Origin of the sequence: Lishizhenia tianjinensis (assembly GCF_900116425.1) — a bacterium.
GTDB classification, from domain to species: Bacteria; Bacteroidota; Bacteroidia; order Flavobacteriales_D; family Crocinitomicaceae; genus Lishizhenia; species Lishizhenia tianjinensis.
Genome location: NZ_FPAS01000004.1, coordinates 114,249 through 291,277, shown reverse-complemented (window position 1 = coordinate 291,277; position 177,029 = coordinate 114,249). Strand labels below are relative to the sequence as shown.

Here is a 177,029-nt window from a genome sequence, read left to right as displayed (position 1 = left end):
AGTAAGTCGACGCCACTTTTTAGAAAGCCTTGTTCCAAACGGAATGAGGCTTTTTTAGTTTATAGCCATTGGTGAAAAGTGATCCGTCATTAGTACACGAGATGGTGTTCATCGTCTCACGCCATACAAGTGAGCGATAGCCTTACTAGAAGAATCAATCTCCAATTTCCAATTTCAAATTCCTCAAAACTCTTGCTCAATACTGTCTTCTGTTAGGGATAGTAGTGGCACCCCGGATGGGAGCAGCTGTGTGGAAGAGGGAAAACGGAAAGTGACGCTAAGAAACTTATTGTTTGACCATAGTCCACTAAGCTGAACACAACGGAGTAGAGCGGATAGCCCGCCCGAACAGCCAGATTTAATTCAAAATTCATTATTCAAAATTCAAAATTTAAAAGTGTTGGTGGTTCTTTCTTTATACTTGGGAATTTGCGATAACTACATAGTATGCGTGGACTCAGTCATTGTTTTAATTGCAAAGTAAAGTGCTTATGAAAGGGGAAGTGTTTTGTCTATGGAATTAAATCATTTATAACCAACCTATGGCGTTAGCTTCTCGTTTAGGGTGTTAAATAACCCCACCGTATGAAAAAATTATATTTTTTATGTTTAATGCTGGCTATAAGTATTACTTCAGCATTTTCACAAACCTATTCGATTCCACATGCTCAGATACATAATGCTATAAATGTAGATACTGTCCAACTGAATAATGCTTCGAACAATTTTATCAATGTTCAGCAAGTATGTGGTTTTACTTCGAGTTATGGTAATTTCAATAATCTAACTGCACAATTACAAGCGAATTCTACTTATTCGTTAGATGTTGGAGTTAACACGTGTTCGTCTACTTTTTATACCAGTGTTTTAGAAGCTTGGATAGATTACAACCGCAACGGAATATTTGAACAAAACGAATCTATATTACTCGACAATGTTAGCAGTCAAGGAACAGCGAACTATACGTTTACCGTTCCAGCTACAGCTTTGAATGGTTGGACAAAGATGAGAGTGATGCTAGAGAAAGATACAACGGCTCCCTTAGATGCAAATAATGATATCTCAGTGGGGAATATACTCGACATGAGTTTGCTGATCAATGGTGGCCTATGTAGTCCTCCCTCTAACCTTGAAGTAACAGGAATTACTCCAACGAGTATGGATTTAAGCTTTACCCCTGGGCAGGCTATAAATTTTATCATAGAATATGGACCGTACGGATTTCAACAAGGTACGGGAACAACAATGAACATCGCTACCACAAATGCTACCTTAACCAATTTATTGCCCAATACGGTATATGATGTTTGTGTACGTTCTTTGTGTGCTCCTGGAGATACTTCTACAAGTACTTGCACCACTGCAGCAACTTCTGGTTTACCGTTGTATGTTAATAATGTTATCGGTCAATGCCCAAGTTTCCAAGATATAACCTTTTGGGGTACCAATTTAAATTTAACCAATGGTCAAGCTTCAGGCTTAACACTTCCCTTTAGTTTCGAGTTTCAAGGACAAGTTATAAACGAAGTTACCGTGGGTCATGACGGTGCACTTATTTTAGGCACCCAAACGGGCACGATAGGAACAGATATAGCTTCGTCTACTCAAAATGGATTTTTCGTCTTTAATCAGGCTTTATCTGCGTATACGAATGGTGTATTAACTGACGGGGTATATTATTTAACAGATGGTTTTGCGCCAAATAGAAAATTTATCGTACAGTGGAAAAATAGAGGATATGTTTCTTCCTCTCAGAACAATGCCGATAGAATTAATTTTGAAATAGTTTTAGAGGAGAATACAGGGAACTGTTATTTCATCTATGAAGATGTTGTTTTCTCCAATCCAAATTTCGATTTTGGAAAAGATGCAGAAATAGGGGTGCGTGGCCCCCTTCAGAATTTAGATATTTCTTTAAATGATGCAACCTACCTCCAAGGAAATAGCTGTGTAGTTTTAGAACCTACGATATGTGATCCTATATTCAACCTAACTCGACAAGATTTAAGTGAGAATGTGATTCGTTATACTTGGGCCAACACCAACTCATCCGTTAGTATAGAATATGGTCCAACAGGATATACACCGGGAGCAGGTATTAATTTGAATGTTTCTGGAAGTAATCAGCATCAATTTGTTTTGGGTACAAATGGTTTAGCGGCAGGAAACACGTATGAGGTTTACTTCAATACGAATTGTGGAAATGCTTCCCAAGGTCCAGCTTTGATGGATACCTTTACATTTGTTGATTGTACACCCCCAAAGATTATAGATGCTGATGTGCATACGGATACATTAATCATTGCGCTAGATAATTCCAACACGAACTTCAATTACCAAAACCACGTTTATTATAAATATGTTGGTAGTCCGGCATACACACACTACGTTCAGAGTAATCTAAGCTGGCCAGTAATTACTATAGATTCGATTGTAGACCTCAATTTAAATACTCCGTTTATGTTAGAGGTATGTGCAATGAGGGAGTGTTATAGTCAAGGACAATATATAGATAGTAGTGCTTGGAGTTGTTATCCTACACCAGTTCCAGCCAATATAAGTACCAATACAAGCCCATCGAGTTCTATTCCTTTAAGTGTAAATGGAGTGGCTTTAGTAACTACAAATCAAAATGTAAGCAATGCAAGCATCAGTACTCAATTGGCCAGTGCTATTCCTACTGGAAATACACTTACGGGTTGGGGGAATCAGTCGGTGAATAATGCATTATGGTTTCATTTCACTGCACCGGCTTCAGGAAATGTTATTATAGATGCTACAGGAATAAATCATTTGAACAAGTCTATTAGTCAACCCATTAATGTTGCCAATAAGGCTGCGGTCTTTAGCACTACAGATGTTAATAATGCGAATGCATTTTCTTTCATTGAAGCAAATGACAATTCAATGTTTGATACAAGTTTAGTATCCTTCGATTGGGTGTTATGTGGTTTAACACCTGGAGACACTTATTTTATATTGTACTCGGATGATGATGTAACAGCTGCGGGTGGTGAATTTTCCATACGATTAACTGATCCTGAGACCCTACAAGACATACAATTTGAGGCTAATCCGGGTATATGCTACACGGGAGAGAGTATGGATTTGACAACAACGCTTTCGACCTATCCAAACGAAGAGGGATTTTGGTTTTCAACGGTCCCATTTGTAAACGCCTCAATATTAAATCATCATTTAATGGTACAAGATCTACAAGAAGGCTTTTATGACATTTCTTACGCGAGTAATTTAGGGTGTGCTTCAGATACGGTATCGACACAAATTGAATTGGATAAACTACCTTATGCAGGTGAACCTAGTTCTCAATACACTATGGTGAATTGTCCAGTAGATTTATTGATACCTTTTCCGGCAGGTGATATTCCAACGGATACAGGAGGATACTGGATAGATCCGAATTACAATATAGTTCCTAATCCTGACAGTTTAGTTGCGCAAGTTCCGGGGCAATACAATTATAGGTATGTTGTAGAAGGTAGTGTATGTCCAAATGATACGGCACTTCTGGTTCTACTTGTTGACCCTTCTGGAAATTGTCATGCTTCTGCAGAAGAGGCATCTCAAATTAGTAAGATTGAGATTTATCCCAATCCATCCAAGGGTATCTTCTCTATTTTAGTTAATAGTAGCGCAAACAAAATTGCTTATAAAATATATGACACAAAAGGCAGTAGTCTGCAGGGTGATTTCATTGAGATCCCGACGAATGAAACGGTGGTAATTGATGTACAAGAACTACGTCCGAGTATTTATTTCATGGAGATAAAACAAAGGGAGTATACCACAATCCTTAAGTTGGTAATTCAATAAATCATTTTTGTATAAACCAGAGAGGCACCCTGATCATCGGGGTGCCTTTTTCGTTTGCTCTTTAAACTAATTCATTTAATAAAATTACTTTAGTTCTTCGCAAGTAGATTTTAAATATTGGGAATTCTACGTATCTTCAACCTAGAATGAAATATGCCCTATTTATCTTGTTGTTTGTTTGTGCTTGTACCACTTCTGAAATGCAGAAGGATAAGGTAAAGGCAACCTTAAACTATGCAATAAATTATAATGGAATTTTTACCAATATCTATGGTTTGGATATGGAGTTTAAGAACACCAATTTACCGTATTGGTGGTCGGAAAATTTTATAGATAGTCTAGATATTCAGCGAATAGAAATAAAGGAGTTCAAGGGTGAAGATTTCGACAAGGGAATAGATTACGGGCAAGCTTTACCCCGCAAGCAAATTAGTTTTAAGTTCAATACCAATGGAGCTTTGCGTTCTATGCATAAACTCGAGTATTACGATGATATATTAATTTCAAGCAAAGAATATAGGTTGGGAAAACCAGATGCCTGTGGAAGGGTAGAAGCGAAGCAAAAAGTGTTTAGTAAATTTAAAAAGAAACACTTTTACGATCCTAGTTTGGAAAATACAACGGAGGCATTCTTAGAACCCTTGGAAAATTACGATAGTGTGTATGTATACAAGGGAAGAAAGTCGGAGGTATTGTGCTTAAATACTCCTGATGGAAAAAAGAATTATCTACGTGATAGTTTAAACAAAGCCGTGTATGATGTTCAAGGAAGTTTGAAGAACCCGAAGATGATGTGTTGTTACCGTAAGGATACTCAAGATACCCTAGAACAAAATGTTTACAGTAATACTAACGTTTTGCTTTTCAATCAAAGTAATGAGGGTGAGGTGGAGCATAGGAAGTATTTTACCTATGCAAACAATACGTTGGTAGAGATTAAGGACAGTCTTTTTATAGAACAAGATTTTGTGAGTGAAGAGAGTTATTTATTCTTCTATGACAGCTTGGGTTTGCCTTCCCAAATTCAACGTAAAGAAACCTTGGAGAACAGTGTTTCTCAACTTAATGCAGTTTATATACTGATATTTAATGAGTGATAATCAACTCGTTTGTTGATACTTTCTGTATTTTTGCCTAGATAAAAATCACCTTTATGAAACTACTTATTTTGATTGCTTTGATTTTGAGTTGTAGTATTGCATACACTCAAATTGACTTAACGACCTCAGTCAATCACTCTCATGATTTTCCATTTGAAATTGGTATGGAAAGCAATTATTTCCAGTCTATTTACAATAAAGATGAAATTAAAGGAGCAGGAAATATTACAGGAATAAAATTGTATGTAACTGAAGGTTTTTCTTTAGGTGGAAACGATGATTTTGAGGTTTATCTTGGAGAAACTAGTTCTAATAACTTTCAGAATATAGGATTAATAGATACGGCACTTTTGGAGTTAGTAAGTGACACGACTGTACAGATTACCAAAGTTTGGGGTGCAGATTACATACAAATAGATTTTCCTGTACCGTTTAGTTATTCAGGTAATAGCAATTTGGTTGTTGGAATAAAAGAAAAGGGGAATGGGAAATATTATGGTGATTATCATGAGGGGTTTTATTGGAGTTATAGAAATGGAGCAACTCGTCGTAGCTGGAGTGTCAATGGAGACATAGATTTGTCTTTACAAGGTCCAAACTCGAAGGTTGATAAATTACTACAATTAACCCTTCTTGGTATTAGTCAAAGCTGTCCTAAACCCAAAAATGTAAGTCCAGTTGGAATAACTCAAACCGATTTATTTCTAACTTGGGATGACCCTATAAGTTCTGGAGATTACCAAATCAAATATGGATTGGTTAATTTTATGAATTCTGGTTCAGGTACTGATTTGACAAGTTCAACAGATTCGGCTTTAATTTTAGGTCTTACCTCAGCAACGCATTATGAGAGTTATATCAGAAATGTTTGTGGCGTTGGTGATACAAGTGCTTGGGTTGGTCCCGTTTATTTTATTACAGAATGTGCCACACAGCCTACTCCATTTATAGAAGACTTTGATGGTAATGCTTCATGTTGGCATTACCGAAAGGGAATTTTGGATACGAATTCGAGGTTAGAGTTTATCAATCAAACGGGTATCAATTTGTTTGGAGGACAATCTGGATTTAATCAATACCAAACCAATTTTAGAGAGTGGATTGTTTCTCCAAGCATACAAGTTTCCGCTTCTAATATGCAAGTAAATTTCGATTTAAAAAATGAATATGTTTGGGATGGTAAATACTACTCGTCTGCCTGGGCAGATGATGATACTTTAAACTTTGTTATTTCATATGACAATGGAGAGACTTGGGACAAAAGTAATATACTGGCTCAATGGAGTATTAATCATTTACCCGCGGATAGTTACGAAAATGTAAGTATTCCTATACCGAGCACCAACGGTCCTGTTAAGTTCGGTTTTTATAATATTAATACTATAGCAAATAGTTATAGTTTTATTGGGATAGACAATTTCAAAATAGAACAAATACCTAGTTGTAAACGTCCAAATCGTCTACATGTTAAATATGCGGATGACGAGAATATCTTTTTAGAATGGGAGGATACAATTTCAAATCAATGGGAAGTAGCATATGGTTTGGATGGTTTTTCAATTGGTACTGGTCAGGATACCACAATAAGTAGTAAGGAGCTACAAATTACTAATCTATTACCCGATGAAACGTACGATATTTATATCAGAACGAAATGTGGTAGTATTAATAGTCCGTGGTATGGGGCATTACCAGTACATACAGAATGTGCCAGTGATACAGTAAATTATACTTTCAATCATGATTGCTGGACTACAGGCATAGGTGTACTAACAGATTCAACACAAATGATTGCGAAATCTTCGAACTGGGACATGAATGTTTCAGGCTCCAGTATGGATCTTAGATATTTTGCTGTTAGTGATTGGCTCATTTCGCCGAGCATTTCATTATCAGGTAATGGAGATTATTTAAAGTGCAAAGTTAGAAATGTGGACTATAACATCAATCAGTATTATGGATGGGGAATTGATGATACCGTTGCTATTGTAATCTCTACAGATAATGGAATTACATGGGACATTAACAATGCACTCGAAATCTATACGTATTCAAACCGACCTAATTTATCCGATTTTTACCAGATGTACGATTTGTCGTCCTACACGGGAAAAATTAAGATTGGGTTTTATGTATCCTCGAAAAATAAGGATGGTGGTATGAAGATTTTTATTGAGAACTTTTACTTAGGTCAAGTTCCCTCTTGTTCTGCTCCGAGTAATTTTACTTTAGCAAATATTCAAGGTAATAGTGTAGATGTATTCGTTGATCATATTTTACCAGTTCAAGGGTACGAAGTGTCCATCGTTAATGCTGGATCACAACCCAATGCAAGTAATGTTGTATACTCTGCTATAGATTCAATTCACGTTTCAGGACTGAGTCCAAATACAAATTATCATGTCTATGTACGAAATGTATGTTCTAGTAGTGATGTAAGTATGTGGCAAGGTAGTTTGTTTTTCAAAACTCCCTGCGGAATTGAGCCTGTACCCTACCAAGAATATTTTTCTTCTAATTGGCCAAGTTGTTGGACAGAGGGGCAAGGTGTACTTTCAGACAGCACAGTCTTTACATCTACATTTTCTTTTTGGGATGATATATATTGGGGTTCATTTTTAGGATATAGTTTATGGGTCAATGATTTTGGTGTGAATACAGAAAATTGGTTGTTTACTCCATCTTTTGATTTGACAGGGGGAGATTATTTCATGGAAATAAATATGGTGGCAAAAAGTTCTACTCAGGGGTCTTTTTACACGTGGGGACCTGATGATAGTTTGACTTTGTTAATTTCTTTAGATAATGGTTTGACATGGTCGAATAGTAACATCTTAGAAGTATGGACAGATAGTAGTGGTGTGAACTCAAATATGCAAGTATTTAGCGTTGATTTATCTCCATATACAGGCGTAGTAAAATTTGCTTTTAGAGCTAGTAGTACCACGGATGATGGAAATTTGGGAATTGTAATTAGTGGAATAAACATTAAGGAGAAACCGGATATTGAAGCCTATTTTGCGCCTGAAATAGCGAATGATGTTATATGTGGCCCTGATTCTAGACATATAGATAGTTTGTTTTATATAATAAATAATTCCTATACTTCTGGTGTTGTTGTGCCTTATGAATTTAAAGTTGGATCTCAAGTTTTAAAATCTTCGAGTTTATGGGTTGGGCCCTTAGATACAGCACGGGTGCTTGTTGACAATATTGGTAGTTCTGGTCAACACAATATTGAGGGTTCAGTACTTTTTTCTATGGATGCCAATATGAATAACAATACAGCAAGTGTTTATCAAACGATATCTACTTGGGCGTATGATTCTACACAACATAATATAAGTTGTTATGGCGAGAATGATGGGTTTTTAGCCATCAATTTTTACGGGATGTTAGGTAATTATACTTATCATTGGGTGTCAAACGTAAGTAACCCCGCGAGCAATGTTATCACCAATATAACAGCAGGAGTATACACGATAAGCTACCAAGATCAATTTGGATGTAAAGACCTAATATCCTTTAATGTTACGCAACCCGATGAATTGGAGGTAGATCTTCAAGACAATTATAATGGTACGGTAACAGCTAATGTTTCCGGTGGTACACCACCCTATCAATATAATTGGTTTGGTTTAGGTATAGGACAAACGAGTTTACCTTCAGTAGGTTTGCAAAAAGTAATGATATCGGATGCCAATGGTTGTACGGTGGAAGATACAATTCATGCCATTGCCTCTGTTGATGATGAAGTCTTATCATTTTTGGTAGATGTATATCCTAATCCCGTAGCAAAAAACTTATTTATTCAGTTCAATTCATCGGTGAAAGATTTCACACATATAGTTCTTTATGATGTTAAGGGGAGTGAGGCAGAAATTCCAAATTTTGAAAATATAGGAGATAAGGTAGTTTTAGATTTATCGTCTATACCTGTTGGAGTGTATACGCTTAGGATAGAAATTGAACAAGGAGTGGTATATAAAAAAGTGGTAATTGTTAATTAGTTGAGAATTCTCTGCCAGGGGGAGAAGTGGCACCCCGCATTTTGCAGGTTGATATGATTTAGGTGCTTGAAAAGTGCCCTTAGAAACTTTACAAGCGCCCAAATAAATAAAAGCTGCAAAAGTGGAGTAAACGGATGACCCGTTCGGCAGCCAAAAAAAAGACTGTTCCTTTATTAGAAACAGTCTTAAAGTAGTATATATTTTACTTATTGCTTAATAAAAATGTTTTTTGGTTCGGTAAAGAAACGCAAGGCTTCCCAACCACCTTCACGGCCAACACCAGAAGATTTTACTCCACCAAATGGTGTACGTAAATCTCTTACCAACCACGCATTGATCCAAACAATTCCAGCTTGAACTTCATCTGCTACGCGGTGTGCTCTTTTTAAGTTAGATGTCCATATTGTTGCACTTAAACCATATTGCGTGCTGTTGGCCATCATGAGCGCTTCCTCTTCTGTATCGAAGGGAGTAAGGGTAACTACAGGACCAAAGATTTCTTCTTGGTTAGTTCTACAATTATAGTCTAAACCTTCAATTACTGTGGGAGCCACATAGTATCCATCTTTGTATTCTCCTTCTAACATAACACGTTCTCCACCACAAAGAACTGTTCCACCTTCTTCTTTAGCCAATTCAACGTAAGAAAGTACTTTTTCCATGTGTGGTTTGCTCACCAATGCACCCAAATGTGCTTTCGGATCTGTTGGGTTGGAAACTTTAGAATTTTTCACCTTTTCTACAAAGGCCGTTTTGAATTTGTCGTATATACTTCTTTCCACAAAAATTCTAGATCCACACAAACAAATTTGACCTTGGTTAGCGAAGCTAGAGCGAACTGTGGTACTCAACATTTCATCAAAATCGCAATCAGCAAAAATGATATTTGGATTTTTTCCTCCAAGTTCTAAAGAAAGTTTTTTGAACATAGGAGCGGCTATACTAGCAATGGTTTGACCGGTTTTGGTACCACCTGTAAAGCTAATAGCCTTTATTTTTGGATGGCGTACCATGGCATCACCAACCGTATGTCCGTAGCCATGTAGAATATTTAAAACTCCAGCTGGCATACCTGCTTCTTTCAATACTTTACCCAATAAAAAGGCTGTATAAGGAGTGATTTCTGAAGGTTTTGCAATTACACAATTACCCGCAGCTAAAGCTGGAGCAATTTTCCAAGAAAATAGGTATAAGGGCAAGTTCCATGGAGAAATACATCCAACAATACCCAAAGGCTTACGAACGGTGTAATTAACTCCAACACCTTCCATGTAGTGCGACTCAGAAGCGTAATGTTGAATTGCTGTAGCAAAGAATTTAAAGTTAGAAACGGCACGTGGAATATCTACATGTCCGGCCAACTTTAAAGGTTTACCATTGTCTTTACTTTCAGCAGCAACAAATTCGTCCATGTATTTTTCAATTCCTGTACTCACTTTCATAAGTATATCACCTCTTTCTTCTTTGCTCATGTTTGACCAAATTGGAAAAGCAGCTTCAGCAGCCTTTACAGCTTCTTCAACATCAGCAGCATTAGAATCTGGAATAAGGGAATACACTTTACCTGTTGCAGGTTCGTAGTTGTCTATATATTGATTGCTAGATGAGTTGATGTACTCACCATTTACAAAGTTTTGTAATTTCTCCATGCATGTAAAAATTGGACTCTAAAATTACTATTTTCTTGTGAATTTTGGGGGGAAACTGTGAAATAGAAATACGTGTTGGTAATACAGAAGGTAATGCGTTTTAGATGTTATACAAAAGTTATTTCTGCATAATGGGAAAATGAAGCGAAGTTGATGAAATCATCAAGCTTATCTTTGATGACTGAACCTTAAGGATCTAATCTTTAGTTTTAAATCAAAATTAATTGACATGACACATTTGTATGAAACCGCTAAGAACTTATGTATTTCTGCATGGAAATATGGCTACAAGTTTTCTAATTCAAGCATTTACAACGAGAGTAGTTTAAACTTAGTTGAGCTTTCGCAAGAAATAAACGTAAGCTTGATTTCAGGTAAGAAGGAAGCTGAGCAAATTGAATTGACGAAAACAAAATTATCTGACTTTGAAGTTTTGCTGGAAAAATTGATGAATGTATATCCTCAACAACAACAGCACATTGAAGAATTAAAGTCGTATGTTAAAGAATTGGTACAAGGCTTAAGTTTAGGAGCTCAAGTAAAGGCAGCATAAGCGCTGTTTTTACTTGTTCTTTTTTAACCTTAGTAGAGCTGCTTTTATATCTTCTAACTTTTCAATTACCACATCTTTTTCGCTGTACACATTATCTTTTTCCTTAATGGCTTTTCGAGCACCATCTAGCGTATGACCTTGTTCCTTAACGAGGTGATAAATTTTATTGAAGTTGGAGATGTCTTTAGGGGTAAATAGTCTGTTCCCCTTCTTGTTTTTTTTAGGTTTAATAACAGAAAACTCTTTTTCCCAGAAACGAATAAGAGAGGTGTTTACCTCAAACATCTCAGCTACCTCACCAATGGAGTAATAGAGTTTTTTAAGATCTGCTTCTTTTACCTTCATCGTTATAAAGGTAGTATTAGTTCGCCTTTGGATAACCTAAAACGTAGATTTTTTTCATTTTATCACCTACTGTTTCTATTTCCCATGTATACTTCTCACTTAGATCATTTCCCATAAGTTCTTGCCAATCAGATTTGGTATAGGTACGCACGTTACTCACAGTTCCATCCCAAGATATTAGTATAGGTAGTAGGGGGATGAAGTAAGTGAAGAGTATTTGGTGCCAGGTGATGTTTTTCACAAAAGGAGTCACGAAAAAAGGCATGATAAGACCAATAAGAAAGTTGATCGGAAATAGAACAATAGGATAGCTATTGTCGCTAATTTCATAAACACAGATGCATTGATTGTTGTGTTGAGCATTTAGTAATATCTCTTTGGCAACTTTAGGTGGCATGTGGTGCATACTGCATATCATCGTGACCAATGTATTCTCCTGTTTTGGAATGCTTGCGGCATTGACAGGAGAGCTCAGGTAGTTTATATCATTTACTGCCTCAAATTTTTTAAGCGCTTGTTGATTTGGATATAAATCAGACAAGGTTAACTGCAAATGTTCAAATTCTTTATCCTTTTGAATTTCCCTCAAAACATCGGGCATGGGTCCACCCGCTCCCGAACAAAGGTCTTGTATATGGGTTGCCTTGGAAATTTTTAATGCTTTTTTAACGACGAGGCTTAAGTCGTTTTTAGTTTTAATAACACGGTGAAAAGCATTGAGGTAATTGGTCATGCTATTGCGCAGGAACTCAGGAAAGAAGTGGAGGTCTTCGAATTCGAAAAGATGTATGCGTTTCATGGGAGTGGGGTGTTTGGGTAAAGGTAGTGAATTATGAGAATAAAATTAGGTAGTTTTTGATTCACCGCAATTCTGCCGAACATTAGTTTCGAAAAGTTGCATAAAGGCACTTAATGGGTCAAGGGAAGAGTTTCTTAAATTGTATTTAAAGCAATATTCGTTCAATACTCCTTGCATAAAGAGAAGACTTAAATTATGGTGAATACCCTTAACCGATTTTATAAAATTTTCCTTTACCTTTTTCTTCCAAAGGTGATTTATTGTTGAGGGAAGGGAATTCGATTCTTCATTTTTAATCTTGATAGTACAGAGCTTTTTATGTCTGTATTGTGGAGATAGATGTCTCGAAATTTTCGTTGATAATATATCTAGGTGATATTTTCCTGAAATTTCTAAATAGATTTGGTCTTGTCTTTTGAGTTTCGATGGCTTAATAAAAATCTTAATGGTAGTGGGAATGCCAGGTGTGTCAATGGAGTTCAATCCAATTTCATCACTATCGTGATCAAATTCAATCAAATCATAAAATTCGGCGTCTGCTTTCAGTTTGGTGTCAATTAATTCCTGTCTTATTTTTTTTACAGCATAGGAAACGGTATCATGACGTGTTTGTCGTGATAAACGAAGAATTTCAGAAATAGATCTTGATTTCTTACCGTGTAAGACCAGGAAAATTAATTCCATCCACTCCACGAAACTAAGGTTGCTATCCCTCATGAAGGATATACTTTTCAAAGAAATTCGCGTGGAGCATTTTGCACAGCGCCAACCTGCAAAACTTTCCTTCCATACGAGTTTTTTTGCAGAGCATTTGGAGCAACAACTTACTTTTTTTTCAAGATGATTTTTCAAGAAGGAGATACAACTTTGTTCATCGCTGTATCTGCTGTAGAATTCAGATAAGTTCATAATATTTTAGGTTGATTACAACCAGAAGTTATGAAGAATTTCGCCCTTATCCAAAAATTTGGCAGAATTGCGGTGAATCAATGATTTATTTGTTTTTCACATAAACCAACTTAAACCTACTATTCTCCTGCACCCTCCTCTCAATCTCAAAACCTTTCACTCCCTCAAACAAAGGCGTCAACTTCTCATACCCAAAATTCCTAGGGTCAAAATTCGATTGCTTTTTCAACAACAAACTTCCTACATCTCCCATAAATGCCCAGCCATCATCATCTGCCGTGTCAGCTACCGTAGTCTTCAACAAGCGCATCACTTTCGGTGTAATTTTATCGATGTTTGGTTTGGATTTATTCGTACTGTCATCCTCTTCCTTGTGTAGGATTTCTAAGTAAATGAATTTGTCGCAGGCAACAATAAAGGGTTCAGGGGTCTTCTTCTCTCCAATACCGTAAACCAATAAACCGGCTTCTCGCAAACGAGTGGCTAATTTGGTGAAGTCGGAATCTGAAGAGGCAATGCAAAATCCATCCACTTTTTCCGAATAAAGTATGTCCATGGCATCTATGATCATGGCCGAATCCGTAGCGTTTTTCCCTTGCGTGTAACTGTATTGCTGTATGGGGTTAATCGCATTTTCTAACAGCACATTTTTCCATTTAGAAAGCTGAGGCTTGGTCCAATCTCCATAAATTCTTTTCACCGTCGGAGAACCGTATTTTGAAATTTCCTCCATCATCTCCTTGATGTATTTTGAAGGTATATTATCGCCATCGATTAAGACGGCAAGTTTGATTTCTTTTCTCATAGTTTTTTGGTCTCCTCTAAAGATAATAAGATTTTGGGAGTAAGTTTTTTTTGGCACTTCCCCCAATGAAAAATTGGGGTCGGGCTATCCGGTATAGTCCCCAAGAAGGTTGGGGAGCTGCCCCTCCTATCCCTAAGTGAAAGTTTTAAACGCTGAACTTGAGTTGCATAGATGTAAAGCATTGATTACTTTTAAATCATCACCCTTATAGTAATAGAATGAAAATATTTACCACCTTGAGCGTAATAGCCATCGTTTCCTTAAGTGCTTGTGTCAATCCCGATCGTTTAGCTCCCGCACCTGTAGAGAAAAATATTCTTGTAGTTGCAAAGCAAGAGCAGGTACTTCCTAATAATGTTGAAATTCCACTTTATTTCTTAGCGGAAGAAGAGGTCCCAGATTATAATAAAGTGGCTTACATAGAGCTGATAGGAAGTGATTGGTTCTCCGAAGAGCAGCTGGTGAACAACCTGAAATACGAAGCCCATAAATTAGGGGCGAATGCCTTGGTTAATGTGGAATTCGGACAGGATTTTTTTGAAGTTGATAACAGACGATTACTTGTAGATACCTTACTGGATAACCGAGAGTTTAGAGTAAATAGAAAGCGAGAAATTAGACAATACATGAAAGGGTTAGCAGTAGTAATGGATCCCTCCAATTTTCAACCAAATAATGATAGCATAGCTTCACATATTGCCTATGTGAAAACGGAAAGAAAGAATAGAAAAGAGGCTGAAAGTAATGCGAGGAGAAGTGGTATTACTAATGTTGCGGTTTTAGGGGTTGCCGTTATTGTAACAATTATTGCTTCCACAATTGGAGCTTAGCGTAAACATAAAATATAAAAGGCGGACTAAACTAGACCGCCTTTTTAATGTATGAACTTTCTTACAAGATTAACATTGCATCTCCGTAAGAGTAGAATTTGTATTTTTCTTTGATTGCTTCCTGGTAAGCTTCCATCATCAAGTCATGACCCATGTAAGCAGAAACCATCATCAATAAAGTTGAAGAAGGTGTGTGCAAGTTTGTAATCATGGCATCAGCAATGCTGAAGTCGTATGGAGGGAAGATAAATTTGTTGGTCCAACCATCGAAAGGCTTCAATAAATTCTCTGTAGAAACAGAAGATTCAATTGCACGCATAGACGTGGTTCCAATCGCTATAACTTTCTTCTTGTTCTTCTTCGCTTCGTTAACCTTATCAGCACATTTCTGTGTAATGGTAACTTGCTCAGAATCCATTTTGTGTTTTGTTAAATCTTCAACTTCAACGGGTCTAAATGTTCCCAAACCAACGTGAAGTGTGATTTCAGCAAAATCAATTCCTTTGATTTCTAAACGCTTCAATAAGTTTTTAGAAAAGTGTAGACCTGCAGTTGGTGCTGCTACAGCTCCTTCTTCAGAAGCATATATAGTTTGGTATCTTTCTTCATCCTCTTCCTCAACTTCTCTTTTGATGTATTTTGGAAGTGGCGTTTCTCCTAATTCAGTAATCTTTGCTTTAAATTCTTCGTAAGTACCGTCAAATAAGAAACGTAAAGTTCTACCTCTAGATGTAGTATTGTCTATTACCTCTGCTACTAAAGATTCATCATCTCCAAAGTAAAGTTTGTTTCCAATTCTAATTTTTCTTGCTGGGTCAACCAATACATCCCACAACAAGCTCTCTCTGTTCAATTCTCTCAATAAGAAAACTTCAATCTTCGCACCTGTTTTTTCTTTATTTCCGTACATACGAGCAGGAAATACTTTGGTGTTGTTTCTTATCATTACATCTCCTTCATCGAAGTAGTCAATTACGTCTTTGAAAAGCTTGTGTTCTATTTTACCAGTATCTCTGTGCACAACCATAAGGCGCGACTCATCTCTGTTTTTGCTAGGGTATTCAGCAATTAATTCTTCTGGCAATTCAAAATTGAACTCTGATAATTTCATGTGTTAAACTAATTTTTACTCGCATTACGGTGCGATAATTAAAAATACTTGCGTTTTCTCCCGCGCTAGGCACAGTTCTTATTTAACACAAAACTTACTGTTTTGAGGAGTAATGCAGTGATAAATAATAATTTATGGTCCTTTTTCTTCCGCAAAGAGGGCTACAAAGTTAATAAATTTATTCTGTAGCAGATACTTCTGTTTCTTCAATAATTTCAAGCCATTCATCAACTGTCTTGGCCGTGTCAATTGTGAAGTCTCCAGATTTTGTACGACGCAATGCCGTTAAAGTTCCTCCGCTTTCTAATTTTTTTCCAAAATCACTAGCAATAGATCTAATATAGGTTCCTTTTGAACAAGAAACTTCAAAATCTATTTCGGGGAACCTACTACTATCTATGGTAAAAGAGGTGATGTTGATTAAGTTCTTACGCATCTCAATTTCTACCCCTTTTCGAGCACTTTCATAGGCGCGTTTTCCATCTATTTTCTTCGCTGAGAATACAGGAGGTGTTTGCAATTGCTCTCCAATAAAACTTTGTCTTACTTCTTCTAAAAGCTCTGGAGTGATATGATCTGTTGGGAATTCTTGATCGTATTCTGTTTCTAAGTCGAAACTTGGTGTGGTTTTTCCTAAAAGAATAGTACCGGTGTAGGTCTTGTCTTCCGCCATGAGTTCCTGACTCATCTTCGTGGCTTTTCCTGTACAAATAATCAAAAGTCCAGAAGCTAGTGGATCTAAAGTTCCAGCATGACCAACCTTAAATTTTTTCTGGTCGTATTTTTTACGCAACTTCCAACGTAGTTTATTCACTACATCAAAAGATGTCCATTCTAAAGGTTTGTCTACGATTAAAACCTCACCTGCTTTAAAATCCATTATACGAAAAATAGAGAGTAACTAATGGCTACAATACCTGCTGCAGCACAATAAATTGCAAAGGAAGTCAATTTAGCTTTCTTCACCAAAGCAATCATCCATTTACAGGCAACAAGTCCTGTAAAGAAAGCTACTATAAATCCAACGATAAGTGGTAAGGTTTCTATAGTGTTTTCACCGCCAGCATCAATGTAATCTTTTCCTTTCTTTAACATGGCACCTACAATAAGGGGTAAAACCATAAGGAAAGAGAAGCGCGCCATTTTTTCGCGATTCACACCTAATAAAATTCCGGTTGCAATGGTAGAACCCGATCTAGAGATACCCGGGAGAACGGCTATAGCTTGTGCTACTCCTATAATAAAGGCATTCTTGGCATTGATTTCTTTGGTTTGCGTTTTACTTTTTTCAGTAAAATAGAGTAGGGCAGCTGTAAAAAGTAAACAGGCTCCAACGATGATCAATCCAAAATACTGGTTGTCTTTTTGGGTGATAGAATCAATTAAATCATCTAAAGTTAAGCCTACAATTCCTGCAGGAATCATAGATAAAACGATGTATAAAGAGAATTTAGTTTCGGCGTTGTTCTTGAATTGAAACAATCCTTTGAAGATAGAAATGATGTCCTTCCAAAAAATAACAACCGTACTTAAAGCCGTTGCCAAGTGGAGAACGATGGTAAATAACAAAGGTTCTTCTGAGAACTTTTGCATCATTACTTGACCTAAAAAAATATGCCCACTACTAGAGACGGGCAAAAATTCTGTTAATCCTTGAATTAATCCAAGGATGATAGCATCTAAAATATCCATGTAAGGAGTATGTTATTTTGTAGAACCTGAATTACGAGGTTTTTTCATTATCCCCCAGATGATCACGGCGTATCCAAGAATAATCAAAATAGGAGCAACCGTTAAACGAACTTCAGAGAAAAGTTCTTCTGCATTAAAAGCGTTAGGATCTTCAGCTCCTCCACCTTGCATAAGGGTAAAACCAATGATGTTTAAAACAATTCCTGCTATTAAGTAGATGTAGTTTTCTTTGGCAAAAACAAATCTGTTGTTACTGTCTTTTGATTCCATGGTACTAAATTAATATAAATCGTCGAGTTTCTTGCGCAAATATTTGTTAAGAGCAAACCAAGTAGATAAAATGCTAATGATGCTTCCGAGCGCGAGTAGTGACCCAAACAAAATTCCAAGATTCATTATTGTATAGTCTATATCTATACTAAAGAAATAGCTTTCAATTACAAAAAAGGCTCCCGTTAACAAGGCCATTCCTAATATCGCGGAAATTACTCCTTGTAAAATAGAATGCCATAAAAATGGGCGACGAATAAATCTTGGTTTTGCACCCACCAATTGCATGGTTTTAATGGTAAATCGTTTACTGTAAAGAGACAAACGAATGGTATTGTTTATAATCGCAAAAGCAACTATGATGAGCAAAAATGCCAAAATGGCGAAAACATAAATGGCCTTTAAAAAACCAAGGTTTACATTTTCTAATTCTTGCTCGTTGTAATTGATTTCTGTAATCTTATTGGGATAAGCGGCCAACAATTCAGCTTTTAGCGTCTTTATCGCCTCTGGTGTAGCTATACTCGCTTTAGGGTGGAAAGTGATGGATGGAGGTAATGGACTTTCACCCTCGTAGATTTCTTTTATGGCATTAATTTCCTCAGAGTTTCCATCATTAAAAACCTCCAAGGCTCTGTCTGGCGAAACAAACCAAGCTTCCTTAATTTGTTCAAACTTCTTTAAATCTTGCTCTATGAATTTAATATCAGAGTTGTTCAAAGAAGGGTCAAAGAAGAGGTCTATTTCTATATTCTCCTTAGAAGCATTTTGCAAGTTTTCAAACCATAAATAGGTACCGATAACCATACCCAGCATGAAAAGGACCAGAGAAATACCAACGATTACAGAAACGTAACTGGTCTGTAATCCTCGCTTATTGTATTTTTCTATGTCTTTTGCCATGGCACGAATATAATTAAAAGATGTTTATTCCTTTTTAAGCTAAGCTACAGTTTTCAGCCTTGAACTTTTAATAAGTGATTTAAACTAAGAAAACGCTGCCCAAATGATATGGACAGCGTTTTCCCTTCTTAGATATCGCTATTTGAACGGATAGCTTTTTTGATTTTTTATTTCAGATTGTAAGTGATCGATGCAGAGAAACTCATACCTCTGTAGAAAGAATCGTAAATCTGTGAATCTGATTTGTAAGATTCGTAAATTCTTTGACGTTTTTGGTTCAACAAGTTTCTTCCTGAGATGCTCGCTTTCCATTGGTCATCTTCTCCAAAGTACTTAGATACTTTCAAGTTTAATGAGTGGAAGGGTTGCTCGTATACGTTTGGTAATCTACCAATACCTACTACTGATAAACGCTTACCTTGAACGTTGTAGCTTAAGTTCATTTCTAAACCAGCTTCTGAGTTCATAAAGTTTAAGTAAGAGTTAATGATGTAAGGAGACTGTCCAGCCATTGTTCTGTATTGTCCAATAACTTCTCCTGTTCTTGCATTCTCTTGTCTTATTTGTTGCTCAGTTACTGTTTCGTCTCCTTTGTCAATTAACACTTTAGACATGTCAATTCTAGAGTTTACGTAAGTAGCGTTTAATCCAAAGAACAATGATTTGTTTTCTCCTGGCTTCGCATTGAAGTCTGTAATTCTTTGTCTTACCTCAAATTCAAATCCAAAGATGTCTGCTTCACCTGCGTTGATTGGTTTGATTTCACTCGGTGCAACGTCGAAAGAAACAACTTCTATAGGGTTGATAAACTTCTTGTAGAATGCACTTGCAGAGAATACTTGTGAGTGCTCTAAGTAAGCTTCCCAACGCACGTCAGCATTGTAGATGTCTGTCTGTACTAAGTCGATGTTACCATTGTAACGTCTACCTTGAATAGGGTCATAAATTTGAGAGATAGATTTTTCTTTGAAAGAAGGTCTTGCAACTGTTTTAGAAACTGCAGCTCTCAAGTTCATTTTCACTTTTGTAGAGTCAGGATTAGAAAGTCTGTATTTCACATTTAAAGAGGGTAATACATTTAATTCATTCAATACGCGCTCGTTGTTGTATGTTATCGTGTTAGAAGAGTTTTGTCCTGTGTAGAAGTTATCTGCTTTTTCAACTCTTGCACCGTATACAAACTCTAATCTATTGTTGATAGGCAACACCTGCATTGCATATAAAGCTCCAACGTTTTGTGCGGCTTGGAAAGAGTTTGCTAATTCACGCTCTCCTTTTGCGTATGTTCCTTTGTCTGTTTCAACACTCCAAATGTTTTCTGGTTTGAAGTAGTCATCAGGGTTTCCACTGTATCCATTTGCATTTTCAACCAAGAAGATGTAATCGTATACGTCAAACGTTCTGTTTTTGTACGTATTCATTGCTCCAAATTTCAAAGTTGAGACGATAGAATCTTCTTTTCCTTTGCGGAAAGTAATATCTCTTTCAGCATCAAAACGAGCAGAAAGGTTGTATTCAGTTAAAGATCTAAATGTTCTTTTGATTTCAGCACCTACCGCTTGGTTCAAAGCGTAAATACGAGATCCATCCTCTTCATCAAAAACTTCTAAGGCTGTAGAACGTACGTCTGGGTCAGAAATAGAAGAGTAAGTTGGTGTAATTTTCCAGTTCAATTTCCAGTCGTTTACACGTTGTTTTGCTGCAAAGTTTAAGTTAGATACAGAACGTTGTGTGTACTGTAATCCATTTTTCTCTAATAAACCTGGGTTAGATTCAAAGTTCTCTTGCATTAAGTGCGCAGCTTGAGATAAAGCACTTTGTGTGTGGAATGCTGTCAACGTGTAAGTAGCACCGTTTTGTACTCTTAATGATTGACCAAATAATGCTGACCAAGTTACCTCGTGCTCTCCCATAGAACCAGTAGATGTTCTATCTCTGTAAATTTCGTTAATGCTTAAATCTTGGTCTTTTCTGTATTCGTTGAAAACAACTTCCTCAACGAAGTCATAGTTATTTCTGTAGTTCGCAACCAAGTTGTAACCGTAAGTCAATTTTTCTTTTCCAAAAACGCTGTCTCTTTTGTTTCCTAATACTAAACCATAGTTTTGGTTTAAACCAGAGAACATTTGTGAAGCTGCCATAGTTCCGCTAAACTGAGAAGTTAAAGCAGTTAACTTAGGGTCGTTTTGTGTAGGGTCTGGGAATTTTACGAAAGGACTCACAGGCATTTTACGAGTTCCATCATCAAATCCTAAGAAGTCCAATTTACCTCCTTGGTACAATAAGAAGTCATTTCTTAATGATGCTTGAGTATTGTAACCCAAACCAGCTTTTACTTGGAAAGTCTTTTTCTCTTGTAAATCTTTTGTTTCAATGTTTACTACACCTCCTGCGAAGTCACCTTGCAAGTCAGGAGTAAACGTTTTGTATACAGTAATGTTACTTACAACCGTAGTAGGGAAGATGTCCATTTGAACAGAGTTTTTGTCTGGATCCAAACCTGGGATAGACATACTGTTCAATACAGTTTTTGTGTATCTATCTCCTAATCCTCTAACGAAAACATCTTTACCACCAACAACAGAAATACCAGGTATTTGTTGTACGGCTTGTGCAACGTTGTTTACTGGAGTTTGTTTGATAGCTTCAGCTGTCATTACCTCAACTGTTGCTTTTTCTTGCTCCTTTTTAGCATTACCTGCTTCAATAGAGTTAGCATTTAAACGCGTTGCAATAATTTGAACCTCGTTTAATTCTTTTAACTCTTCGGGTTGAACAAGCGCTACGTTTAAGTCTACCACTTTTCCAGCCTCAACAACTACCTCTTCTGAATGCTCATCGTGATCAGCCGATCCAGTAAAGCTAATTGTGTAGGTCCCTGGGTTTAATCTTAAAACGTATTCTCCATCAAATCCAGTGTTCACACCTATAGAATATCCAACAGGAGAAACTTTAACGAAAGGCACCCCTTCTCCAGTACTAGCGTCTGTAACGTTACCTTGGATTGTTCCTTTCTCTTGGGCAAAACTCGTTAAGGTTAACAAGCAAAATGTGATACCTAAGAATAATAAATTTTTCATAACCTTTAAATTCTAATAATCAATTGTTGTTCAGGCAACTGACCTTTTTTTGTATTTGTTTTTGTGCGTTTAAGTACTTGATTTAATTTGTGTTTAGACTTAAATGCGCTGCAAAGATCAGCTAACATTGTTACTGTGAGGTGATCTGTGTTTTATTAGTCTTTTAAAGTAATGTTAAGCCAATATTAAGCCCTTTATTGGCGGGATGTGCAGCCATTTTTAGGGAGATCGATCGTCGAAAAAAAATTGGGCAAAAAAAAAGCGCCTACCGAAGTAAGCGCTCTCTCTTTTTATATACTCTAATTAATTCAGTGTGTCGAATTATAATTTTCCTTTAGCAGCAGCCCAAGTCCAAGAGAATGCAGATGCATCACCTCCAACTGTTGCAGTAGAAACGATAGCTGGGTTAGCAGCAAGTTCTGCAGCAGCTTCTTCTACAGCTGTAACACAACCTTCAGCACCATCAGTACCTGTGTAAACTGAGATTGCGTTTTCAACGTTAGCAGCTCCAACTACTTCAACATTTGTGAATACTAATGTACCATCAACTGTTAGGTGCGTGAAAGCGTCAGATTTAACTGTACAGTTTCCAGCATCAGAGAAAGAAGTTCTGAATTTCATTGCATTTGTAGCGTATCCAGAGAAAACAACGTTTTCAATTGTTCCTTGTGCTTTAGATTTTAAATCAGATCCAGATCCTGCTCCAACAGCTGTGATTACTGTTCCGTTTTTCAACGTGAACATTCCATCTGTGTATGTAGATCCTTCTGGTCCGTCAATTTCTAAACCTTCGTCAGAATCAGCTCCTCCAATTACAAAGAAGTTGTTTACTGTTCCAGAGTAGTTCATGTCGATATCGATTCCGTCATCTCCTTGGAAACCAACGATAGCGTTGTCAACATTTACTGTACCTCCGAAGAATTCGATTCCGTCATCTAAGTTAGACATAACCTCGATGTTGTTGATAGTAGTTCCGTTACCAACTCCACCTAAAGTTAAACCGTTGATTTCGTTACCAGCTCCGATTAATGCTCCACCGTGACGGATAGAGATGTATGTCATGATTCCAGAGTTGTCAGCAGCGTTAGTTCCACCGAATGCTCCGTAAGCTTCTGTAGCTGGAATACCTTCGATTTGAGTTTCTGTATCACCGTTCTCAGCTGATGTTGGTGCAGCTCCTAATACGATAATACCACCCCATTTACCTGTATCAGTTTCGTCTAAGTTAGTTCCAGAAGTTTGTCCAACCTCGATGTTATCTAAAATTGAAGTAAAGATAATTGGCTTTGCAGCTGTACCTTGTGCGTCTATAGTTGCTCCTCTTGCAATGATTAATGCAGATGCATTTGTACCTGTTCCTTCAGCACCTTTAATAATAGTACCTGGTTCAATCGTTAATTTAACTCCTGAAGAAACAAAAACTCTACCTTCTAAAACGTAAACTTTATCTGCAGTCCAAGTTTCATCTGATGAAATCTCTCCTGATTTTTTTACTTCATCTCCAGTAGCATACTCACATGAGTCATCATCTTTTTCTGCGTCTGCGTTATAGTTGATGGCAGTTTCATCCATACAACCTTTTTCTTTACATGAAACGGTTCCTAAAGTTAGTGCCCCTGCAACTAATGCCATTCCTACGATTTGTGTTTTCTTTTTCATTTTAATTATTTATTTCGGGGCAAAGATGAGGCAACATTGTTACTGTGAGGTAACCCCTGCTTTATTAGTTGTTTAAAGTAATGTTACGAAATGGTTAACCTCAGTAATAGCAAGGGGTTTGGGTGTTTTTTCTCATGAATTTTGAGCAAATAAATGCTTGTTAATATTTGCTTAACATAAACTCTTATTTGTTAAACATAGCTTAACCTGAAAGAAAGGTTAGCGTGATATGCATAAGGTAGTTTTGTGGCAAATACCAAAAGAAATGACATCTAAGAAAATTGTATTAGTAGACGACGAACAAGATATACTTAGTATGCTCGAGTACAATCTTGAAAAAGCAGGTTACAATGTACATAAGGCAAACGACGGAATTAGCGGAGTTGAACTTGTTAAAAAAGTACGACCTGATTTGGTTTTATTAGACGTGATGATGCCTGGAATGGATGGTATAGAGGTTTGTCAAACCATTAGAGATATAGAAGATATTAACCAGCCAGTTATTGCTATGTTGACTTCTAGAGCTGAAGATTATTCGCAAATCGCTGGTTTTGACGCAGGTGCGGATGATTATATTACCAAACCTATCCGTCCAAGATTATTACTTTCTAGAATAGAAGCCTTGTTGAGAAGATCGACTTTTCAATCGAGCTCTCCTAAAAGTGGAAATCAAGTACATTATATAGATAAAGAAAGATTTGTTTTGGTAAACAATGGTACGGATGTATTACTCCCCAAAAAGGAATTTGAATTGATAGAACTTCTACTTTCAGCTCCAGGTAAGGTATTTACAAGAGAAAGAATCTTAGATAAAGTTTGGGGAAATGATACCGTAGTTGGGGAAAGAACTATAGATGTCCACATTAGAAAATTAAGAGAGAAAATAGGTGATCAGACCATTAGAACCATTAAAGGAGTTGGTTATACTTACGAAAAACCGGTAATGGCCTAAATTAGAGAGAGCAACAGTTTTAAAGGTTCAACAGTGTAGATTGTTGGACCTTTTTTTATGCCTTTCTTTTTCTACTTAAGTCTACAAACCCTTTAGAATTTCTATTTTTACGGGTATGAGAATAGTATCTTTTAACGTCAATGGAATTCGTGCCATCTTAAAGAAAGATTTTGCACGAGATGTAGAAATAATGAATCCGGATATCTTGTGTTTACAAGAAACGAAAGCACAAGACGATCAGGTGGCAGAAGCATTAGAAGGATTTAAAGATTATCATATTTATTCAAATTCTGCCGTAAAGAAAGGGTATTCTGGAACGGCTATTCTTTCGAAAGAAAAACCGTTAGCAGTAGATTTTGATTTAAAAATTGAAGAACACGATCAAGAAGGTCGCGTAACTTGTGCAGAATATGAAGACTATTTTGTGGTTACCGTTTATGTTCCGAATTCTAAAAATGATCTTTCTCGCTTAGATTACAGAACTACGTGGGATGAGGCTTTGTTGAATTATGTCAAAGACCTCGAAAAAAGTAAACCTGTAATTATTTGTGGTGATTTTAACGTGGCGCACAAAGAGATAGATTTAGCACGACCTAAACAGAATTACGATAAAAGTGCAGGGTTTACCCAAAAAGAAATTGATGGGATGGATGCCTTTACCAGTAATGGTTTGGTAGATACCTTTAGAGCGTTGAACCCCGATCAAGTAAAATATTCATGGTGGAGTTACCGCGGTGGTGCTAGAGAAAAGAACGTAGGCTGGAGAATTGATTATTTCTTGGTGTCAGAATCTTTAATGCCTCGCGTGAAAAAAGCGCAGATACTCAATGAAATTATGGGGTCAGACCACTGTCCTGTTTTAATAGAGTTGGAGAACTAAAATCCAGTTACCCAGTTCTATCGTATATGATATAACGCATGTTTATGAAGCACGGAAAACTTATACTATTTGCCTTTTTTAGTTTTTCGTGCTTTTTTAGTTTGAGTCAAGCAGATACACTCAAACAAAAGATAAAAGTAGTGGGCCTGCCTATACTTTATTATCAACCTGAAACCAGATGGGCCGGAGGAGTTGCTGGATTTTTAAGTTTTAAAACTGATCCTTATCAGAAAGATAGCCTAAATTGGTCTCAAATTGCCCTAGGTGGAGCCTACACCCAAGAGAAACAAATCCTTACTTATGCTTCATTTGACGTTTGGATGAAGAAAAACGCCTATAACCTCAATGGTGAAATAGGCTATTACAAGTATTTCTATTACTTTCATGGCATAGGCAATGACGAGCGTTCTCTCGAATCTTATAATCTCAACTTTGCACGCTTAAGAGCAACTTTCGAAAAAAGAGTGTATCCGGCAACCTATGTAGGGGTGAAGTATGTTTTTGATCAAATGAATTTTACCCGTTTAGATACTATGGGGATAATCTATACTCAAAATTTATTGGGTATGGGAGGTGGAATTATTTCCGGTTTAGGGATGTCGGCCAGATACGATACACGCAACAGCACCTTTTATCCTACTCAAGGTTATCAAATTCGTGCAAATTCTACCTTTTATTCTCCCGTATTTGGGAGTGATTATACCTACAATGTAAGCGAGATAGATGCTATCAAATATTTTGATTTGAAAAAAGATAGGGTGTTGGCGACTTACGTTTATGGTCGTTTCATCGCAGGAGATGCTCCGTTCTTTCATCTTTCTATGTTGGGAGGAAACAAAAAAATGCGCGGATATTACCAAGGGTTTTACAGAGATAAGCAATTATTGGGGTGGCAAACGGAATATAGAACACCGGTATGGTGGCGTTTTGGAGCGGTAGCTTTTGTGGGCAATGCAGTTGTTGCTCCCACGTTTTCTCAATTTGCCTTGAAACATGTAAAAACCACAGCAGGATTAGGACTTCGCTTTCTGTTGGATAAGGAAAGAAAAATCAATTTGCGCATAGATTATGCACTTTCTAAAGAGTCTTCAGGGTTTTATCTTACTATAGGAGAGGCTTTCTAAGAACTAACTTCTTAGGAAAAAACCTTGTTAGATTTTCGTGTTTTCGGAAAAAATTCACAATTTTAGGCCAAACACACTAAAACTATGACACAACTTATTATTAACAGGTCTTCAGCCTGGGCCAATAAGCTACGCGATATAAAGATCTATTTAGACGACGTAGAAATTACCCAAATAGCTGATGGCTGCTCGCAAACACTTAATTTACCTCCGGGAGATTATGTGGTTCATGCAAAAATTGATTGGTGTTCTTCTAAGCGCGTAGAAGTATCCCTTCAAGAAAATGAACAAAAAGAAATTGTACTCAGCGGATTTAAATGCTCCAACTATCTTTTCCTGGCATTTGGAATAATGATATTGGGTATGTATCTCTATGATGGTCCGTTGGTTTATGGCTTTAATCCATTTGCACTTGGTGTACTTGGTGCAGGACTGGTATTTAGTTATTTCCTAACCTTGGGAAGAAAACAATACCTGCAACTTAACCCACAAACCTAAGGAACTCTCGAATCATTCCTTATTTAAAATACCATTGCGGTAAATTGAATTGTGCCATTTGATTTACTTGCGTGGTATTTTTTGTTTAAATGAAATCGAAAGCACAGCTGTACACTTCTTCTTCAAAGAGTGTAGCATCATTAGATGCGTTGATTTCAACAAAATTCACCTCGTGTACTCCATTAATTTTATGCAGTAAACCCCAGTTTACCTTGTCTTTTACTTGTTGGTAAAGCTTGCTTTTTTCATCTATCCACCACAAGATGAGGTTGCGCTTTTCGGCGTGTAAAACACTTTCAAGAAAGGTAGATAAAAGTTTTGGGTCCTCATTTTTTACCCAAACTGCCTCAGGTGCTAAAAAACTATGAGCTTTGGGTTTAATTATCTTTCGGAGCCCGGGTAGGTAGGGAATAACTTTGGTTAACAAAGCGCCCATTTTACCAGGTAAACGTTCAAACACCCAATTGGCGTAATGGAATTTTCCAAAGGCAATAATTTCAGTTCCTTGTTTAGCAATATAAAATGGATCTGTATTGGAGTAAATGTGATGGTCGAAAAAGTACTTTTGATGGGCAAAATGTTCACGAACCAAGTTTTTTATTTTGGCATGATCCGTCAGTATTTCTACAGTAATTTTACGTTTAGGATTTCTCCTAGAAAAGGTTTGCGTGGCTATGTTGGCTTTCACTAAGAAATTGAATTGCGCACTCATCCAAAGCGACTTTACATTCTTTGGATCTATATAGGCATAAAAGCTTTTGGCCTCCCCAGACTGTAGTTTATCCGAAAAGAAAGCGTTTAAATGCGTTTTTAGGGATGAATTTTTCTTGCGAGAAGGAGTTTTTCCAGCGCCTTGCACCAAGGCATCGAAAGCAAAATAACGTACGTACCATTGCTTTTCTCTTCTACAAAAAGTAACATTTCCCAAACATTTTCCATGACGTTCTAAGCTTAAAAACAAAGGGTCGTACAACAGTTGCATTCTACGCTCTGTATCCAAATGTTTGTATTTGGCACCGTTGGTACCTAAGGTGTTTTTCTTTAGCAATTGCATTAGTGCAGCTGAAGCCTCGGTACGTAATGTAAAGATGTTATGAAAAATTTCCATGGTTAGCAAAAGTAAGAAAGCTTGACTTTATATGGAACGGGCATCACAAATGAGAGGTAAATTTTTACTTTTAGAATATGACGCTTAAACATCGCTTTTATCTGTTAATGGAGGATTATACTTCAGACCAAAATTATGTAGGGTTTTGCTGGAATGAACTTCAGACTGCTTATACAGCAAGCACTAGGTTTTACCATAACCTTTCGCACTTAGAAAATATGTTTGTAGACCTCGATGAGGTGAAGGAACATATCAGTTATTTTGACGCCGTGGCCTTTGCCATGTTTTATCACGACATCGTGTATGATGCAGCACAACAAGATAACGAATATCAAAGCGCTGTTCTTTTTAAGGAAAGGATAGGGCAAACGTCTTTTTCGGAAATAGATAAAGTCTTTAGGATGATAGAGGAAACAAAATTCCATGGTCTATCTGAAGATAATGACACGAATTTTCTAATGGATATAGATTTGGCCATTTTAGGTCAATCACTTGAAACATATAAAAGGTATTATCAAAACATCAGAAAAGAATATCAAATCTACCCAGACGAAATGTATCAAATAGGAAGGACACAAGTATTGAACAAGATGTTAGAAGCAGGTGACCTTTTTAAAACCGACTATTTTAAAGCAAAGTATGAAGAGCAGGCGAAAGAGAATATTTTATTGGAGTTAAGTAAATTCAGCTAAAATGTAGATGCTATTTTAGCGATGACTTAAAAGTTTTGACATGAAACAAACCCTCATACTCTTACACGGTGCTTTGGGAAGCGCTCAACAATTTGTAGCACTTAAAGAAAGATTAGCAGAAGACTTTGATGTGCATACCCTAAATTTTGACGGTCATGGAGGCAAAGCCTTGGAAGTTGAATATTCTATAGAGCACTTCAGCCATAATTTGTTGGATTACCTGGAGGAGCATGAAATTACTACAGCTCATATTTTTGGCTATAGTATGGGAGGTTATGTTGCTTTGAATGCAGCCTTGAAAAAACCAGAAGCAATCGCAAAGATTATCACTTTAGGAACTAAATTCGATTGGACAGAAGAAGCTGCTGCAAAAGAGGTGAAAATGCTTAACCCAGAAAAAGTAGAGGAGAAAGTGCCCGTTTTTGCGGAGAAATTAAAACAAGAACACGCACCACAAGATTGGAAATTGGTCATGACCAAAACTGCAGCAATGATGCTTAACATGGGAAAAGGTGCTCGCTTGATGGATGAGGATTTCACGAGAATTCAACATGAGGTTAAACTTGGTTGGGCCAGTTTAGATCATATGGTTTCCCGAGAAGAGACAGAAAAGATAGCAAACTTATTACCCCATGCAACTGTGGAGGTTATAGAGGGTGCCAAGCACTTGTTGGAATCTGTTGATCTTGAAGTATTGGTGAAGTTTATCAAGGATTTTTAAGCACTTATTGTAAAATTCAAACAGGGGGTGTAACGGCAGCGCTGCCGCTAAAAGATTTAGTTGTTTTGGGTGAGGCTTTACGACTATTAGGAGTGAAGAAAAACCCAATAAACAACTTTAGCTTTGAGGGGTAGACTACAGTGGAAGACCCGGCCGTTTGTCAAATTAGCATACTAAAAAACCGATGCTCTACTGAGAACATCGGTTTTTAACTTTTATAAAATGACTTGTTACAAAGCCATTTCAACAATTCTTTCTGCTTCTTTCGGAGTTAAATCTCCGCGCTCACCCAAGGCTGTCCAACCTCTTTCTTCGAAGCGTTGACGAATAATTTTTGGGGTATCTGCGTTATTTGTATCGTAATCTGAAATGTTGGTGTCTATTCCTAGTGACTCAAAGAACAACTTGGTTTTCACAATAGCATCTTGAGCTTTGTTGTCTGTTGCTCCCCAAACACGCTCGCCGTATTGAACGAGTTTTTCTTTTTTATTCTCAAATTTCACTTCGTACAAACGTGGGGCAATAATTGCCAAAGTTCTGGCGTGGTCTATACCGTGCAGTGCAGTAAGTTCGTGCCCTATCATGTGCGTGGCCCAATCGTAGGCTACTCCAGCGCGTAAAGTACCGTTCAACGCCATGGTAGCACACCACATAAGGTTAGCTGCATGTTCGTAATTTGATGGATCTTCCATCACTTTCGGAGCTGTTTCTATTAAAGTCATTAAAATACCTTCAGCTATACGCTCTTGTAATTTGTTTTCTGTAGGATAGGTTAAGTATTGTTCGAGGGTATGCATGAAGGCATCTGTGATACCGTTAGCAATTTGTCGTTTAGGAAGCGTGGCAACCACTGTTGGATCTAAGAAAGAGAATTTAGGGAAAGATTGCGGTCCGCCCATGGTTCTTTTTTCCTTTAATTCATCGCGGGAGATAACCGCTCCAGAGTTCATTTCTGATCCTGTTGCTGGAAGCGTAAGCACCGTTCCGAAAGGAAGACTATCTGTAAAGGCACATCCTTCTTTGCGCATCAATACGTCCCAAGGATCACCTGCATAGGTAGCACCTGCCGCGATAAATTTTGTTCCATCTATTACAGAACCTCCACCCACAGCAAGTACGAAATCAATTTCATTTTCTTGAATAAGCTTTATGGCTTTCATACAAGTTTCGTATTGTGGATTAGGCTCTATACCTCCAAATTCTAAAACATTGTATTCCTTTAAAGAGGCCATTACTTTATCGTACACACCGTTGCTTTTAATGCTTCCGCCACCATAAGTGATGAGTACATTTTTACCCTTGGTGTGTAGGGCAATTTCACTGGCAATTCTCTCGTATGTATCTTTTCCAAAAACAACCTTTGTGGGGTTGTAGTAATCAAAATTGTTCATCTTAAGTATGTATTATACGTTAATATTTTCTCCTTGACTTGATGGTAAACAAAGTTAGGTCTTCAACGAGAAGTACAAAGTAGAATTGCTTTTTTTCGCGAGAAATTGGAGAAGAAGACCAAAAGACGTAAATTTTAGTAAGGGAATGGGGAAGTTGAGGGAAAGCGAATTGACTTATTCTCAAATGTCTTGATTTTGAAATGGTTAATATCTTGTGCATAAATAGCGTTCAAAAAGTGAGGCTGAGACTTGCATGCAACCCTTTTTAGGTTATATTTGTTTTCCTAGTAACTAAGCCGTTTAAACGATAAAAACTGAACACCATGGCCAAAGAAAAAACAAGATATTCAGACGAAGAACTTCAAGAATTCAAAGAATTGATTTTAGTGAAGTTAGCAGAAGCAAAAGAAGATTTAGATTTGTTACAAGGGTCTCTTTCTCATAAAGATGATCACGGTACAGATGATACGGGTAGAACTTTTAACATGATGGAGGACGGTTCTGAGACTTTATCTAGAGAAGAGGTTGCTCAATTGGGAGCACGTCAAGAGAAGTTTATCCAAAACTTGAAAAACGCTTTAATAAGAATTGAAAACAAAACTTACGGTATCTGTAGAGTTACTGGAAAGTTGATTCGTAAAGAAAGGTTGAAATTAGTACCGCATGCTACCTTAAGCATAGATGCTAAAAATCAGCAAGGAAGCTAGATGGAGAAAAATAAAAAGTTCCTACTCGTAGGTTTATTTGTTTTGCTTGTTTTGATAGCAGATCAAGTCATTAAAATATGGGTAAAAAACAACTATGGTCCGTATTCACCTTCTGAGCCTATACTCGGAGATTGGTTTGTATTGAATTATACAGAAAATCCAGGAATGGCCTTTGGTACTACCTTAGGCGGAGGTTTAGTTGGAAAGTTGGCATTGTCTATTTTTAGAATTTTAGCCATAGGAGGAATAATTTATTACATCATAAAGCAAATCAAGGAGGGTGTTAAAACTGAGTATCTGGTTGCACTTTCTTTTGTGCTCGCTGGAGCTACAGGTAACTTAATTGATTCTGCTTTGTATGATTTCATCTTTACATTTGATCCATGCATACCTTTTAATCAATTGGAAGGTTCTGGCAACTTTATGTCGTGCACTAGTTTTGGTGTAGAACATCAAGTAGAGGCGCGTAATACAGGGTTTTTGTTAGGGAACGTGGTTGACATGTTTCAGTTTGATGCAGAATGGCCTGAAGGAACGCCTTGGTTAGGAGGAAGACAAATATTTCCAGCAATATGGAATTTAGCGGATGGAGCAATTACAGTAGGAATTTTGATGGTGGTAATTCGTCAAAAGAGATACTTCAATAAATAAGAACTTTTTAGAAGAAATAGAAAAAGGGTTTCCTCGATTGGGAAACCCTTTTTTGTGGTTAATTATTCGTGTCTAAAAGTGCGCTTAATCAGTTGCAGCAAGCATAAGGGTTATAGGTTCGATTTGTTTGAAAAATGTTAAACTATTTATGTTGTATGCTTATTTTAGATCTGTAACGCTCATCTTTGTGGATCACGTTTAGATGATATACACCGTTTGCTAAACCACTTGTAGGAAGGGTATAGGTTGAAGTGTTCAGTGTTTTTTTTGTGTCCATATATACTTCCTGACCTAAGCTGTTAAAAAGAAGGATTGAAACTTCATCATTCAAAGTGTTGGGGAAGTTTAAATTCAATTGGTTGTCAGCAGGAACAGGATAGGGAAATATGCGAAGCAATGAGTTTTCTTCTATGCCTGTAACGTCTATAAAGACATTCTCAATGTTGGAAGTTTCTTCACAATATCCTGGAGCGGTTACTTGTAAACTGTAATCACCAGACTCTATAGGTGTATAGGTCGCCGAATTAGCTCCATTAACAGGGACTCCATCTTTTAACCATTGGTATTGTAGTCCATTTATTCCAATGCTATCACCGCTGTAGGCTAGTTCACCTTGGTTGTTGGTTATGCTCACTGCTAGTGGTTTTAAGTCTATCCAAAATTGATGAGGTTGGGTGATGTTTCCCAGAACGTCTGAGGACACAAATGTGATGTCATTGTCTGTTAAGTCAAGAGTTTGATCTAAACTCGCATCATAAAATTTTACGGTTAAAACTTCTCCATTGGCCACGTTACTGTACAAGGTAATGAAGATGATACCTTCACCATTGTTTACATTTGAACATTTGCCAGTACCCCTTAGGTCATTTCCAAGAAATATTCCTATTTCATCATCCATCTCCATGGCTTGTACACAGTTGTCGAACAGTGTAGCCGTAATGTTCATGTTATGGGCGTACAAAGATCCATCAACTGACCAGTTAGGAGCTTGACCAAAGGCCAAGCTCCACGTGCTGATGATTAGGGTGCATATTAAACTGTTTTTCATATTTTTCATTATTGTAGGGTTACTTTTAGGGTTTCCATTCCAGCATCGCTTTCTATGATTACGGTGTATACACCTTGACTTAACTTGTTTAAGTTTAGCGTGTAAGAGAAGCTTCCTGCCTCAACTTTACCATTGAAAGTGTTTACATCACAACGTTTACCCAACGCGTCGATTACGGAGATGTTAATGTGTTGTTCGTTTTCAAAGTACATCGAAAGCGTTGCATCGCCTTGTGTTGGGTTTGGGTAAACTCGTGTTTGGTAAGTTCGCTGATCGCCAATTGTAAGTAATTGAGGTTGGTCTAAACTACCCACCATGTCATTACTCTTGAAATTGATACTTTCTTGAACTTTAAGTACGTGCTCTGAATGTTTTCCGTGTAATTCAAAATTCAAGTTCGTTAACTGACCTCCATAAAGAGTTAAGAAGTAATATTCCTTTCCTTTAACAACTGTAGAATTACTCACACCAACGTTGTTTCCAAATTCATCAACGGCAACTAAATAATAGTCGCTCATATTGAGATTCGTATCCAAGTAAGCAATCATAGACATATTGTTTTCGAAGGCTTGCGGTCGAATTTCAAGATCTTTCATAGCTGTTTCAACGCTAGATAGTGTAGGGCTGTAAATATCAATCTGAGAAGATTGAGGATAGTATAAAGCTCCTCCATTTTGCGATTGAAGCATGTAACCCACACGAGGCTCTAAAGATTGTAATGAACCAACCCATCCATCTTGCGTATCATAGACCGCAAAACCGACTTGACCTTTAACGATGTCACCATCTTGTGGGTTTAATGAAGCCAAGGCCTCATTTACAGAGATGATACTATTTCCCCAATATGCTATCCAGTTCCAACCTGGAACCACGGTTATACTCATGGTGTTTACATCAATTTCTTGCCCGATGATTTCGAAGTCCGTTGCAGTTGCAGATTTCAATTTATAGGATTCTTCAATGTTGATGCCTCCTGCATTAGAAAGTGAACCTATCCAACCCGTGGCATTACTAAACTGATCAAAATTATCTCTGGCTTGTATCACATCATTGTTCTGTGGAGCCCAATCTGCAAATACACTTGGTACGGCAGAGTTGTTTTGAATCAAGTTAATAGAGATCCAGTTCCATCCGGTTTGTAAATTGTATTCGTTCACTATGTAATCTCCAGCTATGAACTCAATTGGGTTTGTAACTGTTCCTTCTAATCCGTTAGAAACAAAGTTTAGTTTAGGAAGTACATTTTCGAGTATTAACCCTTCACTTGCATCCCAAATTCTAAAGCTAATGGTATCGTTATTTGTACTGTTTGAATAAACATCTAAATATAAACGGTACCTATCAGAAGAAGGGTGATATACAATGTCTGCAGATCCAACCAATTGATTGTCGATGTATGCGGCTATTTTATCGTTTACATCACTGGTGTACACATTATCAATGATGATCGTACCGATAACACTCATGCTGTAATCGAAATTAGCTGTGGTTACGTTCCAATCTGGACTTTGAGCTGAAACGTTCACTTTTAAGTTGAACATTTCGTTGAAGTTTATTCCTGCTGAACTTAAGGCAAGTTCTTCTTGATAATTACCAATGTTCAACCCTGGCTGTACAGTAAAGGTAACGTCCATTTGACTCAGAGCTGGGAGTTGCGCAGTAGTCTGATTCGCGCTCAACCATGAAGGCAAATTGCTCAAGTTAATGGTTTTTGTACTTCCAGAACTGTTTACAACGGTTGCATCGAAACTATAGGCATTACCCAATAGAATGTCTGCTTCATGGTAATCCGTTAACCAGTAAACCTGATTTTTATCTATATAAGCAGACCACGTAACAGCACTTTCCATTACATTTAAATTCTCATCGCGTACGTCTCGAACCGTAATGTCTAACTGTGTGTTTTCTATTCTTTCGAAAGGTTCGTTAATGGTAAATATGATTGCATCATCATTCACCGCGTAATTAAAGTTAACGGGTTGTACGGGACGCTCGAATTTAATGGCTGGAACCACTTGGTCAAAAGCAGTTGCTCCTATCATGTTTGCCGTTAAAGGCGTTAAGCCTGGTAAAGATGAATTGTTTTGATCTCCCAATGTTTCTTGAAGTGTTAATACTCCACCGTTGTTTTGGTAAGCTTCAAAAGGGAAATAAGTTAACAATCCAAACTCATCACCAGAGAGTCTATTGAATCTGTCTCTAGCTATTTGATCTTCTTTTCTCGCGGCATTCCACAAGCGTACTTCATCTATATTTCCAGTAAATTCCTGATCTATAGTTTCTCCACTTGTTTCCATTCTACCATAAGCACCGATGTACATTTTACTTCCACCAAACCCATCGTAGTTGTTTGAAGTATAGGTGTTTATCAAAGTACCATCCATGTAGATATTTGTGTTACCCAGTCGGTTCACGGCAATGGCAAAGTGGTGCCAATTGTCATCGAAATAATTGAGACCAGATACCTGTTGAACGTGACCGTTATTTGCAACGGTTAACAAACCAGATGCATTTCCATAAACAGCCCAAGCATTTGGATTTAATCCAACACCACTGGCATCTACTTTACCGTTAGAAAATAGCGTTTGGTTTGAACCATTTGCTCCCTTGAACCAGAAAGAAAGGGTGAAGTCTGTTTCATTCGATAAAGCAAGTGTGCTAGAATTAATTTCTAGGTGGTTGGTTCCTGTAAAGCTTAACGATCTTGCATCTTGCGCAAAAGACCATGTAGCTCCATTGAATACGGCATTTCTTTCTTGCGCATAATCGGTAGCTATAAGGTCATTTCCTTCGTTGAATTTCCAGTAAGCTTTTAATCCTTGTTCGTTTCCAATTAACTCTTTCAAATAGTTCAATTGAATTTCGGTAAGCGTACGGGCATCGTTCCAGATGCGTAGATCTTGTAGGTTTCCAGAAAACCCATTTCCGATTAATGTTGCAAGTGTTCCATCGTAGTTGTTCACAATACTACCAGAACCAACAGTAGAACCATCTATCATAAAATCGGTAGAAGTTCCATCATGTATAACTGCAACGTGGTGCCAGTTATTGTCTGTTATTGCGCCTGCGTTAATGGTATTTCCTGCAATTGTCAAACTTAAAGCATTACTTGCATCGAACCCTAAATCGAAGTTTGTACTTGTACCTTGACGTACGATAGAACCTGCTTGTAAAACATCGCGTTTTACCCAGAATTCTACTGTAAAGGGTTGATCATCTAGATTTATACCCGCAGGAACATTTAATTCGTCTGTTCCATCAAAGTAAAGCGACGTAAAGTGTTCAATGTCTGTATTGTTCAACACACCTCTTATATCGAAGTTCAAGGTTTGATTCAATAAACCGTCGTTGATGCTTTCGTTCAAAGTGATCATAATTTCATCATTTGGCGAAAGTATTCCATCTGCTGGAGAAGGTTGACCAAAGAGGTGAGGGCTCAATCTATCCATCGTTCCTGTAAGGATGGTAGAGTTGGCTTTCACATTGTTAGGACAAACGGTTTCTAACTGAACGTCGTAAAGTCCATCAATCAAGTTGGAAACATCCCAATCATAGGAAGTTTGTCCACCGGCAGCAAGCAATAAAGTATCTGTACCTGCTGAACTTTGGTTGAAGAATTCTTCAGCGTGTATCCATGACGATGAGCTTGCAGCTTTGTATTTGAAAACGACTTTTTCAAAATCTGGAAAGTTTACGTCATACTGATCAAATAAAATAGAAAGTGTATCTGAATTTGAGTTGTTGAGCACCCAGTTTTGGTTAGGTCCTACAAATTCTACGGGAGTACATGTAGGTATGAAGTTTACGTTAAAGCTCGCATCATCTTGAATGGAAGACTCACAATCTGATTTTAATACAAGTCGAACGTCTGTGTAATCATATTCAACAGGTCCCTTGTGTACCGTCAATGTTTTGATAATACTAGACCCTGCAGGGATTAAGAACGTTTGATTTGGATTTAAACCATCGATAAGAAGGATTAAACCATCTGGATTTGAAGATTGATCCACCTCCAATTTATAGTATCTGTCATCATCTTGATTTAAGTTAGACATCGTTATTTGGAAGGTTGCGGCTTGCGTTGCAGGTATTCCGACTTGTGTTCCTGGTGTAATGGTTACTGCAGGAAGATCTCTTTGCTGTGTAGCAATTTGTAAAGGAGTTCCAGGATTGTAGAAATCTGTTGAATCTGCAGCTTCGTACGGACAAGAAGTTTGCCCTCCTTGGATTTTAAAGATAGGTCCGTTTACAGATCCTCCATCCAAAGCATCTACAGAATAGAAGTCACCAACATCGTTGTCTTCTAATGTGAATGCAAAGTTGGTAGATCTAACTGTACCTGTAGACCAAGCGTTAGATTGTTCCAAACCTAGTGAAATACTGTGATTGGTAGTGATTCCCGTATTACTGAGTTTGGCCTCAGTTTCCAATGCTAATTCGTAAGAAACGTTTACTTCAAACGAACTATTCCAAGAAATGGCATTGGTCAATGTTGTAGAACGGTTTACAGTTGTTCCTGAACTAAAGGAAATATTTTCTTCAAGTTCATCTACTTCTTGGTTAAGTAATACACCACTTCTGTCTGTATCATTCCCAATTGCTCCATTATTTCCGGCTGCTGTGTAAGACTGACCATTTATCGCGTTAAGTTTTTCTTTTTCGTTTTTGGCAATAGCTTCTTTCCATAAACGAATTTGTTGGTTGTACCAACGCACCGAATCGGTTTGTACTTCATTGGGTCCCCACGTTCTAGAGAAAGTGTAACTCGGTCCTGTTGTATCTGCAGCCTCCTTTTGGTATGGTGTACCAGTAGAAGCTAATCCACCCCACAATAAGTCGTCATTGTTAGACCCAAATTTAGGGTCGTTTGTATTGGTGAAGTGAACAGTATAATAACTTTTTTGAAGTTCTTGATTTCTTAGTTCTTCTAAATCTGGAATTAACTCTTCTTTAATGTGTTTTTCAGAATAAACAAAGTAGGTGTTGTATCCTGTAGGACTCATAGTAAACCCTTTTTGTAACCCTATTCTGTATTTTGTTCCATTAATACTGATAGAAGAATCTGATTTACACGCAGCTCCTGCATCACAAACGGCTTGAGGAAGTAGGGTTAAATTATTAGAGACTCCAAAGTTCATGTTGTATGATTTACCAATGTATAAATCTCCATCAGCCCCCACATAATAAGGGTCACTACTTGTAGATATGGTTTCTTCAATAGTCACTTCCTGGGTGTAAGATTCTCCTCCACCAGCAGAGGTGTTTAAGGTGTAATTGTCAGTCACTGAGCTTTCAATGTCTGTTCTTGTTCCAATACCAATACCCATTGTAAAGTCAGCTCCTACACTCACTCCCATGCTATGTTCAAGACCTGTTGACCCAACGATTCCCCATGTATACTCTGAGGAGAAGGTTGAACCCTGCGTAATGGAAGCTGTAGAATTGGATCCGGGAGGGTCTCTTAAAACGTGCTCAACAATATCAGGACCTTGTGTGGCAAAACTGTTACCTAATAAAATTGACCCCACAACATAGGCATCATAATTCCATACATCTGAAGCACTTCCGTAAGAAGAAGTAATGTCAATGTGTTTTGTAAAGTCGTTCGGACCTATTGAATCGGTAATAAGCGTAGCTGTGTTTGGATCTCCGGCAATAAAGCTGTAAATGTACTCTCCCGTCTCGTCCATGGTGAATGAACTTGTAGGATTAGTAGCCATATTGTTGTTTATGTTTATGGTAACATCTTTGGCGCCTAAAGTATCATATACCCAATCAACGGTGTCTAAATCTTTATTGATGTAAATTTCTGTTGCCCTAATTTTAAATGCATATTCATGATTTTGTTGATACACATCATAATCAAATCCTGAAGTGGAAACAGAATCCTTTTGACCATCAGCTGTTAATTTGGCAATGTAGTCAACACCAGTAACGGGACCATCATCTAAATTACTTACGATCAAAGTATGTGGACTTCTATAGTTCCATGATTTCTCAACATGGAAATCTAATGTGTTTACAAATGCTAAACTTCCATCGTTGTTGAAAACAGAATCTGTTTTTGTTTGAAGGGGAGGAGTGTTTGTATAGTCTACTAACTCAGCATTGAAAAAATTATTGAATTCGGGATTGGTTGGAATAATAACATCATCGATGTCTATTCCTTTAATTTCATAAGCCAAGGGATAGATTTGATGCTGAAACTCTCCCGTTGTAGAATCTGTGTAGATCGTATCAGCATAAAAGCTAAATAAAGTAGATTCAAATTTTAGCCCTGCTACCCCAAGGTTATTTTTTCCGTTGTTAAAACCAACTTTTTTTTCGGCTTCATTCGCTCCACCAGCCACTTTACCGATGATAGTGATTTGAGTTTTATCGATGAAGTCAACACCAGACAACGGAGTTTGGAAATCCCAGTATCCAGTTTCAGGGAATCTACCTACGGCAAATTCGTGATTAGGCTTTTCAATAGAAATGAAATGTTCTCCAATAGGTACACTTATTTCATAGTTACCAGACTGATCTGTGTAAATAGGTTGACCATCTTTAATTGCGGCCTGACCATCTATATAAAGCATTAAACCTTCTGCAGGGATTTCTCTTTCATCTAATGTTCCGTTAGTTCCGTCTGTAATTTCACCATCGTTGTTGATATCACGAGCATACATTACCGTTCCCGTTACATCAAAAGATGAGATGTCGGTAAAGTCTTGGTTGTTGGCAACAGGTGTGTTTTCTCCAATAAATACCGTTCTAGAATTGGGTTGGAATTGGTGAAAAGGAATGAAAGGAACGATGGTAACCACTTCACCTGAATTCGAGTAAGGATATCTTGGAATTACATAGTTACCAGAGTTATCGGTAAGTGCAATCGCTCCTAGTTTGTCTGCAGGAGGGACATCTGACACAAAACTGGTATTGTTGTAATAACTCGTATCAAAGACATTGTAATGTTGTGTAATCTCTGCGTGTCTTCGGTGGTATCCGTTTGCATCGAAAGATGCATCGTAAAGGAACTTTCCACTTTGCTCATTGGTACGGTAGTAGATTTCGAGCTTATCTTCGTCTCCTTTTAAATAAGAATTCATGTACTGATTAATCTCATCTTCTGTTCTGGCATCACTCCAAAATCTAATTTCCGTCATTTTACCATTAAAGGATTGCCAAGTAGGACTAAAAACACCGTTTGCACCAATGGTCATAAATGACATGGAAATGTTCGTTGAGTTTTGCCACTTCATTTCTAAACTGTCCATGGTATAGTTGCTACCATTGTGATACAATCGAAGGCTGTCACCATCATAGGTTATTGCCAAGTGGTGCCATTCGTTGGTAGGGATATCTAAATTGAAACTGAAGGTTTGTGTTCCAGATACTAGTTGCCAAGTTGTAGCAGTTGAACTGTTGGTTGGAGTTTTTAGGATTAAAGCACCATTCGTTGCACCAATTCTAAATACTGAAGCTCCCGAGTAATCATTACTATTAATCCAAAATTCAATTGATTTTGCCTGGTTGCCACTTAAGAATTGAAGGTCTTTACGTTCTTGTACAAAATTTTGGTCAATACTGTTTGCCGTATCTACAAGCATGACGTAATCTTTGTTGCCATCGAAACTAATACTACCTGTATTCAAGTTTAACCCAGAAGCTGAAACTTTACAATTTGGTACTGCAAGACCTCCAGTGTATTCAATGTTCCCTGTAACGATACCATACGGAGATCTAAAACCTATACCATTAACCATATTGGTTTCATTGCTCAGGTTTTCACAAGTGGCACTTCCTTGAAGGAAGTATTGGTATTGTTTGTTAGGGAGTGCTGCGTTATCAGAATAGCTTCTTTGTCCGCCTGTTAAACTTGCAATTAAAACGGTATCAATTGCGTTGATTTCATGTCTCCAAATTTCCTGATTGGTAATTGAAGTAGCATTATTGGCTACGGTCCATTCTAAATTGATAACATCTTTATTGTAGCCTTTGTCAATTTTTAAGGCATTCTTATCGTAGGTGTCTTGTATATCTTTTGCAAGTTTTAAATCTGCACCTGTTGGCAATGAATCAATCGTTCCTATCGTGAGGTCGTTTACACAATTGTTTGTGACCTGAACTTCGTATTCATAATTGTTACAAATTGCAGGACCATTACTGTTGGAAGTTAAATCCGAATAGGAGGTTGAATTAATAGGTAAGGGAATACTAATATTACTTCCATCTATTAAATCTCTCCTAATAAGGGTGAAACCTGTTTCATTGTTGGTTGGATCTACCCAAGAAATATCTATACCGGCAGTTGAAGTATTGTTGGTAACACTTGCGTTTATGTTAGAATTTGTAATTGTTATAGGACCTTGAACCATAATTTCTTTGGTGATATAGTCCGTATAAACATAGCCTAGTGTTTGGGGGTCTCCAACAATTCTTATTTTATATCTATAAGTAGTTCCTGCTGTAACGTTGTTATCTGTAAATGAATATTGACCAGAATTAGGTGTTAATTGGTTTGGATTGTTAAAATTATTAGAGTTAATAATATAGCCTTGAGAAGTGAAATTACCATTGGCATCTTTAACTTCTTTGATAATATCAAACCAATAGGTAATACAGCCATGTCTATTCGGTATATCATTCCATTCTATTTGAACTTCCTCTAAACATGGGTCAGGTAGGGTAACATCAAACCCTTGAACCTGTGTAAGTATAGGTGAAGGGTAGCTTGATGGGTAGTGGTGTTGATTAGTTACTACATCTATTTCCTTATTGATGAGGTGGTGTTTGTTTACAACATAAGAGAGTTTGTATTCATAGGTTTTACAATTATTAACACTATTATCAGTATAGCTAGCTATTCCTAGATCGACGGAGTTTGAGCTTGAAGCACCGAATATTGTACTCCAATTACTAAACGAGTTGGCACCTAAATCTTTCTCTCTTCTCTTTAGGATGTAATATGCATTTTCTTGAGTGCCAGGATTTATAATGTGTCCTTTTGCCGATGGATGATTCCATGAGATATTTATTCCATTAGAACCGGTACTAGTTAGAAACCCGGTGATTTCCCAACTAGATGGTAATTGAAGGGTTGTAGTATTGGATTGGCTGTAGGTTGTTCCTGACGGTAAGTATTGGGTGAGTTGTACACGGTATTCTTGTCCTTGGACGATGTTATTAAAAGTATGATTTGTTGTATTCTGTGATAAATTTGGTTCAAGTTGAGTGGTTGCCCATTGTCCGGCATCATTTTTCACTTCTAACCTTAGATGTAAAACTTCACCTTGAATGTTAGCACCTGACCAATTTACGTTCAGATCGTTGCCTGAAGGTGACATATTTAAATTACTAATTTCATCACCGACATCAATTGGTTGTGATAAATCTTGGTGGTGATTCACAAAGTTATGGTCAACAGTACAGTCAACTCTATCAACATCAATTGCAACGGTATGATTACCTGGAGTTACCTCGAATTCATCTTGAAAGGTTTGATCTCCATATCCAGTATTATAACCTCCCCATTGAGCTTTTTGTACGCCATCAATATAAACAGTTGCACGAACAAATACATTTACGCCTGAATAACAATTGTAGGTACCTGCTCTGTATTTAATAAAGACTTTGCCAGCATCGGGGTTCGTAACCTCCATCTGTCCTATGTTTAGGGCATAGGATGAAAAGGAAGTAAGGGTTAAGAACAGGAACAGTAGGTATCCCCGCAGTGTTTTAATTAAGGGTAGTGATTTCATCATCTTTCAAAATTTGAGTGTTCAAATTCGAAAGTATATTATCGGTCTCTTTTCTGGAAAACTTGTATTGTCAACGACAATTTTCTGTGTATGAACAACAGGTAAAGGGAGAATTCTCCTAAAAAATATTCGTTTTATAATTTCTTCCCAAGGGAATTTCCTCCTGGTTAATTTCAATGTAAGTTCCCTTAACTTTTGAGATTTTACTTTTATTTACAAGGAAGGATTTGTGTACTTGTACAAAGGTTTCTGGCAACAATTCCAAAATGTTTTTGAGTGTGTCTCTGTAGACATATCTTTTTTCAGGAGTGAAAATTTCTAAATAGCCTCCATCAGATTTTATATAGTCAATGATTTGTGGATCTATCAAAGTAGTACCACTTTGATCTTTGAGCTTAATTTTTTCTACAGAAGAAAATTCATTGTATACCAATATTTCTAAAGTAGATTGAATTACTTTTCTATCAAAAGGCTTAAGAAGGTAGGAAGTAGGACGAGTAATTTTAGCCTTATCTAAGGTGTGCATATCTGAATTAGCCGTAATGTATACAATAGCCACCTTTCCATTTTCGTTCATGTATTGCGCAAGTTCTATCCCTGTTTTACTTTGTGAACCTAAATTGATGTCTACCAAGGCAATGTGAATTTGCTCTTTATCAAAGAGGAATACCCCTTCGTCATAATTGTTAGCTATATAAATATTGGGGAACCCTAAATTGATAAGGATACGTTTTAAATTTTCTGCAATTATAGTTTCGTCTTCAACGACGAGTAAGTTTAATGTTGTCTTCATAAAGGTAGAGCAATTTGTAGGTGGATTCCTTTATTCGTATCGAGTGTTAAATCGGCTTTCAGTTGTTTGGCTAAAAGCTTCATGAGTTGTTCATTAATGGTGTTGTTTTGTATTTTTTCAGAACGCCAGAAGTCTGGAGAGAAATTTAGATGAATATAAAGTAGATCATGTTTATGCTTACATTCCATCAAAACTGGATTTATAAAGTCTAAAGCTTGTGTGTTAACTTGTTCACTAACATATAGAAAAACTTCATTCATGAACAGGACAAAACTTGATGCTTTAGCTATATTCAATTGAAAGTTGGATGGCTTTAATTCAAAGGATATCTTGGATGACTCTTGAGAATTGTAGTGTTGGAGTATTATTCCTTGAATGAGTGGAGTGATTGCAATGGATTCGAAATTTTCTTCTTGGTAAATTTGTCTGTGAATAAGTGATAGTGAATTGATGCGATTTGAGAATTGAGAAAGAATGGCTTTAGGCTCTTGTTGTTCGCCTTCTTGCAGTTGAAGGATACTCGACAGTACTTGTAAATTGTTGTTTACTTTGTGGTGAACCTCGCTTAATAAAAACTGTTTTTCTTCAATACCTTTTTTTAATTCGCTCAATTGAATTTTATTGGCTGCCAATAGTTGAGTGAGCGCTTCATTTTTTGCTTCAATTTCTAACCTCGACTTTTCAGTTCCCCTTTTGAAAAACAAGGTTGTAGTATAAAGTAAAGTAAGCGTTAAGCTTAGAAAAGTCATACGAACGATTACTTTATTTTCATCAGAAAATGTCATTAGATAGTCATGCTCTACAAAAGTGGAGAAGTAAATCCCTACCATGTAAATACTTAAAGTAATCATGGATAAGGTAAGGATGGTCTTTAGTTCTTTGAATATTCCTATATATAGTGGAATCAAGACTAAAAACATGTCATCTGCTCTTAAGTCGGGATGAACCAGTAAAAACACTACAATTAAGGTGAGGTTGGCATTAAAAGCAAGCAGTTTTTTTGAGGTGTCGTAAAAATGGTATTTATTTAAAAATAGATAAGAGAGTGCAAAAATTATTGTGGCCATGGCTATGGTTAATCCACTTGGAACTATGCCTATACTCCACAGGATATAACCTTCTGCAATTGCAGTGGTAAATAAGGAACAAAGGGCAACTCCATTTACAATTCTAATACTAGTACGTTGGAAATAATCCAGATCTTGGGTTAAGCCGGTATTTAAAATTTTATATATCAAGGTTGTTTACGCTTTAATTTAAGAGTGGTTTTTAAGCCATTGTCAATTTCTCTAGTGAGTTCAGCTTGTAATTGTTTGGTGAGGAGCTGAATAAGTTTGTGCCCTAAATTTTCTTTAAAGTTTAGGGTTTGTATATTTCCATTGTCTTTAAATGAAAGGATGAAATGACTTTGTGTTAATTTACTTTCTAATTGAAAAATATTCTTGCCCGTTGAACTTTTAGCGTGTTGTATGGAATTGGTAATAACTTCATTAAAAATTAATCCAAGAGCGAGTGCTTCCTGAGCATGCATATTGTAATTACACAAAGAGGTCTCTAAGGCTAAACTTTGTTGTTCAGGATGAAGTTCTAGAATTTTAGAAGTCAAGTTCTCCAAGTAAGGTTTTATGCCTACTGCTGTATAGTCTACCTTTTCATTCAATAATTGATGAAGAGATGCCATAGATTTAATACGTGAAATCCCCACTAATAGCGATCGCTGGGTTTTACTGTCTTTTACCTTGTCGAGTTGAAGCTCTAATATACTTAAGATTAACTCCAGGTTGTTTTTTACACGGTGATTGATTTCGGTCACCAATAAGGCTTTGTCTTCTACTGTTTGTTGAAGTTCTCTGTTTTGCTGGTGGTTGGTCTCTATTGCTTTTTCTAATTCATTGTAATATGATATTGCTTCAGTTTTTAGGGAAAAGGAATAGTATAAAGTCAACCCAATTAAGAACACAGAAGCAAATTGTAAAGTGACATTGTTTTCGTAATTGTAGTCGGCAATAAAGGTGTACCACTGTGAAAGTTGGAGATAGGAACCTACACTTATTATCAAAAGGAAAACAAGAGCTTCAATTTTAATTTCTTTTTTGCTGTCAGAGATCACATTTACAAATCCAAAAGCTCCAAAACCGAATAAAATCTTGGTGTATAAATCAAGATCATATACAAGAAAAATTGCGAGGGTAGAGCAAACCATAAAAATGCGCAGCAATAAATAAGTGATTTTTATTTTGCCTTTGTGATTTAAATAGAGAAAAAGGAAGTGTATACTGAAGGTAAAAAAGCTGTGAAAAAGTTGCTCTCGCGAAGTTATTTCTACAAATAGAAGGTAGACAATACCGATAAGATTAATAGTGATGTTAAGAAGCGCTAAGGAATTTATAAGGCGTAATCTTTTCACTTGAAAAGTTCCGTTTACCTGGTGTATTCCTAAATTTAGAATCTGGTTTAACATGCAGTATTTATTAGATAAAAAGCTCTTCTTGCGAAAAATATTGGAATGAAAGGGTGGTGCTAAAGTAATAAATATGAATTTATTAAGGACTTAAGCATTCTTGAAAAAAAAATGGCCACTTTACAGTGACCATTTTCTTAACTTCTTTTTTTCTTTTCGTTTTTTCTACGTTTGGCTAACCATTCAGGAACTTCTTTTTTACCTGAAGCATTTCCTTTTCTATTTGCTTTTGATGCAGGTTTACGCTGTGTAAATTGTTCTTCCGAACCGATTAGTTTTTCAATCAAATCTTTACGGTCAGCTTTTTCCAATCTGCTTTTAATCCAATGTCTGTTTTCTTTCTTGTACCAGAAAAAGAATTTGTGCTGATTTTGTTTCTGATCTCTGGTCTTAGCTGTATACACTGGTTTTAATGTATAAGGGTGAACCCCCGAATAGTAAATAACCGTTGCTACCGTCATAGGTGTTGGTGTAAAATCCTGAACTTGTTCTAACTGGAAGCCCATATCTTTGGTTTCTGCAGCTAAATTGGCCATGTCCTGCTCTTCACATCCTGGATGAGAAGAAATGAAATAAGGAATCAACTGTTGATTCATGTTGTGCTTCTTCTGTATTCTATCATACTTGTTTTTAAAAGCATGGAAGTTCTTAAAAGAAGGTTTACGCATTACACGTAAGGTAGCATCACTGGTGTGTTCAGGGGCAACTTTTAGTCGACCACTCACGTGGCGCGTTACAACTTGTTCTATATATTCATCGTGGTTTCCGTCTTCGTTGTTTTTATTGAATTCATCCACCAACAAATCATAACGTATTCCAGAACCGATAAAAGCCTTTTTCACTTTAGGGTGTGCATCAACTTTTCTGTAAAGCTGCGTCATGTCACTGTGGTTGGTATCCAAGTTGGAACAAATCACAGGGTGTATACATGATGGAGAAGAACAACGGGCACAAATGTCCTCGTCTTTTCCTTTCATCTTGTACATGTTCGCACTAGGTCCACCTATGTCAGATATATATCCTCTAAAATCTGGATCTTCTGTAACCTGATCTAACTCCTTTAATATAGATTGCTCACTACGCGAAGCAATGAACTTACCTTGATGAGCAGATATAGTACAGAAGCTACATCCTCCAAAACATCCTCTGTGCATGTTGATAGAAAAACGTATCATATCAAATGCAGGAATGGCTCCTCTCTTTTTGTATTTAGGATGAGGAAGACGTGTGTAAGGTAAATCAAAAGAGGTGTCGATCTCTTTTTCCGTCATGGTTTTGTAAGGCGGATTGATGATTAACGTTTGATCACCTATTTTTTGAATAATTCTATTGGCCTGCCACTTGTTTGATTCAACTTCAACGATTTTAAAGTTGGCAGCATATTTTAATTTGTCGGCCAAACACTCTTCGTGTGAAGCCAACTCAACGGTATTCCAATTTTTGTTTTTCGGAAGTGGTTCTGAGTTTGGTCGTAAAACTGCAGTTTGTTTAACCGTTCCTAAAGACTCAAAGGGAACGCCTTTCTTTAATAGGCGCAACATGTCACGTAGTGGCTGGTCACCCATACCATAAACCAACATATCTGCCTGGGAGTCCTTTAATATAGAAGGCATCAACTCATCCTTCCAATAATCGTAATGTGTCACCCTTCTTAAGGAAGCTTCTATTCCTCCTATAAGTACAGGAACATCCGGATAAATTTCTTTTAAAATTTTGGAGTAAACGATGGTTGCGTAATCGGGTCTAAAACCGCTTTGTCCACCGGCTGTGTAAGCATCCGTAGATCGCAATCTTTTGTTCGCGGTGTAATGGTTCACCATAGAATCCATACAGCCAGCTGTAACACCGAAGAAGTATTTGGGTTTACCGAATTTTTTGAAATCTCGGAGGTCGTCTTTCCAGTTGGGCTGTGCAACCACGGCCACGCGAAAACCTTCGTCTTCTATAATACGACCAATAACTGCTGTTCCAAATGCTGGATGATCCACATAGGCATCTCCAGAAATGATAACAACATCTATCTCCTCCCATCCTCTTTTTTCAACTTCCTTTTTGGTTAAAGGAAGCCAATCTGTAATCGGTCTTTGCTCCATAATTGCTGCAAAGATATAGCTTTAATTAAGAAGAACATAAAGGGATGTTCGAAGAATAAGCTTTGTTGTAATCTAGATGATTCTTACAGACTAATTATTTGTTGTAGCTTCTGAGTTTTCAACTTTGGGTAAGTAGATTTTTTCTTGGATAACTATAGCTGTTGGATAGTCTTTTAGAAGTTCTGCTTTTAGCTTTTCCGCTTCTAATTTGGTTCTACAATTTCCTACTTTCAAATTGAAATTTGGAGCCTTGAATTCTATATATGTTGGTACGTCTTTGTGGTCTTGTATAAATTGAGCTCTGGTTTTATTCACTTCAGTTCTATCATTATCAAAAAAGATTTGAACTCTGTATCCAGAGATTTGTGGACCGTAAGCAGGAGGAACTGTAGTTCCCTTGAATTTTACTAATTCATCTATACGTGGGTCTTTCTGTATGGTAACCTCACCGTCTTTTGTTGGAATTTGAACTTTATTGGTGTCGGTTAAAACAGTAGATTTAGAAGTGTCTTGTTTGTTCCACCACGTGTTTTGCCCAATGCTATATTGTGCTACTAGAAGGAATGATAATAGAAGTGTCCAAATTTTCATCTGATAGATTTTTTACAAAAGTATAAAATAAGTGATTGCAATTATTTGTGGGTTCAAAAGCTTCTTATTTTAATTATTATTTGGTGAAAAAATGTTAAAAAGTGTAAGTGGTTGACAATTACTTTAAAGCAAAGTTGACGCTTGCAAGGTTTATTTAGAATGATTTTAAATTAAACAAGCCCAACAATAAATTGTCATAAAACTGTCATGAAAACAGCTAGAACCGTTAAATTTGCTCCCGATGAAAACTGTGTATTAGCATAGGAAAATAACGAATTATAAATGAAAATATCTAATAGTCAGATGTTTAGAGTTAATATGAAGTGGGCTTTAGCCCTGGTGTTGAGCGTCCTGTTTATGGGTGCTTCTCAGTCGTATGCACAAGAAGGAGAGAGTCTGTTTAAGGCGAAGTGTGCTACTTGTCACCAAGTATTTAAGGATATGACTGGTCCCAAACTTTACGAAGTACGTAAGAAATGGGAAGATGGAGGAGCTAAAGAAGGTTCTGTAATTCAGTGGGTTCAGAACTGGCAAAAGGCAGTGGCGATGGATCCATATGCTAAGCAGGTTTCAACTTGGTCTCCAACAGCTATGTCAGTTTTCGCTGACTTAACAGATGAGCAAGTAGTTGCTATCTTCGATTACGTTGATGCTCAAGAGGAAAAAGTTGCTGTTGTAGCTGGTCCAGTTGATGGAACAAATGGAGCAACTCAAGAAGAAGAGTCTTTATCATTTGTATGGTTGATCTTAGGAGCAATCTTCATTGTTATCATTTTATCAGTTGGTGGTGTTCGTCGTCAATTGAAATTGGTTGCTGGTGAAGCGGAAGATACAGGGTTAACATATGCACAAGAATTCAAAGCTTGGGCTTGGAAATACAGATTGTATGTTGGTTTAGGTTCTGCAGTTATCGTTATTTCATTGATCGTAGGGTTGTTCCTTACAATGTACAGTGTGAACGTAATGTCAGATTACCAACCGTCACAGCCTATAGATTTCCCACACAGCAAACACGCTGGGTTAAATGGAATTGATTGTAAATACTGTCACAACTCTGTAGAAGATTCTAAAACTGCAGGTTTACCAACAGTGAACGTTTGTATGAACTGTCACAAGCAGGTGCAAGGTCAAGGAGAGCAAGTAGCGAAAATCCAAAAGATTTACGATGCGGCAGGATTCTCACCAGAAGGTGGAGGTCAGTACTCTGGAAAAACTGAGCCTATCGTTTGGAATAAAGTTCACAACTTACCAGACCACGTTTACTTCAACCACTCTCAACACGTAAAAGTTGGTGGAGTTGATTGTAAGCAATGTCACGGAGATATGACGAAGCAAGTTGAAACTGCTCGTGTAGTTCCAGTTGAAGAATTATCTGAAATCGAAGGAAACATCAAATTGACGAAACCAACCTTAACAATGGGATGGTGTATCGAATGTCACGGAGCAAAAGAAATTTCTGGTGGTCCATTGGCAGAAGGTGTTGAAGGTGATTCTTACTATGACGAAATTCACCGTCGTTTATTAAACAACGACAAATCTTTATACGAAGGATACTTAGAAGACGGAAAAGTAACTGTCAAAGAACTTGGCGGTTGGGAGTGTGCAAAGTGTCACTATTAATTTAATTCAGAAGAAGGCTAAAAAGGAATATGGCAACGAATAGAAAATATTGGAAAGGTCTAGAAGAATTGAACGAGACTCCTGAGTTTCTTGAATCAAGAGACAAAGAGTTTTCGAACGATATTACCGTGGATGAATTCTTGGCTGATGAGAATTTGAAAGAGACATCAACTCCACGTCGTGATTTCTTAAAATTCTTAGGATTTAGTGTTGCGGCTGCTACTGTAGCGGCTTGTGAGGCACCTGTTACTAAAGCAGTGCCTTACGTTAACAAACCAGTTAACGTAACACCAGGTATGCCTACATGGTATGCATCAACGTATTACGATGGTAACTCTTACGCAAGTATACTTGTGAAAACAAGAGAGGGTAGACCAATTTTTGTGAAAGGAAACAAAGATCACGGTTTATCTAAAGGTACAGTTAACCCACAAATCGTTGGTTCTGTATTACCATTATACGATAGCGCTCGTTTACAGAACGCTAAGAAAAATGGAGAGAACATCTCAACTGCAGATGCAGATAAAGAAATAAAAGCTGAATTAGCAAAAATTGCAGCGAAGAATGGAAAAGTAGTTTTAGTGTCTAACACTTTAGCATCTCCATCTTCTTACATGGCTATTCAGGAGTTTGCTAACTCTTTAGGTTCTACTACAGAAGTAGGAGAGAATGGAGAAGTGATTACAAAAGCTGGAAACTTTGAGCACATTCAATATGATGCAGTTTCTTACGCAGGAATCAGAAAAGCAAACGAAGCGTCTTTTGGAAAAGCATTTATTCCAGATTACGACTTTAGTAAAGCGGATACAGTAGTTTCTTTTGGAGCTGATTTCTTATCAACATGGTTATTGGCTACACAATACACTGGTCAGTACGGATCAAGAAGAAATCCTGATGGAAACATGAACCGTCACTACCAGTTCGAATCTACTATGTCGATTACTGGTTCTAACGCAGATACGCGTTTTATGATCAAGCCATCTGATGAAGCAGGTGTTTTGGCATACTTAATTAAAGCTTTAGGTGGTAATGCAGGTGTTTCTGCAACTACTCCAGATAGCTTTAACGAAAAAGATACAGCTAACTTAGAATCTCTAGTTAAGGATTTAAAGAAAGGAAACGCATTGATCGTTTCTGGATCTAACAACGCAGGTATCCAAGTTTTAGTAAATAAATTAAACGAATTGGTTGGAGCTTACAAATCTTCAATCAACGTGAACAATACTGTAGACTTATTCCAATCAGAGGATGACAAAATGATGAATTTTGTTAAATCTGTTGAAGCTGGAAAAGGTCCTGCAGCAGTTATCTTCTACAACACTAACCCAGTTTACTCTTTACCAAACGGTGAGAAGTTCGCTGCAGGATTAGCAAACGTAGGATTAACGATTTCATTGAACCAATATGCTGACGAGACAGGTTCATTATGTACGTATAATGTTCCAGATCACCATGCTTTAGAAGCTTGGAATGATTACTCTCCAAAAGCTAGCGAATACGCAATTGCACAACCAACTATTCGTCCATTGCACAACACTGTTGCTGCGCAAGAATCTTTCTTGGTATGGGCTGGTAAAGCAGAGCGTCAAGGTAAAGACAGCAAAGTATTTGTTGACTTCATCAAAGCGACTTGGAAGCAATATGGTTTCCCACAACAAACAGAATTTACTGACTTCGGTCAATACTGGAATAACGCAGTTCACAACTCAGCTGTATCAGCTAAAGTTGATGGACCTACAGCAGTTACAGTTGATGCTTCTGCTTTAGCGAAATTCAAAAATGATCTTCCAAAAGCTGGAGATTTAGAAGTTGTTCTTTACCAAAAGGCAGCTATCGGTATCGGTGTTCAAGCAAACAACCCTTGGTTGCAAGAGATGCCAGACACTATCTCTAAGGTAACTTGGGATAACTACATTACTATGTCTCCAGAAAGAATGAAGGAGGCAGGATACAACACAACGTTAGACCAAGAACATGGAGCTTCATTAGCTACAATTACTGTAGGAGAGCAAACATTAACATTACCAGTTTACCCATCACCAGGTCAAGCTGACGGTACAGTAGGTATCGCACTTGGTTACGGTAGAGGAAAAGGTTTAACTGGAGATCACATCGGTAAAGCTGCCTTCCAAACTAAAGAGTACGGAGGTCACGTTACTGACGAGAATGGAAACCCATTACCAATTGGACAGAATGCATTCGTTTTAATGGCTGCATCTATGGACAGAGCTGTAGTTGGATCTATCGCAATGGCAGAGGGAACTTACCCTATCGCTTCTACGCAGATTCACCACACAGTGATGGGACGTAATTCTATCATTAAAGAAACTACTTACGAAGGATACAAAACTTTAGATAAGGATGCATACAACCCAGACTACACATTGATGAAAATCGATGATAATGGTCACCACGTTGAAGCACCTTTAGAGGAGTTTGACTTATGGGATGCACACCCAGTAGAGAATGTAGGTCACAGATGGGGAATGACTATCGACTTATCTTCTTGTTTCGGATGTGGATCTTGTTTGATCGCTTGTCAAGCCGAAAACAACGTACCAGTTGTTGGTAAAGACGAGGTAAGAAGAGGACGTGAAATGCACTGGTTACGTATCGACCGTTACTACGCTTCTGATGAAGAGGCAACAGTTGGTCAACGTAAAGATGCAGATACGTTTAGCTTCGGAAAAGCTGAGATTGCAGCGGCAAATCCTAAGGTTGTTCACCAACCAATGATGTGTCACCACTGTAACCACGCTCCATGTGAGACAGTTTGTCCGGTTGCTGCAACAACGCACTCTAACGAAGGATTGAACCAAATGACGTACAACAGATGTATCGGTACGAGATACTGTGCCAACAACTGTCCTTACAAAGTTCGTCGTTTCAACTGGTTCAACTACCCATCTTACAAGAAGTTCGGTCAAGTTAACCCAGCGCAGGATGATTTAGGAAGAATGGTATTAAACCCAGACGTTACAGTACGTACACGTGGTGTAATGGAGAAATGTTCTTTCTGTGTTCAGAAAATCCAAGCAGGTAAATTAGAAGCGAAGAAAGAAGGTAGACCAGTTATGGATGGAGATGTAACTACAGCATGTGCTGATTCTTGTCCAGCTGACGCAATTATCGTAGGTGACTGGAATGATGTTAACTCTAACATTAGAAAGTCTGCAGACGATAAGAGAGCTTACCAAGCCTTAGAAGAGATTGGTGTTAAACCAAACATCTGGTACAAGGTTAAAGTAAGAAATGAAGAGAATACAGAATTAATGAACCTTCAAGCTGCTAAAGCTGAAAAGCACGAAGCAGGTCATGGAGAAGATCACGGTCACGAAGCAGGACACGATGCTCACCACGAAGAAGCAGCTCATTAATTAATTGAAGATAACGAATAGTATAAATTAGATTGTAATGCATAAAGAAGCAGCAATTAGAGAGCCTCTGATATTAGGACACAAATCGTACCATCAAATTACTGAGGACGTTTGTAAACCAATAGAGGATAAGGCACCAAAAATGTGGTACATATTATTCACTATTGCAGCCGTAATTGGTTTGTATGGTGTAGGATGTATCTTATATCTATTAGGTACTGGTATCGGTACTTGGGGATTGAACAAGACAGTAGGTTGGGCCTGGGATATCACCAACTTCGTATGGTGGGTAGGTATCGGTCACGCCGGAACACTTATATCAGCAGTATTGTTATTATTCCGTCAGAAATGGAGAATGGCAATTAACCGTTCTGCTGAGGCGATGACAATTTTCGCCGTATTTATGGCAGGTTTGTTCCCATTAATTCACATGGGTCGTATTTGGGTAGCGTACTGGGTAATGCCTTTACCAAACCAATTCGGTTCTTTATGGGTAAACTTTAACTCGCCACTTTTATGGGACGTATTCGCGATTTCTACGTACTTAACCGTATCATTAATTTTCTGGTACATTGGTTTATTACCTGACTTCGCAACGATCCGTGATAGAGTGAAGAAACCAATTCCAAAGAGAATGTACTCTATGTTATCTTTCGGATGGACAGGTAGAGCAAAGCACTGGAACAGATTCGAATTAGTGTCGTTAGTATTAGCGGGTGTTGCTACACCATTAGTATTCTCGGTTCACTCTATCGTATCTTTTGACTTCGCGACATCAGTTATCCCAGGATGGCACACGACTATCTTCCCTCCTTACTTCGTAGCGGGGGCGGTATTCTCAGGATTCGCAATGGTACAAACACTTATGTTGGTGATGCGTAAAGCAATGAACCTAGAAGCATACATCCACACAAAACATGTTGAATACATGAACATCGTAATCATGGTAACGGGTTCTATCGTAGGTGTTGCTTACTTAACAGAGCTTTTCGTTTCATGGTACTCAGGAGTTGAATACGAAGCATACGCATTCATTAACCGTGCTACTGGACCTTACTGGTGGGCTTACTGGTCAATGATGACATGTAACGTGATCTCTCCACAGTTAATGTGGGTGAAGAAATGGAGACGTAACTTAATGTTCACATTCGTAATGTCTATCATTGTAAACATCGGTATGTGGTTTGAGCGTTTCGTAATTATCGTGACATCAGTACACAGAGATTACTTACCATCTTCTTGGTCTATGTTCTACCCAACGCACATCGATATAGGAATCTTCGTTGGAACGATAGGATTATTCTTTGTATTCTTCTTGTTGTTCGCACGTTTCTTCCCAGTATTGGCATTGAACGAGGTGAAAACTATCTTGAAGTCTTCAGGAGAAAGTTTCAAAAATGGTCAAGCACACAGTGGTGCTGACGAGTTAGCAGATTTAAAAAACACCAATAATTAATAGAAAACATGGCAGATACAGTTATTTACGCGATGTACGATGACGACGATGTGCTAAAAGACGGCGCAAAGAAGTTAGTTTCAAAAGGAGTGAAGGTTACTGAAGTGTTTTCTCCGTTTCCTATTCACGGTATAGATCCAATTATTGGAGTTAAAAATACACGATTAGGAATCATGGCTTTCTTGTACGGTTTAACAGGTTTAATGTTAGCTACTATAGGAATGAATTACTTTATGATTCAGGATTGGCCGATGAACATTGGTGGTAAGCCAAACGGAACATACTTGCAGAACTTCTTAGCATTCGTTCCTATCTCTTTTGAGTTTACAGTATTGTGTGGTGCACACGGTATGGCAATTACTTACTTGTTAAGAAATAAAAACTTACCAGGTATGCCAGCTCAAAACCCAGATCCAAGAACAACAGATGATAAGTTTGTTATGGAATTAAGACTGTCTGAAAACAAAAACTTTAGCGCGGAAGATTTAACGGCTATGGTTAAAGAGACAGGTATTGTAGAATTAGATCAAAAAGAACTTAAATAATTTGCCATGAAAAGAACTTTTAAGGCAATCTCAACATATTCTATCGCTGCGATTACTGGTATGGTAGTTTTAGCGTCATGTGTTACTGATCCTGATTCACCAGGATTGGAGTACATGCCAGATATGTACAGATCTCCAGCAGTAGAACCATACGTAGATTACGGTCGTGTACAAGGTGCAGAAGATATGGAAAAGAAAATGGTACAGTCAGCAATGACTCCTCCAGCGGGTGCAATTCCTTACTACGGTACGGAAGCAGCGCACGTAGAGGTAATGTTACCATACCACAGATTAGCTCCAGCTACAGGTGACGTAACGCACGGTTTGTACGGATGGGAAAAAGAAGACAGCTTAGGTAGTGAATACAATGCTGCTGTAGCAGATAAAAACCCATTGACTTTGGCGAGCAAAGAAGAGGCAGATGCAATGTTCAAAGCAGGTAAACACTTGTACGAAACAAAATGTATGCACTGTCACGGTGAGAAAGGTGATGGAAATGGACCTATGGTAACAAGCGGTGCTTATGCTGGGGTTCCAGATTACAAAACAAAAACTGATTTAGCAGACGGACAAGTGTTCTATTCAATTTACTACGGTAAAGGTGCAATGGGAGCTCACGCAAGTTTGTTGAACAACGAGCAAATTTGGACCTTGGTACACTACGTTAACAAGTTCAGATTTGACGATTATATGAAGAATTTACCAGCAGCGGGTGAAGCTCCAGTAGCAGCTCCGGCAGCAGTTGATTCTACAGTAGTAGTAGAGGATGTTCACGCTGAAGAAGCACATCATTAATAATAACAAAAACAAGATAGGATAAAATGGAATTTCAAGTTTCAAATAAAGCCAAAATGTTAACTACCGTATTAATGGCGGTTGGTATAGTATTTACGCTTGTTGGCGTTGTTATGGCGATGGGAGATCACCAATTAGGTACAAAGATTTACAGTAACATGCTTGTGAACTCTTTCTTCTTCTTCGGAATTGGATTGGGAGCATTGTTCTTCTTGGCGTTACAATACGCTACAGAGACAGGATGGTATGCTGTAATTAAAAGAGTAATTGAAGCAGTAGCAGGATTTTTACCATTCGGTATAGGAATGATGTTAGTTACTTTGTTGACTTTATCATTTACACACGGTGGACACGTTTACATGTGGATGGATCCAGATACAGTGGCACATGACTCTTTAGTTAGTGGTAAATCTGCTTACTTAAACCAAGCTTTCTTCTGGATTAGAACTATTGCTTACATGGCAATTTACTTCATCTTTTGGAGAGGGTTTAAAAACAGAAGTATTCAACAAGATCAGAATGCTGACATGGCTATCGATCTTCACTTTAAGAACTACAGAAAAGGTGCGGCATTCTTAGTATTCTTCGCGTACTTTTCTTCTACATCTTCTTGGGACTGGATCATGTCTATCGACACACACTGGTTCTCAACTTTGTTTGGATGGTACACTTTCGCAGGTACATGGTGTTCAACTATGATCGTATTGGTTACATTGACATTATACCTTAAGAAAAAAGGATACTTACCAAAAGTTAACGAATCTCACATTCACGATTTAGGGAAATGGACATTCGCAACTTCATTCTTGTGGTCTTACTTATGGTTCTCTCAATTCATGTTGATTTGGTATGCTAACATTCCTGAGGAAGTTACTTACTACTTAACAAGAAGAGATAACTTTACTTTCTTGTACTTCGGTATGTTCTTCATTAACTTCGCATTCCCAATGTTGATTTTAATGTCTAGAGATGCTAAGAGACACGCAGGAATTTTAACTTTCGTTGGATTAATCATCTTTGCAGGTCACTGGTTAGATGTATGGGTAATGGTTATGCCAGGAACAATTGGACCAAAAGCTTCAGTTGGATTATTAGACTTGGGTATGGCTGTATTATGCTTAGGATTCTTCGTAAGAGTTGTATTAACGAACTTAACGAAAGCGCCGTTGGTAGCAGTGAATCACCCATTCTTGGATGAATCATTACATCACGACATATAATAAACAGGAGTAGAAAGATATAATTAAGAAGCAATGATAAATAAATTAGTTATACTGATTGTAATTGTCTTAGGAGTAATAGGTGTAGCTCAATTGGTAAGATTGAACGAACTATCTCGTAAGCACAGTGGACGCAAAGAAGAAAATATTCCGAATAGAGATAACAAATTGAATGCTAACCTTATGTTGGTTTTCATGATCTTTTTCTATGCAGGTTTTATATGGTTGATGTTAAAATTCGGATGGACAGGTAGAGGACCGGCTGCATCTACACACGGTGTAGGAACGGATTGGTTATTGAACTTGAACTTCGTAATCATTATTACAGTATTCTTCCTTACAAATACATTATTGTTTGTATTTGCTTGGAAATATGTGAAGAGACCAGGAGTGAAAGCAGTATTCTTTGCTCACTCAAATAAATTGGAAGCAATTTGGACAGTAATTCCAGCTTTAGTATTGGCAGTAATCATCATCTTAGGTTTAAGAACTTGGAATGACATTACAGACGAGTCAGCACCAGAAGCAGAAAGAGTTGAAGTATTCTCTTGGCAGTTTGCTTGGAAAGCGAGATACTCTGGAATGGACAACACTTTAGGTGCTTACGATTACAAATTGACAACTGCAGAAAACGAATTCGCTTTAATTAATAAAGCAAACATTGATGCAGCTAGAGACTCAATGAGCTACGGACAAATTGGATCTATCAAAGTTTTGGAAGAAACATTGAACAATCCTAACGTAATCATGAGTGTTGAAGAAAGAGAAAAGTTAACCAACGAATTAGCGGTTAAACAGAGATTACACAGATTGTTAACACAGATGGGAATCACACACAACGATTCTTTAGATGTATTGGCATCAAATGATTTCTTCTCTGATACTTTAGTTTTATTGAAAGGTCAGAACTACGAATTCACATTCCGTTCTAAGGATGTAATTCACTCTGCATACTTCCCGCACTTTAGAGCACAAATGAACACAGTTCCAGGAATGGAAACACGTATGAAATTCCAACCGATTTACACAACGGAGGAAATGCGTAAAGAGATGAACGATGAGGATTTTGAGTACATCTTAATGTGTAACAAAATTTGTGGTGGATCTCACTACAACATGAAAATGCCTGTACGTGTAATGAACGCTGAACAGTACTACAACTGGAAAGTGAACCAAACTACGTACAACGGGAAGACTTACTTCGGATACGACGCTGATCCAGCAAATTTATCAGCTGCGGAGAAAGCAGAACAAATGAAGAAAAGAGAGGCTTTATTAGAATCTTATAAAGCAATTGAAGCTTCATTAGATACAGAAGAAAAGTAAGAATAATAATAAAATTAAAAGATTAGAAATGGCAGCAGTAGCGCACGGAGCAGATCACGGACACGATCATCACGAAGAGAGTTTCGTATCTAAGTACATCTTTAGCCAGGATCACAAAATGATTGGTAAGCAGTTCTTAATGACTGCTGTATTCATGGGGTTGGTCGCAATGTTATTGTCTATTCTATTTAGAATACAATTGGCATGGCCAGGTGAGTCGTCTGACTTCTTAAGTATGTTCTTAGGAGAAAAATGGGCTCCAAACGGAATATTAAATAATGAAATGTACCTTGGTTTGGTTACCATCCACGGTACTTTAATGGTATTCTTCCTTTTAACAGGTGGTTTATCAGGAACGTTCTCTAACTTACTTATTCCATTGCAAATTGGAGCAAGAGATATGGCATCAGGTTTCTTAAACATGTTGTCGTACTGGTTATTCTTCTTGTCTTCATTAATCATGTTTGCGTCTTTATTTATTGAGACGGGACCAGCAATGGCAGGTTGGACTATTTACCCTCCTTTATCAGCATTGCCACAGGCAGTTTCTGGTTCAGGTTTAGGTATGACAATGTGGTTAACATCGATGACTATTTTCATTGCATCTTCATTAATTGGATCTTTGAACTACATCGTAACTGTATTGAACTTAAGAACAACAGGTATGAAAATGACAAGAATGCCATTAACAATTTGGGCGTTCTTAGTAACTGCAATCTTAGGGGTATTATCTTTCCCAGTTTTATTATCAGCGGCTTTATTGTTATTGATGGATAGAACTATGGGTACTTCATTCTACTTATCAGACATCATCGTTGGTGGTGAGATGTTAGAGAATGTAGGTGGATCTCCAGTATTGTACCAACACTTATTCTGGTTCTTAGGTCACCCTGAGGTATACATCGTATTATTACCAGCATTAGGTTTATCATCAGAAATTATTTCTACGAACTCTAGAAAGCCTATCTTCGGTTACAGAGCGATGATTGGTTCTATCTTGGCGATTGGTTTCCTTTCGTTCATCGTATGGGGTCACCACATGTTCGTAACAGGTATGAACCCATTCTTAGGATCTGTGTTCGTATTTACAACTTTATTGATTGCAATTCCATCAGCTGTAAAAGTATTTAACTACTTAACTACCTTATGGAAAGGTTCTATCACTTACACGCCAGCAATGTTGTTCGCAGTAGGTTTAGTATCTACGTTCATTACAGGTGGTGTTACGGGTATTATCTTGGCGGATTCAGCATTGGATATCGCAGTTCACGATACTTACTTCGTTGTAGCTCACTTCCACATTGTAATGGGTATGTCAGCAGTATTCGGAATGTTTGCAGGAGTTTACCACTGGTTCCCTAAAATGTATGGTAAGATGATGAACAACCGTTTAGGTTACGTTCACTTCTGGATTACGATAGTTGGGGCTTACGGTGTATTCTTCCCTATGCACTTCGTTGGATTAGCTGGTGCACCACGTCGTTACTACGATTACAGTGTTTACGAAGGATTTAGTGGAGATGCTTACGAAATGATCTTAGACTTAAACGTAATCATTACTGTTTTCGCGATCATCGCAGCGTTAGGACAAATTGTTTTCTTGTTTAACTTATTCGTAAGTATCTTCAGAGGACAAGCTGCTCCACAAAACCCTTGGAGATCGAATACATTAGAGTGGACTACTCCAGTAGAGCACGTTCACGGTAACTGGCCAGGAGAATTGCCAACTGTTCACAGATGGCCTTACGATTACTCTAAACCAGGTATGGAAGAGGATTTCATTCCTCAAACTACTCCATTAATGGCAGGAGAAGAAGAACACTAGTAATAGTTAATAAATATTTGTAAGAAAGCTCTATCCTTTGATAGGGCTTTCTTATTTTTACAACAAAGCGTTTTTAGTGGAGGAAGAAGATTTTGATTATAGAAGTGAGCAGCTTACCAGCGATCAAGAAATAGATAAGGTGTTAAGGCCGAAGGCTTTTTCTGACTTTACCGGTCAGCAAAAAATCTTGGAAAATCTTGAGATATTCGTTGAAGCGACAAAGAAACGTGGAGAGCCTTTAGATCACGTATTGTTACACGGACCTCCAGGTTTGGGTAAAACTACTTTGGCAAATATTATAGCCAATGAATTAGGTGTTGGTTTTAAGGTAACTTCTGGACCTGTATTGGATAAGCCTGGTGATTTAGCTGGACTTTTAACTAACCTTGAAGAAGGTGATGTTTTATTCATAGATGAAATTCACCGTTTAAGTCCAGTAATTGAAGAGTATTTATACTCAGCAATGGAAGATTACGTGATTGACATCATGATAGATTCTGGGCCGAATGCGCGAACTGTACAGATCGCATTAAATCCATTTACCCTAATTGGCGCAACAACGCGTTCTGGATTACTTACAGCGCCCTTAAGAGCGCGTTTTGGTATTAGTTCTCGCTTACAATATTACAATGCGAAAACACTTACTTTAATCGTTGAGCGTTCATGTGATTTATTGGGTATTCCCGTGAATCATGAAGCAGCTTATGAGATAGCTAGTAGAAGTAGAGGAACACCACGTATTGCGAATGCTTTGTTGAGACGTGTGCGAGATTTTGCTCAAATCAAGGGTAGTGGAACCATAGATTTAAAAATAACGGATTACGCATTAGAAGCTTTAAATGTGGATAAGAATGGTTTGGATGAAATGGACAATAGAATTCTTTCTACACTTATAGATAAATTTAACGGTGGTCCAGTGGGTATTACAACCCTGGCTACGGCAGTTGGAGAAAACGCGGGAACACTTGAGGAAGTATATGAACCCTTTTTAATACAAGAAGGGTATTTAGTAAGAACTCAGCGAGGTAGAAAAGTAACCGAACTTGCTTATACGCATTTAGGAAAAGATTTAGGTTGGTCTCAAGGAGGATTATTTTGAGTAAAGAAAAACATACTAGATTAATAAAAGAAAAGGCCCGTGAATTGGGCTTTTTCTTTTGTGGTATATCCAAGGCTGATTTTTTGGAGGAGGAAGCACCGCGTTTAGAAAAATGGTTGAATAATCAGCGCCATGGTAAGATGAACTACATGGAAAATCATTTTGATAAGCGTTTAGACCCTCGTTTATTGGTAGATGGGGCTAAAAGTGTGGTTTCCTTATTGCTGAATTATTATCCTTCCGAAAAACAAGCTGAAAACACCTATAAGATTTCTAAATATGCCTACGGGCAAGATTACCACCACATCATAAAAGATAAACTTAAAGAGTTCTTTCAGTACCTACAGGATGAAATTGGAGAAGTAGGAGGTAGAGTCTTTGTAGATAGCGCTCCCGTTATGGACAAGGCATGGGCCAAAAAGAGTGGTTTGGGTTGGATAGGTAAGAATTCCAATTTAATCAACACGAAGGCGGGTTCTTTCTTTTTTATAGCGGAATTGATTCTTGATTTAGAATTGCAAGAGGATGGCCCTATTAAGGATTTCTGTGGTACATGTACACGTTGTATAGATGCTTGTCCAACCGAAGCAATAGTTGCCCCATACGTGGTGGATGGAAGTAAATGTATAAGTTACCTAACCATAGAGTTAAAAGATGAAATTCTACCGTCTGAATTTAAAGGTAAAATGGATGACTGGATGTTTGGTTGCGATGTTTGTCAGGATGTTTGTCCGTGGAACAGATTTTCAAAACCTCACAATACGAAAGCATTCGATCCACATGAGAATTTGTTGAAGATGAACAAGGCGGATTGGGAGGATTTAACGGAAGAAGTATATAGGGAATTATTCAAAAAAAGCGCCGTTAAACGTACAAAGTTCAACGGCGTTCAAAGAAATGTAAGTTTTTTAAAATCTTCTTAAATAAGGTTTAGTTTAAAGGGCAAACGTTTTCTTAATGATGGTAGGATGCAAGTGGTAAAATTCTTTAATACAGAATTCTCTAAATATTTTAGCTTCTTCAGCATCCGTAATCCATTTTAGGGCTTTTTTCAATTCCTTTTGAAAAAGTAGTTTATCAAAACTTACTTTTTTCAAAATTTTCTTACTTAATTCTAACATGGTTATTGCCTTTTTTTGCTCCTTCTAAATTAGTAAAATAATCCAGTTTTTTTTCTTGTATACGATGAAACTTTTAAACAGGAATTGTTAAAAAGACCTAAACCCTAGGTAGAGATACAAAAAAAGCGCATCCACCGGATGCGCTTTTCTTATTCAATTATTTTTTAAGGCTGTACTTTCGTCTCAATTACATGATAAATTTCGAGCGTTGTAGTATTATATACGTAAGAGATAACCATGGCATTGTCAGCCGTAATATCTGCTGGTAATTCATAGCTGTAATTCATTAAATACCTGTCAGGTTTACTGGCATCAACTTCGGCTGAAGATAAATCTAAACCAAATGCAGCTTTAGATAATTCATCTCTAACGATGTTGTGGTGTTTGTAATCTGCTATTGTGCTACCTAAGTATTTTTGTGGCGCAATGAATTCCTTTTCTACAAAGTAATTTACAACCTTGATTTCCTCTTTTAAAGATGGATCTAGTACGTCCACCTCTAAGTGGTAATACAAGGCATGTGTTTGAGAAAAGTAGTTTAATTTCGATTGAAGATTAATTCTTAAGTCGTTCGCGGAAATTAAAGAAGAGGTTTGTTGTCCCCAAATCGCTGCTGTTCCGAATAAAGATTTATCGTCGTTTGCATCAAATGGCGTTCTGTTTACGGTTCCTCTTGGATTTCCCACAAACTGGTAACCATTGGCGAAAAACTTACCGTATTCTACCACAATATCGTTATAAAATTCCTCTGTAAAATCTGCATTTGTTTCCTGGAACTGCACGATACCATCGTTCTGGTCATTTCCTGCATGAATAGAAGCAATTACCACCCTTCCAGGGTTGTTGTTGGCAATGTTTATTGCTTCATCTGCTGCTGGCGGACAGTTTGGACATCTATGCCCAGTATAATCTTCAATTAATACATTTCGATCTGTATTTGTATTCTCAGAAAAGTTCGGCCACTCAGTGTTGTAATAAGTGGTAAAACTTCCTGGGTAAAGGGTAGTATCAAAATCGTTTGTGATCTGAGGTTGTACAGGAAATTCAACCTTATCACAAGATGTGCTTAGTACTAAAACGAACGCTGATATTGCTATTAATAATTTCATAATTTAAAAGCTTTAGGGTTAGAAACTCTGTGTTAAAGTAACTGTTAAACCATTAGACGCGGGTACGAATCGACATACACCACCAACACAGAATAAACCTGCTCTTTGTCTACCGTAAGTACCCATAATACGCGTAGCTCCTTTTACGTATCCAACTGAACCAACGATGTAGTGGATACGGTTAGCTTCGGTTGGGTTACCGTAGTTGTATTGGTCCATTACACTCACAAACCAATTGGGAGAGATGGTATACTCTATCAATGCTGTAGCCCAGTTTCCTTTGTCTTGAGCAACTTCTTGACCTGTTGCTTTATCGTAAACATCGTTTACAAAAAGTGCTTGGAACTCTGCTCTTAAACTGTGCTTACGGTTGATTTTATATCCCATTTCAAGAACTCCGATGTGAGAGTTAATCTTTCCTTTAGCATCATCCGTAACCTTAATTACGTCGTTGTTAATTAAGATATTGTAGTAAGATCCAATAGCATAGAACTTCTTGTTAAATTTTCTTTTAATTTGAACATTGAAATCATGCCAGTAGTTACTCGTTGATGTAGCAAAAGGGGTATTGCTGTACGGTCTTAAACGTTGTGTAGAATCTTGTCCACTAACACCGTCTCCACTTTGAACTGATCCATTAATAATAGAATAGTTGATGTTAATAGGCATTCCATATTTACCACCAATTTTAGATTTCTTTGGAACCGTATAGATGATGTCCGCTTGGTATCCTACCTCACCTAAGAGCTGTGTGGCGTAAGGATAAAGCGTTGCTACCAAATTGTAAGTGTGTGTTTTATTGGTAGGCGGTAAGAAGTTAATCAAAGCATCTTGCAAATCTTTGGTTCTATCGCTTCTAAAACTCATGTTATCGGTAGATTTAGCCGATAATACGATACCTAAACCTTTACGCGAATATCCAAAGTTAATTAAGGCAGCGTGACCATTGTTATAGATGTATCCATTGTCTGAAGATGGATCGTTTTCCTTGATGTTGTACTCACCATTTAAGTAAAAACCTTTGTATCTTAAACCGATACGACCACCGTATGCACCAACATTTTCAGGTAATATTAACTGATCGTTGTCGTCTTCTTGGTATTTACTAACAAACTGAGCTCCTATCATGATATCAATAGGGAAGTCCTTTAATTTCTCAAAGGTCTGATTCACGTGCATTTCACCATCAAATCCTCTCACTAAACCTGCCGAATTAATGATTCTTCCATCCGTGAAAGAAAGTCTCTGTTTTCCCCAGAAACCTTTGATGCGTATACCTTTGTAAGGATTAAGTTTTAAACGAATACCGTCCATGGCGTTATCGTATCCTAAGGCACGTTGTTCGTAGGATCTGAAAATCATTCCAGAACCAAATTGTTCGTAGAAGTTACCTATAGTTAAATCTATAAAATCGGTTTTATAACCTATGTATCTGAAACCAATCCCAGTTCCATCAAAACGATCGGGATAACCTTGGATTCTTGGTAGATAAGATTCTACTCGAGCTCCAGCACTAAATTTCCCTTTGGTGTAGAAAATATTAGCATAAGAATTAATCAACGCTTTTTCAGGGGGTTGATTTGCATCAATTAATGGATCGTTTCTTAAGTATTGAAATGTAGACTCTAAGTTACCTGTTATGTTTCCCATATCGTTTTGGGCCATAGCGGTAGTAGCACATGCAACAGCAAGCGTCAGTAAGAATTTCTTCATAGTAATAATCGTAAGGGAATTCTAATTACTCAGCGTCAGCTGTCAATTCTAATAACTTGTCGTACAATGCATCCTCATCACCAGGTGCATAGTTATTGTGAGAGTAAACAATTTTACCATCCATTACGATGAAAGTGTGCGGTACATTATTTACACCCATTGCTCTTTTGAAATCGAAGTTTGAATCCAACAAGATATTGTATTCCCACCCTTGAGCGTTGATGTAAGGTTCAACTCTACTTTTTGTTCTTTCATCGTCAATAGAAACCGCGTAAAGTTCTACACCAGTTTCTTCTTGCCAATCTGTATATAATTCAGCGATAGTATTAAGTTCTCTTTTACAAGGTGAACACCAAGTAGCCCAAAAGCTAATGATCACTGGACCCTCATGATTTGCGATATCTAAGGTATTGAAGGCTTCACCCTTAACATTTTGAATGTCTACAGATGGTAAAGACTTTGTTCCACCCTCATCACTCGTGAATGTAAATGATGTAATGGCGAATACTAATGCAAATGCTAAAAATCCTATTCCTGCTTTTCTCATGGTTTATTTTTTATAGTTTGTTTTAATGCCTAACAAAGATAGGCGTATACTTTTCATTGAAGAAATGAAAATCTTGATTATTATTCGATTCCTATAAATGAAAAAGGGAAGCACATAAGCGCTTCCCTTTCTGAATATTAATGTGCTAAAGCTTATTTAGCCATGTTCAATTTCAATGTAGAAGTAACACCGTCTACAGTAACATTAACAAAGTACATACCATTTGCTTGAGTTGTCAAGTCGATTGGCAATACATTCGTTCCTGTTGCTAAGTCACTAGCATCTTTCGTGTATACTACGTTTCCTAAAACATCTGTAATGTTCACACTTACGTTAGAATTGTTATCCAATTCAATTGCAAGGTTAGAAATTCCATTTGTTGGGTTAGGGTAAACTTTAATGTTGTTGTTTACAACTGCATTTTCAACACTTGCAGCTCCTGTAATAGAAGTTTCGTAAGCATTGTAAATTTCGTTTGTAGTTGTGTTTACAAAGTAAGCAACAGCATGCATGTCTCCTGGGAACCATTCAGCGTGGTTGTAGTTGAATGTAAAAGTGTGAGAGAAAACATCTCCGTTGTTGATTTGTCCTGCTGGTACAGATCCACTTACTCCATTCCAGTTATCGTTAGCGATAGCTTCTGCTACGTGATCGTATCCACCGAATACTGTACTTACATCTACTTGAGATGGTAAGTTTTGCCAGTTGTACTGATCTCCTTCTGGAGTTGTGTGCGGAACTGCACTACCTCCACCAGAGAAAGCATTCACTTGGTTCCATCCTGAACCTGATCCTCTAACGTTATCTTGAACTAAAACAACACCTAAGTTGAAGTTAGAACCATCGAAGTTTGCACCTGATGTAGTTTCAACTGTTACTGTTAAAGTGTTTCCAACTAAATCAGCTGATGTAATGTTTACAGAAACTGGAGCAACTAAGTTCTTTCTAGCGTTGAAAGATGCTTGCATGTTTGCAGCGTGAGCTCCAACAGCTCTATCTGCTGCTGCGTATGGGTAACCACTGAAATCTGGTAAATCAGCTGATTGTGCATCGTAAGAAGCGATTGCCATAGGGTCATTGTTGTGGATAGCAATACCGATGAATTTGCTTTCTACATTTCCTACGTTATCCATTGCTGCAGATCCTGAAGGACAGAACTGACACCATGTACCAGTTTTTTCTTCAACCATTACATACTTATCAAAAGTAGTGTTAACGATTTCTCCGATTACACCTGAAGCACAATCGTTTGTGTTGTCTACGTCACCTGTAACTGTAGCACATACATCTAAAGCGTATGGTCCGTTTCCACTTAAAGGGAAGTTCGTTGGGTGCGTGAAGTTGTATGTAGAACCGTAAGGAATGTTCGCTGTAATTGTAGCTGTAACAGGTCCTGATCCATCATCGTAGCTTAAATCGAAAGAAGTGATTGTGTTCGCTCCGTTGTTTGTAACAACTCCTTCAATTGCTGCAGATGTTCCACTTGCGAAATCTGGTAATGTTACACTTGTTAAAACGATGTCGTCAGATGGAATTTGTTTAATAGTAACGTTATCGATAAGAACGATATAATTATCGTAAGAGTTGTGGTGTCTAAATCCTAAGTATACTGTTTGACCAACAAAAGCAGACATGTCGTAAGAAATCGTTTGCCATCCAGAAGATGTTGGTTCACCTGTGTAAATTACAGTACCTGCTGCTAAATCTGCCGCAGTAGATCCAGTTGCAGCGTAAACAGTAATGTTATCTGGGAAATTCGGATCAGCATTTAATGCGTCAAATGTCAAGAAAACATTTCCTGATGCTGATGTTAAATCGATACCTGAAGAAATTAACCAGTTATCTGGATCGTAAGCAACCTGTGATTGCCAAGAACGCGAAATGGCAGCTTTTCCTGATGGGTTCACGTTAGCTGCTTCCCACATTTTAGTGTCACCATCTGCATCGATGTTCGTCCAGTTAGAAATACCGTTTGCGTCGAAATTTTCTTCGAAGTACACAGTTTGTGCGCTAGCACCCATAGCAAAAGCCGTAAGTCCCAACGTAAGTAATGATTTTTTCATGTTTTATAGTTTTAGAATCTAATTACAACAAATATGGTTAAAAACTTAACTCATTCCTATTCTTAAAATTTCAATAATGGTTTAATATCATAATTCTAATGAAGATTTTAATGCGCGTTTTATGGAATGTTTTATGCAAGATGTATGATTTGCTTGCTGTTTGTGTGTTTTTGATATGGGTTAAAATGTATTGTAAATAAAGGGAGTTGGGATGAAAGAAGGACCTTTGAATGACCTTATTCTTTCTGTTTTGTTAATGGTAAAAAAATTGGATTGCTAAGGTGTCGTCTTGGTGACTATTGGCTCTAAGAATTTATTAGGACTCCTAGATTAACATCCTTTTAACAGTGCAAGACCTTAACTTTAGATGAGTTTTTCGTATCTTTAAGACTTAAATAAATTAACGCAAAACTATATGAAAAAAATATTACTCTTTGGAATCTCACTTTTTAGTGCTTATTCCTTTTCTCAAGATATTGGTATTTACGTAGAGAATACTACAGTAAATATCGCAGGAACAGAGACTACAGTTGTAGTTGAGGATCCTTCAAATTGGGAAGGTCACTTAACTTTAGATGTAGTGAACGAAGGATCTACAGATTTAAATGTTACTATCAGAAGAGTTCGTTTGGACTATGTTAATGGTACAGAAGATGCTATTTGTTGGGGTCCAGATCCATTAACAGGTACATGTTATTCTAAAGAAGATGTGTCATCTTCTGGAGATTGGAGTACAAGTTTGGAGAACTTAGGAAGTCAAGAAACAGGTTGGTTAGCTTTGTACTATTATGCAAATGATAACAGAGGAAATGCAACATACAGATACTATTTAGTAGACGAGAACGATGTTAAGTTGGATTCTGTTGATGTAAAATGGGATAGCGAGTCTGTAGGTACAGAAGAAGCAACAGTTCCAGAAATCAGTGTTTATCCTAATCCAGCTCAAAATGTTTTAAACATCAACTTGGAGAGCAATGGAAACGAATATGGATTGAGAATTGTTGACATTCTTGGAAACGTTGTTTACGATGAAGCGACAATTACAACGGGTCAAATAGATATTTCAAACTTAAATTCAGGAGTTTACTTTTACTCTTTAACAAGTAGAGGTGAAGCGATTAAAACTGATCGTTTGGTTGTGAAAAAATAAGTTGAACGTATATTATAACAAGAAGTGGTAGCCCAAAAGGTTGCCACTTTTTTTGTGTCTATGTTTTTGTGCTTTAAAGCCCGATTCAGGGCTTAGGTGAATTCCTTAAGATAGGTAAGTCGAAAGTGATGTATAGGGAGTGAATGCAAGGCCGTAAATCAAATTGTAACTAGAAGTAGATAATGTCTTACTTGAGTGTGGAAAGCAGTGTTTAAACTCGAATTCATTCTTGAATTGAACAATCCTTTAAATCGTTGTTGGTGTATAGGGATATTTCTTTTTGCGTTTCTATTAAGAATTTTAAGACGATAGTAATTTTTTCTAGAGTAAGGTAGAGTTCAATCTGAAAGTAGGAGGAGAAGAAGAAAGAACAAGGTGTAATCGGAATAAAATTATGTGTAAAAGAAAAGCCCTGATAATAACATTACCAGGGCTTTCTTTTTTAAATCTTATGTTTAGATTTCTCCAACTATTGCTTCTGTTACATTGATGATGTGATCACCAATTTTCTCGCAAGAATAGAAGATATCGTTGTAAATCATTCCGCTTTGAATATTGAATTCTGGATCTTCCATGTTCTTCAAGTATTCGTTACGCAATTCATTACGCTTGTTGTTAATTTTAATTTCAGCATTGTTTGCATCAATGATAGATACACTGTCTTTGTGTGCATTTAAGTTCGTTGTCATAACGTCAAATGCCTCGTCTATCAATTTAAACATCTCCTGAAGATTTGTACGTTGCGTTGGACTAAACCAAATTTTCTCAGCGTCTTTTCTTTCTAAGGTTTTAGAGATTTGGAAGAAAATATCACCAATTCTTTCTAGGTCGTTAGCAATACTGTTCATTCCTCTAACACGCTTAGATGCCTCTTCAGTCATTTCACCTTCTGCAACCTTGTTCAAGTAGTTAGCGATTTCGATTTCAACTCTATCTGTAATCGTTTCGTACTTTTCTAATTTAGCGTAAAGGTTTCCTCTTTCTTTCTTGTTCTTTTCAACCAACAATTGTTGTGTGAATTTCGACATTTTAGAAGTGATCTTACCGAATTTAGCCAATTCTTTCTTCGCTTCTAAGATAGAAAGCTCAGGAGTATTTAATATACCTGTTCCAATAAAGTCTAAGTGGAATTCTTCGTCAGCACCACCTTTAGATTTAACTGTTTTCTCAGCAATCTTAACGATTTGAGGAACAAACCAGATCAAAATAATCACGTTCAATGTGTTGAATACAGTGTGGAATAATGCCAAACCTACTGTAGACTCATCAGCTGTTGGGTTACTTGGATCAGCCGCTCCAATGAAGTAAAGAATTCCATCTAAGATGAATGGGAATAATAACAAGGCCCATGTAACACCGATGATGTTAAATAATGAGTGGATTCTTGCAGAACGTTTTGCGTGTACGTTACCAATTAAAGATGCTAATTCAGCAGTAATTGTTGTACCGATGTTCTCTCCTAAAATCATTGCTGATGCAACTTCGAAAGGAATAACCCCACCTGCAACCATCGTTAACGTTAAGGCCATTGCAGCAGAAGATGATTGGATAACTACCGTTACTAATGCTCCTAAGAATACGAACATTACAGGACCGTACCATACATCTTTAAAATCAATAAAGAACTGAACCAATGCAGAGTCTGCTCCTAATTCCGGAACCGCGTTTTTCAATTCACCTAATCCCATGAACAATAAAGCAAATCCAATGATAGCTCCTGCCCAAGTTTTTGCTTTTGATTTAGCAAAGAATAATAAAGGTGCACCGAATGCGATGAAAATTAATGCGTAAGAACTTAAACTTACTTTGAATCCGAAAATTAAGATTAACCAACCTGTAATTGTTGTACCAATGTTAGCCCCCATCATTACACCTGCTGACTGACGTAATGTCATTAATCCAGCATTTACAAAACTCACGGTCATTACCGTAGTCACTGATGATGATTGAACGATAGAAGTAATACCAAATCCTGTAAGTACTCCTTTGAAACGGTTAGAAGTAATAGATCCTAACATGTTTCTCAAACGAGAACCTGCAGCTTGTTGTAATGATTCAGACATGATCTTCATACCGAAGATGAACATACCTAAAGCCCCAATCAGTACCAATAATTTAAAGATACCCCATGTACGCTCAGCACTAAACTTTCCTGAGTCTGACCAAATTGTATGGTTATCATCTAAGTGGATCCCTACTTTGTACACGTAGCTCTCACCACCTTCTAAATCTTTAATAGAATATGAAACCGTGTTTAAAGAGATGTCATCTACTTTTATCCATGGAGATTTTTCTGGATTGGCAGCATTCTGTTTTTTACCAATTTTAGTGTTGTACTTAATAGAGTAAGTAGCGTTAGGATAGTGCTCTTTGATTTTCTCTATCTTATCTAACTCTAATCCCCAGAATAATTTACCAGCTTCTTCTTTTCCTTTTGCTGAGAAGTTTTCAAATACAGAGAATGATAAAGTATTAAAAGTACCTTCTTTGGTGTTGAAAGTAATGTTGTTTGTATCATTACCTGCACCTAAATAGTAGTCGTAGAATTTATTTTCCTCTAAATTCTCTATTACCATTTTATTATCAGAAGTAGAAAAGTACTGAGTTATCCAGTTTTGTTCACCTTCCTTTTTAAACTTAATCGCAACGTATTGCTCTTCCGTTATTATGTTATCATTTTTTAAAGTTGTGCTACCTGTTTCTAAAGGCTTCGCAGTTCTTTTATCTTTATAGTTCTTGAAACTAAAAGATAGATTACTAAAAATGTCTTTGTCTTGTACAGGTGCATTTGTAACTACCATTGAATCTACTACTGTAGAATCATTTTGTACAGCGTATCCCATGAAGGAAACGAAGAACAAAGCAATTAGTAAAAATGTATTTTTCATCTTACGCAATTTAATTTGCTGCAAAATTATTCCAATTGCAACGAAGGGCATTCAATGCTGTGTTACCATTGTGTTAAGAAAATACGTAGTCTAGTTTATGAAGGGGTAAAACCGAAAAGGGTAAACCGTATTGAAACCCTTGATATATAAGGGGTTGTTGCGTGAAGTAAATATTAAGAGTGTGTTAAGAATTGATTATGTATGTTAATTCAGGATTAAAAACTACGTAAGTTTGCAGAGATTTTTGAAACAAAATAGAAAAGAATGAGATCGGTATTACTAGCAGTAATTGTTTTAATAAGTGCAACACTTCACGCACAAGTAGAGGTAGGTGAATTCGGAAAAGGAATAAACGTTACGGGTAAGAATGAAAGTTTTTCAATGAACCTAGGTTTTCGTTTTCAAACTTTAATGACGACGGATTGGACAGTAAATAATGATGACTTCGGTCAAATCGATGGATTTACGCCTAATTTATTGATACGTAGATCACGTATAAAAATGAAAGGACATGTTTATTCTCCTAAATTGACTTATAAGGTAGAGTTAGCTTTATCGGATAGAGACATAGCAGTTGGAGATGAACCTTTATTAGATACACGTATAGTATTAGATGCTGTTTTTAAATGGAATTTTTACAAGAATTTCTCTTTATGGGGTGGTCAAACTAAATTACCAGGAAACAGAGAGCGTGTTGTTTCTTCTGCGAATATGCAGTTGGTGGATCGTTCTATCCTAAACTCTCGATTCAATATAGACCGTGATTTGGGCTTACAGTTGAGAAACCACAACACACTTGGTGGTGTTGTAATTAAAGAGATGTTTGCTATTTCTAAAGGAGAAGGACGTAACATTAGAGCAGCTAACTTAGGTGGATTGGAATATACAGGTAGAGTTGAAATTTTACCTTTCGGTAATTTCTCTTCTAAGGGTGACTATGTGGGATCTTCGATAAAGAGAGAAAAGAAACCAAAATTGGCTTTAGGATTTACTTACGATTTAAACGAAAGAGCTGTTAAGAACAGAGGTAACATGGGTAGTTTTGTTCGTGATGCTCAAGGTAACTTCCATGGAAAGAACGTTTACACTTTCTTCGCAGATATGATGTTTAAATACCAAGGTTGGTCTTTGATGGCTGAGTACGCAGATAGATGGACAAATGGAAATAACCCATTAATCTACAGTGGTGATGTAGTAATCGGAACAATATTTACAGGTAAAGCACTTAACGTACAGGCTGGTTACATGTTTAAAAACAATGTAGAGGTAGCAGCAAGATATGCAGGGGTAGATACTCCAGATGTTGTAAAAGGTGATCAACAAGAATATAGAATAGGAGTGTCTAAGTACTTTGTAGGACACAAACTAAAAGTACAAACAGATATAGGTTACTTAGAAAATAGATTGAAAGATGATGGTTTAACGTACCGTCTACAATTTGAGATTCATTTCTAGTGAATAATTAAATGCAAAGAAAAACCCCTCGCTTAAAAGTGAGGGGTTTTTTATGTGACTTATTTTTCTAAAAACTCTAAAGCTTTTTGGACTTCTTTGTCTGTATCTGCTCGCATCAATTGAGCAGCATTGTCTACCCAAATCTGATTGGCGATATTGGCTTTAATTTCTCTTTTAATTAAAACAGTTGATCGTTCGAATTCATTCGGATACGCTTTTATATTGTAGTAAGTTTGAGCGTATTCCTTAAAGTCATCGAGTAAAGACGAAGTCACCTTGAAATCATTTCTAAAGCTGTAGATGCTTGTGTACTTAGCCAAGCTTTCTTTGTTGTTTTTTACATAATCAAAGGCAAAGGCATTAAATACTCCTCCATATTGTAATTGAGTGTAGTAAAATGATCCTCCCGTTGTATCTAAAGGCACAAATATATCTGGCATAATTCCACCACCTCCATATACTACTTTACCGCCCGGGGTTGTGTATTTTAAGGAGTCAACCATAAGCGTAGAATCCAAATGATAAAGTTCTCCATTGTTATACCTATCGCGTTCGTCCATCATGTATTCTTCAAAGCCTTCACTGTAAGGTCTTTGTATGCTTCGTCCTGTAGGGGTGAAGTATCTAGCTACTGTTAAACGCAGGTTACTACTATCTTTTAATAACATATCTTGTTGTACCAATCCTTTTCCAAAAGAACGACGACCAATGATGGTTCCTCTATCGTTGTCTTGTATTGCTCCAGCAACTATTTCACTGGCAGAAGCACTGCTACTATTAATTAAGATCGCTAGCTGAATATTACCCATTACTGGTGGGTTTGCTGCGTATTCAGTGTAGTCGGGTTGACTTTTCCCTTTTGTGCTTACGATAGGTAATCCTTTATCCAAGAACATATCACAAATGTTAATGGCTGCAGACATCAAACCTCCTCCGTTAAAGCGTAAATCAACAATTAAATTTTCCATTTTTTCAGCCTTCAATTGTAGGGCTGCTTTATAGAATTCTTCGGTTGTTTTTTCTGAAAAGCTTTGCAATTGGATATACCCCGTTTTGTCAGTTAACATGTAGCTGGCTAAAACGCTATTTACAGGTATGCTACCACGGGTAATTGTAATGTCCTTCAAGAATCCATCGCGCAACACAGTTATTTCAACTTCTGTGTTTTCAAGTCCTTTCAAAGCCTTCATCACTTTTTCATTATTAATGGTAGAGTCAGAAATAACTTCACCATCAATTTTTATGATTTGATCTTGCGATAGAACTCCCGCACGCTCACTGGGTGAGTTGGGGAGTACATTGGTAATGCATAAAGTATCTCTAATGATAGAGAAACGAACACCTATGCCTCCAAAATGACCTTGTATACTTTCGTTTAGTCGCGCTAAATCACGTGCTGCAATGTAATTAGAGTGGGGGTCTAATTTGTGCAGCATGTCGCTAATCGCCTCTTCAAATAAATCTTCCTTATCTATAGAGTCCACATACTTTTTATCCAAGATATAAAGGATGTCATTTAATTTTTGCGCATTTGTACTGGCAGTTTCCTTTTTATTAAAAGGAGAAACATCCGTACTTAATGAGGTTCCCAAAAAGAGTCCTAAGGCTAGTGTTGAACCAATTAGGAGGGGGAGTATGATTTTTATATTATTCATCTTCTATATCAGCAATTTGAGAAACGTCTATACCTGCATCTTCTAAGAAACGCAAACCAGAGTCATCCTTGTAGTCATTAATAAATACCAATCGTTTGATACCTGCTTGTAAAATTAACTTTGCACATTCCTTACAAGGAGAAAGTGTTAAGTAAAGGGTACTATTTTTTGCGTTATTGGTTGATTTGGCCACCTTTAAAATGGCGTTTGCTTCAGCGTGTAAAACATACCAATGCGTATTGTTATCATCGTCTTCACAACAATTGTCAAAACCTGCTGGAGTACCATTGTAACCATCAGATATTATCATTTGGTCTTTTACTATAATGGCCCCCACTTGTTTGCGTTTACAATGTGAAAGTTTTGCCCAAGTGCTGGCCATGCGTAAGTAGGCTTTGTCGTATCTTCTCTGTTTTGCTGAATTCATAGTCGTCAAAAGGTCAAAATTACTCAAGAATTAATTTATATCCTACCCCTCTTATAGACAAGAAGTGCTTGGGGTTTTTAGGATGGGTTTCAAAGAGTTTACGAAACCCGAGTATGTAGTTGTCTATGGTTCTTGGACTCGGAAACTGATCTTCTCCCCAGAGTCTGTCCAATATAGTATCACGAGGAATTACCTCGCCCTTTTTCTCGTAAAACAACTTTAAGAGTTCTACTTCTCTTTTGGAGAGTTTAGCGATCACTTTTTCATCTTCCAAAACCTCATAACTAATAAAATTGATGGTTTTATTGGCTATGGTCAACTGTTCTACCTGTTCGGCAGGGGTCGTCGAGCTACGTTTTAAAAGTATTTGAACACGCAAAAGCAGCTCTTCCAAATCAAAAGGCTTGGCCAAATAATCATCGGCACCTAATTTTAAACCCTTGATTTTGTCTTCTGTATTTCCTTTTGCGGATACGAATAATATAGGAAGTGCACTCGATTTTCGTATCGCTTCGCATATTTCCCAACCCGAATGATGAGGTAACATAACGTCTAAAATCACCAAATCGTAGAGGTGAATATTTTCTACTTCTTTTAGGGCCAAACTCCCAGATACTGCATGCGTTACCTTATAGTCTTCGAGCTCTAAGTTTAGAATAACTGCATCGGCTATGGTTTGTTCGTCTTCTATTAAAAGTATATGACTCATTGTTTAAAATTGAGGGGAAATTCTAAAAATAAGAAACAAATATAAAATTCGTAACTTTGCGAATCGTATAAAATTAGTTAGGAATTCATAAAAAATAGAAATGAAGAAAGCATTTTTGCCCCTTTTGTTCTCGCTATTGTGTGGAGCAACATTTGCCCAAAAAAGCTTCGGTGGATCACCAGAAAGCTTTAACGCAGCAGCGTACAAAGTAGTAAAGAAAACCGATCTAATTAACCTCGAAAAACCTAACATGTCAGAAGTTGTTGCCGAAGATCTTGAAGGAGATAAGCGCAACTACAGAGTGGGAATTAACCTTCCTGTTCATTTATCAATGGAAAATGCTGGAAACTGGTACGTCCAAGGAAATACTAGAATTTGGAAGTTGAGAATCAAAGTCGAAGATGCACAAGCTTTGGGTCTGTACATGGATAATTACTATATTCCAGAAGGAGGAAAATTATTTGCCTACAACAAAAACAGAGCACAAGTTATCGGTGCTTTTACTTCAGAAACACCTTCTTTGTTTGCCATGGAAATGATACAAGGAGATGAAATTACTATAGAGTACAACCAACCCCTTTCTGTAACTGAAGAAGCCATTTTTACCATAGGTGAAGTGGTGTATTTCTACAGAGGAGTGGAGGATAGAATAGGTGTTTACAGAGAGTATGATTACTTACCTGCAAAAGCTGATGCTTGTCAGGTTAACGTAGCATGTCCTGAAGGAAATAACCACCAAGACCAAATCAATTCTGTGATTCATTATACCTTCTCGGCTGATGGTGGAAGTTTTGTTTGTTCAGCGTCATTAATGGCCAATACGAGTTACGACTGCGCGCCTTTAATCTTAACAGCAACTCACTGTGGAGAGAAAACGCAGACCTCTGATTTTACCAACAACATCTGGTACTTCAATTATCAAAATCCAAATTGTACGCCGGGAGCTACAGCGCCTTACCCAAAGCCATTGTTTACTGCTGTGGGAGCAATCTTTAGAGCTTCCTCTAAAAATACATGGAATGTTTCTAACGGAAATCAGGTGTATGGTACCGACTTTACTTTATGTGAATTAACTTCTGCTGATGCTTTGCCTGCCGATGCTTATTTCAACGGTTGGGATGCAACGGGTGCTGGAGCAACGAATGGAGTTGGGGTTCACCACCCATCTGGTCATGATAAGAAGATTTCAACGTTTAATAATAGTTTACAAACTGGAACTTACAATGGAGGTTTAAGTGGAGCGCACTGGAGAGTTTTTTGGTCTTCTACTCAGAGCGGACATGGTGTAACGGAAGGAGGGTCTTCAGGATCTCCTATTTTCAATGAAGATGGTTTGGTGGTTGGACTTCTATCGGGAGGATCATCTTTCTGTACGGCAACGGGGAATCCAGACTTATACGGTAAGTTAAGTGTTTCTTGGGATCCATCAGGGGCTGATTCTACAGGTAGATTGATGGATTGGTTGGATCCTGAAAATACAGGTTTGAAGAGAATTATAGGGATAGGTAACCCTTGTTCTGATTACCTTGCTACACAAGTAGAGCCTGAAATTCAAGAGGCAAAATTGTATCCAAATCCATCAACAGGTATCTTTAACGTATCAGACCTTACTGAAGGAGATAAAACAATAGAAGTAAGAGATTTGAACGGTCGTTTAGTTCGCAAAATGACTACCTCAGAAAACGAAGTTCAGTTTGATTTATTCAATGAAAAAGCAGGGGTTTACATGTTGACGATTACAAGTGCGCAACACGTACAAACCATGAGAATGATTAAATCATAAGAAAATACAAGATGAATTGTAAAAGGGAAGTGTTGAACTTCCCTTTTTTTATGCAATAATGCGTGCAATATTCTAAGAAAACTTTCGTAAGTATGTACTTTAATTATCTTTGTTCTCAACATGCAAATAAAAATGGATAAATTAATCGCTGAGTTTCCTAAAAACATTGATGATGCATTGGAAACTGCTCGCAACCTAGAGTTTAAATCTCTTCAAAATAGAAATTTCACAAGTGTGGTTATTTGTGGAATGGGAGGTTCTGGAATTGGTGGAAAGTTAGTGGCACAATTGGTAGCGAATGAGGCTAACATTCCCATCCTTGCGAATCAGAATTATAATTTACCCGAATTTATTAATGAAAACACTTTGGTAATTGGTTCTTCTTACTCAGGTTATACGGAAGAAACCTTAACTGCTGTTAGAGCGGCCAAAGAAAAAGGAGCTACAATAGCAGCCGTTTGTTCTGGAGGAGAATTATATGATTTCTGTAAAGAGAACAACTACGATGTGGTAAAGATGCCAGCAGGTAATCCACCACGTAGTGCATTGGCGTTCTCTTCTATCCATTTGTTAAACATGTTGTTTCAGGCAGGTGTAATATCTGACTTGAAATTGAAAGAATTGGAAGCGTGTAGAGCACACCTTAACGATAACATTATTGAAATTAAAGACCAGGCGAAAAAATTGGCTGAGTTTATTCCAAATAAGGAATTAATCATGTACTCAACGCCAGAGTTTGAGCCCGTTGTGATTCGTGCACGTCAACAGTTCAATGAAAATGCGAAGATTTTATGTTCGCACCATGTAGTTCCAGAAATGAACCACAATGAGCTTGTAGGTTGGGGTGGTGGAGACGACCGTTACGGAGTTTTGTTCATAGACTCTCCTTCTACCTTAGAGCGCAACAAGTTTAGAATGAACTTGTGTAAAGAAATCATAGCAGAGAAAACTCCTCATGTTTTTGTTTTGGAGGCAAAGGGAGCCAATTTAATTGAAGAAGTGATGTACATCATTCACATCATAGATTGGGCTTCTATTATGTTGGCAAAGATATTTGAAGTAGATCCTATAGAAATCGACGTAATCAACTACTTAAAAGGAGAACTTTCTAAAATATAAGTGATGAAGCCGAGTGTTATTTTTAAAGAATTAGGTTTAATAGATTACAAGGAAGCTTGGGATTACCAAGAAGAATTGTTTAAAATAGCTATTGATTTAAAAATTGCACAGCGTAAGGGAGAAACAGAAGAACAAACCAAAAACTACTTGTTGTTCTGTGAACATCCACACGTATACACACTTGGTAAATCGGGTAAGCAAGAAAACCTCTTGTTGAACGATGATCAATTGGAGGAAAAGGAAGCTACTTACTATAAGATCAATAGAGGAGGAGATATAACCTATCACGGTCCTGGTCAATTGGTGGCCTATCCTATTTTCGATTTAGATTATTTCTTTACTGACATCCATAAATACATGCGTTTCTTGGAAGAAGCGGTAATCTTAACCCTTAAAGATTTCGGTATAGAATCGGGTAGAGTAGACGGCTTAACTGGGGTTTGGATAGATGGAGATAAACCAAGCGCTCGTAAAATTTGTGCCATGGGTGTAAAAAGTAGTCGCTGGGTAACCATGCACGGTATAGGTTTTAACGTTAATTCTAACCTCGATTATTTTAACAATATAGTTCCTTGCGGAATTGATGATAAAGCTGTAACTTCCATGCAACAGGAGTTAGGTAAGGTTGTTAATATGGATGAGGTAAAAGTTAAATTAGCAGCGCATCTGGCTCAGCTATTTGACTATACGTATGCCAACGAACAAGACCTTCCAAAAGCTTAAAAATTTAACGAGAAAACTTTCTTATTTTCTGCTTTTCCTCTTTTTAGTAGGGAATCTTTTTATTCTTCTTTCCGGACGTTTCTACCTCTATAAAGGAATTTATTACACCTATCTACACGGTAAATCGGGTCCAACCCTTTACGACGAAGATGTTTTTGCAAATCGCTTTATAGCTAATGATGATCTTTTTATTGAAGATTTGACCCTGTCTGAAGGCTATAATAGTTATCAATTTTCCGCTTTAGACGAGGATAGTTTGCGCGACATAGAAACAGCATCCTTTCTTGTTTATGAGAATAATAAGTTAGTTTTTGAATCCTATTGGGACGAACACAACAGGCAGAAATTAGGCAATAGTTTTTCTGTGTCTAAAACAGTTGTAGGTTTGCTAATTGGTGCGGCTATTCAAGATGGATATATCAAAAGCATAGAAGAACCTATAGCAAAGTATTTACCTTTCATAGAGCAGGATAATGCGGTAAAAATCAAACATCTCTTGTGGATGGCGAGTGGCTTGGATTGGACGGAAAGTGGTTCTGATCCCTTGAGTAAAAATGCAGAAGCCTATTATACAGGTAAGTTAGATGAACTCTTGGCATGTTCGCAGTTTAAAGATGCTCCGGGAGAAAAATTTGAATATAAAAGTGGGAATTCACAATTGCTGGGGATGATCTTGAAAAATGCCACGGGTAAAAGTGTTGCAAGCTATGCACAAGAGAAGTTTTGGACGCAATTGGGAATGGAATCTGATGCGTTTTGGAGTTTGGATAACAAAGACGGTTCAGAGAAGTCTTTTTGCTGCTTATACGCCACTTCCCGTGATTTTTTGAAGTTGGGAAAACTCATTTTAAACAAAGGCCGACATAAGGAAAAACAAATTATTCCGGAAGACTTTATTTCTCAAATGATGATGAATCCTGAGATTAGCAATGATGGTCTTCCTAATAAGGCTTATGGCATGCATATTTGGACGTTGAACGGTGAGGTTAAAACAGTCTATGCACGGGGTATACTAGGACAATACATTATAGTTCAACCGGAGAAGAATAGAATTATCGTTCGTACGGGATCTCAACGTAGAGAGAAGTATCAAATTGATAAAAAGGATACAAGTAATTACTATTTGCACGATCATCCGAAAGACCTTTTTCTTTACCTTCGCCTCGCACAAGAAATTTGTGATAAACAATGAAGGAAGAATTAAAAGGACCAAAAGTAGAGGGGATTTCTGTAGCTGTTGCTTTTGAAACTGCAGAAACAGGAGATAGAATTTATAATGTGTATTTACTGAATAAAACTGCCGATACCTTAGAGAATGTGTTGGTGAGTAGTAAAGGTTACGGTGTAAATGCTATGACAGAGGAAAAGATAGAAACATCTGTATTGCGTCATAGTTTAGGTGATGTAGCTCCTCAAAAAGCCCAGAAAATTGAACCCATTATGGAACAGGTTTTTGGCTTGAGTAATGAATACTGGATAAGCTATTGGATAGGTAATAAAATGTACGATAAGAAATTTGTTTTCTTGGCTGAAACCATCACTGAGCAAAATGCTATTGATTTACCGCTTCTGGAGTGTACAGGAGTTATGTTAGGCGAGTAATTCTGGTCTTTGACCTAGTTCAAAAGCTAAAGACTCAACACTACTTTCTTCTAATGTAAAAAGACAAGTGTAGTTCAAACTTTCGAGATAAGATTTTGTAGTAGAACCCCATGCAATGATTTTTTGTGTGGGGTTTATCGTATATTGTTTTAAATAAGCCTCAGCATTACTCGGACTCGTAAACACTAAAAAATCAGCTTCGGTAGTAAGGTGAATAAGCTTTGATAAGGTAGTGTAGACCTGTAGATTGATGATTTGATTCTCCCTCAATTCTGCTTGCATGGATTGATTACTGCGTTGAGAAATTGGAAAGAGTACAGTGTCTGTTTTAACCAGACTTTTGAAGTCTTGGGCCACAGTTTTTACCTCACCACTGCGTTGACCTATAAAGTCGCATGCTATGCCTTTATTGCTGATGTGCTCTGCAGTTTTCCTGCCTATACAGGCAATTTTCTTCTCTTGTAAAATAGTAGATGATACACCTTTTGAAAAGAAATCAAAGGCGCGAGGAGAACTAAAGAAAATCCATTGGAAATCTCTGTCTACTGGTAGTGTGAAATCTACCGCCTCGAAATGTATAAAGGATTGAACAATTACTTCAAAACCCAATGCTTGAAGCTGAGATTTTTCAGCCTCTGTAAGATGAGCTTTGGTAAGTAAAAGTTTATTCATTATCGTTTTGTAATTCTTCTACGATGAATTCAGCCATTCCTTCTAAATCGTCGGCATCAAACTTAAACCAGTCTGCACCTTCTTGCCAGTTTTGAGCGTAAGAAACGTAAACTTCCGTTGTATTTGGGCAGTAAACACCAAGTGGTAATTGACAACCACCTTCTAACAAGTTCAAAACTTTACGTTCAACACCTATTTTTTCAGCTACTTCTGCATTGTTAAGTTTGCTAACAATGTTTTCTACGCGCGTATCTCCTTCTCTAATTTGTAAACCTAATACACCTTGTGCAGGAGCCGGTACAAATTCAGTTGGATCTAATTCAACAACTTTTAAATCATCTAAATTGATTTGCAAACGAGAAACTCCAGCTTTCGCCAATAGGATGGCATCGTAGTTTCCGTCTTTCAATTTCTGAATACGTGTAGGAACGTTTCCTCTCAAATCTTTGATCTCCAAATCTTCTCTAGAACGAACTACCAAAGACTTTCTACGTGCAGAAGAAGTTCCGATTACCGCATCTTTTTTCAAAGACCACGTGTAGTTTTCATCTACCGCATTTGGGTTTATCAATAACAATTCAGCAGGATCTTCACGATCAGAAACCGCTGCAATTTTTAAACCTGCAGGAGGGTTAGTTTCCAAATCCTTGTGCGAGTGAACAGCTAAATCAACCGTTCCATCCAACAATTCTTTTTCAATTTCCTTGGTGAAGAATCCCTTCCCTTCAAGCTTGTCAAAGCTCAAGTTTTGGATCATATCTCCCTGTGTTTTAATTATCTTGATTTCAACTTCGCAGTTTAATTTCTCTAATTCTGATTTTACAAAGTTGGCTTGCCATAATGCTAAATCACTTCCGCGAGATCCGATAATTATTTTTTCCATGGGAGTTTATTAAGATTTTAAGAGTATTTCTTTGGCCATTTTCATGGGAACAGAAATGTATTTCTTTTCCATGTAGGCCAATATTTTTTCTACGGTTTCTCTAGAGTCATCGTCTAAGGCATTCATTTCCTCAGCAAAAACGTGTTCTAAAGCAGTAGATTTGATTTCCTTCATTTTTTGAGGAACTTGACGCATAGCAATTTCTATATTTCTTTGCTTGTATGCTTCCTTGTAGTTGAACAATGCTTCTTGGATAATTTCTTCCACATGTTCTACTTCTTTGGCGCGTTCCTGAAGGTTTTTATTCGAAATTTCCTGTAGATAGTCAACCGAGATATGATCTACAGGATACATTTTTTTAATTTCTGGAGATAAATCGTGAGGAATAGCAATGTCTATTACTATCTTCTTGTCTTCATCTCTTCCTACCAAATTGGTGTAGATTTCTGGAGAAATAAGGTGATTGTCTGATCCTGTACAAGTAATCAAAACATCAAATCCTCCTTTGAAATTTTTTAATTCAGTAAGCGGTAGTGCCGTTCCATTTAAATCTTCGGCCAATTTTTCGGCTTTAGATAGCGTTCGGTTAAACACCGTAAAGTTTTTAAAACCGTGCTTTCTTAAGAACTTGCTCATGTTGGTATTGGTAACCCCGGCACCAACGATAACTACACGTGCATCCAAGGGTACACGTTTGTTTTTCAAGGTATGATAAGCTAAAGAAACTACACTTACAGGCTTTGTTGCTATGCTTGTTTCTGTGTAAACACGCTTCGCAGTTTCTATGGTAAAACGCATCACCAAACGAATGGTATCTCCGGTTAAACCAAAAGCCTTACAATCTTCAAAAGATTTTCTTACCTGTGTAATGATTTCACGCTCTCCTACAATCATAGAGTCGATAGAAGAAGCTACACTCAACAAGTGATTTACTGCACCCAAGGCTTCGTATTGCTCATTGTTTTTAGAAAAACAGTTGATTACCCCTTCATCCAAGTGTGGGTAAAGGGTAGCAAAGAAGTTATGAATGAAAGCAGCATCTACAAGCTGGTCTGTTGTGAAAATGAACTCTACGCGGTTACACGTTGATAAGAACATTAACTCATCTAAGTGAAGGGCAGATTTAAATGCACTCAACACTTCCTTTTGTTTGTCTAGTTCTATGTGTAGACGACCAATCTCACTAACGTTAAGATTGCGATGAGTAAATGCGAGTATGTGTAATCTTTCCACGGAATTCTTAGCTATTCTTACGACTGCAAATATGCGAGTTTTCTAGGTTTCTTATGTCATAGTAATGTCAGAAAACTACAATTTAGAACATTTCTATTTTGGTGACAAAAACACAAAAACTAGGCTGTAAATTTGCTTTTTTAATCGAGTGATATGCATAAAAAAAGCTCCTTCAAAAGAGGGAGCTTTTTCAATTCTATTCTAAATGATTTTAGTACAACTCTTCTTTCAAAGCTGTTCTGTAATCTTTAATTTCTTCTCTGTTGATCTTGTGATCTGCATTACGCAATAAAGAAAGTAAGTACAACAAGTTTTCCTTGTCTTCGATTTCTAATGGGTATTCACCACCATCTTCATCTTCTTCGTACTGCGCTTCAACATCGTAAGCTTCGTTTTCAATAAGGTATTCGTAAGTCAAACGAATTACTTTAGTTACCAGAGGATCTTGTTCTTTAAGAGCGTATTCTCTTAGTTCCTTTAATTCATCAATCAATCCTTCAGCTAAAATTCCTTCTGCTTCAACCTTAGCAATGATTTTCTCTAATAACTTATTTGCCGCGCCTAATTTCATTATTCAAAATATTTACCGCAAATGTAATATCTTACTTTGAAAACTGAGTTAAAATAAGCAGGATTTTATTCGAGGAAGTTGAACTTCTGTTCATTCACGAAGGATTGTTTAGATTTAGTGGGCATAAAGCTGAATTGGTTGAAGTGGATTACTATTTTTGTAGAAATAGCGATACCGAAAAATTTTGAGTGGCTTAATCATAAAAGGAATAGTAACGGGGTTAATACTGAGCATTATGCTCGGGCCAGCATTTTTTCTCTTGATAGAAACAAGTATACGAAAAGGTGTTAAGGCTGCACTGAGCTTTGATGCAGGTGTTTTGGTGAGCGATATTATTTATATTGTTATCGTTTATGCACTCTACCAAGAGGTTTCTGGTTTTGCAGATGGCGAGAATAACGCAGTGATTAAACTTATTGGAGGAATCGTTTTTCTAGGTTTTGGTGTAGTTCTGTTTCTTAAAAAAGTGAAGTCACAAAAGTCAGACAACTCCGGTAAAATGGTGCATGATTCTAAAGATTACATCATGCTGTTTACCAAAGGTTTGGTGTTGAACATGGCGAATCCTTTGGTGATCTTTTATTGGTTTTCTGTTTTAGCCTTTGGGGGTGAAGGAAACAATAAAGTGTCGTTAGAACCTTTGGATGTTTTCATCTATGTCGCGGTAATTTTATTGACTTTCTTTACAATAGATGTCTTAAAAATATTAGGCGCTAAGCAACTGCGACCATTCATTACCAATGCTGTTTTAAAATCTCTAAACAGAATTACAGGAACTATATTATTTGCCTTTGGAATCTTTTTGGTGGTTCAAAGTTGTTATTTAATCATGTTCAAGTAACCAAACATATTTTCGAACTTATTTTCATAAATACATATCTATGTTAAGACTGATTTTATTTTGTATGCTTTTTATTTCTACCCTTAGTTTTGGTCAGAAAGTAAAACGCTCAGAATTATCTAAAAAAGAATACAATTTCTACGATTACAATAAAAGTAGGCTGGAAAGTGAAGGGTACTATTACGTTTGGCCAGACAAACAGAAAAGTATCACGGGTCTTAAACACGGGCAATGGAAGTACTACGATAAAAAAGGTAGTTTAGTAGAAGTAAGAAATTACTACAAAAATGATTTACATGGTGTAGTTACTACTTTTTATCCAAATGGTAAGAAGGAAAGTGAAGGATACTTCAAGAAGGGAATTCAAGACAGTATTTATATGTCTTGGAACGAAATGGGGAACCTTGAGGAAAGAGGTCATTTTAAAGAAGGAGTAGCCGTAGGAAAATGGGAATACTTCTACAGAGACGGTAGAGAGAAATTAGTAGAGCTTATAGAAAATGATCAAAGCAGAGTGGTAAGTTTTTGGTTACCAGATGAAAATCATACACAGACCATAGTTAATGGTACGGGTCAAATGGAAACGTTCTATACGAATGCTAATCTTAAATCAAGATACAACTACAAAGATGGTTTGAAAGATGGACCTTTTGTGGAAGCGGCTGTATATGGTTATATCGTAGTGAAGGGTAGTTTTAAATCTGATGAGAAGGATGGAGAATGGAAATATTTTTACATCACGGGAGATTTGGAAAAAATAGTGCACTACAAGGATGGTGAGTTGCACGGAGATTACCGTTACTATTTCGATTCGGATACCTTACAAGTAAAAGGACAATACGAACATGGTATGAAGGAAGGTACCTGGCAATGGTTTACCAACCAAGGAATCATGGACATGGGCGGTGATTTCAAAAATAACCTACAACATGGGGATTGGATTTACAATTATCCAACGGGAGAGTTGGCCTACAATGCGTATTATGAAGAAGGAAAGAAAGAAGGTGAATGGAAGTATTTTTATAAGGATGGAAGTAAGTTCAAGGTGGGTCATTATAAAAATGATGAAAAACACGGTTCTTGGAAAACTTGGTATGAGAATGGAAATCTTTTGATGGAAGGAGAGTACGTTGAAGGCAAAGAAGAAGGCGTTTGGAAAAACTATTGGGAGAATGGACGTTTAAAGAATGAAGGGGTATTTGCTCATGGTTTATTAAACGGGAGTTGGAAGTCTTACTATGAGAACGGGAAGCCTTTATCAGAAGGATTTTATGCGGATAATTTGAAAACCGGTGAATGGAAAAGCTATTTTGATAACGGTAGGTTAAGAGATGTTGGGAACTATAAAGTGATTGAAGAAAAGTCGAGTTCTCGCGTTGGTCCTTTAAAAGGAAAGGTTAATCGCATAAGTGTAAAGGATGGAGAATGGTTGTCTTATTCTCAAAAGGACTACAAACTAACTATTTCTGGAGCCTACAAAAAAGGTGAGAAACATGGAGAATGGATAGCGTATTATCCTGGAGGGAGAACACCAGCAAACTTGTCTACTTATAAGAATGGTAAGTTGGACGGGAAAATGATAGAGTACACGCGTAGAGGTGGTAAAATAAAGTCGGAGGCGAATTACAAAGATGGTAAGCGCGATGGTTTTGTGATCATCTACGATAAGAAGGGAAAGGTTGCGAGTAAGATAGAATATGAAGAAGGAGTACGCGTTGTGAAGAAAGAAAACTTCCAACCTCCGAGATAGGAAAAGTAAAGACACAAAAAAACCGAATGAAATTTCATTCGGTTTTTTTATATTCTAAAAGAAGTGATTACATGTGTTTTTCAACAGCTTTTACTTCATTTTTAACCTCTTGAGTAGCGTCTTTTACAACTTCTTTAACGTCACCTGCAGTTTCTTCAGCAGCTTCAGTTGTTGCTTCAACACCTTCTTCAACAGCTTCAACAGTTTCGTCAACCATTGTAGTCTCTTCAGCTGGAGCAGCTTCAGTAGACTCTTCTGTAGTCTCCTCAGTAGCTTCAGTTGTCATTTCTTGTTCAACTTCGTTAGCAGCCTCTTCAGCGTTACCACCACATGAAGTCATCATCATTGATACAGCAGCTACTGCTACTAATGTGAATACTTTTTTCATTTTGTTTTTGTTTACATATTAATACTAGAGCAAAAATAAAAGAATTTTTGGATTTTAGAAGATGCGCTAAAATTATTATCATCAAATCTTATTATTTCTTTCGTTCTGTTGAGTTTTCGTTTGATCTATTCGTGTAAAAAGTTTAAAATAGCTATTTTTGAAAGTGTCCCGACCGTCGGGAATTTTTAAGATACGAAACAATAAAAAATAAGAAAAATGGCGTTTGAATTACCAGCATTGAATTATGCACATGATGCATTAGAACCACATATTGATGCAAGAACTATGGAAATCCACCATGGTAAGCACCATGCAGGATACACAGCAAAATTAAATGCTGCAATTGAAGGAACTGATTTAGAAGGAAAAACGATAGAGGAAATCTTACAGAACTGTGAAGGAAACAACGCAGTAAGGAATAATGGTGGAGGATACTACAACCACTGTTTATTCTGGGAAGTAATGTCGCCAAACGGTGGAGGAACTCCAACTGGAGATTTAGCTGCTGCTATCGATGCTGCATTTGGTTCTTTTGAAGCTTTCAAAGACCAATTTAGCAATGCTGCTGCAACTCAGTTCGGTTCTGGATGGGCTTGGTTATGTGTTAAGGATGGTAAATTAGAAGTATGTTCTACTCCTAACCAAGACAACCCTATCATGGGGCACGGATGTGGTGGTACACCTATCTTAGGATTGGATGTATGGGAGCACGCGTACTACTTGAACTACCAAAACAGACGTCCAGACTACATCAATGCATTCTTTAATGTAGTGAACTGGGAAGAAGTTACCAAAAGATTTGAAGCTGCAAAATAAGCAGATAGAACTTACGTAAAAGTTAAAAACCTCTTCTGAAAAGAAGAGGTTTTTTAATTTCATAAAACTACCCTTTATAAGTAGCAGTTTTAAAAATAAGCTCTGAACGCTGCTATAGAAACTGTTGTTATATCTATGGTAGAAGCTTCGTTCAGTTGCCTGCAAGGAAAATAAAACCAAAATGCGAATTGAAAACTATTCTAATATCACATTCTCCTATAAAGACGAGGTGTGTTGGAAAAGGGTTGGAAAATTGTTAAAAAAAAAGCCCCGGTAATTTTACCAGGGCTTTTTTTTTATATGTTTTTGTGAATTATTCAACAGTTACTGACTTCGCTAAGTTCCTCGGTTGGTCTACGTTACAGCCTCTCATTACAGCTACATGGTAGCTTAATAATTGAAGTGGAATTGTAGCCAATAAAGGTACTAAGTTTTCATCCGTATCAGGAATTTCGATTACATGATCAGCCATAGCTTTCACTTGTGTATCACCTTCAGTAACGATGGCAATAATTTTTCCTTTTCTCGCTTTAACTTCTTGGATATTACTTACAACTTTTTCGTAAGATGTACCCTGTGTAGCAATAACAAAAACAGGCATTTCTTCATCAATTAAAGCTATAGGTCCGTGCTTCATCTCTGCAGCTGGATAACCCTCAGCGTGGATGTAAGAAATTTCTTTCAGCTTCAAGGCTCCTTCTAAAGCTACTGGGAAAGAACTTCCTCTACCTAAGTAAAGGGCATTATTTGCGTTTTGGTAAACGTCAGAAATGTGCTCGATTAAATCGTTTTGCTCTAAAACCTTGCTTACTTTGTTTGGAATTTGCTCCAATTCAGTTAAGATGGTTCTAAACTGTGACTCACTCATCGTAGCTCTTTCTTTTGCAATTGAAAGTGCCATTAAAGTAAGAACGGTAACTTGTGCAGTAAATGCTTTTGTAGAAGCAACACCTATCTCCGGACCAGCATGTGTATAAGAACCAGCATCGGTAACTCTTGAAATAGAAGATCCTACAACATTACAAATACCTAACGTAGTTGCACCTTTCTTTTTCGCAATATCTAAGGCTGCCAATGTATCTGCAGTTTCTCCTGATTGTGAAATGGCAATAACGATATCGTCTTCACCAATAATAGGGTTTCTGTATCTAAACTCTGATGCATATTCAACCTCAACCGGAATGCGTGCTAAGTCTTCGAATAAGTATTCTCCAACCAAAGCAGCGTGCCATGAAGTTCCACAAGCAACAAATATTATACGTTTCGCTTTTCCTATCTTTTCAATATGATCTTTGATACCTCCCAGTTGAACCCAACCATCTTTGGCATTTAAACGACCTCTGAAACAATCTTGAATAGATCTTGGTTGTTCATGAATTTCCTTCAACATGAAGTGCTCGTATCCACCTTTTTCTAATTCCTCAAGGTGTAACTCCAATTCTTGGATGTAAGGTGTTTTCTCTTGGTTGGCAATATCTACCAATTTCATTCCTGAATCCAAGTCCAAGATGGCAATCTCTTCGTCATCCATGTATACAACGTTCTTTGTGTATTCCACAATAGGTGTTGCATCAGATGCCAAGTAGTAATCGTCTTCTTTACCTATACCTATTACTAATGGACTACTCTTACGAGCAGCAATCAATTGTCTGGGATTGTTTTTATCCATTACAACGATCGCGTAAGCACCAACAACATAAGTTAGGGTTACACGAACGGCTTCAGGTAAGCTTAAAGATTGATTTTTTTGAATTTCTTCTATAAGGTGAACTAAAACCTCAGTGTCTGTTTCACTTTTGAAAACATGACCTCTAGATTCTAATTCAGTTTTTAAACTTTCGTAGTTCTCTATAATTCCGTTGTGAATCAAGGCAATTTGTCCATCACCAGAAAGGTGAGGGTGCGCATTAACGTCGTTAGGTTCACCGTGAGTTGCCCATCTCGTGTGGCCAATTCCTATGTGTCCTGACTTATCTCTCCCCTCAGCAAACTCTTCTAAATTGCTTACTTTTCCTTGTTTCTTATAAAGATTTATTTCTCCATTGTTAAATAGAGCAACACCTGCACTGTCGTACCCACGGTATTCTAGTCTTTTAAGACCTTTAACAACAATAGGGTATGCTTCTTTTGCTCCGATGTAGGCAACGATTCCACACATAGTCTTTCGTATTTCAGTATTTATTTTCGGCTCGACAAAAATAAGGGTTTAAGTCATACCGAATGTAGTATTATTCTAATTATCTGTTAATAGTATATTTAGCGTAGGCTTTTTCTTATTAGTCGTATTCGGACCGTTAAAAATAATACGTTCAGCGGTTGTATTGAAGAAAGATGGAGAAATTAATATTCCATTATTCTCGTATTCACCCGTAATGATTTTTTGTATGTAAGTCCTTAAATCGATCGTGTACGCTTTTGTGGCATCGTCGTAAGTAACAGTGCTAGCAATAGCGGATAGTTCTTCATTGGCTAAACCTAAGTCTGAAATTGAACTTAAAAACAGACTTGGATTTTTTAAATCTGTTGTGTAGTACGATACTGGTAATGTCAGTGTTGCCTGTTGCACTATAGCTCCGTAGGGTATATCACTTAATGAAGGTATATCAATTTTAGCACGTGTAGTGAATGCTTGAGCGTAAAATTGATTTAATCCAGCAGAAGGGTTTGAAATTACATTTTCCACGTTTGTACCTGTTTGATCAGATTCAAAGTGATTGAAATCAATTTCATCTGATGATATCAAAAAGGTGTAGGAGAAGGTTTCATATGAACCATTCACCATTTCACGGTAGTAAATGGTAATTAAAGACGCCGCGTTAGTGTTGGAAAAGTAAAGAATACCCCCTTCATCTACACTCTGTGTAGGATTGTTTGTTTTAATGTAAAAACCTTTGAGGTAATCTTTGAAGCTTTCTGATGAAGAGAAAGAAGTCCCGTTTTTGGCTTCATCAATTAAAGTTCTGGCAAAATTTGTGTCCATGTGAACACGCAATTGCGGGGTAACAGTGTCACCGTCTACTACCGATGGCGTCTCAGGAGTAGGTGTGAATGTTCCCGTATTCGGTGTAACTAAGTTGGTAGGATCGTAATTCAAAGTACTAAACCCGTAGTAAGTCTCGTCGTTTGCTAAATCCATGTCTTCAGTTACCTGATAAATCTCAACGGTTTGTTCATCTAAATTACCGTAGTAACCACCGTAGACCATAGAAAAGACCATAGAGTCTATTTTGATATCATTACCAAAAGTTGGATTCAAGTTAGAGATGTCTACTTGCGTATAGAAAGAGGCATCTACAGATCCAAAAACAGGGTCTATGTAACTTCCTAAAAGATTATAGTTGGGGTGTAAAGATGAAACAGAGTCTTCACTTACACTATAAGTGTACAAAGAGAAAGTGTCAATTCCGCTGGTGCTCAAAGTAGTACCGTCTGGTAGAACACTTGTACCGAGTAAATTATCTTTTTTCTTACAAGAAACGGCCAATAAGCCTAGGCATAAAAAAGTAGCGAGAAGTAGATTTACTTCTCGCCACGATTTATAAGTTGAAATGTTTATTTTCTTCATTATATCAATACTTCTTCTTCTATAACTTTGTCAAAGAATTCTGATACAGATTTTGCTTGTATTTCTTCAGGTTGGTAATCTAATTTGTGGCAGTTTGCATTTTCGTATGCTTCTGTTAACTCTCCACTTAAAGTTTCACTTCCTAATACAACTCCGTCAGAATATTCGATGGCAGCTTTGTTCAAACTGTTGAAGTCACCCGTCTTGATTTTATCAATAAGGTCATCTCCAAAGCCTTCAAATTTAAGCTTTTCTTCGAATCTTGCATCCCAATTTTTGTTAAACTCATTGTCGTATAAAGAGTAAACAACTTTAGCATCAGCAAAGTGAGGATCGTTCGCGTATACATCCTTGATGTACATTGGCATTAATGATGTCATCCATCCGTGACAGTGAATCACATCTGGTTTCCAACCCAACTTTTTAACGGTTTCCAAAACTCCTCTACAAAAGAACATAGAACGCTCATCATTATCTTCGTGATACTCGTCTTTGTCGTTTGTGAAAACAGATTTTCTTTTGAAATATTCTTCGTTGTCTATAAAGTACACCTGCATTCTTGCAGTCGGTATAGACGCTACTTTAATAATTAACGGGTGATCCTGATCGTCGATGATTAAATTCATTCCTGATAAACGAATCACTTCGTGTAACTGGTGTCTTCTCTCATTAATTGTCCCAAAACGAGGCATGAAAACACGGATTTCTTTTCCGTTTTCTTGTGTACCTTGCGGTAGTTTTCTTGCTGTTTTTGAAAGTTCAGATTTTGGTAGGAACGGGGCAATTTCTTGCGATACAAATAGGATTCTTTTCTTCTCCATATAGAGTAAATTCGTAAATTTCAGTACAAAAATATATAAAAAAAAGGGTAATTTCAACAAAAAAGAATAGATTTGTCCGTTTGCACATATTCTAAATACTTAATTACGTGGTAATTTACAAGCGTGTTTCCGATTTACAATCCTTCCTAACACCTTACAAGGAAGCGAATAAAAAAATTGGTTTTGTGCCTACCATGGGCGCGTTGCATGAAGGACATTTGAGTCTCTTGAAAGCTGCAAAACAAGAATGTGACATAGTCGTTGCATCCGTATTTGTTAATCCAACTCAGTTTAATAATCCCTCTGATTTAGAAAAATATCCTCGTATGCCTCAAAAAGATGCAGATCTGCTTGAGCAAAATGGATGTGATGTGATGTTTCTACCTGAAGTGGAAGACATCTATCCGGCGCAGTACCAAACTTTACACCTAGACCTATCTCCCGTAGATGAAGTAATGGAAGGTAAGTATAGACCTGGACACTTCGATGGGGTGGTAAATGTTGTTTCACGATTGTTTGATATAGTACAACCCAACAAAGCGTATTTTGGAAGGAAAGACTTTCAACAGGTAGCTGTAATTAGGGCTATGACTAAAAAGCTGAATTTAGGCGTAGAGATAATTGCCTGTGATACCGTGCGTGAAGAGGGTGGATTGGCGATGTCGAGTAGAAACCTCCGCTTAAATGAAGCTCAGAAGAAGGAAGCGTTGGTGATTTATCAGAGCTTAATTCAAGCTAAAAAAATGGCGCAAGAAAACAGCCCAACAACAACGCTTGCTTATTTAATTGACGCTTTAGGACAAAGTACCTTAGAATTGGAGTATGCAGAAGTGGTGAACCCTGAAACTCTATTACCTTTGACAGACGAATGGATAGATGGAGCTACGGCATGTGTGGTTGCATATTGTGGAGATGTTCGTTTAATCGATAACATGGAATTGATATAATTATGTTTACAGGAATAGTTGAAGCATTAGGAGAGGTTAAGAAAATAGAGCACGAAGGTGAAAATGTTCATTTTACCTTAAGTTGTCCCTTTACATCTGAATTGAAAATAGACCAAAGTTTAGCACACAATGGTTGTTGTTTAACGGTGGTCGAAATAAAAGAAGACCAATATGTTGTTACCGCTATTAAAGAAACACTGGAAAAAACAAACCTTGGTGAACTAACACAAGGAAGTGAAGTGAATCTAGAGCGTTGTATGCAAATGAATGGTCGTTTAGATGGCCACATTGTGCAAGGACACGTAGATACCACAGCGAAATGTATAGCTATCGAAGATCAAGATGGAAGCTGGATGTTTACCTTCCGTTATGAAGGTGGAGATGTAACGGTAGAAAAAGGATCTGTTACGGTGAATGGTGTGAGTTTAACCGTTGTGAATTCAAAGCAAAATGAATTTTCGGTTTGTATCATTCCTTATACTTTAGAACACACGAGTTTTAAAAATATTAAAGTAGGTGATACAGCAAACTTAGAATTTGATATCATAGGAAAGTATGTTGCTAAAATGATGGCGAGGTAACTTTTAAGCATAGGATAAAACAAAAAGAGGTTGTCTGTACAGACAACCTCTTTTTTTATGCTTTCCACTCTTTCTCTATGAGTTTGGACATCTTTTTATTGAGCTTTTTCAATACACTTTCTTGTGAGCCAACAGTACCAATTTTGATTAATCGATTCTCTACCGGTTCTCCATCCTTGTAGAATGTAATTTCAAAAGTTACAGATACAATGTCATCCCTATATAAAGGAAATAAATGTTCTGATGTAAGGTTTTTGTTCAAAGACAAAATATTTGTTGATGGTTTGAACTTTCTGTCATAACCCCTTACAGAAATCAACATATAGGTATCAAATCCTTGTTCCTTTAAAAGGTTTTGTATGCTGTCATTTGCCAAGGAAGTAGCGGACGCTCCTTGCTTAACTACATTTAAAGACGACTTTGTTTTGATGCCGTGCTGGTTGAAAAGAGTTGTAAGGTTTATTTCCAAAGCGAACAAGTCTTGTTGAAAATCAATTTGACCTACAACTACAACATTATTTAAAGAGTCCATTCCTGGTAAATCTTCAGAGGTAATGTTTTTCTTCTCTTCTTGTGCAATTAGACTTGTACTTAGGAATAAACCTAAGAGTAGTGTTGATACTAACTTCATATTAAAATATTTCGTTTGCGATGAGTTTAACGTCATCTGATTTAGACATGGTGTAATAGTGAATGCAAGGAACTCCTGCCTTTTTCAATTCTTTTGACTGATTGATTGCCCATTCTATACCCAATGCTTGAACGTCATCGTTTGTTTTACACTTCAACAATTCTGCCGATAATTCATCGGGGAAATCAATGTGGAAGAACTTGGGTAAGAAAGAAATATGATTCATAGATTTCAAAGGTTTGATACCTGGAATAATAGGCACGTTAATACCTGCCTTTTTACATTCCTCTACAAAGTCAAAGTACTTCTTATTATCAAAAAACATCTGAGTAACGATGTACTCAGCACCCGCTTCTACTTTTTGTTTTAAGTATTGTAAATCCGTAGAAAGATTCATGGCCTCAAAGTGCTTTTCAGGATAGCCTGCTGCACCTATACAGAAATCGGTAGGTTCCAATTGGATGTCATCCATCAAATAAGTTCCCTTGTTCATGTCCGTAATTTGGTTGATTAATTCAACCGCGTATTTGTGTCCATTTTCGTGTGGACGGAAAGAACTTTCTGTTTTAATAGAATCACCTCTCAAAGCAAGTACATTGTCTATGCCTAAGAATTGTAAATCTATCAAGGCATTTTCAGTTTCTTCTTTGCTAAATCCTCCACAAATTAAATGGGGAACTGCATCTACCTGATATTTGTTCATGATAGCAGCACAAATACCAACAGTACCCGGACGCTTACGAATGGCTATTTTTTCTAATAAACCTTGACCTCTTTCTTTATAAATGTATTCTTCTCTGTGGTAAGTTACATTTATAAATTTTGGTTTAAATTCCATCAAGGGGTCTATACCGTCAAAAATTGACTGTACATTTTTACCTTTTAATGGAGGTAAAATTTCAAAAGAGAATAAAGTCTCTTTCGCTTCCTTAATGTGATCTATAACTTTCATTTACTTGGTAATAACTTTAGGAGTCCAAAAATAGTAATATCTTAATCCTAAAAGTGTAAATTCCTCAAACAGTGTCTTAAAGAATGATAATTAATTCACTTTTTTTCCATTAATAATGATGGTTTCTGCAGAGTTTGCTCCAAAAGAATAAGGAATCAAGGCTGGACTCTCCATAGGCTTGGTAATTATCAAGTTCGCTTTTTTACCCAATGTGATACTACCGTGTGTTTGATCAAGTCCCATAGCGTAGGCCGTATTTAAGGTAGTAGCCGTTAATGCTTCATTGGGAGTGAGTTTCATTTTCACACAAGCAAAAGAAGTTAACAACTGCATGTTTCCACTTGGAGATGAACCTGGGTTGAAGTCTGTAGCCAAAGCAACAGGTAAACCATTGTCGATTAATTTTCTACCTGCTCCAAAAGGAATAGACAAGAAGAAAGAACATCCCGGTAAAAGTGTGGGCATGCAATCGCTTCCTTTTAAGGCTTCTATATCCTTGTCATCAATTTCTTCCAAATGATCTACAGATAGAGCATTGTGTTGAACTGCAGCAGCCACTCCACCTTGTATAGAGAATTGATTCACGTGAACTTTAGGTGTTAAACCGTATTTGATTCCCGCTTCCAAAACTTGGTTCATTTCTTCTACGGAGTAGTAATTACGCTCGCAGAAACAATCGATGTAATCTGCCAATCCTTCTTCGGCAATTACAGGTAGCATTTCGTTGATGATTAAATCTATATAACCTTGGTGATTTTCTTTAAATTCTGGAGGGTAGGCATGTGCACCCAAGAAAGTTGCTTTGATGGTAAGGGGAGACTCTTCCTTCAAACGTTTGATTACGCGCAACATTTTCAACTCTGCGTCTACAGTAAGACCATATCCAGATTTGATTTCAACGGCACCTGTACCATAACTCATCATTTCTTGCAAACGAAGCATGGCATCTTGGAACAATTCTTCCTCATCCATTTCTTGTAGCTTACGAGCAGAGTTTAAAATTCCACCACCTTTTAAGGCGATTTCCTCATAGGTTAAACCTTTGATTCTATCTTCAAACTCGCTTTCTCTTGTTTTGGCGAAAACGGCATGGGTGTGAGAGTCACAAAACGCGGGCATCACCATTCTTCCGTCGGCATCTATAACCTCTAGATCTCTCCAATCGGTAATTCCACCCCAATCTTCCATTTTACCGTAGGCAACAATCTGGTCGTCTTCTATGGCTAAAAAGGCATTTTCTATGGTGTGAAGGTTTTCCATCTCCGCACCTGCTTTGTATCTTGGTAAATCTTCTCCGGCTTGGAGTAGACTTTTGATATTCTTGATAAGTATTTTAGACATTTACTCGAATCTTTTTTAGAAGATTCAAAGTTAAAAATAATCCAAGCACTAGAAAAGATGTTCCATCAAACCTTCCTTCATGGAATTGGGAGAAATGTAAATTGTGTCTATGTCTAATTTATCCATCAACCACATCACTTTTACGGCGGCTATGGGTGCCATTATTTTACGTATGGGAATTATCCTATTATCTAATTTTCGCTCTGCCAAGGTCGATTTCATTAAATTATCCAGGCATTGACGCAAATTTTCTTTGCTAACACTTTGTGAATGCGTGTGAGAGGGAAAATCTATGTTTTCTATGATTTCATAAAAGGTTTCAAAGCTCCCTGAGGCTCCAATAAGTATGTTGGTTTGGATGTCGTCGAAAAATCCTTTGGTAGATTGCTCCAAGTAATTAATGATGGCATCGATGTCTGAATTAGACAAAGGGTCGCTGAATTCAAATTGCTGGTAAATTCTAGAAACACCTATTTCAAAGCTTTTGCTCTTAATTACCTCATGTTTATCTGCAAAAATGAACTCACTACTTCCTCCACCTATGTCTAAAATAATGGACTTGTCTTCGAAGATATGCGCACTTTGTATACCGCGGTAAATTAGTTCTGCTTCGGTTTCACCATCTATTATAGTGATGGGGATTTCCGTCATAGCATAGGCTGCTTGGATGAAATCATCACTATTTTCTGCAGCACGCAGGGCAGATGTTCCTATGGCTCTAATTTGTTCAACACCGTGTTGATCACATATAGCTTTAAAATTTTCTAGGGTCGCTATTCCGCGTTCAAAAGCATCGGATGTAATGGTTTGATGATTAATACCTCCCATACCCAAAGCAACACCTTCTTTATGGTTGAAGAGGATTTTGTTGCCCGTAGCTGTTTTCTTAAAAATTAAAAGGTTAAAGGTATTTGTACCTAAGTCTATAACTGCACCTATCATTCGTGAGATTTATGATTTTTTAAGCCACTTAATAAAGTGTTTTGCTTTTAAACGATGACCAAATTGTAAGATACCGTTCTGGTATATTTTTCCTGCTAAATAAAACATTAGCAAAGCCGAACCGAGTAGTATACCCAAACTCGCAAAAAGTTCCCAGCTATCATTGGCACTAAAGCCTATGCCTAATTTTACCATCATCGCTACCGGTGAGGTAAAAGGAAGAAATGCAAAAACATTTGCCCACGGACCTTCTGGATAGTACACCGTATAATACCCGCCATATAAGGCCAACAAGAGTAAAGACATAATAGGGATGATGTATTGCTGCCCGTCAGATTCGCTTCCCATTGAAGCTCCTACTGCGGCGAAGAAGGAGCCATAAAAAATGTAGGCTACAATAAAGAATAGGGTGAAAAAGATAAGCATACTAGAAAACTGTATACGCTCGTAAACCAACTCTACAAAGTCATTGTACTCCCTGGCCGCAAATAATTTTTCTTGCATACTGGCATTGGCAATTTCTTGTGTCATTTGTTGCGGGTTGAAATTACTTGGATCTAAGAGGTCTATAAAAACTGTTTCTCTTAGTATGAACAATCCTGTTCCTATGATAATACTCCAAAGAACAAATTGAAACAAAGCAGAGATGCCTATACCAATTACTTTTCCTACCAAAAGTTGACGTGCACTAACGGAAGCTAATATCACCTCTACGATGCGGTTAGATTTTTCTTTAGAAACACTTCTTAATATGGTCATACCAAATAAGAAGATGAACAAAATGATGATGAGTCCGAAAAAATAACCTGCCCAGGCCGAAAGTTTAGAATCTGTATTTTTCGGGTCGTATACATTGAAAAAGTGAAATTGCATGGGTTGTTTAATTTCCCTGAATTTCTGTACACTCAATTGGGTAAATTCCTTTACAAATATCTCCTCAAACCTTCTTTCTACGTGATATTGAATTCTTGTTTTTACACGTTCTGAAGGGGTTTCTCTGTACATCACTTTGATGTGCTTGTTGGAGATAACTTTTTCATTTAACTCAACGCCTATGTCAAACTTTTGGTATTCCTCATATTTGGCAAACTCTTCAAAATCTACGTAGGTATTGGTGAAACTGTATTTAATGTTGGGGTCTTCTTTGGGCATAATTTTACCCGACATGATCTCTTGTGGATCCATGATCAAGACATTCAAAATCTTTTTTTCACTGCCACCTAAAGCAAAGAGTAAATAGGTAAGTCCTAAAACAAGTATAGGTCCTAATAAAGCCATTAGTAAGAAGGATCTCGATTTTACACGCTCCTTCAATTCTCTCATTGCAATTAACCAACTATGCTTCATCTTCCGTGTTTTGAGGTCCGTTTACTTCTTTAATAAATACATCTTCCATACTTGGGAGTATTTCTTCTGCTTTTTCAATTTTTACATGGGGAATTAATGTGGCCAATAAATCATTGAATTCATTTTCTCCGCGCATTTTAAGGTGTACCAGAAACCTGTTGTCTGCTAAGACTTCTTTGTCTACTATTTCATAACCTGTCCAAAGTGCATTGGCAAAAGCGATCATATTACCTTGGAATTGTATGGCAAAAATGCCTTCCTTTTTATCTTCCCTTAAGGTAGTTATATTTCCTTCCAGTTTCTTTACCCCTTTGTGTACTATCATTCCTCTGTCGCAGATCTCTTCTACACTTTTCATGTTGTGGGTAGAAAGAATGATGCTTTTGCCATCGGCGCGCATTTGTTTCAATTCTTTACGTATCAACTCTATATTGATAGGGTCGAAACCACTGAAAGGTTCGTCAAGAATCAATAAATGGGGCTTGTGCAAAACGGTACAAATGAATTGAACCTTTTGGGCCATACCTTTTGAAAGCTCTTCAATTCTTTTGTCTTTCCACGCCTCAATTTCAAATTTTTGTAGCCAGTAACGTAGGCTTTCCTTAGCATCGTTTTTACTAAGTCCGCGCAACCTACCTAAGAAAATAGCTTGTTGTTCAACAGTCATACTCTTATAAAGTCCGCGTTCTTCAGGGAGGTAACCAATTTCATTCAAATGTTTGGACGAGAGTATTTGTCCTTTAAAACTGATAAAACCTTTGTCTTGCTGGATAATCTTATTGATGATGCGTATCAGGGTTGATTTTCCAGCTCCGTTGGGTCCGAGAAGACCATAGATTTCGCCTTCCTTCACCTTTAAGCTGATGTCTGCAACCGCTCTTTTTCGGTAAAAGGATTTGTATATACTATCGAGTTCTAACATAAACATTGGATGAGGTGATAAATATAATGATTTAGGTGTAGGAGCGCATTTTCAAATGTCTTCTAAAAGATAAAATTCGAACAGAGTAAAAAAAGTCATTACATATATTACCTAGGTAACTAAATAATATTATTTTTGCCTAAATAAAAAAATCAAAAAAGACTATGAAAAAGTTTTATGTTGCTGCATTTGCTTTTGCAGCTTTAGCTACTACAGCTTGTACAGGTGAAGGAGAAAAAGTAGAAGAAACAGCTGCTGATGCGGTTGAAACGCCAGTTGTTGAAGAAGTTACTTACAACTTAAACGCTGAAGCTACAACTTTGAACTGGACAGGTTCATGGGTAAAAGAAGGTGAAATCCAAAGAAGTCACAATGGAGCAATTAAAGTTTCTGAAGGATCTTTAACGATGAAAGGTGAAGAGTTCGTTTCAGGATCTTTCAAAGTAGATATGACGTCTATCTCTAACAGTGATGTTGAAGATGCAGAGAAAAACGGAAACTTAGTAGGTCACTTATCTGACTCAACTTTCTTTAACGTTCCTGCTTTCCCAGCAACAGACGTAAAAGTTAACTCTTTCTCTGGAGATGTAATGAACATTACTATCAATGCAGTAGGACAAGAGTTTACACAAGACATCAACGTAAGTAAAACTGACGCTGAAGGAACAATGACATTAGAGAGTTCTTTCGCAGTTGATTTCGGTGATGCATTACCATACACAAACCCAGAAGACAAAACTAACGGGCACGTGTCATCAGAAGTAGCATTCGATTTAAAATTGGTTTTAAATAAATAAGCTGGTTTTTGTTTACATAAGAAGGGTGGACTTAGGTTCACCCTTTTTTTTATGCTTTAAAATGAAGCACTTGAATGGCGGACTTCATTTTTCCTTAAAATAAATCTCAAACTATAGTAATCTATTCAAAGAATTTACTATTTTTGCAATCGCAATTCGCAAACGCCTAGGTGGCGGAATTGGTAGACGCGCTGGATTCAAAATCCAGTTCTTTCGGGAGTGTGGGTTCGATTCCCACCCTAGGTACACTTTACTAAAACCCTCTCATTTTGAGAGGGTTTTGTTGTTTTTGAGGGTGTGTTTTTAGTCTTGGAAAGTGATGGTTAATTGGTTGGTTGACTGTTCTCAACTAGGAGATGCGGGTTTTTAGGTTGTGGTTGCTCAGCCCATGGCTTTTAGTTGATGTTAGTAACCTTTTCCTTTTCCGGGTGACTATAATACATAGGAAAATCGTTCCAATTATTCCACTTAAATAGGATGATGTATGCGCCCATCCAGCTGCTAAAAATTTACTATGTTTAGATGAGTCCATTAGTTCTGAAAGTCTAGGTACAAGATGAATTATTTTAAGATAAGTTAGCACATAGCCCACAATACCAGCAATTAGAGCAATTCCAAACATGATAAGCAACAGTTTAAGAATTAATCTCATTACATCTCGAAATTCCAAGTTTGGTTTTTTACCAAATTGGCTAAACCCAGCAACTAATATCCCCATAGGTAATGCAACCCACCAAGTTGCTATTACGCCCCATAATAGTGCAAGAAGAACTGGAGATTTACTCTCAATTATTTTGGGATGGCCAATTGTAAAATATTCAACACAAAGATGTGCGGTGATCATATCATGAATAATCCCATAAATGATTGCTGCGAGTAATGTGCATAAAATAATTTTCACTGATGTCATCTTTATGGTTACTAACGGTCCGGCTAAAAAGCGTTGCCATCCCGCAGGGGGACTATGATTTTTCGGCCATTGTTGTGGCTAGTTTTTATATTTTTTTTACTTCAATGAATTTCCCGTTTTCAATAACGAATGTGTGTCCGCTAATTGTAATTTCTTCCCCTTCTTTCAAATCCATTAAGTTGGATATATCCTCTTCAATTGTATGAACCGAACCTTTGGTAGCTCTGGCTAAGTCAAGGTATTGTTTATTGATTCCAAATTGTGTTCCGCACAAGATTATTCTAACAGGTCGGTCAATCTTATTTATGAATTCATAGTCTCGCATGTTTGCCCAATTGTCTGCGATTAGAATCACGTCTCCACAATCTTTACATTTCTTAAATCCTTTGAGGATAGCTTCAATATCATTCTCAGGTGCATCCCCGCCAAATCCATTTCTCATACATTTATAGGCGACTTCTTTTAATTCCTCAAAATTGTCAGCTTTGGAATAATAAATCCCTCCTGTATTTCCTGTCTTTTTCTTGTTATCTGGTGTCATATCACCATCATTGAAGAAGACGAAATGTTGAACTTTATTTTTGTCAATATTTAATCTGTGCCATATAAAAAGTTGAACAGAATAGGGTGACATACTACCTGTTAAATCACAGTTAATTAGCATTTTATCCCAATCTTTATTTCTATTAAGAACAGCAGAAACCGTTGTATCCTGAAAGTAGCTTCCAAAATCAAATGTTCCAGCTTCAGAAGTATATGCTGAATCTGCAACGGCAAAAGCAATGTCGCTTTCGTAATAAGCTTCCGAACCAAACTCATCTACAATTGCATTGGATTCTAATGTAGTAATTAAAGTGTTAGTGTCTGAAACTGGAGAGATAAATGTTAAAGCAGTATCAATCATACTTTCCATGTAAGCGATTTCAGCTTTCATACTTTCTTTGGTGGGGACAGGACGGTAATACACAACATAGCCATGAAATAACTCTTTAGATTCATTTTCTGATTTAGCTCCTGTTTGTTCGATTATTTTCCATTCTGTTTCGTTGCTGTCGAACAGTTCTGGGAAATATTGATAAAGATTATAAAGTCTTTCTCGGTTCAGTTCTTCTTGCTTAAACTTTGAGTCCGATTTGAAGTCCGAATAAACATAAGTAATGTACTTTATGTGAGTGTTTTCTAGCTTGGCTAAAATAGTGGAGTCTTTGAATTTGTCAGATCCAAAATCCAATGGCAATGCGACATGTTTAAATGGAGCACCTTCTGAAAACTCATATTCTGTCAGTTGAGTAGGGTCTTTAAGAATACTGTCAAATTTTGGAAGAAGTTCATTAGGAACTATTTCCTGTCGACAGCTTGAGGTTGTTCCTGCAATTACAATTAGTAGGAATATTTTAAATATTGATTTCAATATCTTTTTTAATTAGCCACAACGTTTAGTGTAAAATGCGTTTTAATGCTATTTACATAGTGTTGTGGTGTCGTTATTTCTTTAGTTGTTTAAAATTTGGCTTCCCTTGTTTTCTATATTTCTTCAGAGCTTCATTCCAATACTCAATCATAGAGCTGTCAGCTGGAATCTTTATTCCAGAATCTGACCAGTCCATTGGTTCGCATGCACTTAGAATATCACTTAAATCAAATTCGCCACCTGCCAAATCATAGTGTTCTTTGAGAAAATAGAACATTATCCAAAATCCATCTTCAGATGTTAGGGTTTCCTTATCAAAATTTACTTCCATTTTCTTTAATCCAATTTGTTAAATATTCCATACAAACTTGATCAATATTGGTTCTGTCTGCTCCATTCCAATACCATTGCACAGTGTCATAATTCAAATCTTCTTTAGCAAAGTATAGCGAGTAGAAATCGTATATTTTACTATCATAATCAAGAATGATACACAAGTCTTTGATTTCTTTTAGGGTTTTGAGTAAATCTCTATTATTGTTCAGAACTTCTTTTGCCAAATATGTCACATAGTCAATTACCACTTTGTCCTGATTCTTATAGTCAAGGTTTAATTCTTCAAATACTTTATCAGTCAATTCTTTTAATTCGAATTGGTTGTATGGCTTTTCAATTCCAGCAAGTTCAACTAAATGCTCTGTATCATATCCAATAATCATCATGTCGACAGCCCAATTTGACCATTTTTCGTCTACGCTTTCGTTCAAATGCTTCCAAGCAATAATTTCATATGTAGATTCAACGGGTTTCATTTTATGCACCACAACGATCCGGCTAAACTGCGTTATAATGCAGTTTAGGTTTTGTTAGGCAATGTTATTTGTTACAATATTTTTCAGTGTAACTTTCCCCATATTTTCCTGATCTTGCCCAGTCCTCACATGCTTTATCCATTTTATTTATTTCCATGTAGCATATTCCTCTATTATTATATCTGATTAACTTGTCTTTTTCATCAGTTGAATAATTAATAGATAGTTGTAAATCGATAAAAGATCCATCTATATCTATTTTCGAATTGAATTTAGTCAATCCTCTTTCATGCAAAATAATAGCATTTTTGGGCTCCAAGCTATCTGCTTTATTTAAAAGATTTATTGCATTTTGAAAGCCTACTTTACCTTTAGCACTCTGCTCTTGAGCTTGAATGTAGTATTCCAATGCTTGAGGATTTTTAATTGCATCAGAAGTTTTTCTACTTAATAAAAGCCTGCATGAACTTATAGCTACTATAATTATCAATAATATTATAACTTTTCTTGTCATATTGTTTCCTTTCTAATATTGCCTAACAAGTGTATAAATACACCTTTTTAAATATTAATTATTTAAAACCGCCTTTACTCTTGAGAATAGTGGTGGTTATAAGTCTTAGTGGTTTAAAGCTAGTTATTTTTTTGAAATTCTTTAGGTGCAAAGTTGGTTTCTCTTTGTTATAGGAGTGAGTTTATGCCTTAAAAAGTATGCTTTATCTCGGTATATGGTAGTATATATGTAATGTGTTTATACCACCAATATTGGGGAATAAACGCCACAAAAAAAGATCCAAGGTTCTCTATTTTATTCCTCATGAATAGAAGAGTGGATACAAAAAAAGAATAGAAATTTTTGTCTAAATGAAATTCATCAAAACATAAAAAAGGGTGATTTTCTTAATCTAACTTAAGTAACAAAAAACCGAAAATTTTGTCCAAATTCTTCGATTAATTTAAGGTCATCGGTGATGGAAAAGTTCGATAAATGTTGCGTTTCGGGTACACTTTACTAAAACCCTCTCATTTTGAGAGGGTTTTGTTGTTTTTGAGGGTTTGTTTTTTAGTCTTGGAATGTGATGGTTAATTGGTTGGTTAACGGTTTCGCAGTAGGCAATGTGGGCTGTTCGGTAGTGGTTGTTCAGCCCATGGCTTTTAGTACTAGTCCATTTTTAATGATTCCCGATACTCTTCTGATAAAACAGCATGTGTTTTGACACCGTCCGCATGTGTTTGAACGTATTCACCATAATTTCTAATGAAATCAGATGGTACTCCCATTTTTTCTAGTAACAGGGAGTCGTTACTCCAGTTTTTGTAATCGGCAACCCTTCGTTTTAGTATGTAATCGTTGTATGTACTTCTCTTAAAGTCAGAATACATTTTGTCCTTTTTAAATTTTTGGAAATCATCCATAAATTCTGAATAAGTTAATCCAGCTTCTCTATTTTTCGTAGCGAGTTGAATAATATAAGGACCTCCATAAGTCACATCAAAAGTATCAATGTCAGCTGTGCATTCAGTGAGGCGGATTAAGTCCAAAGCTAGTGTACCTGAATCATTGGAAATTTTCTTTGAAAATAATTCTGCACACTTTTCGGATGACTTATTATGATTGGAAACCGTCTTTGATGATTGAGAGCATGAAATAAAACTCATTGAAATGAGCAGTGATAAAATTATGGTTTGAGTCATTTTCATTAGTATTAACGTTCTGTGTATGGACTTTAGGGCAGATTCGAAGGACTTCATTTTCCAAGTTCTTCTTCAGTCAATCCTTGAGCTTTCAAATCTTCGATTGTTTTATTCAAGTATTCTTTATTCTTATCTTCTGTCAATCCGATATTCAGACTGTAGCGACAATTAAAATGCTCAATTCCAACCAAGGATATTATTACTCGTCCGTTTATCCATTCAATAACTCCTAAATCAAAGGATCCAAATTTCTCTAGATCTACTCTCGTTGGTTCTCCAAGTAAGTCGGTGATCCTGTTTTTTAGGTCAAGAAAATTCTTATTTCCATCAGAGTCAGTTCCAATATTGTCAGATATTTGAGTCAAAGGGTTTGTCCATGGAAGGTTCATCCACATCATTGCTTCCAAATGACTTTCATATCCATCGAGAATTTTGTGTTTCCCAAAATACCATTCGGTTCGGTCACCACTGTCACGTCTTTTCTCTTTGTATTTGTCAAGTTGATTAAATGGAGTCTCCCAATGAATTAAAGTTCTAACATCTTCTAATAGCAGTCCCTTTTGAAGGTTGCTCCAAATCTCATCTCGCTTTTTCAACTTGTCGGTTGAGTATGGAAAAATAAAAGTTTTGTCGAGTTTTGGTTGAGAACTCAATTTTGATTTCATTTCCCTTAATTTTCTTAATTGTCTCAATGTCTTTTATATGTGGGCTAACGCCTCTTATATGTTGTGTTTGCTACCCGAAGGGAGCATATGCAATATACAAACTGTTAGCCAATCGTTATTTATTTAATTTTTTTCAACCAATTCATTTTGTTTTCAGAAACATTTCTTTCCCAATGATTTGGATCATTAAGTTTTTTGCAACCTAATGATTCCAATTTATCATTCAACCATTTCTCGTACCATTCAAAAAAAGTTACTTCTCTATACACTCCGCCAGGTAAGACATCAAATTCATTGGTGTCTAAATTCCATATTTTTCCTTTTTGTTCGCCATTAACTACTATAAACGAATAATAAGTGCATCCTTGAGTTTGGATCGGCAAAAGTCCATTTATTGTTTTAAGTCTCTTATAAAATAAACCTTCAGGATTATCAGTTTTTGAAGTGATTAATTCCAAAGAGTCTTTATTTTTTAATTCAAAAGAACTTTGGATTGATGAAATGTTTTCTGTCCAATCATTCCATTCGTCAAATTCAGAAAACATTTTTGAGATATTGTAAATTCCATAATCTGGACCAGCCCCATATCCAATCTCAATTAAAAACAACCTAAGCTCTTCGGGAATAAGAACATTGTATTGGTTTTCATAATTTATGATTTCATCAGAATTAATAGGCTTAGATATATAGTTGTGAGATTGACTTCCAAAAACTGTTTTTTTTCGGTCAAGTTTTTTTAATTCTATTAATTTATTCTTAATTATTATAATTCTTTTACTTCGGTCCATTATTGATTGGGCAATGTTGGCTAACAAGTGTATAAAAACACCTTATTAAATTTTAACTACTTAAAACCGCCTTAATTCTCGAGAATGGAGGTGGTTGTAGATTTATGTACTTTAAAGCTAGTTATTTTTTTGAAATTCTTTAGGTGCAAAGTTGGTTACTCTTTGTTATTGGAGTGAGGTTATGATTTAAAAAGTACGCTTTATCTCGGTATATGGTAGTATATATGTAATATGTTTATACTGCCATTATTGGAGTATAAGCACTACTAAATAGAATCCAAGTTTGTTTATTTTATTCCTCACGAATAGAAGAGTGGATACAAAAAAAGAATAGAAATTTTTGTCTAAATGAAATTCATCAAAACATAAAAAAGGGTGTTTTTCTTAATCTAACTTAAGCAACAAAAAGTCGAAAATTTTGTCCAAATTCCTCAATTAATTTAAGGTCATCAGTGATGGAAAAGTTCGATAAATGTTGCGTTTCGGGTACATTTTTATAAAACCCTCTCATTTTGAGAGGGTTTTGTTGTTTTTGAGGGTTTGTTTTTAGTCTTGGAAAGTGATGGTTAATTGGTTGGTTAACGGTGAGTATAAGAATAGTAGCCGATTGCGTGGCACTTCCCTGTCAAGTTACAAGAAAGTTGAAGCGGGCTACAACCCTTGAATTTACTACTATCTCGGCTATTATTTTTATACATTGTTAGTGGCTTTTATTCTTCTATTTTATATATTTTCAAATAACCTTGACAGCTTGCATATGAAAGAATGTACAGTTCGTTCTGTCCGTCATTATTTATGTCATATTCAAAAAATTGCAAATTATCAATATTCAAGATTTCCAAGTTCCCTTCCTGTCGTTTAAGAGTTACTGGATTTGTCCCTGTGTCATCACATTTAAGTTGTTTTATGTGGATAACTAATTTCCCTAAACTTGTTTTGTGGTCAACATCTTTTTCAATGTATTTAATATCCCATTCGCCAATTGGTAATTCTTTTACTTCTCTATTAATTCCAAATTTTGTAGTAGTTAATTCGGTACTACAAGTCAAAGTGGATGAAGTCTTCAACTCAACACCATTTTCTTTTAAAACAACATATTCATTACCATATTTGAGAACTATGTTACTTCCATTTAAACAAACAGTCGCTCCACGAAATAAATGTTCTCCAAACCTTAGAACTCTTTGCTCTCTTTTAGGCTGGTCAAACATTACGTAAATATTTAAATTTGAACTATTAACCACATTTGTGTCTGGAAAGGTTTGTTTGATGAAGACAGGCAAAATTTGTTCTCCCTTCTCATTATACTTAAACAAGTCTCCGTTTAATTTACCATCTTTGAATTTTTCAATACTTGCGATTTCCCCATTTGCATGATATGTAATCCATTCTCCATTTCTTCTGTTCCCCTTAGCTCTAATTGCTCCACTCTCAAAGTAATTTTTTGCTTCTCCGACTAAAGTGTCAGAATTAAAAACAGCTTCATATTTTAGCTTTCCACTTTTATAAAACTCTTTAAATTCTCCTTGCTTAATACCTTGATTATAATTCTTTATTGTTTCAACTGAACCATCAGAATAATATTCAATCCACAAGCTGTCATATTCCTTGTTCTTGAAAAATCCAGTCTCCCATGTTGTCCCATCTTTTGTATACTTTCTAAACGGACCTGTCAATGTATCATTCACATATGTTCGTTCAAACAACCAACTTCCTGAATAACCCTTGTGCATTCCTTGTTTCCATCCATTTTCGTCAATATATCCTTCTTTTGTCTGCGAAAACGACAGGAATGGAACTAATATTAATATGATTGTTATTGTCTTCATTCTAATTGCCACTAACAAGTGTATAAATACACCTTTTTTAATATTAATTATTTAAAACCGCCTTTACTCTTGAGAATAGTGGTGGTTGTAAGTCTTAGTGGTTTAAAGCTAGTTATTTTTTTGAAATTCTTTAGGTGCAAAGTTGGTTTCTCTTTGTTATAGGAGTGAGTTTATGCCTTAAAAAGTATGCTTTATCTCGGTATATGGTAGTATATATGTAATGTGTTTATACCACCAAAATTGGGGAATAAACGTCACTAAATAGAATCCAAGTTTGTTTATTTTATTCCTCATAATAGAGAATTGGATACAAAAAAATGAATAGAAATTTTTGTCTAAATAAAATTCATCAAAACAAAAAAAAGGTTGAATTTCCTAACCTTCCCTAAGCAACAAAAAGCCGAAAATTTTGTCCAAATTCTTCAATTAATTTAAGGTCATCAGTGATGGAAAAGTTCGATAAATGTTGCGTTTCGGGTACAAAGCCAGCTTTTTAGCTGGCTTTTTTAGTATCTATTATTTTGAGAGGGTTTTGTTGTTTTTGAGGGTTTGTTTTTAGTCATGGAAAGTGGTGGTTAATTGGTTGGTTAACGGTCTCGGCTAGGTGATGTGCCCAGTTTCAACTTTGTTTTTCTTTTAAAACTAAGATTTTCTTTCAACCCATGTTTTGTTTTAAAACGCGCATTCGGGCAAGGCGCTTAGCCGTTGTTAGTAACAGTCCTAACTAATTCTGTTTTATTGGAATTTAGAAGTAAACCACCACATAAAATCAAGATAGGAATCTGCGAACAGGAAAAACAATCCTACAATTCCGATTAGTACCAGGATATCCCAATAAGTCCACCTTCTCTTTGTTTTACTGTTCCTATCCTTTAATACTAAACCAATGTTGACGATAAAGTGAATTGCTAAGGATAGATCCAAGAATAGAATGAAAGCGATGTCAGCACCACCACTATGATTAAACAAAAAGTAGGAACAGGCGGAAAGATATAGGGTGAAGATTAATAGTTGTCGGAGTATTACTCTAAGCATGATTAAGTTCAATATTGTAGTTGGGAGACTCTGGGCTTTAGTTGTTACTAACAAGTGTATAAATACACCTTTTTAAATATTAATTATTTAAAACCGCCTTTACTCTTGAGAATAGTGGTGGTTATAAGTCTTAGTGGTTATAAGCTAGTTATTTTCTGCCACTTAAGCATCTTGATGAAGTTGTCAAATTTTTCTATCCCTTGTTCTTCGTCATAGGTTCTTACAAATTGAGGCTTCTGAAAAGGCATCGCGAAATATTTGAAATTCCATTTCCTGGTCCACGTGTCAAATGTGATGTGTAAGACTTCTTTGTCATAGTCAATAGGGTTATAAATGCTTATAACAAGTTTGTCCATTGATGTGGATCCATAGAGTCTGTCTTTATAGTCAGAACTCTTAATGTGTCGAATCAATTCAACCAACCTTTCGTGTACATCTTGCCAATTTGCAATATATCGCTTTTCAATATAATCCCACGTCTTAGCCTCGGAGAGTCTTGGATGATATGTTCTCATTGTGTTCAATTTCAGTTTGGGGTTAATTATTTTCTCTTAAATACGCTTCTAACTCTTCTAGTTCTTTTTTCCAATGCTTAGTGGTTCTCGTACAAATTGAAGAAAGAATAAAATACTTGTCTTTTGGGTAATACAGATTTCCCCACCAATTATCGTAACCGTAAATCATATAGGTAACTCCAAGCTCCAACTTTAAATCGCAATTGGAACGATCTGCATTGGCTCTCAGAATTAGTTTTGATGTTTTAAGCGAATCTTTGTAGTTTTTGAAAACTTGAACAGTATACTCAACATAATGAATGGTGTCGTTTCTTACAAGTCGTTCGTAGCGCTGTTGTATACTGTCTTTACTCTCTTTATCAATAATATAGATTTTATGTTCTACTTTGATTATTTCTCCTAGTACAACTTGGGAACTCGAATTGAAACTTTCTTCAACCGTTAAGCCCTTGCAGTCACATGCAATCGCAGCATTCAAATTGTAGAGGAATAAGAAAATAATTATGATGTATTTCATTCTTCTTTTATTAACCAGAATGGTTTGTCTTAAATGACGTGTAATAGTTTTGTGTTAGCATGAGGTCAATTATTTCAAATAAATTTCAACTCAAATAGGTAAACTTTATTTTCTTCGGTTTTATTTTTGGACCTAACAGAATAGTTGAAGTAATATTTGTCTATATCATACTTATTTAGAAAGTAAGTCAAGTCTTTTAAAGGAATTGATAGTTTTCCGTAATGATCAGAGGTCACAGCTTCTGGAGTTTTTTCTTTTACCTCAATTAGAACACTTAAAACATATGTGCAATCAATACAATGAAAATCAGATCCATATCTAACGGTTATTACATCGGTATCTTTTAATTCAGAGGATTTCAATTCAATTGTTGGGTTTTCGGAAAAGGAATTGAATTGTCCAATAAGCGAGTCATATAAGAAAATATTGTAATAGTCGAGTGTGTCACAATATCCGTAAATGGAGATGACTATAAATGATGTGAAAACCAATAATTTATTCATGCCTGTATTTTCTAATCCACTTTAATGAAAATCCACAAATAACAACAGTCGTCTAATCGAATTGATATAGATGGAAACGCTTAACAAGGTAGAAATTTTTCTCCAAAGCTCTCGCTTAACGCGGAGGGTAAAAACTTTAATATTAGTATTCGAGGACTTTCCTCCTCCTATTGACAAGAAAGCGTCCTTCTTTTTTGTCTAGTTGGTTTTCCCAACCGATGAGGTATTTGGTTAATGGCGATAGATTTAAAGAGTCAAGATTTTTATGCGTAAACGCCATGATTTCATTAGGATATCGTTTCATTACTCTTCTTTTTTTCAGACGTGGAAAAACACCATGGTCAAAAGGAGATAAGTAAAGATCGCAAGCTCCGAATAGGTGAAGAAACTCGTGTACGATAACCGTAGGTTGCTTCTTACTAACTATGGCGTATTCGATTTCCGTTCCACTTGAGGTGTGAAAGGCAACACTGATTTCATTTTCAAAGTAGTTATTGATGAAAAACATCAAGGCTATGTTATCTGTCTTGTATTGATTGCGCAATTTGGCAATAAGTCGCTCGCGGTTATTCAACTTGTTTTTTGTTAAAACCAACTCGGATGTATCCTTTGGCAACGATCGCGCCACATCTTTAGAAACATTATCCGACCATGCATCCACCAAATCTATTCCCTTGGTTAGGTCTTTGTATTTAAACAATGTACCAGAAAGCGATTCGTATTTGAACTTTTCTTTAAAGGGAATGACACTGTCTTTAGAAGCATTGATACCGTGTTCGAGTATGATGTCTAAGGAGATTCCATTTGCCACAGCTTGTTTTTCGAGCCAATCTATAGAAACTTGAATAGAATCAAGGGTTGAGTTAATGTCGTATGCTGACCAAGGATGAGTTCTATCAGAATCTACGAAAACAGCAAAGAGCACCGTTTTCTTTTCTAGTGATTTACACACGTTATTCTTAACGGAACCAATTTTAATATAGCTTCTACAGCCTATCAGAAAAAGTGAAAGTAGTGTTAAGTGAATTAGTCTATTCATATGTGTATAATTCTAAATACACAAATGGTAACAGGTGGTTATAATTTTTTTAAAAAGGACCGTAGTGTGTTGTTGTATTTTTATTTCGTATTAGAAATAGACGCTAATACAGCCAAAATTTCTTGTCGCTGTTTTTCAGTAGGTTTAAAGGGTGCAAATATCGAGTCGCAGTATTCTTCGCGTTTTTCTTTATCTAAACCTTTAATATAATCTTTACCAGGTTGACTTAGCTCCGAAATCCTTTGAATCCTTTCTCCAACATAACGTTGGTCGGTAAGTTGAAAATCATTGAGGAGACTGAGATCTATCTCTGGACCTGTTGCTTTGAATTTCTTGTTTTTATATTTAGTTCGTATTTGATTTTTATATTCTTTATGTATTTTTTCAAACACCGAAATGATAAAGGGACTCATTGCGAAAAAGTTAATATCGTCTGCAATCAAATGAGCTTCAGATTTAATTTGTCCCAACAATTTGTTGAGAGCATTAATTTCGTGAAATGTAAATTCAATAGAGCTATTCATAGTGTATGATCTGTTTCTGGAGGTTTAGTTTTTATAATCCAAGTTAGTTTATCGTGGAGTCCATTAATATTTAATCTCATAGTCGTAACAAGATACTTGCATGTACTGAAAACCTTGATATTCTTTGTTTATTATACTTTGATACCAGGGATATTTCTCTTTGTCTTCGAGTACTGCGAAAAATTCATTTAAGTCTATCCAAAATTTTTCATAACCTCTACTATATTTACCTCCTTTGAAGTAAAAACTTAACCCAACGGGCACAAATTCAAAGGTTTGAGTTGAATCATTAAATACCCTAGTTTCTTTTATTCTAATTTCATCACATTTACGGGCAGGATAAACGTAAACAAATGGCGAAGGGTAAACAAAAACCTGTCTTCCGTCTTCTAAAATTGTACTGTCATAGCCATAAATGTTAACCAAGGGAACATCAGCTTCTACTACAATTTCAAAATAAGGTTGTTTAGATAAAGACATGCTATCCTTCAAAAGTTCTTCTTTTTCCTTTTGATAATCTATATAGTACCAACGTTTATTGCCATGAGGATTATAGTATTGCTGATAGATATTTAATTGATTACTGTCTACTAAAGTTTTAATCGTATAAACCAAATCCAAACTGCAATCATAGGAGGAGTCAAGCATGAAAATATTTTTGTTTGGTTCAGTTTTTTTTAATGCAATCCATCTTGATTGAATACATGTGGTATCAGTTAATTGAGCTAGACTAAGTAGGGGGGAAATTAATAGTATTGTGAGTAACTGCTTCATGGGTGATTCTTATATTTCTGGTCAATGTTCATTACAATTATCAAGCTTTGAAAGCGATGATACTCCCAGAAAGATAGAAACATTTGTCTAAAGAAAATTAATAAGAACATAAAAATGGTTGATAATCCTCATTAATGCTGAGCCACAAAAAGCCGAAAACTTTGTCCAAATTCCTCAATTAATTTAAGGTCATCAGTGATGGAACGGGTCGATGATTTTTGAGTGCCAGTCTAAACAACGATGCTAGTACCAAGGGCAGCTATATTTTATAGCTTTTACCGATGCTCATATTTTCAAAGGTTACATTATTAACCACGGAAAAATTGGTTCCAGTTGTGTCAATTTCTATGTGTATTATTCCTTGCTTATTACAAATGTCCTGACCTAATCTTTCATATGTACTTTCTTTTATAATTTCCAAGGTCTCCTTTCCTCCTCGCATATATTTATCTGGCTCATTAAGAATGTTTCCTTTCTCGTCAATAAATTCAATTTTTATGTTTGACTTCAAACCTAATTCTCTCCATAATTTTATTGCTCTAGAATACCAAGAAAGATCGCCTTCCAGTATATCTTTAAGTTTATTATTAAACTCATTAATCAAATCATTTCTAAAACTTGAAACCTCCAGTTGTTCAATATTAAAGCTGTCGAAATTCTCAATGTCTAACTTGAATAATTTAGAGATTAACCAAAGTGGAATGGACCAGCCGTTACCGATAGTAATATTCAAAATGTCATCCTTTTCATTCAGAAAACACATAGTTACTTTTCCATTACTAAAGGCAATAGCATTGGATAATTCTTCCTGTTGATCTAATCCGTAACGTTTTAACAGAGGTTGAAATTTCGTTTCTATTTTTCTTGCGAACTTCATTCAATTTTGGTTTCCTGTCCTACTTAATAAAAAGCTGAATAAAAATGTTTTATTTGCGAAAGCCCTTTTAACAACAGTTTGAAGAATGTTGTATTGGGGGGCATTTCACGGTTCCATAACTGCAATAAACGCAACAGTCGCCTTGTTTGGGTTGTATTGTTTTCTTTTCTTACAGTTTTCACAGGTATAAAAGTATTGACAAGCATCTATGGGCATAATTTCTTCCTTTTTATGTCCGCAATGTGGGCAGGTAAGTATGGAATGTAATTCAACCTTCATTTTTATTCTTTGTGACTTACTGAATACCCCGTCTTTTCAATTGCTTTTTCAATTTCTTCTATGCTTGTTTGGGTTTGGTCAAATTCAATGCTTGCATTTCCATTTTCGTAGGATACAGTCGCATGTATTATTCCCCTTAGTTTATTTACTTCCTGATTTACGTGTTCCTCACAACCTGAACAAGTCATTCCTTCTATTTTAAATTCTGTGGTCTTAATTTGGGATTGTTCGGTGACGATGGTCGTACTTTCTGACTTTGAATAGAAAAGGTGGGAATAGTTTGGAAAGGCAAGCATGAGTACTGCAAATACAGTCACTATCCCTAAGAACTTTTTTGTCTGTATAAAGGGTTCTTTTTCATTGGAATCACAGGCGCAGTCCGTTTGTTTCTTTGGCTTCAGTTTTTGATACCAAGCAAAAGCAAGTACAAAAACTGTAAGTCCTATTAAATAGGGTCTCAAAGGCTCAATCCAAGCAAAAGTTGAAGCAAGTCCACTTGTTCCTGCCAACATTGCAAGTAAAGGTGTTATACAACACAATGAAGCCGAAATAGCGGTCAAAACCCCAAGTCCTGCGAGTTTGTTTTCTGATTTCATAGTATTATTTCTAGTTCGCTTTGTTCGTTTCAGCTGTATTTCAATCATTAAATGGGATCAACAACTAAACTGCTATGGTTCTACCAAGATAGGAATATTTGTACGACCTGTCTTGATCAAGCTGAAACATAGAGTTGGGTTTTTGGTAAGCTTTAGTAATGATAAATTCCTTTTTGTGGACATCAAATAATAATTAGCTGAAAGCTAACACCTCAATTCATCTTCACTTTTACTTCGATTGTAGTAATTTAGGATGAATTATTATTGAATATTTTGAAGCGTTCGTAAGCTTCTAAGATTTCGCCTAATGTTATTGGGCCTTTTTTTCAATTAATGACTGTTTTTTTATGAGAATACTAGCTCTTTTAGCAATGTTGTTATTGGTGACTACTGTAGGTGCGCAATCGAAGTATTGGGGAGGAAGCTCCATGAAGTTTAAGTTGAATAAGAAGAACGCGTTGACCCTTAAGTTGCAGTTTCGTGATGATATTCCCATAGAATTTACGGATGGTTGGAAGCACTTGTATCAATTGAGTTATAATAGAGAATTAAGCAAGAGGTTAGATTTGAGCTTAGGGTATAGAGCTACCTTAGAACAGGAGTTTTTTGATAAGCAGCGATTATACACTGATTTTAGTTACAGCTCTAAGAAAAAGAAGCGTTTTGTACGGTATGATATTAGGGCGCGTTTACAGCAAGACGTGAATTATGGAAGTGAATTTCGTCAAGGTCAAACTTATTTTAGGTTGAAGCCTGAAGTTAGCTTTAATACCTCAAAATGGGTGGATCCGTATCTGGGAACCGAATTGTTTTATCGATTTAATGGAAAAAACGAGTTTAGGGAGTTTAGGTATTTATTTGGATTGGAATTTAAACTGTCTAAAAGAGTCGACCTTAATACTCAACTCATGAGGAGTGTGGAGTTAAATGTGAAAGATACTGAATCGGGGTGGGTGATTGGTACCTTTCTGAAATTCAAATTATAAGTGAGAAAATAAGGCGTTTCGCTCACCTTATTTTGCTTCAAGTGACTTGCAGCGTTCAATTTTTGTTTTTAACAATTCGTTTTTCAGGTTTAGGCTCAAGGCAGTTTCGTAGGCTATACGGGCATTTTTGTAATCCTTTAACTGCTCGGATAGTCTAGGAATTCCAGCAATATGATGTTGCAGTTGGTAAGGGCTTATTTGTGCCAGTTTTGGATGTGTGATTTCAGGAAAAAAGTGAGATAAAGGAGCGTTCAAAGAGTCTTTGAGGTAAAAGGTTGCAAGGGTGGAGGTAAAGGTCTTTGTAATTGAACCAATTTCATAAAGCGTTAAGCTGTCTGGTTGTTTGGAATAAGTATTGGGCTGACCATAGCCATAATACTCTGCAGTTCCATCCGGATACAAAATTCCAATTGAAAAGCTTGGGTTTATTTCAAGTTCTATTCGTCTATTTATTTCTCGTTCTAATTCTTCTGTAATTAATTGACCGAAGCAAGAGGAGGCAAAAATCGCTAGTAATATGCTGAGGAGGTATCTCATATTTCTACTAAAATTAGACAACAAAAGGGAAAGAATTTAAATTTTATCTAAGTCAGACACCGTAAGTTCATTTTTCGTATTACCCGTATTCAAAGTGGTTGCTGGTTCAAACAACATGATGCTAACCTCTTCTGGGGCGTAGGGCTTATGTTCTATTCCTTTTGGAATTATTACAAATTCTCCGGGGTTCAATTCAAGGGTTTTATCGTTTAACTCAATGTAGAGTGTGCCGCTTACAACATAGAACAATTCGTCTTCGTGCTCGTGTTTGTGTTTCACGAACTCTCCTTTCACTTTAACGAGTTTTACAAATTGCTCATTGAGTTCCCCCACAATTTTCGGACTCCAATAATCCTTAAAATTTGCTAGTTTTTGGTTCAGGTTTACCTTTTCTATTTCCATCTGCGATCCTTTAGTTTGATTCTTAAGCGAATATACACATTCACATTATTTCAGCATTTGTACATCCTATAGAAATGGTGGGTGTTATGGAGGAGTTTATAACAAAAGCCAGCACAAAGCCGGCTTTTTTGTGTGGGTAAGTTCGTTAGTTTATTTCAAATTAAAAGATCCAAATTCACTCAAATCTTTGATTCTTTTTGCCCAATTGGTCAATACTTTTTCTTGTTGCTCATAATCTGTGTCGTACGGACCACAAACGATTTTTAAGGTTGAAACCTGCTTGTCTTTGTCGTAGGTTAAAAAGAATTTTTCTGTGTAAAGGTTTTGGTCGAAGTCGTTTTGTACATAACAATTGCCCCAGAAATCATCAGAAATAAAAGAATTAATCAGTTTGTTTTTATGGGGATAGTTGAAGTTGAGTTGAGCCTTGCTTCTCCAATCAGAGGAGAGTTGATTTTGTGGATCAAAGCTTACTTGAACTAAGGATGCCAGTTCTGGATCCATCATAAGTTTCCAAATACTAGTATCGGCTGCTTTAATGCTGTAATCATGTTGCACAAATTTTCCTTTTGATAGGTTTTGTGCTTTTTCTTTTGTGATAAACTCAACTTCTTTTAAACGAGCACTTCCGTTTCCTCCATTTAAAAAGCGAAATCCAACAATGGAATCTTCTTGTATGCTTACGGCCTGTATGACAATGATGACATCTTCTCGTTGCGTATTTGGATTTTGATATTTGGCCAACTTTGGGAGCGACATGGTTAAGGCTTTGGCCTTTGGATATTTTTCTGTATCCACCAAAATGAGAGAAGCACCACTTTTAGCTTCTTCTTCTGTAGGGAGTCTGTTTTCTATTGCTGGTACCGTGTTCCAATCCGATAAATTTACGGCAGGGAAGGTGTTTAAATTGTCCGGACAATACCACCCTCCATAACGATGAGGTTCTACAGATTTATCTTTACTTACTGTGTTGGTTTTAGATGTTTCTACTTCCGTTGTGTTCGAGTTCGAAAAAAGACAAGAGGACAAAGGTAACATACCGATAACGAGTGTTTTTAAAATAAGTGCATGCATGGTTTTTATTTTTTATGATTATGACCACAATGTAGAAAGTCGCCCTATATCAATGGTTTAACGAATGTAAATTAATGTAAATGGCGCGTAATTTCTTATTTTTCTATTGTTAATGGTTCATTTTCAAGATAAATTTGAGGTATGATAAAATGGTCGGTAAGATGTATTTTGTGGGGAGTAGTTTTAATGACAAGCCTTTCCCTAGCTCAGGAGGAAAACACTTCAACTCTGAGTCGGGTTATACTCCGTAATATTGGCCATCAATTTTTATTAGAAATCGGAGATTCCACTTCTCGTATTTTACCGATTACACAAAAGGATAAATCTTACGTTTTAAGTTTTGACCAAGAATTTGCTTTTGATCCGGAACAACTCTATACCAAGGTGCATGAGGTAATGTACACCTATAATGTGCTTCAAAATTTTATCGTAGATGTAATATCTTGTGATAGCAACCTTATCGTATATAGTTTTAGAGCGAGTATCAATAGCAATGAGGCCATTTTGAATTGTAAAGAGCGCCCCTTGCCCAAGGGATGTTATCAAATTGTTTTTACGGCAACGGAAGGTTGGACACCCCCTGCATTTACAAAAGAGCAAGCACCCGAAAAAGGGCAAAAAGAAGCCTCTAATTATTTATGGATTTTACTTCTTTTTCCTCTTCTAGGCTTTTTGTGGTGGAAATTTAAAAAACGAGAAAAGGTTGAAGAAGCCCTAGTTTTAGGGTTGTACAAATTCGACCTAAAGCGTATGAAGCTTTTCTACAAGGATGAGGTCATAGAACTTTCGTCTTTGGAAGCTGATTTATTGCACTTATTCATCCAACATAAAAACGAAACCTTGAAAAGAGAATTCATCTTAAATGAGGTTTGGGAGGATGAAGGAAACTACGTGGGAAGAACCCTGGATGTTTTCATTTCTAAACTTCGAAAAAAGCTAGAGAAGGATGAAACGCTTAAAATTGTGAGTGTTAGGGGAGTGGGCTATAAGTTTGTAAACTGAAATAGAGGGACTTAAAACCTCTCCTCGAAAATTGCCAAAAAAAGTAGAAAAAGGTGTTGCAAATTAAGGAAAGTACACTTACATTTGCGCCACTGTTAATTCTTTGTGATGCAAAGGTTAATGAGGTCCTATAACTCAGTTGGTTAGAGTATCTGACTCATAATCAGAAAGTCCCTGGTTCGAGCCCAGGTGGGACCACAAACAAAGGCTAGTACGTAAAGTGCTGGCCTTTTTTGTTTTAGCTTGTTTTCAATAAATATTCTTACATTTAGAAAAGTATAAACCACCCCTAATGAAAATACGAGTTCCCATTTAATTTGTCAGAGGAATCGAATGACGATTCAAAAATGAGTTTTGACCAAATTTTCTCTTGGCTTTAAACATCTATGAACATTTACATAATGAAATATTATTTAATACTCATTCTAATAATTTTATCATGTACTTCTGAAAAATCTACATTTACAAGTGATGTTGAAAAATTAAGTATTCAGGTACCATTTCCAGCTGATCTGTCAGTTTCTACTGAATTGATAGATGATAGAGTACTGTATTTTGCTGAATTAGTGACGTATAAACAAATAGTAAAGTATGATTTATATGATAATGAGCAGGTTACGATAGATTTGAATGAACTTTTGGATAGCTTAAATTACGACTTAATAGATTTTGAGGTTGTTGATTCCTCAGAAATTTGTTTGCTAACAAAAAATGAACGTTTATTATTTATTGATCATCAATCTAAATTACTTAAAGACATTGATTTATCATTTCTGAAAGAAAAAGGGGTTAAATCATATTACCCTATTGAGTATGATGGAAATTGTTTTCATTTAGGTTTGAGTTCATACGAGTATTCAGAAAAGCCTACTCTGACTATGGAGGATTATATAGAAATGGAGAGGTTAAAGAGAACCAAACCTGTTGTTTTAAGTTTCGAAAACATTGTTAATTTAAATGATATGGAGAGCTTAAAGTTTAATTGGGGGAATATTTATAATAGATTCTTAAAAAAATCGGATGTATCAACAGAGGGGAATAGGTTTAGTTTAGATGGTGTTGAAAACAAGTATTTCCACTCTATTTATTCAGATACATTGTATCAATATAATCAAGATTTTAAGTTGGAAAATGCAATTAAAATTAAATCTAATTTAGTTGAAGGAATAGGAAGTAATAAGTTGTCAATAAGTGAGCATTTAGATGCTAATAAGAAGGTGCTTTTTAATAAGAACATCACCTATATTGATTTTGTGTGTAATAGTAGTGATTCTGGAATTATAGTATTCTTGAAGTCTGTTTTAAGAACTGAAAATGGAAAGACTCAACAAAGAATGGTAATACAAGAATATAATAACAATGGTCAACTTAAAAATGAGTCATTGTTGGAGGAGAATCTTAATGTTAGGAACATCATTAACTTCAAAGGAGATTTTTATGTACAAGAAAAAGGTCATAAAAAGAAATTTGTATTAATTAATTTAAAAGACCTAAAATGAGGCGATTAGTCGTTTTTTTAATTATCTCACTCTTCTATTCTTGTCGTCATGAAAGTAAAGGGTATGGTATAATTAGAACGTTTGTTGAAGAACGTTCTAATTTAAATATTGATGATTATAGGTACATTTTTTCGCTGAATGAAAGAGGAACTTGTTTAAAGTGTAACAATTCATTTTCAAAATGGATTGAAGGAAAGCTCCAAGAAGATTCTGTTCTTTGTATAGTTTCAGGAATTGGTAAAAAAGTGGATATCTCCCATCTTATAAATCAGAAAAATGATAATGTCATCTTTGATGATGATAGTGAATTTCCTGAATTACTTAACTTAAAAGAGCCTGCAATTATTGAAGTAAATGAAAACAATATTGAAGAAATTATTAACGTAAATTCTAGTACTATAAAGTCAATTCAAATAATAGATGAATTAAAGAAGTTTAACCACTTCGATTTTCACAATGAATTTTAGTACTTGATAAATAGAGTTCTCATTTCAGGTGGGACCACAAACAAAGGCTAGTACGTAAAGTGCTGGCCTTTTTTGTTTTATTACATATTCCTCTAAAAGTTAATTACGACTTGAATCCAATGCTAGTATTTGTCTTGATTACTCCTTATTATTGAAAGTCCAATTATACCAGCCCCAACCATAATACTAATGCCAATTAAACCTGTATTTAGGGTGTCGTTTACACCTCTGTTTGGATCACTTGCTGCAAGTAGAATTAATAAGAAAATAGATAGTAAAAAAGCGATTAAGTAGATGATTAATTTCATGATAGTTTGAATAGGACGTAAGGGGAGTGATTAATTTATTCTTTGTAAGTTGATTTATAGGATGTTTTCCATTGCATGAAACAATCATTTTCAATTAAATCTTTGTTTATAAAAATATACTTTACTTTTTCATTATTGGTGAATATTTCATTTGTTAAGTATCGTAAATTTCTATTCTGAATTCCAATGGCAAATGTGGTGTAATCCATTAATACCAAATAATCAAATGATTCATCCAAACAATACTTTGTTGAATCAATGTATTCTAAATGGCTTAAAAAGCTGTCTAATTCTGGTTTATCCTTCCAAATGTTACTTTCAAGACTCAAATTGGAAAGAGATTTAAAGCTGAATGAACTCGTGGAGCAAACGTTTAATGTATCTGAATTGTAATCAGGTAACTGGCCAAACTTATTAAATATTCTAGGTTGCGGTGTATAGAAAGTAGTATCTATTAAAGAAGTATAGTAACTTTTTTGAGCATATACAATTTCGAAATTATCTATATTTTTTTTGTTTAGGTCATTTTCTATTTTTTGATGTGTGATTGACCTAGTGGTGTAAGTTTTCGGATCCTTAATTTTGAAAAATGTTTTTAATGCGAATTGACAGCTGCCTGTTAAAAATAGTATCAGTAAAAAGATGATTAGTTTCATGATGGTCTTGAATTCTCAGGAATCGAAATTAATAAAAATTTAGAGGAGTATGTCCATCTAGATTTAATAAGAAGCATTAACTAAAAAAAGACCTGTACTCAGTACAGGTCTTAATGTACAAACAATTCTGTATTCCCCCTTATGCGTTTATGAGGAGTGAAGGAGGTCCTACAACTTTGTAAAGCGTATTGTTTGTTGGTTTATTTTTAGGAAGTAACTTCCTTGGTTTAAGTGAGCTACATTCATTACAATGTGATGCTCGCTTAACACGGTATAGTCGTGTATTTTAATGGCGATTCCCAAAGAATTAATAGCGTATATTCCTTGAGATAGGTCCAAATTTCCTCGTATATGCAAAGCACCCTTAACAGGGTTAGGATAAGCTTCTAATTGAGAGATAGTATGTTCTAAATTAACACTTCGAACGCCCAAGTTACGTGCCTTACCGTCGAAATCAGTTTGTTTTAATTGGTAGTAGTTTATTCCCTTATGAGCTGTATTATGGGTAAATTCGTAATCTAGTTTTTCGACTGAATTTCCAGCTCCTTTTATTTTTTCAATAAGTACCCAATGTTCAGCGTCAGTAGAATGATAAAGGCTATAATAATCATTGTTAATTTCTGTTGAAGTTGTCCAGATAATTTGGACTTGGTTATTGGTATTTAATGATGTAGTAAAGGACATTAGTTCAACCGGTAGCGGTGTATTACCACTTCCTGAACCTATAGTGAAAAAGTTGGATGAGTTGTTAGGGATAATACTTGTATTGAGGCCTGATATGCTGAGTACATTTCCATTCAAAAGAAAGCTAATTCCGTCTGAAGAATTAAAGGAGTTTGCTCCCGTTGAAAAGTCACCATCATTGTCTACTATAAAATACAAGTCAGAAGTATCAATACCATTAATAGTAGCGAATTCGTTCAACACGATATCTATGCTAAATGTGTCGGTAAAATTGGTGCTTTGTATACGCCATTCTCTGTCTAATCTCGAATAGAAACCATAAGGTTTTTCTGAATAAGAAGAGGAGGAGTAAAGGTTGTCTAAATTATCTCCGATAAGTAAGAAAGAAAGATCGTTCGAAAAACTGCCTTGATTTCCTGCATTGAGTGTATCTAATACATCCAAGTAAATGCGTAAACTATCGTCTTGGGTATGGGATTGTTTCTGAAGTAAGCCCGATGCGTCATCTCGTGCTATCCCAATAATGTTGTTGTGGTAGGTACTGCTGGCTGAGTTGGCGCTCCAAACTGTGGTTCCATCACTGGCGGTGTAGTTTCCATTTTCTGTACCTCCGTACTCAAGTGTGATCCCGTATTTAAGAGCAAGATAACTTTCAATTCTATTGGTTTCAGCATCGCTTAGTACACCGGAGTAACCTATAATTTCAGCAATTTGACCTTCGAAAGCTCGTGTAGAATTACTAGAAAAATCACCGTTTTTCGCTTGTCGACCTATAGTAAATGGACCTGAATTGGGTGAGTGACTGGATGAACATAAAATACTATTTAAATTGAGTTTAAGAATTTCAAAATCATTTGCGTAGTAAGTCTCATAACCATTAATTGACATTGATTTCGATGCATTCTCAAGGAGTGCACCCAAAAGACTCCAACCAGTAACAATATTTGCTCTAGCGATAGTTGGTTCCCATTGTTTAGTATGGACTTGTTGTCCAGAACTATTGGTTCCATTTAAGATTGTTGATGAAGAAATCCCAGTAAGTCCTGATAAAATACCTAAAACGACATCTTCAAGACCTTCAGGAGTGTATAGTTTTGAACTAGAAAAATCATAAGTCAAACCAAACCCATCACTATCATAATTACCAATGTCATATATAAATTGAGTGTTTTTAGTAACATCAATCGAGGTGGGTTTTTGTACGGTGTAGAAATTAATTCCTTCAAAGTGACTATTTGATATTTCTATACCTAGAAGGTAATATGCATCAGGAAATATATAGTCATTCCCAAAGTTCAACCCAGAGCTTATACCATCAAAGGTTAAGGCAGGGTTATAGTTGATAACTGTAGCAGAATCTTTGGAATATATTGGATTGGTTACTTCGTTGTTATTCGTAGCGTTATTGGTTCTGTTTCCAGATTGATCAGACCACTGAGAAACCTCTTCACCATTGGAGGCAGTGTTTGAACTTAGATTTAGAATACTGGTAGAATCATCTGCTTTTAACCACATTTCAAACGTACCAGAACTTACATTCCCTGGATAAGTTTGGGCAATACCAAAACCACTCACTAAAGTGAGCAATATCATGATTATTGAGGTTTGTGGGTTGCGCATGTTTTTATTTAAAAAGAGTAAAAGACCTGGGACTGCCTACATCACTACAGCCCCAAGGTCCCTTCACCCTTAATCATTACTTTTTAACGACAATAAAGTCGGATCTTCTATTCACAAAATGTTCATCATCGGTACAATCAACACCGTTTTTACATTTGTTTTTAATTTGTTTTTCCCCGTATCCAACAGCACTGATGATTCTATCCTCATCTATTCCTTGTGCGATTAAATAATCACGGGTAGATTTTGCTCTATCATCAGACAGTTGAAGGTTGTATTTATCTGGACCTCTTGAGTCTGTATGAGATTCTATTTTGATGACAAGGTTTGGGAATTTAGTCATGGCATCAATCACACGGTTTAATTCCACTACAGCTTGAGGAGTAATGTCAGCTTTGTCGTAATCGAAGTAAATCGGGTTAACAATGATTTTTTCTACACCATCTTCTTCTTTAACCAAAGTTTTGTAAAGTGTCAAATACACATCTTCAGCATCCTCTTCTTCTGGTACTTTTGGCGTGTCTGGGGTAGTGATAGCCAACTCTTCTGTACTGTGGTTTTGCTTAGAGAATACCAATCTATTTGTAGAGCTACAAGGCAATTGAATTTCAAATCTTCCCAAAGAATCTGCCTGAGTTTCTGCTACCAAAGAATCTAATTCATCGTACACCTGTACCGTTGCGAAAGGAATGATTTCTTTTGTGGTTTGTTCTTTTACATTGCCAAACACGTCTTGGTACCAGTTCTGGTCATCCTTAGTGAAGAAATAAATATCATCATCTCCTTTTCCTCCTAAACGATTCGAAGACAAGTAACCGTTCACTCCAGCTTTGGTCCAGTAAATATTAAAATCATCCTTTTCACTGTTAAAAGGCATACCCAGGTTTTCAGGGTTTTCAAAATTTTCTCCTTTTATCTTAGAAGAAAAAATGTCTAATCCACCTATACCGTAATGTCCGTCTGATGAAAAGAAAAGCTTACCATCTTGTAGTGTTGGAAACATTTCTCTACCCGCTGTGTTGATTTGCGGACCTAAGTTTTTTGGTGAACCTACTGTTCCATCCGCTTTTACTGGTGCACGGTAAATGTCTGTTTCTCCCATTCCATTTTCCATGTTAGAAACAAAGTAGAGGAACTTTCCATCTTCCGATAACATAGGGTGACTGCAAGAATATTCTTCACTGTTGATGCTTAAACTATTGATGTTGGCAACCTTACCATTTACTATATCGGCCAACATTATTTGCAAGGTGGAGTTCCCTTCGTCGTTGGTTTGTAGTTTACCTTTTTTGCGCAATTGGTTGGTTGAAAAGTACACACGAGTTTTTTCTTTGTTAAAGCAAATCATAGCATCGTGATACTGCGTGTTCAACCCTTCGAAAAGTTTTTCCTCCGTCAAGTTTCCATTGGCCGTATTTCTTTTCGCCTCGTATATATTCAAGTAGGGTTGTTCATTCCAAGCATAGGTTTTTTTAGTCAATTCACCTTCACCATTTCTGCTTGAAGCGAACAACATTTTATTCCCATAATTAGCAATACCAAAATCTGCATTGGCAGTATTAATTGGAAGATTTCTTAGAACATACAAGTTGTCTCTTTTAATTGCAAAGGCTGCTTTTTGCTTTTCCAGTTGGGCAATTTTCTCAGCATTCTCTGCGTAGTATTCCATTAAAATTGCATCAGCATCATCTTGTTGTCCTTCACTTTTTAAACATTGAACATACTTCAGGAAATCTCCTTCAGATACATTTGTGTAGTCTTGGGAAATGGCTCTTTGATACCAAACCAGTGCTTGTTTGTAATTGGTTAAATTGAAGTAACTGTTAGCAATTTTAAGGTTTACATCCTCGCTTGCCTTGTTACTTGAAATTGCCTTGTTGTATGATTCAATTGCAGTATTGAAATCATATTTTGCGTATGAGATATCTCCTCTCTCCATTGCGTTTTGACCAAAGGCCATACCTGAGGCAAGGAGACTTATATAAATTAATTTTTTCATGATGGTTCAGTTTTAGAAAAATCTTGGAGAAGTAGCTACTCTAGTTTCTCTCAATAACTTGTATTTCAAAATAACTTCATGAGATCCTGAATGGAAATCTTTGGTTGGTGTGATGCCCAAATCGTAGGCGTATCCTATAAAGAATGATTTAGCAAACTCATACCCAGCCAATACATTAATCGCGTCCTGGTACCTGTAGGCCGCACCTAGGGTAAATCTTTCTTTCAATAAGAAATTAGCAGAAACATCCACACTCAAAGGAGCGTTTGGAACAATTTTAGTCATCAAAGCTGGCTTAAACTTCACGTTTGGTGATAGGTCAAAAACATAACCTGTGATTACAAAGAAGTGAAGTTCATTGGCAAACCTGTCATAGATTTGGTTTAAGTCACTCTTACGCTTCACAACATTGGGTGAAGAAATCCCCGCATAAAAACGGTTAGAGTAGAGGTAAAGTCCTGCTCCTACCGCTGGGGTGATTTCATTGTTTAAGTTTTGGTTATAGGCATTATCACTTGTATTGTAAATTGTTCCCATAGACCAATCCGCAGAAACTGAATTAATTCCTCCTGACACCCCTAAAGACAAGCGCATGTTATCGTTTAGTTGAACACTAGAAGCTAAGTTAATAGCGAGTTCATTTTGTGTAATTGGACCAATTCTATCGTTTACGGCGGTAAGACCTAAGCCAAAATGTTTGTTTACCGCTCCGTTTAAGGATACCCCTGTGGTAACCGGTGCACCATCCATTCCAACCCATTGAGATCTGTGGATAGCTGTTGCTTCTAATCCATTAATTGTACCTGTATAACCAGCATTTAAAGGCATGGTGTTATACATATATTGCGTGTACTGTGCTCTTTGCTGGCCCCAAACCTGGGAACCAACAAGAAGAGCTGCTACTAATACCGCACTGATTTTATTTATTTTCAAAGTTTTCATCGTATTGCGTTTAGTCTGTCATTATTTAATTAAGTATAACCATCCTGACCATTGCTGATCTGAGTTCGCATCCTTGATCACGTAGAAGTAAGTACCTGTTGGTAAAACATTACCACTACCGATCGTTCCACCTACATTCGGAACACCGTCCCAATCGTTCTCGTAGTTTTCTGTTTGATAAACGAGGTTTCCGTAACGGTTAAAGATTTGAACTGTGTTTTGAGGGTAATCTTCAATTCCATCTATGATGAACCTGTCGTTATCCCCATCCCCATTCGGAGAGAATTGATTGTACACGATAAGGTCAATCGGATCAACTTCAACGGAATCCGTATTGTTATCTGTATCCGTATCATCTGGATAGTCGCCAATTAGATGCGCAATGTTCCAGTGGTTACTTCCAGGAATCACTTTGGCAATGATTACCAAGGTTTCGCTAGTATTAGGAGCTACTGTATTAATTGTCCATACACCAGTTGATAGATCATATGCACCCGCGGATGTAGTATGTGAAACGTATTCGAATCCATTGTTTAATTGTTCATTGATTTGAACATTTGTGAAGGTCACGTTACCCGTATTCTCTACGGTAATCGTAAACTCAACGTTTTCATACATTTGTGGTGTTTTGTTGTCTACCGTTTTGTAGATGCTAAGGTCTGGACAAACACCAGTGGTTATTGAAATTGGTGAAGCTGAGTATTCTGAACATCCTGTTGAGTTCGTGTAGCTTACTTCTATAGTTCCATTACCAGATCCATTCCATATTACCTCAACATAATTGTCAGTAGTCGTTCCTCCTGCTACAATGGTTCCATCAACAACTGTCCAATTGTAATTGGTCATGTTTGCATTTGTAGAGTAAGTTAAGGTATCAACAGCACATACATCTGTGAAAGAACCTGTAATTTGAGCTATTGGTCCACCATTAAGTGTTACAGTGATTGCAATTCTTTGATCACTTTCACATCCATTCTCTACATTGGCTGCATAATAGGTTACGCCATCTTGTAGGGTTGTACCTGGAGCAACTACACTTCCTCCTGTTTGTTGATCATACCATACTACTTGTGTTGCTGTAACTTGAATGTCTGCAACTGTTGGGTTATCCTCAACACAGAAGGCTTGGTTGTTATTTGAAGTCGTTGGGTCACTTGTAACATTCAATGACGGTTGAACCGCTGTTCTCACTTCACTTTCACATCCGTTCATCACGTTGGCAGCGTAGTAAATTTGACCATCAACCAATAATGTTCCATTTGGTAATAAGGTACCCATAGTTGGAGCATCGTACCAGTTGATATTTGGTTCGTTCATACTAATATCGGCCAATGTTGGGTTTGCGTTGGCACAGAAATCAGGCGTGGCATCATTTGTTGTTGGAGCAGGAACGAAGGTTACAGTTACACTTACAGTTAATAAGTTAGTACCTGTACATTGTCCGTTCGTTTGAGCTCCGAAGTAAGAAGAACCATCAACGAGAGGTGTAGAAGGGGCGAGTATGTTAGCTCCTGCGTCCATCCATACCACGTTGGTTTGATTCACCTGAATACTTGCAATTGTTGGGTTATCTATACTACAGAATGTTTGAGCTGCATTATTTGTAGTAGGTGCTGGTAAATTTGAAACACTCACTGTAACTGCTAACCTTTGTGAACTTTCACATATCATACCCACTTGAGCTGCGTGATACGTAGCCCCATTTGTTAAAGGCGTTGTAAGTGGGAGTGCATTTCCATTTGTTGCCGCATCATACCAAACAATGTTTGCTTGATTCACTTGAACATCAGCCAAGGTAGGGTTGTCATTTGCACAAAACGCTTGATTGGCCATTAATGTGGTTGGAGCAGTTGTATCATTAACCGTTACGTTTACCATTAATCTTGAAGAGCTTTCACAGTTTCCTACAGTCAGTGCACCGTAATACGTATCCGTTACTAAAAGATCTGTAGCGTTAAGGGCTGTACCACCTGTTGGGGTTAAGTACCAAACAACACCTGTTTCATTCACTTGTATATCTGCCACTGTTGCTGCATCAACTGCACAGAACTCTTGGTCTGTATTCGAGGTTGTAGGTGCAGCCGTATCGCTTACTGTAACATTAATTTGTAGTCTTACAGAACTTTCACAGGTAGCACCAGCAATTGCACCGAAGTAAGACATTCCATCTACTAAGGCATCCGAATTTGCCAACAAGTTACCTCCTGTAGCGGCGTCATACCAGTTAACATTGGTTTGGTTTACTTGTAAACTAGCCACTGTAGGCATGTCTAAAGCACAGAAGTCTTGATTTGCATTATTGGTTGTAGGTGTCGCTTCATCGTTTACCACTACTGTAATTGCTAAACGCTGAGCGCTTTCACAAGTTGTACTTAATTGTGCGGCATGATAAGTAGCTCCATCCATTAATGGCGTTGATGCTGGAAGCATGTTACCGTTAGTGGCTGCGTCGTACCAAACAATGTTTGTTTGATTCACCTGAAGACTTGCCAATGTTGGCATATCAACGGTACAGAAAGTTTGAGTAGCCATCAAAGTAGTTGGAGCAGTTGTATCATTAACAGTTACGTTTACCATTAATCTTGAAGAACTTTCACAGTTTCCTACAATCAGAGCACCGTAATACGTATCCGTTACTAAAAGATCTGTAGCGTTAAGTGCCGAACCACCTGTTGGGGTTAAGTACCAAACAACACCTGTTTCATTGACTTGTAGATCCGCTACCGTCGCTGCATCAACCGCACAGAACTCTTGGTTTGTATTTGAGGTTGTTGGTGCAACCGTATCTGTTATAGTTACATTTATCTCTAGTCTTACAGAGCTCTCACAGTTCATTCCTACAAGGGCTGCGTAGTATGACATACCGTCTACTAAAGCATCAGAATTAGCCAATTGGTTTCCTCCTGTAGCTGCATCATACCAATTGATATTGGTTTGGTTTACTTGAAGGTTTCCAACCGTTGGCATATCTGCTGCACAAAACTCTTGATTTGCATTTAAGGTTGTTGGAGTTGAAGCGTCATTAACATTAACCGTTACAGCTAATCTTGTAGAGCTTTCACAGAAAGTACCTACTTGTGCAGCGTAATAGGTTGCGCCATCACTTAAAGCTGTTGTTCCCGCTAATGCATTGCCATTCGTTGCTGCATCGTACCAAACAATGTTCGGTTGATTTACTTGAATGTCATTTAAGGTTGGCATATCCACTAAACAGAAGTTTTGATTTGCCATCAGTGTAGTTGGAGCAGTTGTGTCATTAACCGTAACAGAGATCTCTAATCTCATAGAACTTTCACATACCGTTCCTTGTTGAGCAGCGTAGTAGCTACCGTCGATTAGAGCATCTGTAGTTGCCAATAGATTTCCACCTACTGGAGCGTCGTACCAGTTAATATTGGTTTGATCAACTTGAATGTCAGCTATTGTTGGGTTGTCTACTACACAGAAAATTTGATTTGTATTCGATGTTGTTGGTGCAGTAGTATCATTTAAGATTACACTTACAGCAGTTCTGGTTGCACTTTCACAATTTGTTGCTTGGGTAGCACCATAATATGTTGTGTTGTGCATTAAGGTATCGGTAGCATTGTATGCTGTTCCTCCAACTGCTTGATCATACCAAACAACATTAGTTTCATTTACTTGTATATCTGCTACTGTTGCGTATTCAACCACACAGAATTCTTGTATCGGTTCGCTTGTCGTTGGAGGAGGAATAATTCCTACCGTTACCATAATCGCCAAACGTTGTGAACTTTCACATGTTGTTCCCTGTTGTGCTGCGTAATATGTTGTGTTATCAACCAAAGGTGTTGCAGAACTTAGAGGAGTCCCCCCAGTTGAGGCTGCGTACCAGATGATGTTTGTCTGGTCAACAACTATATCTGCTAGAGTTGGATTTGACGTTGAACAAAAGTCTTGAGTTGTATTTGTTGTGGTTGGAGGGGTTGTGTCGTTTAAAGTTACACTAACAGCTAGTCGTGCTGAACTTTCACAAGTTGCTCCTTGTTTTGCACCGTAGTAGGTTAAACCATCTACCAATAAGTCTGTTGAGTTGTACATGTTACCCGCTACTGCCGAATCATACCAAACAACATTTGGTTCGTTGGTTTGAAGGTCTGCAACTGTTGCATATTCAGCAATACAGAATTCTTGACTGGCATTGGCTGTGGTTGGAGGTGTTTCATCATCTATGATAATACTTACCATTAATCTTAATGAACTTTCACATTGAGAACCAACTTGAGAAGCATAGTAATCTCCCGTTACCAAAGTATCTGTACTCGCATACATGTTTCCTCCCACAGGTGCATCGTACCAATTTACATTTGGCTGATCCACTTGTATGTCAGCAACCGTGGCGTAATCAAGTACACAGTATGTCTGAACAGCTGAAGAAGTTGTTGGAGGTGTAGTATCATTTAGAATAGCTTGCAGCATGAGTCTTGATGCACTCTCACATCCTATTCCTTGTGTAGCTGCATAGTAAAAACTTAGATTTACTAAAGTATCAGTGCTGTTGAGTAAATTTCCTCCAACAGATGCATCATAGAAAATTACATTCGTTTCATTGGTTTGAAGGTCTGCAATTGTAGGGTAATCTGAAACACAGAAACTTTGTACAGGATTAGATGTTGTTGGAGGGAGAATAACGCCTAAACCAACTACAATTTCTAAACGATCAAAACTTTCACATTCAGAACCTACTTGAGCAGCAAAATAGGAGTTGCCATCTACTAAAAGGTCTGTACTTGCCAATATATTTCCACCCTCTGCTGCATCGTACCAAACTACATTGTTTTGGTCAACTACTAAATCAGCAACGGTTGGGTTAGAAGCTGAACAAAATTCTTGAGTTGTTAATGTTGCAGTTGGAGCAGTTGTGTCATTAATGACAACAGCTATCATCAAACGTGTAGAACTCTCACAATTTGTTCCCACTTGAGAGGCATAGTAGTTACCAGCCGTTAAGGTATCCGATGTATTTAAGAGGTTACCTCCAACTGCAGCGTCGTACCAGTTGATGTTCATCTGATCAACTTGAAGATCAGCTACAGTGGCGTAGTCAACTTTACAAAACTCTTGAGTAGAGTTGAGAGTGGTTGGTGCTGTTGTATCGTTTAATTGAACTGTTATTGCTAAACGATTTGAGCTTTCACAAGTAGGGCCAACTTGCGAAGCATAGTAAACCATACCATCAACTAAGGTATCTGTTGTAGTAAGCGCGTTGCCCATCGTTGCCGCATCATACCACATTATATTAGATTCATTAACTTGTAGGTTAGCTATTGTTGCATAATCAACAATACAAAACTCCTGGTTAGCATTGGCTGTTGTAGGTGTTTGTGTATCAATGATGTTAATAGTAACTTCTTTTAAGTCACCAGCGCCATTCATACATCCAGTTACCGTATCTGTTACACTAACGAAATAACTGTAAGGAGAGGATAAATCATCTAAACCGGCGATTGTTAATACACCATTCGCGTCTATGTTGTAATAAATTCCACCAACTGTTCCGTTACTGATGATTTGAGTTTTGTTGTTGTCAAAGTACCATGTAAAATCTACCCCTATTAATGAACTTGGAGTAATCGTTATTGTATCTAACGCACAGTAAGGATTGGCATCTCCGGTTACGTTGATATCTGTTGCCGTTGGGAGTGCAATGATAGTAACGTTTGCTGCGGTGCGTTGAGATTCTTCTGGACAACCAGGAATAGCAGCTGCTACATAAAAGGTTGTATCTTGACCTATGTTGTAAAGGGTGAATGGACTTCCGGATGCAGATGTTCCGAGTAGGTTTCCACCTTCTGCTGCATCGTACCATCTCATTTCTAAAGTTCCAGGGTTTCCGTTTGCTACCAATTGCACTGAATCGTTTGCACAAGTAGTGGCGTTTACAGAGGCTGGATCTATGGTTGGCATTTCAGGAATTTTCTGTACACCATAGAAGAATAATTTTTGTGCTAGATCAACTCCTAAAAGTGAGGTTACACGAACAGTAATTCTATCTATAGGAGTGTTCGGACTTAAAATCAATTCCGTAATATTTCCATTTTGAAGGTCTAACAAGTTTAAGTTGATTAAGCCTCCGTTCAAATCTGTATTTAGTACTGTAGTTGCACCTAAACTAGCTTCAATTTCAATGTTGTTGGCCAAACCTAAAGAGACCAAACTAGAACTAGCTTGTAGTCTAATTCTAAATTCATCTGTTGCGTTTGTAGGACCGTCAAAATATATGGTTTGTTCTAGTGTAGCGGCTACGTCTAATATTCCGAAATTAAGTTCTGAATAGTTAGTTGTGTCACTATCTACTGCATTTTCAGGATTAATAACACCTGCTCCTCCTAAATTGAGAAGGTCTAGTGTAATTCCAACTCCATCAAAACTAGTATACATGGCTTGTCCACAAGCACTTCCACTACTGTAATAAAAAGCATCAAAGAAGTCAAGTTCTCTAGTCATTCCTAGTCCTAATAAACTTCCTATTTCGTTGGAAATATATATCCTATCGTAGTCATTTGAAGGAGTGATCGCTAAGTAAAAACTTCCAGAAGAATCAATTACTACGCGTAAACTATCTGCTGCGAAATCGCCAGGACTTCCTGTAGAGGCAGCTAGTACGGTTGTAGTTCCGTTTCTGGCTTCAATGTCTAATTCCTGATTTCCCATAAGGACAATACCTAAAACATCGCTAAGTAGCGTTGATAAAGAACCTCCTGTTAATGGGGTTAAGATGTCAGATTCCGTTTGGATTTTTACATAACTTGTTGTGTTGGCAGGAACTAAACTCGGAAAAGAAACTTCAATAAAGCCGTCGTAAGCTCCGAAACCTAATAAAACGCCAGAACTCGATGTCACAGTTCCACTCGTATTGATATCTCCATCAATACACAATAAACCATTTGTTAGGGCGAGAGAATCTTCTACCGAATTGGCGAAGATTTGATTTTGGCTGAACCCCGTCCTAGCATATAGGAGGGTCAGAACCAACAAGCAAAATGCCTGCAGTTTGTTAAGGGTAAAGAAATGTTTCATAACGTAGTCGTTTTAAGATTCCTTCAGGAAAAAATGATGTTATTTTCCAGGGGGGAAACTCCTCGTTTCAATTTACTTTAGGGTTAAATACTTACTGTTCGTCTGAAATAAATTTACCTATGTCAAAAAAATATAGTTCCAAGTAGGGGATAGATTAGATGTATACACTGCACTATTTAAGTGTATACATCACGTATTCAGATATGTTTAAAATATTGAAAATGAGGTGTTTAAAAATTAATGATTAAATTTAAGTATTATGCAGATATAAGTCGTTCATCCCATTCATGTTGACGAATAACGACTGACAGATGTAGTTCGTCTATGGAATGCTTAGGAGGAATACCGAAATTGGGGGAGGGGGGATTTCCTGATGGAGGAATTTAGTTTAGAGCTTTTGGAGGTACTCTACCAGGTCTGTTTCCGCATCTAATTGTAGCTTTTGTTTCAACCTGTATTTTGCCGTTCGAGCGGATTGTGTGGAGATGTTTTTAAGGTTCGCAATTTCCTTATTTGAGAAATTCAAACGTATTAGTCCACAGAGTTCCTTATCGTAACTTATCAGGTTTTCATGCTTTTCAGTAAGGATGGCGTTGAATTTTGAGTTGAGCTCATTGATATTCTCTTGCAGAATCTCATGTGTATAACCTTGTCCAACCTGATTTTTTAGCTCATTTGAGAGTTTAGCAATTTGTTCTTTGTGCGAAAAAGAACTGTTTTTTACGTATTCCACTTTCTTTAGAAACTCTTCATCAAACTGACGTTTTCGTTTCAAGTTGATGGCAAAGTCGGTGAGTTCTCTATTCTGCCTTTCTATCCTTTTGTGCAATTCGTGTCTTTCCTTTTGTAGTGCTTTAATACGTTTGTTGACGTTGTTTTTGTTGTAGATGTAAATGATTAAGAATCCTAAGGCAAATACAATGGAGAGTCCAATTATCCACCATTTGAGCAATTGTTGGTTTTCATCTTTACCCTCTAAACGGTTGAATGGATTTGCGGTAAGATTAGTATTAATGATGGAATCGTGAGCCTTTAAGCTTTCATTTAGATTTATAAAGGCAACAGCACGGTTGTTATTTTGCAGTTGTAATTGATGCTTATAGTAAATTAGTTTTTCCTTTTTCTCAATTTGATTCATAGGTGCATAAACCATTTCATACCTTAAGAAAGCTAGCTTAATTTCGGAGCGTAAAGTAAAAGGCATTTGATTAATACTTTCAAAGTATTGAGGAATAGAATCGAATTCATATAAATCTTCATGAACCTCTATCAGCAATAAGAGTGATTGTTTTGCGATGCTTTGATAATTCTTTGGAATAACCTCCTTTAATATATCTTGAAGACGTTGTTTCGCGCGGAGTTGGAAGCCTCTAGTTTTATCAATCTCGGCAAGGTTCAATTCATTAACCAGAGAGAATTTGTCATTTCGACCTTCGAAATATTGTGAACTCAACTGTAAGTACTCCACGGCAGAATCAAGTTGATATTGTTTTTGAAAGGAAACGCCAACATTTCGCAAAGCTCTACCTTTCATGAGTTCACTTTCCGTATTTGAATACTGCAGTTTGAAGTATTTAATGGCTGTAGCTAACTCTCCTTTTTCAGTGTAGATTTCACCAAATTTTTCTAGAAAGTAAGGAATTAGTATATCATTGGTCTCTTTTTGCAATAACTCTTTTGCCCGTGTAAGGTTTCTGGCATTGATGTAACAGGCCGACAAAAGGAAGTTGTAGTACGGGACATTTTGTTTTTGGTGAAAGAGCGTGTAATCCTTCAATATTTCACTTGAAATATTTTCAAAGTTGTTGTAATAAAGATTTTTATTCAAATCTTTAATCACTGGTCTAATATTCGTATCAATACGATCGATATCTTCTGCAAAAATTGCATTCAGACTTTGACCTTCCGGGCCTTGCTGTGCGCGAAGACCGTGGATTAATAGGATGAAAAATACTATGGTTTTAAATCGCAACAATTTTACAATATTTCAAGTGGTGGTTATGTTGATTTAATGGGCTTCTAGCCAGTTGTTTGCTAATTCGTATTCTACTTTCATCGGAACCGCTAATTGTACGGCGTTTTCCATTTCTTCTTGAACCAGTTTTGCCATTATTTCTTGTTCAGATTTTAGCACATCAAAAACAAGTTCATCATGCACCTGTAATAATAATTTAGAGGCTACATTTTCTTTTTTCATGCGCTCCGCAACCTTTATCATCGCAATTTTTATGATATCGGCAGCACTTCCTTGTATAGGGGCGTTGATGGCATTTCTTTCCGCAAAACCTCTTACAACCGCATTCGAAGAATTAATATCCGGTAGGTACCTTCTTCGACTAAAAATAGTTTCTACATATCCTTTTTCTCTAGCATTCTTTACCGCCTCATCCATGTAGGTTTTTATGGTGGCATATTCTTCAAAATATCCATCAATAATAGCTTTGGCTTCTTTCCTAGATATTCCGAGGTTTTGAGCTAGACCGAAGGCTCCTTGTCCGTATATAATACCAAAGTTCACTGCTTTTGCTGAACTACGTTGTTCTCGGGTAACATCCTCAATGTTAACCTTGAATACTTTTGCTGCGGTTGTTGCGTGTATGTCCAAATTATTTTGGAAGGCATGAACCATGTTCTCATCTTTTGAAAGTGCAGCAATAATGCGCAATTCAATTTGAGAATAATCGGCAGCCATCAACAAATGTTGATCATCTTTGGCGATAAATGCCTTACGTATTTCACGACCCTTTTCTGTACGAATAGGAATGTTCTGAAGGTTGGGGTTATTCGAACTTAATCTTCCCGTAGCCGCTACAGTTTGCATGTAATGTGTATGCAATCTTCCGTCGTGTTCGTCTACCAAGGTTGGTAAAGGATCTACGTAGGTGTTTTTCAGTTTTTTAAGTGATCTATAATCCAAAATCAATGGAATGATTTCGTGATCGTCTTTGTGTTTTTGTAAAACATCTTCCGATGTTGAGTATTGTCCTGTTTTGGTTTTCTTGGCTTTTGAGGAGATTTTCATTTTTTCGAATAAAACCTCACCCAATTGTCTTGGACTATCTAGGTTGAAATCTTCTTCAGCCAAGTCCTTGATCTCTTTTTCAAGTTGTTCTAAGCTTTCACCCAATTCTTCAGAGAAAGTTGCCAAGCCGTCAATGTCTAAATTGATTCCTTCTTCTTCCATGGCCTTTAAAACACCTACAAGAGGCATTTCTATGTCATAGAATAAAGATTTTAAATGGTCTTTTTGAATTTCCGGTTCAAAGAGTTCTTTCAGTTGCCAAGTGATATCAGCATCTTCGCAAGCATAGTCAACAATTTCTTCTTGTGGAATATCAAGCATGGTTTTTTGGTTCTTGCCTTTTTTACCTAACACGCTTTCTATAGAAATTGTTTCGTAGTTAAGGTAATATTCAGCCAGTCTATCCATGCTGTGTTTCGCATCAGGAGATAAAAGATAATGTGCAATCATGGTGTCGAAAAGTGGTCCTTCCACCTCAATTCCATATCTCCCCAATATTTGTAAATCATACTTTATATTGTGCGCTACCTTTTCTATGCTCTCACTTTTGAAGTAAGGGTTGAACTCTTCTAAAATTGCCTTTGCTTCCTCAAAGTTTGCAGGGAAAGGTATGTAATAAGCTTCTTTAGCTTGGAAGGAAATAGACATTCCTACGATGTCGGCATGACGCGCTTCTAAAGAACTTGTCTCTGTATCAAAACAAACCGATTTTTGCTCTAAAATCTTGCTCAGAAGTTTTTGTCTACCCTCTGGACTTTGTACAAAATGATAACTTGGTTTCTCTGTACTTAATGATTTCAAGCTTTCGGGAGCTGGCGTGCTCTCTTCATTATTATTGGTAGTTCCGAATAAATCCAATTGGTTTTCATCGGACGGAGCAGTTGCAGTTTGAGTAACCACAATTTCTTCACCCAATACACGCTTTGCTAAATTTCTAAACTCCAATTCTGTAAAGAGTTCTTTAATTTTTTCAGCATTTGGTTCTATTACTTTTAAATCTTCAGCGTCAAATTCAACATCTACATCAAGAATGATGGTCGCTAGCATTTTAGACATGCGCCCTTGATCCATGAAATTGATGACATTTTCTTTTTGCTTCCCTTTTAAATCATCCGTATGCTCAAACAGGTTTTCCATAGAACCATACTTGGCAATTAACTTCTTTGAAGTTTTCTCACCAATACCCGGTATACCTGGAATGTTATCTACGGCATCTCCCCAAAGACCTAAAATATCTATGACTTGTATAGGATCTTCAACCTCAAATTTTTCACAGATTTCAGGTACACCCCAAATTTCTGCAGGTTTACCTCCACGACCAGGTTTGTACATGAAAATGTTTTCAGATACGAGTTGACCAAAGTCTTTATCCGGGGTCATCATGTACGTTTGGAAACCTTCTTTTTCTGCCATTTTAGCCAAAGTTCCAATTACGTCATCGGCTTCAAATCCTTCTTTTAATAAAATAGGAATATTAAAGGCAGAAATAATTTCTTTAATAGGATCGAGCATAGAGCGGATGTCTTCCGGCATCTCCTCACGATTGGCTTTGTAGTCACAAAAATCTCCCTGACGAAGTGTTGCTCCACCCGGTGCATCAAAAACTACCGCTAAATGCGTGGGTTTTTCCCTGTTGATGACATCGATTAATGCATTGGTGAAACCGAACGCAGCCGAAGTGTTTTGTCCTTTAGAATTTACTCTAGGGTTTTTAGAGAATGCAAAATATGCACGATAAATTAGGGCAAATGCATCTAATAAAAATAACTTCTTCGGTATATCTGGTGTTAACATATAGTAATTTTTGTACACGTGGGTTTACTCCTCGTATAAGAATAATAAGTTTAACGAAAATAATTTTTCGTTCGTAATAAACAGGAAAGAGAAATACTAGATTTTAGTCCAGTTTGTTCCTTCTTTGCTGTCTTTAATTTGAATTCCAGCTTCCGCTAAGAAATCTCTAATTTTGTCGGATGTAGTCCAGTCTTTGTTTTCCCTAGCTGTCTGTCTCATATCAATAACCAATTCCATTACTTTGCTTAAAGAGCTGTCATCGTTATCGTTAATGGTTTTTAAACCAAGGATGTCAAAAACGAAAGCATTAATTTCCTTGCTTAAGATAGTCAAATCTTCTTGAGTAATACTTGCTTTACCATCATTAATGGCATTTATCAATTTTACTGCATCAAAAAGTTTAGCTACAAGAATAGGCGCGTTGAAATCATCGTTCATGGCCTCGTAAAAGCTATTGATTAAGGGTGTAATCGGTGTGCTTGTACTTGCAGATGTTTTCAATTTTGACAGGCTTTGAACGGCCTCCATTAATCGCTTAAATCCTTTTTCAGCTGCGGTTAAAGCCTCTGAAGTAAAATCAAGCGTAGAGCGGTAATGGGCTTGCATGATGAAGAAACGAACCACCATAGGGTCGAAGGCTTTTTCTAACAAATCGTTATTACCAGAAAAGAGTTCGCCAGGTAACAGGTTGTTTCCTGTAGACTTGCTCATTTTCTTTCCGTTTAAAGTTAACATGTTTGCGTGCATCCAGTATTTAACTGGTTTTTTACCGGTTGCCGCATGACCTTGAGCGATTTCACATTCATGGTGCGGGAATTTCAAATCCATTCCACCACCGTGTATGTCAAACTCCTCTCCAAGGTATTTGGTACTCATAGCAGAACATTCTAAGTGCCATCCTGGGAAACCAATTCCCCAAGGTGAAGGCCATTTCATAATATGTTCTGGAGCTGCATTTTTCCATAGTGCAAAATCTAAGGGTGAACGTTTTTCACTTTGTCCATCCAGCTCACGAGTTCCTGATATAAGGTCTTCTATTTTTCTACCAGAAAGTTCTCCGTAGTTTTCAGAAGCATTGTATTTCTCAACATCAAAGTAAACAGAACCATTAACCTCATAGGCCAAACCTTTCGCAATGATTTCTTGTATCATTTCGATCTGTTCTATTATATGACCTGTTGCTGTGGGTTCTATGTTTGGAGGTAAGTTGTTAAAAGCTGCTAAGGTATCATGGAAGTCAACCGTGTATTGTTGTACAATTTCCATAGGCTCAAGCTGTTGTAACTTGGCTTTTTTAGCAATCTTATCTTCTCCTTGGTCTGCATCGTCTTCTAAGTGACCTGCGTCTGTAATATTTCTTACATAACGAACTTTGTAACCTAAATGCATCAAATATCTATAGACTAAATCGAAATTGATGAAAGTACGACAGTTACCTAAGTGAACATTGCTGTATACGGTAGGACCACAAACGTATAATCCTACGAAATTTCCATGTATGGGTGTAAACACCTCTTTTTCACCTGATAAACTATTGTAAATAGATAAGTTCCTATTCTGTGCTTCCATAAATTCTTCAATAAAACTATAGATGAGTTGAATAACTCACAACCAATTTAGCCACGAAAATACAATAATTTCGGGCATAATTTTAAGCCGATATATAAAAGATGATGGATTAGAGCTGACCGTCTGAATGATATCTGCCCTCTTTAAAAACTTCCACTTTTAATAGTAAACCGTCAGCGTCGTAGATGTAAACTTTTCCGTTCCACAAGAGTCCGTCTTTAAACTCGCCATCTTGCCAAAGTTCATGATTGTCGTTGTATACCTTATTGTACCCGTTCATTAACAGTTTGGTTTTATCTTTTACAACCGGTGGCTTTTTAGCATTCACCTCTTCTTTTACTTGTTTTTCAGGAGAGGTCATTTCTTTTTTAGTAGAACTGATGAGTTCACCACTTTCACTGTATTTAATGATTTCTTTTACGTCACCATTAGGGTAGTAACGTTTGGCTTCCCCCACAGGTCTTCCGTTGTTTGCTTTGTAGATGAATTGAGGAGTTCCATCGTCATAGAAATAAGAAATGTTACCCTCTTCATTGCCACTGCTGTTGAAATTTGCGGAATAAATAAGTATGCCTTCTTTGTTAAATCTTTTTAAGGAGTCTTGGTACTTTTGATTGCGAAAAACACCCTCTTCTTTAACGAAACCGTTGGGCCAGTATTTAGTAAACTTTCCTTCTGGACGGTTGTTGATGTAGTTTCCTTTTAGTTTGGGAGTAACGCCGTCGTTGTAGTAAAAGGTCCAAATTCCCTCTTTCCTTCCGTGAGAAAAATTCCCTTCCCTCACTTTTCCCTCCAAGGGAAAATGCAAACTTGTATCCACATCTTTTCCATAGACGATCCAATAGCCATGTTTTTTTCCATTGTCATCCACTTGGTTAAGGGTGTCCTTACTAATAAAATGAGGCTTGTTGTATTCAGGCTCGTTAGAAAATGCAGTTGTACTGATTAACAGTAGCATGCATATTCTTATTAACGAGTAGTAATACATGTGAGAATTTTAGACCGTTAAATATATAGAAATGCCGTTTATCTCGCAATAAAAAATGAAGATAAACGGCATTAATTTTTTGAAGTGTAATTCAGAAGTTTAGTCTATCCAATCTGGATTAACATTTTCCAACATTACTTTAACCATTTTGTCGATGTCGTATTTTTCTTGCCAACCCCAATCAGTTTTTGCTGCACTGTCGTCTATAGAATTCGGCCAAGTGTCTGCTATCTTTTGTCTAAAGTCAGGCGCGTAATTTATCGTGAAGTCTGGTTGATGCTTTTGAATAGAAGTTGCCAAGTCTGCCGGTGTAAATGAAATTCCAGCCAAATTGTAAGAGCTTCTAATTTTGATATTTTCTTCAGGAGCTTCCATCAATTCTACGGTTGCACGAATGGCATCTTCCATGTACATCATAGGTAGTGCTGTGTCTTCAGAAAGGAAAGAAGTGTAGGTGTTTCTCTTTCTAGCATTGTAGAAAATGTCTACCGCGTAATCTGTTGTTCCACCACCTGGTAAAGAGGTGTAGGAAATTAATCCAGGGTAGCGAATAGATCTTACATCTACGCCATAAATTTTGTTGTAGTACTCACACCATCTCTCACCCGCTTGTTTAGAGATACCATAAACCGTTGTAGGTTCCATTATGGTAGTTTGTGGGGTTTGATCTGCTGGTGTTGTAGGACCAAATACAGCGATAGAACTTGGCCAGAATATCTTCTCGATTTTCTTCTCTTTGGCTAAGTCTAGGATGTTAAACAATCCTTCCATGTTTAACTTCCAAGCAAAGTCAGGGTGTTTCTCTGCAGTAGCAGATAACAACGCTGCGAGTAAATAGATTTCTGTTACTTTATTTTCTTCTACAAAGTTCCAAACCTTCTCTCTATCTAATACATCGATTTGAGCGTATTGACCATCTTTTAATAATTCCGGACAATCTGGTTTTACGTCAGATGCAATAACTGCGTCTGTACCAAATCTATTTCTCAACTCAAGAACTAATTCTGTTCCTATCTGACCTGATGCTCCTATAACAAGTACCTTCTTCATTTAAATCTTAACCTATTAATTTGATGTGGCAAAAATAAGACAATGGATTTAGAAAAGAGAATGCAATTCTCTATATTTGTAAAACTCGAAAATTTCGTAGGTAAATGAGTTGGGATTACTTAAAAATTAAAGCGAAGCTTCTCCTGAAGCGCAATCCAGAATGATGGTTTCTACAACCAACTAAATCCCGATTATTTAATTTTTAAAAAAAAGAATATGCCCTTTTATCATAAGTTGGGGAAGATTCCTCACAAAAGACATACAACCTTTAAGAAAGAGGATGGTGGATTGTACCAAGAACAATTGTTCGGTACAGAAGGTTTCCACGGTATGTCTAGTTTATTGTACCACGTTCACAGACCTACTATGGTTAAGAAAGTGGGAGAGACAATAGACATGACTCCTATAGCAGCGGTAGATAAGAATATCAAATCTCACATGCTTAAAGGATACAACGTAGCTCCTAAAGATGATTTCTTGGAGAGTAGAGAGATTGTGATGTTTAATAATGATTTGAACATCGCAGTTGCAGCTCCTAAAAAATCGTTGAGAGATTACTTCTACAAGAATGCAGATGCAGATGAGGTAATTTTCATTCACGAAGGTACAGGTACTTTAAGAACTATGTGTGGTAACTTGGATTTCTCTTACGGAGATTACATTGTTATTCCACGTGGAATGATTTACCAAATCGATTTCAATACAGAGAACAACAGATTGTTCATCGTGGAGTCTTTTTCTCCAATTGTTACTCCAAAGCGTTACAGAAATAACTTTGGACAATTGTTAGAGCACTCTCCGTTTTGTGAGCGTGATTTAAGAAGACCTGAGGTGTTAGAAACGCATGATGAGTTAGGTGATTTCTTAATCAAAATTAAGAAGGAGAATGTATTGCACCATTTAACGTATGGTTCGCATCCATTTGACGTTGTTGGTTGGGATGGATACAACTTCCCTTACATTTTCAATATTAAAGATTTTGAACCAATTACAGGACGTGTACACCAGCCACCTCCCGTACACCAAACCTTCGAAGCTCACAATTTTGTGATCTGTTCTTTCGTGCCTAGGTTATACGATTACCACCCACAAGCAATTCCTGCTCCTTATAACCACAGTAATATAGACTCTGATGAGGTGTTGTATTACGTAGACGGTGATTTCATGAGTAGAAAGCACGTGGAAAAAGGATTTATGTCGTTACACCCTGGTGGAATTCCACACGGACCACACCCGGGAACAATGGAGGCGAGTATAGGGCAAAAAGAAACCTTAGAGTTAGCGGTTATGGTGGATACTTTTAGACCGCTGAAATTAACGCAAGCTGCATTAGATATGTCAGATTCAGAGTACGCGTACAGCTGGATGGACTAAAGAAAAAATTATTGATTTAAAGGTTCTGTAATAGAACAAAAGATATTTAAGATTATGAGTAAAAAAGAAGTGAAGTCGGTAGACTACGGTTTAGAAAAGATATTTGAAGGAGCTCAAGATTTTCTTCCTTTATTAGGAACAGATTACGTTGAGTTTTACGTGGGGAACGCAAAACAAGCTGCACATTTTTACAAAACAGCATTTGGTTTCCAATCATTAGCTTACAAAGGTTTAGAAACAGGTTCTAAGGATGAAGTAAGTTATGTGTTGGTTCAAGATAAAATTAGATTGGTATTAACTACTCCATTGAACAGTAAGTCACCAATTAACGACCACATCGTAAAACACGGTGACGGAGTTAAGGTAGTTGCTCTATGGGTAGAGGATGCAAGAAAAGCGTACGAAGAAACTACAAGTCGTGGAGCCAAGTCTTACATGGAGCCTGTTGTTGAAACAGATGAGCACGGTGAAGTTGTAAGAGCGGGTATTTACACCTACGGAGAAACGGTTCACATGTTTGTTGAGCGTAAAAACTACAACGGAACATTTTTACCAGGTTTCAGAGAGTGGAAGTCAGACTACAACCCAACACCAGTTGGATTAAAGTACATCGACCACATGGTAGGAAACGTAGGTTGGAACCAAATGAATGTTTGGGTAAAATGGTACGAAGATGTAATGGGGTTTGAAAACTTCTTATCTTTTGATGATAAGCAAATTCACACGGAATACTCTGCATTGATGAGTAAGGTAATGTCTAACGGTAACGGTAGAATTAAATTCCCTATCAATGAGCCAGCGAAAGCAGCTAAAAAATCTCAAATTGAAGAGTATTTAGATTTCTACGAAGGAGCTGGAGTTCAGCACATCGCTGTAGCTACAGATGATATCATTGAAACAGTGAGTCAGTTAAAGGCACGTGGTGTTGAATTTTTACCACCACCCCCACAAGCGTACTACGACATGATTCCTGAGCGTTTAGGTGAGCACAGAGATATGATGAAAGAAGATATTTCTAAGTTGCAAGAATTATCTATCATGGTAGATGCGGATGAAGAAGGGTACTTGTTACAAATCTTTACGAAGCCAGTAGAGGATAGACCAACTTTATTCTTCGAGATCATCCAAAGAATGGGTGCACGTGGATTTGGAGCTGGAAACTTCAAAGCTTTATTCGAATCTATCGAAAGAGAACAAGCAAACAGAGGAACTTTATAGTTCTTACAAAGTATAAGGAAGGCCGCAGCAGTTTTGTTGCGGCTTTTTTTGTAACTGGAACTTAAGGGGTGGGTAAAGAACATTTGAATTTTTCTCTATTGATTTGTATGTTGAATTTAATTTTTAAATTTCCGGAAACAACTACTACTATGAAAACTTGGAATTTAGAAATGAAGTGGGGTGTAATCTTTACCCTTGTTGCCCTGCTTTGGATGGTTATGGAAAAAGCATTAGGTTGGCATGATGAGCATTTGGATAAGCACATGTGGCTTACGAATCTGTTTGCTATCCCAGCCATACTCGTATTCGTTTTGGCGATGAAAGAAAAACGAATGAAAGCTTATAATGGAAGTGTAAACTTCAAACAGGCCTTTTTAACTGCGGTTAAAATCTCTGTTGTTGTGGCTATTTTATCTCCCTTCTCACAATACCTAACATCCGTTTACATTACACCTGATTATTTTAAGAACGTAATTCCGCTTTCGGTGGAAATGGGGTATTACAATACAATTGAAGAAGCGGAGGCTTATTTTAATTTGGAAAATTATATGGTGCAGAGTGTTGTTGGCGCATTAATTATGGGCGTAGTAACAGGTGCTATCATTGCAACTATTCAACACTTTAAATATGCTAAACGCCAGCAAGATAAGGGTATGATAGACGCTCAATAATTCTTAATTATTTCTTTGAAAATAGCCATGCCTTCTGTAACAGGTTTGGCTATGTTTTTAAATTCGGAAAGACTGAATTCATCAGCGTGTGGGTCTATTATGAAACTTGGTGTTCCCAGCGGGTTGTAATGGATTAGACCTGCTGCGGGATATACTTGTAGAGAAGTTCCAACCACTAAAAATAAATCGGCTCTACTCACAATTTCTGCGGCTTGATCTAATGCAGGAACTGCTTCACCAAACCATACAACATGAGGTCGTAAAGGGTAGCCGTCTGGACAAAGATCTGTGTTGCTCACTTCGGATTTGTGCCAGTCGTAATAGGCTTCTTCTTGTTTTGGACCACTACTTTTAACTTTCATGATTTCACCGTGTAAATGAAGCACATTTGAACTTCCAGCTCTTTCGTGAAGGTTGTCTATATTTTGGGTAATGATACTTACATCAAACTCATTTTCTAGCTCTGCTAAAATGTGGTGACCTTGGTTAGGGCTGCTTTCTATACATTGTTTGCGGCGCATGTTGTAGAAGTCTGTTACCAACGCTGGGTTTTTTGCCCAAGCCTCAGGGGTGGCAACCTCTTCAATTTTATATTTCTCCCATAATCCACCGGAATCTCTAAATGTTCCCAAGCCACTTTCCGCGCTCATTCCAGCACCACTTAATACTACAAGGTGTCTCATAATCTTTATTTTTCTTCTTGGGTTAAAAGCCTTTTTCTTAACCTGCTCAAAGACTCTGGAGTTATGCCCAGGTAACTTGCGATTTGATGTTGGGGAACACGTTGAAAAAGTTGGGGTTTACTATCAAGTAAGTTTTGGTAGCGTTGCGCCGGACTAGAAGCTATGAATTTGGCAAAATCTCGCTGGAGTATACCTGTGTTTTTTTCAACCTCTTTTCGAATGATGTGTTCGAGTCGGGGTATTTGCTGACACATGGCAAGTTCTAAACTTTGACTCCCTACCGTAACCCACGTGTCTTCTGCGGCAATAAGGTTTTGTTGAGCAGGAGTTTGGTCTAAAGCGCTAGAAAAAGCATTGACGGATTCTTGTTCAAGATAAAAAGCAGTAGTTTTTTCTTCCCCATCTTGCAGGTGGAATTCGCGTATCACTCCTTCTAAAACAAAAAAACAGTTTTGCGAAACCTGACCTTCTTTTAATAAAAATTCTCCTTTTTTATACTGCTTGAGCTTAGCATTATCTATTATCAATTGAATTTCTTGTTCACTAAGAAGGTGGAAATTTGAAATAAATCCACGCAATATTTCATTTGCTTGTTGAAGAGTTGTTTGTGTCATGGTGTATGCTTTCCGACTTAAAGGTAAGAACTTTCATTTGATGCAGGGGAAAGCAACTTTTGAAAAAAGAAAAATAACCTAGGGGCTTGAATATGTTTAAATTAAAGATACCTGCTGCAGTACTGGTAATCTCTCAGCTATTTTGTTAATTTTAGGCGCTTACATTAGAAAGAAAATTACACATGGCTAAGATAAAAAAACAAGATGCATTAGACTATCATTCAATGGGGAAGCCAGGGAAGATAGAGGTGATTCCAACTAAACCATATTCATCACAACGCGATTTATCATTAGCGTACTCTCCAGGGGTTGCAGAACCTTGTTTGAGAATAGCAGAAAATAAAGAAGACGCCTATAAATATACAAGCAAGGGTAACCTTGTTGCCGTTATCTCTAACGGTACTGCAGTTTTAGGTTTGGGAGATATAGGTCCTGAAGCTTCAAAGCCTGTAATGGAAGGAAAAGGTTTACTTTTTAAAATCTTTGCAGATATAGACGTATTTGACATCGAGGTAGACGAAACTGATCCTGAAAAATTCATCCAAACAGTTAAAGCGATTGCCCCAACCTTTGGAGGAATTAACTTAGAAGATATCAAGGCTCCTGAAGCTTTTGAAATAGAAAGAAGATTAAAAGAGGAATTAGATATTCCTATCATGCACGATGATCAGCACGGTACAGCAATTATTTCTAGTGCTGCTTTGTTGAATGCATTGGAATTAGCTGGAAAAGAAATTGACAAAGTAAAAATTGTTATTTCTGGAGCGGGTGCCTCTGCAATGTCTTGTGCAAAGTTATACTGTTCTCTAGGAGCAGATATTAACAATATTCTCATGTTCGATAGCAAAGGTTTGTTGTCTAAAAAACGTGAAGGGTTGACAGGGAATAAAGCGCATTTTGCGGTGCATGATTTTGACCTTACACTTGCTGAAGCCATGAAGGGTGCAGATGTATTCTTAGGTTTATCAAGAGGTGGAGTTGTATCAAAAGATATGGTGAAATCTATGGCGAATGATCCTATCGTATTTGCTTTAGCCAACCCAGAACCTGAAATTCCTTACAAAGAGGCAATGTCTGTTCGTGAAGACTTGATCATGGCTACTGGTCGTTCTGACCACCCTAACCAAGTGAACAACGTGTTAGGTTTCCCTTTCATCTTTAGAGGAGCCTTGGACGTTAGAGCTACAGGTATCAACGAAGAAATGAAGTTGGCTGCGGTTCATGCAATTGCGTCATTAGCAAAAGAATCTGTTCCAGATGAGGTAAGTGAGGCTTACGGAGAAAAGAGCATAGTTTTCGGTAGAGATCAGTTCATTCCAAAACCTTTAGACCCTCGTTTAATTTACTACGTTGCCCCTGCAGTTGCAAAGGCAGCTATGGATTCAGGTATAGCAAAACAACCAATTAAAGATTGGGATGCGTACGAATCTGAATTGAAAAAACGTTTAGGTCTGGATAATAAATTGGTAAGAAACATTACCGATAAAGCAGAAAGAAATCCAAAACGTGTGGTATTTGCCGAGGCAGATAACTACAAAATTTTAAAGGCTGCGCAAACGGCTTACGAAGAAGGTGTTGCTTTCCCTATCCTTTTAGGACGAAAAGATAAGATAGAGGAGATGATCCATGAGTACAGTATGGATTTCCCTGAAGTTGAGATCATCGATCCTAAAGCAGATCAAGAGAGTAAAAGACGTAAGGAATTTGGTCTTAAATTCTTGGAGAAAAGAAAGCGTAAAGGATATACAGAGTTTGAAGCAATTCAAATTATGCGCGAGCGTAACTACTTTGGTTCTATGATGGTAGAAAGTGGTCAGGCAGACGCTATGGTTTCTGGAGCTACACGTAGATATGCTGACGTGTTGAAACCAGCTTTAAAGGTTGTGGGTACGCAAGAAGACGTAAGCAAAGTAGCAGGTATGTACATTTTGATGACTAAGAAAGGACCTCTTTTCCTAGCAGATACTACCGTTAACTTTGACCCTACGGCAGAAGAAATTGCGGATATTACCGATAACGTAGCACGTACAATTCGAAAACTGAAAGTACACCCGCGTATCGCTTTATTGTCTTACTCTAACTTTGGTTCAGCGCCGGGGAAGGATTCGAACAAAATGGCAGAGGCTACACGTATCATACACGAGAAATACCCTACACTTTCAGTAGATGGTGAGATACAAGCCAATTTTGCCTTGAACAATGAATTGAAAATGGAGAAGTTCTCTTTTTCAGACTTAGCAAATAAAGAAGTAAACACGCTTATTTTCCCGAACTTATCTGCAGGTAACATTGCTTATAAGTTGTTGCAGGAAATGACAGAAGCAGAGGCTATCGGTCCTGTTTTAGTAGGATTGAAAAAATCTATACACGTTTTACAACTTGGTTCGTCTGTAAGAGAAATAGTGAACATGGTGAAAGTTGCCGTTGTTGACGCCCAAAACAAATAATTATGATTACACACCTGAACGGGAAATTAGTAGAGAAGAATCCCACCAACCTTGTAATAGAGTGCGGTGGGATAGGATACGAGGTGAAAATTTCATTGAATACATTTTCAGCCATAAAAAGTGAAGAAGCGATTAAAATCTTTACTCAATTTGTGGTTAGAGAAGATGCTCAAATCTTGTATGGTTTCGCCACTACAGATGAAAGAGAAATGTTTAACCATCTAATTTCCGTTTCAGGTATAGGTCCAAATACGGCTATGATCATGTTGTCTTCCTTACTGCCTTCTGATATTGCTCAGGCCATCGTAAGTGAAGATGTAAATACCATTAAAAGTGTTAAAGGTATAGGCGCAAAAACCGCTCAACGTGTTATTGTCGACCTCAAAGATAAAATGGCCAAATTCGAATTTTCTTCGGATAATATTTTTGTGGAGAACAATACGAAGCGCTTTGAAGCGTTAACTGCATTAGTCTCATTAGGTTTCGATAAGAAAGCGGCAGAAAAAGCCTTGGATAAAATATCGACCGGTGAGGAAAGTGTTGAGGAGTTAATTAAGCTCTCATTAAAAATACTTTAAGCTGATTGTTAACTGTGAGAAATAGATTTACCTTTCTAAAATATACCTTATTTGGTATTGCTACTTTATTATTGGGATCCCCTGCTGCTACGGCGCAAGTGCATCCAGATAGTATAGAGTTGCAGTACGAAATAGAGAACCCAATAGACCCCACTCAAAACAACCCACAAAGTTTTGATTTGGGAGATCCTTCAAATGTAGAATTGGTCATAGAATATGATCCTGTTACGGGGAAATATGTCTTCCGCGAGAAAATGGGTGATTTGGATTTTAGAAATCCATCTATGATGACTTTAGAAGAATACATCGAATATGAACGACAAAAGGAAATGCGTGATTATTGGAAGGAAAAAGTAGAAGGTCAAAATCAAGAAGGTCAACCCCTTCAAATTCCTATTAAAATTGAAAGTCCTGGATTCGCCAACGTTTTTGGGTCGGACGAAATCAATATACGTCCACAAGGTGCTGTAGAATTATCTATGGGTGTGGCCGCTTCTCGTTACGACAATCCAGTTCTTCCAGAACGCCAAAGAACCCTAGTGCGTTTCGATTTCCAACAGCGTATACAGTTAAACTTAGTGGGGCAAATTGGAGATAGAATGAAATTAGGAGCTTCTTACAATACAGAAGCACAGTTCCAATTTGATAACGTAACGAAATTAGAATATACCGGAGACGAAGATCAAATTCTTCAAAAATTAGAAGCTGGTAACGTTTCCATGCCTTTGAATACTTCGCTTATTCAAGGGTCTCAAACTTTATTCGGGGTGAAAACTAGAATGAAGTTTGGTCGTTTAACCGTAGATGCAATTGCGGCATCTTCTAAAGGACAAAAACAAACCATTAATATAGAAGGTGGAGCTCAAATTAAAAAGTTTGAGTTGAAAGCGGATAACTACGAAGCTAACCGTCACTACTTCCTTAACTATTACCATAGAAATCATTACGACGAAGCTTTAGCTACCGTTCCTGTGATTAACTCTATCGTAAACATTACGCGTATTGAAGTTTGGGTAACCAACCGTCAAAACACAGTAGACAATACAAGAAACATCTTGGCCTTTACCGATTTAGGGGAGGGACAACAAGATAATTGGCAAGGTTCTCCTGGGTATGGAAATACTCAAAATCAAGCTTTGCCAGATAACGAAGCCAATGCTTTATACGAATGGGCTTCAGGAAATTCAGCAGTACGTTCTTTTAACAATGCTGTGGTTACTTTATCAAATCAAGTAACAGCTCCAGGACCCTTTAATCAGGCCTTAGAATATGAGAAGGTTGAAAATGCAAGAAAATTAACCAACAATGAATTTACCTACAATGCTCAGTTGGGTTACATCTCTGTAAATATTCCTTTAAATTCTGATGAGGTATTAGCTGTGGCTTATGAGTACACTTACGGGGATAGAGTATATCAAGTGGGTGAATTTTCAACGGATGGGGTTGAAGGACAAGACGCCTTAATCTTGAAGTTATTGAAGCCGACAATTACAAATCCAAACAACAAGTTATGGGATTTGATGATGAAAAACGTTTATTCTATTGGGGCTTACCAGGTGAGTCAGGATGGATTTAAGTTGAACGTTTTCTACAACAATCCAGAAACTTCTTTACCGATTAACTTCTTACCACAGATCGATGACAGACAATTAGTGGATGTAGTAGGTATGGATAGGTTGAACCAAAACAACAGAGCGCAACAAGATGGGGTGTTCGATTTTGTGCCTATCAACTTTACCGATAACATGGCAGTGAATGGAGGTACCATCAATACGCGTAATGGTAGAATCTATTTCTCAACCATAGAGCCTTTTGGTAAAACCATACGAAAAGAGTTGGAAAATGCGGGAATTCCGCAGGTGGCTATAGACAATGTTGTTTTTGAAGAATTATACGATAGTACGCAAATTGCTGCCCAACAGATTCCAAGTAAAAACAGATACTTGTTCAAAGGAGAGTACAAATCTTCGGTATCATCAGACATTCCTTTAAATGCCTTGAACGTTCCGGAAGGAGCAGTTACAGTTACTGCCGGAGGAATTCGTTTGGTAGAAGGACAAGATTTTACGGTTGATTATAACTTAGGTAGGGTTAAAATTTTGAATACGGGTGTATTAGAGTCGAATACTCCGATTCAGATAGATATAGAGAGTCAATCTGTATTTGGTTTCCAATCCAAAACATTGATGGGAGGTCATGCCAACTACATGTTCGACCCTGACTTCAACTTAGGCGCTACATGGATGATGATGACAGAAAAGCCCATCACCCAAAAAGTGGATTATGGAGACGAACCTTTTAGAAATAATGTAATTGGTGTTGATTTAGCCTTGCGAAGAGAAGTGCCTTTGCTTACTAAAATGGTGGATTTATTGCCTGTAATTTCAACCAAAGCAAAATCTACAATTAACGTAACAGCAGAAGCTGCACACTTGATTCCTGGTACTCCTAGAGCGGTGACAAGAGATGGTATTTCTTATGTTGATGATTTTGAAGGCTCACAGTCTACCATAGATTTAAAGAGTAATTATACTACATGGAAGCTGGCTTCTGTACCACAGGGACAAAACGCCTTGTTCCCAGAAGCGGCATTGAAAGATAATTTAGCGGCAGGATACGGAAGAGCACACATGGCTTGGTATACAATAGAACCTTTATACTACCGTTCTGATAATCAAACACCAGATCACATCGTTGAAAATCCAGAATTGATAGAAAACGATTTAACGTGTGTGGTATCGCAAGGACAATTATTCCCGAATTTGAATTTGCCGATTGGGTCTATTCCTAACCTAACAGTTATGAATTTGGCTTACTACCCGAAAGAGAGAGGTATGTATAATTATGATACAACCAATACGGTAGACCAAAACGGTGATTTCACTAACCCTGAAGAAAGGTGGGCAGGTATCATGCGTGCATTAACCACTACGAATTTTGAACAAACGAATATAGAGTACATTCAATTCTGGATGATGGATCCTTTCTGTCAAGACCAGGAAGACTTTGACCCAAGCACACCACACAGTGGAGGAGATTTGTACTTTAACTTGGGTAATATTTCTGAGGATATTTTACCAGATTCACGTAAGAGTTACGAAAGTGGTTTACCAACACCAGATGATATCAATTTGAACAGTATAGATACTACGAATTGGTCTAGATTGTCATCTTCTCAAGTTATTGTGAACGCTTTTGATCAGAACACGGCATATAGAGAATTCCAAGACGTTGGTTTAGATGGTTGGAATGATGCGCAAGAAACTTCTGCATATTCGAATTACGTGAACTGGATCAATTCTTCTAATTTACCAGCAGCTGTAAAAACGGAATTATTAAGCGATATCTCTAACGATAATTACAACTTCCACAGAGATGATGATTACGATTTTGATCAATTGGATATTTTGGAGAGATATAAGAAATTCAACGGCCATGAAGGGAATTCTCCAACACCAGAAATGTATGCAAATCAAAACGACGAGGGTTACCCAACTTTATATTCTATTACTCCAGACATAGAAGATATCAACGGAGATAACAACCTTGGAGAGTCAGAAGCGTATTTCCAGTACAGAGTTTCTTTGCGTCAAAATGATATGCAAGTAGGTAAGAATTACATTATAAATGAAAGATCTTACCAAGACGGAAACCGTACAAGAAAATGGTATCAGTTTAGAATTCCTGTAAAGAATCCGGATGATGTTATCAATGGAATTACAGACTTCAGATCTATACGTTTCATGCGTATGTTCATGACCAATTTTAATGAGCGTACTATTCTTAGGTTCGCAAAATTAGAATTCATTAGAGGAGAATGGAGAAGGTATACAGAAGATTTAAATGCACCAGGAGATGGCGTACAGGTAGACCCGAATTCTACCAACTTTAATATAGGTGCCGTAAACATTGAGCAACACGATCAGCGTTTGCCTATTCCTTACGTAACTCCTCCTGGAATTACCAGAGAAATTGATCCATCTCAAACTTACCAACGTCAGTTAAACGAACAGGCTTTAACATTAGAGGTGTGTGAATTGGAAGATGGAGATGCCAGAGCTGCCTACAGGAATGTAGAGTTTGATGTGCGTAACTATGAGAAGTTAAAGATGTTTGTTCACGCAGAGGGTGATCAGTTCCAAGCACCGTTGAATGATGATGACTTAACTGCCTTTATACGTATGGGTACCGACTTTGACGAGAACTATTACGAGTATGAAATTCCGTTAAAAGTTACAGCATTTAATCAAAGTGCATCACCGATTCAAGTATGGCCAGAGGCAAACAACATAGAAATTGTTTTTGATGATTTGTTGAAAGCTAAAAAGGAAAGAAATACCCTGTCAGAATTGCCGGGAAGTTCAATTTCTAAGACGGTAGAATATATAGTACCAGATCCAAATGATCCAACAAAACGCATTAAAGTAAAAGGTAACCCTAACTTACAAGGCATGCGTACCTTAATGATAGGTATACGTAACCCACGTCAAAATGGGAAACACCCTTGGCAAGATGATGGTTTAGCGAAATGTGCAGAAGTTTGGGTAAACGAGTTGCGTTTGTCTGATTTCAACAGCTCGGGTGGATCGGCAGCCTTGGCGCAAGTTCAAATGCAATTGGCAGATTTTGCCAGTGTAAATGTGGCAGGTACTTACAGCGGAACCAACTGGGGAGCTATAGATGCAAGTGTATCTGAACGTCAGCGTAATACACAGTATACTTTTGACTTCTCTACCAATGCTCAATTGGGGCAGTTCCTTGGAAAGAAGGCAAGAATTTCTGTGCCGTTCTATTACTCTTACTCTTTAGGGGTGGTAACACCTGAGTTTGATCCTTTCAACCCAGATATTAAACTGAGTGAATACAGTGTGAATGAACGTAAGGAAAGAGCTAAAACAGGACAAGATTATAGTTTAACCAAGTCCTTCAATTTTACCAACGTAAGAAAAGAAAGAAAACCAGGAAAGGATGTTCACCTTTGGGATATAGAAAACTTCGCACTTTCTTATGCGCAAAGTGAACAATTACTGCGTGATTTTAATACAGAATTTGATAGAACTTATATCTACAGAGGTGGCTTAAACTATACTTACTCAGGAACTCCTTTATTGATAGAACCACTAAAGAATATCAGTTTCTTAAATAAGTCGGATTGGTTGAGAGTTGTTAGAGATGCGCATTTCTACTTAGGACCAAAAAGTATAGGTTTCCAAAACGATTTAATGCGTTCGTATAACGAAAGAAAAATCAGAAATACACTGGGTACTTCTTTCGAATTCCAGCCCATCTATTTGAAAAACTTCACGTGGCAGAGAAGGTATAACATGCGTTATGATATTACCAAAAACTTGAAGTTCAATGTAACGGCAAACAACAATTCTATTTTTGACGAGCCAGAAGGTCAGGTAGACAGACAAGAGGCACCAGAGTTGTACCAGCAATTTAGAGATTCTATTCGTTCGCAAATGAATACTCTGGGTAAAACCATGCGTTACAACCACGATTTTGATTTCACCTATAAACTGCCCTTGGATCAAATACCCGTATTGGACTTCATGAATACCAACGTTAGGTATACGGGAGGTTACGAATGGCAACGTTCTTTATTGGGACAAGAAGATTTTGGAAATACGATACAGAACTCACGTAACGTAAACATCACCACACAAATGAACTTAAATACGCTTTACAACAAAGTTGAGTTATTTAAGAAGGTGAATTCTGGAGGTTCTTCAAGAGCACCGAGAAGATCTATACGTGGTGGGGTTGGACCAAAACGTCCGAGCGCTGCACCAGTGGCCGATACGGCTAATATGACTCCTAAAGAATTGAAAAAATGGGAGCGTGAGCAAGAAAGAGAAAAGCGCAAGGAAGAAAGGATAGAAGAGAATCAGGAGAAATTTAACCAAGATTTCCACCCTGTAACTGGTTTCTTAGTAAGAGGATTAATGAGTGTGAGAACCATCTCAGGATCCTATACCTTAAACGATGGTAGCTTGTTACCGGGGTATAATCAAGAAACAAGAATATTAGGTTTCTCAGAAAATTATTCGGCACCTATGGCAGGTTTCCTTTTAGGAAAACAACAAAGAGATATATGGGGAAGAAGTAACGGGTTCTTACTGGCACCTACAGCAGAAGCGAACGGTTGGTTAGTAAATAACCCTATGTTAAACTCTCCACATACCATAAGCCATTCACAAACCATTACTGGTAGAATGAGTTTAGAGCCTTTGAAAGATGTTAAGATAGATTTAACCATGAACAGAAGCTTTACGGAAAATCAATCAGAATTCTACAGAGCCGATTCTATGGGTGTATTCTCTCCACAGGGTAGATTTACCACCAATACACTTACTTATTCAACGATTTCTATAGGTTCGGCCTTTAATGATATCTACAACAGAAAGCTTTCACATACCTTCGACAAAATGAGAGAGGATAGATTGGCTGTTTCTCAATTGTTAGGAGGCTTAAACCCAAATTCTTCTGTGGATTCAGCAGGGTATTATGATGGTTACTTTGGTGGACAGCAAGACGTAGTTATTGGAGCTTTCTTAACTGCTTACACTGGAAGAAGTATTGACAGTAAAAACATTAATCCAATAAAGAACATTCCTTTACCAAACTGGAACGTTACCTACAATGGATTATCAAAGTACAAATTTATGAAGAAGCATGTACGTAATTTCACTTTGCGTCATGGTTACTCTTCAACTGTATCTGTTACAGGTATGCAAACCAATTTAAATGCAAACATTGTGAACGGTTCTCCAACCACGAGAGATTTAAAGAACAACTTCATCTCTGCAAAACAAATTCAGAATGTAAGTTTGATGGAAAGTTTCTCTCCATTGATTGGTTTTGATGCCACATGGAAAATTGGTAAGAATGGATTGTTGACGCGTTTCGAAATCAACAAAGATAGATCTGCATCATTATCATTGGCCAACAATCAAATTACAGAAACTTTAGGAAACGAAATCATCATCGGTTCGGGGTATAAGTTTAGCGATGTACAATTGCCGATGAAATTTGGAGGAAAACGTGTTGCTTCTTCAGATGTGAATGTAAGGTTCGACCTTTCGGTAAGAGATAACTCTACTATCATTAGAAATGTAGTATTGAACGAAACACAAGCAACGGCCGGACAAAAAGTGGTGAAAATTTCTGCTTCTGCAGATTACCAGTTCGGACAAAACGTTACGGTTTCTTACTACTACGATCAAACAATTACAGATCCTAAAGTAGCTACCTCTTACCCAACAGGGAACATGAGCACAGGTTTAAGATTAAGATTTAACTTAGGTGGATTATAAAATTAGAAGAGCGCAACCAGGCGATGAAGTAGGAATTCATCGCCTGATTGTTGAATTGGCAGTTTACGAAAATGAACCCGATGCCGTATTCAACACTCCGGAACAACTGGCCATAGATATTTTTGAACGCAAAGTCTGCGAATCTTTTGTGGTAGAATACCAAGGAGATATTATTGCTTACGCTATTTTCTATACCAATTACTCTACTTGGAATGGGGCGTGTATCTATTTAGAAGATATCTGCATCACAGAAGAACATCGCAGAAAGGGAATAGGAGAACAACTCTTTCAAAAAGTGGTAGATGTTGCTAAAGAGCGCAAAGTTCGTCGTATGGATTGGCAGGTGCTCGATTGGAATACACCCGCAATCAAATTCTACGAAAAAATTGGCGCAACCATAGATAAAGAATGGTACAACGGTCGCCTCTTTTTTAACCAATAAATAACATCTACACATTTTCCGTTTCCCTATCTTGTTGAATGAACAAGACACTGTTTTAATCGTTAAAACTATATGGAGAAAAAGAAAATTGTGATTGCAGGTGGAAGTGGTTTGGTAGGTCAAGCACTCCAAGATTTTCTGCGCAAGGAAGGGCATGAGGTATATGTGCTTTCCAGAAGTGCAAAAGACAAATCGAACTTCCTGCACTGGAACCCTAAACGCAAAGAAATTGCACCAGCAGCAATTGAAGGCACTCAGGTTCTAATTAATTTATCCGGTCAAGGTATGGCCGATGAAAAATGGACGCCGGCTCGTAAGAAAGAACTCTTAGAATCGCGTGTTTTACCCACACAATTTTTGTACGCCTCCTTCCAAAAAAGCAAAACGCTAGAGCAATACATTTCAGCTTCTGGTATCAATTGCTATCCTTTAAACAACTACAAAAAAGTGTACAAGGAAGAAGATGCTTACGGAGATGATTTTCTTTCTTTCATCGTGAAAGAGTGGGAGAAAAGTGCGGACCTTTTTCAGAATTTGTGTAAAGTGGTAAAGCTTCGAATTTCTGTTGTTCTTACACCAACCGGTGGCGCACTAGAAACCATAGCCAAACCCATTAAAATGTATGTAGGCTCTCCGCTGGGAAGCGGTAAACAATGGATGCCGTGGATAACAATAACAGATTTAACCCGTATGTTTGGTCATGCCATAGATCAACAATTAGAGGGGGCATACAACGCAATTGCCCATGCGGATAAAAACAAAACATTTACAAAAAAGTTAGCCAAAACCTTAAATAAGCCGCTGCTGATGCCCAAGGTACCAAGCTTTGTGTTAAAGTTGGTCTTGGGAGAGATGTCTACCATGGTTTTGGAGGGCATACAAGCCTCTAATGTAAAAATCAAGTCTACCGGTTTCGAATTTCAATATGAAGCCTTAAAACCGGCTTTAGCACATGTGTTGAATAAAGCTTAGGCTGCTACCTTCCTAAGGTCAGGTCGGGCTATCCATTGTAGTCCCAAGTTTTGCCTTCAAGTGCTCCTCCATACAAAGTTTACTCCTAAAGTCGTAAGCCTTTGTATGTGGATTACTAAAAGTCAAAACCTGGGCGCTGCCATTCCTATCCCTAGCAGAATTACAGGGCGAGTTTGAAACCGATTTGCATAACCGGAACACTGTTGTTAATGGAATAACTGGGTTGTATACCAGAGCTTAGATTAATTTCAAACTTATTGGTGAATTTATAACCGGCACCAAGATAAATTCCTCGGTTAGAATCTACTCCCGTAACCAATTTAACTTTGTTGTTGAATAACATATTGGCCTCTAAAGAGCTCGTGAAATTAGAAACAACTAAGTTGGTGGTTAATTTGAAACGCTCTCTATCTACAATAACTTGCTGGTACAAGAGGTTTAGCGCATTGAAATTAGGAGCTCCATATTTCCCGAAATTCATGGCAAATTCTGCCCCTACTTTAAAGCGATCTCCAGAGTAAATTGCGCCTAAACGCGTGGTTTGGTAGTGGCGAGATTTATAGTTTAGGTCGCTAGAAGAACTTAAATAGGAGGAAGAACCTGTACCGTAGCCCACACCGAAATTAAGTTTTTTTCCATTTTGTAAATCAATTCTGTAGCTCAATCCTAGTTGTTTTCTCTGGGCAGCGTAGAAAAAGTTGGCGCTATTTTCTATTTGACCCGAAAAACTGAAGTTACTTTTTCCAAATTGCGTTTCAAAGAGCAAAGAACTGTTCGAACCATATCTGGAATTAAGGAGCGCACTGTAATTAATTTGGTTTCCATCCAAACCTGCATGGGCTACATTAAAGGCACTCAGCCTGTTTTGTGCCATGGAATTATTCATGTTTTGTGCCTGTACACTTAAGCCGATCACAAGAAAAGCGATGAGGATTTTTAAAGATTGCATAATTTTAAGTTTAAACGTAAGACCAACATCTCCTCCTTAAGTTACTGACCCTTTTGTGAAGAAAAGTTAAAGCTAGTTTTTCAGAGTTTTAGTTGTAAGCCGATTTGAAAATCATTTCCGAGTATAGAGTGAGAAAATAGCGTATTACGAGGAATATTAGCACTCAGATTTATTGCTACTTGCTCATTCATAAAATAGTTGAAGCCCAAGTAGTAACCGCGATAATTATTCTTTCCTGCAATTATTTCATAGCTATCTTTTAGCAGAAATTCTAATTCAAGGTTAAGGTTGTTAAAGGAATAATTACTGTCAAATAAGAGTAATACACTAAAATCAAAATTCTCTTTGTCCACTATTTTGTGCCCATAGAAAATTTGAAGGTAGTTGAAGTATTGTTCGTAGGTATAGTTGTAAGAAGTGCTCGATTCTACGCCTATTTTTAATCGTTCACCCTTATAGGTACTTCCTAATCTTAATGACATACCCTTTATGTAATGGAATTGACTCGGGAAATAAATTTCTCTATTGCCATGACCAAATCCTAATCCAAAACTTAATTGTCTATGCTTGCGAAGTCCTATTTTATAGCTTGAATGCAGGTCTAAATCGACTGAATTGTTATTGGGCCCAAAGTAGTTCACCGAGCTGCCTCCTATGGCAAAATTACTTTTACCTATTCCATGTTCAAACAAAAGGGCAGTGGTCAGTCTACCGTTGTAATGTATTCCCACCGAACTATTGATTTGATTACCATCCATACCTGTATTGGCAACATTGAATAAGGTGTATCGTTGGTTGATAAAAGAAGCATTCCTAAATTGAGCAAATGAGCATTGCGCGATCAAAAGCAATGCGAAAAGTGAAAAGAGTGATTTCATAGGTTCGTTTTATCTCTAAAACAAACTCCTCTTTTATAAAGTTACACCAGCATTTGTAATTGACGAAAAATTTCGAGTGGATCCTCGGCCTTCCAGACTGTTCCAAGTAGGGCAAAATGTTGATAGCCCAAAGATTTGGCTTGTTCAATGGTGGTGCTAGAAATACCACCAAGCGCTATAATTTTAGAACGCTTTTCTGCTGCTAAGTAGGCAATGGATAAAGTTTCACGGCTTTCATACCCAGGTTTAGAAATGGAAGGGAAAACCGGACTCAAATACACCTCTTCAAAATGTTCAAGTTTTTCCAAAGCTTCGTCAATACTATGTGCGCCTGTTGTTTGTGCTTTAAAGTTTTCATTAGGCAGATCTTGATTCCTTTGGTGAAGCTTTATTTCAGGAAAATGAGCTTTTAAATCGTGATGTTGGTGCAGGTAAACTTTGTTGCAGTACTTGCTTGGTAAAGCTTCCAAATAAGCTTTGTAAACCTCTTTATTTGCACCGGGTTTACGCAGGTGTAAACGTTCCAGTCCAGCTTCAAATAAAGCACATACGATTTCCATTTCTTGGGGATGATCTTGTTCTGGAGTGAAGAGGATTAACATGTTGTAAAAATATCATTTTCCCAGTTACGAGGATTATTTTGTATGTAGTTGATAACATTCTTAAGTTCTCTTTCCGAACGTATTAATCTTTCGTAATAGTTTCTGTGCCATAGCTTGTATCTAAAAGGAGAAAAGATCCCCTTATTAACTACTTTGATGTACAAATTCGTACTAAAAGATTTGAAGCGTTGAATACAGATTTGAACTCCTTTGGGCGTTTGGATAGTGTTAGAGGAGATGATTTCAATATCCATCTTTTGAGTAAGTTGAAAAATAAAATGAAGGTGATCGGGCATGATGATGTAGTGATGACATTGTAATTCCTTGAAATCATTGACGATTTTTATCAAGGCGCTTTCTATCATATTACCAGCAGGATTAGTTTGCATTTCACCTTGGTGTATATATCCAAAAAGGGGTTGGTTTCTGTAAGTTTTTATCGTGATGAAGTAATATCCTTTTTCGGAATAGTTGATGAATTTTGCGCGTATGGAGCGGCGGTCTATAGGTTTCATAGTTTCAGGGGGTGATTGAGGTAGAAGTTACGGAGATTTAGGGGAATAAAAAAAGCCGCATTTTGCAATGCGGCTTTTTTAGTATGATTTTTTGGGTGCGTTGCACCTTTTTTGCTGTATTATTTACAGGTCGGCAGGCTCCCCTTTTTCTTGTATTGGTCGGTAGGCCTTCATGGTTTGGGTCGACACGCGGGTCGACCGTTACGTGGGAGGGCTACACTAGTTTTTCTGGTTCGAGGTACAAGTCTCCACCTTTTTCGTGGAATTGTTTTGACTTCTCTTCCATTCCTTTCTGTAGGGCTTCGTCTTCAGAAATTCCTTTCTCTTTGGCGTAATCTCTTACATCCTGAGAAATCTTCATCGAACAGAAGTTTGGTCCACACATAGAACAGAAATGCGCCACTTTAGCATTGTCAGAAGGCAAAGTTTCATCGTGGTACTCTCTGGCTGTATCTGGGTCTAAAGAAAGGTTGAACTGATCTTCCCATCTAAACTCAAAACGCGCTTTAGAAAGTGCATTGTCTCTGTGTTGTGCTCCTGGGTGACCTTTCGCTAAATCCGCTGCGTGTGCCGCTAATTTATAGGTGATCACTCCATCCTTAACATCTTTCTTGTTCGGTAAACCTAAGTGCTCTTTTGGTGTAACGTAACATAACATCGCACATCCAAACCATCCTATCATTGCAGCTCCAATACCAGAAGTAATGTGGTCGTAACCTGGTGCAATATCCGTAGTTAATGGCCCTAAGGTGTAGAAAGGTGCTTCATGACACTCTTCCAATTGCTTGTCCATGTTTTCTTTAATCATGTGCATTGGCACGTGACCCGGACCTTCAATCATTACCTGAACATCGTGTTTCCAAGCAATTTTTGTCAATTCACCCAAGGTCTCTAACTCACCAAACTGAGCAGCGTCATTGGCATCAGCAATAGAACCTGGACGCAATCCATCTCCTAAAGAGAAAGCAACGTCGTAGGCCTTCATGATTTCACAAATCTCTTCGAAGTGTGTGTACAAGAAGTTTTCTTTGTGGTGAGCTAAACACCATTTTGCCATGATAGAACCACCTCTAGAAACGATACCTGTTACACGGTTTGCCGTCATAGGTACGTAACGTAAAAGAACTCCAGCGTGAATCGTGAAGTAATCTACCCCTTGTTCAGCTTGTTCAATTAAAGTATCTCTAAAAATCTCCCAAGTCAAATCCTCAGCTTTACCGTTTACTTTTTCCAAAGCTTGGTAAATTGGAACAGTTCCGATTGGAACTGGAGAGTTTCTTAAAATCCATTCTCTAGTTTCGTGGATGTTCTTTCCTGTAGAAAGGTCCATGATGTTATCTGCCCCCCATCTACATGCCCAAACTGCTTTTTCTACCTCTTCTTCAATAGTAGAAGAAACTGCAGAGTTACCGATGTTAGCATTGATTTTCACCAAGAAGTTACGTCCAATAATCATTGGCTCGCTTTCAGGGTGATTAATGTTATTAGGAATAATAGCTCTACCTGCAGCGATTTCATCACGTACAAATTCTGGTGTTATTTTACCTTTTGGAGTATTGGCTCCAAAGCTATTTCCTGGGTGTTGTTTTGCTATTTCTGTAGCTTCATCTATACGTTGGTTTTCACGAATGGCAATGTATTCCATTTCTGGTGTGATGATACCTTGTTTTGCATAGTGCAACTGTGTAACGTTTTTACCTGCTTTTGCACGCAATGGCTTTTTTAAGTGCTCAAAACGTAGGTGGTCTAAAGAAGGATCATTTAAACGTTGTTTTCCGTACTCAGAAGAAATTTCTTCTAATTCTTCAACGTCACCTCTTTTTAATATCCACTCTTGACGTAAACGTGGTAAACCTTTTTTGATATCTATTTCAACATTAGGATCTGTGTAAGGTCCTGACGTATCGTAAACAGTAACCGCTTCGTTTTTCTCTTTCTTAAATTCACCATCGGCGAACATAGGCTTAGAGTCTGTTAACGCGATTTCACGCATCGCAACTTTGATGTCGTGTATCTTACCTGGAACGTAAATTTTAGTGGATGCTGGGAAAGGATCTCTAGAAATCTTTTCGTCAGTAGTTGGTACTGCTTCTCTTTTCATATTTCCTATGCTTTTATTTTAAATCTATGCTTATCCTCCGGCCGTCGCGGTGATAACCATAATACTATCTTGTTCTTGAATGTTTTGGGTAGACCAATTCGATTTAGAAACAATGGAGCTGTTCAAGGCCACGGCGATACCCGTTTTATTTTCCATACCCTGTTCAGCTAAAAAGGCCAAAACCGTTTGGGCTGATGTTTCTACTTCTGTATTGTTGAATTTTACTTTCATTGTGTAAACTTCTGTCTTAAAAATTAAGCTTGCTCAAGTTAAGCAAAACAAATTAAAATCAGCTTGTACAGAAAAAGAGGGGGATGCTCAAAGAGGAGGAGTCCTTGCTTTTCCTTTCGTCGGTATCAACCGCATCAAGTTCTGAGGGTTTGTCTCAATCCTTATTTATAAAGGATACCCCTAAAGCTGAGCTACAAAGATAGGTTTTTTTAGAAGATAGCAAGTGGGAGAATTTGATTGAACTTGAATTATTTTTTTATTCTTAAAATTAACAATCTATATCTTCGTTTGAAGGGGAGAAGAGTACTACTTTTTCTTCATTAAATTGAAGTGATTCTTCTGTATTCCAAGTTGCAAAATAAAGCAGTATGACTGGGGGCTTGGCCCGAGAACAACAGGATAGGGAAAAGCTTAAATGTTTTATTGATATTTAACTTTTTTAAGGTTGTTATCCCACTTTTCAAAATAGTAGTAGTATCCATTGAATATTTCCAAATCTTGTATTTGCTTTCCACTAAAAACAAGACTGAATTTTTCACCATCGAATTTGATAAGACAGGTTTCCGTTTTATAGCTATTTCCTGTTAATTTGTGTTCAAATGCACCACTTAAATAAAGTTCATCATTGATGATTTTAGTGGTAATGATATTCGTGATTTTACGGACTAAACTATCGTTTTCAAAAGGGCGACGCTCAAAAGATTCGTTGCTCCAATTTGCTTTTCCAAGAACGGAAGGGAGTCCGTAAAAATTACCTAAAGCCCATGTTTCTCCTTTAAAATCTATCATTTCATAGATGTCGTAAACATTCGTAAAAATGGCCTGATCGCTATTTGTGGTTGCTGTAGGGTTTGCAATCATACTGTTATAAATATCAGATATTTTGTATACCGTATCGTTTATAATAGTATAGTTTCTGTAACTATCCCCAAAACTGTATAAATTAACCGCGTTTGGTAAAATGTTGTTCAAACAAAAATATCCATTACCCTCAAAAATCCCCAATACGTTGCCTTGATAGACTTCTACGTCTCGGATGTGCTTGTCCGTATTGTTTCCAAAGTCAACATCGCAAAGAATGTTCTCAAATTTTTGAAGTGTTTTGTTGTATTTGAAGGCATTGTTTTTTTTGGCTCCATCATTTGTTTTTATGTCACCATAAACATAAATGTCATCCCCAACTTCCTTTATTCCGTTGATTCTATAACGTCTAAAGGTATGAAGTCCCCAAGGTAGTTCTGGGTAGCTCAACTCTTCCGACTTAGACATTACTGAAAATCCAAAGTAAGGATCATCAAAGGTTCCATTATCGGTGAATCCAATGTATAGGTTTTCTTCATCAGAAAGTAAACAAGAAAGCTGTGGTACGTGATTGTAATACACGCTATCTTGCGTGTGAAAATAGACGTGTTGTACATCGTTGAGGGTTGAGCTGTCAAAACCTTCTTCTGAAATAAAAGAAGTGTTTTTTCTACAGGATGTTAGAAATACACCCAGAATAAGTAGAAGGTATAATCGAGTAAAAGTCATGCCTAATTTTTATTTATTCCGATGTTAAGATACACAAACATTGTACTTTCTAGGTTTACTCTTTTTTCTACATCCTTTACATTATTTATAGGAAACTTAGGAGCCTCACCTGAGAGTAGTTTGTTCGTTTCATAGTAGTTTCTATCAGAGCTATGTTTTTCGAAGAAGTAATGACCCAGATTAACTTTTATACCATAATCTAAAGAAAAGTTATCGGCTATAAAACGTTGCGCTCCTATGCCAAAGTCGTAATTCCAATATAGTGATCTATCCTTGTAAAAGGTGCGGTGTTCATGGTAAACACTAGTGGTAAATGCTGTAGTTTTTCTCTGAACCTCAAAAGGAGCGTGTATTGCTCTAACATTTGCAAAAAGGTAAAGGTTAAGTGGTGCTACTTGAAAATACCCCTTAATTCCCGTGAACAAAACAGTACGATTCAATTTTATTTGTAGACTATCAGAGAAGTAAAGTGGGTCATTCGAATAGTAATAGTCCTTATTAATCGTGTACATGTAAGATTTGGTGCTTTGTTGTCCAACCCCTATGCTCCAAACAAATCTTTTACTCAATTGTAAGTTATAGGCAATTTGTAAAGAGGAAGGCTTTAAATTGTTTAAGGGATATACTACTGTACCTGTCCCTGAATAAGATAAGTCATCGGGTGTCTTTAATTTAAAATAATTAAACGATGAACTCGCGCTAAGCGGAGACTCTATACCAATTGTGAAGTAGTTTATCTTTTGGGCGTGCCCCGTAAAAATCATAAAAGATATACAGCTAATTAGTAAATATTTCATAACTATTTCTTCAGTATCTATAATCTCATTCCGCCATTAATAGCAGCAAGTATACAAGTGTTTTTGTTGAATTAGGGAACATCGTTAACATGATCGGATTCGTCCAGCCTATTTATTACTTCTCCTGGGAGTTTAAATAAACAAACTTCCTTTTGAGCGAAAAAATGAAAGCTTAAAAAAGTGGAGTAGTAGTGATCTATTTAATACCAATACTAGCAAAACCGATGTTAAAGTAAAAGGCGATTCTTCCACATCTGTCGATTAAATAATTGGCAGTAGTGAATTTAAAATCATCTTTCAATACCGTTCTATCCCCATCCTGTTTGTAAAAATTGTAAGACTCATTTTCCTGTCCATCATTGGATGAAAATAAATTAAGGAACGTAGGGTAGTATTGGTAAGAAATTCCCCAGTCAATAAAGAAGTTGTTACCTACAAGTTTTGTTTTTCCCCAGGTAAACTTTAAACCTAAATTCGTTGCATTTCCACTTAAATCGGACAAGGCAGAGTTTTCAGATTCTGTTAAGACAATATTGGTAGAACTCAAAAGTAGGTTTAACCCTATATAACCTCCAAGCGGCGCGTATTTCTTGTGCCTACGAACTCCAAGGTCTAAAACACGTTGATTAGAAGAAAAATAACTTCTATAGTTTGCGCCGTAGTAATCAGGAATAGTTTGCGCATCGTATAATTTCTGGTTGCTTATTTGGGTAAATAATTGAGTTCTTGCACCGAGCTTGTAGGTTGCACCAAATCTTAAAGAAGGTAGCGTTAATGAGGTCTGTGCACTAATGTTGTATTGACCGCTGTAGTATTCAGCTTCTCTAAACCCTTTTTGTTCTATCCCTCCAAAAACACTAAAAGATTGGAACTTTTGTGCGGTAGATGTATGAAGTATAACTAGGGTTAATAACGTAATAAAGATTCTCATGTAGTTAAATTAGTTCTTGTATGGTTTTTACTCGAAAGCCTAAATATAATTTTTTTTCAAGGATTTAAAAAGAAAGTGTACTCTGGATGAGCTTTCTAAAAAAAAGACGACAGTTTATTCCTTCATCCTTTTGAAATTTATATATTCGCTTTTCATCGAAAAACTATGAAAAACTTAATAACCTCTTTATCTACGCTACTTTTACTTTTCCAGGTATTTGCTCAAGACGTTGATTTTAATAATTACAAACCGCTAAAAGCTACGGGTGAATTGCCCAAAACTTTTGGTTTAACTTATGCCGAAAGAGTGGCAGAAGCGAGTTTCCAAAACCTAGATCTAAGTGGTGAAGAACGTCAGTATTTTATTGAAAGAAAATCTTACTCTATCGATCAATTGTTACATTCTGGATTGGTCGTTTACGGAGATCCGCTTACAGAACACATTAAAGAGGTAGCCTCTAAAATTTTGTTCAATGATACCGCTCTTTTTAACGATTTGAGTTTCTATACTTTCCGTACAAACGAGGCAAATGCCTTTGTAACTTCGGATGGTGAAGTTTTCGTTACCATAGGGTTGATTTCTCAGTTGACTTCGGATTACGAGTTAGCTTTTGTGTTGTCGCATGAAATTAGCCACTACGTTGAAAATCACAACGTAGAAGGGTTTAGAAAGGAAATTGAAATTGAGGAGTCTATCAATGGAAACAACTTTGATAAGCAAATTAGAGCCTTGAAAGCTTATTCAAAGCAACACGAAATAGAAGCAGATGAATTAGGATTGAAGCGTTATTTAGAAGCTGGTTTTCCTTTGGAAGAATTGGTGAATGTTTTCGATATCTTGGCCTATTCTTACTTGCCTATAGATGAAGTGGCATTTGACAAGTCGTACATTTCTGGAGAAAATGCTTTTATCCACGAAAGTTTAATGCCAACAGATATTAATGAGATTGAGTTTGATGAAGATTACGATGATACTTACCACTCTCACCCGAATATCAGCAAGCGTAAAGATAACTTTGATGAAGAGCTTTTGGAAAAGTACATGGACTTTGAACCGGAGCAAAAAAGAAGTTTCAACGCAGACGATTTTACAAAAATTAGAAGAATGGCGCGCTATGAAAGAGTGAATAACTGGTTATACCACTCTGACTTTTCAAATGCCATTTATGAAATTTACATCCTTGAAACAAAGTATGGAAGCAGCTACACTTTTGATTGGATGAAGGCACTTTGTTGGACCAACATTGCCGTGCATGCGAGTCAAGGAAGCAAGCGAGATCTTTACTCAGACTTAGACGAAATTCAAGGAGAGAGCTACACGGTTCATCATTTGATGAAGGAAATGTCTAAAGACCAATTGGTGGTGATGGCCATGCGAAACCTGATAGACATCCACAATAAATATCCTGAAGATAAAGGGATAGAATTGGTGTATAAAAATACAGTGAAACAATTGGCCAGACGTTTCAAATCTTTGGATGAGTTTTACTACGATAAAATAACAGTAAACGATTCTACAGGAGAAGCTACAGAAGCTGCAGATGTAGAAGCTTTTATGGATGAAGATTCAGAGGAATTTAAAGCCTTGAACAAATACGAAAAAATTAAGCAAAAGAAAATCAATGCCAAATATGCCAAAGGAGTTGATGGTTCTTTAGAAGGAGCAGCATTAGACTCTACGGAGTTTCATTTGTTTGCTTTAAAAGATGTGGCCAACAATGACGAATTCTTAAAGCTTTTTAACGAGCAGCAAGATATAGTGGATGAAGACAAATACGATGACGATGAGGAAGAAAAACCATCTGTGGATAAGTTGGTCTTTGTAGAGCCTTTGGCATCTGTAGTAAAAAGAAGAAGATTTTCTTACGAAAGAAACGAAGAGGTAAGAAGGAATTTAGGAGATGCTGTAGTAGGATCAGCGCAATCGTTGGGATACCAAACAGAGTTGTTGTCGAAATACAACATGTTGAGTTTGGGAACAGAAGGATATAACTCAAAAGCAATGTTCTTGCGTTATTTCTACATGTACAGTGATGCATCTATTAATGATTTAATTAGTCCTGACTTCTTGGAATTAGAAGAATACAAAAGTGGCTCTGCGAATACCAATATTGTTTTTGCTTATGTAGATTATAACAACAAAAGAAAATACGATTTGATGGTTTTCGCCTTTGCTTTCGATTTAGAAACAAATACTTTGATGGAAATAGAGGTAGATACCTACAAACAATATCCTCATATTCCTGTATTGAAATTGGCTTACTTCTATGCCTTCGAGAACTTCGGGAAAACAGAAGAAGAATAATTTAAACTTTGTATAAAAAAAAGGAGAGCCAATTGAGCTCTCCTTTTTTGTTTAATACTTTTTCTACGACTTATACTTCCAAAGTCCTGTGTTGGATTTATTAATCACATATAACTCATCGTTAAAGACCGCTACATCCTTAATTTTTATGTTCCTATCTATTACTTTGAGTTCGTTGTCCACCACCTCTAATAAGTAATCATCGAATTTATATTGACCATTAACTATAAAGGGAAAATAACCCCAAATAAATAATCTACCGTTGCTTACAGTAACTCCCGTATTGTCGTTAGAACCGGTAATAAATTGCCCCAGTTCACTGTTGTTCGTAATGAGCGAATTAATTTGGGTAGATGAAACTAATTCAACTACATGTAAATCAGCCGTTGTGTTTGCCAAAGCACATACTTTTCCCTCGTATTCAAATACACTAAAAAACTCATAGTTCGAATTGCCATAATTAGCCCAAGAATTGCTTGTTGTATTGTATTGGAGTAGCTGATAGTCGTCGGTTAGGGCAAAAATTAGATCGTTAACAACAAAATAATCCCTAAAATTAATGTTGTCATAAGCCGGAAGTTGAGAACTTCCTGTGCAGGTGATACAGGCTATGGTTTTACTTTGGTCTTGTTTTGCTCTAAAGATGGCATAGAGATCGCCTTGATATTCCAAAACTTTAAGAACTCCTGCAAGGTCATCACTTGTGTTTATTAAACCGAGCTCTTCTGTACACGTGTTGGTAATAGGATCATAATAGAAAGCATATTTTTTCTCTGTTAGGTTTGAATTTTCAGTTTCGTAGTTTAAGAAACCATACACAAGTATTTTATCATCAAAGGGAAGGAACCCGTTGACCATTTCGTCTAAAGAAAAAACACTGTAATCTGTAGAATAAAGTTCTGGTATACCTAGCGTTGAATCTTGACCAAAGGGTGCAATGATTACGTGAAAACCATCAAACATGGATTTGCTACCTATACTACCGTAACTACCCACAAAAAGCTGGTCGCCAAAAGCACCCAAACTCGAGGCGTAAGTGCGGTTTACACCCTCCCCAACCGGTGAAGTAAGTATTACATGTTCCCAAGTAGATGGTTTTAATTCTACTGTGCTTTGCGAGGGAGTGAATGAATTATCTTTTCTACAAGCCGAAACTCCTAAGGCAAGAATTACGAAAGGCAAAATATACTTATTCATACTTAAAGTTTTGTAGACCAATTTTTAGGTAGAATTTCAGGAATTCTGTAGCGAGTAGTTTTTTGTTCAAGAGTTCTACATTGCCCTTAGAATATCCTGGAATAAAGCCTTCTGCATTTATAGTATGGTTTATCCAATGGGCATCCATGTTGTTGGGAGATAATAGAAACCAAAAAGGTGAAATGTGAAACCCATAATCCAAGAGTAGGCGATTACTTATCATTTTTGTAGCCCCCATTCCCAGGTCAATTCCGTAAAGAATACTTTGGTGTTTGGCGGGTGCAAATGTTTCTGTATGTAAGATGAATTCACTTCCCAAAGTAGATTTCCTGAAAATTTCATTGTTTATGTAAGCAACATTGAGGTTGGCGTGAAGATATGTACCAAGTGGTGCATTGTTTAGGAAATATTTAGCTCCTAATTGTAGTTGAAAAAGGTTGCTGCGTACGAAGTTACTATCGGTAAAAGTATAATTGATTTCGTCTATAGATTTATCCTGATGATAGGTGTAAGCAGTATTTCCTAATGCCCGGCCGAGTAGGCTAAAATGCAGGTGTGTTTTACGACCAACATTTTTTGAAAGATTTAAACTTAGTCCTAGAGGAATGATTTCTGAGTCCTTGTAGAAACTTGTCCTAAAATCATTGTCATCCACAAAATCATAAATAAAACTCATAGGTTTTTCTATACCCACACCTAGATTGAAACTTTTTATATGGCGGGTAGGTTGCCCCCAACACAATCCCGAACAGAGAAGTAAAACCACAGAACTCAACTGTAATTTTAAAAAGTAGGATGCGTTTTTTATATATGACATTTTAGAAGGTAAGTTTAGCCAGATAAGCTCCGTAAAATACCGCGCCATACAACTCTCCATTCATTTCGGCGATGTCTGTAATGTAAAGATCGGTGTCTATTATTTCTACCTTTCCATCGTGATAGCGAGTAGTGGCGTACCTGAAATCATATTCTCCTGCACTATTTTTAAGATACATTTTCCCCATCATATAAATGTCATCGTTAATCACCCTCACTTTAGGAACGTTTTCGAAGTATTTGTCTGCATTGTATGAATATGTAAAGTCTTTAGAGAGATAAGCCATGATATCAGAATTAGTACCCAAAGGCTCTAGCTGATTGTTGTTGACATAAGCTAAACTGTAACTACCATTATCAAAAGACCCGATAGCACAAAGGGTATTGTTATATTCAAACATGCGTACAACTGTATCTGTTGATGCCATATTTATTCCTGAATAGGATGTGCTGTTGGCTACATTTGTGTAGTAGACTCTTCCCTGATGAGTTTGCAAATAGAACATGTCGTTAACTGCAGTGACGTCGTGTAAATTGATGTTTAAAATATTGGGGTAGGGTCCAGTATTATTCGGACAACTCAAACAATTTAGATCATTGGCATAGGCGTCAGTGAATGCAACAACCTCACCTTGGTATTTCATCATAGATTTTACCGCATAAGGATTTGATGTAATGAGGTTAATTCCTTTGTTTAAGGTATTATCGGCAACATTATATTCAAAGTAGAGGTATTCATCATCGTCATATTCTAAATCTCCACCAAAATAAACGATACCATCCTTTTCTTGGGCATCCGAGATGAAGTCTGAACTTAAGTCGGTATTATCAGCATCGTATATAGTACCTATATTTTGTTCGGGTATAACCAAGGTGTTATCCTCCAATAATACGGTAATCACAGATTCATCGCCGTATTTGTTATTTGTGGTAATGTATAACTTGTTGTCGAAGGAAAATAAATTCCTTATAGATTCTTTATTTTTAAAGTAATCTTTGTGTACCGTTTCAAAAGTTTTTGAGTCCGTAAAGTTGTTGGGATGCTCTCCTGGAGTGCTTTCAATTTTCTTTCTACATCCAACGAATGTAAGTCCAGCAATGATGATGATATACGTTAAATTTTTCATTAGATGTTGAATTTATAGATTCCAAATTTTAGGTAAAACTGCATGTATTCTGCAAGGATACTTTTGAATTGATGATAGTGCATATTGCTGGTTGGGAAATAATCTCTTATTTCATTGTTTACAAATACTTTGTTGTTCCAATCTGCATCATAAGTGTTGTCTGAAAAACTTAAAATAGGCCTTGTGTAGCGTACTCCAAAATCGGCGAAAAAACGGTCACCTATTACTTTCCTTTTCCCCCATTCTAAAGAAACCCCTAAGGCTGTACTTGTAATTTTTACAGGTTCATAGGTGTACCCATAGTATTCATAAGTTGTACTCGCAGTAGTTGTTCTATGTACATCTGAATTTACCGAGTAATAATTCGCATTGATTTTAAAATAGCCACCCATTGGTGCTTTTCGAAAGTATAGCTTTAACCCAAGTCCTGCCCTTACATAAGCCGAGTACAAACCAAACTCATCCATTTTTCTTTCATATACATCTGAGCCATAAGTGAAAACTTGGTTGTATCTATAGGTATCTGTTAGGGTAGGAATATGGTGGTAGGCAACATCAAAGCTTAAAGCTAGTTTTTTAGACAAAGTATATTCTAAGCTCGCTACCCCTCCAAGTGGTAAGAAAAATTCGACTTGTTCTTCGGCTAATACGCTTCCTACATGGTTGGATGTACTCGGTGAGTGGTAGTAGTTTCCTCTATTTAAAAAGGATTTTTCCAAACCAAGTTCTAAAGACCAAGCCGATAAACGTGTCTTTTTTGTGCTTTGTGCAATAGTGGTTTGTCCAACCAAACAGCACAGCAATAGAAGCAGTAAATTAATTTTTTTCATTTTACAGTGTTCTAACCACACACCCAAATCTTTCTAGTAGAAGTGATGAAGGAAATTAAAGCGGTTTATGATATGTGTAGCCTCGAAAATAATGAAAATTAGTAAACAAATTGGAAGTGAGTGAGGAGGAAACTGGTTGGGAAGGCTTTTACGTGAATTTTAAAGCCTAAATACCCAAATTTTGAGGGACCAAAAATGAGAATTATCAGATAGTCGCTTTTACGTGTTTACAATTTCTTGCAAAAGCGTAATTTTAGCGCGTGCAAATACAATACATTACCAAACAAGAGGAGCTTGACCAATGTGTACAAGCTATAGCTAACGAACCGAGCATAGCGGTCGATTTAGAATTCGATAAGAATCACTACCGTTATGGCTTTAATTTGTGCCTCATTCAAATTTATGATCATAAGACGTGTTACCTTATAGACCCTTTAGCAAAAGAGATAAGCTTGGAAGGGCTTTTTGATGTTTTTAGAGATCCGGCAGTAGAAAAATTAGTTTTCGCTTTTGGGGAGGACATTCGCCTTTTGCACCACCTCGGGTGTAAAGCACAGAACATTTTGGATTTGGCCAATGTGCGCAGTTTATTAAACTATCCACCTTCTTCTTTGTCGAATATGTTGGCAGAGGTTTTGGGCATGGAAACCGATAAAAAATTACAGAAAAGTAATTGGTTCAAACGCCCTTTAAGCGAGGAACAAATAAAATATGCCGCAGACGATGTGCTCTATCTTTTCCCCTTAAAGGATGCTTTGATGCAACAAGCTGAAGCGTTGGGGAGATTAGATTGGATAGCCCAAGAAAATGCAATTTTTAATACTGCAGAATTTATAGACAACAGTGAAGAAATCAACGTTAAATTGAAGGACAAAAAAATGCTCAATGCTTTTGAGTGGTTCATTGTTGAAGGCTTGTTGATTTGGAGAGAAAAATTGGCCAAAGCGGTAAACAAACCGAGTTATCAAATTATGCACAAAGATTTGATTTGGGATTTGGCTTTGGGTAATAAGTACGTAGAAGATTTCATGAAGTTTAGAGGAGTGTATAGAAAAATACAAACGCCAAACTGCCAAAGAGATTTGGAAAATAGAATGGAGGAGTTGTATGAGTTGGCGCACAAAAAACAAATATCTAAAAGTAAGCCTGCAGTAGCACCACTCAA

At 37.0% G+C, this 177,029-nt stretch carries 141 protein-coding genes, 2 tRNA genes, 1 pseudogene and 1 riboswitch (1 of these 145 only partly in view); of the genes and pseudogenes, 52 read left to right on the top strand and 92 right to left on the bottom strand.

Going from position 1 to position 177,029, the window contains the following annotated elements:
* Window positions 1-585: 585 nt before the first annotated feature.
* The 3 genes from BM327_RS12785 (at window position 586) to BM327_RS12775 (ending at window position 8,944) form a co-directional block, all read left to right on the top strand.
* Entirely contained in the window at window positions 586-3,834 is a 3,249-nt protein-coding gene (locus BM327_RS12785) for a GEVED domain-containing protein (protein WP_090250952.1), read from the top strand.
* A 146-nt stretch (window positions 3,835-3,980) separates the two neighbouring features.
* On the top strand, window positions 3,981-4,931 hold the full coding sequence (locus BM327_RS12780) for a hypothetical protein (RefSeq protein ID WP_090250947.1): 951 nt from the start codon (window positions 3,981-3,983) through the stop codon (window positions 4,929-4,931).
* A 56-nt stretch (window positions 4,932-4,987) separates the two neighbouring features.
* On the top strand, window positions 4,988-8,944 hold the full coding sequence (locus BM327_RS12775; RefSeq protein ID WP_090250943.1) for a T9SS type A sorting domain-containing protein: 3,957 nt from the start codon (window positions 4,988-4,990) through the stop codon (window positions 8,942-8,944).
* A gap of 206 nt (window positions 8,945-9,150) precedes the next feature.
* On the opposite strand, the gene BM327_RS12770 is transcribed toward BM327_RS12775, so the two are convergent.
* The gene (locus tag BM327_RS12770; protein WP_090250939.1) at window positions 9,151-10,593 is read right to left on the bottom strand and encodes an aldehyde dehydrogenase; all 1,443 of its coding nucleotides are present in this window, start codon (window positions 10,591-10,593) and stop codon (window positions 9,151-9,153) included.
* Window positions 10,594-10,822: 229 nt separating this feature from the next.
* Between BM327_RS12770 and BM327_RS12765 the strand changes: the two genes are divergently transcribed.
* Complete coding sequence (locus BM327_RS12765) at window positions 10,823-11,146, top strand: hypothetical protein (RefSeq protein ID WP_090250935.1); 324 nt, start codon at window positions 10,823-10,825, stop codon at window positions 11,144-11,146.
* 9 nt (window positions 11,147-11,155) lie between these two features.
* Here the strand turns inward: BM327_RS12765 and BM327_RS12760 are convergent, their stop codons facing one another.
* From BM327_RS12760 to BM327_RS12745, 4 genes are all read right to left on the bottom strand, one after another.
* Window positions 11,156-11,491: a MerR family transcriptional regulator gene (locus tag BM327_RS12760; RefSeq protein ID WP_090250931.1), complete on the bottom strand. Its 336-nt coding sequence runs from the start codon at window positions 11,489-11,491 to the stop codon at window positions 11,156-11,158.
* 16 nt (window positions 11,492-11,507) lie between these two features.
* Window positions 11,508-12,290, bottom strand: a complete 783-nt coding sequence (locus tag BM327_RS12755) for a hypothetical protein (RefSeq protein ID WP_139230369.1) — start codon at window positions 12,288-12,290, stop codon at window positions 11,508-11,510.
* Window positions 12,291-12,335: 45 nt separating this feature from the next.
* Window positions 12,336-13,199, bottom strand: coding sequence for a hypothetical protein (locus BM327_RS12750; RefSeq protein WP_139230368.1), 864 nt, complete (start codon window positions 13,197-13,199; stop codon window positions 12,336-12,338).
* 85 nt (window positions 13,200-13,284) lie between these two features.
* On the bottom strand, window positions 13,285-14,004 hold the full coding sequence (locus tag BM327_RS12745; protein ID WP_090251010.1) for an NYN domain-containing protein: 720 nt from the start codon (window positions 14,002-14,004) through the stop codon (window positions 13,285-13,287).
* A gap of 218 nt (window positions 14,005-14,222) precedes the next feature.
* On the opposite strand from BM327_RS12745, the gene BM327_RS12740 reads away from it, so the two are divergent.
* Entirely contained in the window at window positions 14,223-14,834 is a 612-nt protein-coding gene (locus BM327_RS12740; protein ID WP_090250919.1) for a hypothetical protein, read from the top strand.
* A gap of 61 nt (window positions 14,835-14,895) precedes the next feature.
* Here BM327_RS12740 and queA read toward each other — a convergent pair whose 3' ends face one another.
* The 7 genes from queA to BM327_RS12705 all read right to left on the bottom strand — a co-directional run bounded on the left by queA (window position 14,896) and on the right by BM327_RS12705 (window position 23,549).
* Window positions 14,896-15,945 (bottom strand): tRNA preQ1(34) S-adenosylmethionine ribosyltransferase-isomerase QueA, encoded by a 1,050-nt coding sequence (queA, locus tag BM327_RS12735; protein ID WP_090250915.1) that lies wholly within the window; start codon window positions 15,943-15,945, stop codon window positions 14,896-14,898.
* A gap of 178 nt (window positions 15,946-16,123) precedes the next feature.
* On the bottom strand, window positions 16,124-16,825 hold the full coding sequence (gene truB, locus BM327_RS12730) for a tRNA pseudouridine(55) synthase TruB (RefSeq protein ID WP_090250910.1): 702 nt from the start codon (window positions 16,823-16,825) through the stop codon (window positions 16,124-16,126).
* The gene (locus tag BM327_RS12725) at window positions 16,825-17,637 is read right to left on the bottom strand and encodes an undecaprenyl-diphosphate phosphatase (protein ID WP_090250907.1); all 813 of its coding nucleotides are present in this window, start codon (window positions 17,635-17,637) and stop codon (window positions 16,825-16,827) included. Before BM327_RS12725 ends, truB begins: the two co-directional genes overlap by 1 nt.
* A 12-nt stretch (window positions 17,638-17,649) precedes the next feature.
* Window positions 17,650-17,907, bottom strand: a complete 258-nt coding sequence (locus BM327_RS12720; protein ID WP_090250902.1) for a DUF3098 domain-containing protein — start codon at window positions 17,905-17,907, stop codon at window positions 17,650-17,652.
* A 9-nt stretch (window positions 17,908-17,916) separates the two neighbouring features.
* On the bottom strand, window positions 17,917-18,810 hold the full coding sequence (locus BM327_RS12715; protein WP_090250898.1) for a cell division protein FtsX: 894 nt from the start codon (window positions 18,808-18,810) through the stop codon (window positions 17,917-17,919).
* Window positions 18,811-18,977: 167 nt separating this feature from the next.
* Entirely contained in the window at window positions 18,978-21,890 is a 2,913-nt protein-coding gene (locus BM327_RS12710; RefSeq protein WP_090250894.1) for a TonB-dependent receptor plug domain-containing protein, read from the bottom strand.
* Between the two features lie 321 nt (window positions 21,891-22,211).
* Complete coding sequence (locus tag BM327_RS12705; protein ID WP_090250890.1) at window positions 22,212-23,549, bottom strand: hypothetical protein; 1,338 nt, start codon at window positions 23,547-23,549, stop codon at window positions 22,212-22,214.
* A 265-nt stretch (window positions 23,550-23,814) separates the two neighbouring features.
* On the opposite strand from BM327_RS12705, the gene BM327_RS12700 reads away from it, so the two are divergent.
* From BM327_RS12700 to BM327_RS12685, 4 genes are all read left to right on the top strand, one after another.
* A complete protein-coding gene (locus BM327_RS12700; RefSeq protein ID WP_090250884.1) occupies window positions 23,815-24,501 on the top strand; it encodes a response regulator transcription factor in 687 nt (228 codons plus the stop codon).
* Between the two features lie 115 nt (window positions 24,502-24,616).
* Window positions 24,617-25,381: an exodeoxyribonuclease III gene (locus tag BM327_RS12695; RefSeq protein WP_090250879.1), complete on the top strand. Its 765-nt coding sequence runs from the start codon at window positions 24,617-24,619 to the stop codon at window positions 25,379-25,381.
* Window positions 25,382-25,425: 44 nt separating this feature from the next.
* Window positions 25,426-26,505: a BamA/TamA family outer membrane protein gene (locus BM327_RS12690; RefSeq protein ID WP_170853759.1), complete on the top strand. Its 1,080-nt coding sequence runs from the start codon at window positions 25,426-25,428 to the stop codon at window positions 26,503-26,505.
* 84 nt (window positions 26,506-26,589) lie between these two features.
* On the top strand, window positions 26,590-27,003 hold the full coding sequence (locus BM327_RS12685) for a hypothetical protein (protein WP_090250869.1): 414 nt from the start codon (window positions 26,590-26,592) through the stop codon (window positions 27,001-27,003).
* An 85-nt stretch (window positions 27,004-27,088) separates the two neighbouring features.
* On the opposite strand, the gene BM327_RS12680 is transcribed toward BM327_RS12685, so the two are convergent.
* Entirely contained in the window at window positions 27,089-28,111 is a 1,023-nt protein-coding gene (locus BM327_RS12680; RefSeq protein WP_090250864.1) for a hypothetical protein, read from the bottom strand.
* Between the two features lie 77 nt (window positions 28,112-28,188).
* Here BM327_RS12680 and BM327_RS12675 point away from each other — a divergent pair, with 77 nt between their 5' ends.
* Window positions 28,189-28,803, top strand: coding sequence for an HD domain-containing protein (locus tag BM327_RS12675; RefSeq protein ID WP_090250859.1), 615 nt, complete (start codon window positions 28,189-28,191; stop codon window positions 28,801-28,803).
* Between the two features lie 40 nt (window positions 28,804-28,843).
* Window positions 28,844-29,524, top strand: a complete 681-nt coding sequence (locus tag BM327_RS12670; RefSeq protein WP_090250856.1) for an alpha/beta fold hydrolase — start codon at window positions 28,844-28,846, stop codon at window positions 29,522-29,524.
* Between the two features lie 230 nt (window positions 29,525-29,754).
* On the opposite strand, the gene BM327_RS12665 is transcribed toward BM327_RS12670, so the two are convergent.
* Complete coding sequence (locus BM327_RS12665; RefSeq protein WP_090250851.1) at window positions 29,755-30,915, bottom strand: iron-containing alcohol dehydrogenase; 1,161 nt, start codon at window positions 30,913-30,915, stop codon at window positions 29,755-29,757.
* 323 nt (window positions 30,916-31,238) lie between these two features.
* On the opposite strand from BM327_RS12665, the gene BM327_RS12660 reads away from it, so the two are divergent.
* Both BM327_RS12660 and BM327_RS12655 read left to right on the top strand, forming a co-directional pair.
* The gene (locus BM327_RS12660) at window positions 31,239-31,622 is read left to right on the top strand and encodes a TraR/DksA family transcriptional regulator (RefSeq protein ID WP_090250846.1); all 384 of its coding nucleotides are present in this window, start codon (window positions 31,239-31,241) and stop codon (window positions 31,620-31,622) included.
* Window positions 31,623-32,273: a signal peptidase II gene (locus tag BM327_RS12655; protein WP_090250841.1), complete on the top strand. Its 651-nt coding sequence runs from the start codon at window positions 31,623-31,625 to the stop codon at window positions 32,271-32,273.
* Window positions 32,274-32,415: 142 nt separating this feature from the next.
* Here the strand turns inward: BM327_RS12655 and BM327_RS12650 are convergent, their stop codons facing one another.
* The 7 genes from BM327_RS12650 to BM327_RS12620 form a co-directional block, all read right to left on the bottom strand.
* On the bottom strand, window positions 32,416-33,330 hold the full coding sequence (locus tag BM327_RS12650) for a T9SS type A sorting domain-containing protein (protein WP_090250836.1): 915 nt from the start codon (window positions 33,328-33,330) through the stop codon (window positions 32,416-32,418).
* Entirely contained in the window at window positions 33,330-42,965 is a 9,636-nt protein-coding gene (locus tag BM327_RS12645; protein ID WP_170853758.1) for a LamG-like jellyroll fold domain-containing protein, read from the bottom strand. Before BM327_RS12645 ends, BM327_RS12650 begins: the two co-directional genes overlap by 1 nt.
* A gap of 217 nt (window positions 42,966-43,182) precedes the next feature.
* Window positions 43,183-43,857 (bottom strand): LytR/AlgR family response regulator transcription factor, encoded by a 675-nt coding sequence (locus BM327_RS12640; protein ID WP_090250829.1) that lies wholly within the window; start codon window positions 43,855-43,857, stop codon window positions 43,183-43,185.
* Complete coding sequence (locus BM327_RS12635; RefSeq protein WP_090250826.1) at window positions 43,854-45,095, bottom strand: sensor histidine kinase; 1,242 nt, start codon at window positions 45,093-45,095, stop codon at window positions 43,854-43,856. Before BM327_RS12635 ends, BM327_RS12640 begins: the two co-directional genes overlap by 4 nt.
* A complete protein-coding gene (locus BM327_RS12630; protein WP_170853757.1) occupies window positions 45,092-46,075 on the bottom strand; it encodes a sensor histidine kinase in 984 nt (327 codons plus the stop codon). Before BM327_RS12630 ends, BM327_RS12635 begins: the two co-directional genes overlap by 4 nt.
* Before the next feature lie 380 nt (window positions 46,076-46,455).
* A complete protein-coding gene (locus BM327_RS12625; RefSeq protein ID WP_090250817.1) occupies window positions 46,456-48,411 on the bottom strand; it encodes a YgiQ family radical SAM protein in 1,956 nt (651 codons plus the stop codon).
* Between the two features lie 90 nt (window positions 48,412-48,501).
* A complete protein-coding gene (locus tag BM327_RS12620) occupies window positions 48,502-49,002 on the bottom strand; it encodes a hypothetical protein (protein ID WP_090250812.1) in 501 nt (166 codons plus the stop codon).
* 282 nt (window positions 49,003-49,284) lie between these two features.
* Here BM327_RS12620 and BM327_RS12615 point away from each other — a divergent pair, with 282 nt between their 5' ends.
* The 10 genes from BM327_RS12615 (at window position 49,285) to queG (ending at window position 63,188) form a co-directional block, all read left to right on the top strand.
* Window positions 49,285-50,622, top strand: coding sequence for a c-type cytochrome (locus BM327_RS12615; RefSeq protein WP_090250806.1), 1,338 nt, complete (start codon window positions 49,285-49,287; stop codon window positions 50,620-50,622).
* Between the two features lie 29 nt (window positions 50,623-50,651).
* Window positions 50,652-53,999, top strand: a complete 3,348-nt coding sequence (locus BM327_RS12610) for a TAT-variant-translocated molybdopterin oxidoreductase (protein ID WP_090250802.1) — start codon at window positions 50,652-50,654, stop codon at window positions 53,997-53,999.
* 37 nt (window positions 54,000-54,036) lie between these two features.
* Window positions 54,037-55,455 (top strand): NrfD/PsrC family molybdoenzyme membrane anchor subunit, encoded by a 1,419-nt coding sequence (gene nrfD / locus BM327_RS12605; protein WP_090250798.1) that lies wholly within the window; start codon window positions 54,037-54,039, stop codon window positions 55,453-55,455.
* Window positions 55,456-55,463: 8 nt separating this feature from the next.
* Window positions 55,464-56,000, top strand: coding sequence for a DUF3341 domain-containing protein (locus BM327_RS12600; protein WP_090250793.1), 537 nt, complete (start codon window positions 55,464-55,466; stop codon window positions 55,998-56,000).
* A gap of 6 nt (window positions 56,001-56,006) precedes the next feature.
* Window positions 56,007-56,795: a c-type cytochrome gene (locus tag BM327_RS12595; RefSeq protein WP_090250789.1), complete on the top strand. Its 789-nt coding sequence runs from the start codon at window positions 56,007-56,009 to the stop codon at window positions 56,793-56,795.
* Between the two features lie 26 nt (window positions 56,796-56,821).
* Entirely contained in the window at window positions 56,822-58,015 is a 1,194-nt protein-coding gene (locus tag BM327_RS12590; RefSeq protein WP_244526228.1) for a quinol:cytochrome C oxidoreductase, read from the top strand.
* Window positions 58,016-58,048: 33 nt separating this feature from the next.
* Complete coding sequence (locus BM327_RS12585; protein ID WP_090250785.1) at window positions 58,049-59,341, top strand: cytochrome c oxidase subunit II; 1,293 nt, start codon at window positions 58,049-58,051, stop codon at window positions 59,339-59,341.
* Between the two features lie 28 nt (window positions 59,342-59,369).
* Window positions 59,370-61,166 (top strand): cytochrome c oxidase subunit I, encoded by a 1,797-nt coding sequence (locus BM327_RS12580; RefSeq protein WP_090250781.1) that lies wholly within the window; start codon window positions 59,370-59,372, stop codon window positions 61,164-61,166.
* A gap of 76 nt (window positions 61,167-61,242) precedes the next feature.
* The gene (ruvB, locus tag BM327_RS12575) at window positions 61,243-62,265 is read left to right on the top strand and encodes a Holliday junction branch migration DNA helicase RuvB (protein ID WP_090250995.1); all 1,023 of its coding nucleotides are present in this window, start codon (window positions 61,243-61,245) and stop codon (window positions 62,263-62,265) included.
* A complete protein-coding gene (gene queG, locus BM327_RS12570; RefSeq protein ID WP_090251002.1) occupies window positions 62,256-63,188 on the top strand; it encodes a tRNA epoxyqueuosine(34) reductase QueG in 933 nt (310 codons plus the stop codon). Before ruvB ends, queG begins: the two co-directional genes overlap by 10 nt.
* 12 nt (window positions 63,189-63,200) lie before the next feature.
* Here queG and BM327_RS12565 read toward each other — a convergent pair whose 3' ends face one another.
* From BM327_RS12565 to BM327_RS12545, 5 genes are all read right to left on the bottom strand, one after another.
* A complete protein-coding gene (locus BM327_RS12565; protein ID WP_090250776.1) occupies window positions 63,201-63,386 on the bottom strand; it encodes a hypothetical protein in 186 nt (61 codons plus the stop codon).
* 164 nt (window positions 63,387-63,550) lie between these two features.
* On the bottom strand, window positions 63,551-64,495 hold the full coding sequence (locus BM327_RS12560; RefSeq protein ID WP_090250771.1) for an Omp28-related outer membrane protein: 945 nt from the start codon (window positions 64,493-64,495) through the stop codon (window positions 63,551-63,553).
* A gap of 18 nt (window positions 64,496-64,513) precedes the next feature.
* Entirely contained in the window at window positions 64,514-66,208 is a 1,695-nt protein-coding gene (locus BM327_RS12555; RefSeq protein WP_090250768.1) for a DUF6029 family protein, read from the bottom strand.
* A gap of 25 nt (window positions 66,209-66,233) precedes the next feature.
* Entirely contained in the window at window positions 66,234-66,755 is a 522-nt protein-coding gene (locus BM327_RS12550; RefSeq protein ID WP_090250765.1) for a TlpA family protein disulfide reductase, read from the bottom strand.
* Between the two features lie 152 nt (window positions 66,756-66,907).
* Window positions 66,908-68,818 carry a T9SS-dependent choice-of-anchor J family protein gene (locus BM327_RS12545; protein ID WP_090250761.1) on the bottom strand — a complete coding sequence of 637 codons (1,911 nt, stop codon included), beginning with the start codon at window positions 68,816-68,818 and terminating at the stop codon, window positions 66,908-66,910.
* Between the two features lie 415 nt (window positions 68,819-69,233).
* Here BM327_RS12545 and BM327_RS12540 point away from each other — a divergent pair, with 415 nt between their 5' ends.
* Window positions 69,234-69,968: a T9SS type A sorting domain-containing protein gene (locus BM327_RS12540; RefSeq protein WP_090250756.1), complete on the top strand. Its 735-nt coding sequence runs from the start codon at window positions 69,234-69,236 to the stop codon at window positions 69,966-69,968.
* Between the two features lie 455 nt (window positions 69,969-70,423).
* Here the strand turns inward: BM327_RS12540 and BM327_RS12535 are convergent, their stop codons facing one another.
* On the bottom strand, window positions 70,424-72,856 hold the full coding sequence (locus BM327_RS12535; protein WP_244526227.1) for a Na/Pi cotransporter family protein: 2,433 nt from the start codon (window positions 72,854-72,856) through the stop codon (window positions 70,424-70,426).
* Between the two features lie 264 nt (window positions 72,857-73,120).
* On the opposite strand from BM327_RS12535, the gene BM327_RS12530 reads away from it, so the two are divergent.
* Window positions 73,121-74,311, top strand: a complete 1,191-nt coding sequence (locus BM327_RS12530; protein WP_090250751.1) for a porin — start codon at window positions 73,121-73,123, stop codon at window positions 74,309-74,311.
* 59 nt (window positions 74,312-74,370) lie between these two features.
* Here BM327_RS12530 and BM327_RS12525 read toward each other — a convergent pair whose 3' ends face one another.
* From BM327_RS12525 to BM327_RS12515, 3 genes are read right to left on the bottom strand one after another with little or no spacing between them, the layout of a single operon-like run.
* The gene (locus tag BM327_RS12525) at window positions 74,371-75,966 is read right to left on the bottom strand and encodes a S41 family peptidase (RefSeq protein WP_090250747.1); all 1,596 of its coding nucleotides are present in this window, start codon (window positions 75,964-75,966) and stop codon (window positions 74,371-74,373) included.
* Window positions 75,959-76,393: a deoxycytidylate deaminase gene (locus tag BM327_RS12520; RefSeq protein WP_090250742.1), complete on the bottom strand. Its 435-nt coding sequence runs from the start codon at window positions 76,391-76,393 to the stop codon at window positions 75,959-75,961. Before BM327_RS12520 ends, BM327_RS12525 begins: the two co-directional genes overlap by 8 nt.
* Window positions 76,394-76,412: 19 nt before the next feature.
* Entirely contained in the window at window positions 76,413-77,102 is a 690-nt protein-coding gene (locus BM327_RS12515; protein WP_090250739.1) for a response regulator transcription factor, read from the bottom strand.
* Between the two features lie 100 nt (window positions 77,103-77,202).
* Here BM327_RS12515 and BM327_RS12510 point away from each other — a divergent pair, with 100 nt between their 5' ends.
* From BM327_RS12510 to BM327_RS12490, 5 genes are all read left to right on the top strand, one after another.
* Window positions 77,203-78,885, top strand: a complete 1,683-nt coding sequence (locus tag BM327_RS12510) for a T9SS type A sorting domain-containing protein (RefSeq protein WP_090250734.1) — start codon at window positions 77,203-77,205, stop codon at window positions 78,883-78,885.
* A gap of 132 nt (window positions 78,886-79,017) precedes the next feature.
* A complete protein-coding gene (locus tag BM327_RS12505) occupies window positions 79,018-80,004 on the top strand; it encodes a bifunctional phosphoglucose/phosphomannose isomerase (protein ID WP_170853756.1) in 987 nt (328 codons plus the stop codon).
* Between the two features lie 3 nt (window positions 80,005-80,007).
* Complete coding sequence (gene lipB, locus BM327_RS12500; protein WP_090250726.1) at window positions 80,008-80,727, top strand: lipoyl(octanoyl) transferase LipB; 720 nt, start codon at window positions 80,008-80,010, stop codon at window positions 80,725-80,727.
* Window positions 80,696-81,919, top strand: a complete 1,224-nt coding sequence (locus BM327_RS12495; RefSeq protein ID WP_090250723.1) for a serine hydrolase domain-containing protein — start codon at window positions 80,696-80,698, stop codon at window positions 81,917-81,919. Before lipB ends, BM327_RS12495 begins: the two co-directional genes overlap by 32 nt.
* Window positions 81,916-82,329, top strand: coding sequence for a hypothetical protein (locus BM327_RS12490; RefSeq protein ID WP_090250718.1), 414 nt, complete (start codon window positions 81,916-81,918; stop codon window positions 82,327-82,329). The genes BM327_RS12495 and BM327_RS12490 overlap by 4 nt, the downstream gene beginning before the upstream one ends.
* Here the strand turns inward: BM327_RS12490 and BM327_RS12485 are convergent.
* The 4 genes from BM327_RS12485 to BM327_RS12470 form a co-directional block, all read right to left on the bottom strand.
* Window positions 82,318-83,001, bottom strand: coding sequence for a uroporphyrinogen-III synthase (locus BM327_RS12485; RefSeq protein WP_090250715.1), 684 nt, complete (start codon window positions 82,999-83,001; stop codon window positions 82,318-82,320). The genes BM327_RS12490 and BM327_RS12485 overlap by 12 nt on opposite strands.
* On the bottom strand, window positions 82,994-83,884 hold the full coding sequence (hemC, locus tag BM327_RS12480) for a hydroxymethylbilane synthase (protein ID WP_090250711.1): 891 nt from the start codon (window positions 83,882-83,884) through the stop codon (window positions 82,994-82,996). The genes BM327_RS12485 and hemC overlap by 8 nt, the downstream gene beginning before the upstream one ends.
* Window positions 83,885-83,893: 9 nt before the next feature.
* The gene (gene hemA, locus BM327_RS12475; RefSeq protein WP_090250708.1) at window positions 83,894-85,117 is read right to left on the bottom strand and encodes a glutamyl-tRNA reductase; all 1,224 of its coding nucleotides are present in this window, start codon (window positions 85,115-85,117) and stop codon (window positions 83,894-83,896) included.
* Window positions 85,118-85,328: 211 nt separating this feature from the next.
* Window positions 85,329-85,688, bottom strand: a complete 360-nt coding sequence (locus BM327_RS12470; protein WP_090250700.1) for a hypothetical protein — start codon at window positions 85,686-85,688, stop codon at window positions 85,329-85,331.
* Between the two features lie 184 nt (window positions 85,689-85,872).
* Here BM327_RS12470 and BM327_RS12465 point away from each other — a divergent pair, with 184 nt between their 5' ends.
* Together BM327_RS12465 and BM327_RS12460 are read left to right on the top strand one after the other, a co-directional pair.
* Window positions 85,873-86,529: a LysE family translocator gene (locus BM327_RS12465; RefSeq protein WP_090250693.1), complete on the top strand. Its 657-nt coding sequence runs from the start codon at window positions 85,873-85,875 to the stop codon at window positions 86,527-86,529.
* A gap of 40 nt (window positions 86,530-86,569) precedes the next feature.
* On the top strand, window positions 86,570-88,279 hold the full coding sequence (locus BM327_RS12460; protein WP_090250690.1) for a toxin-antitoxin system YwqK family antitoxin: 1,710 nt from the start codon (window positions 86,570-86,572) through the stop codon (window positions 88,277-88,279).
* A gap of 67 nt (window positions 88,280-88,346) precedes the next feature.
* Here BM327_RS12460 and BM327_RS12455 read toward each other — a convergent pair whose 3' ends face one another.
* Complete coding sequence (locus BM327_RS12455) at window positions 88,347-88,667, bottom strand: hypothetical protein (protein ID WP_090250686.1); 321 nt, start codon at window positions 88,665-88,667, stop codon at window positions 88,347-88,349.
* 216 nt (window positions 88,668-88,883) lie between these two features.
* Here BM327_RS12455 and BM327_RS12450 point away from each other — a divergent pair, with 216 nt between their 5' ends.
* Window positions 88,884-89,483, top strand: a complete 600-nt coding sequence (locus tag BM327_RS12450) for a superoxide dismutase (RefSeq protein WP_090250681.1) — start codon at window positions 88,884-88,886, stop codon at window positions 89,481-89,483.
* Between the two features lie 313 nt (window positions 89,484-89,796).
* Here the strand turns inward: BM327_RS12450 and glmS are convergent, their stop codons facing one another.
* The 3 genes from glmS to BM327_RS12435 all read right to left on the bottom strand — a co-directional run bounded on the left by glmS (window position 89,797) and on the right by BM327_RS12435 (window position 93,869).
* Window positions 89,797-91,641 carry a glutamine--fructose-6-phosphate transaminase (isomerizing) gene (gene glmS / locus BM327_RS12445; protein ID WP_090250677.1) on the bottom strand — a complete coding sequence of 615 codons (1,845 nt, stop codon included), beginning with the start codon at window positions 91,639-91,641 and terminating at the stop codon, window positions 89,797-89,799.
* Between the two features lie 75 nt (window positions 91,642-91,716).
* The gene (locus BM327_RS12440; RefSeq protein WP_090250672.1) at window positions 91,717-93,048 is read right to left on the bottom strand and encodes a DUF4270 family protein; all 1,332 of its coding nucleotides are present in this window, start codon (window positions 93,046-93,048) and stop codon (window positions 91,717-91,719) included.
* Window positions 93,048-93,869, bottom strand: coding sequence for a glycogen/starch synthase (locus tag BM327_RS12435; RefSeq protein ID WP_090250668.1), 822 nt, complete (start codon window positions 93,867-93,869; stop codon window positions 93,048-93,050). The genes BM327_RS12440 and BM327_RS12435 overlap by 1 nt, the downstream gene beginning before the upstream one ends.
* Window positions 93,870-93,976: 107 nt before the next feature.
* Here BM327_RS12435 and panC point away from each other — a divergent pair, with 107 nt between their 5' ends.
* Both panC and BM327_RS12425 read left to right on the top strand, forming a co-directional pair.
* Window positions 93,977-94,816, top strand: coding sequence for a pantoate--beta-alanine ligase (gene panC / locus BM327_RS12430; RefSeq protein WP_090250665.1), 840 nt, complete (start codon window positions 93,977-93,979; stop codon window positions 94,814-94,816).
* A 2-nt stretch (window positions 94,817-94,818) separates the two neighbouring features.
* The gene (locus BM327_RS12425) at window positions 94,819-95,397 is read left to right on the top strand and encodes a riboflavin synthase (protein ID WP_090250661.1); all 579 of its coding nucleotides are present in this window, start codon (window positions 94,819-94,821) and stop codon (window positions 95,395-95,397) included.
* 55 nt (window positions 95,398-95,452) lie between these two features.
* Here BM327_RS12425 and BM327_RS12420 read toward each other — a convergent pair whose 3' ends face one another.
* The 6 genes from BM327_RS12420 to BM327_RS12395 all read right to left on the bottom strand — a co-directional run bounded on the left by BM327_RS12420 (window position 95,453) and on the right by BM327_RS12395 (window position 101,532).
* Window positions 95,453-96,028 carry a hypothetical protein gene (locus BM327_RS12420; RefSeq protein WP_090250656.1) on the bottom strand — a complete coding sequence of 192 codons (576 nt, stop codon included), beginning with the start codon at window positions 96,026-96,028 and terminating at the stop codon, window positions 95,453-95,455.
* A 1-nt stretch (window position 96,029) separates the two neighbouring features.
* Entirely contained in the window at window positions 96,030-96,980 is a 951-nt protein-coding gene (gene metF / locus BM327_RS12415; protein ID WP_090250652.1) for a methylenetetrahydrofolate reductase [NAD(P)H], read from the bottom strand.
* A gap of 90 nt (window positions 96,981-97,070) precedes the next feature.
* Window positions 97,071-98,321, bottom strand: coding sequence for an imidazolonepropionase (gene hutI / locus BM327_RS12410; RefSeq protein WP_090250648.1), 1,251 nt, complete (start codon window positions 98,319-98,321; stop codon window positions 97,071-97,073).
* 48 nt (window positions 98,322-98,369) lie between these two features.
* Window positions 98,370-99,263, bottom strand: coding sequence for a Ppx/GppA phosphatase family protein (locus tag BM327_RS12405; RefSeq protein WP_090250643.1), 894 nt, complete (start codon window positions 99,261-99,263; stop codon window positions 98,370-98,372).
* Between the two features lie 9 nt (window positions 99,264-99,272).
* Window positions 99,273-100,610, bottom strand: coding sequence for an ABC transporter permease (locus tag BM327_RS12400; RefSeq protein ID WP_090250639.1), 1,338 nt, complete (start codon window positions 100,608-100,610; stop codon window positions 99,273-99,275).
* Window positions 100,600-101,532, bottom strand: a complete 933-nt coding sequence (locus BM327_RS12395) for an ABC transporter ATP-binding protein (protein ID WP_090250635.1) — start codon at window positions 101,530-101,532, stop codon at window positions 100,600-100,602. The genes BM327_RS12400 and BM327_RS12395 overlap by 11 nt, the downstream gene beginning before the upstream one ends.
* A 164-nt stretch (window positions 101,533-101,696) precedes the next feature.
* Between BM327_RS12395 and BM327_RS12390 the strand changes: the two genes are divergently transcribed.
* Together BM327_RS12390 and BM327_RS12385 are read left to right on the top strand one after the other, a co-directional pair.
* Complete coding sequence (locus BM327_RS12390) at window positions 101,697-102,329, top strand: YceI family protein (protein ID WP_090250630.1); 633 nt, start codon at window positions 101,697-101,699, stop codon at window positions 102,327-102,329.
* A gap of 164 nt (window positions 102,330-102,493) precedes the next feature.
* Window positions 102,494-102,575 (top strand) — tRNA-Leu (locus BM327_RS12385).
* A gap of 103 nt (window positions 102,576-102,678) precedes the next feature.
* Here BM327_RS12385 and BM327_RS12380 read toward each other — a convergent pair.
* The 19 genes and pseudogenes from BM327_RS12380 to merTP all read right to left on the bottom strand — a co-directional run bounded on the left by BM327_RS12380 (window position 102,679) and on the right by merTP (window position 117,098).
* Window positions 102,679-103,230: a hypothetical protein gene (locus BM327_RS12380; RefSeq protein ID WP_139230367.1), complete on the bottom strand. Its 552-nt coding sequence runs from the start codon at window positions 103,228-103,230 to the stop codon at window positions 102,679-102,681.
* 94 nt (window positions 103,231-103,324) lie between these two features.
* A complete protein-coding gene (locus BM327_RS12375; protein ID WP_139230366.1) occupies window positions 103,325-104,650 on the bottom strand; it encodes a hypothetical protein in 1,326 nt (441 codons plus the stop codon).
* 73 nt (window positions 104,651-104,723) lie between these two features.
* Window positions 104,724-104,981, bottom strand: coding sequence for a hypothetical protein (locus BM327_RS12370; RefSeq protein ID WP_090250618.1), 258 nt, complete (start codon window positions 104,979-104,981; stop codon window positions 104,724-104,726).
* Window positions 104,965-105,462, bottom strand: coding sequence for a hypothetical protein (locus BM327_RS12365; RefSeq protein WP_090250614.1), 498 nt, complete (start codon window positions 105,460-105,462; stop codon window positions 104,965-104,967). The genes BM327_RS12370 and BM327_RS12365 overlap by 17 nt, the downstream gene beginning before the upstream one ends.
* A 64-nt stretch (window positions 105,463-105,526) precedes the next feature.
* The gene (locus BM327_RS12360) at window positions 105,527-105,976 is read right to left on the bottom strand and encodes a tetratricopeptide repeat protein (RefSeq protein ID WP_090250609.1); all 450 of its coding nucleotides are present in this window, start codon (window positions 105,974-105,976) and stop codon (window positions 105,527-105,529) included.
* A 647-nt stretch (window positions 105,977-106,623) separates the two neighbouring features.
* On the bottom strand, window positions 106,624-107,157 hold the full coding sequence (locus BM327_RS12355) for a hypothetical protein (protein ID WP_139230365.1): 534 nt from the start codon (window positions 107,155-107,157) through the stop codon (window positions 106,624-106,626).
* A gap of 53 nt (window positions 107,158-107,210) precedes the next feature.
* Entirely contained in the window at window positions 107,211-107,822 is a 612-nt protein-coding gene (locus BM327_RS12350) for a hypothetical protein (RefSeq protein ID WP_090250600.1), read from the bottom strand.
* A 119-nt stretch (window positions 107,823-107,941) separates the two neighbouring features.
* Window positions 107,942-108,610 carry an SMI1/KNR4 family protein gene (locus BM327_RS12345; RefSeq protein ID WP_090250595.1) on the bottom strand — a complete coding sequence of 223 codons (669 nt, stop codon included), beginning with the start codon at window positions 108,608-108,610 and terminating at the stop codon, window positions 107,942-107,944.
* A 710-nt stretch (window positions 108,611-109,320) separates the two neighbouring features.
* Window positions 109,321-110,439 (bottom strand): toxin-antitoxin system YwqK family antitoxin, encoded by a 1,119-nt coding sequence (locus BM327_RS12340; protein WP_090250591.1) that lies wholly within the window; start codon window positions 110,437-110,439, stop codon window positions 109,321-109,323.
* A 1,172-nt stretch (window positions 110,440-111,611) separates the two neighbouring features.
* The gene (locus tag BM327_RS12335) at window positions 111,612-111,989 is read right to left on the bottom strand and encodes a hypothetical protein (RefSeq protein ID WP_090250587.1); all 378 of its coding nucleotides are present in this window, start codon (window positions 111,987-111,989) and stop codon (window positions 111,612-111,614) included.
* 22 nt (window positions 111,990-112,011) lie between these two features.
* Window positions 112,012-112,506 carry a hypothetical protein gene (locus tag BM327_RS12330; protein WP_090250582.1) on the bottom strand — a complete coding sequence of 165 codons (495 nt, stop codon included), beginning with the start codon at window positions 112,504-112,506 and terminating at the stop codon, window positions 112,012-112,014.
* A gap of 74 nt (window positions 112,507-112,580) precedes the next feature.
* On the bottom strand, window positions 112,581-113,009 hold the full coding sequence (locus BM327_RS12325) for a hypothetical protein (RefSeq protein ID WP_090250579.1): 429 nt from the start codon (window positions 113,007-113,009) through the stop codon (window positions 112,581-112,583).
* Between the two features lie 142 nt (window positions 113,010-113,151).
* On the bottom strand, window positions 113,152-114,048 hold the full coding sequence (locus BM327_RS12320; protein WP_090250576.1) for a hypothetical protein: 897 nt from the start codon (window positions 114,046-114,048) through the stop codon (window positions 113,152-113,154).
* Between the two features lie 80 nt (window positions 114,049-114,128).
* Entirely contained in the window at window positions 114,129-114,572 is a 444-nt protein-coding gene (locus tag BM327_RS12315; protein ID WP_090250573.1) for a hypothetical protein, read from the bottom strand.
* 63 nt (window positions 114,573-114,635) lie between these two features.
* Window positions 114,636-115,346 carry a hypothetical protein gene (locus BM327_RS12310; protein WP_139230364.1) on the bottom strand — a complete coding sequence of 237 codons (711 nt, stop codon included), beginning with the start codon at window positions 115,344-115,346 and terminating at the stop codon, window positions 114,636-114,638.
* Window positions 115,347-115,605: 259 nt separating this feature from the next.
* Window positions 115,606-116,223, bottom strand: coding sequence for a hypothetical protein (locus BM327_RS12305; RefSeq protein WP_090250564.1), 618 nt, complete (start codon window positions 116,221-116,223; stop codon window positions 115,606-115,608).
* Between the two features lie 67 nt (window positions 116,224-116,290).
* Window positions 116,291-116,380, bottom strand: a complete 90-nt coding sequence (locus tag BM327_RS16020) for a GDCCVxC domain-containing (seleno)protein (RefSeq protein WP_449560078.1) — start codon at window positions 116,378-116,380, stop codon at window positions 116,291-116,293.
* Window positions 116,381-116,433: 53 nt separating this feature from the next.
* Window positions 116,434-116,502: pseudogene (locus BM327_RS16015) on the bottom strand (MerC domain-containing protein); the annotation flags it as partial.
* A gap of 2 nt (window positions 116,503-116,504) precedes the next feature.
* The gene (gene merTP, locus BM327_RS12295) at window positions 116,505-117,098 is read right to left on the bottom strand and encodes a mercuric transport protein MerTP (protein ID WP_090250987.1); all 594 of its coding nucleotides are present in this window, start codon (window positions 117,096-117,098) and stop codon (window positions 116,505-116,507) included.
* A 347-nt stretch (window positions 117,099-117,445) separates the two neighbouring features.
* Here merTP and BM327_RS12290 point away from each other — a divergent pair, with 347 nt between their 5' ends.
* The gene (locus tag BM327_RS12290; protein WP_090250561.1) at window positions 117,446-118,084 is read left to right on the top strand and encodes a DUF2490 domain-containing protein; all 639 of its coding nucleotides are present in this window, start codon (window positions 117,446-117,448) and stop codon (window positions 118,082-118,084) included.
* Between the two features lie 27 nt (window positions 118,085-118,111).
* On the opposite strand, the gene BM327_RS12285 is transcribed toward BM327_RS12290, so the two are convergent.
* From BM327_RS12285 to BM327_RS12275, 3 genes are all read right to left on the bottom strand, one after another.
* Window positions 118,112-118,621, bottom strand: coding sequence for a serine hydrolase (locus BM327_RS12285; protein ID WP_090250557.1), 510 nt, complete (start codon window positions 118,619-118,621; stop codon window positions 118,112-118,114).
* Window positions 118,622-118,657: 36 nt separating this feature from the next.
* Window positions 118,658-119,023 (bottom strand): cupin domain-containing protein, encoded by a 366-nt coding sequence (locus BM327_RS12280; protein WP_211664740.1) that lies wholly within the window; start codon window positions 119,021-119,023, stop codon window positions 118,658-118,660.
* Window positions 119,024-119,173: 150 nt separating this feature from the next.
* Window positions 119,174-120,097 carry a hypothetical protein gene (locus BM327_RS12275; protein WP_090250552.1) on the bottom strand — a complete coding sequence of 308 codons (924 nt, stop codon included), beginning with the start codon at window positions 120,095-120,097 and terminating at the stop codon, window positions 119,174-119,176.
* A 141-nt stretch (window positions 120,098-120,238) separates the two neighbouring features.
* Here BM327_RS12275 and BM327_RS12270 point away from each other — a divergent pair, with 141 nt between their 5' ends.
* The 4 genes from BM327_RS12270 (at window position 120,239) to BM327_RS12255 (ending at window position 123,065) form a co-directional block, all read left to right on the top strand.
* On the top strand, window positions 120,239-121,099 hold the full coding sequence (locus BM327_RS12270) for a winged helix-turn-helix domain-containing protein (protein WP_090250545.1): 861 nt from the start codon (window positions 120,239-120,241) through the stop codon (window positions 121,097-121,099).
* A 124-nt stretch (window positions 121,100-121,223) separates the two neighbouring features.
* Window positions 121,224-121,297: transfer RNA gene (locus tag BM327_RS12265), tRNA-Ile, on the top strand.
* Between the two features lie 203 nt (window positions 121,298-121,500).
* A complete protein-coding gene (locus BM327_RS12260; protein ID WP_139230363.1) occupies window positions 121,501-122,598 on the top strand; it encodes a hypothetical protein in 1,098 nt (365 codons plus the stop codon).
* Window positions 122,595-123,065, top strand: a complete 471-nt coding sequence (locus tag BM327_RS12255; protein WP_090250536.1) for a hypothetical protein — start codon at window positions 122,595-122,597, stop codon at window positions 123,063-123,065. Before BM327_RS12260 ends, BM327_RS12255 begins: the two co-directional genes overlap by 4 nt.
* A gap of 122 nt (window positions 123,066-123,187) precedes the next feature.
* Here BM327_RS12255 and BM327_RS12250 read toward each other — a convergent pair whose 3' ends face one another.
* The 11 genes from BM327_RS12250 to BM327_RS12200 form a co-directional block, all read right to left on the bottom strand.
* Window positions 123,188-123,373 carry a hypothetical protein gene (locus BM327_RS12250; RefSeq protein ID WP_090250531.1) on the bottom strand — a complete coding sequence of 62 codons (186 nt, stop codon included), beginning with the start codon at window positions 123,371-123,373 and terminating at the stop codon, window positions 123,188-123,190.
* Between the two features lie 35 nt (window positions 123,374-123,408).
* Window positions 123,409-123,702 carry a hypothetical protein gene (locus BM327_RS15795; protein ID WP_139230362.1) on the bottom strand — a complete coding sequence of 98 codons (294 nt, stop codon included), beginning with the start codon at window positions 123,700-123,702 and terminating at the stop codon, window positions 123,409-123,411.
* 495 nt (window positions 123,703-124,197) lie between these two features.
* Window positions 124,198-126,306, bottom strand: a complete 2,109-nt coding sequence (locus BM327_RS12240) for a DUF8202 domain-containing protein (RefSeq protein ID WP_139230361.1) — start codon at window positions 126,304-126,306, stop codon at window positions 124,198-124,200.
* A 103-nt stretch (window positions 126,307-126,409) separates the two neighbouring features.
* Entirely contained in the window at window positions 126,410-128,332 is a 1,923-nt protein-coding gene (locus tag BM327_RS12235) for an OmpA family protein (protein ID WP_090250516.1), read from the bottom strand.
* Between the two features lie 12 nt (window positions 128,333-128,344).
* On the bottom strand, window positions 128,345-129,274 hold the full coding sequence (locus BM327_RS12230; RefSeq protein WP_090250511.1) for a PorP/SprF family type IX secretion system membrane protein: 930 nt from the start codon (window positions 129,272-129,274) through the stop codon (window positions 128,345-128,347).
* 21 nt (window positions 129,275-129,295) lie between these two features.
* Window positions 129,296-136,315, bottom strand: a complete 7,020-nt coding sequence (locus tag BM327_RS12225; protein WP_090250507.1) for an Ig-like domain-containing protein — start codon at window positions 136,313-136,315, stop codon at window positions 129,296-129,298.
* A gap of 388 nt (window positions 136,316-136,703) precedes the next feature.
* Complete coding sequence (locus BM327_RS12220) at window positions 136,704-138,290, bottom strand: helix-turn-helix transcriptional regulator (protein ID WP_090250502.1); 1,587 nt, start codon at window positions 138,288-138,290, stop codon at window positions 136,704-136,706.
* Between the two features lie 33 nt (window positions 138,291-138,323).
* Entirely contained in the window at window positions 138,324-141,131 is a 2,808-nt protein-coding gene (gene polA / locus BM327_RS12215; RefSeq protein WP_090250496.1) for a DNA polymerase I, read from the bottom strand.
* A 96-nt stretch (window positions 141,132-141,227) separates the two neighbouring features.
* Window positions 141,228-142,700, bottom strand: a complete 1,473-nt coding sequence (gene cysS / locus BM327_RS12210) for a cysteine--tRNA ligase (protein WP_090250492.1) — start codon at window positions 142,698-142,700, stop codon at window positions 141,228-141,230.
* Between the two features lie 109 nt (window positions 142,701-142,809).
* Entirely contained in the window at window positions 142,810-143,658 is an 849-nt protein-coding gene (locus BM327_RS12205) for a toxin-antitoxin system YwqK family antitoxin (protein ID WP_090250488.1), read from the bottom strand.
* A gap of 129 nt (window positions 143,659-143,787) precedes the next feature.
* On the bottom strand, window positions 143,788-144,738 hold the full coding sequence (locus tag BM327_RS12200) for an NAD-dependent epimerase/dehydratase family protein (RefSeq protein WP_090250484.1): 951 nt from the start codon (window positions 144,736-144,738) through the stop codon (window positions 143,788-143,790).
* Window positions 144,739-144,954: 216 nt separating this feature from the next.
* Between BM327_RS12200 and BM327_RS12195 the strand changes: the two genes are divergently transcribed.
* The 3 genes from BM327_RS12195 to BM327_RS12185 all read left to right on the top strand — a co-directional run bounded on the left by BM327_RS12195 (window position 144,955) and on the right by BM327_RS12185 (window position 148,001).
* Complete coding sequence (locus tag BM327_RS12195) at window positions 144,955-146,112, top strand: homogentisate 1,2-dioxygenase (protein ID WP_090250480.1); 1,158 nt, start codon at window positions 144,955-144,957, stop codon at window positions 146,110-146,112.
* 54 nt (window positions 146,113-146,166) lie between these two features.
* The gene (hppD, locus tag BM327_RS12190; RefSeq protein ID WP_090250476.1) at window positions 146,167-147,330 is read left to right on the top strand and encodes a 4-hydroxyphenylpyruvate dioxygenase; all 1,164 of its coding nucleotides are present in this window, start codon (window positions 146,167-146,169) and stop codon (window positions 147,328-147,330) included.
* 149 nt (window positions 147,331-147,479) lie between these two features.
* Window positions 147,480-148,001: a DUF4199 domain-containing protein gene (locus tag BM327_RS12185; protein WP_090250978.1), complete on the top strand. Its 522-nt coding sequence runs from the start codon at window positions 147,480-147,482 to the stop codon at window positions 147,999-148,001.
* Here the strand turns inward: BM327_RS12185 and BM327_RS12180 are convergent.
* Together BM327_RS12180 and BM327_RS12175 are read right to left on the bottom strand one after the other, a co-directional pair.
* Window positions 147,995-148,684 (bottom strand): SIR2 family NAD-dependent protein deacylase, encoded by a 690-nt coding sequence (locus BM327_RS12180; RefSeq protein WP_090250472.1) that lies wholly within the window; start codon window positions 148,682-148,684, stop codon window positions 147,995-147,997. The genes BM327_RS12185 and BM327_RS12180 overlap by 7 nt on opposite strands.
* Before the next feature lie 5 nt (window positions 148,685-148,689).
* Window positions 148,690-149,298: a Crp/Fnr family transcriptional regulator gene (locus BM327_RS12175; protein WP_090250467.1), complete on the bottom strand. Its 609-nt coding sequence runs from the start codon at window positions 149,296-149,298 to the stop codon at window positions 148,690-148,692.
* Between the two features lie 182 nt (window positions 149,299-149,480).
* Here BM327_RS12175 and BM327_RS12170 point away from each other — a divergent pair, with 182 nt between their 5' ends.
* The 5 genes from BM327_RS12170 (at window position 149,481) to BM327_RS12150 (ending at window position 161,056) form a co-directional block, all read left to right on the top strand.
* Window positions 149,481-151,745, top strand: coding sequence for an NADP-dependent malic enzyme (locus BM327_RS12170; protein WP_090250463.1), 2,265 nt, complete (start codon window positions 149,481-149,483; stop codon window positions 151,743-151,745).
* Window positions 151,746-151,747: 2 nt separating this feature from the next.
* On the top strand, window positions 151,748-152,323 hold the full coding sequence (gene ruvA / locus BM327_RS12165; protein WP_090250459.1) for a Holliday junction branch migration protein RuvA: 576 nt from the start codon (window positions 151,748-151,750) through the stop codon (window positions 152,321-152,323).
* 14 nt (window positions 152,324-152,337) lie between these two features.
* Window positions 152,338-159,642 (top strand): T9SS outer membrane translocon Sov/SprA, encoded by a 7,305-nt coding sequence (gene sov / locus BM327_RS12160; protein ID WP_170853755.1) that lies wholly within the window; start codon window positions 152,338-152,340, stop codon window positions 159,640-159,642.
* Complete coding sequence (locus tag BM327_RS12155; protein WP_244526226.1) at window positions 159,632-160,084, top strand: GNAT family N-acetyltransferase; 453 nt, start codon at window positions 159,632-159,634, stop codon at window positions 160,082-160,084. Before sov ends, BM327_RS12155 begins: the two co-directional genes overlap by 11 nt.
* Before the next feature lie 72 nt (window positions 160,085-160,156).
* Window positions 160,157-161,056 carry a TIGR01777 family oxidoreductase gene (locus tag BM327_RS12150; protein WP_090250451.1) on the top strand — a complete coding sequence of 300 codons (900 nt, stop codon included), beginning with the start codon at window positions 160,157-160,159 and terminating at the stop codon, window positions 161,054-161,056.
* A 160-nt stretch (window positions 161,057-161,216) separates the two neighbouring features.
* Here BM327_RS12150 and BM327_RS12145 read toward each other — a convergent pair whose 3' ends face one another.
* From BM327_RS12145 to BM327_RS12105, 9 genes are all read right to left on the bottom strand, one after another.
* The gene (locus BM327_RS12145; RefSeq protein ID WP_090250446.1) at window positions 161,217-162,005 is read right to left on the bottom strand and encodes a hypothetical protein; all 789 of its coding nucleotides are present in this window, start codon (window positions 162,003-162,005) and stop codon (window positions 161,217-161,219) included.
* Between the two features lie 80 nt (window positions 162,006-162,085).
* Window positions 162,086-162,883, bottom strand: coding sequence for a hypothetical protein (locus BM327_RS12140; protein ID WP_090250442.1), 798 nt, complete (start codon window positions 162,881-162,883; stop codon window positions 162,086-162,088).
* 41 nt (window positions 162,884-162,924) lie between these two features.
* On the bottom strand, window positions 162,925-163,485 hold the full coding sequence (locus tag BM327_RS12135) for a thiamine phosphate synthase (protein WP_090250438.1): 561 nt from the start codon (window positions 163,483-163,485) through the stop codon (window positions 162,925-162,927).
* Entirely contained in the window at window positions 163,479-164,000 is a 522-nt protein-coding gene (locus BM327_RS12130; RefSeq protein ID WP_139230360.1) for a transposase, read from the bottom strand. The genes BM327_RS12135 and BM327_RS12130 overlap by 7 nt, the downstream gene beginning before the upstream one ends.
* A gap of 214 nt (window positions 164,001-164,214) precedes the next feature.
* On the bottom strand, window positions 164,215-166,101 hold the full coding sequence (gene thiC / locus BM327_RS12125; RefSeq protein ID WP_090250431.1) for a phosphomethylpyrimidine synthase ThiC: 1,887 nt from the start codon (window positions 166,099-166,101) through the stop codon (window positions 164,215-164,217).
* Between the two features lie 30 nt (window positions 166,102-166,131).
* Window positions 166,132-166,332, bottom strand: coding sequence for a sulfur carrier protein ThiS (gene thiS, locus BM327_RS12120; RefSeq protein WP_090250428.1), 201 nt, complete (start codon window positions 166,330-166,332; stop codon window positions 166,132-166,134).
* A gap of 94 nt (window positions 166,333-166,426) precedes the next feature.
* Window positions 166,427-166,524, bottom strand: a riboswitch (TPP riboswitch).
* A 228-nt stretch (window positions 166,525-166,752) separates the two neighbouring features.
* On the bottom strand, window positions 166,753-167,862 hold the full coding sequence (locus tag BM327_RS12115; RefSeq protein WP_090250424.1) for a hypothetical protein: 1,110 nt from the start codon (window positions 167,860-167,862) through the stop codon (window positions 166,753-166,755).
* Between the two features lie 2 nt (window positions 167,863-167,864).
* A complete protein-coding gene (locus tag BM327_RS12110; protein ID WP_139230359.1) occupies window positions 167,865-168,659 on the bottom strand; it encodes a hypothetical protein in 795 nt (264 codons plus the stop codon).
* A gap of 196 nt (window positions 168,660-168,855) precedes the next feature.
* Entirely contained in the window at window positions 168,856-169,590 is a 735-nt protein-coding gene (locus tag BM327_RS12105; protein WP_090250415.1) for a hypothetical protein, read from the bottom strand.
* Window positions 169,591-169,755: 165 nt separating this feature from the next.
* Between BM327_RS12105 and BM327_RS12100 the strand changes: the two genes are divergently transcribed.
* Window positions 169,756-171,894 carry a M48 family metallopeptidase gene (locus BM327_RS12100; RefSeq protein ID WP_090250410.1) on the top strand — a complete coding sequence of 713 codons (2,139 nt, stop codon included), beginning with the start codon at window positions 169,756-169,758 and terminating at the stop codon, window positions 171,892-171,894.
* A gap of 63 nt (window positions 171,895-171,957) precedes the next feature.
* Here the strand turns inward: BM327_RS12100 and BM327_RS12095 are convergent, their stop codons facing one another.
* From BM327_RS12095 to BM327_RS12080, 4 genes are read right to left on the bottom strand one after another with little or no spacing between them, the layout of a single operon-like run.
* Window positions 171,958-173,091: a hypothetical protein gene (locus tag BM327_RS12095; RefSeq protein WP_090250407.1), complete on the bottom strand. Its 1,134-nt coding sequence runs from the start codon at window positions 173,089-173,091 to the stop codon at window positions 171,958-171,960.
* Window positions 173,084-173,908 (bottom strand): hypothetical protein, encoded by an 825-nt coding sequence (locus BM327_RS12090; protein WP_090250402.1) that lies wholly within the window; start codon window positions 173,906-173,908, stop codon window positions 173,084-173,086. Before BM327_RS12090 ends, BM327_RS12095 begins: the two co-directional genes overlap by 8 nt.
* 1 nt (window position 173,909) lies before the next feature.
* Entirely contained in the window at window positions 173,910-175,034 is a 1,125-nt protein-coding gene (locus tag BM327_RS12085; RefSeq protein WP_090250399.1) for a hypothetical protein, read from the bottom strand.
* A complete protein-coding gene (locus tag BM327_RS12080; RefSeq protein ID WP_090250394.1) occupies window positions 175,034-175,864 on the bottom strand; it encodes a hypothetical protein in 831 nt (276 codons plus the stop codon). Before BM327_RS12080 ends, BM327_RS12085 begins: the two co-directional genes overlap by 1 nt.
* Before the next feature lie 260 nt (window positions 175,865-176,124).
* Here BM327_RS12080 and BM327_RS12075 point away from each other — a divergent pair, with 260 nt between their 5' ends.
* A protein-coding gene (locus BM327_RS12075; protein WP_090250389.1) for a ribonuclease D crosses the window boundary here: on the top strand, window positions 176,125-177,029 show its 5' portion. Its footprint extends 241 nt past the window's final position; 905 of the gene's 1,146 nt are visible here — the first part of the coding sequence; it begins with the start codon at window positions 176,125-176,127; the stop codon falls past the right edge of the window.

Excerpts from the sequence above, each read along its gene's own strand:
- BM327_RS12785 (WP_090250952.1), top strand. The coding sequence starts at position 586 with ATGAAAAAATTATATTTTTTATGTTTAATGCTGGCTATAAGTATTACT.
- BM327_RS12780 (WP_090250947.1), top strand. The coding sequence starts at position 3,981 with ATGAAATATGCCCTATTTATCTTGTTGTTTGTTTGTGCTTGTACCACT.
- BM327_RS12775 (WP_090250943.1), top strand. The coding sequence starts at position 4,988 with ATGAAACTACTTATTTTGATTGCTTTGATTTTGAGTTGTAGTATTGCA.
- BM327_RS12770 (WP_090250939.1), bottom strand. The coding sequence starts at position 10,593 with ATGGAGAAATTACAAAACTTTGTAAATGGTGAGTACATCAACTCATCT.
- BM327_RS12765 (WP_090250935.1), top strand. The coding sequence starts at position 10,823 with ATGACACATTTGTATGAAACCGCTAAGAACTTATGTATTTCTGCATGG.
- BM327_RS12760 (WP_090250931.1), bottom strand. The coding sequence starts at position 11,491 with ATGAAGGTAAAAGAAGCAGATCTTAAAAAACTCTATTACTCCATTGGT.
- BM327_RS12755 (WP_139230369.1), bottom strand. The coding sequence starts at position 12,290 with ATGAAACGCATACATCTTTTCGAATTCGAAGACCTCCACTTCTTTCCT.
- BM327_RS12750 (WP_139230368.1), bottom strand. The coding sequence starts at position 13,199 with ATGAACTTATCTGAATTCTACAGCAGATACAGCGATGAACAAAGTTGT.
- BM327_RS12745 (WP_090251010.1), bottom strand. The coding sequence starts at position 14,004 with ATGAGAAAAGAAATCAAACTTGCCGTCTTAATCGATGGCGATAATATA.
- BM327_RS12740 (WP_090250919.1), top strand. The coding sequence starts at position 14,223 with ATGAAAATATTTACCACCTTGAGCGTAATAGCCATCGTTTCCTTAAGT.
- queA (WP_090250915.1), bottom strand. The coding sequence starts at position 15,945 with ATGAAATTATCAGAGTTCAATTTTGAATTGCCAGAAGAATTAATTGCT.
- truB (WP_090250910.1), bottom strand. The coding sequence starts at position 16,825 with ATGGATTTTAAAGCAGGTGAGGTTTTAATCGTAGACAAACCTTTAGAA.
- BM327_RS12725 (WP_090250907.1), bottom strand. The coding sequence starts at position 17,637 with ATGGATATTTTAGATGCTATCATCCTTGGATTAATTCAAGGATTAACA.
- BM327_RS12720 (WP_090250902.1), bottom strand. The coding sequence starts at position 17,907 with ATGGAATCAAAAGACAGTAACAACAGATTTGTTTTTGCCAAAGAAAAC.
- BM327_RS12715 (WP_090250898.1), bottom strand. The coding sequence starts at position 18,810 with ATGGCAAAAGACATAGAAAAATACAATAAGCGAGGATTACAGACCAGT.
- BM327_RS12710 (WP_090250894.1), bottom strand. The coding sequence starts at position 21,890 with ATGAAAAATTTATTATTCTTAGGTATCACATTTTGCTTGTTAACCTTA.
- BM327_RS12705 (WP_090250890.1), bottom strand. The coding sequence starts at position 23,549 with ATGAAAAAGAAAACACAAATCGTAGGAATGGCATTAGTTGCAGGGGCA.
- BM327_RS12700 (WP_090250884.1), top strand. The coding sequence starts at position 23,815 with ATGACATCTAAGAAAATTGTATTAGTAGACGACGAACAAGATATACTT.
- BM327_RS12695 (WP_090250879.1), top strand. The coding sequence starts at position 24,617 with ATGAGAATAGTATCTTTTAACGTCAATGGAATTCGTGCCATCTTAAAG.
- BM327_RS12690 (WP_170853759.1), top strand. The coding sequence starts at position 25,426 with ATGAAGCACGGAAAACTTATACTATTTGCCTTTTTTAGTTTTTCGTGC.
- BM327_RS12685 (WP_090250869.1), top strand. The coding sequence starts at position 26,590 with ATGACACAACTTATTATTAACAGGTCTTCAGCCTGGGCCAATAAGCTA.
- BM327_RS12680 (WP_090250864.1), bottom strand. The coding sequence starts at position 28,111 with ATGGAAATTTTTCATAACATCTTTACATTACGTACCGAGGCTTCAGCT.
- BM327_RS12675 (WP_090250859.1), top strand. The coding sequence starts at position 28,189 with ATGACGCTTAAACATCGCTTTTATCTGTTAATGGAGGATTATACTTCA.
- BM327_RS12670 (WP_090250856.1), top strand. The coding sequence starts at position 28,844 with ATGAAACAAACCCTCATACTCTTACACGGTGCTTTGGGAAGCGCTCAA.
- BM327_RS12665 (WP_090250851.1), bottom strand. The coding sequence starts at position 30,915 with ATGAACAATTTTGATTACTACAACCCCACAAAGGTTGTTTTTGGAAAA.
- BM327_RS12660 (WP_090250846.1), top strand. The coding sequence starts at position 31,239 with ATGGCCAAAGAAAAAACAAGATATTCAGACGAAGAACTTCAAGAATTC.
- BM327_RS12655 (WP_090250841.1), top strand. The coding sequence starts at position 31,623 with ATGGAGAAAAATAAAAAGTTCCTACTCGTAGGTTTATTTGTTTTGCTT.
- BM327_RS12650 (WP_090250836.1), bottom strand. The coding sequence starts at position 33,330 with ATGAAAAATATGAAAAACAGTTTAATATGCACCCTAATCATCAGCACG.
- BM327_RS12645 (WP_170853758.1), bottom strand. The coding sequence starts at position 42,965 with ATGGAGGTTACGAACCCCGATGCTGGCAAAGTCTTTATTAAATACAGA.
- BM327_RS12640 (WP_090250829.1), bottom strand. The coding sequence starts at position 43,857 with ATGAAGACAACATTAAACTTACTCGTCGTTGAAGACGAAACTATAATT.
- BM327_RS12625 (WP_090250817.1), bottom strand. The coding sequence starts at position 48,411 with ATGGAGCAAAGACCGATTACAGATTGGCTTCCTTTAACCAAAAAGGAA.
- BM327_RS12620 (WP_090250812.1), bottom strand. The coding sequence starts at position 49,002 with ATGAAAATTTGGACACTTCTATTATCATTCCTTCTAGTAGCACAATAT.
- BM327_RS12615 (WP_090250806.1), top strand. The coding sequence starts at position 49,285 with ATGAAAATATCTAATAGTCAGATGTTTAGAGTTAATATGAAGTGGGCT.
- BM327_RS12610 (WP_090250802.1), top strand. The coding sequence starts at position 50,652 with ATGGCAACGAATAGAAAATATTGGAAAGGTCTAGAAGAATTGAACGAG.
- nrfD (WP_090250798.1), top strand. The coding sequence starts at position 54,037 with ATGCATAAAGAAGCAGCAATTAGAGAGCCTCTGATATTAGGACACAAA.
- BM327_RS12600 (WP_090250793.1), top strand. The coding sequence starts at position 55,464 with ATGGCAGATACAGTTATTTACGCGATGTACGATGACGACGATGTGCTA.
- BM327_RS12595 (WP_090250789.1), top strand. The coding sequence starts at position 56,007 with ATGAAAAGAACTTTTAAGGCAATCTCAACATATTCTATCGCTGCGATT.
- BM327_RS12590 (WP_244526228.1), top strand. The coding sequence starts at position 56,822 with ATGGAATTTCAAGTTTCAAATAAAGCCAAAATGTTAACTACCGTATTA.
- BM327_RS12585 (WP_090250785.1), top strand. The coding sequence starts at position 58,049 with ATGATAAATAAATTAGTTATACTGATTGTAATTGTCTTAGGAGTAATA.
- BM327_RS12580 (WP_090250781.1), top strand. The coding sequence starts at position 59,370 with ATGGCAGCAGTAGCGCACGGAGCAGATCACGGACACGATCATCACGAA.
- BM327_RS12565 (WP_090250776.1), bottom strand. The coding sequence starts at position 63,386 with ATGTTAGAATTAAGTAAGAAAATTTTGAAAAAAGTAAGTTTTGATAAA.
- BM327_RS12560 (WP_090250771.1), bottom strand. The coding sequence starts at position 64,495 with ATGAAATTATTAATAGCAATATCAGCGTTCGTTTTAGTACTAAGCACA.
- BM327_RS12555 (WP_090250768.1), bottom strand. The coding sequence starts at position 66,208 with ATGAAGAAATTCTTACTGACGCTTGCTGTTGCATGTGCTACTACCGCT.
- BM327_RS12550 (WP_090250765.1), bottom strand. The coding sequence starts at position 66,755 with ATGAGAAAAGCAGGAATAGGATTTTTAGCATTTGCATTAGTATTCGCC.
- BM327_RS12545 (WP_090250761.1), bottom strand. The coding sequence starts at position 68,818 with ATGAAAAAATCATTACTTACGTTGGGACTTACGGCTTTTGCTATGGGT.
- BM327_RS12540 (WP_090250756.1), top strand. The coding sequence starts at position 69,234 with ATGAAAAAAATATTACTCTTTGGAATCTCACTTTTTAGTGCTTATTCC.
- BM327_RS12535 (WP_244526227.1), bottom strand. The coding sequence starts at position 72,856 with ATGAAAAATACATTTTTACTAATTGCTTTGTTCTTCGTTTCCTTCATG.
- BM327_RS12530 (WP_090250751.1), top strand. The coding sequence starts at position 73,121 with ATGAGATCGGTATTACTAGCAGTAATTGTTTTAATAAGTGCAACACTT.
- BM327_RS12525 (WP_090250747.1), bottom strand. The coding sequence starts at position 75,966 with ATGAATAATATAAAAATCATACTCCCCCTCCTAATTGGTTCAACACTA.
- BM327_RS12520 (WP_090250742.1), bottom strand. The coding sequence starts at position 76,393 with ATGAATTCAGCAAAACAGAGAAGATACGACAAAGCCTACTTACGCATG.
- BM327_RS12515 (WP_090250739.1), bottom strand. The coding sequence starts at position 77,102 with ATGAGTCATATACTTTTAATAGAAGACGAACAAACCATAGCCGATGCA.
- BM327_RS12510 (WP_090250734.1), top strand. The coding sequence starts at position 77,203 with ATGAAGAAAGCATTTTTGCCCCTTTTGTTCTCGCTATTGTGTGGAGCA.
- BM327_RS12505 (WP_170853756.1), top strand. The coding sequence starts at position 79,018 with ATGGATAAATTAATCGCTGAGTTTCCTAAAAACATTGATGATGCATTG.
- lipB (WP_090250726.1), top strand. The coding sequence starts at position 80,008 with ATGAAGCCGAGTGTTATTTTTAAAGAATTAGGTTTAATAGATTACAAG.
- BM327_RS12495 (WP_090250723.1), top strand. The coding sequence starts at position 80,696 with ATGCCAACGAACAAGACCTTCCAAAAGCTTAAAAATTTAACGAGAAAA.
- BM327_RS12490 (WP_090250718.1), top strand. The coding sequence starts at position 81,916 with ATGAAGGAAGAATTAAAAGGACCAAAAGTAGAGGGGATTTCTGTAGCT.
- BM327_RS12485 (WP_090250715.1), bottom strand. The coding sequence starts at position 83,001 with ATGAATAAACTTTTACTTACCAAAGCTCATCTTACAGAGGCTGAAAAA.
- hemC (WP_090250711.1), bottom strand. The coding sequence starts at position 83,884 with ATGGAAAAAATAATTATCGGATCTCGCGGAAGTGATTTAGCATTATGG.
- BM327_RS12470 (WP_090250700.1), bottom strand. The coding sequence starts at position 85,688 with ATGAAATTAGGCGCGGCAAATAAGTTATTAGAGAAAATCATTGCTAAG.
- BM327_RS12460 (WP_090250690.1), top strand. The coding sequence starts at position 86,570 with ATGTTAAGACTGATTTTATTTTGTATGCTTTTTATTTCTACCCTTAGT.
- BM327_RS12455 (WP_090250686.1), bottom strand. The coding sequence starts at position 88,667 with ATGAAAAAAGTATTCACATTAGTAGCAGTAGCTGCTGTATCAATGATG.
- BM327_RS12450 (WP_090250681.1), top strand. The coding sequence starts at position 88,884 with ATGGCGTTTGAATTACCAGCATTGAATTATGCACATGATGCATTAGAA.
- glmS (WP_090250677.1), bottom strand. The coding sequence starts at position 91,641 with ATGTGTGGAATCGTTGCCTACATCGGAGCAAAAGAAGCATACCCTATT.
- BM327_RS12440 (WP_090250672.1), bottom strand. The coding sequence starts at position 93,048 with ATGAAGAAAATAAACATTTCAACTTATAAATCGTGGCGAGAAGTAAAT.
- BM327_RS12435 (WP_090250668.1), bottom strand. The coding sequence starts at position 93,869 with ATGGAGAAGAAAAGAATCCTATTTGTATCGCAAGAAATTGCCCCGTTC.
- BM327_RS12425 (WP_090250661.1), top strand. The coding sequence starts at position 94,819 with ATGTTTACAGGAATAGTTGAAGCATTAGGAGAGGTTAAGAAAATAGAG.
- BM327_RS12420 (WP_090250656.1), bottom strand. The coding sequence starts at position 96,028 with ATGAAGTTAGTATCAACACTACTCTTAGGTTTATTCCTAAGTACAAGT.
- metF (WP_090250652.1), bottom strand. The coding sequence starts at position 96,980 with ATGAAAGTTATAGATCACATTAAGGAAGCGAAAGAGACTTTATTCTCT.
- hutI (WP_090250648.1), bottom strand. The coding sequence starts at position 98,321 with ATGTCTAAAATACTTATCAAGAATATCAAAAGTCTACTCCAAGCCGGA.
- BM327_RS12405 (WP_090250643.1), bottom strand. The coding sequence starts at position 99,263 with ATGATAGGTGCAGTTATAGACTTAGGTACAAATACCTTTAACCTTTTA.
- BM327_RS12400 (WP_090250639.1), bottom strand. The coding sequence starts at position 100,610 with ATGAAGCATAGTTGGTTAATTGCAATGAGAGAATTGAAGGAGCGTGTA.
- BM327_RS12395 (WP_090250635.1), bottom strand. The coding sequence starts at position 101,532 with ATGTTAGAACTCGATAGTATATACAAATCCTTTTACCGAAAAAGAGCG.
- BM327_RS12390 (WP_090250630.1), top strand. The coding sequence starts at position 101,697 with ATGAAAAAGTTTTATGTTGCTGCATTTGCTTTTGCAGCTTTAGCTACT.
- BM327_RS12370 (WP_090250618.1), bottom strand. The coding sequence starts at position 104,981 with ATGGAAGTAAATTTTGATAAGGAAACCCTAACATCTGAAGATGGATTT.
- BM327_RS12365 (WP_090250614.1), bottom strand. The coding sequence starts at position 105,462 with ATGAAACCCGTTGAATCTACATATGAAATTATTGCTTGGAAGCATTTG.
- BM327_RS12360 (WP_090250609.1), bottom strand. The coding sequence starts at position 105,976 with ATGACAAGAAAAGTTATAATATTATTGATAATTATAGTAGCTATAAGT.
- BM327_RS12355 (WP_139230365.1), bottom strand. The coding sequence starts at position 107,157 with ATGACTCAAACCATAATTTTATCACTGCTCATTTCAATGAGTTTTATT.
- BM327_RS12350 (WP_090250600.1), bottom strand. The coding sequence starts at position 107,822 with ATGAAATCAAAATTGAGTTCTCAACCAAAACTCGACAAAACTTTTATT.
- BM327_RS12345 (WP_090250595.1), bottom strand. The coding sequence starts at position 108,610 with ATGGACCGAAGTAAAAGAATTATAATAATTAAGAATAAATTAATAGAA.
- BM327_RS12340 (WP_090250591.1), bottom strand. The coding sequence starts at position 110,439 with ATGAAGACAATAACAATCATATTAATATTAGTTCCATTCCTGTCGTTT.
- BM327_RS12335 (WP_090250587.1), bottom strand. The coding sequence starts at position 111,989 with ATGAGAACATATCATCCAAGACTCTCCGAGGCTAAGACGTGGGATTAT.
- BM327_RS12330 (WP_090250582.1), bottom strand. The coding sequence starts at position 112,506 with ATGAAATACATCATAATTATTTTCTTATTCCTCTACAATTTGAATGCT.
- BM327_RS12325 (WP_090250579.1), bottom strand. The coding sequence starts at position 113,009 with ATGAATAAATTATTGGTTTTCACATCATTTATAGTCATCTCCATTTAC.
- BM327_RS12320 (WP_090250576.1), bottom strand. The coding sequence starts at position 114,048 with ATGAATAGACTAATTCACTTAACACTACTTTCACTTTTTCTGATAGGC.
- BM327_RS12315 (WP_090250573.1), bottom strand. The coding sequence starts at position 114,572 with ATGAATAGCTCTATTGAATTTACATTTCACGAAATTAATGCTCTCAAC.
- BM327_RS12310 (WP_139230364.1), bottom strand. The coding sequence starts at position 115,346 with ATGAAGCAGTTACTCACAATACTATTAATTTCCCCCCTACTTAGTCTA.
- BM327_RS12305 (WP_090250564.1), bottom strand. The coding sequence starts at position 116,223 with ATGAAGTTCGCAAGAAAAATAGAAACGAAATTTCAACCTCTGTTAAAA.
- merTP (WP_090250987.1), bottom strand. The coding sequence starts at position 117,098 with ATGAAATCAGAAAACAAACTCGCAGGACTTGGGGTTTTGACCGCTATT.
- BM327_RS12290 (WP_090250561.1), top strand. The coding sequence starts at position 117,446 with ATGAGAATACTAGCTCTTTTAGCAATGTTGTTATTGGTGACTACTGTA.
- BM327_RS12285 (WP_090250557.1), bottom strand. The coding sequence starts at position 118,621 with ATGAGATACCTCCTCAGCATATTACTAGCGATTTTTGCCTCCTCTTGC.
- BM327_RS12280 (WP_211664740.1), bottom strand. The coding sequence starts at position 119,023 with ATGGAAATAGAAAAGGTAAACCTGAACCAAAAACTAGCAAATTTTAAG.
- BM327_RS12275 (WP_090250552.1), bottom strand. The coding sequence starts at position 120,097 with ATGCATGCACTTATTTTAAAAACACTCGTTATCGGTATGTTACCTTTG.
- BM327_RS12270 (WP_090250545.1), top strand. The coding sequence starts at position 120,239 with ATGATAAAATGGTCGGTAAGATGTATTTTGTGGGGAGTAGTTTTAATG.
- BM327_RS12260 (WP_139230363.1), top strand. The coding sequence starts at position 121,501 with ATGAAATATTATTTAATACTCATTCTAATAATTTTATCATGTACTTCT.
- BM327_RS12255 (WP_090250536.1), top strand. The coding sequence starts at position 122,595 with ATGAGGCGATTAGTCGTTTTTTTAATTATCTCACTCTTCTATTCTTGT.
- BM327_RS12250 (WP_090250531.1), bottom strand. The coding sequence starts at position 123,373 with ATGAAATTAATCATCTACTTAATCGCTTTTTTACTATCTATTTTCTTA.
- BM327_RS12240 (WP_139230361.1), bottom strand. The coding sequence starts at position 126,306 with ATGATATTGCTCACTTTAGTGAGTGGTTTTGGTATTGCCCAAACTTAT.
- BM327_RS12235 (WP_090250516.1), bottom strand. The coding sequence starts at position 128,332 with ATGAAAAAATTAATTTATATAAGTCTCCTTGCCTCAGGTATGGCCTTT.
- BM327_RS12230 (WP_090250511.1), bottom strand. The coding sequence starts at position 129,274 with ATGAAAACTTTGAAAATAAATAAAATCAGTGCGGTATTAGTAGCAGCT.
- BM327_RS12225 (WP_090250507.1), bottom strand. The coding sequence starts at position 136,315 with ATGAAACATTTCTTTACCCTTAACAAACTGCAGGCATTTTGCTTGTTG.
- polA (WP_090250496.1), bottom strand. The coding sequence starts at position 141,131 with ATGTTAACACCAGATATACCGAAGAAGTTATTTTTATTAGATGCATTT.
- cysS (WP_090250492.1), bottom strand. The coding sequence starts at position 142,700 with ATGGAAGCACAGAATAGGAACTTATCTATTTACAATAGTTTATCAGGT.
- BM327_RS12205 (WP_090250488.1), bottom strand. The coding sequence starts at position 143,658 with ATGCTACTGTTAATCAGTACAACTGCATTTTCTAACGAGCCTGAATAC.
- BM327_RS12200 (WP_090250484.1), bottom strand. The coding sequence starts at position 144,738 with ATGAAGAAGGTACTTGTTATAGGAGCATCAGGTCAGATAGGAACAGAA.
- BM327_RS12195 (WP_090250480.1), top strand. The coding sequence starts at position 144,955 with ATGCCCTTTTATCATAAGTTGGGGAAGATTCCTCACAAAAGACATACA.
- hppD (WP_090250476.1), top strand. The coding sequence starts at position 146,167 with ATGAGTAAAAAAGAAGTGAAGTCGGTAGACTACGGTTTAGAAAAGATA.
- BM327_RS12185 (WP_090250978.1), top strand. The coding sequence starts at position 147,480 with ATGAAAACTTGGAATTTAGAAATGAAGTGGGGTGTAATCTTTACCCTT.
- BM327_RS12180 (WP_090250472.1), bottom strand. The coding sequence starts at position 148,684 with ATGAGACACCTTGTAGTATTAAGTGGTGCTGGAATGAGCGCGGAAAGT.
- BM327_RS12175 (WP_090250467.1), bottom strand. The coding sequence starts at position 149,298 with ATGACACAAACAACTCTTCAACAAGCAAATGAAATATTGCGTGGATTT.
- BM327_RS12170 (WP_090250463.1), top strand. The coding sequence starts at position 149,481 with ATGGCTAAGATAAAAAAACAAGATGCATTAGACTATCATTCAATGGGG.
- ruvA (WP_090250459.1), top strand. The coding sequence starts at position 151,748 with ATGATTACACACCTGAACGGGAAATTAGTAGAGAAGAATCCCACCAAC.
- BM327_RS12150 (WP_090250451.1), top strand. The coding sequence starts at position 160,157 with ATGGAGAAAAAGAAAATTGTGATTGCAGGTGGAAGTGGTTTGGTAGGT.
- BM327_RS12145 (WP_090250446.1), bottom strand. The coding sequence starts at position 162,005 with ATGCAATCTTTAAAAATCCTCATCGCTTTTCTTGTGATCGGCTTAAGT.
- BM327_RS12140 (WP_090250442.1), bottom strand. The coding sequence starts at position 162,883 with ATGAAATCACTCTTTTCACTTTTCGCATTGCTTTTGATCGCGCAATGC.
- BM327_RS12135 (WP_090250438.1), bottom strand. The coding sequence starts at position 163,485 with ATGTTAATCCTCTTCACTCCAGAACAAGATCATCCCCAAGAAATGGAA.
- BM327_RS12130 (WP_139230360.1), bottom strand. The coding sequence starts at position 164,000 with ATGAAACCTATAGACCGCCGCTCCATACGCGCAAAATTCATCAACTAT.
- thiC (WP_090250431.1), bottom strand. The coding sequence starts at position 166,101 with ATGAAAAGAGAAGCAGTACCAACTACTGACGAAAAGATTTCTAGAGAT.
- thiS (WP_090250428.1), bottom strand. The coding sequence starts at position 166,332 with ATGAAAGTAAAATTCAACAATACAGAAGTAGAAACATCAGCCCAAACG.
- BM327_RS12115 (WP_090250424.1), bottom strand. The coding sequence starts at position 167,862 with ATGACTTTTACTCGATTATACCTTCTACTTATTCTGGGTGTATTTCTA.
- BM327_RS12110 (WP_139230359.1), bottom strand. The coding sequence starts at position 168,659 with ATGAAATATTTACTAATTAGCTGTATATCTTTTATGATTTTTACGGGG.
- BM327_RS12105 (WP_090250415.1), bottom strand. The coding sequence starts at position 169,590 with ATGAGAATCTTTATTACGTTATTAACCCTAGTTATACTTCATACATCT.
- BM327_RS12100 (WP_090250410.1), top strand. The coding sequence starts at position 169,756 with ATGAAAAACTTAATAACCTCTTTATCTACGCTACTTTTACTTTTCCAG.
- BM327_RS12095 (WP_090250407.1), bottom strand. The coding sequence starts at position 173,091 with ATGAATAAGTATATTTTGCCTTTCGTAATTCTTGCCTTAGGAGTTTCG.
- BM327_RS12090 (WP_090250402.1), bottom strand. The coding sequence starts at position 173,908 with ATGTCATATATAAAAAACGCATCCTACTTTTTAAAATTACAGTTGAGT.
- BM327_RS12085 (WP_090250399.1), bottom strand. The coding sequence starts at position 175,034 with ATGAAAAATTTAACGTATATCATCATCATTGCTGGACTTACATTCGTT.
- BM327_RS12080 (WP_090250394.1), bottom strand. The coding sequence starts at position 175,864 with ATGAAAAAAATTAATTTACTGCTTCTATTGCTGTGCTGTTTGGTTGGA.